199 protein-coding genes, 1 tRNA gene and 2 pseudogenes are annotated in these 220,101 nt (G+C 72.5%); 120 read left to right on the top strand and 82 right to left on the bottom strand.

The features are described from left to right. Window positions 1-535: 535 nt before the first annotated feature. The 12 genes from ACIA8F_RS19950 (at window position 536) to ACIA8F_RS20005 (ending at window position 13,851) form a co-directional block, all read left to right on the top strand. Window positions 536-2,536 (top strand): AAA family ATPase, encoded by a 2,001-nt coding sequence (locus ACIA8F_RS19950; RefSeq protein ID WP_399380397.1) that lies wholly within the window; start codon window positions 536-538, stop codon window positions 2,534-2,536. A 152-nt stretch (window positions 2,537-2,688) separates the two neighbouring features. Beyond that, window positions 2,689-3,804: an alanine dehydrogenase gene (ald, locus tag ACIA8F_RS19955; RefSeq protein ID WP_399380398.1), complete on the top strand. Its 1,116-nt coding sequence runs from the start codon at window positions 2,689-2,691 to the stop codon at window positions 3,802-3,804. 449 nt (window positions 3,805-4,253) lie between these two features. Next, complete coding sequence (locus tag ACIA8F_RS19960) at window positions 4,254-5,291, top strand: ParA family protein (RefSeq protein WP_243340996.1); 1,038 nt, start codon at window positions 4,254-4,256, stop codon at window positions 5,289-5,291. Continuing rightward, on the top strand, window positions 5,276-5,764 hold the full coding sequence (locus ACIA8F_RS19965) for a hypothetical protein (RefSeq protein ID WP_399380400.1): 489 nt from the start codon (window positions 5,276-5,278) through the stop codon (window positions 5,762-5,764). Before ACIA8F_RS19960 ends, ACIA8F_RS19965 begins: the two co-directional genes overlap by 16 nt. 414 nt (window positions 5,765-6,178) lie before the next feature. Beyond that, window positions 6,179-7,231 (top strand): segregation and condensation protein A, encoded by a 1,053-nt coding sequence (locus tag ACIA8F_RS19970; protein WP_399380402.1) that lies wholly within the window; start codon window positions 6,179-6,181, stop codon window positions 7,229-7,231. Continuing rightward, window positions 7,228-7,860: an SMC-Scp complex subunit ScpB gene (gene scpB, locus ACIA8F_RS19975; RefSeq protein WP_399380403.1), complete on the top strand. Its 633-nt coding sequence runs from the start codon at window positions 7,228-7,230 to the stop codon at window positions 7,858-7,860. The genes ACIA8F_RS19970 and scpB overlap by 4 nt, the downstream gene beginning before the upstream one ends. Further along, window positions 7,860-9,359, top strand: a complete 1,500-nt coding sequence (locus ACIA8F_RS19980) for a pseudouridine synthase (protein WP_399380405.1) — start codon at window positions 7,860-7,862, stop codon at window positions 9,357-9,359. Before scpB ends, ACIA8F_RS19980 begins: the two co-directional genes overlap by 1 nt. Window positions 9,360-9,486: 127 nt before the next feature. After that, entirely contained in the window at window positions 9,487-10,104 is a 618-nt protein-coding gene (pnuC, locus tag ACIA8F_RS19985) for a nicotinamide riboside transporter PnuC (RefSeq protein WP_399380407.1), read from the top strand. Beyond that, a complete protein-coding gene (locus ACIA8F_RS19990; RefSeq protein WP_399380409.1) occupies window positions 10,101-11,219 on the top strand; it encodes an AAA family ATPase in 1,119 nt (372 codons plus the stop codon). Before pnuC ends, ACIA8F_RS19990 begins: the two co-directional genes overlap by 4 nt. Next, window positions 11,216-12,016, top strand: a complete 801-nt coding sequence (locus tag ACIA8F_RS19995) for an NUDIX hydrolase (protein WP_399380411.1) — start codon at window positions 11,216-11,218, stop codon at window positions 12,014-12,016. The genes ACIA8F_RS19990 and ACIA8F_RS19995 overlap by 4 nt, the downstream gene beginning before the upstream one ends. A 5-nt stretch (window positions 12,017-12,021) precedes the next feature. After that, window positions 12,022-13,068, top strand: coding sequence for an ADP-ribosylglycohydrolase family protein (locus tag ACIA8F_RS20000; protein ID WP_399380686.1), 1,047 nt, complete (start codon window positions 12,022-12,024; stop codon window positions 13,066-13,068). Window positions 13,069-13,071: 3 nt separating this feature from the next. Further along, complete coding sequence (locus ACIA8F_RS20005; protein WP_399380413.1) at window positions 13,072-13,851, top strand: DNA polymerase beta superfamily protein; 780 nt, start codon at window positions 13,072-13,074, stop codon at window positions 13,849-13,851. Here the strand turns inward: ACIA8F_RS20005 and ACIA8F_RS20010 are convergent. The 3 genes from ACIA8F_RS20010 to ACIA8F_RS20020 all read right to left on the bottom strand — a co-directional run bounded on the left by ACIA8F_RS20010 (window position 13,848) and on the right by ACIA8F_RS20020 (window position 15,512). Continuing rightward, the gene (locus tag ACIA8F_RS20010; protein WP_399380414.1) at window positions 13,848-14,576 is read right to left on the bottom strand and encodes a DNA polymerase beta superfamily protein; all 729 of its coding nucleotides are present in this window, start codon (window positions 14,574-14,576) and stop codon (window positions 13,848-13,850) included. The two genes, ACIA8F_RS20005 and ACIA8F_RS20010, sit on opposite strands and share 4 nt — an antisense overlap. Window positions 14,577-14,604: 28 nt before the next feature. Further along, window positions 14,605-15,087 (bottom strand): Rieske (2Fe-2S) protein, encoded by a 483-nt coding sequence (locus ACIA8F_RS20015; protein WP_399380416.1) that lies wholly within the window; start codon window positions 15,085-15,087, stop codon window positions 14,605-14,607. Between the two features lie 83 nt (window positions 15,088-15,170). Continuing rightward, the gene (locus tag ACIA8F_RS20020; protein WP_399380418.1) at window positions 15,171-15,512 is read right to left on the bottom strand and encodes a DUF952 domain-containing protein; all 342 of its coding nucleotides are present in this window, start codon (window positions 15,510-15,512) and stop codon (window positions 15,171-15,173) included. A gap of 136 nt (window positions 15,513-15,648) precedes the next feature. Between ACIA8F_RS20020 and ACIA8F_RS20025 the strand changes: the two genes are divergently transcribed. The 5 genes from ACIA8F_RS20025 to der all read left to right on the top strand — a co-directional run bounded on the left by ACIA8F_RS20025 (window position 15,649) and on the right by der (window position 20,432). Then, on the top strand, window positions 15,649-16,113 hold the full coding sequence (locus ACIA8F_RS20025; RefSeq protein WP_399380419.1) for a YidB family protein: 465 nt from the start codon (window positions 15,649-15,651) through the stop codon (window positions 16,111-16,113). Window positions 16,114-16,295: 182 nt separating this feature from the next. After that, window positions 16,296-17,384, top strand: a complete 1,089-nt coding sequence (locus ACIA8F_RS20030; protein ID WP_399380421.1) for a prephenate dehydrogenase — start codon at window positions 16,296-16,298, stop codon at window positions 17,382-17,384. 163 nt (window positions 17,385-17,547) lie between these two features. Next, complete coding sequence (cmk, locus tag ACIA8F_RS20035; protein WP_399380423.1) at window positions 17,548-18,252, top strand: (d)CMP kinase; 705 nt, start codon at window positions 17,548-17,550, stop codon at window positions 18,250-18,252. Further along, the gene (locus tag ACIA8F_RS20040) at window positions 18,249-18,896 is read left to right on the top strand and encodes a lysophospholipid acyltransferase family protein (RefSeq protein WP_399380425.1); all 648 of its coding nucleotides are present in this window, start codon (window positions 18,249-18,251) and stop codon (window positions 18,894-18,896) included. Before cmk ends, ACIA8F_RS20040 begins: the two co-directional genes overlap by 4 nt. 75 nt (window positions 18,897-18,971) lie before the next feature. Beyond that, window positions 18,972-20,432 carry a ribosome biogenesis GTPase Der gene (der, locus tag ACIA8F_RS20045; protein WP_399380426.1) on the top strand — a complete coding sequence of 487 codons (1,461 nt, stop codon included), beginning with the start codon at window positions 18,972-18,974 and terminating at the stop codon, window positions 20,430-20,432. A 22-nt stretch (window positions 20,433-20,454) separates the two neighbouring features. On the opposite strand, the gene ACIA8F_RS20050 is transcribed toward der, so the two are convergent. Both ACIA8F_RS20050 and ACIA8F_RS20055 read right to left on the bottom strand, forming a co-directional pair. Continuing rightward, window positions 20,455-20,937 carry a hypothetical protein gene (locus ACIA8F_RS20050; RefSeq protein ID WP_399380428.1) on the bottom strand — a complete coding sequence of 161 codons (483 nt, stop codon included), beginning with the start codon at window positions 20,935-20,937 and terminating at the stop codon, window positions 20,455-20,457. Between the two features lie 221 nt (window positions 20,938-21,158). Next, window positions 21,159-21,956 (bottom strand): hypothetical protein, encoded by a 798-nt coding sequence (locus ACIA8F_RS20055; protein WP_399380429.1) that lies wholly within the window; start codon window positions 21,954-21,956, stop codon window positions 21,159-21,161. Between the two features lie 286 nt (window positions 21,957-22,242). On the opposite strand from ACIA8F_RS20055, the gene ACIA8F_RS20060 reads away from it, so the two are divergent. Continuing rightward, entirely contained in the window at window positions 22,243-22,929 is a 687-nt protein-coding gene (locus tag ACIA8F_RS20060; protein ID WP_399380431.1) for a transglycosylase family protein, read from the top strand. A 288-nt stretch (window positions 22,930-23,217) separates the two neighbouring features. Here ACIA8F_RS20060 and ACIA8F_RS20065 read toward each other — a convergent pair whose 3' ends face one another. After that, entirely contained in the window at window positions 23,218-24,900 is a 1,683-nt protein-coding gene (locus tag ACIA8F_RS20065) for an MFS transporter (protein ID WP_399380433.1), read from the bottom strand. Between the two features lie 244 nt (window positions 24,901-25,144). Between ACIA8F_RS20065 and ACIA8F_RS20070 the strand changes: the two genes are divergently transcribed. Together ACIA8F_RS20070 and ACIA8F_RS20075 are read left to right on the top strand one after the other, a co-directional pair. Beyond that, on the top strand, window positions 25,145-26,260 hold the full coding sequence (locus ACIA8F_RS20070) for a hypothetical protein (RefSeq protein ID WP_399380434.1): 1,116 nt from the start codon (window positions 25,145-25,147) through the stop codon (window positions 26,258-26,260). A 259-nt stretch (window positions 26,261-26,519) separates the two neighbouring features. Then, the gene (locus ACIA8F_RS20075) at window positions 26,520-27,767 is read left to right on the top strand and encodes a phosphatase PAP2 family protein (RefSeq protein ID WP_399380435.1); all 1,248 of its coding nucleotides are present in this window, start codon (window positions 26,520-26,522) and stop codon (window positions 27,765-27,767) included. A gap of 326 nt (window positions 27,768-28,093) precedes the next feature. Here the strand turns inward: ACIA8F_RS20075 and ACIA8F_RS20080 are convergent, their stop codons facing one another. Beyond that, window positions 28,094-29,086: a helix-turn-helix transcriptional regulator gene (locus ACIA8F_RS20080; RefSeq protein WP_399380436.1), complete on the bottom strand. Its 993-nt coding sequence runs from the start codon at window positions 29,084-29,086 to the stop codon at window positions 28,094-28,096. Window positions 29,087-29,268: 182 nt separating this feature from the next. On the opposite strand from ACIA8F_RS20080, the gene ACIA8F_RS20085 reads away from it, so the two are divergent. Beyond that, window positions 29,269-30,438, top strand: a complete 1,170-nt coding sequence (locus tag ACIA8F_RS20085) for an acyl-CoA dehydrogenase family protein (protein WP_399380437.1) — start codon at window positions 29,269-29,271, stop codon at window positions 30,436-30,438. A 57-nt stretch (window positions 30,439-30,495) separates the two neighbouring features. On the opposite strand, the gene ACIA8F_RS20090 is transcribed toward ACIA8F_RS20085, so the two are convergent. After that, window positions 30,496-30,948, bottom strand: a complete 453-nt coding sequence (locus ACIA8F_RS20090) for a cell division protein SepF (protein WP_214947996.1) — start codon at window positions 30,946-30,948, stop codon at window positions 30,496-30,498. 283 nt (window positions 30,949-31,231) lie between these two features. Here ACIA8F_RS20090 and ACIA8F_RS20095 point away from each other — a divergent pair, with 283 nt between their 5' ends. From ACIA8F_RS20095 to ACIA8F_RS20115, 5 genes are all read left to right on the top strand, one after another. Further along, the gene (locus ACIA8F_RS20095) at window positions 31,232-32,383 is read left to right on the top strand and encodes a DUF5685 family protein (RefSeq protein WP_399380439.1); all 1,152 of its coding nucleotides are present in this window, start codon (window positions 31,232-31,234) and stop codon (window positions 32,381-32,383) included. Window positions 32,384-32,734: 351 nt separating this feature from the next. Further along, entirely contained in the window at window positions 32,735-33,619 is an 885-nt protein-coding gene (locus tag ACIA8F_RS20100; protein WP_399380442.1) for a S1 family peptidase, read from the top strand. 153 nt (window positions 33,620-33,772) lie between these two features. Further along, window positions 33,773-34,582, top strand: coding sequence for a DUF1684 domain-containing protein (locus ACIA8F_RS20105; protein WP_399380444.1), 810 nt, complete (start codon window positions 33,773-33,775; stop codon window positions 34,580-34,582). Window positions 34,583-34,780: 198 nt separating this feature from the next. Continuing rightward, complete coding sequence (locus tag ACIA8F_RS20110) at window positions 34,781-35,605, top strand: S1 family peptidase (RefSeq protein ID WP_399380687.1); 825 nt, start codon at window positions 34,781-34,783, stop codon at window positions 35,603-35,605. Window positions 35,606-35,721: 116 nt separating this feature from the next. Then, a complete protein-coding gene (locus ACIA8F_RS20115) occupies window positions 35,722-36,201 on the top strand; it encodes a hypothetical protein (protein WP_399380445.1) in 480 nt (159 codons plus the stop codon). Between the two features lie 20 nt (window positions 36,202-36,221). On the opposite strand, the gene ACIA8F_RS20120 is transcribed toward ACIA8F_RS20115, so the two are convergent. The 8 genes from ACIA8F_RS20120 to ACIA8F_RS20155 all read right to left on the bottom strand — a co-directional run bounded on the left by ACIA8F_RS20120 (window position 36,222) and on the right by ACIA8F_RS20155 (window position 47,754). Beyond that, complete coding sequence (locus ACIA8F_RS20120; protein WP_399380447.1) at window positions 36,222-37,118, bottom strand: DUF4231 domain-containing protein; 897 nt, start codon at window positions 37,116-37,118, stop codon at window positions 36,222-36,224. A gap of 90 nt (window positions 37,119-37,208) precedes the next feature. After that, a complete protein-coding gene (fxsT, locus tag ACIA8F_RS20125; RefSeq protein WP_399380449.1) occupies window positions 37,209-41,210 on the bottom strand; it encodes an FxSxx-COOH system tetratricopeptide repeat protein in 4,002 nt (1,333 codons plus the stop codon). Further along, window positions 41,194-42,606, bottom strand: a complete 1,413-nt coding sequence (locus ACIA8F_RS20130; RefSeq protein WP_399380688.1) for a TIR-like protein FxsC — start codon at window positions 42,604-42,606, stop codon at window positions 41,194-41,196. Before ACIA8F_RS20130 ends, fxsT begins: the two co-directional genes overlap by 17 nt. A 43-nt stretch (window positions 42,607-42,649) precedes the next feature. Further along, window positions 42,650-43,384, bottom strand: a complete 735-nt coding sequence (locus tag ACIA8F_RS20135) for an aminoglycoside N(3)-acetyltransferase (protein WP_399380451.1) — start codon at window positions 43,382-43,384, stop codon at window positions 42,650-42,652. A 59-nt stretch (window positions 43,385-43,443) separates the two neighbouring features. Continuing rightward, on the bottom strand, window positions 43,444-45,735 hold the full coding sequence (fxsBH, locus tag ACIA8F_RS20140) for a radical SAM/SPASM protein FxsBH, inactivated beta-hydroxylase extension form (protein WP_399380453.1): 2,292 nt from the start codon (window positions 45,733-45,735) through the stop codon (window positions 43,444-43,446). A gap of 29 nt (window positions 45,736-45,764) precedes the next feature. Continuing rightward, entirely contained in the window at window positions 45,765-45,929 is a 165-nt protein-coding gene (gene fxsA, locus ACIA8F_RS20145) for an FxSxx-COOH cyclophane-containing RiPP peptide (protein ID WP_399380455.1), read from the bottom strand. Between the two features lie 330 nt (window positions 45,930-46,259). Then, entirely contained in the window at window positions 46,260-46,415 is a 156-nt protein-coding gene (locus ACIA8F_RS20150; RefSeq protein WP_399380457.1) for a hypothetical protein, read from the bottom strand. Window positions 46,416-46,851: 436 nt separating this feature from the next. After that, window positions 46,852-47,754 carry an alpha/beta fold hydrolase gene (locus ACIA8F_RS20155; protein WP_399380458.1) on the bottom strand — a complete coding sequence of 301 codons (903 nt, stop codon included), beginning with the start codon at window positions 47,752-47,754 and terminating at the stop codon, window positions 46,852-46,854. A 300-nt stretch (window positions 47,755-48,054) separates the two neighbouring features. Here ACIA8F_RS20155 and adhE point away from each other — a divergent pair, with 300 nt between their 5' ends. Then, window positions 48,055-50,691: a bifunctional acetaldehyde-CoA/alcohol dehydrogenase gene (adhE, locus tag ACIA8F_RS20160; protein WP_399380459.1), complete on the top strand. Its 2,637-nt coding sequence runs from the start codon at window positions 48,055-48,057 to the stop codon at window positions 50,689-50,691. A gap of 200 nt (window positions 50,692-50,891) precedes the next feature. On the opposite strand, the gene ACIA8F_RS20165 is transcribed toward adhE, so the two are convergent. Next, window positions 50,892-51,497 (bottom strand): TetR/AcrR family transcriptional regulator, encoded by a 606-nt coding sequence (locus ACIA8F_RS20165; RefSeq protein ID WP_399380460.1) that lies wholly within the window; start codon window positions 51,495-51,497, stop codon window positions 50,892-50,894. 157 nt (window positions 51,498-51,654) lie between these two features. On the opposite strand from ACIA8F_RS20165, the gene ACIA8F_RS20170 reads away from it, so the two are divergent. Next, window positions 51,655-53,052 (top strand): purine-cytosine permease family protein, encoded by a 1,398-nt coding sequence (locus ACIA8F_RS20170; RefSeq protein ID WP_399380462.1) that lies wholly within the window; start codon window positions 51,655-51,657, stop codon window positions 53,050-53,052. A 74-nt stretch (window positions 53,053-53,126) separates the two neighbouring features. After that, complete coding sequence (locus ACIA8F_RS20175) at window positions 53,127-54,779, top strand: amidohydrolase (protein ID WP_399380464.1); 1,653 nt, start codon at window positions 53,127-53,129, stop codon at window positions 54,777-54,779. Window positions 54,780-54,902: 123 nt separating this feature from the next. Here the strand turns inward: ACIA8F_RS20175 and ACIA8F_RS20180 are convergent, their stop codons facing one another. From ACIA8F_RS20180 to ACIA8F_RS20190, 3 genes are read right to left on the bottom strand one after another with little or no spacing between them, the layout of a single operon-like run. Further along, window positions 54,903-56,087 (bottom strand): AAA family ATPase, encoded by a 1,185-nt coding sequence (locus ACIA8F_RS20180; RefSeq protein WP_399380466.1) that lies wholly within the window; start codon window positions 56,085-56,087, stop codon window positions 54,903-54,905. Between the two features lie 21 nt (window positions 56,088-56,108). Then, a complete protein-coding gene (locus ACIA8F_RS20185; protein WP_399380468.1) occupies window positions 56,109-56,774 on the bottom strand; it encodes an acetate uptake transporter in 666 nt (221 codons plus the stop codon). Next, entirely contained in the window at window positions 56,771-57,874 is a 1,104-nt protein-coding gene (locus tag ACIA8F_RS20190; protein WP_399380470.1) for a DUF3533 domain-containing protein, read from the bottom strand. Before ACIA8F_RS20190 ends, ACIA8F_RS20185 begins: the two co-directional genes overlap by 4 nt. Before the next feature lie 244 nt (window positions 57,875-58,118). Here ACIA8F_RS20190 and ACIA8F_RS20195 point away from each other — a divergent pair, with 244 nt between their 5' ends. Next, window positions 58,119-58,979 (top strand): esterase/lipase family protein, encoded by an 861-nt coding sequence (locus ACIA8F_RS20195; RefSeq protein ID WP_399380472.1) that lies wholly within the window; start codon window positions 58,119-58,121, stop codon window positions 58,977-58,979. 38 nt (window positions 58,980-59,017) lie between these two features. Here ACIA8F_RS20195 and ACIA8F_RS20200 read toward each other — a convergent pair whose 3' ends face one another. From ACIA8F_RS20200 to ACIA8F_RS20210, 3 genes are all read right to left on the bottom strand, one after another. Next, complete coding sequence (locus ACIA8F_RS20200; RefSeq protein ID WP_399380474.1) at window positions 59,018-60,079, bottom strand: lytic polysaccharide monooxygenase; 1,062 nt, start codon at window positions 60,077-60,079, stop codon at window positions 59,018-59,020. 250 nt (window positions 60,080-60,329) lie between these two features. Then, window positions 60,330-60,812: a DUF402 domain-containing protein gene (locus ACIA8F_RS20205; protein WP_399380476.1), complete on the bottom strand. Its 483-nt coding sequence runs from the start codon at window positions 60,810-60,812 to the stop codon at window positions 60,330-60,332. A gap of 35 nt (window positions 60,813-60,847) precedes the next feature. Beyond that, window positions 60,848-61,780, bottom strand: coding sequence for a GNAT family N-acetyltransferase (locus ACIA8F_RS20210; protein ID WP_399380478.1), 933 nt, complete (start codon window positions 61,778-61,780; stop codon window positions 60,848-60,850). A gap of 71 nt (window positions 61,781-61,851) precedes the next feature. Here ACIA8F_RS20210 and ACIA8F_RS20215 point away from each other — a divergent pair, with 71 nt between their 5' ends. After that, on the top strand, window positions 61,852-62,244 hold the full coding sequence (locus ACIA8F_RS20215) for a GntR family transcriptional regulator (protein ID WP_351379374.1): 393 nt from the start codon (window positions 61,852-61,854) through the stop codon (window positions 62,242-62,244). A gap of 115 nt (window positions 62,245-62,359) precedes the next feature. On the opposite strand, the gene ACIA8F_RS20220 is transcribed toward ACIA8F_RS20215, so the two are convergent. Both ACIA8F_RS20220 and ACIA8F_RS20225 read right to left on the bottom strand, forming a co-directional pair. Further along, window positions 62,360-62,902 (bottom strand): FABP family protein, encoded by a 543-nt coding sequence (locus ACIA8F_RS20220; RefSeq protein WP_399380480.1) that lies wholly within the window; start codon window positions 62,900-62,902, stop codon window positions 62,360-62,362. A 96-nt stretch (window positions 62,903-62,998) separates the two neighbouring features. Then, complete coding sequence (locus ACIA8F_RS20225; protein ID WP_399380482.1) at window positions 62,999-64,099, bottom strand: DUF5925 domain-containing protein; 1,101 nt, start codon at window positions 64,097-64,099, stop codon at window positions 62,999-63,001. Window positions 64,100-64,316: 217 nt separating this feature from the next. On the opposite strand from ACIA8F_RS20225, the gene ACIA8F_RS20230 reads away from it, so the two are divergent. Then, on the top strand, window positions 64,317-65,117 hold the full coding sequence (locus tag ACIA8F_RS20230; protein WP_399380689.1) for an SGNH/GDSL hydrolase family protein: 801 nt from the start codon (window positions 64,317-64,319) through the stop codon (window positions 65,115-65,117). 4 nt (window positions 65,118-65,121) lie between these two features. Here ACIA8F_RS20230 and ACIA8F_RS20235 read toward each other — a convergent pair whose 3' ends face one another. Then, the gene (locus ACIA8F_RS20235; RefSeq protein ID WP_399380484.1) at window positions 65,122-66,822 is read right to left on the bottom strand and encodes a serine/threonine-protein kinase; all 1,701 of its coding nucleotides are present in this window, start codon (window positions 66,820-66,822) and stop codon (window positions 65,122-65,124) included. Between the two features lie 316 nt (window positions 66,823-67,138). On the opposite strand from ACIA8F_RS20235, the gene ACIA8F_RS20240 reads away from it, so the two are divergent. Beyond that, on the top strand, window positions 67,139-67,408 hold the full coding sequence (locus ACIA8F_RS20240) for a hypothetical protein (protein ID WP_030720225.1): 270 nt from the start codon (window positions 67,139-67,141) through the stop codon (window positions 67,406-67,408). Window positions 67,409-67,513: 105 nt separating this feature from the next. On the opposite strand, the gene ACIA8F_RS20245 is transcribed toward ACIA8F_RS20240, so the two are convergent. Together ACIA8F_RS20245 and ACIA8F_RS20250 are read right to left on the bottom strand one after the other, a co-directional pair. After that, window positions 67,514-68,710: a CaiB/BaiF CoA transferase family protein gene (locus ACIA8F_RS20245; RefSeq protein WP_399380486.1), complete on the bottom strand. Its 1,197-nt coding sequence runs from the start codon at window positions 68,708-68,710 to the stop codon at window positions 67,514-67,516. A 492-nt stretch (window positions 68,711-69,202) separates the two neighbouring features. Beyond that, window positions 69,203-70,363, bottom strand: a complete 1,161-nt coding sequence (locus ACIA8F_RS20250; protein ID WP_399380690.1) for a type ISP restriction/modification enzyme — start codon at window positions 70,361-70,363, stop codon at window positions 69,203-69,205. Window positions 70,364-70,516: 153 nt separating this feature from the next. Between ACIA8F_RS20250 and ACIA8F_RS20255 the strand changes: the two genes are divergently transcribed. Continuing rightward, window positions 70,517-70,678 (top strand): hypothetical protein, encoded by a 162-nt coding sequence (locus ACIA8F_RS20255; RefSeq protein ID WP_399380487.1) that lies wholly within the window; start codon window positions 70,517-70,519, stop codon window positions 70,676-70,678. A 115-nt stretch (window positions 70,679-70,793) separates the two neighbouring features. Here ACIA8F_RS20255 and ACIA8F_RS20260 read toward each other — a convergent pair whose 3' ends face one another. After that, window positions 70,794-71,594 (bottom strand): GntR family transcriptional regulator, encoded by an 801-nt coding sequence (locus ACIA8F_RS20260; RefSeq protein ID WP_399380489.1) that lies wholly within the window; start codon window positions 71,592-71,594, stop codon window positions 70,794-70,796. Window positions 71,595-71,616: 22 nt separating this feature from the next. Continuing rightward, a complete protein-coding gene (gene hmgA / locus ACIA8F_RS20265; RefSeq protein ID WP_399380491.1) occupies window positions 71,617-72,939 on the bottom strand; it encodes a homogentisate 1,2-dioxygenase in 1,323 nt (440 codons plus the stop codon). A 255-nt stretch (window positions 72,940-73,194) separates the two neighbouring features. On the opposite strand from hmgA, the gene ACIA8F_RS20270 reads away from it, so the two are divergent. The 4 genes from ACIA8F_RS20270 to ACIA8F_RS20285 all read left to right on the top strand — a co-directional run bounded on the left by ACIA8F_RS20270 (window position 73,195) and on the right by ACIA8F_RS20285 (window position 78,547). Beyond that, window positions 73,195-75,330: a right-handed parallel beta-helix repeat-containing protein gene (locus tag ACIA8F_RS20270; protein ID WP_399380492.1), complete on the top strand. Its 2,136-nt coding sequence runs from the start codon at window positions 73,195-73,197 to the stop codon at window positions 75,328-75,330. Between the two features lie 140 nt (window positions 75,331-75,470). Next, window positions 75,471-76,271: a cupredoxin domain-containing protein gene (locus ACIA8F_RS20275; RefSeq protein ID WP_399380692.1), complete on the top strand. Its 801-nt coding sequence runs from the start codon at window positions 75,471-75,473 to the stop codon at window positions 76,269-76,271. Between the two features lie 160 nt (window positions 76,272-76,431). Next, window positions 76,432-77,877, top strand: coding sequence for a hypothetical protein (locus tag ACIA8F_RS20280; protein WP_399380493.1), 1,446 nt, complete (start codon window positions 76,432-76,434; stop codon window positions 77,875-77,877). Window positions 77,878-77,926: 49 nt separating this feature from the next. Next, window positions 77,927-78,547 carry a TetR family transcriptional regulator gene (locus ACIA8F_RS20285; RefSeq protein WP_399380694.1) on the top strand — a complete coding sequence of 207 codons (621 nt, stop codon included), beginning with the start codon at window positions 77,927-77,929 and terminating at the stop codon, window positions 78,545-78,547. A 10-nt stretch (window positions 78,548-78,557) separates the two neighbouring features. Here the strand turns inward: ACIA8F_RS20285 and ACIA8F_RS20290 are convergent, their stop codons facing one another. After that, complete coding sequence (locus tag ACIA8F_RS20290) at window positions 78,558-79,964, bottom strand: AMP-binding protein (protein WP_399380494.1); 1,407 nt, start codon at window positions 79,962-79,964, stop codon at window positions 78,558-78,560. 355 nt (window positions 79,965-80,319) lie between these two features. Here ACIA8F_RS20290 and ACIA8F_RS20295 point away from each other — a divergent pair, with 355 nt between their 5' ends. The 4 genes from ACIA8F_RS20295 to ACIA8F_RS20310 all read left to right on the top strand — a co-directional run bounded on the left by ACIA8F_RS20295 (window position 80,320) and on the right by ACIA8F_RS20310 (window position 86,911). Further along, window positions 80,320-82,635 (top strand): molybdopterin oxidoreductase family protein, encoded by a 2,316-nt coding sequence (locus ACIA8F_RS20295; RefSeq protein ID WP_399380496.1) that lies wholly within the window; start codon window positions 80,320-80,322, stop codon window positions 82,633-82,635. Between the two features lie 74 nt (window positions 82,636-82,709). Beyond that, window positions 82,710-84,224: a citrate:proton symporter gene (locus ACIA8F_RS20300; protein ID WP_399380497.1), complete on the top strand. Its 1,515-nt coding sequence runs from the start codon at window positions 82,710-82,712 to the stop codon at window positions 84,222-84,224. Between the two features lie 144 nt (window positions 84,225-84,368). Beyond that, complete coding sequence (locus tag ACIA8F_RS20305) at window positions 84,369-85,781, top strand: aldehyde dehydrogenase family protein (RefSeq protein ID WP_399380499.1); 1,413 nt, start codon at window positions 84,369-84,371, stop codon at window positions 85,779-85,781. Between the two features lie 50 nt (window positions 85,782-85,831). Beyond that, window positions 85,832-86,911 carry a Zn-dependent alcohol dehydrogenase gene (locus ACIA8F_RS20310; protein WP_399380501.1) on the top strand — a complete coding sequence of 360 codons (1,080 nt, stop codon included), beginning with the start codon at window positions 85,832-85,834 and terminating at the stop codon, window positions 86,909-86,911. A gap of 118 nt (window positions 86,912-87,029) precedes the next feature. Here the strand turns inward: ACIA8F_RS20310 and ACIA8F_RS20315 are convergent. Then, a pseudogene (locus ACIA8F_RS20315) lies at window positions 87,030-87,356 on the bottom strand (GNAT family N-acetyltransferase); the annotation flags it as partial. An 8-nt stretch (window positions 87,357-87,364) separates the two neighbouring features. Continuing rightward, window positions 87,365-88,021, bottom strand: coding sequence for a TetR/AcrR family transcriptional regulator (locus tag ACIA8F_RS20320; RefSeq protein ID WP_399380502.1), 657 nt, complete (start codon window positions 88,019-88,021; stop codon window positions 87,365-87,367). A gap of 85 nt (window positions 88,022-88,106) precedes the next feature. On the opposite strand from ACIA8F_RS20320, the gene ACIA8F_RS20325 reads away from it, so the two are divergent. The 3 genes from ACIA8F_RS20325 (at window position 88,107) to ACIA8F_RS20335 (ending at window position 90,385) form a co-directional block, all read left to right on the top strand. Next, window positions 88,107-89,258 (top strand): acyl-CoA dehydrogenase family protein, encoded by a 1,152-nt coding sequence (locus ACIA8F_RS20325; RefSeq protein WP_399380504.1) that lies wholly within the window; start codon window positions 88,107-88,109, stop codon window positions 89,256-89,258. 110 nt (window positions 89,259-89,368) lie between these two features. Further along, a complete protein-coding gene (locus tag ACIA8F_RS20330) occupies window positions 89,369-89,680 on the top strand; it encodes a YiaA/YiaB family inner membrane protein (RefSeq protein WP_399380506.1) in 312 nt (103 codons plus the stop codon). 63 nt (window positions 89,681-89,743) lie between these two features. Continuing rightward, complete coding sequence (locus ACIA8F_RS20335) at window positions 89,744-90,385, top strand: TetR/AcrR family transcriptional regulator (protein WP_399380507.1); 642 nt, start codon at window positions 89,744-89,746, stop codon at window positions 90,383-90,385. 4 nt (window positions 90,386-90,389) lie between these two features. Here ACIA8F_RS20335 and ACIA8F_RS20340 read toward each other — a convergent pair whose 3' ends face one another. Beyond that, window positions 90,390-90,851, bottom strand: a complete 462-nt coding sequence (locus ACIA8F_RS20340) for a MaoC family dehydratase (protein ID WP_399380509.1) — start codon at window positions 90,849-90,851, stop codon at window positions 90,390-90,392. Window positions 90,852-90,964: 113 nt separating this feature from the next. Between ACIA8F_RS20340 and soxR the strand changes: the two genes are divergently transcribed. Further along, window positions 90,965-91,411 carry a redox-sensitive transcriptional activator SoxR gene (soxR, locus tag ACIA8F_RS20345; RefSeq protein ID WP_399380511.1) on the top strand — a complete coding sequence of 149 codons (447 nt, stop codon included), beginning with the start codon at window positions 90,965-90,967 and terminating at the stop codon, window positions 91,409-91,411. Here soxR and ACIA8F_RS20350 read toward each other — a convergent pair. The 4 genes from ACIA8F_RS20350 to ACIA8F_RS20365 form a co-directional block, all read right to left on the bottom strand. Next, the gene (locus ACIA8F_RS20350) at window positions 91,389-92,168 is read right to left on the bottom strand and encodes a 3-keto-5-aminohexanoate cleavage protein (RefSeq protein ID WP_399380513.1); all 780 of its coding nucleotides are present in this window, start codon (window positions 92,166-92,168) and stop codon (window positions 91,389-91,391) included. The two genes, soxR and ACIA8F_RS20350, sit on opposite strands and share 23 nt — an antisense overlap. Before the next feature lie 398 nt (window positions 92,169-92,566). Further along, the gene (locus ACIA8F_RS20355) at window positions 92,567-93,235 is read right to left on the bottom strand and encodes a hypothetical protein (protein WP_399380515.1); all 669 of its coding nucleotides are present in this window, start codon (window positions 93,233-93,235) and stop codon (window positions 92,567-92,569) included. 151 nt (window positions 93,236-93,386) lie between these two features. Beyond that, entirely contained in the window at window positions 93,387-94,841 is a 1,455-nt protein-coding gene (locus tag ACIA8F_RS20360; protein ID WP_399380517.1) for a serine-threonine protein kinase, read from the bottom strand. Between the two features lie 66 nt (window positions 94,842-94,907). Next, window positions 94,908-96,200 (bottom strand): exo-beta-N-acetylmuramidase NamZ domain-containing protein, encoded by a 1,293-nt coding sequence (locus tag ACIA8F_RS20365; protein WP_399380518.1) that lies wholly within the window; start codon window positions 96,198-96,200, stop codon window positions 94,908-94,910. A 137-nt stretch (window positions 96,201-96,337) separates the two neighbouring features. On the opposite strand from ACIA8F_RS20365, the gene ACIA8F_RS20370 reads away from it, so the two are divergent. The 3 genes from ACIA8F_RS20370 (at window position 96,338) to ACIA8F_RS20380 (ending at window position 99,773) form a co-directional block, all read left to right on the top strand. Then, window positions 96,338-97,102, top strand: a complete 765-nt coding sequence (locus tag ACIA8F_RS20370) for an SDR family oxidoreductase (protein ID WP_399380520.1) — start codon at window positions 96,338-96,340, stop codon at window positions 97,100-97,102. 113 nt (window positions 97,103-97,215) lie between these two features. After that, a complete protein-coding gene (locus tag ACIA8F_RS20375) occupies window positions 97,216-99,093 on the top strand; it encodes a class I adenylate-forming enzyme family protein (RefSeq protein WP_399380696.1) in 1,878 nt (625 codons plus the stop codon). A 71-nt stretch (window positions 99,094-99,164) separates the two neighbouring features. Beyond that, window positions 99,165-99,773, top strand: a complete 609-nt coding sequence (locus ACIA8F_RS20380) for a TetR/AcrR family transcriptional regulator (protein WP_383947517.1) — start codon at window positions 99,165-99,167, stop codon at window positions 99,771-99,773. Here the strand turns inward: ACIA8F_RS20380 and ACIA8F_RS20385 are convergent. Further along, window positions 99,712-100,893 (bottom strand): alkene reductase, encoded by a 1,182-nt coding sequence (locus ACIA8F_RS20385; protein WP_399380523.1) that lies wholly within the window; start codon window positions 100,891-100,893, stop codon window positions 99,712-99,714. The genes ACIA8F_RS20380 and ACIA8F_RS20385 overlap by 62 nt on opposite strands. A 71-nt stretch (window positions 100,894-100,964) precedes the next feature. On the opposite strand from ACIA8F_RS20385, the gene ACIA8F_RS20390 reads away from it, so the two are divergent. Next, window positions 100,965-101,393 (top strand): MerR family transcriptional regulator, encoded by a 429-nt coding sequence (locus tag ACIA8F_RS20390; RefSeq protein ID WP_399380525.1) that lies wholly within the window; start codon window positions 100,965-100,967, stop codon window positions 101,391-101,393. Here the strand turns inward: ACIA8F_RS20390 and ACIA8F_RS20395 are convergent. From ACIA8F_RS20395 to ACIA8F_RS20430, 8 genes are all read right to left on the bottom strand, one after another. Continuing rightward, window positions 101,390-102,025 (bottom strand): acetate uptake transporter, encoded by a 636-nt coding sequence (locus ACIA8F_RS20395; protein WP_399380526.1) that lies wholly within the window; start codon window positions 102,023-102,025, stop codon window positions 101,390-101,392. The genes ACIA8F_RS20390 and ACIA8F_RS20395 overlap by 4 nt on opposite strands. A gap of 115 nt (window positions 102,026-102,140) precedes the next feature. Beyond that, the gene (locus ACIA8F_RS20400) at window positions 102,141-103,388 is read right to left on the bottom strand and encodes an acyl-CoA dehydrogenase family protein (RefSeq protein ID WP_399380527.1); all 1,248 of its coding nucleotides are present in this window, start codon (window positions 103,386-103,388) and stop codon (window positions 102,141-102,143) included. Window positions 103,389-103,397: 9 nt separating this feature from the next. Next, the gene (locus tag ACIA8F_RS20405) at window positions 103,398-104,459 is read right to left on the bottom strand and encodes a phosphotransferase family protein (RefSeq protein ID WP_399380529.1); all 1,062 of its coding nucleotides are present in this window, start codon (window positions 104,457-104,459) and stop codon (window positions 103,398-103,400) included. Window positions 104,460-104,650: 191 nt separating this feature from the next. Beyond that, window positions 104,651-105,562, bottom strand: coding sequence for an MBL fold metallo-hydrolase (locus ACIA8F_RS20410; protein ID WP_399380531.1), 912 nt, complete (start codon window positions 105,560-105,562; stop codon window positions 104,651-104,653). Window positions 105,563-105,640: 78 nt separating this feature from the next. Beyond that, window positions 105,641-105,937 carry a hypothetical protein gene (locus tag ACIA8F_RS20415; protein WP_399380532.1) on the bottom strand — a complete coding sequence of 99 codons (297 nt, stop codon included), beginning with the start codon at window positions 105,935-105,937 and terminating at the stop codon, window positions 105,641-105,643. A 92-nt stretch (window positions 105,938-106,029) separates the two neighbouring features. Next, window positions 106,030-106,371, bottom strand: coding sequence for a DUF202 domain-containing protein (locus ACIA8F_RS20420; RefSeq protein ID WP_399380534.1), 342 nt, complete (start codon window positions 106,369-106,371; stop codon window positions 106,030-106,032). Between the two features lie 7 nt (window positions 106,372-106,378). Then, window positions 106,379-106,777: a YidH family protein gene (locus ACIA8F_RS20425; protein ID WP_399380535.1), complete on the bottom strand. Its 399-nt coding sequence runs from the start codon at window positions 106,775-106,777 to the stop codon at window positions 106,379-106,381. 4 nt (window positions 106,778-106,781) lie between these two features. Next, on the bottom strand, window positions 106,782-107,399 hold the full coding sequence (locus ACIA8F_RS20430) for an NUDIX hydrolase (protein ID WP_399380537.1): 618 nt from the start codon (window positions 107,397-107,399) through the stop codon (window positions 106,782-106,784). Between the two features lie 82 nt (window positions 107,400-107,481). On the opposite strand from ACIA8F_RS20430, the gene ACIA8F_RS20435 reads away from it, so the two are divergent. Further along, on the top strand, window positions 107,482-109,137 hold the full coding sequence (locus tag ACIA8F_RS20435; RefSeq protein WP_399380539.1) for an FAD-binding dehydrogenase: 1,656 nt from the start codon (window positions 107,482-107,484) through the stop codon (window positions 109,135-109,137). Here ACIA8F_RS20435 and ACIA8F_RS20440 read toward each other — a convergent pair. Beyond that, window positions 109,050-109,685 carry an ASCH domain-containing protein gene (locus tag ACIA8F_RS20440; protein WP_399380540.1) on the bottom strand — a complete coding sequence of 212 codons (636 nt, stop codon included), beginning with the start codon at window positions 109,683-109,685 and terminating at the stop codon, window positions 109,050-109,052. The genes ACIA8F_RS20435 and ACIA8F_RS20440 overlap by 88 nt on opposite strands. A 120-nt stretch (window positions 109,686-109,805) precedes the next feature. On the opposite strand from ACIA8F_RS20440, the gene ACIA8F_RS20445 reads away from it, so the two are divergent. Both ACIA8F_RS20445 and ACIA8F_RS20450 read left to right on the top strand, forming a co-directional pair. Then, entirely contained in the window at window positions 109,806-110,753 is a 948-nt protein-coding gene (locus tag ACIA8F_RS20445; protein WP_399380542.1) for a hypothetical protein, read from the top strand. Between the two features lie 128 nt (window positions 110,754-110,881). After that, window positions 110,882-112,456, top strand: coding sequence for an APC family permease (locus ACIA8F_RS20450; RefSeq protein WP_399380543.1), 1,575 nt, complete (start codon window positions 110,882-110,884; stop codon window positions 112,454-112,456). A 67-nt stretch (window positions 112,457-112,523) separates the two neighbouring features. Here ACIA8F_RS20450 and ACIA8F_RS20455 read toward each other — a convergent pair whose 3' ends face one another. Continuing rightward, entirely contained in the window at window positions 112,524-112,883 is a 360-nt protein-coding gene (locus ACIA8F_RS20455) for a zinc ribbon domain-containing protein YjdM (RefSeq protein WP_399380544.1), read from the bottom strand. Between the two features lie 92 nt (window positions 112,884-112,975). Next, window positions 112,976-113,063 (bottom strand) — tRNA-Leu (locus ACIA8F_RS20460). Window positions 113,064-113,231: 168 nt separating this feature from the next. Here ACIA8F_RS20460 and ACIA8F_RS20465 point away from each other — a divergent pair. The 3 genes from ACIA8F_RS20465 (at window position 113,232) to ACIA8F_RS20475 (ending at window position 116,000) form a co-directional block, all read left to right on the top strand. Next, the gene (locus tag ACIA8F_RS20465) at window positions 113,232-114,557 is read left to right on the top strand and encodes a M20/M25/M40 family metallo-hydrolase (RefSeq protein ID WP_399380546.1); all 1,326 of its coding nucleotides are present in this window, start codon (window positions 113,232-113,234) and stop codon (window positions 114,555-114,557) included. A gap of 169 nt (window positions 114,558-114,726) precedes the next feature. Beyond that, window positions 114,727-114,960: a chaplin ChpH gene (gene chpH / locus ACIA8F_RS20470; RefSeq protein ID WP_383947566.1), complete on the top strand. Its 234-nt coding sequence runs from the start codon at window positions 114,727-114,729 to the stop codon at window positions 114,958-114,960. 176 nt (window positions 114,961-115,136) lie between these two features. Beyond that, the gene (locus tag ACIA8F_RS20475) at window positions 115,137-116,000 is read left to right on the top strand and encodes a chaplin (protein WP_399380548.1); all 864 of its coding nucleotides are present in this window, start codon (window positions 115,137-115,139) and stop codon (window positions 115,998-116,000) included. A gap of 38 nt (window positions 116,001-116,038) precedes the next feature. Here ACIA8F_RS20475 and ACIA8F_RS20480 read toward each other — a convergent pair whose 3' ends face one another. Beyond that, complete coding sequence (locus ACIA8F_RS20480) at window positions 116,039-116,227, bottom strand: DUF5703 family protein (protein WP_243333977.1); 189 nt, start codon at window positions 116,225-116,227, stop codon at window positions 116,039-116,041. Window positions 116,228-116,525: 298 nt separating this feature from the next. Between ACIA8F_RS20480 and ACIA8F_RS20485 the strand changes: the two genes are divergently transcribed. Next, window positions 116,526-117,224 (top strand): hypothetical protein, encoded by a 699-nt coding sequence (locus ACIA8F_RS20485; protein WP_399380550.1) that lies wholly within the window; start codon window positions 116,526-116,528, stop codon window positions 117,222-117,224. An 80-nt stretch (window positions 117,225-117,304) separates the two neighbouring features. Here ACIA8F_RS20485 and ACIA8F_RS20490 read toward each other — a convergent pair whose 3' ends face one another. Both ACIA8F_RS20490 and ACIA8F_RS20495 read right to left on the bottom strand, forming a co-directional pair. After that, the gene (locus ACIA8F_RS20490) at window positions 117,305-119,551 is read right to left on the bottom strand and encodes a helix-hairpin-helix domain-containing protein (protein ID WP_399380697.1); all 2,247 of its coding nucleotides are present in this window, start codon (window positions 119,549-119,551) and stop codon (window positions 117,305-117,307) included. Between the two features lie 512 nt (window positions 119,552-120,063). Beyond that, window positions 120,064-121,056, bottom strand: a complete 993-nt coding sequence (locus ACIA8F_RS20495) for an aldo/keto reductase (RefSeq protein WP_399380552.1) — start codon at window positions 121,054-121,056, stop codon at window positions 120,064-120,066. A 100-nt stretch (window positions 121,057-121,156) separates the two neighbouring features. Between ACIA8F_RS20495 and ACIA8F_RS20500 the strand changes: the two genes are divergently transcribed. Further along, window positions 121,157-122,206: an LLM class F420-dependent oxidoreductase gene (locus ACIA8F_RS20500; protein WP_399380554.1), complete on the top strand. Its 1,050-nt coding sequence runs from the start codon at window positions 121,157-121,159 to the stop codon at window positions 122,204-122,206. A 264-nt stretch (window positions 122,207-122,470) separates the two neighbouring features. Then, complete coding sequence (locus ACIA8F_RS20505; RefSeq protein ID WP_399380556.1) at window positions 122,471-123,259, top strand: ferritin-like domain-containing protein; 789 nt, start codon at window positions 122,471-122,473, stop codon at window positions 123,257-123,259. Between the two features lie 30 nt (window positions 123,260-123,289). On the opposite strand, the gene corA is transcribed toward ACIA8F_RS20505, so the two are convergent. Further along, entirely contained in the window at window positions 123,290-124,273 is a 984-nt protein-coding gene (gene corA, locus ACIA8F_RS20510; protein WP_399380558.1) for a magnesium/cobalt transporter CorA, read from the bottom strand. Window positions 124,274-124,335: 62 nt separating this feature from the next. On the opposite strand from corA, the gene ACIA8F_RS20515 reads away from it, so the two are divergent. The 4 genes from ACIA8F_RS20515 to mshC all read left to right on the top strand — a co-directional run bounded on the left by ACIA8F_RS20515 (window position 124,336) and on the right by mshC (window position 127,908). Beyond that, window positions 124,336-125,082 carry a histidine phosphatase family protein gene (locus ACIA8F_RS20515; protein ID WP_399380560.1) on the top strand — a complete coding sequence of 249 codons (747 nt, stop codon included), beginning with the start codon at window positions 124,336-124,338 and terminating at the stop codon, window positions 125,080-125,082. 77 nt (window positions 125,083-125,159) lie between these two features. After that, window positions 125,160-125,750: a DUF3090 domain-containing protein gene (locus ACIA8F_RS20520; protein WP_243333987.1), complete on the top strand. Its 591-nt coding sequence runs from the start codon at window positions 125,160-125,162 to the stop codon at window positions 125,748-125,750. Beyond that, entirely contained in the window at window positions 125,747-126,559 is an 813-nt protein-coding gene (locus ACIA8F_RS20525) for an SCO1664 family protein (protein ID WP_399380563.1), read from the top strand. The genes ACIA8F_RS20520 and ACIA8F_RS20525 overlap by 4 nt, the downstream gene beginning before the upstream one ends. 119 nt (window positions 126,560-126,678) lie before the next feature. Further along, a complete protein-coding gene (gene mshC, locus ACIA8F_RS20530) occupies window positions 126,679-127,908 on the top strand; it encodes a cysteine--1-D-myo-inosityl 2-amino-2-deoxy-alpha-D-glucopyranoside ligase (RefSeq protein ID WP_399380565.1) in 1,230 nt (409 codons plus the stop codon). A 144-nt stretch (window positions 127,909-128,052) separates the two neighbouring features. Here mshC and ACIA8F_RS20535 read toward each other — a convergent pair whose 3' ends face one another. The 5 genes from ACIA8F_RS20535 to ACIA8F_RS20555 form a co-directional block, all read right to left on the bottom strand. Then, on the bottom strand, window positions 128,053-129,057 hold the full coding sequence (locus tag ACIA8F_RS20535) for a PAC2 family protein (RefSeq protein WP_399380567.1): 1,005 nt from the start codon (window positions 129,055-129,057) through the stop codon (window positions 128,053-128,055). A gap of 127 nt (window positions 129,058-129,184) precedes the next feature. Continuing rightward, window positions 129,185-130,792, bottom strand: coding sequence for an FAD-dependent oxidoreductase (locus ACIA8F_RS20540; protein WP_399380569.1), 1,608 nt, complete (start codon window positions 130,790-130,792; stop codon window positions 129,185-129,187). A 44-nt stretch (window positions 130,793-130,836) separates the two neighbouring features. After that, window positions 130,837-132,363: a glycerol kinase GlpK gene (gene glpK / locus ACIA8F_RS20545; RefSeq protein ID WP_399380570.1), complete on the bottom strand. Its 1,527-nt coding sequence runs from the start codon at window positions 132,361-132,363 to the stop codon at window positions 130,837-130,839. A gap of 78 nt (window positions 132,364-132,441) precedes the next feature. Continuing rightward, window positions 132,442-133,224: an MIP/aquaporin family protein gene (locus ACIA8F_RS20550; RefSeq protein ID WP_399380571.1), complete on the bottom strand. Its 783-nt coding sequence runs from the start codon at window positions 133,222-133,224 to the stop codon at window positions 132,442-132,444. Between the two features lie 330 nt (window positions 133,225-133,554). Then, entirely contained in the window at window positions 133,555-134,322 is a 768-nt protein-coding gene (locus tag ACIA8F_RS20555) for an IclR family transcriptional regulator (protein WP_399380572.1), read from the bottom strand. A gap of 298 nt (window positions 134,323-134,620) precedes the next feature. Here ACIA8F_RS20555 and metH point away from each other — a divergent pair, with 298 nt between their 5' ends. The 4 genes from metH to ACIA8F_RS20575 all read left to right on the top strand — a co-directional run bounded on the left by metH (window position 134,621) and on the right by ACIA8F_RS20575 (window position 142,775). Then, entirely contained in the window at window positions 134,621-138,130 is a 3,510-nt protein-coding gene (gene metH, locus ACIA8F_RS20560) for a methionine synthase (RefSeq protein WP_399380574.1), read from the top strand. A gap of 183 nt (window positions 138,131-138,313) precedes the next feature. Then, a complete protein-coding gene (locus tag ACIA8F_RS20565; protein ID WP_399380576.1) occupies window positions 138,314-139,015 on the top strand; it encodes an HAD family hydrolase in 702 nt (233 codons plus the stop codon). A 479-nt stretch (window positions 139,016-139,494) separates the two neighbouring features. Then, a complete protein-coding gene (locus ACIA8F_RS20570) occupies window positions 139,495-141,099 on the top strand; it encodes an ABC transporter substrate-binding protein (RefSeq protein WP_399380577.1) in 1,605 nt (534 codons plus the stop codon). A gap of 98 nt (window positions 141,100-141,197) precedes the next feature. After that, window positions 141,198-142,775: an ABC transporter substrate-binding protein gene (locus ACIA8F_RS20575; protein WP_399380579.1), complete on the top strand. Its 1,578-nt coding sequence runs from the start codon at window positions 141,198-141,200 to the stop codon at window positions 142,773-142,775. Window positions 142,776-142,873: 98 nt separating this feature from the next. On the opposite strand, the gene ACIA8F_RS20580 is transcribed toward ACIA8F_RS20575, so the two are convergent. Next, the gene (locus tag ACIA8F_RS20580; protein WP_254384765.1) at window positions 142,874-143,548 is read right to left on the bottom strand and encodes a response regulator transcription factor; all 675 of its coding nucleotides are present in this window, start codon (window positions 143,546-143,548) and stop codon (window positions 142,874-142,876) included. A 116-nt stretch (window positions 143,549-143,664) separates the two neighbouring features. Then, entirely contained in the window at window positions 143,665-144,588 is a 924-nt protein-coding gene (locus ACIA8F_RS20585; protein WP_399380581.1) for a RecB family exonuclease, read from the bottom strand. Between the two features lie 68 nt (window positions 144,589-144,656). On the opposite strand from ACIA8F_RS20585, the gene ACIA8F_RS20590 reads away from it, so the two are divergent. From ACIA8F_RS20590 to ACIA8F_RS20600, 3 genes are all read left to right on the top strand, one after another. Then, entirely contained in the window at window positions 144,657-145,964 is a 1,308-nt protein-coding gene (locus ACIA8F_RS20590) for a site-2 protease family protein (RefSeq protein ID WP_399380582.1), read from the top strand. A gap of 18 nt (window positions 145,965-145,982) precedes the next feature. Continuing rightward, window positions 145,983-146,942, top strand: a complete 960-nt coding sequence (locus ACIA8F_RS20595) for a tRNA (adenine-N1)-methyltransferase (RefSeq protein WP_399380584.1) — start codon at window positions 145,983-145,985, stop codon at window positions 146,940-146,942. Window positions 146,943-147,199: 257 nt separating this feature from the next. Next, window positions 147,200-147,826 (top strand): hypothetical protein, encoded by a 627-nt coding sequence (locus tag ACIA8F_RS20600; RefSeq protein ID WP_399380586.1) that lies wholly within the window; start codon window positions 147,200-147,202, stop codon window positions 147,824-147,826. 4 nt (window positions 147,827-147,830) lie between these two features. On the opposite strand, the gene ACIA8F_RS20605 is transcribed toward ACIA8F_RS20600, so the two are convergent. Next, window positions 147,831-148,163 carry a ferredoxin gene (locus tag ACIA8F_RS20605; protein ID WP_399380588.1) on the bottom strand — a complete coding sequence of 111 codons (333 nt, stop codon included), beginning with the start codon at window positions 148,161-148,163 and terminating at the stop codon, window positions 147,831-147,833. 264 nt (window positions 148,164-148,427) lie between these two features. On the opposite strand from ACIA8F_RS20605, the gene arc reads away from it, so the two are divergent. The 6 genes from arc to prcA all read left to right on the top strand — a co-directional run bounded on the left by arc (window position 148,428) and on the right by prcA (window position 154,599). Further along, entirely contained in the window at window positions 148,428-150,194 is a 1,767-nt protein-coding gene (gene arc / locus ACIA8F_RS20610; RefSeq protein WP_399380589.1) for a proteasome ATPase, read from the top strand. Window positions 150,195-150,445: 251 nt separating this feature from the next. Beyond that, window positions 150,446-151,957 (top strand): depupylase/deamidase Dop, encoded by a 1,512-nt coding sequence (gene dop, locus ACIA8F_RS20615; RefSeq protein ID WP_266876650.1) that lies wholly within the window; start codon window positions 150,446-150,448, stop codon window positions 151,955-151,957. Between the two features lie 194 nt (window positions 151,958-152,151). Then, window positions 152,152-152,364, top strand: coding sequence for a ubiquitin-like protein Pup (locus ACIA8F_RS20620; protein ID WP_030294332.1), 213 nt, complete (start codon window positions 152,152-152,154; stop codon window positions 152,362-152,364). Between the two features lie 116 nt (window positions 152,365-152,480). Continuing rightward, window positions 152,481-152,993, top strand: a complete 513-nt coding sequence (locus ACIA8F_RS20625; protein WP_399380591.1) for an endonuclease VII domain-containing protein — start codon at window positions 152,481-152,483, stop codon at window positions 152,991-152,993. Next, complete coding sequence (prcB, locus tag ACIA8F_RS20630) at window positions 152,945-153,784, top strand: proteasome subunit beta (protein ID WP_399380593.1); 840 nt, start codon at window positions 152,945-152,947, stop codon at window positions 153,782-153,784. The genes ACIA8F_RS20625 and prcB overlap by 49 nt, the downstream gene beginning before the upstream one ends. Window positions 153,785-153,834: 50 nt before the next feature. Continuing rightward, the gene (gene prcA / locus ACIA8F_RS20635; protein WP_254384775.1) at window positions 153,835-154,599 is read left to right on the top strand and encodes a proteasome subunit alpha; all 765 of its coding nucleotides are present in this window, start codon (window positions 153,835-153,837) and stop codon (window positions 154,597-154,599) included. A gap of 66 nt (window positions 154,600-154,665) precedes the next feature. Here prcA and ACIA8F_RS20640 read toward each other — a convergent pair whose 3' ends face one another. Then, a complete protein-coding gene (locus ACIA8F_RS20640; RefSeq protein ID WP_399380595.1) occupies window positions 154,666-155,667 on the bottom strand; it encodes a LacI family DNA-binding transcriptional regulator in 1,002 nt (333 codons plus the stop codon). 147 nt (window positions 155,668-155,814) lie between these two features. On the opposite strand from ACIA8F_RS20640, the gene ACIA8F_RS20645 reads away from it, so the two are divergent. The 13 genes from ACIA8F_RS20645 to ACIA8F_RS20705 all read left to right on the top strand — a co-directional run bounded on the left by ACIA8F_RS20645 (window position 155,815) and on the right by ACIA8F_RS20705 (window position 168,955). After that, entirely contained in the window at window positions 155,815-157,149 is a 1,335-nt protein-coding gene (locus ACIA8F_RS20645; RefSeq protein ID WP_399380596.1) for an MFS transporter, read from the top strand. 134 nt (window positions 157,150-157,283) lie between these two features. Continuing rightward, window positions 157,284-158,645, top strand: a complete 1,362-nt coding sequence (gene pafA / locus ACIA8F_RS20650) for a Pup--protein ligase (protein WP_383944999.1) — start codon at window positions 157,284-157,286, stop codon at window positions 158,643-158,645. Window positions 158,646-158,771: 126 nt separating this feature from the next. Beyond that, window positions 158,772-159,713 carry an FKBP-type peptidyl-prolyl cis-trans isomerase gene (locus tag ACIA8F_RS20655; protein ID WP_399380598.1) on the top strand — a complete coding sequence of 314 codons (942 nt, stop codon included), beginning with the start codon at window positions 158,772-158,774 and terminating at the stop codon, window positions 159,711-159,713. 49 nt (window positions 159,714-159,762) lie between these two features. Beyond that, complete coding sequence (locus ACIA8F_RS20660; protein ID WP_399380600.1) at window positions 159,763-160,140, top strand: FKBP-type peptidyl-prolyl cis-trans isomerase; 378 nt, start codon at window positions 159,763-159,765, stop codon at window positions 160,138-160,140. Between the two features lie 145 nt (window positions 160,141-160,285). Next, window positions 160,286-161,248: a helix-turn-helix transcriptional regulator gene (locus tag ACIA8F_RS20665; RefSeq protein WP_399380601.1), complete on the top strand. Its 963-nt coding sequence runs from the start codon at window positions 160,286-160,288 to the stop codon at window positions 161,246-161,248. 84 nt (window positions 161,249-161,332) lie between these two features. Next, window positions 161,333-162,361: a helix-turn-helix transcriptional regulator gene (locus tag ACIA8F_RS20670; RefSeq protein WP_399380603.1), complete on the top strand. Its 1,029-nt coding sequence runs from the start codon at window positions 161,333-161,335 to the stop codon at window positions 162,359-162,361. A gap of 22 nt (window positions 162,362-162,383) precedes the next feature. Next, complete coding sequence (locus ACIA8F_RS20675) at window positions 162,384-162,605, top strand: hypothetical protein (RefSeq protein ID WP_399380699.1); 222 nt, start codon at window positions 162,384-162,386, stop codon at window positions 162,603-162,605. A gap of 26 nt (window positions 162,606-162,631) precedes the next feature. Beyond that, window positions 162,632-162,832 (top strand): hypothetical protein, encoded by a 201-nt coding sequence (locus ACIA8F_RS20680; protein ID WP_399380604.1) that lies wholly within the window; start codon window positions 162,632-162,634, stop codon window positions 162,830-162,832. Window positions 162,833-163,002: 170 nt separating this feature from the next. Continuing rightward, window positions 163,003-163,299 carry a Sec-independent protein translocase subunit TatA gene (tatA, locus tag ACIA8F_RS20685; RefSeq protein WP_399380606.1) on the top strand — a complete coding sequence of 99 codons (297 nt, stop codon included), beginning with the start codon at window positions 163,003-163,005 and terminating at the stop codon, window positions 163,297-163,299. A gap of 61 nt (window positions 163,300-163,360) precedes the next feature. After that, a complete protein-coding gene (gene tatC / locus ACIA8F_RS20690) occupies window positions 163,361-164,326 on the top strand; it encodes a twin-arginine translocase subunit TatC (protein WP_399380607.1) in 966 nt (321 codons plus the stop codon). Between the two features lie 37 nt (window positions 164,327-164,363). Continuing rightward, window positions 164,364-165,290, top strand: a complete 927-nt coding sequence (locus ACIA8F_RS20695; protein WP_399380609.1) for a diacylglycerol kinase — start codon at window positions 164,364-164,366, stop codon at window positions 165,288-165,290. A 65-nt stretch (window positions 165,291-165,355) separates the two neighbouring features. After that, window positions 165,356-168,214 carry a DEAD/DEAH box helicase gene (locus ACIA8F_RS20700; RefSeq protein WP_399380611.1) on the top strand — a complete coding sequence of 953 codons (2,859 nt, stop codon included), beginning with the start codon at window positions 165,356-165,358 and terminating at the stop codon, window positions 168,212-168,214. A gap of 90 nt (window positions 168,215-168,304) precedes the next feature. Continuing rightward, complete coding sequence (locus ACIA8F_RS20705) at window positions 168,305-168,955, top strand: helix-turn-helix domain-containing protein (protein WP_399380612.1); 651 nt, start codon at window positions 168,305-168,307, stop codon at window positions 168,953-168,955. 47 nt (window positions 168,956-169,002) lie between these two features. On the opposite strand, the gene ACIA8F_RS20710 is transcribed toward ACIA8F_RS20705, so the two are convergent. From ACIA8F_RS20710 to ACIA8F_RS20725, 4 genes are all read right to left on the bottom strand, one after another. Continuing rightward, the gene (locus ACIA8F_RS20710) at window positions 169,003-169,965 is read right to left on the bottom strand and encodes an RluA family pseudouridine synthase (RefSeq protein ID WP_399380614.1); all 963 of its coding nucleotides are present in this window, start codon (window positions 169,963-169,965) and stop codon (window positions 169,003-169,005) included. A 50-nt stretch (window positions 169,966-170,015) separates the two neighbouring features. Next, the gene (locus ACIA8F_RS20715; protein ID WP_399380615.1) at window positions 170,016-171,566 is read right to left on the bottom strand and encodes a serine hydrolase; all 1,551 of its coding nucleotides are present in this window, start codon (window positions 171,564-171,566) and stop codon (window positions 170,016-170,018) included. A gap of 375 nt (window positions 171,567-171,941) precedes the next feature. Continuing rightward, window positions 171,942-172,790, bottom strand: a complete 849-nt coding sequence (locus ACIA8F_RS20720; RefSeq protein ID WP_399380617.1) for a siderophore-interacting protein — start codon at window positions 172,788-172,790, stop codon at window positions 171,942-171,944. A 61-nt stretch (window positions 172,791-172,851) separates the two neighbouring features. Then, window positions 172,852-173,757, bottom strand: coding sequence for a 5'-3' exonuclease H3TH domain-containing protein (locus ACIA8F_RS20725; protein WP_399380700.1), 906 nt, complete (start codon window positions 173,755-173,757; stop codon window positions 172,852-172,854). A gap of 186 nt (window positions 173,758-173,943) precedes the next feature. Between ACIA8F_RS20725 and ACIA8F_RS20730 the strand changes: the two genes are divergently transcribed. Both ACIA8F_RS20730 and ACIA8F_RS20735 read left to right on the top strand, forming a co-directional pair. Next, the gene (locus ACIA8F_RS20730) at window positions 173,944-174,597 is read left to right on the top strand and encodes a helix-turn-helix domain-containing protein (RefSeq protein ID WP_399380619.1); all 654 of its coding nucleotides are present in this window, start codon (window positions 173,944-173,946) and stop codon (window positions 174,595-174,597) included. A 4-nt stretch (window positions 174,598-174,601) separates the two neighbouring features. Continuing rightward, window positions 174,602-175,321: a helical backbone metal receptor gene (locus ACIA8F_RS20735; protein WP_399380621.1), complete on the top strand. Its 720-nt coding sequence runs from the start codon at window positions 174,602-174,604 to the stop codon at window positions 175,319-175,321. A 173-nt stretch (window positions 175,322-175,494) separates the two neighbouring features. On the opposite strand, the gene ACIA8F_RS20740 is transcribed toward ACIA8F_RS20735, so the two are convergent. Further along, window positions 175,495-176,628 (bottom strand): TDT family transporter, encoded by a 1,134-nt coding sequence (locus ACIA8F_RS20740; RefSeq protein WP_399380623.1) that lies wholly within the window; start codon window positions 176,626-176,628, stop codon window positions 175,495-175,497. Window positions 176,629-176,698: 70 nt separating this feature from the next. Between ACIA8F_RS20740 and ACIA8F_RS20745 the strand changes: the two genes are divergently transcribed. Continuing rightward, window positions 176,699-177,640 carry a LysR family transcriptional regulator gene (locus tag ACIA8F_RS20745; RefSeq protein ID WP_399380625.1) on the top strand — a complete coding sequence of 314 codons (942 nt, stop codon included), beginning with the start codon at window positions 176,699-176,701 and terminating at the stop codon, window positions 177,638-177,640. Window positions 177,641-177,826: 186 nt separating this feature from the next. On the opposite strand, the gene ACIA8F_RS20750 is transcribed toward ACIA8F_RS20745, so the two are convergent. From ACIA8F_RS20750 to ACIA8F_RS20760, 3 genes are all read right to left on the bottom strand, one after another. Then, window positions 177,827-178,540, bottom strand: a complete 714-nt coding sequence (locus ACIA8F_RS20750; protein WP_399380626.1) for a gamma-glutamyl-gamma-aminobutyrate hydrolase family protein — start codon at window positions 178,538-178,540, stop codon at window positions 177,827-177,829. Window positions 178,541-178,572: 32 nt separating this feature from the next. Next, a complete protein-coding gene (gene eat, locus ACIA8F_RS20755; RefSeq protein WP_399380627.1) occupies window positions 178,573-180,060 on the bottom strand; it encodes an ethanolamine permease in 1,488 nt (495 codons plus the stop codon). Between the two features lie 258 nt (window positions 180,061-180,318). Next, window positions 180,319-181,065, bottom strand: coding sequence for a FadR/GntR family transcriptional regulator (locus ACIA8F_RS20760; RefSeq protein WP_399380628.1), 747 nt, complete (start codon window positions 181,063-181,065; stop codon window positions 180,319-180,321). 77 nt (window positions 181,066-181,142) lie between these two features. On the opposite strand from ACIA8F_RS20760, the gene ACIA8F_RS20765 reads away from it, so the two are divergent. The 4 genes from ACIA8F_RS20765 (at window position 181,143) to ACIA8F_RS20780 (ending at window position 186,201) form a co-directional block, all read left to right on the top strand. Further along, complete coding sequence (locus ACIA8F_RS20765; RefSeq protein ID WP_399380629.1) at window positions 181,143-182,522, top strand: glutamine synthetase family protein; 1,380 nt, start codon at window positions 181,143-181,145, stop codon at window positions 182,520-182,522. Between the two features lie 112 nt (window positions 182,523-182,634). Beyond that, complete coding sequence (locus ACIA8F_RS20770; protein WP_399380631.1) at window positions 182,635-183,999, top strand: aldehyde dehydrogenase family protein; 1,365 nt, start codon at window positions 182,635-182,637, stop codon at window positions 183,997-183,999. A gap of 5 nt (window positions 184,000-184,004) precedes the next feature. Next, the gene (locus ACIA8F_RS20775; RefSeq protein ID WP_399380633.1) at window positions 184,005-184,799 is read left to right on the top strand and encodes a 3-oxoacyl-ACP reductase; all 795 of its coding nucleotides are present in this window, start codon (window positions 184,005-184,007) and stop codon (window positions 184,797-184,799) included. Between the two features lie 106 nt (window positions 184,800-184,905). Then, on the top strand, window positions 184,906-186,201 hold the full coding sequence (locus ACIA8F_RS20780) for a haloacid dehalogenase-like hydrolase (protein WP_399380634.1): 1,296 nt from the start codon (window positions 184,906-184,908) through the stop codon (window positions 186,199-186,201). A 30-nt stretch (window positions 186,202-186,231) separates the two neighbouring features. On the opposite strand, the gene ACIA8F_RS20785 is transcribed toward ACIA8F_RS20780, so the two are convergent. Further along, complete coding sequence (locus tag ACIA8F_RS20785) at window positions 186,232-187,434, bottom strand: amino acid deaminase/aldolase (RefSeq protein ID WP_399380636.1); 1,203 nt, start codon at window positions 187,432-187,434, stop codon at window positions 186,232-186,234. A gap of 262 nt (window positions 187,435-187,696) precedes the next feature. Between ACIA8F_RS20785 and ACIA8F_RS20790 the strand changes: the two genes are divergently transcribed. The 3 genes from ACIA8F_RS20790 to ACIA8F_RS20800 are packed head-to-tail and all read left to right on the top strand — an operon-like array spanning window position 187,697 to window position 190,527. Next, the gene (locus tag ACIA8F_RS20790; RefSeq protein ID WP_399380637.1) at window positions 187,697-188,578 is read left to right on the top strand and encodes a hypothetical protein; all 882 of its coding nucleotides are present in this window, start codon (window positions 187,697-187,699) and stop codon (window positions 188,576-188,578) included. Beyond that, window positions 188,575-189,759: a type VII secretion-associated serine protease mycosin gene (mycP, locus tag ACIA8F_RS20795; RefSeq protein WP_399380638.1), complete on the top strand. Its 1,185-nt coding sequence runs from the start codon at window positions 188,575-188,577 to the stop codon at window positions 189,757-189,759. Before ACIA8F_RS20790 ends, mycP begins: the two co-directional genes overlap by 4 nt. A gap of 12 nt (window positions 189,760-189,771) precedes the next feature. After that, a complete protein-coding gene (locus ACIA8F_RS20800) occupies window positions 189,772-190,527 on the top strand; it encodes an SseB family protein (RefSeq protein ID WP_399380639.1) in 756 nt (251 codons plus the stop codon). Between the two features lie 66 nt (window positions 190,528-190,593). Here the strand turns inward: ACIA8F_RS20800 and ACIA8F_RS20805 are convergent, their stop codons facing one another. Continuing rightward, on the bottom strand, window positions 190,594-190,965 hold the full coding sequence (locus ACIA8F_RS20805; RefSeq protein ID WP_399380640.1) for a DUF1844 domain-containing protein: 372 nt from the start codon (window positions 190,963-190,965) through the stop codon (window positions 190,594-190,596). 322 nt (window positions 190,966-191,287) lie between these two features. Between ACIA8F_RS20805 and infC the strand changes: the two genes are divergently transcribed. From infC to ACIA8F_RS20855, 10 genes are all read left to right on the top strand, one after another. After that, entirely contained in the window at window positions 191,288-192,070 is a 783-nt protein-coding gene (gene infC, locus ACIA8F_RS20810) for a translation initiation factor IF-3 (protein WP_399380642.1), read from the top strand. A 104-nt stretch (window positions 192,071-192,174) separates the two neighbouring features. Continuing rightward, window positions 192,175-192,369 carry a 50S ribosomal protein L35 gene (gene rpmI, locus ACIA8F_RS20815; RefSeq protein ID WP_030157249.1) on the top strand — a complete coding sequence of 65 codons (195 nt, stop codon included), beginning with the start codon at window positions 192,175-192,177 and terminating at the stop codon, window positions 192,367-192,369. A gap of 103 nt (window positions 192,370-192,472) precedes the next feature. Next, entirely contained in the window at window positions 192,473-192,859 is a 387-nt protein-coding gene (gene rplT, locus ACIA8F_RS20820; RefSeq protein WP_112446980.1) for a 50S ribosomal protein L20, read from the top strand. A 120-nt stretch (window positions 192,860-192,979) separates the two neighbouring features. After that, entirely contained in the window at window positions 192,980-193,840 is an 861-nt protein-coding gene (locus ACIA8F_RS20825) for an RNA methyltransferase (protein WP_266910209.1), read from the top strand. Window positions 193,841-193,896: 56 nt separating this feature from the next. Next, complete coding sequence (locus ACIA8F_RS20830; protein WP_399380644.1) at window positions 193,897-195,198, top strand: ATP-binding protein; 1,302 nt, start codon at window positions 193,897-193,899, stop codon at window positions 195,196-195,198. Window positions 195,199-195,349: 151 nt separating this feature from the next. After that, entirely contained in the window at window positions 195,350-196,477 is a 1,128-nt protein-coding gene (gene pheS / locus ACIA8F_RS20835; RefSeq protein ID WP_399380646.1) for a phenylalanine--tRNA ligase subunit alpha, read from the top strand. Further along, on the top strand, window positions 196,477-199,005 hold the full coding sequence (gene pheT, locus ACIA8F_RS20840) for a phenylalanine--tRNA ligase subunit beta (RefSeq protein WP_399380648.1): 2,529 nt from the start codon (window positions 196,477-196,479) through the stop codon (window positions 199,003-199,005). Before pheS ends, pheT begins: the two co-directional genes overlap by 1 nt. Before the next feature lie 196 nt (window positions 199,006-199,201). Then, the gene (locus ACIA8F_RS20845; protein ID WP_399380650.1) at window positions 199,202-200,806 is read left to right on the top strand and encodes an ABC-F family ATP-binding cassette domain-containing protein; all 1,605 of its coding nucleotides are present in this window, start codon (window positions 199,202-199,204) and stop codon (window positions 200,804-200,806) included. A gap of 430 nt (window positions 200,807-201,236) precedes the next feature. Then, complete coding sequence (locus tag ACIA8F_RS20850; protein WP_399380652.1) at window positions 201,237-202,574, top strand: transcriptional regulator; 1,338 nt, start codon at window positions 201,237-201,239, stop codon at window positions 202,572-202,574. A 110-nt stretch (window positions 202,575-202,684) separates the two neighbouring features. Continuing rightward, window positions 202,685-203,206: an NUDIX hydrolase gene (locus tag ACIA8F_RS20855; RefSeq protein ID WP_399380654.1), complete on the top strand. Its 522-nt coding sequence runs from the start codon at window positions 202,685-202,687 to the stop codon at window positions 203,204-203,206. Between the two features lie 89 nt (window positions 203,207-203,295). On the opposite strand, the gene ACIA8F_RS20860 is transcribed toward ACIA8F_RS20855, so the two are convergent. Further along, on the bottom strand, window positions 203,296-204,192 hold the full coding sequence (locus tag ACIA8F_RS20860) for a 3-hydroxybutyryl-CoA dehydrogenase (protein ID WP_383944898.1): 897 nt from the start codon (window positions 204,190-204,192) through the stop codon (window positions 203,296-203,298). Between the two features lie 151 nt (window positions 204,193-204,343). On the opposite strand from ACIA8F_RS20860, the gene ACIA8F_RS20865 reads away from it, so the two are divergent. After that, on the top strand, window positions 204,344-205,612 hold the full coding sequence (locus tag ACIA8F_RS20865; RefSeq protein ID WP_399380656.1) for a glycoside hydrolase family 10 protein: 1,269 nt from the start codon (window positions 204,344-204,346) through the stop codon (window positions 205,610-205,612). Window positions 205,613-205,709: 97 nt separating this feature from the next. Here the strand turns inward: ACIA8F_RS20865 and ACIA8F_RS20870 are convergent, their stop codons facing one another. Continuing rightward, window positions 205,710-205,907, bottom strand: a complete 198-nt coding sequence (locus tag ACIA8F_RS20870; RefSeq protein ID WP_399380658.1) for a DUF1918 domain-containing protein — start codon at window positions 205,905-205,907, stop codon at window positions 205,710-205,712. 40 nt (window positions 205,908-205,947) lie between these two features. Continuing rightward, window positions 205,948-206,898, bottom strand: coding sequence for a DMT family transporter (locus tag ACIA8F_RS20875; protein WP_399380660.1), 951 nt, complete (start codon window positions 206,896-206,898; stop codon window positions 205,948-205,950). Between ACIA8F_RS20875 and ACIA8F_RS20880 the strand changes: the two genes are divergently transcribed. Both ACIA8F_RS20880 and ACIA8F_RS20885 read left to right on the top strand, forming a co-directional pair. Next, complete coding sequence (locus tag ACIA8F_RS20880; RefSeq protein ID WP_399380662.1) at window positions 206,897-208,330, top strand: PLP-dependent aminotransferase family protein; 1,434 nt, start codon at window positions 206,897-206,899, stop codon at window positions 208,328-208,330. The two genes, ACIA8F_RS20875 and ACIA8F_RS20880, sit on opposite strands and share 2 nt — an antisense overlap. A 123-nt stretch (window positions 208,331-208,453) precedes the next feature. Beyond that, window positions 208,454-209,242 (top strand): N-acetyltransferase, encoded by a 789-nt coding sequence (locus tag ACIA8F_RS20885; RefSeq protein WP_399380664.1) that lies wholly within the window; start codon window positions 208,454-208,456, stop codon window positions 209,240-209,242. 13 nt (window positions 209,243-209,255) lie between these two features. Here ACIA8F_RS20885 and ACIA8F_RS20890 read toward each other — a convergent pair whose 3' ends face one another. Together ACIA8F_RS20890 and ACIA8F_RS20895 are read right to left on the bottom strand one after the other, a co-directional pair. Then, window positions 209,256-209,849: a chitin binding peritrophin-A domain-containing protein gene (locus tag ACIA8F_RS20890; RefSeq protein ID WP_399380666.1), complete on the bottom strand. Its 594-nt coding sequence runs from the start codon at window positions 209,847-209,849 to the stop codon at window positions 209,256-209,258. Window positions 209,850-210,003: 154 nt separating this feature from the next. Continuing rightward, window positions 210,004-210,783 (bottom strand): LysR family substrate-binding domain-containing protein, encoded by a 780-nt coding sequence (locus ACIA8F_RS20895; RefSeq protein WP_399380668.1) that lies wholly within the window; start codon window positions 210,781-210,783, stop codon window positions 210,004-210,006. A 58-nt stretch (window positions 210,784-210,841) separates the two neighbouring features. On the opposite strand from ACIA8F_RS20895, the gene ACIA8F_RS20900 reads away from it, so the two are divergent. From ACIA8F_RS20900 to ACIA8F_RS20910, 3 genes are read left to right on the top strand one after another with little or no spacing between them, the layout of a single operon-like run. Continuing rightward, a complete protein-coding gene (locus ACIA8F_RS20900) occupies window positions 210,842-211,246 on the top strand; it encodes a DUF5997 family protein (protein WP_399380669.1) in 405 nt (134 codons plus the stop codon). A gap of 39 nt (window positions 211,247-211,285) precedes the next feature. Beyond that, window positions 211,286-211,717: a helix-turn-helix domain-containing protein gene (locus tag ACIA8F_RS20905; RefSeq protein WP_399380671.1), complete on the top strand. Its 432-nt coding sequence runs from the start codon at window positions 211,286-211,288 to the stop codon at window positions 211,715-211,717. A gap of 9 nt (window positions 211,718-211,726) precedes the next feature. After that, the gene (locus ACIA8F_RS20910) at window positions 211,727-212,143 is read left to right on the top strand and encodes a VOC family protein (protein WP_399380672.1); all 417 of its coding nucleotides are present in this window, start codon (window positions 211,727-211,729) and stop codon (window positions 212,141-212,143) included. A gap of 63 nt (window positions 212,144-212,206) precedes the next feature. Here the strand turns inward: ACIA8F_RS20910 and ACIA8F_RS20915 are convergent, their stop codons facing one another. Further along, window positions 212,207-212,917 carry a DUF6215 domain-containing protein gene (locus tag ACIA8F_RS20915; protein WP_399380674.1) on the bottom strand — a complete coding sequence of 237 codons (711 nt, stop codon included), beginning with the start codon at window positions 212,915-212,917 and terminating at the stop codon, window positions 212,207-212,209. Between the two features lie 178 nt (window positions 212,918-213,095). Between ACIA8F_RS20915 and argC the strand changes: the two genes are divergently transcribed. From argC to ACIA8F_RS20940, 5 genes are read left to right on the top strand one after another with little or no spacing between them, the layout of a single operon-like run. Next, window positions 213,096-214,124 (top strand): N-acetyl-gamma-glutamyl-phosphate reductase, encoded by a 1,029-nt coding sequence (gene argC, locus ACIA8F_RS20920; protein WP_399380675.1) that lies wholly within the window; start codon window positions 213,096-213,098, stop codon window positions 214,122-214,124. Then, window positions 214,121-215,293 (top strand): bifunctional glutamate N-acetyltransferase/amino-acid acetyltransferase ArgJ, encoded by a 1,173-nt coding sequence (gene argJ, locus ACIA8F_RS20925; protein ID WP_399380677.1) that lies wholly within the window; start codon window positions 214,121-214,123, stop codon window positions 215,291-215,293. Before argC ends, argJ begins: the two co-directional genes overlap by 4 nt. Continuing rightward, window positions 215,290-216,225 carry an acetylglutamate kinase gene (gene argB, locus ACIA8F_RS20930; protein WP_399380679.1) on the top strand — a complete coding sequence of 312 codons (936 nt, stop codon included), beginning with the start codon at window positions 215,290-215,292 and terminating at the stop codon, window positions 216,223-216,225. The genes argJ and argB overlap by 4 nt, the downstream gene beginning before the upstream one ends. Then, window positions 216,222-217,466, top strand: coding sequence for an acetylornithine transaminase (locus ACIA8F_RS20935; protein ID WP_399380681.1), 1,245 nt, complete (start codon window positions 216,222-216,224; stop codon window positions 217,464-217,466). The genes argB and ACIA8F_RS20935 overlap by 4 nt, the downstream gene beginning before the upstream one ends. 22 nt (window positions 217,467-217,488) lie before the next feature. Next, window positions 217,489-218,025 carry an arginine repressor gene (locus ACIA8F_RS20940; RefSeq protein ID WP_399380682.1) on the top strand — a complete coding sequence of 179 codons (537 nt, stop codon included), beginning with the start codon at window positions 217,489-217,491 and terminating at the stop codon, window positions 218,023-218,025. Window positions 218,026-218,032: 7 nt separating this feature from the next. Here ACIA8F_RS20940 and ACIA8F_RS20945 read toward each other — a convergent pair whose 3' ends face one another. The 3 genes and pseudogenes from ACIA8F_RS20945 to ACIA8F_RS20955 form a co-directional block, all read right to left on the bottom strand. Beyond that, the gene (locus tag ACIA8F_RS20945) at window positions 218,033-218,728 is read right to left on the bottom strand and encodes a L,D-transpeptidase (protein ID WP_399380701.1); all 696 of its coding nucleotides are present in this window, start codon (window positions 218,726-218,728) and stop codon (window positions 218,033-218,035) included. A 6-nt stretch (window positions 218,729-218,734) separates the two neighbouring features. Then, window positions 218,735-219,316, bottom strand: a complete 582-nt coding sequence (locus ACIA8F_RS20950; RefSeq protein ID WP_399380684.1) for a pyridoxamine 5'-phosphate oxidase family protein — start codon at window positions 219,314-219,316, stop codon at window positions 218,735-218,737. Window positions 219,317-219,359: 43 nt separating this feature from the next. Then, window positions 219,360-220,101, bottom strand: a pseudogene (locus tag ACIA8F_RS20955) (hypothetical protein); the annotation flags it as partial.

The raw sequence follows: 220,101 nt of genomic DNA on the forward strand, positions 1-220,101 counted from the left end.
AGTTGTGGCTTCCCCACGCGCCACAAATCACGCTCTACGTCCAGGCCAACACCCCACCCCGCCCCCGTCCCCGCCCCTGCCGCAGCCGCCGACCCCGGGTCTTTCAGCCGTCCGGCGTTTGAGGACCGGGGTTCGGGGCGGAGCCCCGGGGGTTCGGGCGCAGCCCGGTTCGTGGTCGGGCTGCGCCAAAATTCAGGCTCGCCGGCGTTTGAGGCGCGGGGTCTGGGGCGGAGCCCCAGGGGGTCCGGGCGCAGCCCGGGAACCCCTTCAGCCTCGCCGGCGTTTGAGGCGCGGGTCCGGGCTGGCCCTGGGAACGGTGGAAGGGTGGGTAGGGGACTTCGCCCCGCAGGGCCGCCCATCGGGCTGCGTGCCGTGACGGTGTCGGCCGGGCCGAGGGGGTGAGCGGTGCGGGGACCGGGAGGTAAATGTGCCCATCCGCTGATCCGATCGGGCGATTTGTCCGCCGCGCTCCACCCTGTCCGTCGCTCTGCGTGAACTACGCTCGCAATCCGAAGGCAGCGAGAGGAGCGGATCCGTGACGGATTTCGTCGGGCGGCGGCGTGAGCTCAAGGAGCTCCGCGAGGACATCGCGCGAACCGGGCTCGACACCCTCTCCGGCCGGAAGGCCAAGTCCCCGCGGGCGCGGGTGCTGCTCGTCGCCGGGCGCCCCGGCTCCGGCCGGACCGCCCTCGCCGAGGCGCTGGTGCGCGAGATCGCCGAGGACTATCCCGACGGGGTGCTCAAGGTCCGGCTCACCGCCCCCACGGGCGAGGGCATCGCCACCGAGCGTGCCGTCCGCACCCTCCTGGAGGGGCTCGGGCAGCCCACCCCGCCCGGTGCGGGCGAGGACGACCTCAGTTCCGCGCTGCGTACGGCCCTGGCCGGCCGCCGCATGGTGCTGCTCGTCGACGACGCCTCCGATCCGCACCAGGTCGACGCCCTGCTGCCGGACACCCCCGAGTGCCTGGTGGTCGTCACGGCGGAGGGTCCGCTGACGGGGATTCCGGATGTCCGCCCGTGCACCCTCGGCGGCCTCGACACCCCCTCGGCCGTCCGCATGCTGGTCCACCGCATCGGTGACATCCGCGTCGCCAACGATCCGCGTGCGGCCGAAGGCCTCGCCGAGGAGTGCGGCGGGCAGCCCGCCGCGCTCGCCCTCGCGGGCGGCTGGCTGGCCGCCCGTCCCAAGGCCTCCGTGGCCGATGTGGGCAAGCAGCTGCACGATATGCCCGCCGGGGCCGGCGGTCCGCTCGCGAAGGCCTTCAGGCTCGTTTACGAATCCCTCCCGCAGCCCGCCCAGCGGACCCTGCGGTTGCTTCCGCTTGCTCCGGCGGGCTTCGTCGACTCCCATGTCGCTTCCGCGCTGGCCGGCTGCTCCGTGGCCGCCGCGCAGTCGACCCTGGAGGACTTCGCCGCGCTGGGCCTGCTCCGGTCCGCGCACGACGGGCTGTACCTGTTGCCCGGCTGCCTCGCGCCGCTGCTCCAGGCCCTGCTGGAGGCCAAGGAGCGGCCCGCCGAGGTCCAGCTCGCGCGGGCCCGGATGCTGGAGCGCACCGTACGCCTGCTGCTCTCCTGCCGGGCCATGGCGGAGCCCGACGAGGACGGACTCGGCGTACAGGACGGACCCGGCGGCGCCGTCGGGGTGCCGGAGAAGCTCGACGGGGTGCCGCGCGCGCTGCGCTTCGCCGACCGGCGGGCGGCGGAGACCTGGCTGGACACCCGGCTGCCCGCCCTGCTGGCCGCGGCTTCGCTGGCCGTGGCCGACGGGGAGCTGGACACCCTGGCGCGCAGGTTCGTAGCGGCTCTCGCGGGGGCCCTGTCCGAGCACCGGGGCACCGCCGGGGCCGCGCCGGAGCTCTACGGGCTGCACCGGCTCGTGCTGGACGTGGCCGAGCGGCGCGATCTGCACCGGGAGCAGGCCGCCGCGCTGCTGAACCTGGCCGATCTGGACGCGGAGACCGGCCGGACCCGGGACGCGCTGGACCGGTACCGGGCCGCGCTGGCCGCGGGAAAGGCGGCGAAGGACCCGTACGCGTCGGGCCGCGCGATGGAATCCGTAGGCGGTGCGCACCAGGAGCTGGGGGACTGGCACCGGGCCTCCGACTGGTTCGGCCGGGCCCTGTCCCACGCCCTCGCGCGGGGGGAGCGCGCGGACGAGGCGCGGCTGTACGGGCGGCTGGGCAACGTGCACACCTACGCGGGCCGGTACGGGGACGCGCTGCGGAGCTGGCGGGCGGCCTCGGCCGGTTACCGGAAGCTCGCCGATGTCCCGGGCCAGGCAAAGGCGTTGAGCGAGATGGCGCGGATCCAGGAGTACGCGGGGCGGCCCGAGGAATCGCTGCACACCTGCCGGGAGGCGGTGGAGCTCGCGCGGAAGGCCGGGGACCTGCGGCTTCAGGCCGCGCTGCAGGTGCGGCTGGCGGACACGCTGGACCGGCTCGGGGATCCCGCGGCGGCCAGGCTGCACAGGTCCGCGGCCGACAGATTGCTGGGAGATGACCCCGCAGCCTGCGAAATCCGCAGCGTTTCCGACTGAGATTGTTTGTTTGCAAGGCTAGACAGCGGCTCGTCCTTCATTAGACTGGGTTCACCAGGCCATCCCCTGGGGCATCCCGTTGCGTGTTCTTGTATACGGGTTTGTATGGAAGTAGTCCGAAACATCCCCTGAGCCAAGGACCGTGAGTCACGATGAAGGTCGGCATCCCCCGCGAGGTCAAGAACAACGAGTTCCGGGTCGCCATCACGCCTGCCGGCGTGCATGAGCTGGTCCGCAACGGCCACCAGGTCTTCGTCGAGCAGAACGCCGGTGCGGGCTCCTCGATCACGGACGCGGAGTACGTTTCCGCCGGCGCCGAGATCCTCGGTACCGCCGACGAGGTCTGGGCCACCGCTGACCTGCTGCTGAAGGTCAAGGAGCCCATCGCGGAGGAGTACCACCGCCTCCGCAAGGACCAGACCCTCTTCACCTACCTGCACCTCGCGGCCTCCCGCGAGTGCACGGACGCCCTGCTCGAGTCCGGCACCACCGCCATCGCGTACGAGACGGTCGAGACGGCGAACCGCGCCCTCCCGCTGCTCGCCCCGATGTCCGAGGTCGCGGGCCGCCTGGCCCCGCAGGTCGGCGCCTACCACCTGATGCGCTCGGTCGGCGGCCGCGGCGTGCTTCCCGGCGGCGTCCCCGGCACCCACGCCGGCGAGTGCGTGGTCATCGGCGGCGGCGTCTCCGGCTGGAACGCCGTGCAGATCGCAGTCGGCATGGGCTTCCACGTGACCCTGCTGGACCGCGACATCAACAAGCTCCGCGAGGCCGACAAGATCTTCGGCACGAAGATCAAGACGATCGTCTCCAACGCCTTCGAGCTGGAGAAGGCCGTCGTCGAGGCCGACCTCGTCATCGGCGCGGTGCTGATCCCGGGTGCGAAGGCCCCGAAGCTGGTCACCAACGAGCTCGTCGCCAAGATGAAGCCCGGAAGTGTCCTTGTCGACATTGCGATCGACCAGGGCGGCTGCTTCGAGGACTCCCGCGCGACCACCCACGCCGAGCCGACCTTCCAGGTCCACAACTCGGTCTTCTACTGCGTCGCCAACATGCCGGGCGCGGTGCCGAACACCTCCACCTACGCCCTGACCAACGCCACGCTGCCCTACATCGTGCAGCTCGCGAACCTCGGCTGGGTCGAGGCGCTGCGTCGCGACCCGGCGCTCGCGCTGGGCCTCAACACCCATGACGGCCAGGTCGTTTACCGCGAGGTCGCCGAGGCCCACGGTCTCGAGACCCTCGAGCTGAGCACGCTGCTCGGCTAAGTCGTCAACGACTGACGTCAATCTCACGTATCCGGCCGGACCTTGCTCGCGAGGTCCGGCCGGAGGCGTTCGCGGGGTCGTGCCGCAGGCCGCTCAACTCGCCTCGAACGTAACCCTTTAACCCTTTCGCACACCCGCGAAACTTCCCGGCGACAGCTCGTACGCCCTTGACAGAGTGGTGTTCGGTTGCCGACACATCGCGGCGGGTCCGGCGGATTGTGTTGCCGCTGAGTGGTGACACGCCATAGAGTCGCCAACCGTCGGCATGGTGCCACGCTGACCTATCGATAAGTGTCCTGGTCACGTCCGAGGAGGTAAGACGACTTGTGAATGAGTCGACATTTGCTCCTGGAGGTGGTCGAGCAGGAGGGCCTGCGCGGGGCCCGGGTCCTGCCGGTATCGAAGCCGTGGGATCCGTAGCGGTCCGCACCTTCGCAAACCACCAGCACATGACGACGCCCCAAAAGAGCATGGACGGCCTAGACGTGAACTCCAGGGCCGGCGACCCGAGCGGCGACAAGCCCGTGGGTTTCGCCGACTACGAACAGGTGCCCGAGGGGCATTTCTACGACCCCGACGCGGAGTACGAGCCCGACCCCGAGTACGCGGCCACTCTCGCCCCCGACGCTGCCCGTCAGCGCCGTGAGCGGATCGGCCCGACCGGAAGGCCGCTGCCGTACTTCCCGATCCCGGGTCCGCTGACCGACCACGGTCCGGCGACGATCATCGCGATGTGCAACCAGAAGGGCGGCGTGGGCAAGACCACGTCGACCATCAACCTGGGTGCGGCGCTCGCGGAGTACGGGCGCCGGGTGCTGCTGGTCGACTTCGACCCGCAGGGCGCGCTGTCGGTCGGCCTCGGGGTCAACCCGATGGAACTCGACCTGACGGTCTACAACCTGCTCATGGAGCGGGGCATGTCGGCCGACGAGGTGCTGCTGAAGACGGCGGTCCCCAACATGGACCTGCTGCCGAGCAACATCGACCTGTCCGCCGCCGAAGTGCAGTTGGTCAGCGAGGTCGCACGCGAGTCGACGCTGCAGCGGGCCCTGAAGCCCCTGCTGCCCGACTACGACTACATCGTGATCGACTGTCAGCCCTCGCTCGGTCTGCTGACCGTGAACGCCCTGACGGCGGCTCACAAGGTCATCGTCCCGCTGGAGTGCGAGTTCTTCGCACTGCGCGGCGTGGCGCTGCTGACCGAGACCATCGAGAAGGTGCAGGAGCGGCTCAACCCGGAGCTGGAGCTCGACGGCATCCTCGCCACGATGTACGACTCCCGCACGGTGCACAGCCGTGAGGTGCTGGCGCGCGTCGTCGAGGCCTTCGACGACCACGTCTACCACACGGTCATCGGCCGTACGGTGCGGTTCCCGGAGACCACGGTCGCCGGCGAGCCGATCACCACGTACGCGTCCAACTCCGTCGGCGCCGCCGCCTACCGCCAGCTGGCCAGGGAGGTGCTCGCCCGGTGTCCCGCCGAGTGAGTCTGCCCGGAGCCGACGAACTGTTCCGTACGACCGGGGGGATGGCGCTGACGTCGTCCTCGCCCTCGTCGCGGGGAGTCGAGCACGCCGCCTCGGCGGCGGAGGGCACGGCGGGGGAGGGCCGCAGCCGGGAGGCTGAGGCCGGTACGGAGCCGGGCGTGGGCCCGCAGCGGCGACCGCAGGAAGGTTCCGGTAACACCGTCCCCGCCCCGACCCCCGGTCGGGGCAAGGGACAGGGCCGGGGCGCGAACCGGCGGCCCAGCGGGCGCGAGCGGCACGACGAGAAGATCACGGTCTACGTCTCCGCGGAGGAGCTCATGGACCTGGAGCACGCGCGGCTGGTGCTGCGCGGGGAGCACGGGCTGGCGGTCGACCGCGGGCGGATCGTGCGGGAGGCTGTCGCGGTGGTGCTGGCGGATCTGGAGTCCCGCGGTGACGCGAGCATCCTGGTGCGTCGGCTGCGGGGGCGCTGAGCGGAGCCCCTGCGGGGGGCCTGGGCTGGTTGTCCGTGGCCCCCTCCCGGGTGGTGCGGGCCCTGCGGGCGGGGCCCGAGGTCGGCGGCGTGCCGTCGGCGCGGGGGTGAGGTTCCCCTACCCGCCCTTCGCCCGTTCCCCGGGCTCTGCCCGGACCCGGTCCTCAAACGCCGGACGGGCTGAAAGGACCTGGGGCTCCGCCCCAGACCCCGGTCCTCAAACGCCGGACGGCTGAAAGAGCCCAGACCCCGGTCCTCAAGCGCCGGACGGCTGAAAGAGCCCGACGGCTGAAGGCCCGGACCGTGGTCCTCGAATGCCGGATGGCTTGAGGTGTTGCGCGGGGTGGTGCGTGGGAGGGTGGGGGGCTGGGCCGTGGCCCGGTCAGATGTTTTCTCCGCACCACTCTGGAACGCGATGCCCTCTCCTGCCGAATCCGGCCTCCCGCCCCGCCGCTCGCTGGGCCGCGGCCCAGGTGCTTCCGTACCGGACCCAGGGGCTCCGGCCGGGGCCGGTACGGCTCCGCAGGGCCCAGGCGGCCCTGAGGGGCCCGGGGAGGGCGAGGCGGCCCCGGTGGCCGAGGGGGGCGTACCGGCTCCCGTAGCGGCCCCTGAGGCGGCTGAGGGGCCTCGCGGGCCCGCTGCCGAGGCGGAGGCCGCGGCGGACCCCGCCGGGGACGGGCGGTTCACCGTGCGGCTCGTGAACTTCGAGGGGCCCTTCGACCTGCTGCTCCAGCTGATCTCCCGGCACAAGCTCGACGTGACCGAGGTCGCGCTGTCGGAGGTCACCAACGAGTTCATGGCGCACATCCGTGCCATGGGGCCCGACTGGGACCTCGACCAGACGACGGAGTTCCTCGTCGTCGCCGCGACCCTGCTGGACCTGAAGGCGGCCCGGCTGCTGCCCGTCGCCGAGGTCGAGGACGAGGCGGACCTCGCGCTGCTGGAGGCCCGGGACCTGCTCTTCGCACGGCTGCTGCAGTACCGCGCGTACAAGCGGATCGCCGAGATCTTCCAGGACCGGGCCGAGACCGAGGGCAAGCGCTACCCGCGCACCGTCGGACTGGAGCCGGGCCTCGCCGAGCTGCTCCCCGAGGTGGTCATCAGCATCGGCGGCGAGGGGCTGGCGCGGCTCGCGGTCAAGGCCATGCAGCCCCGGGCGAAGCCGCAGGTGTACGTGGACCACATCCACGCGCCCCTGGTCAGCGTGCGGGAGCAGGCGGGGCTGGTCGTGGCGCTGCTCAAGGCCAGGGGCGAGGCCACCTTCCAGGAGCTCACCGAGGACGCCGCGGACACCCTCACCGTGGTGGCGCGCTTCCTGGCGCTCCTGGAGCTCTACCGCGAGAAGGCGGTCGTCCTGGACCAGGAGGAGGCCCTGAAGACGCTCACGGTGCGCTGGAGCGGCGGGGACGGGGACGGCATGCCGAAGGTGACGGACGAGTTCGATCAGATCGTGGAGGTCAGGGAATGAGCGACGTGACGCCCCCCGTGGCAGGGCTGGCGCTGAAGCCCGCCCTGGAGGCCGTCCTCATGGTCGTGGACGAGCCGGCGACCGAGGCGCATCTGGCCAAGGTGCTGGAGCGGACCCCCCGCGAGGTCGCGCGGGCGCTGCGCGAGCTGGCGGACGAGTACGAGGTCCAGGGCCGCGGATTCGAATTGCGGCTGGTCGCCGGGGGCTGGCGGTTCTACAGCCGGGCGGACTTCGCGCCGGCCGTGGAGGCCTTCGTCCTGGACGGCCAGCAGGCCCGTCTCACCCAGGCGGCACTGGAGACCATGGCGGTGGTCGCGTACCGGCAGCCGGTCAGCCGGTCGCGGGTTTCGGCGGTCCGCGGAGTCAACTGCGACGGGGTCATGCGCACCCTCCTCCAGCGGGGTCTGGTGGAGGAGGCGGGGACGGAACCCGAAACAGGTGCGATCCTGTACAGGACGACGAACTACTTTCTGGAGCGGATGGGCCTGCGCGGCCTGGACGAGCTCCCGGAGCTCGCGCCCTTCCTCCCCGAGGCGGACGCGATCGAAGCCGAGACGCAAGAGGGTGTTCCGTCGTTCGATCCGGACTCTCCGGATACCGATGAAGACGACAAGACGACGGAACTTTGATGCGAAGCAGCGGCAACGGCAACGGTGGCGGCAACAGGAACAGCGGCGGCGGTGGCGGCGGGCGCGGTAGCGCCCCCCGCGGCGGCTCCGGCGGCGGTGGTGGCTACCGCGGTGGCGGCTCCGGCGGCGGCAGCGGCTCGGGCGGCGGCTCCCGCGGCGGCAGCTCGGGCGGTGGCTACCAGGGCGGCGGCTCCCGCGGCGGCTCCTCCGGCGGCGGCTACCAGGGCGGCGGCTCCGGCGGCTCCCGTGGCGGCTCCTCGGGCGGTGGCTACCAGGGCGGCGGCTCCGGCGGCTCCCGTGGCGGCTCCTCGGGTGGCGGCTACCAGGGCGGCGGCTCCCGCGGTGGCAGCTCCGGCGGCTACCAGGGTGGCGGCTCCTCCGGCGGTGGCTACCAGGGCGGCGGCTCCGACCGCGACCGCGAGCAGGCTCCCCGCATCCGCAACCCGCGCCCCGAGGAGCGTCGCTACGACGTGGGCCCCGAGGGCGAGCGCAACGGCCGAGGCGGTGCCAAGGCGGGCGGCGGCGGTGCCCGTGGCGCGGCCGACGGCAACCGCGGCGGCGGTGCCCGCGGCGCGGCGGCCCGTGGTGGTGCCAAGGGCGGCCCGAAGGTCTCCCGTACCCCCGGCATCGGCGGGGCCGGCGGCCCGCGCATCGGCCCCGGCTCGCGCAGCGGCCAGTCCAAGCCGCGCGAGCTGGAGGCGCGGATCGAGGAGCGCGTGCGCGACCGGTACGCCGACAAGCCCGTGATCAAGACCCCGAAGACCTTCCCGGGCGCCGAGGAGGAGGGTGAGCGTCTGCAGAAGGTGCTCGCCCGGGCCGGCATGGGCTCGCGCCGTGCGTGCGAGGAGCTCATCGAGCAGGCGCGCGTCGAGGTCAACGGCGAGATCGTCCTGGAGCAGGGCAAGCGCGTGAAGCCCTCGGACGAGATCAAGGTGGACGGCCTGACCGTCGCCACCCAGTCGTACCTGTTCTTCGCGCTGAACAAGCCGGCCGGCGTCGTCTCCACCATGGAGGACCCGGACGGCCGCCAGTGCCTCGGCGACTACGTCACCAACCGTGAGACGCGTCTCTTCCACGTCGGCCGGCTCGACACCGAGACCGAGGGCATCATCCTGCTCACCAACCACGGTGAGCTGGCCCACCGCCTCACGCACCCGAAGTACGGCGTGAAGAAGACCTACGTCGCCGCCATCACGGGCCCGCTGCCGCGCGACATCGGCAAGCGCCTCAAGGACGGCATCGAGCTCGAGGACGGCTACGCCCGCGCCGACCACTTCCGCGTCGTCGACCAGCTCGGCAAGAACTACCTGGTCGAGGTGACCCTCCACGAGGGCCGCAAGCACATCGTCCGCCGCATGCTGTCCGAGGCCGGCTTCCCGGTCGAGAAGCTCGTGCGGACCTCCTTCGGTCCGATCGAGCTCGGTGACCAGAAGTCCGGCTGGCTGCGCCGCCTGACCAACACCGAGGTCGGCATGCTCATGCGCGAGGTCGGTCTGTAGGACCCCGGCCTCCCGGAGGCCTCCAGAAGAACCCGCGGTGCCTTCGGGCGCCGCGGGTTCTTTTTGGTTGTGCCGGGCCCCGGACCTTGTTTATAGTCAACCTGACTATAAAGAGATGGGGGGCGTCATGGGATGGCAGACGAGCTGGACCGAGATCCTCGGGTTCGTCACGGGGGCCGTGTGCGTCTGGCTGGTCGCCCGGCAGCACATCGCCAACTGGCCGATCGGCATCGCCAACAACGTGTTCTTCATCGTGCTCTTCGCCCAGGCGGGCCTCTACGCCGACGCCGGGCTGCAGCTCGTCTTCATCGCCCTCGCCGCGTACGGCTGGTGGTCCTGGACCCACGGCGGAGGCCGGGGAACGGCCGGTGACCTGCCGGTGCGCCGCACCACGGCCGCCGAGTGGACCGCGCTGGCCGCGGCGGGAGCGGTGGGGGTGCTCGGCCTGACGCTCCTGCTGAGCCGGGTCACCGACTCCACCGTCCCCTTCTGGGACGCGCTGACCACGGGCCTCTCGCTCGCGGCCACGTACGGCCAGTGCCGCAAGCTCGTCGAGTCCTGGTGGCTGTGGATCGCCGCCGACCTCGTCTACATCCCGCTCTACGCCTACAAGGGGCTCTACCTGACCTCCCTGCTCTACGTCGGCTTCCTCGCCCTGTGCGTCGCCGGACTGCTCGGCTGGCGCCGGGCGCTCCCGGCCCGCGGGGCGACGGCGGCAACGGCGGAGACGGCGGTGACCGCGTGAAGCGCCATGGCCACGGCCTGGTCCTCGGCAAGTTCTATCCGCCGCACGCCGGCCACCACCACCTGGTGCGCACCGCCCAGGACCAGTGCGAGCGGCTGACCGTACTGGTCTGCGCGGCCTCGGTGGAGTCCGTACCGCTCGCCGACCGGGTGGCCTGGATGCGCGAGGCGCACCCGGGGGCCGAGGTGGTCGGCGCGGTCGACGACATCCCGGTCGACCTCCACGACCCGGACGTCTGGGAGGCGCACATGGCGATCTTCCGGCGTGCGGTGGGCCGCCCGGTCGACGCGGTCTTCACCTCCGAGGCCTACGGGACCGAACTCGCGCGGCGGTTCGGCGCCGAGGAGGTCTGCGTGGACCCGGACCGCGCCCTGTTCCCGGTGTCCGGCACGGCCGTACGGGCCGACCCCGTGCGGAACTGGGAGTTCCTGGGGCCCGCCGTACGGGCGGCGCTGACCCGGCGGATCGTCGTACTGGGCGCCGAGTCCACCGGCACGACCACGCTGTCGCGGGCCCTGGCCGAGCACTGGCGCGGACGCGGCGGGGTGTGGGCGGAGACGGGCTGGGTGGCGGAGTACGGCCGGCAGTACAGCGAGGAGCGGCTCGCGGCCGCGCGCGCCGCGGACCCGGCGGCGACCTGGGCCGCGGTGAGCTTCGCGTCGGGGGAGTTCCCGGTGATCGCGCGGCGGCAGGACGCGGAGGAGGAACGGGCGGCCCGGCTGGGATCGCCGGTGCTCTTCTGCGACACCGACTCCTTCGCCACCGGCATCTGGCACGAGCGGTACACGGGCGCGCGCAGTGCGGAGGTCGAACGGATCGCCGCCGCCACGCGACGGGACCTGTACCTGCTCACCGACCACGCGGACGTGCCCTTCGAGGACGACGGGCTGCGCGACGGGGAGGAGCTCCGGCCGTGGATGACGGGACGGTTCCGCGCGGAGCTGGAACGGACCGGCAAACGTTTCCTCGTGGTCCGCGGGGACCGCGCGACGCGGCTGGCGGCGGCGGTGGCGGCCGTCGACGGACTCCTGGCGGAGGGCTGGCAGTTCGCGGATCCGCTCCCGGAACGGGTGGCGGAGCCGGCGGGCGCGCCGGCGGGGGAGCGGAGCCGATGAGTGACACCGGACCCGGACCCGGGCACGGACCGGGACCCGGATCTGTACCCGGACCCGGGCACGGGTACGACCCGCACGCCTTCGCACCCTTCGCGGTGACCGTGGACCTCGCCGTCTTCACCGTGCGCGCAGGGACCCTGCACGTCCTGCTGATCCGGCGCGCGCAGGAACCGTACGCGGGCGCCTGGGCGCTCCCCGGCGGCTTCCTCCTGCCACGGGAATCCGCCGAGACGGCGGCCCGGCGCGAACTGGCCGAGGAGACCGGCCTGTCGGCGGAGCTGGTCGACGCCCTGCGCCTGGACCAACTGCGCACCTACAGCGAACCGGACCGGGACCCCCGCATGCGGGTGGTCTCGGTGGCCTTCACCGCGCTCGTCCCCGATCTGCCGGAACCGGTCGCCGGGGGCGGCGGGGACGCGGACCGGGCCCGCTGGATGCCGGTGGGGGAGGCCTCCGAGCCGGCCTTCGGACTGGCCTTCGACCACGCGGACATCCTCGCGGACGCCCGTTCCCGCGTCGGCTCGAAGCTGGAGTACAGCTGCCTCGCCACCGCCTTCTGCCCGCCCGAGTTCACCCTCGGCGAGCTCCAGGCCGTCTACGAGACCGTCTGGGACACCGCCCTGGACCGACCCAACTTCCGACGCAAGGTCCTGGCCACGCCCGGCTTCGTCGAGGCCGTGCCCGGAGCCGCCCGGCTCACCGGCGGCCGCGGCAAACCCGCCGCGCTCTACCGGCCCGGACCCGCGACCACCCTGCACCCGCCCCTGCTGCGCCCCACGGAAGGACACCCCCGATGACGACGATGCCGACGGACCCGACGATGCCGGCGAAACCGGCGCACACGAAGCGGGCCGCGACGGGCTCCCTGATCGGACTGGCCCTGGGAGACGCCCTCGGCTTCCCGACCGAGTTCAACGACGTGCCCCGGATCCTGGCGAAGACCGGCCCGTGGCGGCAGATGGAACTGCCCCGGCCGGCGATCGTCACCGACGACACCCAGATGACCCTGGCCCTCGCCCGGGGCATACGGACGGCCGCGGACCGAGGCCGCGTCGCCCCGCTGCGCCTCGCCCGCCCGGTCCGGGAGGAGTTCGTGGACTGGTACCACTCCCCGGAGAACAACCGGGCCCCGGGCCGCACCTGCCTGAAGGCCTGCAGCCTCCTCAACCACCCCGAGCGGGACTGGCGCGACGCCAGCCAGCTCGGCTCCAAGGGCTGCGGGGCGAACATGCGGGTGGCTCCGGTCGGGCTGGTGCCCGGCTGGACGCAGGAGGAGCGGGCCGGCGCGGCTCAGCTCCAGTCGGCCCTGACGCACGGCCACCCGACGGCCCTGGCCGCCTCCGACCTCACGGCGCGGGCGGTGTTCCTGCTGGCGCAGGGCACGGAGGTGACGGGCCTGGTCGGGCAGCTGCGCTCGTACGCCCTGGAGAACCGCACCCGCTACCACGAGCGCTGGCTCGGCGACCTCTGGACCCGGACGGCCAGCGACCCCTCGGCCGAATCCTTCATGGCGCGCGGCTGGGACGAGTGCCTGGAGGCCCTGGAACGGCTCGCCGCGGCCCTGCGCACCCCGTCCCCGGAAACCGACCCCTGCCTCACGACGGGGGACGGCTGGATCGCCGAGGAAGCCCTGGCAACCGCCCTCCAGTGCTTCCTGCTCTTCCCGGAGGAACCCCTCCTGGCCCTGCGCCGCGCGGCCTGCACGGCGGGCGACTCCGACTCCATCGCCTGCCTGGCCGGCGCCTTCGCCGGCGCCCACCTCGGCGCGGACGCCTGGCCCCGCGCCTGGGAGGGCCGCATCGAGTACCGCGCCGAACTCCTGTCCTTCGGCACCCTCTGGGACGCGTGAACGGTGCCGGACGCGAGTAACGCCATCAACTCCACGAACGCCGTGGACGCAGACCTGACCGCGATCGTCGCGCAGCAGCCCGACCCGCTGCTCTTCGCGACGGTCTCGGGGGCCCACCTGTACGGATTCCCCTCCAAGGACTCCGACGTCGACCTGCGCGGGGCGCACCTGCTGCCGGCCGCGGACCTGTTCTCGCTCCGCGACCCGGAGGAGACCCGCAGCCGGATGTGGTTCCAGGACGGCACCGAGATGGACCTGGTCACGCACGACCTGCGCAAGTTCGTCCGGCTCATGCTGAACCGCAACGGATACGTCCTGGAGCAGCTGCTGTCCCCCCTGGTGGTGCACACCACACCGGCGCACGAGGAGCTGGTCTCCCTGGCCCCCGGCGTCCTGACCTCGCACCACGCCCACCACTACCGGGGCTTCGCGAACACGCAGTGGCGGCTCTTCGGCAAAACGGCCGAGCTCAAGCCGCTGCTCTACACCTTCCGGGCGCTGCTCACGGGCATCCACCTGATGCGCTCGGCAGAGGTGCAGGCGCACCTGCCCGCGCTGCTCGACGAGGTGCCCGAGGCGCCGGGGTACCTGGCCGGGCTGATCGAGGCCAAGGCCGAAGCCGAGCACGGGGTGGCCTTCGGTGTCGATGCGGGGCTGGTGGAAAGGGACTTCGAGGCCCTGCACGAGGTCCTGGAGGCGGCGCAGGACGGCTCGCGGCTGCCGGAACACGTGGACGCGTTCGACGCGCTCGACGCGTTCGTCGTACGGCGGCGGGCGGGTTAGGCGGTCGCCGAGGCCCGGCGGGTGCGGAGGAGGAAGTCTTCGACTCGGGGGAGGTCCGGGGAATCGGGGAGGGGGCTGGTGGGGAGGGCGGCTTCGGTCTGTTCCTGGAGGAGGGTCATCCAGGCGTCGACCTCCTCCCAGGTGAGCTCGCCGCGGCGGACCGCGAGGAGGCGGTCGCGGTAGGGGGTCGCGTCGATCACCAGGCGGCCCGTGCGCAGCAGGTCGCGGCAGGACAGGAGCAGGCGCAGCAGGTGCATGGCGTGCTTCCAGCGCGGGGCGCCGTGGTTGCGGAGGTCGCCGAGGAGTTTGCCGTGCTGGGAGACGGCGTACCTGCCGAAGGTGGTGTGGGCCCGGCGGGAGAGGAACGCGCCGCGGAGCGAGAGGAGTTCCTCGCCGACCGGGGTGAGGTCCTCCACGAGGGGGGAGTGGAGGACCTCCAGGATGTTCGGGTTGGCACGCAGCGCGAGTTCGCAGAAGCGCTCCAGCTCCCACGAGAACTCCTCGTCCCGGGGCCCCTCCACGTGCGCCGGCGGCTTCTCGAAGCGCCAGAACAGCGGCGTCGGGGCGAGGTAGACACCGCGCCGGTCGGTGTCGCTCGCCTCCGTCGCCAGGCCGAACGCCCTCGAACCGATCACGCAGGAGTAGACCGTGTGGTCCCTGACCAGGGTGAGTTGGAGCGGCTCGGGGGTCGGGTCGTCCCCGGTGTCTGCGGTGGCCTCGTTCATCCGGTGAGGCTAGTGCCGAGGTCCGGAGCTAGGCGAGCGAGATTTCTCCCGCCGGGGAGACGGTGATCTTCTTCTCCTCCAGCGGCCTGGTGGCCGGGCCCTTGGCCACCGCGCCGTCCGTGTCCTTGAACTGGCTGCCGTGGCACGGGCAGTCGATGGTTCCGGCCGCCACCTTGTTGACCAGGCAGCCCGAGTGCGTGCACACCGCCGTGAAGCAGCGGAAGGAGCCGGCCGTCGGCTGGGTGACGACCAGCTTCTCGTCCTTGAGGACCGTGCCGCCGCCGACCGGCACGTCCGAGGACTTGATCAGGGCCTTGGCGTTCCCGGCCGGAGCCGAGGCCGAGGCGGACGCGGAGGCGGACGCGGAGTCCTGCGCCGTGGGGGCGCTGCCGCCCTCGGACGAGGGCTTCGTCTCGTCGCTGCCGCCGCAGGCGGTCAGCACGCCGCCGGCCAGGACGCTCGCGCCGGCCGCCAGTACCGTGCGCCGGGCGGCGCGGGTGGGGTCGCTCATGACTTCTCCTCGGGTGATCGCCGGGATGGCGAGAGGCATCCTGGCGCGTGACGGGCCTCGGCAACACCCCGCCACGCCTTGACTCAGCCCTCCGGAGGCCGGGGAACGAGTTCCGTCGGCCCGCCGGGGGCGCGTACCACCTCCCACACGCGCACCACGGCCTCCCGGTTCAGCGGTCCGTGGACGTGCGGGTAGCGCAGGCCCGCTTCACCCTCCCGGCGGACCTCCGAGGTGAGGCCGCGCTCGTCGAGCTCCACGGCGAGCAGGGTGCCCGGTACGTCCGCGTAGTGCGCGGCGGCGATCGCGAGCACCGTCTCGCGATCGGCCGAGCAGTGCACGAAACCCTCGGATGCGAGGGAGGGCGGGGCGTACGGACGCGCCGGATCGGCGGTCCAGTCGGCGAGCGGTACGAGGTGGAAGATCATGCCGATCGTTCTACCGCAGTCCGTGCGCGGCTCTGCGCCAAGTGGCAGACGCGTCCGGATTGGGTGACATTGTCCGTATCTCGAAGCCGGGTACGCCGATTTCCGCGCGCCCGGTCCCTCTCCGAAAGGCAACACCATGGCGGGCAACGACCTCGGCTCCCTTCTCGGCGGCCTCCTCGGCGGCGGCAGCGGCGGACAGGGCGGCGGTGGCGGCAACATCCTCGGCTCCCTCCTCGGCGCCCTCATGGGCGGTGGCGGTGCGGGCGGCGCCCAGGCGGCCGGAGCCGCGCCGGGTGCCGGTGCGGGCGCCGCGAACAACCCGCTCGGCGGGCTGCTGGACATGCTGAAGAAGTCGGGCCTGATGGACCAGGCCCAGTCCTGGGTCGGCACCGGCGAGAACCAGCCGGTCAGCGGCGAGGAGATCGCCAAGGCCCTGCCGGACGACACCCTGGCCAAGGTCGCCCAGGAGGCGGGCGTCTCCCCGGAGGACGCCGCGCACCAGATCGCCCAGGCGCTGCCGCAGGCCGTGGACAAGCTGACCCCCGAGGGCTCGGTCCCGAGCGGCTCGCTGGAGGACATCATCAAGCAGCAGAAACTCTGAGCGACGCCAGGCGGCAGAACCTCTGAGCGCCTCCCTGTGCGACCCCGGTCCTCCCGGGGGCGCTGCCGAGGGCCCGGCGTCCCGTCCCAGCGGACGGGACGCCGGGCCCTCGCGCCGTTTCCGCTGGCTACCCTGAGGCAGGTACCGCCGCCACACCCCCCTGTACACCTGGAGAGCACCCCGTGAGAACCGCCGTCGTCATCGGAACCGGACTGATCGGCACCTCCGCGGCGCTCGCCCTCGCCGCCCGCGGCATCGCCGTCCACCTGTCCGACCGCGACCAGGGGCAGGCCCGTACGGCCGCCGCGTTGGGCGCCGGCACGGAGGAGCCCTTCCAGGGCAAGGCCGACCTCGCGGTCATCGCCGTACCGCCCGCCCACGTGGCCGCCGCCCTCGCCGACGCCATAGGCCGCGACCTGGCCCGCGCCTACGTGGACGTGGCCAGCGTCAAGGGCGGACCGCGCCGGGAGCTGGACGCGCTGGGCGTGGACACCAAGGCGTACATCGGCACCCACCCGATGGCGGGCAAGGAGCAGTCCGGACCGCTCGCGGCCTCCGCCGACCTCTTCGAGGGCCGCCCCTGGGTGCTCACGCCGACCCGGGAGACCGACCACGAGGTGCTGAACCTGGCGCTGGAGCTGGTGGCGCTGTGCCGGGCCGTCCCGGTGGTCATGGACGCCGACGCCCACGACCGGGCCGTCGCCCTGGTCTCCCACACCCCGCAGCTCGTCTCCAGCATGGTCGCCGCCCGGCTGGAGGAGGCCGACGAGACCGCGGTGCGGCTGTGCGGGCAGGGCATCCGCGACGTGACCCGGATCGCCGCCTCCGACCCGCGGATGTGGGTGGAGATCCTCTCCGCCAACCCGGGACCCGTGGCGGACGTGCTCACCGGGATCGCCGCGGACCTGGAGGAGACCGTCGAAGCCCTGCGGGGCCTGCAGTCGGCCGACGCGTCCAAGCGCCGGGAGGGGGCGGCGGGCATCGAGGACGTACTGCGCCGCGGCAACGCGGGGCGGGTCCGGGTCCCGGGCAAGCACGGGGCGGCGCCGACGGTCTACGAGACCGTGGCCGTCCTCATCTCCGACCAGCCGGGCGAGCTCGCCCGGATCTTCGCCGACGCCGGCCGGGCCGGGGTCAACATCGAGGACGTCCGGATCGAGCACGCGACCGGACAGCAGGCCGGTCTCGTCCAGCTGATGGTCGAACCCCGGGCGGTGGCGGGCCTCCAGGCCGAGCTGCGCGAACGCGGCTGGGCACTGCGCCAGCCGTAGGCGGACGCCCCCTGGTCGGCCCTTTCCGGATCTTGCCCGCACGCCCCGCCCGCCGCCGCCCGCCGGCGCCCCGGCGGGCGGCGGCGAAAAGCCCGGTAACCTGGAGGAGGGGCGCTATTGGCGCGCCCGGACACGTACGCGCAACCAGGAAGGTGCCCGAACCGTGGAAACCGCAGCTCCGACCGCCGTGATCGTCGCCATCGACGGTCCCTCGGGCACGGGCAAGTCCAGCACTTCCAAGGCCGTGGCCGCCAAGCTCGGGCTGCGCTACCTGGACACCGGTGCCCAGTACCGGGCCATCACCTGGTGGATGATCACCAACGGCATCGACACCGATGACCCGCAGGCCATCGCCCTCGCGGCGGGCAAGCCCGTCATCGTGTCCGGCACCGACCCGTCCGCCCCCACCATCACCGTCGACGGCCACGACGCCTCCGGCCCGATCCGGACCCAGGAGGTCACCTCCAAGGTCAGCGCCGTGAGCGCCGTCCCCGAGGTGCGCACCCTGATCACCGAGCTCCAGCGCTCCATCGCCGCCGAAGCGGCCGAGGAGGCCGAGGGCATCGTGGTCGAGGGCCGGGACATCGGCACCACCGTGCTGCCCGACGCCGACCTGAAGATCTTCCTCACCGCCTCCGCCGAGGCCCGCGCGGCCCGCCGCAGCGGCGAGCTGCGGGGCAAGGAGGCCGCGGACCTCGCGGCCACCAAGGAAGCGCTGATCAAGCGTGACGCCGCCGACTCCGGCCGCAAGACCTCCCCGCTGGCCAAGGCCGGCGACGCGGTCGAGGTGGACACCACCGAGCTCACGCTGGACCGGGTCATCGAGTGCGTGGTCACCCTGGTGGAAGAGAAGCGGGGCCGCGCGTGAGCGATACGCCCTCCCTCAAGGGTGCGGCGGTCGGCCGGCGGATCGGCATCGGGCTCATGTACGGCCTCTGGAAGCCGCGCGTGCTGGGGGCCTGGAAGGTCCCCGCCACCGGCCCCGTCATCCTGGCCGTGAACCACTCGCACAACATAGACGGCCCCATGGTCATGGGCACCGCCCCGCGGCCGCTGCACTTCCTGATCAAGAAGGAGGCGTACGTCGGTCCGCTCGGCCCCTTCCTCGACCGGATCGGGCAGGTGAAGGTGGACCGCTCCGGCGCCGACCGGGGCGCCATCAGCCGCGCGCTGGGCGTCCTGGAGAACGGCGGAGCCCTGGGGATCTTCCCCGAGGGCACCCGGGGCGAGGGCGACTTCGCCTCGCTGCGCGCGGGCCTTGCGTACTTCGCGGTCCGCTCCGGCGCCCCCATCGTGCCGGTCGCCGTGCTGGGCAGCACCGAACGCTCCGGCCGTGTCGTCAAGGCGCTGCCGCGATTCAAGAGCAGGGTCGACATCGTCTTCGGCGATGCCTTCGACGCCGGGGACGGCAGTGGCCGCCGTACCCGCACCGCGCTGGACCAGGCCACCGTACGCATCCAGGACCGGCTGACCGCCCACCTGGCCGACGCCAAGCGCCTGACCGGGCGCTGAGCGAGACTTGACCTAGTAGTGGAACCGCGCTGCGCGGGCCCCACCGATCACCACGAACGACGAGGAACGGACTTCATGAACGACCAGCAAGACCACGGAGCACTTGGCGATGCCGAGTACGCGGAGTTCATGGAGCTCGCCGCGGAAGAGGGCTTCGACATCGAGGACGTCGAAGGCGCTCTGCAGGAGGCCGGTCACGGCCCGCTGCCCGTCCTCGCCGTCGTCGGCCGCCCGAACGTCGGCAAGTCGACCCTGGTGAACCGGATCATCGGCCGCCGCGAGGCGGTCGTCGAGGACAAGCCCGGCGTCACCCGTGACCGCGTCACCTACGAGGCCGAGTGGGCCGGCCGCCGCTTCAAGGTCGTCGACACCGGCGGCTGGGAGCAGGACGTCCTCGGCATCGACGCCTCGGTCGCCGCCCAGGCCGAGTACGCCATCGAGGCCTGCGACGCGGTCGTCTTCGTCGTGGACGCCAAGGTCGGCGCCACCGACACCGACGAGGCCGTCGTGCGCCTGCTGCGCAAGGCCGGCAAGCCCGTCGTCCTGTGCGCCAACAAGGTCGACGGCCAGAGCGGCGAGTCCGACGCGGCCTCGCTGTGGTCGCTGGGCCTCGGCTACCCGCACCCGGTCTCCTCCCTGCACGGCCGCGGCACCGGCGACATGCTCGACGCCGTCCTGGAGGCCCTGCCCGAGGCCCCCGAGCAGACCTTCGGCACCGCCGTCGGCGGTCCCCGCCGGATCGCGCTCATCGGCCGCCCGAACGTTGGCAAGTCCTCCCTCCTGAACAAGGTGGCCAAGGAGGACCGCGTCGTCGTCAACGAGATGGCCGGCACCACCCGCGACCCGGTCGACGAGCTGATCCAGCTCGGCGGGGTCACCTGGAAGTTCATCGACACCGCGGGCATCCGCAAGAAGGTCCACCTCCAGCAGGGCGCGGACTACTACGCCTCGCTGCGCACGGCCGCCGCCGTGGAGAAGGCGGAGGTCGCGGTCATCCTGATCGACACGACCGAGCAGATCTCCGTGCAGGACCAGCGCATCATCACCATGGCCGTCGAGGCGGGCCGCGCGATCGTGATCGCGTACAACAAGTGGGACAACCTCGACGAGGAGCGCCGCTACTACCTCGAGCGCGAGATCGAGACCGAGATGCAGCAGGTCGCCTGGGCGCCCCGGGTGAACGTCTCGGCGCTCACCGGCCGCCACATGGAGAAGCTGGTCCCGGCCATCGAGACCGCGCTCGCCGGCTGGGAGATGCGCATCCCGACCGGCCGTCTGAACGCCTTCCTCGGCGAGGTCGTCGCCGCCCACCCGCACCCGATCCGTGGCGGCAAGCAGCCGCGCATCCTGTTCGGTACGCAGGCGGGCAGCAAGCCGCCGCGGTTCGTCCTCTTCGCCTCCGGCTTCCTGGAGCACGGCTACCGCCGCTTCATCGAGCGCCGCCTGCGCGAGGAGTTCGGCTTCGAGGGGACCCCGATCCACATCTCGGTCCGCGTCCGCGAGAAGCGCGGTGCGCAGCACAAGCGCAAGATGTAGTGGCCTTCAGGGCCTGCCGGGGCTAGTAGCCCCGGCGCGGAGCGGGCGGCAGGGCCGCCGGGATGTGCTGCATCCCGGTCTGGTGCTGCCGCCCGCTCGCATATCCGGCGCCGGCGTACGAGTACTGCGGCTGCGGGGCGGGGGAGGGCTGCCAGGCGTCCGCCTGCTGCCCGGCGTGCTGTCCCGCCGGCTGCCATGAGGAACCGTTCCAGCCGCTCCCGTAGGCGCTCGCGGTGCCCGTCGCGGACCCGGTGCCGTACGTGCCCGCGCCGCCCGCGTACGCGCCGCTGTAGGGGCCCCCGTACGAGAACGCCGTGAAGCCGAGGTCCTCCTCGCCCGTGCGGTCCCCGGGCAGGGCCCGGAAGGCGCGCAGGTACTCCGAGTACAGCGTGTCGTAGATGGGGGTGTGCGAGACGGCCGGAGAGCTCCCCAGCTCCCGTACGGGGCGCATCGGGGGCACGCTGCTCGGATAGGACGGGGCGCGGGAGACATCGTAGGAATGCACGTATCAGCCAACGAAACCGGCGGCCCGCGGATGCGGGCTCGCGGGGCGGAAAACGCAGATCGCCGGGGGTGCGCGGGACGGACCGCGCACCCCCGGCGCACGCCGCCCGGCCCCCGGTGACGGGGGTCGGACGGCCGATTCGGGGACGGAAGGGCAGAGCGGGGAGCGGAAGCCCGGGAGGCCCCGGAGAAGGGACCTCGGGCCGGGTCTCGGGCCGGGCCTCAGGCGCCCGGGGTGCCCGCCAGCGGCATCGAGGCGGCGACCAGCTTGCCGTTGCGGGCGGCCTTGTCCAGGGCGTCGCGCAGCAGGTCCTCGCGGGGCTGCTGGCCGATGGTGCCGACGGGGGCCGCGTACACCAGGACGCGCTGCGTCTTGTTGACGGCGGCCCGCCAGCCGTCGGTGACCGACAGCGGCCGGTGCGCCTGCCACCAGGCGATCTGACCGGGCTGGAGCACGGAGTGCAGCTGGCCCGCGGCGAGCAGGATCGACCAGCCGCTCAGGGCCTGCGGGACCTCTTCGGTGTCGGTCATGGGGATGAAGCCCTGCTCGATGAGGAGCGGCAGGAAGTCGTCGCCGGGACCGGTGGTGCCGGGGCGCGCGATGGGCGCGGTCGGCTCCACCACCAGGGCTGGGTGCAGCTCGCCGTTGATCAGGATCAGGCCGCTGGTGATGCCGAGGACGGCCTGGCCGCCGGGCACGGACTGCGGTTCGTCGCCGGCGGGCGCGGCCGCGGGGGCGGGGCTGTCGCCGGTGATGGAGCGGACGGCGCCCTGGAGGTCCGCCTCGGGCACGGAGACGACCTGCGACGGGATGCAGCCGGCGTGGGCGAAGGCCAGGACGGCCGTCTCGTCCCCGACGAACAGCACGGTGCTGGTCTGCTCGCGCTCGGAGTCGCCGGGGGTGCGGCAGGAGGTGCAGTCGTAACTGCCCGGGGATCCGTCACCTGCGAGCAGCCGCTCGGCCTCCTCGTCGCCGATCTCGGCACGTACCTCATCACTGACTTCGAGCATGCGCGGCACGGGGTGGCTCCTCGGACTAGGCGTGCGGGGCCGGGGGGTTCCGGCTCGCCGGGCTCAACGGGGGAGTGGCGGCCGGGGTCACGCCGTTTGAGGGAACGGAATCGAACCGGACCCCCGAAGGAGTGAACGGTCCGACCGGGCCGTTGTTTTCGTACCAACTCTTTTTTGGTTGTGCGCAGTTGATGGCCGGTGCTGGCCGTTTGCCCGGTGGGCCGAGCGGGTGGGGGCGCGCGGGGCGCGGTGTGGCGCGCGCGGGGGGCGGTACGGGGCTGCGTAGCGTGACGCGATGCGCAACTTCGGGGTTCCGGGTGGGGTGGGCGCGGCGGCGCTGGTGCTGTTCGTGCTGGCGGCGGCGTCGCCCGGGGCCGCGGCCGCGGCGCCGCCCCCGCCGCGCCCGGGGGCTTCCGGGCGGGCCGTGGACTGCGGACCCGGCGGGCAGTGGCCCTGGGACTGCGTGGCCGACTGCGAGAGCGGGGGCCGCTGGGCGGTGAACACGGGCAACGGCTTCTACGGCGGACTGCAGTTCTGGCAGCCGACATGGGAGGAACACGGAGGGCTCGCCTTCGCCCCGAGGGCGGACCTCGCCACCCGGGAGCAGCAGATCCGGGTCGGGGAGGAGCTCCTCGCGAGCCAGGGCTGGGAGGCGTGGCCCGTGTGCGCCAAGCGGTACGGGCTGGCCGGGCGGATGCATGTGGTGCGGGGCGGGGACACGTTGGCGGGGATCGCGCGGAGGCATCGGGTGCGGGGCGGGTGGCAGGCGCTCTACGCGGCGAACCGGGGGGTGATCGGGGGGCGGCCCGGGGTGCTGCGGATCGGGATGCTTCTGGTGCTGCCGCCTGTGGAGGCGCAGGCGCCCGCGCCTGCGGCGCCGCCGGTCGTGCCTGCTCCGGCTGCGCCGGTCCCCGTTGCTCCGGTCCCGGCCGGGACGGCCCCGGGGGCTTCGGCCGGGTCCGGGGGATCGCCGCGCGCGTAGCGGATCGGCCTGGGCGGGCGGGTGGGCCCTGCGGGGCGGGGTCCCCTACCCGCCCCTTCGCCCGTTCCCCGGGGCTGTGCCCCGGACCCCCGGGGCTGTGCCCCGGACCCCCGGGCTGTGCCCCGGGCCCGGTCCTCGAACGCCGGCGGGGCTCGAGAGCGGCGATCTTTTCAGCCCGTCCGGCGTTTGAGGACCGGGTCCGGGCAGAGCCCGGGGAACGGGCGAAGGGCGGGTAGGGGACTTTGCCCCGCAGGGCCCCCACCCGCACCGGTCCGCCGGGCGGAAGGGTCAGGCCGGGTGGCCGATCGCCGGGTCGTGGTCGGGGGCGGGCTGGGCCGGGATGCGGGTGCCCGTGGGTGCGGGGCCCGGCTGTACCGGGAGGCGGACGGGGGCCGCCTCGGCGTCCGTGCATTCCATCGTGCGGGGGAGCTTCAGGGCCATCGCCGCGCCCGCCAGGAGCAGCGCGGCGCTGACGACCAGCGTGACGTGCAGGCCGTGGACGAAGGAGTGGCGGGCGGCCGAGAACAGGGATTCGCCCGCCGGGCCGCCGAGCCGGGCCGCGATCTGGTAGGCCTCGCCGAGGGAGTGGGAGGCGCCGGCCGAGTCGGCCGGCGACACGCCGGGGACCGCTGCCAGGCCGGGGGCGTAGGCCGCGTTCATCACGCTGCCCAGCAGGGCGATGCCCATGCCCGCGCCGAGCTGGTAGGAGGTCTCCCCTATCGAGGCGGCGCCGCCGGCCGTCGCGGCCGGAGCCTCGCTCAGCATGGATTCGTAGGCGGCGAAGAGGGTGGTCTGGAGACCGAAGCCGAGCAGGACGAAGCCGACCGTGAGCAGGACCGGCCGGTCGTGCTGGCCCATGAAGGTGAGGAGCAGGACCGCGCCGGCGGTCAGTACGAAGCCCAGCGAGACCATCCGGCGCGGTCCGGTCCGGGACAGGGTGTACGAGCCGGTCGCGCCCGCCGCCATCGCGGCGAAGGTGAGCGGCAGCAGGCGCAGCCCGGTCTCCAGGGGGCTCAGGTGCAGCACGAGCTGGAGGTACTGGACGGCGATCAGCTCCAGGCCGACCAGCGCCAGCATGGCCAGCACGATGCAGCCCACGGAGGTGGTGAAGGCGGGCCGGGAGAACATCCGCATGTCGATCAGCGGGTGTGCGCGGCGCTTCTGGCGCCGGACGAACAGGACGAGCAGCCCGGCCCCGATCAGGAGCGGGACCAGTGCCTGCGGGTCGACGAGCTGGCGCTCCGCGCCGAGCCGCTTGACCCCGAGGACCGCGCCGAGCACGCCGCCGGCGGCCATGAGTGCGCCGAGCACGTCCCAGGGCCCGTCGGCGGTGCCCCTGGACTCCGGCAGCAGCCACCGGCCCAGCGGCAGGATCATGATCATGAGCGGGATGTTGATGAGGAAGACCGAGCCCCACCAGAAGTGCTGGACCAGGAAGCCGCCGAGTACGGGACCGCTCGCGGCGCCGACGGCGGCCACGGCCGTCCAGATGCCGATGGCCAGGGCCCGCTCGCGCCGGTCGGGGAAGACCTGGCGCAGGATCGACAGGGTGGCCGGCATGATCATCGCGCCGCCGACGCCGAGCAGGGCGCGGGCGGCGATCAGGACCTGGGCGTTGTCGGCGAGGGCGGCCAGGGCCGAGGCCGCGCCGAAGAGCGCGTAGCCGAGGAGCAGGACGCGGCGGCGGCCCACGCGGTCACCGAGGGTGCCGAAGAGGATGAGGAGGGCGGCGCACACCAGCGGGTAGGCGTCGACGATCCACAGGAGTTCCATCGGGCCGGGACGGAGGTCTTCGGTGACGGAGGGGACGGCGACGTGCAGGATCGTCGCGTCGAGCGCGACGAGCACCAGGCTGACGCACAGGACCGCGAGGACGGCCCAGCGGTTGGCCCCGCCGGAGGCCGCGCCGAGTTGCCGCAGTCGCTGCCAGGGGGAAGGGTTCCTGTCGCCGGTCACGTTCGTCCCCGACATGCATGTACCTCCCAGGTGATCCCTCGCCCTCGGCGGACCAGCGTCTTCTCGGGGCCACGGGTGGGGAGGGTGGCGTCCTACGGGGTCCGGCGTCGACAGGCGAGTGAACAGTCAGCGTACGCGAGTTCGGCTGTCCGACACGTGGTCAAGCTCTCATCCCGCCGCCTGCCGCGCTGTGGTGTGCGCCACTCGTTCCGCCTCGGCCCTTGCTGCCCGGGCGCGACCGCCCCGGGCCTCGATAATCATGCCCGTGAAGGATCTTGGATTTCGCCGGGCCGCGCCCGCTCTCGCCGTGTTCGTGGCGGTGCGGCTGCTGGGGCTGACCGTGCTCGCGGTGTGGGGGGCGGTGGCCGGCAGCAGCGCGCACACCCTGCTCTCGGCCCGCTGGGACTCCCTCTGGTACGCCCGCATCGCCGCCGAGGGCTACGGGTACGAGGTGGCGCTCCCGAACGGAGACGTCCACTCCAACCTGGCCTTCTTCCCGCTGCTGCCCTGGCTGGAGCGGCTGGTCTCGGCCGTCACCGGGCTCGGCCACGGATCCGCGGGCCTGGTGGTGTCGGCGCTCGCCGGGCTCGCCGCGGCCTGGGGGATCTTCGCGGTCGCCGAGCTCGTCCACGGCCGCCGGGCCGGGGTGTTCGCCGTCGCGGTCTGGGCCGCGCTGCCCGTCGGGATCGTGCAGTCGATGGCGTACAGCGAATCGCTGTTCACCGCGCTGGCCGCCTGGGGCCTCTACGGGGTCCTGCGCGGGCACTGGCTCACCGCCGGCCTGCTCGCGGCCGGGGCGGGGCTGACCCGCCCGGTCGGCGCCGCCGTGGTCGCGGCGGTGTGGGTGGCCGCCGCCCTGGCCCTGCGCGGCGGGGAGCGCTCCTGGCGGCCGGTGGCGGGGGCGCTGCTGGCCCCGCTCGGCGCGGCGGCGTACGTCCTGTGGGTCGGTGCGCGCACCGGAGGCGGCCTGACCGGGTACCTCGACGTGCAGGGCGGCTGGGGCAACGGCTTCGACGGCGGCTGGGCGTTCGCCCGGTTCATCGGGGCGCGGCTGGCCTCCCCGGCCTTCGCCGCCGGGATCGGGCTGATCGCCGGGGTCGCGCTGGTGGTGTGGCTGTACGTGCTCTGCGTGCGGCGGCGCCAGCCGGTACCGCTGCTGGTGTACGCCGGGATCGTGGTGGCGCTGGCCCTGTGCGCCTCGGGGTACTTCGGCTCCAAGCCCCGGCTGCTGCTGCCCGCCTTCCCGCTGGTCTTCCCGCCGGCGGTGGCGCTGGCCCGGTGGCGGACGGGCCGGGCGGCCGCGGTGCTGGGCGCGGCGGCCGCGGCGTCGGCCGTGTACGGGGCCTTCTGGCTGAACGGCTCGGGGCCGCCGTAGGCCGCGGCGGAAGGGCCCGGGCACCCAAGATCACGGAATGGATCGTTCCGCTCCATCTTTGGGCAAAACAATTGACCTGGAGTTATAAAGACGGTCTAAGTGTGCGAGGAAATGGTCGGCGGATGGAGCCTTCCCCGCTCCAACCAAAGGATGAATACCGGGAATTAAGTCCCGCGTGAGACCAACTCCACATCACATGGTCATCACAAAGCCCGCGATTCGACCGGGCCGCCCATCCGCGCGCGGTAACGTCGATTGAGTGCGTACCGACCAAATCCTGCCCAGACTGGAGCGGGTGTTCGCCCGGCTGGACCGGGAACCAGAGCGACCGGCTCATCTGCAAACACCGCGGATGAGCCGGCACCGCGTCGTGCTCCTCGGGGCAACCCTCGGCATCTACCTGGCGATCGTCGTCGCTGTCCTGACCACGTCCTGGCTCGTCCGCCTCGACTGGCAGATCATGTTCTTCCGGCCGTACGAGCAGTGGCCGCAGCTGCACGCCTTCCTCGACTACCTCGTCGTCCTCGGCCAGCGCGGCCCGACCGCGGTCATGGTCGCGGCCTGGCTCGGCTGGCGGTCCTGGCGGCAGCACACCCTGCGCCCCCTGATCACCCTCGGCGTGGCGCTGCTGCTGCTCAACATCACCGTGGGCGCCGTCAAGCTCGGCCTGGGCCGGCTCGGTCCGCACTACGCCACCGAGATCGGCTCCGCCGAGCTCTTCGCGGGCGGCGATATATTTCCTTCCGGCCACACCGCCAACGCCGTGGTGACCTGGGGAATCCTGGCCTACCTGGCCTCCACGGTGGTCACCCGCCGGGTGCTCTCCCTGGTCTCCGCCGTGGTCTCCCTGAGCGTCGGCGCCACCACCGTCTACCTCGGCACCCACTGGGTCAGCGACGTCCTGCTCGGCTGGCTCGCCGGTCTGCTCGTGCTGCTGGCGCTGCCGTGGTTCGAGCCGCTCATCGCCCGGGCCGAGGCCTACGTCTTCGACCTGCGGGCGCGGCTGCGCAGCCTCGTGGAGGCCGGGCAGGTGCCCGAGGGCCTCACCGGGCTGCTGGTCCCGCTGCTCTCGGCCGGCGGCAAGTGGCGGCTGGAGCGGGCCGCCGAGGAGCCGTCCGAACGGCAGCCGGCGCAGCCCGTACCGTCCGAGCAGCCCGTGCCGCCCGCGCAGCCCGTGCCGTCGGCGCAGCCCGTGGCCGTCCTGCGGCAGCCCGAGGCGGCCGAGCCCGCGCAGGTCCCCGTCCCGGTCCAGGCGTCGGCCTCCGCCGCCCCCGTGTCCGTCGCCGCCCCGGCTTCGGCCTCCGCCTCGGCCTCCGCCTCGGCCTCCGCTTCCGCGCAGAGCGCGGGGCGCCAGGCGGCCGCCCGGCCCGCCGCCCACCTCTCCGGCCGTCCGCACCTGATCCGCTCCGAGCGGACCCCGGGAGCCCCGGCCGGCAGCCGCCGCCCGCCCCACGCGGAGCGCGCCCCGGTGCGCGGCGCGGCACCCCGCCCGGCCACCGGCGGCTGAGCCGGACGGTACGCACCCCTCCGCTCGCGCATCCACGGCGGGCCCCGGTCGACGACCGGGGCCCGCCGTCGCACGTCCCGGACCGGTCCGGGGCCATTCGCCGCCGGTCGCGGCCGCGAAAGGCCCGGAACGTCAGCGCCGCGCCCGGACGTTCCTCCATACCGGGTCACGCTTGGGTCACGGATTGTCTACAGTCCCTCACGGCGGAGTTCGTCCGGCCCTTTTATTTACCGTCACGCGACACGCCCGGGGCGAATTCTGTTTCGAATTCCTCCGGAACTCCCCGGAATTGTGCGCGGAGTGCGCTCGGGGCACCCTCCGCTTCCTCACAAATCCTTCACTTCCGCGGTGGGTTCGCGCGGTTCCAGAGACCTGCCGAGCCGATCTCGCGCGGCCCGGATCCGGTCCGTCAGCTCGGTCGGCTCGACCACCTCGAACTCACAGCCGATCATCATGAGGTGAATCACGAGGACATCGAGGTTGACCGCTCCGGTGCGCAGGATGCAGCTCCGCTCGTCGAGCGGTTCCAGGGTCCCGTCGGCCGGCCCGACGATCCGCGCCGCCTCCTCCTCGGGCACCCGCAGCCGGACGACCGCGCGGGTCGCGTACACCCGCTGGGAGATGCCCCGGGAGACGTACGCGGCGAGGTCCTCGGCCGGCGGCGGGCGCGGGGTGAAGCGCGGTCCGTGCGGGGGCCTGGGCTCGATCCGGTCCACCCGGAAGGTCCGCCAGTCCTCCCGGTCCAGGTCCCAGGCGACGAGGTACCAGCGGCGCTCGCTGCACACCAGCCGGTGCGGTTCGACGGTCCTGCGGGTGACGGCGCCCCCGTGGTCCCGGTACCCGAAGCGCAGCCGCTCGGCGTCCCGGCAGACGCCGGCCAGCTCGGTCAGTACGGAGGGGTCGATGCCGGACCCGCCCGCCCCGCGGAGCATGGGCACGGTGAACCGGTTCAGCGCGGACACCCGGCCCCGCAGCCGGGACGGCAGGACCTGCTCCAGCTTCGCCAGCGCCCGTACGGAGGCCTCGCCGATGCCCTCCACGCCGTTCCCCGCGGCGGTCCGCAGCCCGACGGCCACCGCGACGGCCTCGTCGTCGTCGAGCAGCAGCGGCGGCAGCTCGGCGCCGGCCCCCAGCTGGTAGCCGCCGCCGGTGCCCGGACTGGCGTTCACGGGGTAGCCGAGCTCCCGCAGCCGGTCCACGTCGCGGCGCACGGTCCGCGGGGTCACGCCGAGCCGGCCGGCCAGATCGGCCCCGGTCCATTCCCGGTGGGCCTGCAACAGGGACAACAGGCGCAGCAGCCGCGCGGAAGTATCGAGCATGTCCGAAGTCTGCCCGCAGCACGGGGAGCACAGGACCGGGGGCACGGGCCGGGGGCACAGGACGGGGGCACGGGGCCGCGGCACAGGACCGGGGTCACACCCGGAGCGGGTGGACCGGGGACCGGCGGACCGACAAACTTGCGGCGCTAGGTTTTTGTGATCCCGGCCCGCCAGGAGGCGCAGTGTCCTTCGTTCCCACCGACCCGCTCGGGCTCGACGAACTCCTCTCGCCCGAGGACCTCGCGATCCGGGACACCGTCCGCGGCTGGGCCGCCGACCGGGTCCTGCCCAACATCGCCGAGTGGTACGAGAACGGCGAGCTGCCCGGCATCCGCGAGATCGCCAAGGAGCTCGGCGCCCTCGGCGCCCTCGGGATGTCGCTCCAGGGATACGGCTGCGCCGGCGCGAGCGCCGTCCAGTACGGGCTCGCCTGCCTGGAACTGGAGGCCGCCGACTCCGGGATCCGCTCGCTGGTCTCCGTACAGGGCTCGCTCGCGATGTACGCGATCTGGAAGTACGGCTCCGAGGAGCAGAAGCAGCGGTGGCTGCCCGGCATGGCCGCGGGCGAGCTCATCGGCTGCTTCGGACTGACCGAGCCGGACGTCGGCTCGGACCCCGGCGCGATGCGCACGCACGCCAGGCGGGACGGCTCGGACTGGGTGCTGAACGGCCGCAAGATGTGGATCACCAACGGCTCGGTGGCCGCCGTGGCCGTCGTCTGGGCGCAGACCGAGGAGGGGATCCGCGGGTTCGCCGTCCCCACGGACAGCGCCGGCTTCTCCGCCCCGGAGATCAAGCACAAGTGGTCCCTGCGCGCCTCGGTGACCAGCGAGCTGGTCATGGACGACGTACGGCTGCCCGCCGACGCGGTGCTTCCGGGCGTCACCGGACTGAAGGGGCCGCTCGGCTGCCTCAGCCACGCGCGGTACGGAATCGTCTGGGGATCCATGGGGGCGGCGCGCGCCAGCTTCGAGTCGGCGCTCGGCTACGCGAAGACGCGCGAGCAGTTCGGCCGGGCCATCGGCGGTTTCCAGCTCACCCAGGCCAAGCTCGCGGACATGGCGCTGGAACTCCACAAGGGGATCCTGCTCGCCCACCACCTGGGGCGGCGGATGGACGCGGGGACCCTGCGGCCGGAGCAGATCAGCTTCGGCAAGCTCAACAACGTCCGCGAGGCCATCGAGATCTGTCGCACCGCGCGGACGATCCTCGGTGCCAACGGGATCTCCCTCGAATATCCCGTCATGCGGCACGCCACCAACCTCGAATCGGTCCTCACCTACGAGGGCACCGTCGAGATGCACCAGCTCGTGCTGGGCAAGGCGCTCACCGGGCTCGACGCCTTCCGCTAGGCCCGCGCGGGGCCCGCTGGATGCCGGGAGGGCCGGAAGGAACCGGTGAGGCCTTGCTCAGCTCTGGTTGAAGAAGTCGCGCGAGCGGCCGCCGGACTCGCCGCTCACGATCTGGGTGTCGGCCGGGGTCAGCAGGAAGACCCTGGTCGCCACCCGCTCGATCGAACCGCGCAGACCGAAGGTCAGACCGGCCGCGAAGTCGACCACGCGCTTCGCGTCGCCCGGGTCCATCGAGGACAGGTTCACGATGACCGGAACACCGTCGCGGAACAGCTCCCCGATGCCGCGGGCGTCGCGGAAGCCGTCCGGGGTGACCGTCGCGATGCGGCGGCCCTGCTCGACGGCGGACTCCGACGCCACCTTGACGCGCGGGTCCGTGACCCACTGCTCGCCGGGGCCGACCACAGAGCCCCCCTGCGGAGCCTCCGCGTAGTCGTCGTCGTAGTAACGCTCGTCGTCGCTGTCCTCTACGAGACCCAGCCAGGCACTCGCCTTGCGCACCGAACCCATGGACGCCTCCTTTCATCGCGGTCAGTTCTGTCTTGTCTTCCGCGTCCCTATCGTCGTCCATGATGCTGACAACGCGCCAAGTGGATAGTCGCCGCGCAGGGGTTTCGTGACGGTACTGGTGCAGAACATCCGTTGCACGGTCAAGGATCCCAGCGGCTACCGCTGCTGACTGAGTGAAAATACGACCAGTGCATCCGTACGGGTGAGGGACGGGGGCGTACGGGTGACGGCCGGTCTCGCTACCATGCCCGTCAGCACGCGTATGACACACGGGGGAATCGTTTTGTTCGGCATCGTCAGACCCTGCACGCACCGCCTCGGGGAACGGTTCAAGACGGAGTGGATGGCCCATCTCTGCGGGCTGTGCCTGGCACTTCGGGGGGACCACGGCCAGTTCGCGAGGATCGTCACCAACTACGACGGGCTGCTCGTCTCCGTTCTGACGGAGGCTCAGTCCGGTCCGGCCCCCGGCTCCCGGCGCACCGCCGGTCCCTGTCCACTGCGCGGGATGCGCACCGCGGCCGTGGCCAACGGCGAGGGTGCGCGGCTCGCCGCCGCCGTCTCCCTGGTGCTGGCCTCCGCGAAGGTGCGCGACCACGTGGCCGACCGGGACGGCCTGTTGGCCCGCGCCCCGATCGCCCTCGCGGCGCGCCGGGTGGCCCGGGGCTGGGACCGGGCGGGCGCCCGTACCGGCGCCTCGCTCGGCTTCGACACGGCGGTGCTCGTCGACGCCGTGGACCGGCAGGCGGGCATCGAGACCCTGGCCGGAGCCGGCACCCCGGTGCTCGTGGTGACCGAGCCGACCGAGACCGCCACGGCCGCCGCCTTCGCCCATACCGCGGCCCTCGCCGGACGGCCAGGCAACGCCCCCGCGCTCGCCGAGGCGGGCCGCTACTTCGGGCGGCTCGCACACCTGCTGGACGCCGTCGAGGACCAGGCCGCGGACGCGGCGGCGGGGGCCTGGAACCCGCTGACCGCCACCGGGACGCCCCGGGCCGAGGCGCGCAGGCTGTGCGACGACGCGCTGCGCGGGATCCGGCTGGCGCTGCGGGAGGTGGAGTTCGCCGACGCGGGGCTGGCCCACCGGCTGCTCGTGCACGAGCTGCGCACCTCGGTGGACCGCGCCTTCGGCACCGCCGGCTGCGCCCACACGGCGACGGCCCCGGCTCCCGAGGGCTCCTTCGGGCCGCCCCCGGTGGACTTCGGACCGCCCCCGGCGCCCCCGCGCAAGCCGCGCCGCGACCTGCTGCCGGGCTGCGCGGTGGCCCTCGGGCTCTTCTGCACCTGCCAGCTGTGCTGCACGGAGCACGAGGGCCCGTGGTCGCGGGAGCGGAAGGACCCGTGGTGCGACGCAGGTGACTGCTGCGACGGCTGTGACTGCTGCGGCGACTGTGGCTGCGGGGACTGCTGCTGCTGTCCCTGTGACGGCTGCTGAGGACGCCCGGGCTCCGCTTCGGCCCGGGCTTGGCGCGGGCTTGGCCCGGTCTCCCACGCCCTCGATCCGGCAGGGCGATTTTCAGCCGTTCCGAGATTCGGCGTGCGGCGGGCGGCAGTGCGGCCTGGGCTGCGACAAGGGAGCGCTTCGGTCGAGGTGGTCAACGCGGAGCGGACAGTGGCTCGAAGTCGCCCTTGCCCCGCGTGCCTGTCGCCGGAAAACCTTCGATAGCATTTACGGGGTTTGTCAGGGGCACGGCGAACGGCGATCCGCCGGCCGCGGCTCCTGGCGACTGCACAAGCTCGGGCACCGCACCTGCCCGGGCTTCGATTTCCTTCGGGAGGACAATAAGTGACGATCAAGCGCATCTTCCGTTCCCGGCTCTTCGCCGCGGCCGTCGGTCTGACCGCCGTGGCCACCCTCGCGGGTCCCGCGACGGCGGCAGAGGCCCCGAACGGCAGCAGCGTCATGGCCGAGCGCTTCGCCGCGGTCGACGCCTCGCTCCTGCGGGCCGACGTCCCCGGCACCGCGTGGGGCCAGGACCCCGACACGGGGGCCATCGTGGTCCAGGCGGACTCCACCGTCTCGGACGCGAACATAAACAAGATCAAGAAGGAGGCCGGGGCGAACGCCTCGGCGGTGCGCATCGAGCGGACGCACGGCAAGATGTCGATGCTGACCAGCGGTGGGGACGGCATCTGGACCACCTCGTGGCGCTGCTCCCTCGGCTTCAACGTGCACAAGGGCAGCACGTACTACGTCCTGACCGCGGGTCACTGCGTCAAGGGTGCCGGTACCTGGTACACCAACGCCGCGCGCACCACGAAGATCGGTGCGAACGTCAGCGCCAGCTTCCCGGGCAACGACTACGGGCTCGTCCGCTACGACAACAAGGCCCTCAAGCACTCGGGCAGTGTGGGGAGCCAGGACATCAAGACCGCCATCGACGCCACGGTGGGCCTGAGCGTGAAGCGCCGTGGCAACACCACGGGCACGCACGGCGGCAAGGTGACCGGCCTGAACTGGACCGTGCACTACACCAGCGGTGAGACCGTCAAGGGTCTGATCAAGACCAACGTCTGCGCCGAGCCCGGCGACAGCGGCGGCCCGCTCTACTCGGGCACCCGCGCGGTCGGCCTCACCTCCGGCGGCAGCGGCGACTGCAAGGCGGGTGGCACCACCTACTTCCAGCCCGTCAAGGAAGCGCTGGCCCGCTGGGGCGTGAGCGTGTACTAAGCCACACGCACCCGCTTCACCGCTTCACCACTGATCGCTGGACCCCCTCCCGCCTGCCGGGTGGGGGTCCAGTGCGTTGGGGGATGCGTGCGTTCGTGGCCATTCCTGACCCTTCCGGTTTTCGCCCGGGCCGGTGTGGAAGGGTTGAGCGGCATGAGCGCTGAAGATCCGTCCGTGGCCTGGAAGCAGTGGCACGAGCACCGGGTGGCCACCGTGTCCGCCCCCTACGGCCCCCTCGCCCTGATCGGCACCCACTGGCTCGCCGACTACCCGGAAGGTCGAATTCCGGCCGTTCCGGGGCTTTGGCGGGCCGCCGCCGGAGGCGTGACCCTGACCGCGGGGCCGCAGGACGGGATCACCCTGGACGGCGATCCCCTTGCCGGCGCCGCCGTGCTGGCCGCCGACGAGAGCCCGCCCTCGCACTCCCGGCTCGCCGCCGGGGAGGTACGGCTCGTCGTGATCCGGCGCGAAGGGGAATGGGCGGTACGGGTGTTCGACCCGGCCGCGCCGGGCCGCGCGGCCTTCGCCGGGATCGAGGCCACCGCGTACGACCCGGCGTACGCGGTGCCGGGCCACTTCATCCCGTACGGGGAGGAGCGGACGGTCCAGGTGGAGAACGTCGACGGGCGGGCGCGCGGGCTCGGTCTGGGCGGCGAACTGAGCTTCTCCTTCGCCGGGGACCGGCACACGGTGCGGGTCGCGGTGGACGAGGAGGACGGCAGTCTGTGGGCGGTCGTCGGCGATGCCACCGGCGGCCGTTCCAGCTACCGGTTCCGGTTCCTCAAGCCCGGTACGCCCGCCGCCGACGGCTCCGTCACCGTGGACCTCAACCGGGTCCAACTCCCGCCGTGCGCCTTCGCGGACCACTTCGTCTGCCCCTTCCCCCCGCCCGGCAACACCCTGCCCTTCGAGCTCGCGGCGGGCGAACGGCGGCTGAAAGGCGCCCTTGCTAGCGGTATCTGACGCCAGGAGACTCCCGTCAGCGTCTCTCGGGGCTTGTCAGGGGCACGTCGAACGGCATTCCGTCCGTTGTGCCCCCGGCCGCCCTCCACGGGCTCCGGCACCACCCCACCCCGCCGGGCCTCCGACCCCCACTCGGGAGGACGACAAGTGACGATCAAGAGCATCATCCGTTCCCGGCTCTTCGCCGTGGCCACCGGCATGGCCGCCGTGGCCGCCCTCGCGGCCCCCACGGCCGCGCACGCCGACGGCGGGTTCAGCGCCGACCGGCTCGCCTCCGCCGGGGCCTCGGTCCTGCGCGCCGACGTGGCCGGCACCGCCTGGCACACCGACCCCGCCACCGGCACCCTCGTGGTCACCGCCGATTCCACCGTCTCGGCGGCCGACATCGCCCGGATCCGCAGCGAGGCCGGAACGAACGCGGCCGCCCTGCGCATCGAGCGCACCCCCGGCAAGCTGCGCAAGCTCATCTCCGGCGGCGACGCCATCTACGCCACGAGCTGGCGCTGTTCGGCCGGCTTCAACGTGCGCAGCGGATCCACGTACTACATCCTGACCGCCGGCCACTGCACCGACGGCGCGGGCACCTGGTGGACCAACTCCTCCCACACCACCGTCATCGGGTCCACCGTCGGCTCCAGCTTCCCGACCAACGACTACGGCCTGATCAAGTACGCCTCCAACTCCCCGGTGCCGCCCGGCACCGTCGGCAGCCAGGACATCACCAGCGCCATCAACGCCACCAACGGCCTGGCCGTCACCCGCCGCGGCTCCACCACCGGCATCCACAGCGGTACGGTGACCGGCCTCAACGCCACCGTGAACTACGGCGGCGGCGACGTCGTCTACGGCATGATCCGGACCAACGTCTGCGCCGAGCCCGGCGACAGCGGCGGCCCGCTCTACTCGGGCACCCGCGCGGTCGGCCTCACCTCCGGCGGCAGCGGCAACTGCTCCTCGGGCGGCACCACGTTCTTCCAGCCCGTCGTCGAGGCGCTCAACGCGTACGGCGTGAGCGTCTACTAGCCCCCGCCCGGGGCCGCACCACGGACCCGTGCGCCCCCGCCGCACCCCTGGACGTCCTCCCGCCTTCTGGGAGGATGTCCAGGGCGTTCGTGTCCACGGGGGGAGCGGGTTTCTGCATGAAGCGAATCGGCGTGACCGGGCACCGGTCGATCCCGAACGAGCTGCTCGGACATGTGGAGGACGGCCTGCGGGCCGTACTGGGCGGCCACGAGGGGCCGTTGGAGGCCCTCTCCAGCCTCGCCGAGGGGGCGGACCAGCTGTTCGCCGCCATCGCCCTGGAATACGGCGCCGACCTCACCGTGGTCATCCCCAGCGGGGACTACGAGGAGGGCTTCGGGGACAGTGGCGCCCTGGACCGCTACCTGGGGCTCAAGCGCCGGGCCGCCCAGGAGGTCCGCATGGGATTCGCCCGCTCCACCGACGAGGCCTACTACGCGGCCGGCACCTACATCGCCGATTCCTGCGACCGCCTCGTCGCCGTCTGGGACGGTCTGCCCGCCCGCGGGCACGGCGGCACCGCCGAGATCGTCGCCTACGCCCGCGCGCTCGGGAAGCCCGTCACCGTGATCTGGCGGGAGGGCGTGGCCCGGGACTGAGGCCACGCCCGCCCGGTCCGTCAACTGCTGTGCCGCGCCAGCCAGTCCGTGTGCTGCGGGGACACGTACCGCTCGGTCTCGTAGACCGCCGTCGGCCACTGCGTCTCGGTGATCGTCGTCTGCATCACGACCATCATCGCCGAGAGGTCCTGCTCGATCAGGGTGTGCGCCTCGATCAGCGGATGGTGGCGCCGCACCTCGTTCCAGGCGATCCCGGCCGTCGCCGCCGCGCTCAGCAGCCCGGTCAGCGCCGGCCCCGGACCCGAACCGAACGCCCCGAACAGGGCGAACAGCAGAGCCAGCAGGGTCAGCAGCACGATCGACCACGACCACAGGGCCGTCGCCCGCCGGGACACCTCCGTCTTGCGCTGGTACCAGTTGCGCTGCTCGATCAGCCGGTCACGGACGTACGTCTCCCTGCGGACCTGGTAGTCCAGGCCCCGCAGCCGGAACATCGCACCGGTGATCTCCCCGCCCTCCGGCACCAGGCCGGCGGTCCGCGGATCCTCCCAGCCCATCTTCCGCAGTTCGTTCAGTCCCGCCTCCAGCCGGGTCCGGTACGTCTCCTCGGCGCCCGGGACCTCACTGCCGAAGGGCGCGCCGTGGACGGCGTACCGCCAGGCCAGCGATTTGATGAACTCCGCTGCGCTCCGGTTGAGCTGCCACTGCGGGCGGGCCCGGCGCCGGGTGGCCCGTACGCCCACGCCCAGCACCCCGGCGTACGCGAGCACGCTGAGGAGCCCGGACAGGTACGCGGAGCCCAGCTTCGGCCCCTCGGGCAGGGCGGCGATCGCGGCGGCCACGACGAGCAGCATCAGCTGGGCGCGGGTGGCCTGGGTGGACTCCCGCTGCCGGGAGATCGCCGCCTGGTCGGTGTGGTGGAAGAGGGCCGGCAGGTCCTCGTTGCGAAAGGTCATGCTGTCACTCACAGCGAACCCCCCAGTCTGCTGTCGTACGTGAATCGGGGAGGTGCGGGGGCGGCGCCCGGCGGGAGCCGCCCCCGCGGATCACACCGCCAGCGGCTCCAGGTCCCGGTGGACCCGGCGCTCGTCGCGGGCGTACCGGGTCAGCCCGTGGTCCTCGCCGAGCAGCCGGGTCAGCTCGGCCACCGCCTCGGCCCGTACCCGGTTCGCCTCCTCCTTGCGGCCCATCATGTCCAGGCTGACCGCCATGTTGGAGGAGCTCGCCAGGGTCTCCGGATGGTGCACGCCCAGCGCCTCGCGCAGCCGCATCACCGAGATCCGCTCCAGCTCCAGGGCGCCCTCCGGATCGCCCAGGTCGGCCCGGGCGTTGGCCAGGTTGAGGTTGGCGAAGATGGTGTGCGGGTGGTTGTCGCCCAGCACCTCGCGCATGTGGTGGATGGTCTGGCGCAGCAGCGGCTCGGCGGTCTCCGCCGCGCCCGTGCCCCAGTGGAACACCGCGAGGTTGTTGACCGCGGCCAGGGTGTACGGGTGCCGTTCGCCCGGCACCTTGATGTACTCGTCCACCACCTCCTGGGCCAGGTCCCGCGCCCCGCCCGGGTCGCCGGTCGCGAACAGGTCGGCGGCCAGGTTCAGTTCGCAGGCCAGCAGGTCCGGGTTGACCGAGGTGTACTTGGCCCGGTACCGGTTGCGGGTCGCCGTGGTCAGCCGCAGCGCGTCCTCCACGTCGCCCGCCCTGCGCAGCGAGACCGCGAGGTTCTTGGCCGCCGACAGGGTGCCGGGGAAGGCCCGGCCCAGGGTCCGCTTGTAGATCTCGTACGTCCGGCTCAGCAGCTGCACCGAGTCGTCGTAGCGGCCCACCTCGCGCAGGTCGCGCGCCAGGTTCTGCGCCGAGGACAGGGTGTACGGGTGGTCCGTGCCCAGCACCTCGGTGCGCCGGTCGAAGACCTCCTGGTCGATCTCCCTGGCCCGCGCGTACTGCCCGATCATGCGCAGGTTCAGCGCCAGGTTGTTCGCGGCCGCCAGGGTGCGCGGGTGGGCCTCGTGGAAGATCTGCCCGAAGCCCTCGTGCGCCGCGTTGGCCAGCTCCATCGCCTCGCCGTAGCGGCCCAGCGCGCCCAGGTCCATCGCCAGACCGCTGGTGGTCATGTACGTGTGCGGGTGCGAGACGCCCAGCGCCGCCTGCTGGCGCTCCAGCGTGCCCTCGTCCAGCTCCATCGCCTCCACGAACCGGCCCTGCGAGCGCAGGATGTTGGAGAGGTGGAAGCGCAGGTACAGGTACTGGAGGTCGTCGCCGCCCAGGGTCTCGCGCCAGGTCTCGCGCAGCTCCTCGCCCAGCGCATACGCGGCCTTGAAGTCACCGCGCTTCCAGAGGTAGCGGACCCGGTCGATCAGCAGCCGGCGGGTCTCCGGCTCCTTGCAGAACCGGGCCTCCGACGGGGTCAGGTGCGGCCAGATGGTGTTGAACCGCGGCCAGGTCTCCGGGTTGTCTATCGGCTCGTCGTCGTCCGGCCGGGCGCCCGCCAGGATCCGGTGCACCGCGTGCCGGGCCTCGCGCTGCTCCTCCTCGGAGAGCTGCGCCCGGATCACGGCCTGCACCAGCCGGTGGACCTGGATGCTGTTGCTGACCTGGTCCACCTTGGCGAGGGCGAAGCGGCCGATCTCCCGGATCACACGGCCCAGGACGAGCTTCTCCTGGAGGGAGGAGTCGTACGGCTTGAGGGCGTCGATCATCTCCTTGCTGTAGAGGAGGTTCGCGGAGATGGGCTCGGGTGCGAAGAAGGCGCACAGCTGGAGCAGCCGTACGGCCGCGGGGGAGCGGGACTGGAGCCGTTCTATGGAGACGTTCCAGGTGGCGGCCACCGGCTCCGGGTAGCCGGGCGGCTGGTTCAGCGCCAGCACGCGGGCGGCCTGCTGGGCCAGCTGCTCGATGTACGCGGACACCGGGGTCGCGGTCTCCGCGATCCAGGCGCCCGCCTGTTCTACGGCCAGCGGCAGGTCGCCGACGGCCACGGCCACCTGCTCCGCGTCCTCCTTGCTGAGGCCGGGGGCCCGGCGCTGGAGGTGCTCGATGGACTCCTCGCGCAGGAACACGTCCACCGGGAGGGCGTCGCCGTACTGGGACCAGGACTGGTTGCGGGAGGTGACCAGCACGTGCCCCGGGCCGCCCGGCGGGAAGTACCGCTTGAGCGTTTCGGGATCGTCGGCGTTGTCGAAGACCAGCAGCCAGCGCGAGGAGGGAACCCCGCGCCGCAGCAGGTCGATCGCCTCCTGGGACGCGGCCGACATGTCCTCGCCGGTCTGCGCGCCGAGGCGTACGGCCAGTTCCGCGAGGGCGGCGACCACGTCGTCGGTCTGCTCGGCGGAGATCCACCAGACCAGGTCGTAGTCGGCCATGAACCGGTGCACGTACTCCAGTGCCACCTGGGTCTTGCCGACGCCGCCGAGCCCGAACAGGGTCTGCGGCTGCGGCAGCACCACGGATATGCCGCCGCCGAGCTGGTCGCGCATCCGCTCCAGCACGATGGACCGGCCGGTGAAACCGGGGTTGCGCGGCGGCGCGTTCCAGATCTTCGGGACCGTCCCCGGGAAACGGGGGCCGGGCGCGGAGGCACTGGCGACGGTGTCGGGCAGCGCCATCGGGCGTTCCACCGCGCGCAGCAGCGCGGTGGTGGCGTGCACCTCGTCGAGGCGGAACAGGTCCACCGGGTTGCGGTCGATGTACGGGGTCGACAGGCGCACGTCGCCCACCCGCAGCGGCACCAGCTGACGGCGGCCCCCGGTCGGGTCCTCGGCGGCGGCCCGCTCCCACACGTCCACCGCGCGGGCGGACTTGAGGTAGGCGCTGGAGAGCAGCACCACGGTCCGCGCGGCGGTGTCGACGCTGATCCCGGCGCCGCCCAGGGTGTCCCCGCCGGCGGCGGCCGGGGTCCGTTCGGCGGAGACGTCCCGGGGGACGACCCGGAAGCCGGCCCGGGTGAGCACCGATTCGATCCAGTCGGCCCACATGCGGTTCTCGGCGACGTAGGAGAGGAAGAGGTCCGCGGGCAGGGCCGGGCGGCGCCGGGTGAAGGCGTCGCGGATGCGCAGGCGCACCTCGTCGCCGATGGCGGGCATCGAGGTGACGTCGCCCTCGGTGACCACGGCGGTGAGCCGTTCGAAGGCGGAGAGCAGGGAGTTGGTGAGCCCGGCCTCGTCCCCGAAGGTCGCCAGGGTCTCCTCGTAGGCGTAGTAGGGGCGGTACGGGATCTCCACCGCGCCCCAGTAGGAGGTGAGGTCGTCCCCGATCAGGCCGTTGGGGAAGCGGTCGAACTTGATGCGGGCCAGGGCGCGGCCGGCGTCGGCCTTCTCCTTCTCGCCCTCGTCGATGCGCATCGGCACCGGATAGATCTTGATGCCGCGGTCGTTGAACCGCTCGTCGATCTGCCGGGCCACGGAGGCCGCGCCGTCGATGGACTGGTCGGACAGGGTGAAGCAGTCGACCAGGACGTCGGGCAGGTGGACCGTGCAGATGTCGGCTATGTCGGAGAGACCGGTGCGGCTGTCGATCAGGACGTAGTCGTAGTTGCGCTTCATGTCCGCCCGTAAGGCGTCGAAGAAGAGCCCGCCGCCGAGCCGGTCGTAGAAGTTGTCCCAGTCGAAGGTCGAGACGGTGGCCGAGTACTCGCGGTTCTGCCGGCCCGCCGAGACGAAGTCGAGGGTCCCGCCGTCGGGGAACTCCCAGCCGAGGTTCTCGGGCGTCAGCGAGACGGCGTGCGGCTGGATCCGCGCGTAGTCCTTGTGCCAGTCGTCCGCGCGCGACACCGGACTGGTGGCCGCCCACGCGTACTCGCTGATCAGGTCGATGACACCGGTGGTGGCGCCGAGGGTGGAGGGGTCCAGGAAGGGGTGGAAGAAGCGGTGCAGGCCGGGGGCCTCCAGGTCCCAGTCCACGGCGAGGACCCGCTTGCCGTTGGCGGCGAGGATCCAGGCGGTGTTGGCCAGCGCCATCGTGCGGCCGGTGCCGCCCTTGTACGAGTAGAAGGTGACGATGCGCCCCTCGCGGTGCTCGTCACGGCTGCTGTGCTCGCTGTCACGACTCGATGTCATCCGCGTCCCCCCGGTCGTTGTCGTTGGTGTCTGTGGGCCCGCCGTAACCGGCGCCCGTGGTGCCCGCGGTGGGCGGGAAGGGGGCCGGCGGCGGGGCCGGCGGCCCGTTCATCCCCATCGGGCCGAGCAGCCGCGGCCGTTCGGTGCCGGCCACGGGGCTGCCCGCCGGCGGATAGACCTGGGCGTGTCTGAGGAACTGCTGGGCGGCGGCCTCCACCACCTGCGGCAGGATCTGCCCGAGCGTCTCCATGTTGGCCACGCCGTTGGCGGCGGCCCGGCAGGCGGCCCGGCCCTGGCTCATCTTGACGGGCATGGTGTCCTCGAGCCGGTGGGCCAACTCGCTCTCCTTCGCGCGGCTCTGGTGGTCGTACCGGTTCCACGGCACCACCACGTTGATCCACGGCCGGGATTCCTGGTCGAAGGCGGCGAGGCGCTGCCGTCGCTGTTCGTCCTCCACCGCCCACCGGTCGACGATGAGGATCTCGGGCCGGGTCGGCGGCTGTTTGGAGTCGAAGTGGCCGGCTTCGTCGTCGAAGGAGCTCATCGTCGTCTGGTAGTTGAGGTTGCGGACCAGGTCCTCGGCGACGTAGGCGATGGGCCGCTGGGAGACCGGGTGGTACGGGTTCCAGTCCAGCGCGCTGTCCCCGTAGTACTCGGGGCTGCGGCCCTCGGGCAGATCGTGCCGGGAGGAGGCGGCCACGGTGACGTGCAGGGTGCGGGCGGTGCTGCTGGGGGTACCGCTCGGCGGGCCGAAGGCGCTGGGCACGAGGCGGTAGTCGAGCGGCCGGATCGGATCGAGCCGGACGGTCTCGGCGACCCGGACGATCCGCTTGGCGAGTTCGTACACGGCGCTCTCGTACTGCTCCGCGTAGCCCCGGAGTTTGATCAGTCCGTAGAGCCCGTCGGTGACGTACCGCTCGCCGAAGGTGTTGTGGTTGAACTGCAACCGCTCGGCTGGGAGCGGGAGTTGAGAGGGCGGGACCGGAACCCATAATGCGGGCACGATGGCCTCGGCCGGCTGATTGCTGAGCGCCACGTGGTGGATGGTGCGCTGCGCGAAGGCGAACCACTCCTTCCCGCACATTTCGCTGGCGAAGTACCGCGGCGAGAACAGCGGGACGAAGACCCGGCAGGTGGCGAGCGCCGCCCCGAGCCGTTCCGACCAGCCCTCACCGCTGCGTATCTCCCGGTCCATGAAGCCGGCCTCGGCTCCGGCGGGCAGATTCGTCAGTGCCATGACATGGCTGCAGAGATCACGGAAAAGCCGCTCCACCCACATGTCCGGGTCCGGTCCTCCCGCCCCGAACCTCGGTGTATGCGCATAACTGAGAAAAAAGTACGGCTGCACTGATGCGGGCACACGACCCCCGTCCCGAAGATGCGAGCGAAGAAACATCATTCCGGAGCTGCTCCGCCACATCCCCTCATCGTTCAGTCAATCAGCGTCTGTTTTCGGTCATCCATTCAAGCGCGTGATCGACGGCATGCGGAAGGGCGAAGAGCATGGTCGATGCCCCCCCGATCCGCCCCCGGCGTATCCCGGCTTCGGGGAACGCCCTGCCGATCTCGGCGAAATCGCTGTCATCCAGCGCGATGTCCTCGTACGCGGTCCACCCTTCCCGCTTCGGCCCTTCGGGCTGCCCCCCTGAAGACCCCGGAAGGTTCACCTTCACCACACACTCGTACATGCGCAAGGGGGGCTTCGGAATTCGATACTCCGCGAGATGGAAAGCGGTACAGACGGAAAATCCCACATTGATCATGAGTACCTCCCATCCCTCCCCGCACATCTTTCCCAGGGGTGATTCCTCGCCCAAATGGCTGGTCAGCGGATGTTCCGCACACAGTTCCCGGGCACCTTCGCCGACCGCGGAGAAAGAGGTCTGCGGATGCCCGCTGCGCACCGCTCCCGGGGCGGTGCGCACGGCCTCGGCCAGCACCCCCATCCCGTGGCTCGGGGTGCGCTCCGGGTCGAAGGCGGGCATCCGCGCGCGGAAGGCCCGGACCTCCTCCCCGGAGAGGCCCGCGATGCGCGCCAGGTGCGCCGTGGAGGTCTTGGAGTTCTGCGGGGTGAAGGCCGGCGCCGCGAGGGTGCCCGCCGGGCCGACGGCGGTCAGGAGGGCGTCACGCAGCTCCCCGGCGCGCAGACCGGTACCGCCGAGCGAGGCGTGCACCAGGAGGCGGGCGCCGGGCCGGACGCCGAGCGCGCGGAGCGGGGCGGCGGGCCCCCCCGTCACGCGTCGACCGCCTTCAGTTCCCAGCGGAGCTGCTCCACGAGCCGCTTGCCGGTGCTCGTCAGCTCCGCCGCCCCCGACAGCCGGTCCAGCGCCCGGTTGATCCGGTCCAGCCCGCCCGGCTCGGCGGTGGCGGTCGCCCGCCGGTAGGCCTCCACGGCCACCCGCTCGTGGACGTCGGCCAGCAGCCGGGACACCGGGACCGGGTGCTCCCGCCACGGCGAGGGGTGCTGCCATTCCCCGTCCAGCGCGTACAGGTCGGCCACCTCGGTCAGCGCCTGGAGCCCGGCCCGCCGCCGCCCGGTCAGCAGGGCCAGCGCGGTCTCCGCCACCCCGGCCGCGTACGGCACTCCCAGCGCACCCGGACCGTGCCGCCCCGCCTCGCCCCAGCCGCGGGCCCGGGGGCCGCCCGCGAGCGGGGTCAGCGTGGTCAGCCCGGTGGCGGCCGCCCGCGCGAACCCGGGCACCGAGGCGTGCAGCAGCGCCCACGCCGCGTCGAGCCGCTCGCGCCACTCCTCGGCCTCCCCGGCGCCGAGCCGCAGCCTGGGCGGGCGGGCGAAGCAGTTGCGGTGCGGATCCAGGTCCTCCAGCGCCACCGGGGCCGCGTCCGGCCCGGGCGACCAGGTGCGTACGGGCTGCCAGCGCGCGTCACCCGCGGCGGGCCCGAAGCGGTGCTCGGGGCGGCCCTGCTCGCGGACCGCGTACCCCCCGTCGGCGGCGTGCAGGGTGGCCCGCCCCTCGGTGCCGGGCTCGCCCAGGCGCAGCAGGCCGAGCGTCGGCAGGTAGACCTCGCCGTCCCGGTAGACGACCTCGGCGGGCAGGTCGAGCCCGCCGCGCAGTACGGCGGCGGCGGCCAGCGCGGTCAGCCTGCGGGCCGCACCGGCGGCCGGCGGGGCGTCGGGGCCCTGCTGCCCGGGATCGAGGCAGGCCATGACCCAGGTCCGGGTGAAGGGGTGGGCCAGTACGGCGTCCAGCGCGGCCGCGCCGGCCTGCCCGGCCCGCTCCACGGCGCCCAGCACCCGCCAGGCCCGCTCCCACTCGGAATCACCCGTGCGGCGGTCGTTCAAGAGGGCGAGCAGGTCCCGGGTGAGCTGCTCCTGGGAGCCGGCCAGCTCGGCCGGGTCGGAGAGTTCCGGCGCGCTCGCGCGGGTGCTCGTACGGCCCTCCACGCCGTCGACGAGCTCGCGCAGGTCGGTGCAGTAGACGGAGGGGTTGTCGAAGTTCCCGGCGGCTTCCGGGCCGGAAGGGCCCCCGGGGCCGGCCTTGTAGCGGTGCGTGTAGAGCCCGCCTCCGCACGAACGTACGACGGGGCACCGGCGGCACGTGTCGCTGACGCCGGCCAGGCCCAGCTGCCGGGCGCGGACCCCGGGATGGGCCGCGACCAGGTCGAAGGGGTGGTCGAAGACGTTGAACCCGGTGGCGGCGGCGCCTTCGAAGGCGCTCTTGAGGGAGTCGACCTGTTCGAGGTTGCCGTCGGTCTCCACCACGACGAGGTCCGTGGGCGCGAGGCCGAGCGACTCGGTGAGGCTGGGGCCGCCGGCCAGGGTGGAGAACAGCGAGTCGAAGAGCCGTACGGGGACCGGGCGGCCGAGGTGCTCCCAGTGGTCGTAGACCCGCAGCAGCCAGCGCGCGTAGGTGTCGGGGGCCTCGTCGGGGCGGACCGGGGGCGTCTGCCAGGTGGCGTGCGGGAGGAGGAAGTCCACGCGCGGCGGCGCCAGTTCGACCAGGGCGTCGAGGACGGCCACGGGATCGTTGGCCACGTCGATGGTGCAGAGCAGGCCCTGGTACAGGTGGCGGTAGGGCTCGGTGCGCAGGAGGTCCACGGCGGCCAGGACCAGGGGGTGGCTGGTGCGCCCGTCGGCGAAGCGGCGGTGGCGGTCGTTGGCCGCGCGGTCCCCGTCGAGGGAGACGCTCACGCTGACGCCGAATTCCGCGAAGAGGCCGAGATAACGGCGGCTGAGCTGGAGACCGTTGGTGTGCATGCGCAGGTCGAGGGCGGCGATGCCGTCGAGGGCGCGGGTGAATTCCTCGCACACGAGCCGGAGCCGGGCGGTGCCCGCGAGAAGCGGTTCCCCTCCGTGAAGGATGACCGTGACGGAGGGGAGTGCGTGTGTCCTTGCGTGTTCGGCGAGGCGCGACGCGGTCTGGGCGATCACCTCGGGGGAGATCACTTTGGGCCGGGCGCGCCAGCTCTGATCTGCGTGTTCGTAGACGTAGCAATGATCACAAGCAAGATCGCATCTGCTGTGAACTTTCAGGACGATCTCGCGAAAAGCGATCAGGCCGGTCATTCCACCAGTCTAGAGCGCCGAGTTCTTCGTCAGAGTGCAGAGTTGAAGATGGGCGTCTGAACCTTTCGGCCGGATTCCGTCGGGAGGACGCGACCCAGGGTGGCGGCCGCGCGCGCACCGCGGACGTCGATCCGGTCGAGCGGGACGCGGGAGGCAGCGACGGTGCTGGCCGGGCGGGTGGCGGAGGTGTTCATGACGCCGTCCTCGGGGAGGTCATGGGGAATGGGAGGGGTTGACACGGGCGATAAGCCACTGTCTGGCGCGGACTTTACCTTCCCGGCCGGTGATCGGCGTGCCGAACTGCGCAGGACGTTGTTACAGAATGATGTCCTGTTCAGGGCCGATCGGGCGGCTCTGGCAAACATGATCGAATTCGCCCGGGCCCGGTATTCGCCCGTTTGCCTCACGGCAAGATCCTTTCCATTCGCAGGCCGCCGGGGCGGCCGGGCCGTCACCCCGGAACGGCGGTGACGGCGTGCCGGTGCTGCGGCGGGTTCCGGGCTTCTGACCTCTCTGGATGCCTGTTACATCCCTTCTATCCACCGGCGGATCAGGCCGCCCAGTGCTTGGAGCGTCAGCCAGCCGAGGGCGTGGGTGACGAGCTTCCGCTTCCTCTTCTTCCCGGTCCCGGGCTTCGGGGCAGGGTGGGGATCCTTCTCGGGATCCGTTGTGGTGTCCACGTTCATCGCTCCTCACCGGGGCCGGTCGACCCCGATCGGGAGAGACGACAGTTCCTCGGTCGTGCCGGAGCGGGCTGTGGGCGGCCCGGGGTGGAGGGGCCGTGGCGTGGCCTACCTCGCGACTGGATCGTGGTGTTGGGAATCATCGGGCAGCAAGTCGCCCGGCAGGACGGACGACTTGGCGGTGCACGGTGTTGTCTGCACCGCGGACTTTAGCGCGCCGTATGCGAATGGGCATGCCGAACTGTCTTTGGTTTCGCACTGGTTGGGTTGGTGCTCCACGAGTACATGCCCGGCGGTCGGGGCGAGCCGGTTCGGCGAGGAATCCCCATGGGGCGCCGGGGGCGCGCGGGGTGCCGGAGCGGCCCGGGGCGGCCCCGCGCCGGGCGTCGCCGGACCGGCTCGGCCGACGGGTCCTGCGGGGGCCGGACCCCTCCTACGCCGGCTGCTGTTCGTTGACGGGAGGCGCGGGCACCTCCCTGAGCAGCCAGGTCAGGACGTCGGGCAGGGCGTGCAGCGCCGCGAAGTGCGCGGCGGCCGGGTCGATGTTCGTGGTGGCGCCCGGGATGCGGCCGGCCAGCCAGCGGGAGTGGCCCACGGGGGAGAACACGTCGAGCTCTCCGTGCCAGATCATCACCGGGCAGCGGATGTCCGCCGGGTCGAAGCCCCAGGGGCTGCTGAAGGAGATGGCGTCGTCGATCCAGCCGTAGGCGGAGGTGCGGACCCCCTCGCGGTAATTGCGCAGCAGCATGGCCCGCAGCCCCGCGTCCGCGACGATCATGCGGTCGCTGTCGGTGAGCTCGCGGCGCAGCTCGTCCAGGAGCCGCCCGGGGTCCTTGGCGATCCCGGCGGCGCGCGGGATCAGCCGGGCGGCGAGTTCCTCGGGGTCGCGGCCGGCGGTGGAGTGCTCCCGGACGTTCGAGGGGGACATGCCCTCGAACCAGTCCAGGTCCTCGGCGTCCCGGGGGGCCAGGGAGACCAGTGCGGCGGTCCGGGTGACCCGGTGGGGGAGCAGGGCGGCGCAGGCCAGTGCGCCGGGGGCGCCGCCGGAGCGGCCGGCCACGGCGAAGTGCTCCAGGCCCAGGGAGTCGGCGATGGCGGCCACCTCGGTGGCCACGTCGGCGACGGTGCGGCCCGGATGGCGGTCGGAGCCCCCGTAGCCGGGGCGGTCGTAGGCGATGAGCTGGACCCGGCGCTGGTAGAGGACCATGCCCCGGGGGGCGGGGCCCAGGCGGCTGCCGGGCGTGCCGTGGAGCAGGAAAACGGGTTTGCCGCCGGGGTCGCCCCAGCGCTCCCACGTCAGATTCCGTCCGTCCGCGACGCGCACCTGACTGCGCACGCGCTCCCTCCCTCACGGTCGACGGGACTCGTCACCGTGATTGTGCTCGCTCGGGGAGGAGTGCGGTAGGGCGCACTTCGTCGGAAATTCTTGTGAAAGTTTTCACAAGCGCACAGGGGTCTTAGGTCCTGGGATGTCGGTGCAGGTCAGAGGGGTGATCGGGGAGGCGTGAACGGGTGTGAACGGCCCTTCGGCCTGATGGATAAGGGCTTTTTCGGCGGCGCGGCTTCCGCTTTTGGGTGTCGAATTGAGTCATCAGGAAAGCGGTTCAGGTTGAGTCGAAATGAAGGAGTTCCTGCCATGCAGGCGAACGAGATGGTGGATGGACTGGTCCAGGGGGCGCTCACGGCGCTCGACCAGTTCTCGTCGTTCAACCAGGAGCAGGTCGACCACATCGTCAAGAAGGCCTCGCTGGCCGCGCTGAGCCAGCACGGCGAGCTCGCCCAGCTGGCGGTCGAGGAGACCGGCCGCGGCCTCTTCGAGGACAAGGCCGTCAAGAACCTCTTCGCCTGCGAGCACGTCGTGAACTCGATGCGCGGGCTCAAGACCGCCGGCGTCATCCGCCGCGACGAGCTGAACGGCATCACGGAGATCGCCGAGCCCGTCGGCGTCGTCTGCGCGATGACCCCGGTCACCAACCCGACCTCCACCACGATCTTCAAGGCGCTGATCGCCCTGAAGACCCGCAACCCGATCATCTTCGCCTTCCACCCCTCCGCGCAGAACTGCTCGGCCGAGGCCGCCCGGATCGTCCGCGACGCCGCCGTCGCCGCCGGCGCCCCCGAGAACTGCGTCCAGTGGGTCACCGCCCCCTCCATGGAGGCCACCGGCGCCCTCATGAACCACCCGGGCGTCTCCACCATCCTCGCGACCGGCGGAAACGCCATGGTCAAGGCCGCGTACTCGTGCGGCAAGCCGGCCCTGGGCGTCGGCGCGGGCAACGTCCCGGCGTACGTCCACAAGAGCGCCAAGCTCGGCCGCGCGATCCACGACATCGTGCTCTCCAAGGCCTTCGACAACGGCATGATCTGCGCCTCCGAGCAGGCCGTCATCCTCGACACCGAGATCTACGAAGCGGGCCTCGCCGAGTTCAAGCGGCTCGGTGCCCACGTGGTCTCCGCCGCCGAGAAGACCAAGCTGGAGCAGTTCGTCTTCGGCACCACCGCCTACGCGGCCGACGCCAACGGCGCCAAGCTGAACCCGAACGTCGTCGGCAAGTCCCCCCAGTGGATCGCCGAGCAGGCCGGCTTCACCGTCCCCGCGGAGGCCTCGATCCTCCTCGCGGAGTGCAACGAGGTCGGCGAGAACGAGCCGCTGACCCGCGAGAAGCTCTCCCCGATCCTGGCCTGCCTGAAGGCTTCGGACACCGAGCACGGCCTCGAACTGGCCGCCGCGATGGTGGAGTTCCACGGACTGGGCCACAGCGCCGCCATCCACGCCGAGGACGAGGAGCTCGTCGAGGAGTTCGGCAAGAGGGTCAAGGCGATCCGCGTCATCGCCAACTCGCCCTCCACCTTCGGCGGCATCGGCGACGTCTACAACGCCTTCCTCCCCTCGCTCACCCTGGGCTGCGGCTCGTACGGACACAACTCGGTGTCGAACAACGTCACCGCGGTCAACCTGATCAACGTCAAGCGGATCGGACGGCGCAACACCAACATGCAGTGGTTCAAGGTCCCGCCGAAGATCTACTTCGAGCGCAACTCCATCCGCTACCTCGGCGAGATGGATGGCATCAGCCGGGTCTCGATCGTCACCGACAAGACGATGGTCTCCATCGGCTTCGTGCAGAAGGTCGTCGACATCCTGCAGGCCCGCGAGGGCGCCGTGTCGATCCAGATCATCGACAACGTCGAGCCCAACCCGGAGCTCTCCACGGTCCAGGCCGGAGCCGCGATGATGCGCGACTTCAAGCCCGACACGATCATCGGCCTCGGCGGCGGCTCGCCGATGGACGCCGCGAAGATCATGTGGCTGATGTACGAGCGCCCGGAGGTCGAGTTTGCCGACACGAAGGAGAAGTTCTTCGACGTCCGCAAGCGCGCCTACAAGTTCCCCTCGCTCGGCGAGAAGGCCAAGATGGTCGCCATCCCGACCACCTCGGGCACCGGCTCCGAAGTCACCCCGTTCGCCGTCATCTCCGACCCGGCAGCGGCCCAGAAGTACCCGCTCGCCGACTACGCGCTGACCCCGAACGTCGCCATCGTCGACCCGATGCTGCCGATGGGCCTCCCGCCCAAGGTGACCGCCGACTCCGGCTTCGACGCCCTGACGCACGCCACCGAGGCCTACGTCTCCGCGTACTCGAACGACTACACCGACGGTCTGTGCCTCCAGGCCATCAAGCTCATCTTCGAAAACCTGCAGCGCTGCGTGGTCGACGGTCCGAACGACCCCGAGGCCCGCGAGAAGATGCACAACGCCTCCACGGTGGCGGGCATGGCCTTCGCCAACGCCTTCCTGGGCATGGTCCACGCCATGGCGCACACCCTGGGCAACACCTTCCACGTCGCCCACGGCCGCACCAACGCGCTGCTCCTGCCGCACGTGATCCGTCACAACGGCACGGTCACCCACAAGGCCACCCCGTGGCCCAAGGCCGAGGTCTACCGGGCGCCGGAGCGCTTCCAGGAGATCGCGAAGATGCTGGGCCTGCCGGCCGCCACGGCCGCCGAGGGCGTCGAGTCCTACGCCAAGGCCGTCGAGGAGCTCCGCAGCAAGTGCGGGATCACCTCCTCCTTCGCCGAGGAGGGCGTGGACGAGCAGGCCTTCATCGAGGCCCTGCCGACCCAGGCCATGAACGCCTACGCCGACCAGTGCGCCCCCGCCAACCCGCGGATGCCGATGATCGACGACCTGAAGCAGCTCATGCGCCAGGCCTACTACGGCAACGCCGAGGGCGCCCCGGCCAAGAAGGCCGCCGCCAAGAAGAAGTAACCCCGAGAGGGTCGACCCTTCTTCTTCCTGAAGACCTCCGCTAAGGAGCGGAAAAGCCCGTCCGGGGCGCTAAGGCCCGGGCGGGCTTTCCACATGCCCGGGGGAGGCCGGGGGAGGCCGGGGGAGGTCTTCGCGGCCTTCGCGGCCTCGGCGGTCAGAGGTGCCGGCGGGCCCGGGCGTGCGGGATCAAGCGTGCGGGATCAGATGTGCGGGATCAGCAGGGCCGCCGCCGAGCGGGCGCGCTCCAGGGAGGTGGCCCGGTCGGCGCCGCGCTCGCCCAGCACCACCCGGGTGCTGAGCCCGTCGAGCAGCGCCAGCAGCTCCGAGGCCCGGGCGGGGACGTCCAGCCCGGCGGCGAAGCGGCCCTGCTCCACACCCTTGGCGAGGAGCGCCTCCAGGTCCCGCTGCCAGCCGTCGTCGATCTCCTGCTGGGCGGCGCGCAGCGGCTCGTTCGAGGGGATGCGGGCCCACAGCTCGATCCAGAGCGTCCAGCGCGGATCGCGGGGGCCGAGGGGCAGGTAGAGCTCCACGAAGAGCGCCAGCTTGCGGTGGGCGGTGAGCCGGCGGCCCAGCAACTGGGTCCGCTCCGCGGTCAGTTGCTGCTCGCTCCAGTTCAGGGCGGCCAGCAGCAGCCGGTCCTTGCTGCCGAAGTAGTACAGGATGTGGCCGCCGCTGGTGCCGAGCCGTTCGGCGAGCGCGGACATGGTGAGCGTCGCCAGCCCGTCCTCGGCGATCGCCGCCATGGCCTCTTCCAGCATCCGCTCCTGGGCGATCCGCCCGTCGCGCCGCCGTGCCGCTCCCGCCACTGGTGCCGCCTTCCCGATCTTCGTGGGCCGACCTTATCCCGGACAGGGTCTTGACGGGGTCCCGGTCGGGGGCGCATCTTGAATGCCATTCAAGAACTTAGAACGCCGTTCAAGGTCGGTTTCGCGGTTCACCGGGTCGGAGATCAGGGGCAGACGCATGGCACACCAGGAGACGACGGCCGACGTCGACGAAGTCTTCAGAGTCGAGACGCACGGCATCGACCCCATCCCCGACGCGGAGCGCCACGGCGGGGCCAAGGACCTCTTCTGGCTCTGGTTCGGCTCCAACCTGACTTTCACCTACGTGATCAACGGAGCCCTCGCAGTCGCCTTCGGCCTCAGCTTCTGGCAGGCCACCGCCGTGGTCGTGATCAGCGGACTGTCCTTCTTCGCGGTCAGCGCCGCCGGCCTCAGCGGCATCCGCACCGGCACCGCCACCCTGGTCATCTCCCGGGCCGCCTTCGGCGTGCGGGGCAACTGGCCGGCCGGTGTCCTCAACTGGGTGGTGAGCATCGGCTACACCATCGTCAACACCGTCGTCGGCACCCTGGCCCTGGAGGTCTTCTTCGCCGAGGTCGGCCTGGGCGAAGGCACCTTGGTCCGGGCCCTCGCGCTCGGCATCACCCTCGCGCTCACCTTCGCCGTCGCGATGTGGGGCCACGCCACCGTGCAGTTCGCCGAGCGCTGGATGGCCTACGTCCTGGCCGTCGGCTTCGGCGCCCTGCTCGTCTTCGTCCTGCCCGGCACCGAGACCACCGCCCCGGCCGGTGCCCTGGCCCCGGGCCTGTCCGGCTGGAGCCTGGCCTTCGTGGTGATGCTCGCCGGGCCGTTCTCGTACCTGCCGATGCCCGCCGACTACACCCGCTACCTGCCCCGCACCACCACGCTGAAGTCGATCACCTGGATGGGCGCGCTCGGCGGGTTCCTCTCCTCGGTCGCCCTCGGGATCGCCGGTGTGGCCGCCGCCACCCAGACGGACATGACCGACGCCGTCGCCGGGGCCGAGAGCCTGCTGCCGGGCTGGTTCCAGCCGCTGTTCCTCGCCCTGGTGCTGGGCGGCTCCGTCACCAACTCGATCATCACGCTCTACTCCTCCAGCCTGAACCTCCAGGTCCTCGGCATCCCGTGGAGCCGGTCCCGGGCCATCGTGATCAGCGCCGCCGTGACCGCCGCCGGATCGCTCGCCGCGCTCTTCCTCACCGACTTCACCACCTCGCTGCTGTCCTTCCTCTCCCTCCTGATCATCGTGTTCGCCCCCTGGGGCGGCGTGTTCCTCGCCGACATGCTGCTGCGCCGCTGTCACTACGACTCCGACGCCCTGCACGCCGGGAGCGCGGGCGCCTACTGGTACCGCTCCGGCTACCACCCGGCGGGCATGACCGCCCTGCTCGCCGGAATGGCCTTCGCCGCCCTGACCTGCGATTCCGAGTTGTGGACCGGTCCGCTCGTGGCCCCGCTCGGCGGCGCCGACCTCACGCTGCTCGGCTCGGTGGTCTCCGGGCTCACGTACTGGGCCCTCGCCCGGCGCGTCCCCGCGTACGCCCCGGCCGCCTGAGGGCCCACCGCCCGCCGGCCGCCGTCCGCTGCCCCTTTTTGCCCCGTACCCCCTCTGCACAGGAGCACCACCCCATGTCGCACGCCGCCCCCGCCGATCTGCTCCTCACCGGAGCCCGCATCCACACCGTCGACCCCGAGCTGCCCGAGGCCGAAGCCCTCGCCGTGCGCGACGGGCGGATCGTCTGGGTCGGGCCGGACGCGGAGGCCGCCGACTGGGCGGGCCCGGACACCGAGCGGATCGACGCGGGCGGCCGGCTCGTACTGCCGGGGTTCATCGACGCCCACAACCACGTCCGGCTCGGCTCCGACGACGCGTGCGTGCAGCTCGCCGGGGTGCGCACGCTCGAAGGGATCCTCGACCGGATCGGTGCGTGGCGCGAGGCCCATCCCGACGCCGAGTGGATCGAGGCCGAGGCCTTCGACTACTCGGCGATCCCCGGCGGCCGCATGCCCACCGCCGCCGACCTGGACCCGGTCACCGGGGACACCCCCGCGATCGTGCTCTCGTACGACGTCCACACGGCCTGGCTGAACACGGCGGCCATGCACCGGCTCGGCGTCGCGAAGGACCGTACCGACCTGCCGTTCGGCACGGCCGCCGTGGACCCGAAGACCGGTGAACCCACCGGATTCGTCAAGGACTTCGCCATCAAGGGGCTCTCCCGCGACGGCCACCGCGCCCTGCGCGACCTGGGCGTGCCGTGGGCCTCCCCGGACCGCCAGTACGGCCGCCTCGCCAAGAGCCTCGACGACGCGATCGGCTTCGGCATCACCACCGTCGTGGAGCCGCAGAACTCCCTCGACGACCTGGAACTGTACGACCGGGCGCGCGCCGAGGGCCGGCTGCGCTCGCGGATCGTCGCCGCGCTGTTCCACCCGCGCGGCACCACCGAGGAGGACCTCGACCTCTTCGAGGCCGCCGCGAAGGTGTACGCGGGGGACCGCCTCCGGGTCGGCCCCCTCAAGCTCTACATCGACGACGTCGTGGAGCCGCGCACGGCCGCCCTGCTGGAGCCGTACACCGGCTGCGGTTCGCACCGGGGCGAGACCTTCTACCCGGCGGAGGAGTTCGCCGGGCTGCTCGCCCGGCTGGACGCGCGCGGGTTCCAGTGCTTCGTCCACGCCACGGGCGACCGGGGCATCCGCACCGTCCTCGACGCCGTCGAGCACGCACGGGCGGTGAACGGCCCGCGCGACGCCCGCCACCAGGTGGTGCACGTGGAATGCCTGGACCCCCAGGACGTACCCCGCTTCGCGCAGCTCGGCGTGGTGGCCTGCATGCAGCCCCGGCACTGCGCGCCGGAGATCGCCGGTCCGGGCCAGGACTGGGCGGAGAACGTGGGGGAGGACCGCTGGCACAAGGCATGGCCGATGCGGAGCCTCGCCGATGCGGGCGCCGTCCTGGCCTTCTCCAGCGACTGGAACGTCGCCGAGATGGACCCGATGATCGGCATCTACACGGCGCTGACCCGGCGCCCCCTGGGCGGCGGCGACCCCTGGCAGGAGCAGGAGACGGTGGACGCCCGGGCGGCGGTGTACGGCTACACGATGGGCTCGGCCTACGCCAACTTCCTCGAGGACGACAGGGGTTCGCTCACGGTCGGCAAGGCGGCCGACTTCGTGATCCTCTCCCGCGACATCCTCGCGGTGGCCCCGGAACAGATCCCCGGAACGGTGGCCGAAACCGTGGTGGTCGCGGGCGAGGTGGTCCACCGGGCGGGGTAGGCTGCCGCGACTTTCGCCGCCGGCCGGTGGGACCGCATGGACGTGCTGCTCGGCACGCTCGCCGATTTCGGTGTGCTGGGCCTGGGGCCCGGGTGGTGGAGATCGGCTGAGCCCGACGGGCGGCTACCGCTTGGGCCAGTACCAGAGCGGTTCGTCCAGGGGGCCCTCGCGGCCCGCCACCTCGGTCTGCCCGAAGTCCTTGAGCAGGGTGATGGTCCGCAGGTCCACGCGGTGGCGGTGGACTCCTGCGGCCAGGGCGTCGGCCAGCGGGGCGGCGTGGGTGACCACCACCGTCTGGGTGTTCCGGGCCACCGTCAGGATCAGGTCCGCGAGCGGGCCCAGCAGGTCCGGGTGGAGGCTGGTCTCCGGTTCGTTGAGCACCATCAGGGCGGGCGGGCGCGGGGTCAGCAGGGCGGCCGTCCACAGCAGGTAGCGCAGGGTGCCGTCGGAGAGTTCGGCCGCGCCCAGCGGGCGCAGCAGCCCGTGCTGGTGCAGCTCCAGTTCGAAGCGGCCGTCCCGTTCGGCGACGGCCACGGTGCTGCCGGGGAAGGCGGCCTCGACGGCCGTATCCAGCGCGGCGTGGTCGCCGGTCTCCCGGATCGTCTGGAGCGCGGCCGGCAGGTCGGAGCCGTCCGCGGCGAGCACCGGCGTACGGGTTCCGACGCGCGGGGTGCGGGAGGGGGCGTCGGCGTCCGTGCGGACGTGGTCGTAGAACCGCCAGGAGCGGATCAGCTCGCGCAGGGCCAGCAGGTCGGGGGCCAGCTGCGGGTCCGCGAGCTCGCTGAGCATGGAGTCGTACGGGCGCAGGGCGCCGTGCGTGCGGTGCCAGCCGCCGTCGGCGGTACGGGTGCGCACGGCGGGCCCGGCACGGTCCGAGAGCAGGGCCGCGGGGCGCAGGACCGGACCGGCCCAGGTGCACTCCCGCTTGATCTCGGGGTCCAGCCCGAAGAGCGAGCCGCGAACCGGTGCGGGATGGCCGAAGTCCACCGCGTAGCCGAACTCGTCCCCGGCGAAGCCGAGCCGCAGGCTCACCGGTTCGGAGCGGACCGTCGGCTCGACGGCGTACCGCCCCTCGCGCACCGCCCGCCCGAGCTTCTCCGGGCCGGCCCACAGGGTGGAGGGCAGACCGCCCTCCCGGGCCAGCGCCGCGATGGCGCCGCCCCGGGCGGAGTCGGCCAGCAGCCGCAGCGACCGGTACAGGCTGGACTTGCCCGTGCCGTTGGCGCCCGTCACCACGGTGAGCCGGCCGAGGGGGACGACCAGTCTGCGCAGGGAGCGGTAGTTCTCCACCGCGAGCGTCGTGATCATGAGCCCGTGTTCATGCGGCGCTCACGCCTCCGGGTGTTCCTCGGGGGCGAGGAAGCGGCCCATCGGCAGCACCTGGCGGCCCCAGGTGCTCGCCATGATCTGCCCGGCGAGCAGGTACGTGGCTCCGAGCGCGGCCAGCAGCCCGCTCCAGCCGGTGATCCGGTTCCAGATCACCGAGCCGGTGAACCCGCTGACGGTCATGGCCACGAACACCACCAGCACGCACGTGAAGGTGGACAGCAGCACCAGGTGGATCCGCCAGCTGCCGATCCACAGTACGAACACCACGAACACCCACGGCAGCGTGAACAGCCCGCTCACGTCGCCGCGCAGCGCCGGATCGGTGGCGGGCAGCACCCACTGGAGCAGACAGGCCTTCGCCATCCAGAAGAGCCCGAAGCCGCCGAAGACGGTCGCGTGCCAGGTGTCACCGCGCTGCGCCTGGAAGAGTCCGGCCAGCAGCTGGGCGAGCCCGCCGATGAAGAAGCCGACCAGCGGCAGCACGGAGTGGCCGAGCTTCTCGGGGAAGACGCCCGCGTCGATGCCGGTCGCGATGGTGGTGACGACGATGAAGCCGGTGAGGCCGAGGGCACCCAGCTGCGCCTGCGCGCTGGGCTCCATCCGCTTGACGGAGACGGCCTGTTCGGCCGGGCCCTGGCGGTTGCGGACGTGGATGGGATTGTTCATCGCACGGCTTCCCTCTCCGGGAGGGCGTCAGGTCCCTCGGGGAGCCCGCTGCCGACGGCCGCTCCCGCCTTGCCCCGGCGGCCCGCCGCACAGGCCAGCGTGATCGCGGAGCCGAGCACCGCCCAGCCGCTCAGGACCAGCAGCGGCCCGGTGATGTCATTGCCCTTGAAGTACGCGATCGAGCGGGCGGCGTAGGTGCCCGCGCCCGGTGGCAGCCACGGGCCGATGGCCTTCCAGAAGGGCGGCAGCAGCGGGTACGGGTAGGCGCCGCCGGCGCTCGGGTTGCCGAGCACCACCACCAGCAGGATCGCCAGGCCGATGCCGACCACGCCCGCGAGGCCCTGGAAGGCCAGGGTGATCGCGCCGACGGCGAAGACGACGAGGGTGCCGAGCCCCCACAGGGCCCAGATGCTGCCCGGCAGCGCACCCAGGACCGGGTCGGCGATCACCGCGCCGAGCAGTCCGGCCGCGATGGAGTACACGAGCAGGGCGCCGAGCCGGATGACGGCGCGGTGGATGTTCGCGGGCCGGGCGCCCGCGCTGATCGCGAGGATCGCGGCGCACAGGTAGCCGCCCACGCACCAGCCCACGACCAGGTAGAACGAGCTCAGGCCGCGCCCGTCGCCGGCGGCCGACGGGGCCACGTCCACGATGCGGACGGTCCGGCCCTGGCTCTTCTCGACGAGGCCGACGACCTCTTCGACGGCCTGGGAGAGCGAGGCTCCGGCCCCGCTCGCGACCAGCAGTTTGTCGGTCGTGCCGGCCGGGTCGATGACCAGCGCGCCGTCCACGTCCCGGTTCTGGATCTGCCGCAGCGCCGTCGCCTCGTCCTGGACGGCACGAGGGTCGAGGGGTTTGCCCGGCAGCGCGGAGAGCTGCTTCGCCGTCTGTACGGCCACCGGCTGGGCGGGCGCGGCCACGGCGATCGGGATCTCGCTGGGCTTGGGGTGATGGAAGGCCCCGACGTACGAGGTGATGAAGGCGAGCTGGAGCGCCAGTACGCCCAGGACCAGGAGAGCGGCCCGGGTGGTGACGGCGTCCTTGATCTCGGCGAGGAATCCGCCGGACTGCCCTGGCTCTGCGTGGGGGGACTGGGTCATGTCTCACACGCTCGGCGTACCGGGCGCCCGGCGCAGCAGGGGAGGGCCGAACGGATGACGGCCGTCGGGGTGGGCCGAGGGACGCAGCGCGGATTTTTTACCGACGCGTAACTTCCCAGTTTTGCTACTCGCCCGTAATTTAGCGGCTGCAGCACCCCCTTGTGATCCGGATCACGGGATGCACCCCCACGTACTTCCCGCGCCATCCCTCGTTACTCCCCTTGAGCCGCAAGGAGATCACACGATGCTGCCCTGGAGACGCCTGCTCCGCCCGCTGGCCGTCCTCGCCCTGACCGCCGCCGCCCTCGTCGCACCCACCGGAGCCGCCACGGCCGCTTCGGCGCCGAGCAGCGGCTGGAACAACTGGTCCTGCAAACCGTCCGCCGCCCACCCCCGGCCCGTCGTGCTGGTCCACGGAACCTTCGGGAACTCCGTCGACAACTGGCTCGGCTTCGCCCCGTACCTCGTACAGCGGGGCTACTGCGTCTACTCCCTCGACTACGGGCAACTGCCCGGCGTCCCCCTCTTCAACGGGCTCGGCCCCATCGAGCAGTCCGCCGGCCAGCTCGACGTCTTCGTCGACCGGGTGCTCGCCTCCACGGGAGCCGCGAAGACCGACATCGTCGGCCACTCCCAGGGCGGCATGATGCCGCGCTACTACCTGAAGTTCCTCGGCGGCGCCGCCAAGGTCAACGCCCTCGTCGGACTCGCCCCCGACAACCACGGGACGACCCTGCTCGGCCTCACCAAGCTCCTGCCGTACTTCCCCGGAGCCGGGGACCTGATCAGCGGGGCCACCCCGGGCCTCGCCGACCAGATCGCCGGATCGCCCTTCCAGAACAAGCTGAACGCGGGCGGGGACACCGTCCCCGGCGTCGCGTACACGGTGATCGCCACCCGGTACGACGAGGTGGTCACCCCGTACCGGAGCCAGTTCCTCAGCGGATCCAACGTCCGCAACGTGCTGCTCCAGGACCTGTGCGCGGTGGACCTCTCGGAGCACGTGGCCATCGGGCTCACCGACCGGATCGCCTGGCACGAGGCGGCCAACGCCCTCGACCCGGCCCACGCCGAACGCACCACCTGCGCGTCGGTCTTCTCCTGACGGCGGCGGGCGGCCCCGCCGGGCCGCCCGCCCCGGCATCAGCGGCCGTGGCGGCCCGGGGTCGCCCGGCGGCGGGCCAGCCCGAACAGCACGGCCGCGCCGGCGGCCAGCACACCGGCCCCGGCGATCGCGATCACCGGGGTGGCGCTGCTGCCACCCGTCTCGGCGAGGTGGGTCCCGCTCTGCGAGGGGACCGGGGAGGGGGCGCCGCCGTTGGTCTTCGGGTCGTTGTCCCCGTGGCCGCCGTGCTCCACCGTGGACTTCGAGGCACCCAGCGAGATCTGCTCGTCGGTGGGCGCCGAGGGAACCTCCGCGGGGAGCGTGGACGGCCGCTCCGAGGGCACCGAAGTCGGCTTCGTGCCCGGCTTCGAGGTCGGCCTGGCCGTGGGCCCGGCGGTGGGCCTGCCGCCGCCCCCGCCCGTGCCGCCCCCGCCCGTGCCGCCCCCGCCCGTGCCGCCCCCGCCGTTGTCCTTCCCGAAGACCACGTCCGAGCAGCTGTAGAAGGCCTCCGGGCTGTCCGAGCGCTGCCAGATGCTGTAGATCAGGTGCCGGCCGGTCTTGTTCGGGACGGTGCCGGAGAATACGTAGTCGCCGTTCTGCATCCCCGGGTCGGTGACCTTCACGAAGGGCGCCGGCTCCAGGTCGGACCACTTCAGCGGCTTCGACGGGTCGTAGCCGTCCTTCGTCACGTACAGCTCGAAGGAGCCCTTGTGGGGGGCGGTCCCCTTGTAGCGGAAGGTGTGCGCGCCCGCCGCCATCGGGCCGGCCGGCCAGTCGGCGCGCGCCAGGTCCAGCCCCCGGTACTTGTCGTTGCCCGCGGAGCACAGCTGTCCGTCCGGGATCAGGGACTTGCTCCGGCCGGCCGCGTTGGCGATGTTCACCGCGTTCCAGTCGTAGAACGCCTGCGCGCCGCTCGCCGCGACCGCCGCCTTGCAGGCCGCCGACTTCGGGGATTCCGGGCCCTCCGCGTAGCACGCCGCAACCCGGCTGACCGGGTCCGTCATCGAACCGTGGGCGGCCGCCGGGGCGACGGCGTACGCGGCCACCGCGAGCGGGGCGAGTCCGGCTGCGATGCGGGCGGCGGTACGGCGTGCGGGCATGGTGAATCTCCTCTGGGCACGGCACAGGGCTGCGCGGGTCGTGGGTGCGCCGGAGGACCGGGGCTGTGCGGCGCCGCCCCTCACGGGTTCGCGGCGCCGCCTCCGGCCCTCCCTGGCCCAGCCAAACTAACCGTCCGGAAGCCGGGTTCCACGGGGTTCGGGGCCCTGGAGCCGATCCTTAGGGCCCCGTTAAGGAGCCACTAAGCGGGCCCACAGGAAGCGGCCGCACAGCCCCCGGGGGAGCCCCGGTTCACGTGAGGAGCGCCGCCAGACCGGCCGCCGATCGGGCCTGGGCCTCCAGTGCGTCCAGGGCCCGTACCGCCTGGGCGGCCGCCCCCGGATCGGTGCCGGCGAGCCCGCTCGCGGCGAACTCGTCCTCGTCCAGCCGCAGTACGGAGCTTCCGTCGGCGGACACCCACAGGTCGAGGTCCAGGTCCTCGACCAGGATCACCCCGTCGGCCACCGCGGCCGGCCGGGTCACGTCGCAGTACCAGCCCTTGAGCACGCCCCCGGCCGTCCGCACCTCCTTGACCGCGTACCAGCGGTCGCGCCAGAAGTGCTCGGTGAACACGTCGCCCGGCTCGAAGCGGACGAAGCCGAAGTCGCGCACCCCGGGGGCCGCCCAGGGGGCCCGTACGGTGATCCGGGTGCCCGTGTCGGCCACCAGCTCGGCCGGGTAACGGATCTTCGTACGGCCCGCCTTGGTGAGGGCGACCGTCAGTCGTCCGGTCATCGCGGTGTCTCCTTGCATCGTGGCGCCTCCCGTTGTCACAGCTGCTTGGCGAAGCGGGTCTCCGTGGCGCAGACCTCGTACCCGAACCGGGCGTTGACGGCGAGCATGGGGGCGTTGCCGGTGTCGTTCCCGGTGAACGCCTCGGTGCAGCCGGCCGCACGGGCCCGCAGCAGCGAGTCGGTCTTGGCCAGCCGGGCCAGTCCCCGGCCGCGGAACGTGCGCAGGACGGCGGTCATGGCGGAGGAGTAGCGTCCGGCCCCGTCGGTGTGGGCGGCGGTGAAGCCCGCCACCTCGCCGTCCACCAGGACCACGGTGGTGAGCTCCCGGTCGAGGTACGGGTGCTCCCAGGTGCCCCGCAGCCAGTCCTCGTAGTCGTCGAACTCCACCGGGACGTCGCCCGGTTCGTCCAGGGTCCCCGCCGCGTCGGCCTCGAAGAGCGGCCGCGGATCGGCGGTGAAGGCCGTCCCGGGGCGCAGCTCGACCCCGTCCGGCAGCTCCCCAGGAAGCGCCGGCAGGCCGGCCGCGGCGAGGTCGAGGCGCAGGAAGTGGGCGGAGCGGGAGGCGCGGTAGCCGCGGTGTTCGGCGAAGGCGCGGTGCGGGGGCTCGTCGAGGACCCAGGCGTACGCGTCCTTCGCGCGCGCGGCCGCCAGGTGCTCCTCGGCCGCGCCCAGCAGGGCGGCCCCGGCGCCGAGGCCGCGGTGGGCGGGGTCGACGTAGGCGTTGACGAAGCCCTGGCCGGGCTCGGGGCTGTCGTACACGATCCCGACCTGGGCGGTGCCGACGACCAGGCCGTCGGCGTTCTCCGCGACGAGCAGGCGGTAGCGCTTGTCGGGGTGGGCGGAGGCCAGTTCGAAGGCCACCCCGCGGGCGGTACTGATCATGAAGGGGAGGGCGGCGCGGCGCACCCGTACGACGGACTCGGCGTCGGACAGGTCGTTCGGGCGCAGATCCCGGATGGTTGTGATCACCTGGCGACGGTAGGGGCGGCAGGGCTCCGTGCGCCTGCGAATTTCCCGGCGGATGGGGGACAATCGCCCGCGTGACCTCGACTTCTCCGCATCTGAAGATCCGCATCGACGGCGCGGCGGGCGCCGCCGCCCCCTACGAGCAGCTGCGCTCCCAGATCGCCGCCGGTGCGCGGGCGGGCCGGCTGCCCGCCGGGTTCAAACTGCCGACGGTCCGCGGGCTCGCGGAGGACCTGGGGCTGGCGGCGAACACGGTCGCGAAGGCGTACCGGGCGCTGGAGTCGGACGGCGTGATCGAGACGCGCGGCCGGGCGGGCAGCTTCGTGGCGGCCTCCGGCGACGGTCCCGCCCGGGAGGCGGCCACCGCCGCACAGGCCTACGCGGAGCGGGCGCGGCGGCTGGGCCTGACCTTCGACGAGGCGACCGCGGCGGCGCTGGACGCACTGCGCGCACGGTACGCGGACTGACAGCCGGACGGGACTGACAGCCGGACGGGGCTGACAGCAGAGGCGGGCGGTCAGGCGGGCCGGGCGGGTCAGGCGGACGGGCCTGACAGGCCGGGCATGCCCGCCGGGGCCGGGCTCAGTCCTTGCGGGGGAACAGCCGGGCCTGGAGGTGGTGCTGCATGGGCTGGCCCACCGCGGCCATCTCCTGCACGATCGTCAGCCCGCCGTCCTGGAGCGCGTACCGGCGGCGCATGCCGGTGACCTCCTTGGCCCGCGGGGTCAGCCCCACCGTGTCGGTGGCCATCTCGATCTCCGTGCCGGAGACCCGGCCGACGTACGTCTCGACGATGCCCGTCGGGTGGGCGAGCGTGACCTCGACCGAGGCGTCGGGAAGGATCCGCCACCAGCCGCTCTCCCGGCCCGCGGGCCGCACGGCCGTGCCGGAGCCGTCGATCAGCCACGCGCGGGACTCGTAGACGAGGAAGGGCCGGCCGTCGTGGCTGAAGCTGATCTCCTGCTCGTACCGGAAGCCGTGCTCCAGGGTCGGGTACTCGCCGCTGCCCCGGCCGTGCCAGCGTCCGATGAGGCCGAGCACCGGCTGGAGCTGCGGGTGCGGCTCGGGGCCCTCGCCGAGGACGTGGCTGTCGGGGAAGGGATTCTCCTGCGCCGGTTCGAGCACGGTGCGTTCTCCTGTTCGTGGGTCCCCCGGAGGTGCGGACGGCCGGTGGGGGCCTTCGGCCGCGCCCCCATTGTCCCCGCCGTGCGCGCGGCGCACCTACAAGTACAGCCCGGCCTCCGTGTCGTGGCCCTGCGGAGGCAGCAGGGCGGCGGGCCCGGACCCGCCGCGGCGCAGGGCGTAGAGCTCCGCCAGCGTCGCTCCCTCGCGGGAGATGCCCTCGTCGGTGCCGAGCCAGTCCACCGCCTCGCGGTGCGTCAGCCGGCCGATCTCGATGCGGGCGAGGCACCGCCCCGGCCGGACCACCGCCGGGTGCAGCCGCTCCAGGTCCTCGTTGGTCGTGACGCCGACCAGGACGTTGCGGCCCTGGCCGAGGAGCCCGTCGGTGAGGTTCAGCAGCCGTGACAGCGCCTGGCCGGCGGTGTGCCGGGCCTCGCCGCGGATCAACTCGTCGCAGTCCTCCAGCAGCAGCAGCCGCCAGCGGCTCTTCGCCGTGCCCTCGTCCTCGCCGATCGCGATGTCCATCAGGTAGCCGATGTCGTTGAACAGCCGCTCCGGGTCCAGGACGCAGTCCACCTGGCACCAGTCCCGCCAGGACCGGGCGAGCGTGCGCAGGGCGGAGGTCTTCCCGGTGCCCGGAGGGCCGTGCAGCAGCAGGAGCCGGCCGGCGATGTCGTCGGGGGTGATCTTCATCAGCCGGTCCATCGCCCCGGCCACCGGAGCCGTGTAGTTGGGCCGCACCTCGTCCCAGGTGCCCGCCGCGATCTGGCGGGTCGTGCGGTAGGGGCCGCGGCGCGGGGAGACGTACCAGAAGCCCATCGCCACGTTCTCCGGCTGCGGTTCGGGCTCGTCCTGCGCCCCCTCCGTGGCCTCGCCGAGCACACCGGCGGCGAGTTCCTCGCTGACCGCCGTCACCGTGACGTCCGCGCCCCGGCTCCAGCGGGAGACGAGCATGGTCCAGCCCTCGCCCTCGGCGAGCGTCGCGCTGCGGTCGCTGTCGCGGGCGGAGCGCAGCACCGCGGCCCCGGGCGGCAGCAGGGTCGCGCCCGGTTTGACCCGGTCGATCGACACGCTGTGCGAGTGCGGCTGCTCGCCGGACGCGAAGCGGCCGAGGAACAGCGCGTCGACGACGTCCGACGGGGAGTCGCTGTCGTCGACGTTGAGCCGGATCGGCAGCGCGTCCTGAGGGTTGGCTGGCATGGCGCCCATGATCCGGCACGAACTGGCCTCATGCACCCGTGTTTCGCTGGATCGGGTGGCGCGATCGCCTCTTCAAACGCCGTGCGGGTGAAGATTCGCGCCGCATGTCCACCCCGAACATTCTTGGCATGGACACTTCCAGCGGACCCCGGTTCCTTGTACCACGGACTCAGGAGTAACTCCGGAGTAACCCCCACAAGGAGCCGCACACATGAGCATGAGAATGCCTCGTTTCGCCGCCTTGACCTCTGCCCTGTTACTCGCCGCGGGCGCGGCCCTCCTCGGAGCCGGTCAGGCCACCGCCGCCGCCGACTTCGGCTACGTCGCCCTCGGTGACTCCTACTCCTCCGGCGTCGGCGCCGGCAACTACGACAGCGCCAGCGGGAACTGCAAGCGCACCACCCGCGCCTACCCGGCCCTCTGGGCCGCCGCACACGCCCCCCAGACCTTCTCCTTCGCCGCCTGCTCGGGTGCCCGTACGGGTGACGTGATGAGCGGCCAGCTCGCCCCGCTCAACGCGGGGACCGACCTCGTCAGCATCACCATCGGCGGCAACGACGCCGGATTCTCCGACGTCATGACCACCTGCGTGCTCCAGTCCGAAGCCACCTGCGTCAGCCGGGTCAACCAGGCCAAGGCGTACGTGGACTCCACCCTCCCCGGCCAGCTCGACCAGGTCTACGACGCCATCCACAGCCGTTCCCCGTCGGCCCGCGTGGTCGTCCTCGGCTATCCCCGCTTCTACAAGCTGAACGGCACCTGCGTGGCCGGGCTGTCGGAGGGCGAGCGCACCGCCATCAACGGGGCCTCCGACTACCTCAACGCCGCCATCGCCAAGCGCGCCGCCAACCACGGCTTCGCCTTCGCCTCGGTCGCCGGTGCCTTCACCGGGCACGAGATCTGCTCCGGCAGTGAATGGCTGCACAGCCTCAACTGGCTGAACATCGGCGAGTCCTACCACCCGACCGCCGCCGGACAGTCCGGCGGCTACCTGCCCGTCTTCACCGGCGCGGCCTGACGGGTCACGGACTGGCCGTCGGACCCGGGTTCGCGGACGGGGAGGCGGTCGGTCCGGCCGTACCAGGGGAGGAGGCCCCGGCTGTCGGGGTCTCCTCCTCGCACGTCACCGAGAACTCCATCCAGTCCGAGGCCACCTCCGCGGGCGCCCGGACCTCCAGCCGCACCGCGTCCTCGAAGGTGGCGTCCTGGTAGTGCGTCAGCTCCGTGTGGTCCAGCCGTACGCTCTCCGGCCCGCCCGCCGGAAGGGCGAGGGTCTGCCAGCCGGGGCCGGAGGTCTGCCCGCTGCGCGTGGCCCACCGGTACTCCACCACCGCCGGGGTCCGGTCCGCCGCCACGGTCGCGGTGAAGGCGGGTGCCTCGGCGGCGGGCGCCGGACACGCGCCGCGGTAGGTGTCCCGGACGGCCCGGACGGCGGACAGGGTGACGCCCGGCGTCGTGGCCGACGGGGAAGCGGAAGGAGAGGGGGAGGGTGAGGCCGAGGGCGAGGCGGACGCGCTCGGCGAGGGGGTCGGGGAGGGCGGAGCGCTCTGGGTGACGGTCGGGCCGGTGATGGGTCCGTCCCCGCCGTCCCCGCCCGTGTCGCGGTCCTTCAGCAGCAGCCATCCCAGCAGGGCCACCACCACGAGCAGCACCGCGATCCCGCCGCCCAGCACCAGCCCGGCCCCGTTCCCGCCGCCCTCCCCGTTCCCGGCGCTCTCCCGGGAGAGCGCCGGCGCCGGCCCGGTCCCGCGCGGCGGCAGCGGCGGTGTCGGGTGGCCGTACCGGTGCGGCATCACGGCGGTCGGGTCTTCGGCCCCCGCCGGAGTCGGTGCGGGCCCCGGCACCGGCCCGCCCAAGGCCCGTACGGTCCCGCCCGCGCCGATGATGCGCAGCATCCGGGCCGCCTCGGCCGCGGACAGCCGCTCCTCGGGATCCTTGACCAGCAGCCCCTCCAGGACGGGCGTCAGCGGCCCGGCCCGCAGCGGCGGTGGGTACTCCTCGTCCACGACCGCCCGCAGCGTGGCCACCGCGGACTCCCGGTGGAAGGGCGAAACCCCCTCCACGGCCAGGTACAGCATCACGCCGAGCGCCCACAGGTCCGACCCGGGACCCGGCTCGTGCCCCAACGCCCGCTCGGGCGGCAGGAATTCGGGAGACCCGACCACCTCGCCCGTCATGGTGATGGCGCTGGAGCCCTCCAGGCTGGCGATCCCGAAGTCGCCGAGCACCACCCGGCCGTCGTTGGCGATCAGCACGTTGCCCGGTTTGACGTCCCGGTGCAGCACCCCCGCCTCGTGCGCGGAGCGCAGCGCGGCCAGGACCTGCTCGCCGATGTGCGCGGTCCGCTGCGGGGTGAGCGGCCCGTCGCCCTCCAGGACCTCCGCGAGCGAGAGCCCCCGTACGATCTCCATCACGATCCAGGGCCGGCCGTCCTCGGTGGCCACGTCGTAGACGGTGACCACCCCCCGGTGCGAGACGCGGGCCGCGGCCCAGGCCTCCCGCTCCAGGCGCCGGTACATGCGGGTCACCTCGGCCTCGTCCATCCCGGCCGGGGCCCGCACCTCCTTGACGGCGACCTCGCGCCCCAGGACCTCGTCCCGGGCCCGCCACACGATGCCCATCCCGCCGCGGCCGAGCGGACCCAGCAGGCGGTAGCGTCCGGCGATGACGCGGTCGCCGGAGCCGTCCCCGCCCGCCGCGGACTCAGTCACCGAAAGCCTCATTCACGCGCGCCCCCAAGAGCGTTACCGGACGATCACTCCAAGTTAGCGCAGAGCGCGCACCGTGGCTCCGGTCACGACAGGAGTCACGCCGCCGGCGCCGATGCGGTTCCCCGGCCCCCGAACTCCGCCGAACTCCGCCGAACCCGCCGAACTCCGCCGGGTTTCGCGGAGAGTGACGATCGACTCCGCTGAGTAATCGTCAACTCCCGCTCGCCACACGGGCAATTCACACCACCGGGATACCCGCGCACAACGTGGGGACGATAGGGTTACCCTGCCCGGTGGGCCGGGTGCCCTCATACGGGTGGGGAGAGACATGGAACAGATAGCAATGCGCAGCAGGCCGCCTCGCGTGCCTGCCATCACATGCGGCAGTGGTGCGACCAGTTCGCGCCTCGACCGTCACCTTGCCGTGCTCGGCGGTCCCGCCGTCCCGCACCGCGAGACCGCCGAGGCGACGCTGCTGATGCGCGAGCTCACTTCGCGCGATCACACGCACCGGCTGCGGAGCCGGAGCGCGCGCGTCTCGCTCTTCGCGCCGCTGCGGAGACTGCGGCGGACCCTCTTCGGCAGCCGCCGTTCGTAACCGTCCGCGCCACGGGGCGTTCGCGCCCCCCGCCGCACTGCCGCCGTTCGGCCCCCGGCCCGAGCGACCCGGCCCGACCGGCCATGCCCGGTCGAACCTGCCCAGTCAGCGCACCACGCCGTCCCGGCGCAATGCCGCGATCTGTTCGCCCGTCATCCCCAGGGCGCGCAGGAGGGCTTCGGTGTGTTCGCCGAGCGCGGGCACCGCACCCATGTGCGGTGCCGCGCCGCCGGGCAGTCCGATCGGCGGCAGCAGGGCCCGCAGTGGCCCCGCGGGCGAGCCCACCTCGCGCCAGCGGTCCCGGGCCTCCAGCTGAGGGTGCGCGGCGAGCTGTGCCACCGAGTTCAGCCGTGCGCAGGCGATGCCCGCGGCCTCCAGCCGCCCGATCGCCGCGTCCGCGCCCAGCCGGCCCAGCGCCTCGGCGACCACCGCGTCGGTCTTCTCCCGGTTCGCGGTGCGCGCGGAGTTCGTCGCGAACCCCGGGTCATCGGCCAACTCCGCCCGCTCCAGCACCTGTTCGGCGAGACGGCGCCATTCCCGGTCGTTCTGCACCGACAGCAGCACCCGGTCCCCGTCCGCCGTCGCGTAGGCGTCGTAGGGTGCGATCACGGCGTGCGCGAGGCCCGTCCGCACCGGCTGCTCCCCGCCGTGCACGGTGTGGTGCAGCGGATGCCCCATCCACTCGGCCAGCGCGTCCAGCATCGACACCTCCACCCTGCCCCCGCGCCCGGTGGTCCCGCGCCGCAGCAGGGCGGCGAGCACCCCCGAGAAGGCGTACATGGCGGCCGCGATGTCCGCCGCCGGGATCCCCGCCTTGACCGGCTGCTCCGGGGTGCCCGTCACCGAGACCAGGCCGGCCTCGCACTGGACGAGCATGTCGTAGGCCCGCTTGTGGGCGTACGGGCCTTCGGGGCCGTAGCCCGAGACGTCCACCGCGACCAGCCGGGGGTAGCGCGCGCACAGCGCGGCCGAGTCGAGCCCGAGCCGGGCGGCGGCCCCCTGGGCGAGGTTCTGCACGAACACGTCGGCCCCGCCGAGCAGCCCGTGCAGGACCTCCCGCCCGCGCGGGTCCTTGAGGTCGAGCGCGATCGATTCCTTCCCCCGATTGGCCCACACGAAATGCGAGGCGAGACCGTTCGCGGCGGTGTCGTACCCACGCGCGAAGTCCCCGCCGTCGGGCCGCTCGACCTTGATCACCCGAGCGCCGAGGTCGGCGAGCTGCCGGGTGGCGAACGGCGCCGAGACGGCCTGCTCGACGGAGACGACGGTGATCCCGTCGAGGGGAAGGGGCTCGATAGTCATGCGCCCTGCCTACCGGGTCCGGCCCGGTCTGTCACCCTTGGCAGCGCCCGAACCGGCTCCGACCGGGGCTCGGGGGAATCCAGCCACGCCGGTTCTTGAGGACCGGGGTCGGGAAACCCAGCCCCGCCGGCCTGTGAGGACCGGGGTCCGGTAAATCCAGCCCCGCCGGCGTTTGAGGCGCGGGGTCTGGGGCGGAGCCCCAGGGGGTCCGGGCGCAGCCCGGTACCCCTCCCAGCCCGTCGGGCGCTTGAGGGCCCGGGGACACCCCCAGCCGCGCCGGCGTTTGAGGCGCGGGTCCGGGCGGAGCCCGGGGAACGGTGGAAGGGCGGGTAGGGGAACTCCGCCCCGCAGGGCCGCCGCAGCCCTGCGCACGCACCCCGCGCCCCCGCGCCCCCGCGCCCCCGGGCGCAGCCCGCTGCCACGATCCCGCCGGGGCGGGCCCCGGGAGCCCCCCCGGAGCCCCCCGGAGCGCCAGGCTCCGCCCCCGCGAGGTCAGAGCAGCGCGAACTGCCCGCCCGGCCCCTCCTCCTGGTGGTCCAGAACGGACGCCGGCCGCCGGGCCCAGCCCGGCACCGGCAACACCCCGGCCGCCCGAAGCTCCGCAGGACCCAGCACCGGCCCCACCTCGAACGCCGCCCGCTCCGGCTCCAGTTCGGCGAGCAGCGCCAGGGTGGTCACCAGGGCCAGCAGCTCCGAGGTCCAGCCCTGCGGCCACTGCGCCGGACCCACCGCGTCGAGCCCCTCGGCCTCCGGGTCCCGGTGGGCGAGCCGGGCGGCGAACCAGGACTCCAGGACGCGGACGCCCTGCGCCTCGTACTCCCACGCCCCGGCGGGCACGGGCGACACGGTGCCGACGGCGGCGCCGCCACCGGCGTCCCCGCTCCCGACGCTCAGGGTCTCGCTCCCCGGGTCGTACGAGAGCTCGCGCGGCCAGGCGGGCAGCGCCGAGCGGACGTAGGGCCGGCGCCCGCCGGGCAGCCGGGGCGCCTCCCCGCCGCGGGCACCGCGCAGCCGGACGGAGAACAGCCGGTGGCCCAGCTCCAGCCCGGCCCGCCAGCGCGCGGCATCGGCGGTGAGGGGGACCTCGTACCCCCGGGGGCCGGGGCGGCCCGCGGCGAGGATCCAGCAGAGCACGTCCTCGGGGGCGACCCAGGTGCCGTACCGCTCGCCGAGCAGGTGCGTCAGCCCGGGGGCGAGATTGGGTTCGGCGCCGCCCGGGCGGCGGTGCAGTGGGCGGATCCGGCCGAGCCGGCCCGCCGGGAGGTGTGCGGTGACCAGCAGCTCCGCCGGCTGCGCGGATTCCACGGCGAACAGCTGGTGCTCGTCCAGCACCCGCCACAGTTCCGGCCGGGCCGCGTCGATGAGCCGCTGGTCGGGCAGCAGCCACTGCTCGTCGAAGGGCTCGCGCAGGATCCGTACGGGGTCGGGGCGCGGCCCGGGCGTGTCCGCGAACCGGGCGGTGGAACCGGCACGCTGGCCCGGCAGCGCCGCCGCCCCGGCGCCCGGGGTGCGCGCCCGGGTCGGGCGGAACAGCCGCTCCCGCTCCGGACCCTCGGCGGCGGCCAGGGCGGCCCACCGGGCGCGCAGGGTCGCCGGATCGGGGGCCGCGACCCAGGCCCGGCCCAGGCGCAGGGGGCCCACGGCCCAGGGCATCAGATCGTCCAGCAGCGGGTCCCGCGGGGATGCGTCAGCGCTCACCCGGCCGATGGTAGCGACGCCACCCGGTGGCCGGGCCGCGTCCAGGCCGGAGCGTTAGGCTCCTTATGTAGGGATCTGCCCGGTAACTCGACGCCCCGGGAGGCGGACATGAGCCAGTACGACGAGTACTCGACCCCGTCGCAGGCCGAGGGGGAGCGGCTCGACGAGGACCTGGACGAGAAGCAGCGGGGGCTGCGCCACGCCCAGACGCAGCGGACCACGCCGTCCCAGGCGGAGGGCGAGCGCGGTGCGGAGGAGGACCGGAAATAGCCGGTCGCCCGCGCGCCCGGCGGATCGGCGTCAGTGAGCGTGCGGCGTCAGTGAGCGTGCGGCGCCGGTGTGCGTCCGGCGCCGGTGAGCGTCCGGAGCCTGCGTGCGTCCGGCGTCAGTGCGCGTCGACGGTCACGGTGAAGGAGAACCGGTCCCCGCGGTACCGGATCCGCGCCACGTCGACCACCCGCCCGGAGCCGTCGTACGTGACGCCCGTGTAGTGCAGGATCGGGCTCAGCAGGGGCACTTGGAGCAGCTCGGCGGTGAGCGGGTCGGCGAGCCGCGCCTCCACGGTGTCGGTGATCCGGCTGATGTCCACCTTCGCGATGTCCCGCAGCACCTTCGTCATCGGCCAACGCTCCAGATCCGCCAGGCCGATGGCGTCGGCCAGCTCCGGACGCACCGCGTTCTCGGCCCAGTTGGTCGGCTCGCCGCTCTCGCTGTCGTGCCGCAGCCTGCGGTACGTGACCACCTCCGCGGTGTCCGGGAAGTGCTCCAGCAGCTCCCCGGACACGGCGGTGCGCTCGCACCCGAGGATCGTCGTGCGGTCGCCCGACTGCTGCGCCACGATCGCGTCGACCGACCCCAGCAGCCGGACCGGGGCCCCGCGCAGCGCCCCCGGCTCGATGAAGGTCCCGCGCCGCCGGTGGCGGCTGATGAGGCCCTCGGTCTCCAGCTCCTTGAGCGCCTGCCGCATGGTCAACACGCTCACCCCGTAGTGCTCGGCGAGCTGCTCCTCGGTGGGCAGGCGCAGCGAGGCGTCCGCGGTGCGTCCGAGTATCGAGGCGCGCAGCGACTGGGAGACCTGGTACCAGAGCGGCAGCTTCCGGTTCAGCACCAGCGAGTCGGGGGCGAAGGCGGTCACGGGTGGTTCTCCGTAGGACGGTGTGGGCGCGGCGGCGGCGCCGCGCGGCATGCGCGTGTTCGTGCTCGTGATGTTAGGCGCGGAAGTGGCGCTCCAGCCCCTGCCAGACGTCGTCGTATCCGCCCTGGAGGTGGTCGGCGCCGGCCGCCTGGGCGGTGGCGGTGATCGGCCAGCGGGTCTCGAACATGAAGGCCAGGCCGTCGTCGATCTTCTGCGGCTTCAGCTCGGCGGCGCTCGCCCGGTCGAAGGTCTCCCGGTCGGGGCCGTGCGCGGACATCATGTTGTGCAGCGAGCCGCCGCCGGGCACGAAGCCTTCCGCCTTGGCGTCGTAGGCGCCGTCGATGAGCCCCATGTACTCGCTCATCACGTTCCGGTGGAAGTACGGCGGGCGGAAGGTGTCCTCGCCGACCAGCCAGCGCGGCGCGAAGACCACGAAATCCACGCCCGCCAGGCCCGCCGTGTCGGAGGGCGAGGTCAGCACCGTGAAGATCGACGGGTCGGGGTGGTCGTAGCTGATGGAGCCCAGGACGTTGAAGCTGCGCAGGTCGTAGACGTACGGGACGTGCGTGCCGTGCCAGGCGACCACGTCGAGCGGGGAGTGGTCGTAGGTGGCGGTCCAGAGGTTGCCGCAGAACTTGTTCACCACCTCGGTCGGACGCTCGTGGTCCTCGTACGAGGCCACCGGCGCGCGGAAGTCGCGGGCGGCGGCGAGCCCGTTGGCGCCGATCGGGCCCAGGTCGGGGAGCTCGAAGGGGCGCCCGTAGTTCTCGCAGACGTACCCGCGGGCGTTCCCGTCCTGGAGCTCCACCCGGAAGCGGACCCCGCGCGGGATCAGCGCCATCTCGCCCGGCCGGACGCCCAGCAGCCCGAACTCGGTGCGCAGGAGCAGACCGCCGCGCTCGGGGACGATCAGCAGCTCTCCGTCGGAGTCGCTGAACACCCGGTCGGTCATGGAGGCGTTGGCGGAGTAGAGGTGGATGGCCATCCCGGAGCGCTGGGCGGCGTCGCCGTTGCCGCCGAGGGTCCACAGGCCCGCCAGGAAGTCCGTACCGGGGGCCGGGTCGGGCAGCGGGTTCCAGCGGAGCCGGTTCGGGTCGGCGGGGGCCTCCGCGAAGGGCGCGCTGCGCAGGGCGCCGTTGCCGGTCCGGGTGAAGGGCGGGTGAGCGGCCGACGGGCGGATCCGGTAGAGCCAGGAGCGGCGGTTGTGGGAACGCGGCTCGGTGAACGCGCTGCCGCTGAGCTGCTCCGCGTAGAGGCCGAGGGGGGAGCGCTGGGGCGAGTTCCGCCCGACCGGCAGGGCGCCGGGCACGGCCTCCGAGCTGTGCTCGTTGCCGAAGCCGGTGAGGTACTCCAGCCCCTCCGCCGTCTTCCTGGCCTGCTCGCTGCCGCCGCTCATTGCACGCTCCCGGTCTGCCGAAGGAATCCTATGCCTGACAGTAGGATTCCCGGGCCCGCGCGTCAACGGGGCATTCCGGTCAGTCGGCCGGGTGGCGGGCGGACGCGGGCGGGGGCGGGGTGGCGCGGGCGGCGGCGGGGCCGCGCGGGCGGGTTGTGCCTCGGATTGCGCCTCGGGCGACGACTCGGGCTCCCCGGGGCCCTTTTCCTGCGGGAGGGGATCCCAAAAGATGAACATTGCTCTACTCTCACGCGCATGTCGTGGACCCGCAGGTTTCCTGCCGTGCCGGCGGCGCTCCTCGCCGCCCTCCTAGCGCTCCTGTCCCTCCTCGTCGCCGCGCCCGCCGCGAGCGCGCACGAGGAGCGCCCCGTCGAGCTCCCCGACGGCACCGGCTCCGTCCCCGCCTACCGCGCGGGCGAGCCCGACCTGATCGTCTGCAAGACCGACCGGCCCGCCTTCGAACGCCGGATATCCGCCTTCCCCGACGCCCTCAGGCAGCGCAACCTCGCCCTCTACGACCGCTGCGAGAAGAACGGCTTCCGCGACCTCCAGGCGGCGGTCGACGCCGTGGACCGCCCGGGCGTGAACATCGCGATCCTCCCCGGCCTCTACGAGGAGGAGCCCTCGCTCCCCAAGCCCACCGGGGAGTGCGCCTCGCTCAAGGCGCCCAACTCCTCGCTCGGCTACCAGATCCTGACGTACGAGCAGCAAGTGGCCTGCCGCCACAACCAGAACCTCGTCGCCATCCTCGGCAAGACCGACCTCCAGATCGAAGGCACGGGCGCCTCCCGCCAGGACGTGGTCATCGACGCCAAGTACCAGAAGCTGAACGCGATCCGCGCGGACAAGTCCAACGGCATCTACTTCCGCAACTTCACCGCCCAGCGCACCACCTTCAACTCGCTGTACGTCCTCGCGGGCGACGGCTTCGTCATCGACGACGTGCTGACCCGCTGGAACGACGAGTACGGCTTCCTGACCTTCGCCAGCGACCACGGGCTGTACAAGAACTGCGAGTCCTACGGCAACGGCGACTCCGGCATCTACCCCGGCAGCGCCTCGAACATCAACGACGGCCGCGGCTACGACGTCCCCCGCTACTCCATCGAGATCACCGGCTGCCGCAGCCACCACAACATGGTCGGCTACTCCGGCACCGCGGGCGACTCGGTGTACGTGCACGACAACGAGTTCGACCAGAACATGGGCGGCGCCTCGATGGACAGCGCCTTCCCCGGCCACCCCGGACTCCCGCAGAACCACGCCCGCTTCGAACGCAACCTGATCCACGACAACAACGCCGACTACTACCCCTACGTCGCGGACGGCACCTGCGCGAAGCCGCCCGTCGAGCGCGGCTACGAACAGGGGGTGGTCTGCCCGCAGATCTCCATGCCCCCCGGCACCGGCATCATCACCGCCGGCGGCAACTGGAACCTCTACGAGAACAACTGGGTGTACGGGCACCGGCGCGCGGGCTTCTTCCTCTCGGCCGTGCCCGCCTTCATCCGCGGCGAGGAGGAGCTGTCCAAGCAGGCCGACACCTCCCACCACAACCGCTACGCCGGCAACATCCTGGGCAAGGACAAGTCCGGCGCCTCCCGCCCCAACGGCATGGACGTCTGGTGGGACGGCCAGGGCCGGGGCAACTGCTGGCAGCAGGGCCCCGACGGCTCCACCCCGGGCACGCTCCCGCAGTGCGGTGAGCGCCGCGGCGCGGTCTCCGGCGGCTCGGCCCGGCTGGCCGGCGAACCGGTGAAACTGGCCCAGCTCCTGGTCTGCGCCGACTACAGCGTCCAGGCGCGCAAACTCCCGGCCGGCTGCGACTGGTACGGCTCCCGGGGCCTCCAGCGGGTGGAGACCCAGCTCGCCCTCGCCGTCGCGGCGGTCCTCCTCCTGGTCGGCGGCCTCCTGTGGTGGCGCCGCCTGCGCCGCTCCCGGCTGGGCACGGCGGCCGCCCTGCTCGGCCTCGCCGGCCTGGCCCTGGACGTGGCCGGCTCCACGATGGGCCTGGTCGGCACCTTCGTCCCGGCGCTGGCCCTGCTCTGCCTCGGCCTGTGGTGGACCGGCACCGGCCTCGCCCTGCGGCCCACCCGCCCCTGGCCGGCCCGCCTGACCCTGCTGCTGGGTGCGCTCACCCTCCTCGACGCCTTCGACAAGGCCGTCCTGATGATCCCCTGGATCCCGCTCAGCCCGGCCTGGATACGGTCCCTCGTCGCGGTGGTCTGGGTCCTGTGGGCCGTCATCGCCGCCGCCCGCCCGGGCGGCACCCCGGCCCGCCCGGCAGGCCCCGGCGGAGACCCGGCGGGCGACCGGGTCCCCGTCCCGGCGGGCCCGGCCCCGACCCGCAGCGCGGAAGCCGGCCCCGGCGTCGGGGGAGACCGGCTGTGACGGGCCACGAGAGTCGCCAGAGCCCCCTGGACGACCGCCCCGAACGGCGGATCTGGTGCGACGCCTGCGGTACGCCGCCACACCGCGCCCACCGGACGGGCCGGGCGGGCCGGACGGGCCGGGCCGGCCGGGCGACGGCGCTGATCGCCCTGGCCCTGCTCCTGGCCGGCGGCGCGGCGACGGGCTGCGGCGGCCGGGCCACCACCCACCACAAGCCCGGCACCACCCATGAGCAGGCCTCCGGGAAGGTCGGCACCCTGCTCACCGCCGACGACGGAGCGGGCCACCGGCTCCGCGAGGTCCCGGCCGAGGGCGCGCCGGAGGTCCGGCTCGCCGCCCGGCCGGACTCCGAGGACGGCTGGAACCTCCAGCTGACGGTGACGAACTTCCACTTCACCCCCGACAGCGTCGGCGGCGCCGCCCTCCCGGGCGCCGGGCACGCGCACCTCGAACTGGACGGCCGCAAACTGGCCCGGCTGTACGGCCCTTGGTTCCACCTCCCCGCCGCGCAGGTCCCGTCGGGCGGCCCGCACACCCTGACCGTCCGCCTCTACGCGGACGACCACACGGCCTGGGCGGTGGCGGGCAAGCCGGTCGAAGCGACCCTCCAACTCGCCCCCGGATCAGCCCAGCCCACGCACTCCCACTCCCCGGCCCAGTCCCCGCCACCGGCGCAGGCCGACCGTACGGTGACCATCACCGTGCGGGAGGGCAAGGTCAGCCCGGCCCCGGGCCGGGTGGAGGTGACGCGCGGCGAACGCGTCGCCCTACGGGTCACCAGCGACCGGGCGGACACCCTGCACGTCCACGGCTTCGACAAGGAACTCGCCCTGCCGGCCAACCAGGAGGCCACCCTGACCCTGACGGCCGACCGCACGGGCCTGTACGAGGTGGAAACCCACGAGTCCCACCTCGTCCTGACCCAACTCCTCGTCAAATGACCCCACCACCCCACCCCGCAGTCCCGCCCCGGACCCCGGCTTCGGCCCCGGCGCGGCCCCGCCGTCGGGCGGCGGTTCCCGGCCCGGTGGGCCGGTGGTGACCGGGGGCGGGCCGGGGGGCGTCCCGTACGGGGTGCTCGGTGGCGGGGGCGGGCAGGGGGTGGTTCTTCAGTCGGGCGATCCCCTCACCGTGCTCGCGCACGGGATCGGATCGCAGCACGATCTGCCGATCTCCCCCTTCTACGCCTTCGCCGGTGCCTTCACCGCGCTCTTCGTCTCCTTCCTCGCGCTGGGTCTCCTCTGGTCCGCCTCCCGCTTCCGCGGCGACCGCTCCGGCCTGGCCCTGCCCGCGGGGTTCCAGCGGGTGGCCGACGCGCCGGCGACCCGCACCGTCCTGCGCGGGCTCGGCCTCGCGGCCGCGCTCGCCGTCCTCCTGTACCTCCTCCTCGGCCCCGACGACCCCGCCCGCAACCCCGCTCCCGGCGCCGTCTACGTCCTGCTCTGGGTCGGCCTCGTCCCCGCCTCCCTCCTCTTCGGCCCCGTCTGGCGCCTCGTCAACCCGCTCCGTGCCCTGCACCGGCTGCTGACCCTGCCGGCGGGGAAGCTCCGTACGGGCCGCCCCTCAGGCGCGGCTGCCGCCGGAGCCGCCTGCGCGTGCTCCCCTCGGAGCCCGCGGCTCCCGGCCCCGCACCTCGCCCCGGTGCCGGACCTCCCCGGCCCGCAGCCCCCGCGGCCACCGCGACCCGAGTCCCGAAACCACCGCCCGCTCCCCGCCCGGCTCGGGCAATGGCCCGCCGCCGTCGGGCTCTTCGGCTTCACCTGGCTCGAACTCGTCTCTCCCGATCCCGCCGCCACCCCCACCCTCCTGATCGCCCTGACCGGCTACGCCGCCATCCAGCTGCTGTTCGCCGCCCGTTACGGCGAGCGCTGGTTCGCCGACGGAGACGCCTTCGAGGCGTACTCCGCCCTCCTGGCCCGGCTCTCCCCCCTGGGCCGTCGCGGCGACGGCCGACTCGTCCTGCGCAACCCCTTCCACGGACTCGACGCGACGCCCGAGCAGCCCGGACTCGTCGCCACCGTCTGCGTCCTGCTCGGATCCACCGCCTACGACGGCTTCTCCGACAACCCCGCGTGGATCAACACGATCCAGACCTCCCCCCTCGGCCGCACGGCGGCGGCCACCCTCGGACTCGTCGGCGCCATCGCCCTGGTCGCCGCCCTCTACTGCCTCTGCGCCGCGCTCACCCGGCTCGTCTGCGGCCCGCACCCCGGCCCGCTGACCGCCTTCGCCCACTCACTCGTGCCGATCGCCCTCGGCTATCTCGTCGCCCACTACTTCTCCCTCCTGGTCACCGAGGGGCCACGCACGGTAATCATCGCAGTGGGCACTGACAACGCCCCGGAACCCTTGCCCCCCTTGGGCCCGGGCGGTCTCGCGGCCCTCCAGGTGATCGCCGTCGTCACCGGCCACGTCCTCGGCGTGATCGCCGCGCACGACCGCTCCGTACGCCTCTTCCCGCCGGCGAAGGCGGTGGCCGGGCAACTGCCGCTGCTCGCGCTGATGATCACGTACACGGTGGGCGGGCTCAGCCTGCTGCTGAACTGAGACGGCCGAACCGGTACCGCCGCCGACGCGTGGACCCAGGAGCGGCATGATGGACCCCGTGCCCCCAGCCCACCCCCTGCGCCGGACACCGATCCAGCAGCGCAGTGCCGACCGCCTCGCGCGGATCCTCGACGCCTGTGCGGAACTCCTCGACGAAACCGGGTACGAGAACCTCAGCACCCGGGCCGTGGCCCAGCGGGCCGGGGTGCCGATCGGTTCGGTCTACCGGTTCTTCGGCAACAAGCGGGCCATGGCCATCGCGCTGGCCCACCGCAACCTCGACCACTACGCCGACGGCATCGAGCGGCGCCTCGCGGACCTCCCGGACACCGACTGGCGCCCGGTCGTCGACGCGGTGCTGGACGAGTACCTGGTCATGAAGCGCAGCGTGCCCGGCTTCGCCCTCGTCGACTTCGGGGTGCCGGCGCCGCCGTCCGAGGGGCCCGCATCCGACCCCAACCACCTGGTGGCCGTCCGCCTCACCGAGCTCCTCGGCAGCCACCTCGCCCTGACCCCGGACGCCGTCCTGGAACGGGCCGTCCTGGTCGCGGTCGAGGCCACCGACGCCCTGATCCAGCTGGCCTTCCGCAACGACCCGGCAGGTGACCCCGGCATCGTCGCCGAAACCCGCGCGATGATGCACGCCTACCTCGCGCGCGTCCTGGACTGACAGGGCGGGGCTACGCCTGCCGGCCGAGCAGCCACGCGGCACCCTCCACGCGCCCGGTCACCACCAGGTTGCCGTCCTGCGTGCGCCGCGCGAGGACGCCGGTGCGCAGGTAGCCGTCGGCGGTGAAGGAACGCGCGTCGAGGCCGGACGCCCGGTAGTAGCCGCGCACGGTGTAGGGGCCGCGGGCCAGGAGTTCGCCCGGCTCCCCGGCCGGGAGCTCCTCGCCGTCGGCGCCGACGATGCGGATCTGGTCGTCGGGGGAGAGCGGACGGCCCTGCGTCGTGAGCGCGGTCTCGTCCGGGTCGCCGGGCCGGGTGAGGGAGAGCAGCCCCTCGGCCGCGGCGAAGGCCTGCTGGAGGCCGCACTCCCACTCGGCGCCCACCCGTTCGGCGGTCGCACGGTCCAGGGGCGGGGTGCTGCCGCCGATCTGTACGAGTCGCAGGCTGCTCACATCAGCCCCGACCCCGGACTCGGCCCCGACCCCGACCCCGGCCCGCGCGTCGAGCCAGAGCCGGGCCGCGGCCGGTGTCAGCGCGGCGACGGTGACCCGCTCGCGCTCGACGGCCGCCAGGCAGGCGCCGGGGTCCTGGTCCTCGACCATGACGACGGTGCCGCCGACGGTCAGCGTGCCGATGATCCCGGGGCCGCCGAAGGCGAGGTTGAGGTCGGCGGGCAGCGCGGAGAGGTACACGTCTTCCTGGCCGAGCGACACCAGCTCGGCCGCGGCCCGCGCCTGGTAGGCGTAGTCGTTGTGGGTCCGCGGAACCAGCCCGGGCACCTCGCCGGGACCGCCCGAAGGCAGGAGGAGCGCCACCTGCCCCGCGCTCAGCGCGAGCGCCGGTTCGGGCGGCGAGTCGAGGGAGTGCAGCGGGAAGTAGTGGCAGCCCGACGGGTCGGTGGTGAAACCGCCGTACGGGTCCGAGGCGCCCGGCGCCTCGAAGGTGAACACCCGGCGCAGGAAGGGGCCCCGGGCCGCGATGCCGGCGGCCATCGCCGTGTGGTCGTAGCCCCGGTACGTCGGCGGGCCGATGTAGCCGGTGGCCTCGGAGACCTGGACGACGTGGGACACCTCGGGCGCGCGGTACGAGATCGGGCACAGCACGGGGACCACGCCGGCGCGCATCAGGGCGAACACGCTGACGACGAGCTCGGGGACGTCGGGCAGCTGGACCACGACCCGCTGCCCGGGCCGCAGGCCGCGCAGCCGGAACCCGGCGGCCATCCGGCTCGCGCGGCGGTTCAGGGCCGCGTACGTGAGGCGGGTGTCGCCGTGGAGGAGCGCGGTCCGCGGCCCGTACTGGAGGGCCCAGCCGCGCAGCAGGTTGTCCAGCGTGTTGCCCCGCCAGTGGCCGGACGCCCAGTAGTAGTCGACGAATTCCTCGGGCCAGGGCGTACAACCGTCGAGCATGGATGTCATTCGGCAATCCAATCCGCCCCTCCCCGCAGGGGCAATGTGCTTTCCCGACCAAGGGTGCCGAATTGCGTCAGCAGAAGGCCCAATGGGCGCCGCTGACCTGGGATAACAGTAGGGATAGGGGAGGGTCGCCGGGAATGCGCGGGGCGGCCGGGCAGGCCGGTGAGGGGGAAATCGCGGCGGGTCCGCCACCCGTCACCGCACCCGCGCCGTCCCCCTTCCGGGATTCCGTGCCGCGCGGGACCTCCCCACCGTGCCTACCGGTCGGTATGCTCGGTGCCGCCCGCGCGGGTCCGGCGCCCGTGCCCCGTGCCCGTGCCGCGTGCCCGTGCCGCAGCCTGCTGCCCCTGGAGGGCCCATGCCCCGCACCGCCCTGCGCATCTGCCCCCTCTGCGAAGCCACTTGCGGGCTCACGCTGACCATCGAAGGCACCACCGTCACCGGGGCCCGGGGGGACCGCGACGACGTGTTCAGCCGCGGTTTCATCTGCCCCAAGGGCGCCGCCTTCGGTGGCCTCGACGCCGACCCCGACCGGCTGCGGACCCCCCTGGTGCGACGCGACGGCCGGCTCCGCGAGGCCACCTGGGAGGAGGCCTTCCAGGCCGTCGCCGACGCCGTCCCCGCCCTCGCGGCGGCGTACGGGCCCCAGTCCGTCGGCGTCGTCCTCGGCAACCCGAACGTCCACACCATGGCCGGCCAGCTCTACCCGCCCCTGCTCCTCAAGGCCCTCGGCACCCGCAACCTCTTCACCGCCAGCACCCTCGACCAGATGCCCAAGCACGTCTCCAGCGGCCTGCTCTTCGGGGATCCCTTCGCCATCCCCGTCCCGGACCTCGACCGCACGGACTTCCTCCTGCTCCTGGGGGCGAACCCGCTCGAGTCCAACGGCTCCCTGTGCACCGCCCCCGACTTCCCCGGCCGGCTCAAGGCGCTGCGCGCCCGGGGCGGCACCCTCGTCGTCGTCGACCCGCGCCGCACCCGGACCGCCGCACTCGCCGACCGCCACCTCGCGGCGCGCCCCGGCAGCGACGCGCTGCTGCTCGCCGCCCTGGCCCACACCCTGCTCGCCGAGGAACTGGCCGATCCGGGCGTGCTCGCGGAACACGTGCAGGGCATCGGGGAACTGGCCGAAGCCCTCGGGAGTTTCACTCCCGAGGCCGTCGCCCCCGCCTGCGACCTCACGGCCGAGGAGATCCGCGCACTGGCCCGGGACCTCGCGGCCGCGCCGACCGCCGCCGTCTACGGGCGGATCGGCAGCTGCACCGTGGAATACGGCACGCTCGCCAGCTGGCTGGTCGACGTGCTGAACGTCCTGACGGGCAATCTGGACCGGCCGGGCGGAGCCCTGTTCCCGCTGTCCGCCACCGACCGCGCACCCCGGCCGGCCGGACCCGGCAAGGGCTTCGGCCTGGGCCGCTGGCACAGCCGGGTCAGCGGCCACCCCGAGGCCAAGGCCGAACTCCCGCTGTCCGCGCTGGCGGAGGAGATCGACACCCCGGGGGAGGGGCGGATCCGGGCCCTCGTCTCCATCGCGGCGAACCCGGTGCTGTCCGCCCCCGACGGGCGGCGCCTCGACGCGGCCCTGGCCGGACTCGACTTCATGGTCAGCATCGATCCCTACCTCAACGAGACCTCACGCCACGCCCACGTGGTCCTGCCTCCCGCACCGCCCTCGCAGAGCGCCCACTTCGACTTCGCCTTCAACACCTTCGCCGTCCACAACCAGGTCCGCTACTCGCCGCCCGCCGTCCCCCTCGAAGACGGGCGCATGGACGAGTGCGAGATCCACGCCCGTCTCGTCCTCGCCGTCTCCGGCCTGCACGGAACCGATCCCGTCGCCGTGGACGACCTGGCCATCGGGACCACCCTCGCCCGGGAGTGCGCCGACCCCGACTCCCCCCTGCGCGGCCGGGATCCGGCGCGCCTCGCCGGGCTGCTCGCGGGCGCCACCGGCCCCGAGCGCCGCCTCGACCTGATGCTCCGCCTCGGCCCCTACGGAGACCGGTTCGCCGGAGCCGCCACCGACCCGGGCGACCCGGCCCCCCTGGCCGACCCGGTGGCCCCGGCCGACCCCACAGACCCTGCCCTCCCCACCGTCCCCGCCGCCCCGGCCGGCCTCGGGCTGGAGCGGCTGCTCGCGCACCCGCACGGAATCGACCTGGGCCCCCTGCGCCCCCGGCTCCCCGGCCTGCTGAAGACGCGCAGCGGCAGGATCGAGCTCCTCCCGGACCCGATCGCGGCCGAACTCCCCAGGCTGCGCGCGACGCTCACCGACCGGCCCGCCGCCCTGGTCCTCGTGGGCCGCCGCCACCTGCGGTCCAACAACAGCTGGCTGCACAACGTCCCGGCCCTCGCCGGGGGTTCCAACCGCTGCACCCTGCAGGTCCATCCGGACGACGCCGCACGGCTCGGCCTCACCGACGGCCGCCCGGCCCGGATCACCGCCGACGGCGGCAGCCTGGAGGTGCCCGTGGAGATCACCGACAGCCTCCGCAGGGGAGTCGTGAGCCTTCCGCACGGCTGGGGCCACGACCGGCCCGGCACCCGCCTGTCGGTGGCCGCGGCAGCGCCCGGAGTCAACGTCAACCAGCTCCTCGACGGCAGCCGGCTCGACCCGCTCTCCGGTACGGCCGTGCTCAACGGCTTCCCCGTCGAACTGACACCCATCCCCTGAGCTGGGGTTTTGCTCGTATTGCTCACGCCCGGACGTCTTGTTGGCGCCAGCAGGGGGCACCTAGGTTCCCCCACATGCTGACCTTCCTCGGCTTCGCCATGATCGCGACCTTCCTGGTCCTGATCATGCTGAAGAAAATGTCGCCCATCGCGGCGCTCGTCCTCATCCCCGCGCTCTTCTGCGTGTTCGCCGGACAGGGCGCGCAGCTCGGCGGCTACGTCATCGACGGGGTCGGCAAGCTCGCGCCGACCGCCGCCATGCTGATGTTCGCCATCGTCTACTTCGGCGTGATGATCGACGTCGGCCTCTTCGACCCGATCGTCCGCGGCATCCTGCGCTTCTGCAAGGCCGACCCGATGCGGGTCGTGGTCGGCACCGCCGTCCTCGCCGCCATCGTCTCGCTCGACGGCGACGGCTCGACCACCTTCATGATCACGGTCTCGGCGATGTACCCGCTCTACAAGCGCCTCGGAATGAGCCTGGTGGTCATGACCGGAGTGGCCGCCACCGCCAACGGGGTCATGAACACCCTGCCCTGGGGCGGCCCCACGGCCCGCGCCGCCACCGCGCTCAAGCTCGACGCCGCCGACATCTTCGTCCCGATGATCCCCGCGCTCGCGGTGGGCCTGCTCTCCGTCTTCGCCCTCGCCTACGTCCTCGGCGTCAAGGAACGCCGCCGCCTCGGCCTGCTCACCCTCCCCGCCGGACCCGAGCGGTCGGATGAGCCGGCCGGGGACCTCCTGGTCGCGGCCGTCACGAGCCCGGCCGCCCCCGGGAGCACGCGTACGGCCTCCACGGGGTCCGCGGCCTCCGCTGCATCCCGTACGCCCACCGGTCCAGAGGCCTCCACCCCGTCCACCCCGTCCCGCCCGTCCATCCCGTCCGCCCGGTCCACGGGACCCGCCCCGCAGGTCCCCTCCGAGGGCGATGTCCCCGCCGGGGACGGCTTCCAGGGCCTCGACCCGCACCGCCCGACCCTGCGCCCCCGCCTCTACTGGTTCAACGCGGGCCTCACCGTCGCGCTGCTCACCGCCATGATCATGGAACTGCTCCCGATCCCGGTGCTGTTCCTCCTCGGTGCCGCCCTCGCCCTCACCGTCAACTTCCCCCACATGCCGGACCAGAAGGCCCGGATCGCCGCCCACGCCGAGAACGTCCTGAACGTCGCCGGCATGGTCTTCGCCGCCGCCGTCTTCACCGGGGTCCTCACCGGGACCGGCATGGTCAAGCACATGGCCGACTGGCTCGTCGGCGCCATCCCGGAGGGCATGGGCCCGCACATGGCCCTGGTCACCGGCCTGCTCAGCCTTCCCCTCACCTATTTCATGTCCAACGACGGCTTCTACTTCGGCGTCCTGCCGGTCCTCGCCGAGGCGGGCGCCGCCCACGGCGTCTCCCCGCTCGAAATCGCCCGGGCCTCCCTCGTCGGGCAGGCCCTGCACATGTCGAGTCCGCTCGTTCCGGCCGTCTACGTCCTCGTGGGCATGGCCAAGGTCGAGTTCGGCGACCACACCCGGTTCACCGTGAAGTGGGCGGCCCTGACCTCCCTGGTGGTCCTGGCGGCGGGGATGCTTTTCGGCATCATCTGACCCCGTCCGCCCCTGGCGCACACAAAACTACCGGCGCTAGTTTGTAGGGTGTTGGCGACGCCAGGTCCACAGCAGCTCTACAGCAGGTCGACAGGCCGACAGGTCTACAGGTCCACGCGCCCGCGCGTGCTCGGGAGGATTGCCATGAAGGCCCATGACGGGATGTACATCGGCGGCGAGTGGCGGGCCGCCCTCGGCCAGGACCGCATCGAGGTCCTGAACCCGGCCGACGAGCGGCCCATCGCCTCGGTCCCGGCCGGAACGCCCGAGGACGTGGACGCGGCCGTACGGGCGGCCCGCGCGGCCTTCCCGGCCTGGGCGGCCACGGCTCCGGCCGAGCGGGCGGCCCTCATCGGGGCCCTGCGCGACGTGCTGGTCGCCCGCAAGGGGGAGATGGCCGAGACCATCACCGCCGAGCTGGGCTCTCCGCTCGGGTTCTCGGAGATGGTCCACGTCGGGGCGCCGATCGCCGTGGCCTCCTCGTACGCCGAGCTCGGGGCCTCGTACGCCTTCGAGGAGCGGATCGGGAACTCGACCGTGCTGCTGGAGCCGGTCGGCGTCGTCGGGGCGATCACCCCCTGGAACTACCCGCTGCACCAGATCGTCGCCAAGGTGGCGCCCGCTCTCGCCGCAGGCTGCACCATCGTCCTCAAGCCCGCCGAGGACACCCCGCTGACCGCGCAGCTCTTCGCCGAGGCCGTGCACGAGGCGGGGATCCCCGCCGGGGTCTTCAACCTGGTGACCGGCACCGGCCCGGTCACCGGCCAGGCCCTGGCCGCGCACGAGGGGGTCGACCTCGTCTCCTTCACCGGTTCCACCGCCGTCGGCAAGCAGATCGGCGCCACCGCCGGTGCCGCCGTCAAGCGGGTCGCCCTGGAACTGGGCGGCAAATCGGCCAATGTCATCCTGCCCGGCGCCGACCTCGCCAAGGCCGTCTCCGCAGGCGTGGGCCACGTCATGAACAACGCCGGCCAGAGCTGCAACGCCCTCACCCGCATGCTCGTCCACCGGGACGAGTACGAGGAGGCGGTCACCCTCGCGGCCGCCGCCGCGGCCAAGTACGCCTCCGGCGACCCCCTCGACCCGGCCACCCGCCTCGGCCCGGTCGTCAGCGCCAAGCAGCGCGACCGCGTCCGCGGCTTCATCGCCCAGGGCGTGGAGGAGGGCGCGCGCCTGGTCGCGGGCGGGCCCGAAGCGCCGTACGAGCAGGGTTACTTCATCGCCCCGACCGTGTTCGCCGACGTCACGCCCGACATGACCATCGCGCAGGAGGAGATCTTCGGCCCCGTGCTGTCGATCCTCCCCTACGCGGACCAGGACGAGGCCCTGGCCATCGCGAACGGCACCGACTACGGGCTGGGCGGGGCGGTCTGGGCGGCGGACGAGGCGACGGCCGTGGCCTTCGCCCGCCGGATGGACACCGGACAGGTGGACATCAACGGCGGCCGCTTCAACCCGCTCGCGCCCTTCGGCGGGTACAAGAAGTCGGGCGTGGGACGCGAGCTGGGCCCGCACGGCCTCGCCGAGTACCTCCAGACCAAGTCCCTGCAGTTCTAGCCCGCCCGCTGGCCCCACCCACCCACCTCGCACCCACGGAGACGACGATCATGGTCCGCGCCGCCATCCTGCCCGCCGTCGGAGCCCCGCTGGAGATACGGGACATCGTGCTGCCCGAGCCGGGCCCCGGCCAGGTCCGGGTGCGGCTCGCCGCCGCCGGGGTCTGCCACTCCGACCTCTCCCTCACCAACGGCACCATGCGGGTCCCCGTACCGGCCGTCCTCGGACACGAGGGCGCGGGCACGGTCCTCGCCGTGGGCGAAGGCGTCACCCACGTGGCACCCGGCGACGGGGTGGTGCTCAACTGGGCCCCGTCCTGCGGGCAGTGCCACCACTGCTCGATCGGCGAGGTCTGGCTCTGCGCCAAGGCGCTCACCGGCGTCGGCGCCGTGTACGCCCACGACGCCCTGGGCGCCGAGCTGCACCCCGGGCTGAACGTGGCCGCCTTCGCCGAGGAGACGGTCGTCGCGGCGAACTGCGTGCTGCCCGCCCCCGCCGGGATCCCGCTCGCCGAGGCCGCGCTGCTCGGCTGCGCGGTCCTCACCGGCTACGGAGCCGTCCACCACAGCGCCCAGGTCCGCCCCGGCGAGTCGGTGGCCGTCTTCGGGGCCGGCGGCGTGGGTCTGGCCGCCCTCCAGGCGGCCCGGATCGCGATGGCGGGCCCGATCGTGGCCGTGGACGTCTCCCCGGACAAGGAGGAGCTGGCCCGGGCGGCCGGAGCCACGGAGTTCCTGCTCGCCTCCGAGACCACCGCCAAGGACATCCGCGCCCTCACCGGCGGCCACGGCGCGGACGTGGCCGTCGAGTGCGCCGGCCGGGCCGCGAGCATCCGCGCCGCCTGGGAGTCCACCCGGCGCGGCGGCCGTACGACGGTCGTCGGCATCGGGGGCAAGGAGCAGCAGGTCACCTTCAACGCCCTGGAGATCTTCCACTTCGCCCGGACCCTCACCGGCTGCGTCTACGGCAACAGCGACCCCGCCCGCGACCTCCCGGTGATCGCCGCCCACGTCCGCGCGGGCCGCCTCGACCTCGGCGCGCTCGTCACCGACCGCATCACCCTCGACGGCATCCCGGCGGCCTTCGACGCGATGCTGGCGGGCAAGGGCGGCCGCTCGCTGGTGATCTTCTAACGTCGGCCGGGCGGCGAAGGATCCGCCCGCGTCCGCCCGGCGAGAAGACGCTCGCCGGGCGGACGCCCGCGGTCATGCGCTCACGCTCATGCGGCCGCCCCCGTACGCTCGCCCGCTCTCATGCGCGCACGTTGAAGGAGATCCAGACATCGGGCGGCAGGTCGGGCCGTCCGGGAACCGGCCTGCGGTCCTCCGTCCACCCCTCGCCCGCGATCTCGGTCGCGACGCGGCGCCAGAAGCGCACGGCGGCCGTGTTGGCGTCCTGGAAGGCGACCTCCCAGGAGCCCGGGTGCCTGGCCACCACTGCCTGAACGGCACGCATCCCGATCCCGGACCTCCGGGCCCCGCGCACGACGAAGAAGCTGTTGAGCACGCGCGTGGGGCCGGACAGGCCGCGGACGACGGCGAGGCCGACCGGGTGCTCGCCGCTCATCAGCAGGTACGGCCCCCCCGTCAGGCGGTCTCCCGCAGCGCCGCGTACTGCAGGGCCAGTCCGTCCAGCAGCGCCGCCAGACCCGTCTCGAAGGCGCCTTCGTCCACCTCGTGCTGGCGCTCCGCCAGCAGGTGGGCCTGGCCCAGGTGGGGGTAGTCCGACGGGTCGTATGCCGTCTCGTCGTCCACGAAACCCCGGGCGAAGGAACCCACGGCCGAGCCGAGGATGAAGTACCGCATCAGCGCGCCGATCCGGGTCGCCTGCGCCGGCGGCCAGCCCGCCGCCGTCATCGCCCCGAAGACGGCGTCCGCCACCCGCAGCCCGGCGGGCCTGCGTCCCGGGCCGCGGGCCAGCACCGGCACGATGTTCGGATGGTCGGACAGGGCGGCCCGGTAGGAGTGTGCCCAGTCGCGCAGGGCGACCTGCCACTCCCTGCCGTCCCCGGCGTCGAACATCGACAGGTCGACCCGCGCGCTCACCGCGTCCGCGACCGCGTCCAGGATCTCGTCCTTCGTGCGGAAATGGTTGTACAGCGAAGGCCCGCTGACCCCCAGCGCCGCCGCCAGCCGCCGCGTCGAGACGGCCTCCAGCCCCTCGGCGTCCACCAGGGCGCCGGCCACCTCGACGATGCGGGATCTGCTGAGGAGGGGCTTGCGCGGTCTGGCCATGCGCCACATAGTAAGGCCTGCCGCATTTAAACTAGCGGTGGTAATTAACGTGCGATCTCGTCCCACCCGATCCCGTCCCGCCCGGAGGTGCCCGGTGAATCTGGAGCTCAGCGAGGAGCAGTCCGCCGTCCGCGATCTCGCCCGCGCGTTCACCGAGCGGGAGATCACCCCGTACGCCGCCGAGTGGGACCGCGCCGAGAGCGTGGACCGGGCCATCGTGAAGAAGCTCGGGTCCGTCGGCTTCCTCGGCCTGACCGTCCCCGAGGAGTACGGCGGCTCCGGCGGGGACCACCTCTCCTACGTCCTCGTCACCGAGGAACTCGGCCGCGGAGACTCCGCCGTGCGCGGCATCGTCTCCGTCTCCCTGGGCCTGGTCGCCAAGACGATCGCCGCCTGGGGGAGCGAGGAGCAGAAGCGCGCCTGGCTGCCCCGCCTGTGCTCCGGCGAAGCCCTCGGCTGCTTCGGGCTCACCGAGCCCGGCACCGGCTCCGACGCCGCCGCCCTCACCACCCGCGCCCGGCGCGAGGGCGACGCGTACGTCATCAGCGGCAGCAAGATGTTCATCACCAACGGCACCTGGGCCGACGTGGTCCTGCTCTTCGCCCGCACGAACGAGGACCCCGGTCACCGCGGCATCTCCGCGTTCCTCGTACCGGCGGACTCCCCGGGCCTGACCCGCCGCGAGATCCACGGCAAGCTGGGCCTGCGCGGCCAGGCCACCGCCGAACTGGCCCTCGACGGCGTGCGCGTGCCCGCCTCCGCGATGCTCGGCCCCGAGGGCAAGGGCTTCTCCGTCGCCATGTCGGCCCTCGCCAAGGGCCGGATGTCGGTGGCCGCGGGCTGTGTGGGCATCGCCCAGGCCGCGCTGGACGCGGCCGTCTCCTACGCCGCCCAGCGCGAGCAGTTCGGCAAGCCGATCGCGCACCACCAGCTCGTCCAGGAGCTGATCGCCGACATCTCCGTGGACGTGGACGCCGCCCGGCTGCTGACCTGGCGGGTCGCCGATCTGATCGACCGCGGACTGCCCTTCGCCACCGAGTCCTCCACCGCGAAGCTCTTCGCCTCCGAGGCCGCGGTCCGCGCCGCGAGCAACGCCCTCCAGGTGCACGGCGGTTACGGCTACATCGACGAGTACCCGGCCGGCAAGCTGCTGCGCGACGCCCGCGTGATGACCCTGTACGAGGGCACCAGCCAGATCCAGAAGCTCCTCATCGGCCGCGCCCGTACCGGGGTTTCGGCCTTCTGAGGCATCGAGGTCTCCGAGACCCCGAAGTCTCTGAGGCCCCGAAGTCTCTGAGTACGTACGTGAGTACGCGCACGGATGTGCCGCGGCCCGGCCCGCCCGAAGCTGGACCCATGAACGAGACACCGGTCAAGCAGCAGAACACGGGGGCCTACTACGCCCAGGCCGTCGCCTCCTTCGGCATCGCGATCGGCGCGGTGGCCCTGGGGATCTACAACCTGGAGGCGAGTGGCTGGGTCCGCGCCTTCCTCGGCATCGCGGTCCTCTACCTCACCACCTCGGCCTTCACCCTCGCCAAGGTGATCCGCGACCGCCAGGAGGTCACCCAGATCGTCACCCGGGTCGACCAGGCCCGGATGGAGAAGATCATGACGGGCTACGACCCCTTCGCCGTCCCGAAGCAGCCCGCCCCCCAGGATCGCTAAGCGCTTGCTCATCACCCTCCGGTAAGCTGTTCATTCCTGCAGGCGGACGAGGGTGAGTGAGCGATGGACAGCGTGGAGGAGACCGGTGGCTACCGGCCGTGGTCGGAGGTCACCCCCGACGCCGCGCGGCGGCTGCTCGTCGCCGCCGTGGAGGCCTTCGCGGAGCGCGGGTACCACGCCACCACCACGCGGGACATCGCCGGGCGGGCCGGCATGAGCCCGGCCGCGCTCTACATCCACTACAAGACCAAGGAAGAACTGCTCCACCGGATCAGCCGGATCGGCCACGACAAGGCCCTGGAGATCCTGGACACCGCGGCCGGCGGCCCCGGCAGCGCCGCCGAGCGGCTCGACGCGGCCGTACGGTCCTTCGTGGGCTGGCACGCGGCCCATCACACCACCGCGCGCGTGGTCCAGTACGAGCTCGATGCCCTGGCTCCGGAACACCGCTCCGAGATCGTGGCCCTGCGCCGGCAGAGCGACGCGGCCATCCGCCGCATCCTCGCCGACGGCGTCGCGACCGGGGAGTTCTTCGTCCCGGACGTCCCCGGCACCACCCTCGCCGTGCTGTCGCTCTGCATCGACGTCGCCCGCTGGTTCAGCGCGGACGGCCGCCGCACGCCCGACGAGGTCGGCGCGCTCTACGCCGGCCTCGTGCTCCGCATGGTGGGTTCGGGCGGGCCGGGAGCCGGTCCGAAGGCGTAGCGGGTCAGAAGTAGTAGCGGGACACCGACTCGGCCACGCACACGGGCTTCTCGCCGCCCTCGCGCTCGACGGTCACCGTGGCCGAGACCTGGACCCCGCCGCCCGCCTCCACGACCTCGGTGATCAGCGCGATCGCGCGCAGCCGGGAGCCGACCGGCACCGGCGCCGGGAAACGCACTTTGTTGACCCCGTAGTTGATGCCCATCTTCATGCCCTCGACCTGCATGATCTGCGGCACCAGGCTCGGCAGCAGCGACAGCGTCAGGTACCCGTGCGCGATCGTCGAACCGAAGGGTCCGGACGCCGCCCGCTCCGGGTCCACGTGGATCCACTGGTGGTCCCCGGTGGCGTCCGCGAAGAGGTCGATCCGCTTCTGGTCCACCTCCAGCCACTGGCTGGGGCCGAGCGGTGCGCCGATCCCGGCAGTGAGCTCCTCGGCGGACGTGAAGATCCTCGGCTCGGACATACCCGTACCTCTCCCTGGCGAATAAGCGCTTGCTCAGCATGCTGGGACCCTCGTGGATCTGTCAATGAGGTGCCGGGCCCCGGATCCCGGTCCAGCCCATTACCCTCGGCGGTGTGCCGCAGATTCCCGAAAAGGTCCACGAGCTCACCGTCGGCCAGCTGTCCGCCCGCAGCGGCGCGGCCGTCTCGGCGCTGCACTTCTACGAGACCAAGGGGCTGATCAGCAGCACCCGCACCTCCGGCAACCAGCGCCGCTACAGCCGCGACGCGCTGCGCCGCGTGGCGTTCGTGCGGGCCGCCCAGCGCGTCGGCATCCCGCTCGCCAGCATCCGCGACGCACTCGCCCAGCTCCCCGAAGGCCGCACCCCCAACCGCGAGGACTGGGCCCGGCTTTCCGCGAGCTGGCGTGCCGAGCTCGATCAGCGGATAGCTCAACTCGGGCGCCTGCGGGACCATTTGACCGACTGCATCGGCTGCGGCTGCCTCTCCCTGGAGAACTGCGCGCTCTCCAACCCGGACGACGTCTTCGGCGAACGCCTCACCGGCTCCCGGCTGTTGTGAGCGTCGCGGCGCCGGCCGCCAGCACTCCGGCCGCCGCCGCGACCAGCTCGGCGTTCGACCGCGCCGGCCGCCCGTCCGGCAGGTGCAGCACGTCTCCTACGCCGATCCGCGCACCGGTGCCGTACCGCGCGGCCAGCCGCAGCGCCGGCCAGGCCGCCGCTCCCCGCCCGAACAGCAGCACCGGCACCGGCGGCAGCCTGCGCAGCAGCTCCGCGACCGGCCCCGGGTCGGCGGAGGCCAGCTCGGCGACGAGCCGGACCCGCGCGGGATCCCGTACCGGCCAGGCGAGGAACCGCGCCGACGGACCGGGATCCCCGCCCACCGGGACCTCCGCGTCCACCGCCACCCCGCGCTCCAGCAGCGCCTCGGCGAGCTCCCGGGCCCCCGGCTCCGCGAACCGCACCACCGCCCGGTCGGGCAGCACCGTCCAGCTCCGCACCCGCGCCGTCCGCCCCGCGGGGTCCGGCTCGGACCCCACGCTCACGGCCACGGCCACGGCCAAAGCCACGCACCCGGCTGCGCTGCCGCCGCCGAGGCCCGCGTCGCGCAGGGCTTCCAGCAGCGGTCCGACCACCCGGGGCGAAAGGCTCTCGCGCCCGCACGGGGTGCGCGCGTGGACCAGCAGCTCCCGGCCCCCGGCGGCCACCGCCGCCCGGGCGGCATCCACCAGGTCCTCGGGGCTCATCGGGACGGCCACGCCGTCCGCGGCGGCCCGTGACCCGTTCAGCGACACCACCAGAACGGGCCCGGCTCCCACCCAGGCTCCGGCCCCGGGCCCTGTCCCGGCTTCCGCCCCGGCTTCCGCCCGGGCTCCGGCCTCGGGCCCTGTCCCGGCTTCCGCCCCGGCTTCCGCCCGGGCTCCGGCCTCGGGCCCTGTCCCGGCTTCCGCCCCGGCTTCCGCCCGGGCTCCGGCCTCGGGCCCTGTCCCGGCTTCCGCCCCGGCTTCCGCCCGGGCTCCGGCCTCGGGCCCTGTCCCGGCTTCCGCCCCGGCTTCCGCCCGGGCTCCGGCCCCGGGCCCTGTCCCGGCTTCCGCCCCGGCTTCCGCCCGGGCTCCGGCCCCAGGCCCTGTCCCGGCTCCCGCCCGGGCTCCGGCCCCAGCTCCGGCCCCAGCTCCCGCCCCGGCTCCGGCCCCGCCGGGCCCCGCTCCAGCCCGGCTCATGCCGCTCCCGCCAGGTCGGCCTCCTGCAGCGCCGTTTGCGCGAGCGCCGGTCTGGGCACCACGATGCCGCAGCCCGCGCACACCGGCCCGTCCCACGCCCATCCGGAGTGCGGCGGGGCGCTGGCCGGCTCGCCGGGCCCGCCGGCCGTGGCGGGGCCCGTCGCCCGGGCCACGGCCTTCGCCGCCACCGCCGGAGGCATCGGCACCGGCCAGTGCAACTCCCGCTCACCGCACACCGGACACCCGGTCCCCGGCTCCGACTCCAGCGCCTCCACCAGCCGTCTCAGCACCTCGCCCAGCGCCCCTTGCGGCCGCACGCCCGGATCGGCACACCGTACGACCGCGTCCCCGCTGCCGCTCCACGCCCACTCGGGCCGTCGCAGCCCGTCGTGCTTCTCGCGCCGCCGGCGCGCCGCGAACTGGCGCTCGTACTCCAGCCAGACCGCCCGCGCCTCCTCCAGCTCCTCCAGCGCGGCCACCAGCCGCGAGGGGTCCGCCGCCCGGTCCTCGGGGCCGATCCCGTGCCGGTCGCACAGGTGCCACCAGGTCGCCCGGTGCCCGTACGGGGCGAACCGCTCCAGGCAGCGGCGCAGCGAGTGGCGCCGCAGGGCCCTGTCGTTGCGCGCGTCGCGCACCTGATGGGCCAGACTCCGGAATCCCGCCATACACCTTCACCTCCGCCGAGCGCCCAGCACCGGGCGCCGTGCCCGCCGCGCTGTGTTCCCGACAGGACCGGCGCCGTGTGCCCAACATGCCCGGACTTGTGCGGGCGCATGCGGGGGCGGTCGAGGCGTACGGGTGGCACATGGCCGGAAGTCAGCGCCCCATGCGCCCCGCGGCCACCACCAGCCGGGCCAGCTCCTCGTGGCAGATGTCGCTGTGCGCCCCCGACGGGGCCCCGCCGCGCCGGACCACGGATCCCGCGTCCACGCTGACGCAGCCCGCGGCGGGCAGGCCGTCGCGCAGCGCCGCGTCCAGCGTCAGCCGGGGGGCTCCCGGCACCCCCCGCACCCCGTCGTGCCCGATCGCGCCCCACCGCTCGTCGAAACCGAGGAGTCCGGCCGAATCGCCGGCCATCCGGGAGGCCAGCGGATAGAACACCTTCAGGGAGGAGTCGTAGGGGGAGTGGCAGGCCGTCAGCGGCCCGTCGACCCTGGACTGCAGCCCGCGCAGGGCTCCGCCGCGCCCCCGGTCGTGCGGCAGGCTGTCGGCGAACGCGTAGTGGGAGAAGGCCCCTTGGAGGACGGTCAGGGACTTCACGTTCCGCGCCCCGGAGGGCAGTGCGCGCAGCGCGAAGGAGACCACCCGGCCGCCGAAGCTGTGGCCGATGAGGTGCACCCGCAGGGCCGGGCGGCGGCCGGCCAGCTCCGCCAGCAGCGGCCCCAGGCCGTGTTCGCCGACCACCCCGGCCCGCGCCTTCATCTGGTAGTACGTCGCCTGGCGAAGCATCTCCTTGGCGCCGTTCCACAGCGTCCGCATGCCGCCGCCCGCCGAGAACCCGTGATGCGGGGAGTCCCCGGCGCCCGGCCGGTCCCGGGGGAAGGTGGCGCCCGCCTCGGCCAGGGCGTCGGTGAACTCCCGGCACACCCGCAGGACGTCCCCGCTGAGGAAGTCCGGCACCTCGCGCGGGGCGAAGGCCGCCGCCAGATCGTCGCCCGTACCCACCCCGTCCACCCCGGCCAGCTCCCGTACGAGCGCACCGAACTCGGTGAAGTCGCCCTCCTGTGTGGGCCGTTCCTCCAGCAGCTCGGCGATCCGGTCCAGCTCCGCGGCCCGGCCCGGCCAGAACGCGCCCAGGGCCCGCCGGGTGAGCGGGTCCAGCGCCGTCCCGTGGCCCGGCTCCCCGGCGCCGCCCGTACCCCCGGCGCCGTCCGCACCCCCGGCGCCGCCCGCACCCCCGGCCCCGCCCGTGCTCCCGCCCACGGCCCCACGGGGGTCGAAGTCGGGTATCGGCTCGTCGGAGAACCGGATCGAGGGCCACACGACCCCCACGTACCCCAGCCGCACCCCGGTACCCACCAGATCCGCGAAGGGGGCGTAGAACCGGTCGAAGAGCCGGATCGCCGTGGACCGGTCGGAATTCCATCCGTGGGCGAAGACCAGCAGGTCGGTGGCCTCGATCCCGAAGACCGCCTCCCGGGTGCCCGGGCCCGCGTCGCCCTGGGCGTCGAAGGTCAGTTCCACGTACGGGCGGGCCCCGATGCCGGCCGCCGCCCCCGTCGCCCCCGCGGGCACCACCCCGCCGATGTGCACCATGACGTCCCCCTCCACGCCGTGTCCCTGCCCGCAGCATCCTGCGGAACGGCCCGCCCGGCCAGCCCCTGTGCACCCGCCGGTTCACGGATACAGCAGGTACTCCTCCCGTACCGCCGCGAACCCCGCCAGCCCCGCCGCCCAGTCGCCCGCGACCTCCTCGACGCCCGCCCCCGCGTCGACCATCCGCCGGACCCGGTCCGAGCCCGTCAGCCGGTCGATCCACTGGTCGGAACGCCAGGCGAAACCGCTCCACACCCGCCGGGCGGTGACCAGCAGCCCGATCCCGGCCCGCACCGGATCGAAGGCCTCCCGGTCGTGGACGAGCAGCCGGACCCCGCCGCAGGTCTTCCCGGCGTACTTGGAGAAGGAAGGCGTGAAATAGGCCTCCCGGAACCAGACCCCGGGCAGCTCCAGCGCGTTCGCCGCCTCCGCCCACCGCCGGTCCACGCCCTCCGCGCCGAGCAGCTCGAAGGGGGTGGTGGTGCCGCGCCCCTCGGACAGGTTCGTCCCCTCGAACAGGCAGGTCCCGGCGTACGCCAGGGCCGTGCCCGGCGTCGGCATGTTCGGGCTCGGCGGCACCCAGGGCAGCCCGGTCTCCTCGAAGAAGGACTCCCGCCGCCAGCCGGCCATCCGCACCACCTCCAGCCGCGGCGCGGCGCCGGCTTCCCGGAGGAACTCGCCCGCGAAGAGTCCGGCCAGCTCGCCCGCCGTCATCCCGTGCGCCAGCGCGATCGGCTCCCGGCCCACGAAGCTCGCGTACGGGCGCTGCAGGACGGGCCCCGCCGCCCGCCGGCCGCCGACCGGGTTGGGGCGGTCCAGCACCACCACCGCCTTGCCGGCGAGGGCGGCCGCGCGCATGCAGTCGTAGAGGGTCCAGATGTAGGTGTAGAAGCGGGCGCCGACGTCCTGGATGTCGAAGACGACGGTGTCGACGCCGGCCGCCGTGAAGACGTCCGCGAGCCGCTGCCCGCTCCTGTCGTACGTGTCGTACACCGGCAGCCCGGTCGCCGGATCCCGCCCCGCACCCTCCGAACCGCCCGCCTGGGCCGTCCCCCGGAAGCCGTGCTCGGGGCCGAACACCGCGACCAGGTCCACGCGGTGGTCCGCGTGCAGGACGTCGACCAGGTGGCGGGCGTCCTCGGTGATCCCCGTCGGGTTGGTGACCACCCCGACCCGCTGACCGGCCAGGACGGCGTACCCGTCCGCGGCGAGCCGCTCGAAACCGGTCCGCACCCGCCCGGCGGCGGCGCCGGCCGCCTCCGCGCCCCGGGCTTCCGCTCCCAGGGCTTCCGCCCCCCGGGCTCCCGCCCCCAGGGCGCCCGCGGCGCCCGCCGCCCCGGCCAGACCCAGCAACCCGCGTCGCGACAGCCTCATCGCGCCAAAGTAGGGCTCCGCACCCTTCCACCCGGACATACCGACTGGTTAGTCTGCCCGTGATCCGGCAGGCGTCGGCAGTCGGCAGGGCGGCGCAGACACCCGGGCACCGGCACCACCACACGAAGGGCGGACCCGTGAACGCGTTCCAGGACCAGCGAGTCGTCGTCACCGGCGCGGGCGGCGGCATCGGAGCCGCCCTCGCCCACCGCTTCGCCGCCGAGGGGGCGACCGTCGCGGTCAACGACCTCGACCCCGCCAAGGCCGCCGCCGTCGCGGCGGAGATCGGCGACCGGGCCGTCGCGGTGCCCGGAGACGCCTCGGCCGTGGCCGGGCAGGCCCGCGAGGCGCTCGGTGGCACCGTGGACGTCTACTGCGCCAACGCGGGCCTGGCCTCCGGCGGCGACGCCTTCGCCGGCGAAGCCGTCTGGGAGGCGGCCTGGGACACCAACGTCATGGCCCACGTACGTGCCGCCCGGCTGCTGCTGCCCGACTGGCTCGAGCGCGGGAGCGGCCGGTTCGTGTCCACCGTCTCCGCCGCCGGGCTGCTGACCATGATCGGAGCGGCCCCGTACAGTGTCACCAAGCACGGCGCGCTCGCCTTCGCGGAATGGCTCTCGCTGACCTACCGCCACCGCGGGCTCCAGGTCCACGCCATCTGCCCGCAGGGGGTCCGGACCGACATGCTCACCGCCGCCGGATCGGCGGGCGAGCTGGTCCTCGCGCCGACCGCGATCGAGCCGGAAGCGGTTGCGGACGCCCTGTTCGACGGCATGGAGAAGGGCCGGTTCTTGATCCTCCCGCACCCCGAGGTCGCGGACTTCTACGCGGCCCGCGCCACCGACCCGGACCGCTGGCTGGGCGGCATGAACCGCCTCCAGCGCACCTGGGAGACCCGGTGACCACAGACACTCCGCCCCCCACCGCCGCGCCGGACCCGTCCGCCGCAACTCCGGGCCTGTCCGCCGCGACCCCGGACCCGTCCGCCGCCTCGCCGGACCCCTCCGCCGCGACAATGGGCCGATCCGCCGCGGCCCCGGACCCGTCGGCCGTGGCCCCGGAGCCGTCCACCGCGGACCCCTCCGCCCCCGCCCCGCCCTCCCGTTACGCCGCCAAGCCCTGGCTCCGTCTGCTCACCCCGGTCCAGCGGGCCCCGATCACGCCCCCGCCCAGCGTGCTGCACGCGTTCCGCGCCGCCGTGGCCCGCGCCCCGGGCCGTACCGCCCTCGCCTACTTCGACGGCCGCCTCACCTACGCCGAGGCCGACGCGCTCTCCGACTCCCTCGCCGGTCACCTCGCCGGACGCGGCACCCGCCGCGGGGACCGGGTCGCGGTCATGCTCCAGAACACCCCGCACTTCGTGCTCGCAGTCCTGGCCGCCTGGAAGGCCGGAGCGGTCGTGGTCCCGCTCAACCCGATGTACAAGTCCGGCGAGGCCGGCCACATCCTGCGCGACTCCGGGGCCACCGCCCTCGTCTGCGAGGCCGGCGCCTGGGAGGCGTACCTGGGCGAGACGGTACGGGGGACGGGCGTACGGGTCACCCTGACCGCGCACGACACGGACTTCCAGACTCGCAACGACCCCCGGGTCTTCCCCGCACCCGGCAGCGCCCCCACGGGGCTCCGCCGCGCGGAGCCGCTCTCCGCCGAGGCCGGAACCGCCGACGGCACCGCAACCGCCGACTGGACCGGAACCGCCGGCGAGGCCGGAACCGCCGACGGCACCGCAGTCCCCGACGGGCCGCCGGGGCCCCGCGGGGTGGGCCCCGCCGACCTCCTCACCGTGGCCCGCCAGGGCCACCCCGCCCCGCCCGACCCGGGCCTCGAGGCCGCCGACACCGCCCTCATCAGCTACACGTCCGGCACGAGCGGCACCCCCAAGGGCGCCATGAACCCGCACGGAGCCCTCACCCACAACGCCGTCCGCCAGGTGACCGGCCACCCCCTCCCCGAGGGCTCCGGCTACTTCGCGCTCGCCCCGCTCTTCCACATCACCGGCATGGTGTGCGAGCTCGCCGCCTGCTTCACCAACGCCGGCACCCTCGTGCTCGCCCACCGCTTCGACGCCGGAGCCGTCCTCGACGCCTTCCTCGAACACCGTCCCGCCTACACCGTGGGCCCGGCCACCGCCTTCATGGCGCTCGCCGCCCACCCGGGGGCCACCCCGGACCACTTCGCCTCGTTCCGGGTGGTCTCCTCCGGCGGCGCCCCGCTGCCGCCCGCCCTGGTCGAACGGCTGCGCACCGCCTACGGCTTCTACCTGCGCAACGGCTACGGCCTCACCGAGTGCACCGCCCCCTGCGCCTCCGTACCCGTCCACCTCGAAGCCCCCGTGGACCCGGCCTCGGGCACCCTCTCGGTGGGCCTGCCCGGCGCCGACACCCTCGTCCGGATCCTCGACGGGCACGGCGCCGAGGTCCCCTTCGGCGAGACCGGGGAGATCGCCGTCCGCGGACCCCAGGTCGTCCCCGGCTACTGGGGCCTGTCCGCCGATACCGCCAAGGCCTTCCCGGACGGCGAACTGCGCACCGGAGACGTCGGGTTCATGGATCCCGAGGGCTGGCTCTACGTGGTCGACCGCAAGAAGGACATGATCAACGCCTCCGGGTTCAAGGTCTGGCCGCGCGAGGTCGAGGACGTGCTCTACACGCACCCCGCCGTGCGCGAGGCGGCCGTCGTCGGCATCCCCGACCCGTACCGCGGGGAGAGCGTGAAGGCCTACGTCAGCCTGCGCCCCGGGGCCGAGGCCGACCCGGCGGAACTCTCCGAGTACTGCGCCGAGCGCCTCGCCGCCTACAAATACCCGCGCCGGGTGGAGATCCTGCCTGTCCTTCCGAAGACGACCAGTGGCAAGATCCTGCGACGGGAACTGCGCGACCGCGACCACGGCTGAAAACCGCCGACCGCGTCCGTGCGGTCCGCACATGCGAGACACGCGAGGACCACGAAAGGGAGGCGACAGCCATGGCCGCCAAGACCACGACGGAGACCGTCGGGGCGCACGAGGCCCCGGTACCGCGCCGACTCCTCGCCGTCGCGACCAGGCTGTTCGCCGAACGCGGCTACGACCGGACCTCGGTCCAGGAGATCGTCGAGGCGGCCGGGGTCACCAAGGGCGCGCTCTACCACTACTTCGGCTCCAAGGACGACCTGCTGCACGAGGTGTACGCGCGCATGCTGCGGCTCCAGCAGCAGCGGCTCGACGCGGTGGCCGGTTCCGACGCGCCGGTGGAGGAGCGGCTGCGCGCCGCGGCCGCCGACGTGGTGGTCACCACGATCGAGAACCTGGACGACGCGGCGATCTTCTTCCGCTCCATGCACCAGCTGAGCCCGGAGAAGTTCAAGCAGGTCCGGGCGGAGCGCCGGCGCTACCACGAGCGCTTCCGCGCGCTGGTCGAGGAGGGCCAGGCCGCCGGGGTCTTCTCCGACGCCACCCCCGCCGACCTGGTGGTGGACTACCACTTCGGCTCCGTCCACCACCTGTCCACCTGGTACCACGAGGACGGCCCGCTCACACCGCAGCAGGTAGCCGACCACCTCGCGGACCTGCTGATGCGGGCGCTGCGCCCGTAGCGAGCGCGGGGTAGTCGTTGTACCCCTCCGCCCCCTGTACGTGCATCAGGAACTCGGAGCGGATCTCGTTGAGCGGGGCGTCCGTGCGCAGCCGTTCCACGAAGTCGGGGTTGGCGAGGAAGCCCCGGCCCAGCGAGACCAGGTCGGCGCCCTCGGCCAGGAGCCGTTCGGCGACGCTCTTGCCGCCGTCGGCCGCGAACTGCTCCCGGGAGAGCTGCTGGTTGGCGATGAGCGTGCCGGGCCAGGCGCGGCGGTGCTCCTGGAGCCGGCGCGGCTGCCCGTCGGCGTAGAGCACGTGGAGGTAGACCGGGTCGATCTCCGCCAGGGCCGCGAGCAGCGCCGGGTAGATCCACCCGGTGTCGCCCTCCTCGATGCCGTTGACCGTCACCCCGGGCGAGATCCGTACGCCGACCCGCTCCCGGCCGACGGCCCCGGCGACGGCCCGGACCACCTCGACGGTGAACCGGATCCGGTTCTCCACCGGGCCGCCCCACTCGTCGGTCCGCAGGTTGGTGCCCCGCGCCAGGAACTGGTGGGGCAGGAAGCCGTTGGCGGCGTGCACCTCCACCCCGGCGAAGCCGGCCTCCACGGCGTTGCGGGCCGCGGTGGCGAAGTCGGCGATGGCGGTCCGGATGTGCTCGGCGGTCATCGCCCGCGGAGTGGGGGCGTCCCGCAGCCCGCCGGGGGTGTGCAGCTGCTCGGGGAGCCGTACGGCGGACGGCGCGAGCGGCAGGTGCCCGCTGGTGTCGGGGTGGCCGACCCGGCCGCCGTGTTCGAGCTGGAGGAACATCGCCGCGCCACCGCCCGTGCCCCGGGCCGCGGCCCGTACCGCGTCGGTGACCCGGCGCCAGCCGGCGATCTGCTCTGCGGTGTGGATGCCGGGGATGTGCGGGTAGGCCTGCCCCACGGCGCTGGGCGCGGTGCCCTCGGCGATGATCAGCCCGGCCGTGGCGCGCTGGGCGTAGTGCACGGCCATCAGCTGCCCGGGGACCCCGTCGGCGCCCGCCCGGTGGCGGGTCAGGGGCGCCATCACCAGGCGGTTGGGGAGGTCGAGTCCGCCGAGCGAGGCGGGCTCGAAGAGGCGGGAAACGGTGGGAGGGACCTGCTCCGAGTGCGTCATGCCCGTAACCTAAAACCTGCCATTGATGTCAGATTCAAGTCTGGAAGCGACGGGGGCGACGGGGGCGGGGCATGCGGATCGGCGAACTGGCGGCGCGCACCGGGGTCAGCGAGCGTTCGCTGCGCTACTACGAGACCCAGGGGCTGCTGGTCTCCGACCGGACGCCCGGCGGCCACCGCGACTACGCGGAGCGGGCGGTGGACCGGGTCATCCGGATCCAGGAGCTCTACGCGGCCGGGCTGCACAGCGCGAAGATCGGGCAGATCCTGCCCTGCATGCGCGATGCGGACGGCGGGCCGAACGTACGGGCCACGCCCGCGCTCGTCGCCGAACTGCAAACGGAACGGGACCGGATCGACCGGCTGATCGCCGATCTGCTCCGGTCCCGTGAGGTGCTGGACGAGGTCATCGAGACGGCGGCGGGCCGCCCCGCCGGCCCGGCCGCGCCGGTGGCCCCGGAAACGTCCCGGCCGGGCCCCGGACGGGCGCAGGCGCCCTAGCCGAGCGGTGCGACCTCGCGGCCCCAGGTCTCCTTGGCGACCACGGCGAAGGAGATGTACCAGGCGACGCCCGCGGTGAAGAGGCCGAGGAAGCCGCCGGTGTGGCCCAGGGCGGTGCTCTGCGCCAGGTCGCCGAGGGCGAGGAACAGGAAGGTCAGCGCCAGCGAGACGAACAGCACGCGGTGCGCGACGTCCAGCTTCATGGCGGCGATCGACATGTACGCGGTGAAGATGAACCAGGCCACGAGGAACCAGCCGGTCGCCACGTGTGCCTGGTCGGCCGGCAGCGTCGGGACGACGAACTTCACGTAGCCCGCGAAGGACATCCAGAACGCGCCGTACGAGACGAACGCCGTGGTCCCGAAGGTGTTGCCGCGGCGGAACTCCATGATGCCCGCGACGAACTGCGCGAGGCCGCCGTAGAACAGCGCCAGCGGCAGGACGACGGCGCTGAGCGCGGCGTTCGAGATCAGCCCCGAGTTGAAGAGGCTGAGCACGAAGGTGGTGAGGGCGAACGCCGCCAGGCCGAGCGGGCCGGGATTGGCGACCTTCGCCACCGCGGACGCGGACGCGGTGGCGGGGGAGGCCGTGGCGTGCGGCGCGGCGGCGGGGGCCAGGGTGGAGCTGGGCATGGCGGAGGGCACTTTCACTGGGGGAAATACCGAATATATCGGACTTCCCGAGTGGTCTGGACCATTAAAGGTCCGGTCCCGCGGGACCGAAGTCCCCCGCCACGCCCGCCGGAGGCTACCGGTACCGCTTCAGCTCCCGGTGCGCCAGCGAGCGCTGGTGCACCTCGTCCGGCCCGTCCGCCAGCCGCAGCGTCCGCGCCGCCGCCCACAGCTCCGCCAGCGGGAAGTCCTGGCTCACCCCGCCCGCGCCGTGCAGCTGCACCGCGTCGTCCAGGATCCGCACCACCGCCCGCGGGGTCGCGATCTTGATGGCCTGGATCTCGGTGTGCGCCCCCCGGTTGCCGACCGTGTCCATCAGCCAGGCCGTCTTCAGCACCAGCAGCCGCAGCTGCTCCACGGTGACCCGGGCGTCCGCGATCCAGTTCTGTACGACGCCCTGCGCGGCCAGCTCCTTGCCGAAGGCGGTACGTCCCACCGCGCGCCGGCACATCAGCTCGATGGCCCGCTCCGCCATGCCGATGAGCCGCATGCAGTGGTGGATCCGCCCCGGACCCAGGCGGGCCTGGGCGATGGCGAAGCCGCCGCCCTCCTCGCCGATCAGGTTCCCCGCCGGGACCCGGGCCCCGTCGAAGACCACCTCGGCATGACCGCCGTGGTCGTGGTCCTCGTACCCGTACACCGTCATCGCGCGCCGGATCTCGACGCCCGGAGTGTCCCGGGGGACCAGGATCATGGACTGCTGGCGGCGCGGGTCGGCGCCGCCGGGGTCGGTCTTGCCCATGACGATGAAGACCTTGCAGTCCGGGTTCATGGCTCCGGAGATGAACCACTTGCGGCCCGTGACCACGTACTCGTCGGCCCCGTCGCCGCGCGTGGAACGCTCGATCCGGGTCTCGACGTTCGTGGCGTCCGAAGAGGCCACCTCCGGCTCGGTCATCGCGAAAGCCGACCGGATCTCCCCGGCCAGCAGCGGCTCCAGCCACTGCTTCTTCTGCTGCTCGTTCCCGAACTGCGCGAGCAGCTCCATGTTCCCGGTGTCCGGGGCCGCGCAGTTCGTCGCCGTCGGCGCCAGGTGCGGGCTGCGCCCGGTGATCTCGGCGAGCGGGGCGTACTGGAGGTTGGTCAGCCCGGCGCCGTACTCGCGGTCGGGCGAGCCGGGCTGGTCCACGAAGAACAGGTTCCACAGCCCCTGGCGGCGCGCCTCGGCCTTCAGCTCACCCACCACGGCCGGGGTGTCCCAGGGAGAGGCCAGCCGGGCGCGCTGCTCGGCGGCGACGGCTTCCGCCGGGTGGACGTGCTCCTCCATGAACGCGAGGAGCCGTCCGCGGAGTTCCTCGGTACGGGCGTCGAATGCGAAGTCCATCGGTGTTCCTCAGCCTTCGTGCGGTTGCCGGAGTGTGGTCAGGCCGTGCTCGATGAAGACCGGAACCAGCTCGCCGATCCGGTCGAAGCCCGCGCCGACGGTCTGCCCGAGCGTGAAGCGGTAGTGGATGCCTTCGAGGATCACGGCGAGCTTGAACCAGGCGAAGGCCGTGTACCAGGCGACCTGCGAGACGTCCCGGCCCGAGCGGGCCGCGTACCGCTCGATCAGCTCGGCGGGCGCCAGATGGCCGGGAGCCGCACTGGTCGTGCTGACCGGGGAGTCGGTCAGCCCCAGGTCGGAGCTGTACATCACCAGCAGCCCGAGGTCCGTCAGCGGATCGCCGAGCGTGGACATCTCCCAGTCCAGCACCGCCCGGATCTCGTCCGTGCCGGACGGGCCCGCGCCGATCAGCACGTTGTCGAGCCGGAAGTCCCCGTGCACCACCGTCGGCGCGGGGGAGCCGGGCAGGGCGCGCCCGAGGGCCCCGTGCAGCTCGTCGATCCCGGCGAGCTCCCGCCCCCGGGACGCCGCGAGCTGCTTGCCCCAGCGGCGCAGCTGCCGTTCCAGGAAGCCCTCGGGCCGCCCGAAGTCGCCCAGGCCCACCGCCTCCGGGTCCACGGCGTGCAGATCGACCAGCGTGTCCACCAGGCCCAGCACCGCCCGCCGGGTCCGCTCGGGGCCGATCGCGGCGAGCTGCCCGGCCGTGCGGAACGGCACCCCGTCCACGTACTCCATCACGTAGAACGGCGCGCCCAGCACGGCCTCGTCCTCGCACAGCAGCAGCGCCCCGGGCACCGGCACCGCGGTGCCGTGCAGCGCCGCGATCACCCGGTGCTCGCGGCGCATGTCGTGCGCGGTGGCCAGGACGTGCCCCAGCGGCGGCCGGCGCACCACCCACCGCGAGCTCCCGTCGCCCACCTCGTACGTGAGGTTCGAGCGGCCGCCCTCGATCAGCCGGCCGGTCAGCGGCCCGACCACGAGGCCAGGCAGCGCCCGGTCGAGATGGCCGCGCAGCCGCTCCAGATCGAGCCCGCGCGGGCCGGAAGGGGCGGGGGAGGGGGCTGAGGTCATGGTGCGCGCCTCCGTGCGGAGTGGACGAGGACGGAACGGACGCGCACCATCATGCCGACCAGTCGGTATGCCGTCCAGTGGGTGGCGGGGGCGGACTGCGCGGATCGCCCGCCCGGCTCCGCCCGGTCCCGCCCCGGATCGCCTCGTCCCGCCCGGTGCCGCCTCGCCTCGTGCCGCCCCGCCCCGTGCCGTCAGGCGTGGCAGAGGATCGGCGTGCCCCCGTTCATCACCGTCATGTCCCGCAGCACCGCCAGGATGTCCAGGGGAACCCCCTCGGGCTCCCCGGCCAGTTCCGCGTAGGCCCGGTGCAGGTTCGCCACCAGCCGCTCGCTCTCCCGCCAGCCGGCGAACTCCCCGAGGTCGGCCTCCCGGGCCGCCTCCAGCGGGGTCAGCCCCTTCGCACGCCCCTCCCGGGCCAGCTCGGCCACGTACCGCAGATAGCGCTCGGTGGCCTCGTACGCGCCGGGATCCGTCAGCGGGCCGTGTCCCGGCACGACCGTCTCCGCACCCAGCGAGCGCAGCAGCTCCAGCGCCCGCAGCGAACCGGCCAGCGAGCCCATCGCCAGGAACGGCGTGCCCTGCGCGAAGACCAGGTCGCCGGTGAAGACGATCCGCTGCTCGGGCAGCCACACGATGGAATCGCCCGTGGTGTGCGCGACGCCCGGGTGCAGGACCCGTACCTCGGTCTCCCCGACGTACAGGGTCATCCGGTCGCCGTACGTCAGGTCGGGCGCGGTGAGGTCCAGCGCGCCGAAATCGTTCGCCGGCCAGATCAGCTCCAGCTGGCGTCCGGCGGCGATCTGCTCGGACCGTGCGTTCTCGTGCGCCAGGATCAGCGCCTGGGGGGCGAACACGCCGTTTCCGTAGGTGTGGTCCCCGTGGTGGTGGGTGTTGACCACGGTGCGGGGAAGCGGCGCCCCGGTGGCCAGCACGGCCGCGCGCAGGGCCAGAGCCCGCCGCTCGGTGGCCGCCGTGTCGACGAGCAGCGTCCGGCCGCCGCCGGTCACGAAGCCGGCGTTGTTCAGGCACCAGCCGCCGTCCGGCTGCACGTAGGCGTGGACCCCGGGCGCGGGCTGGACGAGGTACGGCTCTTCGGCGGGCATCTGCGCTCTCCCCGGGTCGCGGTGACGGGCTTTCGGCATCCTGCCAGTCACCGGGCCGCGGGGGGAGGGGAGGGTGTGTCAGTGGTCGTCGTAGTGACCGTCGTGCTCGGCGTGCCGGTGTCCGTCGTGCAGGTAGTCGACGTGGTCGCCGTGCGGGACCGCGTCGTGCCCGCAGTCCGAGCCGTGCGCGTGCGCGTGGGCGGCGTGTTCGGCGTGACCGGCGGGCTCGCACTCGTCCCAGTGGCCGCCGTGCTCGCGGTGCAGGTGGCCGTCGTGCGCGTAGTCGACGTGGTCACCGTGCCGGACCGGGGTGTGGCCGCAGTCGGCGCCGTGGGAGTGCTCGTGCGTGGGGTGTTCCTGGTGCAGGGTCGTCATGGGGCCGACGCTAGTGCGGATCGTCCCGGATCGCCCCTTGTGTCCGCTGCGCGCCGGGGTGGCACCACAAGGCGGACGATCGGTTCTTCGGGTCACACGATGAGCGCCATCGCGAACACCGCGAGGCCCACCGTGCACGCCGCCGCGGCCAGCGCCGCGCCCACCGCGAGCCCGGGCGGCCGCACCGCCGCCAGCTCCCGCACCCGCCGGTGCGCCACTCCCATGAAGGCCAGCCAGAACAGCGCGATCACCGCGACCCCGCAGACCGCCACCAGGGAGCCGGATCCGCGCAGGGCCTGCCGCAGGGCCAGTGCGGCCACCACCGCGCAGGACAGGGTCGTACGCCGCCACGCGAGCCGGGTCCGCTCGGGCTGCAGCCCCGCGTCGCGGCCACCGGGGCGCTCGCGGTCGGCGGCGTCGGCCGAGGCGCTCACCGCCCCGTCACCGCCCCTTCGTCCAGCCCAGCAGGACCACCACCACCATCGTCACCGCGACCAGCCCGACCCCCAGGCTCAGCACCACCGGGAACCGGGACATCGGCAGGTCCTCGCCGCGCCGCATCGCCCGCTCGCACCCCACCCAGTGGTTCACCGCGCGCAGCGAGCAGGCCGCGCCCACCGCGAGCAGCGTGAAGGCCATCGCCACGCGCACCCCCCACCGCAGGTCGGGGAGGAACTGGTCCACGGCGAACCCGCCGCCGATCAGGGCCAGTGCGGTCCTGATCCAGGCCAGGAAGGTCCGCTCGTTGGCCAGCGAGAAGCGGTGGTCGGGGGTCTCGCCCTCGTCCCTCACCCGAGCCGGCGCGAACCACAGCCGCACGTCCTTGACGAAGTCGATCACCTGATCAATCTACTGGTGTCCAGGTCAGGCGGCGCCCGGAGCGGGTCCGCTCCGGAGCGGACCCGCCGCCCGGAGCGGCTCCACCGCCCGCGGCGGCTCCACCGTCCGGAGATCCCCGGAACTCCAGCAGCCTGCGGTACGCCTCCAGCCCGTCCGGCACCCACGGCCAGGACCCGTCCGCGACCCGCCGCGCCACCTCCTCCTCGGGGAGCCACGCGTGCCACGCCACCTCCTCGGCCTGCGGCCGGACCGGCAGCTCGCAGCGGACCTCGTGCACGTAGCTCCACCAGGCCCCGCCCGGGCCCTCGTACAGGAACTTGAACAGCGGCTCGGGCCGCCCCAGCCCGGTCACCCCCAGCTCCTCCTCGGCCTCCCGCAGGGCGGCCTGCGCGTAGCTCTCCCCGGCGCCGACCACCCCGCCCACGAACATGTCGTAGAACGACGGGAAGACCAGCTTCGAGTCCGTCCGCCGGTGCGTGAAGATCCGCCCCCGCCCGTCCCGCGCCAGCACGAACACGCAGCGGTGGATCAGCCCGGCCGCGTACACCTCGCCCCGCGGGGCGCGCCCCGTCACCCGGTCCTCCCGGTCCACCACGTCCAGTACCTCGTCGGCCGCGCTCATGCCGTGATCCCTCCGCTCCTGTTGACTGGTTACCGCTCCGTAGCAAAGGATCGCCCCACCATCGACGGAGGACGGGTTCCACATGACGTACGACGCAGACGTGATCGTGATCGGGGCCGGGCTCGCGGGCCTCGTGGCCACCGCCGAGCTCGTCGACGCCGGCCGCAAGGTCATCCTGCTCGACCAGGAGCCCGAACAGTCCATAGGAGGCCAGGCCCACTGGTCCTTCGGCGGCCTGTTCTTCGTCGACTCGCCCGAACAGCGCCGCATGCGGATCAAGGACACCCGCGAGCTGGCCCTCCAGGACTGGACCGGCACCGCGGGCTTCGACCGCGAGGAGGACGCCTGGCCGCGCCGCTGGGCCGAGGCCTACGTGGACTTCGCGGCCGGCGAGAAGCGCCCCTGGCTGCACGCCCAGGGCGTCCGCTTCTTCCCCGTCGTCGGCTGGGCGGAGCGCGGCGGCTACGACGCCAACGGCCACGGCAACTCCGTCCCCCGCTTCCACATCACCTGGGGCACCGGCCCCGGCCTCGTGGAGCCCTTCGAGCGCCGGGTACGGGCCGGGGTGGCCCGCGGGCTGGTCCGGCTGGCGTTCCGCCACCGGGTCACGGGCCTCTCCCGCACCGCGGGCACCCTCGACACCGTGACCGGCGAGGTCCTGGCCCCCTCCGACGCCGTGCGCGGCACCGCGAGCGGCCGCGAGGCCACCGGGGAGTTCTCCCTGCGCGCCCAGGCCGTGATCGTGACCACCGGCGGCATCGGTGGCAACCACGAGCTCGTACGGTCCCAGTGGCCGGCCCGCCTCGGCACCCCGCCCGCGCGGCTGCTCTCCGGGGTCCCGGCCCACGTGGACGGCCTGATGCTGGGCATCGCGGAGGGGGCGGGCGCCAGCCACATCAACAAGGACCGGATGTGGCACTACACCGAGGGCATCGAGAACTGGAACCCGATCTGGTCCAAGCACGGCATCCGCATCCTGCCGGGCCCCTCCTCGCTCTGGCTGGACGCCACCGGCAAGCGGCTGCCCGTACCGCTGTTCCCGGGCTTCGACACCCTCGGCACCCTCGACCACATCATGAAGACCGGCCACGACCACACCTGGTTCGTCCTCAACCAGCGCATCATCGGCAAGGAGTTCGGGCTCTCCGGGTCCGAACAGAACCCGGACCTGACGGGCAAGTCCGTCCGCGGGGTCATCGACCGGGCGCGCCAGGCCGTCCCCGGCCCGGTGAAGGCCTTCATGGACAACGGCGCCGACTTCGTCGTCGAGAAGGACCTCTCCGCACTCGTGCGCGGCATGAACGCGATCACCAAGGACGGACTCCTCGACGAGGAGACGGTCCGGCGCGAAATCGTCTCCCGCGACCGGGAGATCGCCAACCCCTTCACCAAGGACCTCCAGGTCACGGCGATCCACGGCGCCCGCAAGTACCTCGGCGACAAGCTGATCCGCACCGCCGCCCCGCACCGGATCCTGGACCCCGCGGCCGGCCCGCTGATCGCCGTCCGGCTCTCGATCCTGACCCGCAAGTCCCTGGGCGGCCTGGAGACCGACCTCTCCTCCCGCGTCCTGACCGCCACGGGAGAACCCCTCCCGGGCCTCTACGCGGCGGGCGAGGCCGCCGGCTTCGGCGGCGGCGGGGTCCACGGCTACCGGGCCCTGGAGGGCACCTTCCTCGGCGGCTGCATCTTCTCCGGCCGCGCCGCCGGCCGCGCGGCGGCCGCAGCCGTCTCCTGACCCGCGCCGGCGGCCCGGGGCGGGCGGGTCACCGGACGGCACCGCCCCGCTCCGGCCGGGGGCGCCGTCGCCGACCGTGAAGCCCGGGTCGGGCTGCCGGGCTCCCGCATCCACGGTCCGTGCCGGAACTCCCCGTGCCCGGAGCGCCATTCGGCCACTGACGCGAACCCCTCGCCCTGGTCCGCCGCATGCCGCGCGTCCCCGTCCGCCGGCCGCAGGACCCGTACGTCCGTCACCTCCAGGACACCCACCAAACACCCCGCGGAGTCCAGGACCACCGTCCGCGCGCCCGCCACCGGCAGCGGATCCCCGGCCGCCTCACGGGCGGCCGGGACTCCCGTCGCGGTCGTCTTGGCGCCGCTCAGGACGGCCGCCGCCGGCTCGTCGCCCAGCGGCCCGGGAAGGCGCACCCGAGGAGCGGAGGGCCTGCACGCGTCGTCGCGGAGCCCGGTCCACGGTCCTGCGGGCGCCCCGGACCGGACCGCGGGGCACCCGACCGGGAGGTGACGCGAACCGGAACGAGCAACCAACTCACCCGCTCGGAACACCAGTTGAAACGAGCCACCCGGTGGACTGGACCTTGACGCGGAGCTGTGCCTACCGCTTTGCTGTGCGTGATCTTCCAGCCAAACCGTCCAACCGCCCGCGTCCTGGAGGGAAACCCGCGGATGTCGCCCCCTCCGCCGCCCCTCGGCCGCGCCCGCAAGCGGGACGCCCAGCTCTTCGACCCGGCCCTGTGCGACACGGAACTCGTCGACGTCCGGGCCCAGTTCACCCAGGGCCGCTGGGCCAAGGCCCGCTCCCTCCTCGTCGCCACGGGGGACGACTGGGACCGCCGGGGACACCGCCTCGTGGTCCTCGCCGAAACCCCGGCCGCCACCGCGTGGGCGCGCGAATGGCTCCTCGCCGAACCCGAGAGCGCCGACGCCGTCACCCTCCTCGCCTGCGCGGCCGTCTTCGGCGCCCTGCGCCGCAAGGGCACCCCCGAGGCCGCCGAGGAGGCCTGCCGCCGCGCCGCGGCCCTGCTTCCGGCCGACCCCACCCCCTGGCTCGGCCTGCTGCTCCTCACCCGCGCCTTCGGCACCGAAGAGGAGTTCAGCCGCCACTTCGACCAGGTCCGGGCCCGCCACCGCGAACACCACCACGCCCACCACCTGATGGTCTCCCTCCTGGCCGAACGGTCCCCCGCCGCCGGCCGCGACCCGCTCCACGAGGTCTACGACTTCGCCGCCTGGGCCGCCGAGGAGTCCCCGGCCGACTCCCCGCTCGCGGTCCTCCCCGTCATCGCCCACGCCGAGCGCTACCGCGTCCTCGCCGCCGGGCAGGGCCACGGCTCCGACGCCGGAGCCGAGCACTGGTCCGGCCGCCGCGCCCGCCACGTGCTGCGCTCCGCCTTCGACTGGTGGCTGGAGTGGGAGCGCGAGGACCACCCCCGCAACCGGGTGGACCTCAACTTCCTCGCCCACGCCAAGCTCTGCGAGGGCCGCCCCGCCGAGGCCGCCGCCCTCTTCCAGCGCATCGGCAGCCACGCCACCCAGGCCCCCTGGTCCTACCCGGACCGAGACCCGCACAAGGCCTTCCTCGCCGCGCGCAGCGCCGCGCTCGGCACCGGCTGACCCCGGCCCGGCCGGCACCGCCCGGCGCACCCCGCTCAGCAAGCACCCCGCTCAGCAAGGACCCGCCCAGTAAGAGCACACCGCTCAGCAAGTGCCCCGCAGTCCCCGCCCCGAAAGGACACCCCGCCATGCCGACGGGCAGATCCACCACGCTCACCGACCCGGCCGGCCAGGCCGGCCAGGCCGAGATCCGTACGTACAAGGGCCAGGACCGCGCCCTGCGCGCCGACCGCCTCGGCACCGCGGGCCTGCTGCTCTCCGTGCTCGCCGCGAGCGCGCCCCTGATGGTCGTCGCGGGCGTCATGCCCACCACCTTCGGGGTCATGGGCATCGTCGGACAGCCCCTGCTGTTCGTGATCCTCGGCGCCGTCCTCGCCCTCTTCAGCGTCGGCTACGCCGAGATGAGCCGCCACGTCCACAACGCCGGCGCCTTCTACGCCTACATCGCGCGCGGGCTCGGCCCCACCGCCGGCGCCGGCGCCTCGTACGTCGCCCTCGTCGCCTACAGCGCCATGCAGGTCGGCGTCTACGGCATCCTCGGCTTCGAGATCTCCGGCCTCTTCGCCACCTACCTCGACACCGAACTCGCCTGGTGGATACCGGCCCTGGCCGCCGTCGTCCTCACCGGCGCGCTCGGCTGGCTCAAGATCGACCTCAACGCCAAGGTGCTCGGCGTCCTCCTGCTCATCGAGGTCCTCCTCGTCGTCGTCTTCGACGTCGCCGCCCTCGGCAAGCCCGGCCCCGAGGGCCTTTCCCTCCACGCCTTCAACCCCGAGACCCTCACCGGCGCGGGCCTGGGCACCGCCCTGTGCTTCTGCATCGCCGCCTTCGTCGGCTTCGAGCAGTCCCCGGTGTACGCCGAGGAGACCAGCAAGCCGCACATCGTCGTCTCCCGGGTGATGTTCCTCGCCGTCGGCTTCGTCGCCCTCTTCTTCGCCCTCAGCGCCTGGGCCCTCTCGGTGGCCACCGGCCCGGCAGACGTGGTGAAGGCCTCCGCCGAGGCCGGCCCCGGACTGCTCTTCCAGCTCACCGAGAGCCGCCTGGGCACCACCTTCACCGACGTCCTGCACGTCCTGTTCGTGTCCGGCATGTTCGCGGCGATGCTCAGCTTCCACAACGTCGTCTCCCGCTACGCCTTCGCCATGGGCCGCGAGGGCCTGCTCCCGGCCGCCTTCGGCCGCACCAACGCGGGCACCGGCGCCCCCGCCACCGGCTCCCTCCTGCAGACGGTGATCTCCGTGGTGGTCGTCCTGGCCTTCGCGTTCACCGACGGCACCCCGGCCGGCGACCCGACCGTGCCGGTCCTGCACCTGTTCACCTGGATGGGCAGCGTCGGCGCCCTCGGCGTGACCCTCCTCATGGCCACCGCCTCCTTCGCGGTCATCGCCTTCTTCGTCCGCCGCGGCACCGCCGGCGCCCAGCTCTGGCGGCTCGGCTCGGCGGGCCTCGCCGGCCTCGCCCTGCTCGCCATCGCCGTCTACACGGTCAAGGACTTCGGCGTCCTGGTCGGCGCCGCGGAAGGCTCCGCGCTGAGCTGGGCCCTGCCCGGCATCATCGCCGCCGCCGCCCTCGTGGGCCTGGCGTACGGGCTCTTCCTGCGCTCCCGCCGCCCCGCGGTACACGCCCGCATCGGCCTGGGCAACGAGGCCTTCCGCCTCGACCAGGCCGCCGAGTCGGCCGGGGACCCGGCCCCGCGCGGCTGACCCGTACCGGACGCACGAAGAGGGGCCCCGCCACGGCGGGGCCCCTCTCCATACGTCCGGGGCCGGGTCAGGCCTTCTTGACCACGCTGGACTTCAACTGCATGGCCCCGAACCCGTCGATCTTGCAGTCGATGTCGTGCCCGTCGACCCCGTCGATGAGCCGGATGCCGCGCACCTTCGTACCGGCCTTGATCCCCGAAGGGCTGCCCTTGACCTTGAGCGCCTTGACCACGGTCACGGCGTCGCCGTCACTCAGCACGTTCCCGACGGCATCCTTCACGACCCGCTCCCCACCGCCCCCGTCCTCCGCGGCACCCCCCTCGTCGGGCACCCACTCGTGCCCGCACTCGGGACACACCACGAGCGCGTCCATCTCGTAGGTGTACTCACAGGAACATTTCGGGCAAGGCGGAAGATTCTCGTTCACCCGGACAGAATATCCCGAACCGCCCACCGGGATCCGCCGCGCCGAGAATGCCGCCAAACGCAAAAAACCCCACATGAAGTGGGGTTTTCGCTTGGTGTCCGAGGGGGGACTTGAACCCCCACGCCCGATAAAGGGCACTAGCACCTCAAGCTAGCGCGTCTGCCATTCCGCCACCCGGACAAGGTGTCTGTCTCGCGTCCCTCGCGGGCCGTTCCGACGTGGAAAACATTACCAAACATTCCGGGGTCCTCGATCACACCCCCCGGCGGCCGGGGATCGCCCTTGGGGGAAGCGGCCCGGGGCGCGAGGATGGAGTCAGTTCGGTACTGATCAGTGGGAGGAAGCAGCGTGAGCGAATCGGGCGCGGGCAGGACCGTCACCGGCGAGGACGAGGTCGTCGACCTCTGCCGGGACCTCATCCGGATCGACACCAGCAACTACGGGGACCACTCGGGCCCCGGCGAGCGCAAGGCGGCCGAGTGGGTCGCCGAGCAGCTCGCCGAGGTCGGGCTGGAACCGCAGATCTTCGAATCGCACAAGGGACGCGCCTCGACCGTGGCGCGCATCGAGGGCGAGGACCCCTCGCGGCCGGCCCTGCTGATCCACGGGCACACCGACGTGGTTCCGGCCAACGCGGCCGACTGGACCTACGACCCCTTCGCGGGCGAGATCGCCGACGGCTGTGTGTGGGGCCGCGGCGCCGTCGACATGAAGGACATGGACGCGATGACGCTGGCCGTCGTCCGCGACCGCATGCGCAGCGGCCGCAAGCCCCCGCGCGACATCGTGCTGGCCTTCCTCGCCGACGAGGAGGCGGGTGGCACCTACGGCGCCCGGTACCTCGTCGACAAGCACCCCGGCCTCTTCGAGGGCGTGACCGAGGCGATCGGCGAGGTCGGCGGCTTCTCCTTCACCGTGAACGAGAACCTGCGGCTGTACCTGGTGGAGACCGCCCAGAAGGGCATGCACTGGATGCGCCTGACGGTGGAGGGCACCGCGGGCCACGGGTCGATGACCAACAACGACAACGCCATCACGGAGCTCTGCGAGGCCGTGGGGCGCCTGGGCCGCCACACCTGGCCGGTCAGGGTCACCAAGACCGTCCGGCACTTCCTGGACGAGCTCTCGGACGCGCTGGGCACCCCGCTCGACCCCGACGACATGGACGCCACGCTCGCCAAGCTCGGCGGCATCGCCAAGATGGTCGGCGCGACCCTGCGCAACTCCGCCGCCCCGACCATGCTCGGCGCCGGCTACAAGGTCAACGTCATCCCCGGCCAGGCCACCGCCCACGTGGACGGCCGTTTCCTGCCGGGCTACGAGGAGGAGTTCTTCGCCGACCTCGACCGGATCCTGGGGCCGCGCGTGATCCGCGAGGACGTCCACGCCGACAAGGCCCTGGAGACCGGCTTCGACGGCAAGCTCGTGGACGCCATGCAGACCGCCCTGAAGGCGCACGACCCGATCGCCCGCGCGGTCCCGTACATGCTCTCCGGCGGTACGGACGCGAAGTCCTTCGACGACCTCGGCATCCGCTGCTTCGGCTTCGCGCCGCTCCAGCTTCCGCCGGAGCTGGACTTCGCCGGGATGTTCCACGGCGTGGACGAGCGGGTGCCGGTGGAGGGTCTGAAGTTCGGCGTGCGGGTGCTCGACCGGTTCATCGAGGAGTCCTGAGGCGGGCGGACGGCGGAGCGGGGCGTAGCTAACGCACGGGAATCGGGAAGGTGTGCGGAAACCACTGAGAAGAGTGAATGCACTCATACGCTCGTAGCCCCGGTGATCCCTCCTCGTTACAGGTGGTGCGGTCCGCGGCTGGGACCGCGCTTGCCTACTAGGAGGAACAATGCTCAAGAAGGTTGCCGCCGCTGCGGCTGTCACCGGTGGTCTGGTTCTCGCGGGTGCGGGTCTGGCTGTCGCCGACGCGGGTGCGCAGGGTGCGGCCATCGGCTCGCCCGGTGTCCTGTCCGGCAACGTCGTCCAGGTTCCGGTCCACGTTCCCGTGAACGTCTGCGGTAACTCGATCTCCGTGATCGGTCTGCTGAACCCGGCTTTCGGCAACACCTGCGTCAACGCCTGACGTATCTGAAGTTCTCGGCCCCGGAGCGCATTCCAGCGCTCCGGGGCTGCCGGGCTTTACGGGCCCGATGACGATCTTTCGGCGTACCGGGCGGGGGAGCCTGTGCGGCCTGTGCGCCGACCGGGCGTGCACGTGCGTGCGCGTGCACGACGCACACACCAGGGGACGAAGTACAGATGCGACGACAGGTACAGGTCACCGGCAGTAAGACCTTGATCACCATGGCGGCCGCGGGGGGTCTGCTCGCGCTCGGAGGGGGCTACGCACACGCGGACTCCGGCGCCACCGGCCGTGCCGCGCACTCACCGGGACTGCTGTCAGGGAACGCCCTAGAGGCACCCGTGGACGCGCCGCTGAACGCCTGCGGGAACACGGTGACGGTGGTGGGGGCCCTGAACCCGGCCTTCGGAAACCACTGCACGAACCTCCCGGGCCGCCCGGGAGGACCGGGAGTGCCGGGGCGCCCACAGCACCCGGCCCACCCCGAACACCCGGGCAACCCGCACGACCCGTGCGACGAGGACACCGGACCGGGGCACCCGGAGCACCCGGGCAACCCGGAGCACCCGGGGCACCCGGGGCACCCCGATGGTCCTGGGGGGCACGAGAACCCGGGTGGCCCCGGCGACAACGGCAATCCGGGCGGTCCGGGCGGCAACGGCAATCCGGGCGGTCCCGGGGACCACGAGACCCCCGGTGGCCCGGGCGACAACGGCAACCCGGGCGGCCCCGGTGGCGACGGGAGCCCGGGCGGCCCCGGCACCCCGGGCGGCCCGGGTTCCGGGCAGCAGCCCGGAACTCCCGTCGGCCCCGGCACAGTTACCGGTACGGGGCCCGGCACCGGATCGGTGACCCCGGTGACGCACCCCGCCCAGGGGACCGGCATCGGCACGGGTACCGGCGCCGGAACCGGCGCGGCCCCGGCCGGGGGGCTCGCCGCCACAGGATCCGGTGACGTCCTCACCGCCGGGCTACCCCTGGCCGCGGGCATGCTGCTGGCCGGCTCCGTGCTCTACCGCCGGGCGCGCAACGCGGCCTGACGGTTCCTCGCGACGCGGGTCCCGCCCAGGGGCCCGCGTCACCAGGTCGCGCGTACCTGGCGGATGATCCGGCGGCGCAATCGCACGCGGCGACTGCCGTCCCGAAGCAGGGTCAGCCGGTCGAGCTCCCAGTGCCCGTACTCGGCGTGTTCGGTCAACAGGCGGGTCGTTTCCTGACGTGGAACCCCGCGGGGCACGTACAGGTCGACAAATTCGTATTCCGGCATCGCATCCATTCTGCTCGGGGTGTCAAGAGCCCGTCCGTGAAGCGCCGGCACCGGGCGGCGGCCCCTTGTGCACGGCCCAGGCCGCCGGACGCTCCACCGGTACTCCTCAGCCGATTCCCACCGTGACGGTCGCCCACGCCGTCGAGGTCGGACCGATTGGGGACGCGTACCTGCGCGCGTGGAACTCGGGGGAGCGTCCCTCAACCCCCCGGCGGTGAGCCCGGACCAGGGGCGGTGTCCGGGAACTCACTCGCATTCCGCGTGCGGGCAGAGCCCCGCTACGGATAGCGTCTGCACTATGTCTGATGCCGCTCTGCCCACTGTTGCCGAGGTACGCGCCGCCGCCGAGGCGGTCAAGGCCGCGCTCGACCGTCACCTCGCCGCGGTCGAGAGCAGGATCGGGGACGATGATCCGGACGTCTACGCCGCGTTCAACGAACTCGCCGCCGCCGCCGAAGAGTTCGACGAGCTCCTCTACGACCGCTACGACGAGGTCACCCCGTTCGAGATCCCCACTCCCGAAGACGGGCTCCCGTACACCGGCCCCGCCGAACCCGCCGCCTTCAGCGTGCTCATCCGCCGCGACTACGCCGTCGTCGAACCGGCGCGCCTGATCGCCCAGGCCGAACGCGTCGTCGCGCACGACCGCGAGGCCGAACTCGCCCACGACGGCGGCACCGCCGACGCGCTCGGCGTGCTCTTCGGTGAGTACGAGCCGGACGAAATCGCCTCCCGCGCCAAGGACTTCGGGCTGGAGGAGGGTGACTCCACGCTGTGGATCGCCGCTTCGGAGGAGGTCGCGGAACCGGGGGAGTGGCTCGGTTCGCCGTTCACGCACATCGATCCGCAGGACGTGATGCACCGGTTCGACGTCAGCTCGGTCTTCGATGAGGACGAGGACGAGGAAGAGGACGAAGACGGTGATGGTGAAGGTGATGAGGGTGACGACGACGCCGGGGGCGGCGCATCCGCCGTGCGGGGCCTGACCACGGCCTGACCCCGCCCGGGCGCGACACCTCGTACGGAACGCACCGCGGCCCCCGTCCCCCACCCGGGACGGGGGCCGCGCCGCGTCCGCTACTCCGGCTGCGCGGCCGCCGACTGCACGAGCGTCCGCAGCAGAGCCGTCAGCCGGGTCGTACGGGGCTTCGCCGGGACCTCCGCGACCGCGCGCGGCAGGGCCTGGTCCACCCCGTGCACCACCGACAGGTGCCGCTCGGCGCGGCCGAAGGCCGTGTACACCCAGTCCCGGGACAGGGCCTGAGCCGCGTCCCCGGGCAGCACGACGACCGCCGCGGGCCAGCGCGAGCCCACGGCCTGGTGCGCCGTCACGGCCCAGCCGTGCCGCACCTGCGCCTCCACCCGCTCCTTCGGTACGACGATCCGCGCGCCCGTGGCTCCGGCCAGGTGCAGCCCCTGCGCGTCGGCCGACACCACCCGGGCGGGCAGCGCCCGCCCGGCCGAGGGCACGTGGACCACCCGGTCACCGGGGTCGAAGCCGCCGAACCGGCCGGGGCCGGGGTTCAGCCGCTCCTTGAGGGCCGCGTTGAGCGCGCGGGTGCCCGCCGGGCCGCCGTGGCCGGGCGTGATCACCTGGACGGCGTCCGCCGGGATCCCGAACGCGCGGGGCACCGACTCGGCCACCAGCTGCACGGTGCGGTGCACCGCCTCCCCGGCGTCGCGGACCGGGACGATGACGACCTCCTTGCCGGGGGCGTCCACCTGGTACAGCTCCCCGACCCCGACGCCCGACACCAGCTCGCCGATCGGACCCGGATCCGGGATCCGGGAGACCAGCTGCGGGCAGGCGCGGGCCGCGAGCACATCGGCGAAGACCCGGCCGGGACCCGCGGAGCCGAGCACCGCGGGGTCCCCGGACAGCACCAGCCGGGCCCCGTCGGGCACCGACTCCACCAGCAGGGCGGCCGTCTCCACGTCCAGCTGCGGGGCGTCCAGCACGATGAGCAGGTCCAGTGCGAACTGCCCGTCCGCGTCCCGGCCCGGGCCCTCGGCGCCGGCCAGCAGGCCCGCCACGGTGACGGCCCCCTCGGCCGGGGCGTGCGCGGCCAGGCAGACCCGCAGGCCGAACTCCCCGGCGGCCACGGCCAGGGCACGGGGCTCGGCGCGGGCGGCCTCCCCGCCGGTGTGGGCGACCAGCCCGTGCCCGGCGGCGGTGCGGATCAGCTCGGCGCCGGTACCGGTGGCGGCCTTGTCCCAGTCGGCGGGGTCCGTGAAGGTGTTGGCGAGCCGGGCCAGGCCCTCGGCGAGGCTCTCCTCGGCCATGGCGGAGCCCTCCAGGCCCACCAGGATCCGTACGGGCTGCTCTTCATCCTCGGCGGATGCACCGACGGGCGGCCCCACCGGCTCCTCGAAGGCCAGCGCGGTGCCCTCGGCGACGGCCGCCTCCAGGGCCTCCGCGGGATCCGGCACTCCGTACTGGGCGAGGGCCGACTCCAGGGTGGGGGCCTCCAGCACGGTGTGCCCCTTGACCGCGGCCTGCGCCAGCAGCCAGCTCACCAGGGCGGCGGCCCGCCGCTCGTCCCCGGGGCCGGTCGCCTCGCCGCCGAGCAGCGCGCGGGCGAAGCCGTCCGCCTGCGTCGGCCGGACCCCGGCGACGGCCAGCAGCCGCCAGGGGGACTCGGCGAGCTGCGCGGCGGCGTCCTCGCCGAGGGTGGTGGCGGTCTGCGCAGCGAGGGACTCGGGGGCTCCGCCCCTGGCGAGGACGGCCCGGACCGCCTGGACGGCGTCGGGGGAGGGGGCGTCCGCCTGCGGCGCGGGGGCGGGTACGGGCGTGCGCGCCGGGGCGGGCGCCTGGGTCTGTGTCTGGGGCTGCGTCTGGGCGGGCTCCGGTCGGCGGGGCGCCGGGGGTGCGTCGAACGCGGCGGGGGGTTTGCCGCCGCTCTCCACGGCCCGTACGGCGGCCAGCAGGTCGGCGGCCGTGCCGCTGAGCTTGGCGCCCGCCTCTACGGGGGCCTCGCGTTCCGCCTTGCGGCGGGCGATGCGCTCCCGCTCGATCTTCTGGGCGGCCAGTTCCGCGGCGGCCTCGCTGAGCTGGGGCGCGGCCTCGGCGGTCCCCTCCGCGGGGGCGTTGCCGCCGGTTGCGCCGGCCGCGTCCGCCTCCGCCTCCGCTTCCCCGTCCGTGGCGGTGTCGCCGGTGTTGGGCCCTGCGGGGCTTTCCCCCACCCCGCCCCTTCCCGAAACCGGGGGCTCCGCCCCCGGCCCCCCGTCCGGCTCCCCGGCTCCGCCGGAGGCGGCCGCGCCTTCGGCGCTGGCGTCAGCCGGACCCTCGGCGACGGCTTCAGCCGCACCCTCGCCTTCGGCCACGGCTCCGCCGGAGGCGTCTGTGTCAGCCGCGCCCTCAGCGTCGGCCGCGCCCTCGGCGTCGGCCGCGCCCTCGGCGTCGGCGCTGGCGTCGGCCGGACCCTTGTCGACGGTGTCAGCCGCACCCTCGCCTTCGGCGTCGGCCGTACCTTCGGCGACGCCGTCGGCCGCGCCCCCGTCGGGCTCCTCGGCTCCGGCGGAGCCGTCGGCGTCGGCCCCGGCTCCGCCAGAAGCGTCCGTGGCGGCCGGGACCTCCTCGCCCCCGGCTCCGCCAGAGGCGTCCTCGACGGCCGCGGCCTCCTCGCTCCCGGCTTCGCCGGAGGCGTCCGCGTCGGTCGGAACCTCCTCGGAGACGTCGGCGTCCGCGCCGGCTTCGCCCGAGGCGGACGTGGGGTCTGCCGGAGTGTCGGGCTCCGGCGGCGTGGGGGCGTCGGGGGGCTGCGGGGCTTCCGGGGGGGTGGCTGCGGCGGGCGCCGGGGCCTGCGCGGCTGCGGCGTCGGCGGCGGCGGTGTCGCTCACAAGGTGCTCCAGTCCTGATCGGGGTAGCGGTGGACGGGCGCCGAGACGTCGTCCAGCGCTTGGCGGATCTCCTCCGGAAGACTAAGGGCCTCCACCGACAGGGCTGCGCCGAGCTGCGCCGACGTCCGTGCGCCGACGATCGGCGCGGCCACCCCGGGGCGGTCGCGGACCCAGGCCAGGGACACCTGGAGCGGGGTCACCGCGAGGCCGTGCGCGGCCGTCGTCACCGCGTCCACGATCCGGCTCGCCGCCTCGTCCAGGTAGGGGTCCACGAACGCGGCCAGGGTCTCCGAGGCGCCCCGGGAGTCCGCCGGGGTGCCCGCCCGGTACTTGCCCGTCAGGACGCCCCGGCCGAGCGGGGAGGAGGGCAGCAGGGACAGGCCCAGGTCCAGGGCCGCCGGGACCACCTCCCGCTCCACGCCGCGCTGGAGGAGGGAGTACTCCATCTGCGTCGATGCCAGCCGGGTCCGTACCCCGGGCGCCGCGAGCTGCCAGGTCGCCGCCTTCGCGAGCTGCCAGCCGCTGAAGTTCGACACGCCCGCGTACCGGGCCCGTCCGCTGCTCACCGCGATGTCCAGCGCCTGGAGGGTCTCCTCCAGCGGGGTCCAGGGGTCGAAGGCGTGGACCTGCCAGAGGTCGACGTAGTCCGTGTCCAGGCGGGCCAGGGAGTCGTCCAGGGCGGCGAGGAGATGGCCGCGCGAGGTGTCGAAACGGCGGTCCGGATCCGCGACCCCGCCCGCCTTCGTCGCGATCACCAGGTCCCGCCGCGGGACCACGGAACCGATCAACTGCCCGAGGAGGTACTCGGCCTCACCGCCGCCGTACACGTCGGCGGTGTCCACGAGCGTGCCGCCCGCGTTCCAGAACGTCTTCAACTGCGCGGCCGCTTCCGCCTCGTCCGGTCCGTCCGCCGACCGGCCCCAGGTCAGGGTGCCGAGACCGATCCGGGAGACGCGCAGTCCGGTGCGGCCGAGATGCCTCTGCTCCATGAGGGCTGAGACTACTGCCGCACTGACGCGGGACGGCCGGGCGCGCTACAGTCCCCGCAGACCTACGTTACTGATCGGTAAACCGGTAAGGGGACGACATATGCGGCTCGGCATCAATCTCGGCTACTGGGGCGCTGGCATGGACGCCGACAACCTGGCCGTCGCGCAGGAGGCCGACCGCCTCGGCTACGACGTCTGCTGGGCCGCGGAGGCCTACGGCTCCGACGCCCCGACCGTGCTCGCCTGGGTCGCCGCCCAGACCGAGCGCATCGACGTGGGCTCCGCGATCCTGCAGATCCCGGCCCGCCAGCCCGCCATGACGGCCATGACGGCCGCCACCCTCGACTCCCTCACCAAGGGCCGCTTCCGGCTCGGCCTCGGCGTCTCCGGACCGCAGGTGTCCGAAGGCTGGTACGGCGTGAAGTTCGACAAGCCGCTCGCGCGGACCCGCGAGTACGTGGAGATCGTCCGCAAGGCCATGACCCGCGAGCGGCTCTCGTACGAGGGAGAGCACTGGACGCTGCCGCTGCCCGACGGACCGGGCAAGCCGCTCAAGCTGACCGTGCACCCCGAGCGCGAGCACATCCCGCTCTACATCGCCGCCATCGGCCCCAAGAACCTGGAGCAGACCGGCGAGATCGCCGACGGCGCGCTGCTGATCTTCCCGGCCGCCGAGCACCTGGAGGCCACCGCCCTCACCCACATCCGGGCGGGCCGCGAGAAGGCCGGGCTGACCATGGACGGCTTCGACGTCTGCCCGACCGTGCCGCTGGCCCTCGGCGAGGACGTGAACGCGCTCGCCGACATGTTCCGCCCCTACACCGCCCTGTACGTGGGCGGCATGGGCAGCCGCAAGCAGAACTTCTACAACCAGCTGGCCCAGCGCATGGGCTACGAGAAGGAAGCCGCGGAGATCCAGGACAAGTACCTGGCCGGCGACAAGCAGGGCGCGGCCGCCGCGATCCCGCACTCCCTGATCGACTCCACCACCCTGCTGGGCCCCGTGGAGCGCATCGCCGACGGCATGAAGGCCTACGCGGAGGCCGGGGTCACCACCCTGACGCTCGCCCCGGCCGGCTTCACCCTGGAGGAGCGGACCGCCGCCCTGCGGGCCGGCGTCGAGGCCATGGAGCGTGCGGGCCTCGCCTGACCGGCTGCCCGAGGGTCCGCCGGACGGAGTCCGGCGCAGCCGCCCGAAGCCCGCGGAGCGGTGCGAGGGCGGCGTCGAGAAGGAGAGGTTCTGCGGCCGTGGTGGGGGCTCGGGGGGTCTTCCCCGCCACGGCCGACACAGCCAACAACGCGCGGGGCGGCCGCGGGGTTACGCCCCCGCGGCCGCCGGTCGCAGTCGTTCATTCGGCCGAGCCGCGGGCCGCATCCGGTTGCCCGGCCGGTGAATCGGCTTTTGACTCGACGCATGCTCTCTGCGCGCGGCCTGTTCCGGGAGATCGTCGACCACGACGCCTCCTTCCAGCTGTTCTGCTCCATCGCCGCCGGCGGCGAATCCCAGGGCGGCTGGGAGAACGCACGGATCGCGGCGCTCGTGCCCGATTCCATGCGCGACCTCGCGCCCAAGATCACCCGGCACGGCGCCGACGAGGACAAACACGGCCGGATCTTCAACGCGCTGCTGCGCAAGCGCGGCCTGCCCGCCGTGCCCGTCCCGCCGGAGACCGACTACACGATGCTCCTGGAGCGCCGCGGCATCGGCCTGAGCCACGAGAAGCTGCGCGGCGAGCGGTCCCTCAGCGAGGAGGACATCGTCGTCTACCTCGCCCACAGCCGGGTCACCGAACAGCGCGCCGCCGACCAGATGGTCATGCTCGTCCGGTACTTCGGGGACGACCCCGAACTCGGCAAGGCCATCCGCATGATCGCCGCGGACGAGGACAACCACCTGGCCTACTGCCACGAGGAACTGCTCCGCCTCGCCCGCGCCGGCCACGCCCGCACCATCCACCGGGTGCTGCGCGCGTGCGCGCTCGCCGACATCGCCGTCTACCGGGACGTGAGCCTCGCCGTCATGGGCCACATGGGGCGGCTGCTGGGCTGGCCCGCGCCGAAGGCGGCCGTGCTGGCCGCCGGGATCCGCGGGACGTACGCGTACGAGCGGTTCAGCGGCTGGCACCGGATGGTCGGCCTGCACCCGCCGGAGCGGAGCAACCCGCTGGGCGGGCTGCCGACCTCCGCCCCCGAGTTCGCATAGGCGGGCCGCCCCGCCACCCCGGCGCCCCGCCTACAGCCAGCCGCGGCGCTTGAACATCCGGTGCAGGCCCAGACACATGGCCACCATCACCAGCACCACCAGCGGATAGCCCCAGCGGTGGCTGAGCTCCGGCATGTGCTCGAAGTTCATCCCGTAGATCCCCGCCACCATGGTCGGTACCGCCGCCATGGCCGCCCAGGCCGAGATCTTGCGCATGTCGTCGTTCTGCCGCACGCCCATCTGCGCCAGGTGCGCGGCCAGCGCGTCCGAGAGCAGCCGGTCCAGGCCCTCGACGTACTCGTTCGCCTTCGTCAGGTGGTCGGCGACGTCGCGGAAGAACGGCTGCGCGTGCTCGTGCACGAAGGGCACGTCCCCGAAGGCGAGCCGGTCCATCGGCGCCAGCAGCGGACTCGTGGCCCGGCGGAACTCCAGGACCTGCCGCTTGAACCCGTAGATCCGGGCGGCGGTGTTCTTGCTGTCGGAGGGGTTCGGCGAGAAGACCTCCGCCTCCAGTTCCTCCAGGTCCGCCTGGAGCTCGGCGGCCACCTCGATGTAGTGGTCCACCACCGCGTCCGAGACCGCGTACAGCACCGCCGTGGGGCCGTGCTTGAGTACCTCGGGCTCCTGCTCCAGCCGGTGCCGTACGGCGGCCAGCGCGGCCCCCTCGCCGTGCCGGACCGTGACGACGAAGGAGTCGCCGATGAACACCATCAGCTCGCCGGTGGTCACCGTGTCCGAGGCGTCGTCGTACATCACCGGCTTCAGCACCACGAACAGCGAATCGTCGTAGACCTCCATCTTCGGCCGCTGGTGCGCGGTCAGCGCGTCCTCCACCGCCAGCGGGTGCAGCCCGAACTCCTGGCTGACGTGCTCGAATTCCTTCTCGGTCGGCTCGTGCATGCCCACCCAGAGGAAGGCGTCACCGGTGGCCCGCGCCTCGTCGAGGGCATCGGAGAAGTCGTCGGGCGCCTCGGAGCGGCGGCCGTCGCGGTACATGGCGCAGTCCACAATCACCCGCGCATTGTTCCCTGCCGGGGCCCCGACCGCACGCCGGCGGCACCGCATACCCTTCTGCCATGGCCACGCTGATCCTCGTACGACACGGGCGGTCCACCGCCAACACCGCAGGGCTGCTCGCCGGGTGGACCCCGGGAGTGAGCCTCGACGAGCACGGAGCCGCACAGGCCGCCGCGCTGCCCGGGCGGCTCGCCGCCGTGCCCCTCGCCGCCGCCGTCTCCAGCCCGCTGGAGCGGTGCGCGCAGACCCTGGCACCGCTGCTCGCGGCCCGCCCCGGTCTCCCGCTGCACACCGACGAGCGGATCGGCGAGTGCCACTACGGCGACTGGTCGGGCCGCAAACTCTCCGAGCTGTCCGAAGAGCCGCTGATGCGGATCGTCCAGCAGCACCCCTCGGCCGCCGCCTTCCCCGGCGGCGAGTCCATGCGCGCCATGCAGGCCCGCGCCGTGGACGCCGTCCGCGACTGGAACGCGCGGATCGAGGAGGAGCACGGCGCCGACGCCGTGTTCCTGATGTGCTCGCACGGCGACATCATCAAGTCCCTTGTCGCGGACGCCCTCGGCATGCACCTGGACCTCTTCCAGCGGATCCACGTCGACCCCTGCTCGGTCACCGCGATCCGCTACACGCCGACCCGCCCCTTCCTGCTCCGGCTCGGCGACACCGGCGACTTCGCCTCCTTCGCTCCCCGCGAAAACGCCTCGCCGGACGCCTCGGCGGAGGCCCCGCCGCACGCCCCGCACGCCCCGGGCAGCGCGGAAGCGGCCGGCGAGGCGGTCGTAGGGGGCGGTGCGGGCGCGGTGTGATCGAACGGCGCAGTAGGGTGGACGGGCCAACCCATGGGCGCAGCCCTGCCCCTGCTGCCGACGCTTGGAGACTGGACGTGCCCCGTCAGGTGTTCCTCTACGACCCACCGGACCGTTTCGTGGCCGGCACGGTCGGCCTGCCTGGACGCCGTACGTTCTTCCTGCAGGCCTCCACCGGCCCCCGCGTCACCTCCGTCTCCCTGGAGAAGACCCAGGTGGCGGCGCTCGCGGAGCGGATGGAAGAACTGCTGGACGAGGTCGTACGGCGCACCGGGGGCAATGCCCCCGTCCCGGCCGTGGCCCCCGCCGAGGCGACCGACACCGCCCCCCTGGACGTCCCCGTCGAGGAGGAGTTCCGCGTCGGCACCATGGCCCTGGCCTGGGACGGCGAGGACCAGCGCATGATCGTCGAGGCGCAGGCCCTGGTGGAGCTCGACGCCGACTCCGAGGAGGACCTCGCCGAGGCGGAGGAGCGCCTCCTCCAGGACGAGGAGAACGGACCGCCGATGCTGCGCGTCCGCCTCACCGGAGCCCAGGCCCGCGCCTTCACCAAGCGGGCCCTGGACGTGGTCAACGCGGGCCGCCCGCCCTGCCCGCTGTGCAGCCTCCCGCTGGACCCCGAAGGGCACGTCTGCCCGCGCCAGAACGGCTACCGGCGCCAGGCATGAACGCCACGGGGGGAACGCCGGAATGGGAAGAGTTGCTGGCCCACGGGGAGCTCACCGTCGTCGGCCGGATCCGGGAGGCGTCCAACGCCGTCCTGCTGTGCACCGTCACCCACGGGGGCGCGAGCACCGACTGCGTGTACAAACCGGTCAAGGGCGAGCGCCCGCTGTGGGACTTCCCCGACGGCAACCTCGCCCAGCGCGAGGTCGCCGCGTACCTGGTCTCCGAGGCCACCGGCTGGGGGCTGGTGCCCCCGACCGTGCTGCGCGACGGACCGTACGGCGAGGGCATGGTCCAGCAGTGGATCGAAACGGGGGAGTCCCCTGAGGCCGAGCTGCTCGCGCTCGTGGACGGCGAGGAGGCCGGGGAGGGCTGGAGGCCCGTCGCCTTCGCCGAGGTCGGCGAGGGCCGCACCGCGCTCCTCGTGCACGCCGACGACGAACGGCTGCGCCGGATGTCCGTCCTCGACGCCGTGATCAACAACGGCGACCGCAAGGGCGGCCACCTGCTGCCCGCCCCCGACGGACGGCTCTACGGCATCGACCACGGAGTGACCTTCCACACCGAGGACAAACTGCGCACCCTGCTCTGGGGCTGGGCGGGCGAGCCGCTGACCGGCGAAGCGGCAGCCGTGCTGACCTCCCTGGAGGCCGCCCTGGCCGCAGGAGCGCCCCTCGCCACCCGACTGGCCGAACTCCTCACCACCGCCGAGCTGGCCGCCGTACGGGCCCGCGTGGCCCTCCTACTGCGCACCGGAATGCATCCGCAGCCCTCGGGACAGTGGCCCGCGATCCCGTGGCCGCCCGTCTGACCGGCCGCGACCCGCGGCACGCCGTACGCACAGAACCGGCCATGGCGCAAGAGCGCCGATCAGGACAACAGCGCAGGTCCGGTTCGTTTGCGGAACACCTGTCCGGTTAGGCTCGAGACATGCATGCCTGGCCCGCTTCTGAGGTCCCCGCCCTGCCTGGCAAGGGCCGCGACCTCCAGATCCACGACACCGCGACCCAAGGGGCGATCACCCTCGCCCCCGGTCCCGTCGCCCGTATCTACGTCTGCGGGATCACCCCGTACGACGCGACGCACATCGGTCACGCGGCGACGTACAACGCGTTCGACCTCGTGCAGCGCGTGTGGCTCGACACCAAGAGGCAGGTCATCTACGTCCAGAACGTCACGGACGTCGACGATCCACTGCTGGAGCGGGCCCTGCGCGACAACCAGGACTGGACGGAGCTCGCCGAACGCGAGACCGCCCTCTTCCGTGAGGACATGACCGCCCTGCGGATGCTCCCGCCGCAGCACTACATCGGCGCCGTCGAGGCCATACCCGGCATCGTGCCGCTGGTCGAGCGGCTGCGGGACGCGGGCGCCGCCTACGAGCTGGACGGCGACGTCTACTTCTCGGTGGAGTCCGACCCGAACTTCGGCAAGGTCTCGAACCTGGACGCCGAGGCGATGCGGCTGCTGTCGGCCGAGCGGGGCGGCGACCCGGACCGCGCGGGCAAGAAGAACCCGCTCGACCCGATGCTGTGGATGGCCGCCCGCCCGGGCGAGCCGAGCTGGGACGGCGGCTCGCTGGGCCGCGGCCGGCCCGGCTGGCACATCGAGTGCGTGGCCATCGCCCTGGACCACCTGGGCATGACCTTCGACATCCAGGGCGGTGGCTCCGACCTGGCCTTCCCGCACCACGAGATGGGCGCCTCGCACGCCCAGGTCCTGACGGGCGAGTTCCCGATGGCCAAGGCGTACGTACACGCCGGGATGGTCGCGCTGCACGGCGAGAAGATGTCGAAGTCCAAGGGCAACCTGGTCTTCGTATCGGCGCTGCGCCGCGCCGGAGTGGACCCGGCGGCGATCCGCCTGGCCCTGCTCTCGCACCACTACCGCGCCGACTGGGAATGGACCGACGAGGTCCTCGCCGAGGCGGTGGCCCGCCTGGAGCGCTGGCGCGCGGCCGTCTCCCGCCCCGACGGCATCCCGGCCGACGACCTGGTCGAGGAGGTCCGCGAGGCCCTCTCGAAGGACCTGAACGCCCCTGCCGCTCTGGCGGCGGTGGACCGCTGGGCCGAGCGCCAGCTCGCCACGGGCGGCGACGACGAGTCGGCCCCGGGCCTCGTGTCCCGCACGGTCGACGCCCTGCTGGGCGTAGCCCTGTAGACGTCTGCCGGAGGGGCTGGATTGCCGTCAGGCAATTCCAGCCCCTCCGGCGTTTGAGGAGCGGGGGTCCGGGGGCGGAGCCCCGGGAAACGGAGAAAGGGCGGGGCGGGGAGAAAATCCCCTGCCCCGCCCCCCTCGCACGGGCTACGGCTCCGGAGGCGTCTCCTCCTCGTCCGGCGAGGCCGCCGGGGGAGCCGGCGGATCCTCCCCGGAACCGGAGGACGGCTCCGGCTTCCGCTTCGGGGTACGCGGCAGCCCGCCGGAGGTGTCCCTCAGGTACGACCCGTCCCCCGGCTCCGCGCCCGCGGACGGATCCCGCCGCCGCAGGTACCGCTCGAACTCCCGGGCGATCGCGTCCCCGGACGCCTCCGGCAGATCCGCGGTGTCCCGCGCCTCCTCCAGCGTCTGGACGTACTCCGCGACCTCGGAGTCCTCCGCGGCGAGTTGGTCCACGCCCAGCTGCCACGCCCGCGCGTCCTCGGGGAGTTCGCCCAGCGGGATCCGGATGTCGATCAGATCCTCCAGCCGGTTCAGCAGGGCGAGGGTCGCCTTCGGGTTCGGCGGCTGTGACACGTAGTGCGGCACCGCCGCCCACAGGGACACCGCCGGCACCCCGGCATGGGTGCAGGCCTCCTGGAGGATGCCCACGATCCCGGTCGGGCCCTCGTACTTGGTCTCCTCCAGGTCCATCGTCCGCGCCAGATCCGCGTCCGAGGTCACCCCGCTGACCGGCACCGGACGGGTGTGCGGGGTGTCGCCCAGCAGCGCCCCCAGGATGACGACCATCTCCACGCCCAGCTCATGGGCGAAGCCCAGGATCTCGTTGCAGAACGAACGCCACCGCATGGACGGTTCGATGCCCCGCACCAGGACCAGGTCGCGCGGTTTCGTCCCGCCGATCCGGACCACCGACAGCCGGGTCGTCGGCCATGTGATCTTCCGTACCCCGTTGTCCAGCCACACCGTCGGCCGGTTGACCTGGAAGTCGTAGTAGTCCTCGGCATCCAGAGCCGCGAAGACCTCGCCCTTCCACTCCCGGTCCAGGTGTGCGACCGCACCGGAAGCCGCGTCACCCGCGTCGTTCCAGCCCTCGAACGCGGCCACCATGACCGGGTCGATCAGCTCGGGCACGCCCTCAAGCTCGATCACCCAGGTCTCCTTCCGAAGTTCCCTTGTGTACGTGGGTCAGCCTAAGCCTTGATGAGGCACCGGCCACAGCCCACGGCAGAGGGGCGGTTCCCCCTGGAACCGCCCCTCTGCCCACTCACGCCACCGGCTATGCCTTGCGGGCCAGCATCTCCTCGACCCGGCCGCGCACTTCCGCGCTGTCCAGACCGCGGACGGTCACCGTCGTGCGGCGGCGCAGCACGTCGTCGGCCGTCTCGGCCCACTCGTTGTCCCGGGCGTAGGCGACCTGCGCCCAGATCTCCGGCCCGTCCGGGTGGATCCGCTCGGCCAGCGCCGGGTCCTCGTTGGCGAGGCGCGCGATGTCGAAGGCCAGCGAACCGTAGTGGGAGGCCAGGTGGCGCGCGGTCAGCGGGTCCATCCGGGAGCCCGGCTCGCGGTCCACGAGCAGCCGGTGCGCCACCGCGTTCGGGTTCGCGACACCGGGCAGCGCGATCCGTCGTACGAGGGACTTCACCGGCTCCATGTCCTCGGTCAGCGGGCTGCCCGGAAGCTTGGCCAGCTTGTCCATGACCACGCGGCCGATGTGCCGGTACGTGGTCCACTTGCCGCCGGCCACCGACAGCATGCCGCCCGCGCCCTCGGAGACCACCGTCTCGCGCTTGGCCTTCTCCACCCCGCCCGGGCCGCCGGGCAGCACGCGCAGGCCCGCGAAGGCGTACGTCATCAGGGAGCGGTCCAGGTCCGCGTCCTTCACCGAGAAGGCCGCCTCGTCCAGGATCTGCTGGATGTCGCCCTCGGTGGCGCGCACGTCCGCCGGGTCGCCCTCGTACACCTCGTCGGTGGTGCCCAGCAGCAGCTGGTCCTCCCACGGCAGGGCGAAGGTGATGCGGTACTTGTCGATCGGGGTGGCCATCGCGGCCTTCCACGGGGACTTGCGCTTCATCACGATGTGCGCGCCCTTGGAGAGGCGGATGGACGGCATCGAGTGCTTGTCCTCCATGCGCCGCAGGTGGTCCACCCACGGGCCGGTGGCGTTCAGCACGACGCGGGCGTCCACACCGAACTCGGTGCCGTCCAGGCGGTCCTTGAGCTCGGCGCCCGAGACCCGGCCGCGCGTCATGCGCAGACCGGTGACCTCGGCGTGGTTCAGGACGACCGCGCCCGACTCGACGGCCGCGCGGACCGTCATGACGGCCACGCGGGAGTCGTTCATCTGGTGGTCGTAGTAGACCGCGACGGCCTTGAGGTCGTCCGTCTTCAGCCCCGGGTTGTCGGCGGCGGCACGGGCCGGAGAAATGATCTTGCCCATGCCGTCGCCGAAGGCCGACAGCGCCGAGTACGCGAACACGCCCGCGCCCAGCTTCGCCGCGCCCACCGGACCGCCCTTGTACACCGGGAGGTAGAAGGTGAGCGGGTTGACCAGGTGCGGGGCCACGTCCTTGGCCAGTACCCGGCGCTCGTGGTGGTTCTCGGCGACCAGCTTGACCGAACCGGTCTGCAGGTAGCGCAGGCCGCCGTGGACGAGCTTGGAGGAGGCCGAGGAGGTGGCGCCGGCGAAGTCGCCGGCGTCCACCATGGCGACCCGCAGACCCGACTGCGCGGCGTGCCAGGCCACCGAGGTGCCCAGGATCCCACCGCCGATGACCAGCAGGTCGTACGTGGCCTTCGCCAGCTGCTCACGGGTCTCGGCGCGGCTCGCGTTCGAACCGGCGGTCGGGTGCGTACCCAGGGTGGGGACGCTCTGCAGGGTGCTCATATCCGTTGACTCCTACTTGCTCGTCGAATGGTGCCGCTGTGCGGTCAGCTGGCGTCTTCGTCGTCGACCCAGCCCATGGACCGCTCCACGGCCTTGAGCCAGCTCTTGTACTCGCGCTCCCGCTGCTCGGCGGGCATCCGCGGGGTCCACTCCGCCGCGCGGCGCCAGTTGGCGCGCAGGGCGTCGGTGTCGGGCCAGAAGCCGACGGCCAGGCCGGCGGCGTAGGCGGCGCCGAGGCAGGTGGTCTCGGCGACCATCGGGCGCACCACGGGGGCGTCCACGAAGTCGGAGAGGGTCTGCATCAGCAGGTTGTTGGAGGTCATGCCGCCGTCGACCTTCAGGGCGGCGAGCTCGACGCCCGAGTCCTTGGTCATGGCGTCGGTGATCTCGCGGGTCTGCCAGGCGGTGGCCTCCAGGACGGCACGGGCGATGTGCGCCTTGGTGACGTACCGGGTGAGGCCGGCGATCACACCGCGGGCGTCGGAGCGCCAGTACGGGGCGAAGAGGCCGGAGAAGGCCGGCACGAAGTAGGCGCCGCCGTTGTCCTCGACCGAGGAGGCCAGGGTCTCGATCTCGGCCGCGGTCTTGATCATGCCCATCTGGTCGCGCATCCACTGGACGAGCGAGCCGGTGACGGCGATGGAGCCCTCCAGCGCGTAGACCGGCTTCTGGTCGCCGATCTGGTAGCCGACCGTGGTCAGCAGGCCGCTGTAGGAGTTGATGATCTTGTCGCCGGTGTTCATCAGCATGAACGTTCCGGTGCCGTACGTGGACTTCGCCTCGCCCTCGGCGAAACAGGTCTGGCCGAACAGCGCGGCCTGCTGGTCACCGAGCGCCGAGGCGACCGGGACGCCCGCGAGGACGCCCTCCTTGACGTGGCCGTAGACCTCGGCGGAGGACTTGATCTCCGGGAGGACGTTGAGGGGCACCTCCATGGACTCGGCGATGCGCTCGTCCCAGGCCATGGTGTGCAGGTTGAAGAGCATGGTGCGCGAGGCGTTGGTGACGTCGGTGACGTGCACGCCGCCCTCGGCGCCGCCGGTCAGGTTCCAGATGACCCAGGAGTCCATGGTGCCGAAGAGGATGTCCCCGGCCTCGGCGCGCTCGCGCAGGCCCTCGACGTTGTCGAGCAGCCAGCGGATCTTGGGGCCGGCGAAGTAGCTCGCGAGCGGCAGGCCGGTCTCGCGGCGGAAGCGGTCCTGGCCGACGTTGCGGCCGAGCTCCTTGCACAGGGCGTCGGTGCGCGTGTCCTGCCAGACCAGCGCGTTGTGGACCGGCTCGCCGGTGTGGCGGTCCCACAGGAGGGTGGTCTCGCGCTGGTTGGTGATGCCCACGGCCTTGACCTCGGCCGGGTCGATGTCGCCCTTGGACAGGGCCCCGGCGACGACCTCCTGGACGTTGGTCCAGATCTCGGCGGCGTCGTGCTCGACCCAGCCCGGCTGCGGGAGGATCTGCGCGTGCTCCTTCTGGTCGACCGAGACGATGCGTCCGTCACGGTCGAAGACGATGCAGCGGGAAGAGGTGGTGCCCTGGTCGATCGCGGCGATGAAGGGGCCGGTGCTGCTGGTCATGGTGGCTGCTCCTGGCAGGTGTCGAAGTAGGCGGAATCAGAATGGCGGTGCGGATGGTGCCGTGGTGCCGATTGCTGATCAGGCGAACGCGATGTTGTACAGGCCGCCGGCGAGCGCGGCGCCCGCGAGGGGGCCGAGGACCGGGATCCAGGAGTAGCTCCAGTCCGAGCCGCCCTTGTTGGGCAGCGGCAGCAGGGAGTGGACGATGCGGGGGCCGAGGTCGCGCACCGGGTTGATGGCGTAGCCGGTCGGGCCGCCGAGCGAGAGGCCGATGCCGACGACCACGAACGAGGTGATCAGGACGCCGATCACGCCGAGGCCCTTGCCGTCGTCCTGCAGGCCCTGGGTCAGGATGGCCAGGACCAGGACGGCGGTGCCGATGATCTCGGTCGTCAGGTTCTGGACGACGTTGCGGATCTCGGGGCCCGTGGCGAAGATCCCGAGCACCGGGCCGGCCACGTCGTGCGGGTGCGGGTCCTCGGGACCGAGCTTGGCGTCACGGATGTGCTCCGGGTCGGACAGGTGCGCCCGGAACTGGCCGTAGTAGGCGAGCCACATCAGGACCGCGCCGATCATGGCGCCGAGCAGCTGGCCGGCGAAGTAGACCGGCACGTCGCCCCAGGCGCCGTCCTTGATCGCGATGCCGACGGTGACGGCCGGGTTCAGGTGCGCACCGGAGAGCGGCGCGGAGACGTAGGCGGCGATCAGGACGGCGAAACCCCAGCCGAAGGTGATCGCGAGCCAGCCGGCGCCCCGGGCCTTGGAGCTCTTGAGGGTCAGCGCGGCGCACACGCCGCCACCGAGCAGGGTGAGCAGGGCGGTACCGATGGTCTCGCCGATGAAGATGTCGGAGCTGGACACCCGCGACTCCTTTGTCGTTCAGGGGTGGTCGGCCACCGGGTCCCTCCGGCGGCCGACGCACTCGGTGAGTGCTGCACCGGTCCTTGGCCTTGCCACACCCTAACGCGTATTGCCGGTAGGTGTTCGGCAATGCCGACCGATGAACGGCAGTTTTCCGCCCGGGTGAAGCGGGCGTCAAGGGTTGACCAGGCCAATGAGCCGGATTGTTACCGGCCGGTGTGATCGAACAAAACGCGCCAACAGGTGATCATCAAACGCCAAAAACCACCCAAATGCCACTTTTGCGCGGCCTTTGGGTGGTCCGGGTGGGGCGATGAGGTCATGCCAAGGTCAGAACCGGCCCGCCCCGAGATCGCGCGAAACCGACCGGGCGCAGTCCCGTACGGAGGCCACCAGCGAGGCCCGGGGCTCCCCGGATTCCCCGCACACCCGCTCGACGGCGCCCGCGACGGCCACCGCGCCCACCGGCATCCTGCGGCGGTCGTGGATCGGGGCCGCCACCGAGGCGATCCCGTCCCAGGTCTCCTCGATGTCGCTGGCCCAGCCGCGGGCCCGGATCAGGCCCAGGGCCTCCTCGAAGCCGGTGCCGTCGGTGATCGTCCGGGGGGTGAAGGACTCCCGGTCCACCTCCAGGACCTGGGTGTGCGCCACCGGGTCGTACGCGGACAGCACCTTGCCCAGGGCCGTGGAGTGCAGCGGCTGCATGGCGCCCACCTCCAGCACCTGACGGCTGTCGTCGGGCCGGAACACGTGGTGCATGATCAGCACCCCGCTCTTGTGCAGCACCCCCACGTACACGCTCTCCCCGCTCGCGCGGGCCAGGTCGTCCGTCCACACCAGGGCGCGCGCCCGCAGCTCGTGGACGTCCAGGTAGCTGTTGCCCAGGCGCAGCAGCTCCGCGCCCAGCTGGTAGCGGCCAGAGGCCGGGTCCTGCTCCACGAAGCCCTCGGCCTGCAGCGTGCGCAGGATCCCGTGGGCCGTGCCCTTGGCCAGGCCCAGGGAAGAGGCCACGTCCGAGAGGCCCAGCCGGCGCTCGCCGCCCGCCAGGAGCCGCAGCATCGCAGCGGCTCGTTCGAGCGACTGGATGTTCCGTGCCATCGCGCAGCCTCCTGCTGACGTAGTTCGACAATGCTGAACACTATCGGTCGATGCCGACTTCTTGCATGACGAGGCCGAGTGACCGGGGCCGAGTCGCCCGGCGCGCCGTCCAGTACGCCGTCCAGCGCATCGTCCAGGACACCCCGGCCGAAAGCCGCCATCCCCCGGGCACAGAATGCAGTCCGCCACGTGGGACGCCCTCACCGGGGCCGGTTGTGCACCGTTACCCTGGCCGCGTGCACCCTTGACACCGAGGGGGTGCAAAGCCGACAGCCGTCGCATCCCAGGGAGCTCAACCATGGCCTCGTTGCCGAACCCGCCCGCAGACACCCAGACCCGGGCCGATGCCCTCCGCCAGGCACTGGCGACCCGCGTGGTCGTCGCCGACGGAGCCATGGGAACCATGCTCCAGGCCCAGGACCCCACCCTGGAAGACTTCGAACAGCTCGAAGGCTGCAACGAGGTCCTCAGCGTCACCCGCCCCGACATCGTGGCCAACGTGCACCGCGAGTACTTCGAGGCCGGCGTCGACTGCGTCGAGACCAACACCTTCGGCACGAACTACGCGGCCCTCGCCGAGTACGACATCGCCCACCGCAACCACGAGCTGTCGCTCGCCGGAGCCCGGATCGCCCGCGAGGTCGCCGACGAGTTCACCGCCTCCACCGGACAGCAGCGCTGGGTCCTCGGCTCGATGGGCCCCGGCACCAAGCTGCCCACCCTGGGCCACATCGACTACGGAACCATCCGCGACGCCTACCAGATCAACGCCGAAGGCCTGATCACCGGCGGCGCCGACGCGCTCCTCGTGGAAACCACCCAGGACCTGCTGCAGACCAAGTCCTCCATCGTCGGCGCCCGCCGCGCCATGGAGGCCCTGGGCGTCTCCGTCCCGCTGATCTGCTCCGTGACCGTGGAGACCACCGGCACGATGCTCCTCGGCTCGGAGATCGGCGCCGCGCTCACCGCGCTGGAGCCCCTGGGCATCGACATGATCGGCCTGAACTGCGCCACCGGCCCCGCCGAGATGAGCGAGCACCTGCGCTACCTCGCGCGCAACTCCCGCATCCCGCTCTCCTGCATGCCCAACGCGGGCCTGCCGGTCCTCGGCAAGAACGGCGCCCACTACCCGCTGTCCGCGAGCGAGCTCGCCGACGCCCAGGAAACCTTCGTCCGCGAGTACGGCCTCTCCCTGGTCGGCGGCTGCTGCGGCACCACCCCCGAGCACCTGCGCCAGGTCGTCGAGCGCGTCCGCGGCCTGAACCCGGCCGTCCGCGACCCGCGCCCCGAGCCCGGCGCCTCCTCGCTCTACCAGACGGTCCCCTTCCGCCAGGACATCTCGTACATGGCGATCGGCGAGCGCACGAACGCCAACGGCTCCAAGAAGTTCCGCGAGGCCATGCTCGAAGCCCGCTGGGACGACTGCGTGGAGATGGTCCGCGACCAGATCCGCGAGGGCGCGCACATGCTCGACCTGTGCGTGGACTACGTCGGCCGCGACGGCGTCGCCGACATGCAGGAGCTCGCCGGACGCTTCGCGACCGCCTCCACCCTGCCCATCGTCCTGGACTCCACCGAGGTCCCCGTCCTGCGGGCCGGCCTGGAGAAGCTCGGCGGCCGCGCCGTCATCAACTCCGTCAACTACGAGGACGGCGACGGCCCCGAGTCCCGCTTCGCCAAGGTCACCCAGCTGGCCCAGGAGCACGGCGCCGCGCTGATCGCCCTGACCATCGACGAGGAGGGCCAGGCCCGCACCGTCGAGCACAAGGTCGCCATCGCGGAGCGCCTCATCGAGGACCTCACCGACAACTGGGGCATCCTCGAGTCGGACATCCTCATCGACACCCTGACCTTCACCATCTGCACCGGCCAGGAGGAGTCCCGCAAGGACGGCATCGCCACGATCGAGTCGATCCGCGAGCTCAAGCGCCGCCACCCCGACGTCCAGACCACCCTCGGCCTGTCCAACATCTCCTTCGGCCTCAACCCGGCCGCCCGCGTCCTGCTGAACTCCGTCTTCCTCGACGAGTGCGTCAAGGCCGGCCTGGACTCCGCGATCGTCCACGCCTCCAAGATCCTGCCGATCGCCCGGTTCGACGAGGAGCAGGTCACCACCGCCCTCGACCTGATCTACGACCGGCGCGCGGAGGGCTACGACCCGCTGCAGAAGCTGATGGCCCTCTTCGAAGGCGTCAACACCAAGTCGATGAAGGCAGGCCGCGCCGAGGAACTCCTCGCCCTGCCGCTGGACGAACGCCTGCAGCGCCGCATCATCGACGGCGAGAAGAACGGCCTGGACGCCGACCTCGACGAGGCCCTCCAGACCCGCCCCGCCCTCGACATCGTCAACGACACCCTCCTGGAGGGCATGAAGGTCGTCGGCGAACTGTTCGGCTCCGGCCAGATGCAGCTCCCGTTCGTCCTCCAGTCCGCCGAGGTCATGAAGAGCGCGGTGGCCCACCTGGAACCGCACATGGAGAAGAGCGACGACGAGGGCAAGGGCACCATCGTCCTGGCCACCGTCCGCGGCGACGTCCACGACATCGGCAAGAACCTCGTCGACATCATCCTGACCAACAATGGCTACAACGTCGTCAACATCGGCATCAAGCAGCCGGTCTCCGCGATCCTCGAAGCCGCCCAGGAACACAAGGCCGACGTCATCGGCATGTCCGGCCTGCTGGTCAAGTCCACGGTGATCATGAAGGAGAACCTGGAGGAGCTCAACCAGCGCAAGCTGGCGGCCGACTACCCGGTCATCCTCGGCGGCGCCGCCCTCACCCGCGCCTACGTCGAACAGGACCTCCACGAGATCTACGAGGGCGAGGTCCGCTACGCCCGCGACGCCTTCGAGGGCCTGCGCCTGATGGACGCCCTCATCGCCGTCAAGCGCGGAGTCCCCGGCGCCAGCCTCCCCGAACTCAAGCAGCGCCGCGTCGCCAAGCGCGCCACCCCCGCGCTCGTCGAGGAGACCGAAGAGCCCGGCGGCCGCTCCGACACCTCCACCGACAACCCCGTCCCCACCCCGCCGTTCTGGGGCACCCGCGTCGTCAAGGGCATCCCGCTCAAGGACTACGCCTCCTGGCTCGACGAAGGCGCCCTCTTCAAGGGCCAGTGGGGCCTCAAGCAGGCCCGCGCCGGCGGAGCCACCTACGAGGAGCTCGTCGAGAGCGAAGGACGCCCCCGCCTGCGCGGCCTCCTCGACAAGCTGCACACCGAGAACCTCCTCGAAGCCGCCGTCGTCTACGGCTACTTCCCCTGCGTCTCCAAGGGCGAGGACCTGATCATCCTCGACGAAGCCGGCAACGAGCGGACCCGCTTCACCTTCCCGCGCCAGCGCCGCGGCCGCCGCCTGTGCCTCGCCGACTTCTTCCGCCCCGAGGAATCCGGCGAGACCGACGTCGTCGGCCTCCAGGTCGTCACCGTCGGCTCCCGAATCGGCGAGGCCACCGCCAAGCTGTTCGAGTCCGACTCCTACCGCGACTACCTCGAGCTCCACGGCCTCTCCGTCCAGCTCGCCGAGGCCATGGCCGAGTACTGGCACGCCCGCGTCCGCGCCGAGCTCGGCTTCGGCGGCGAGGACCCCGCCAAGGTCGAAGACATGTTCGACCTGAAGTACCGCGGCGCCCGCTTCTCCCTCGGCTACGGCGCCTGCCCCGACCTGGAGGACCGCGCCAAGATCGCCGACCTCCTCCAGCCCGAACGCATCGGCGTCCACCTCTCCGAGGAGTTCCAGCTCCACCCCGAGCAGTCCACCGACGCCATCGTCATCCACCACCCCGAAGCCAAGTACTTCAACGCACGCTGAGGCACCCGCACCCCACCGAGGCACGCCCCACCGCACGCGGCGACGTAAACCAGCGCACACCGAGACGGACCGGCGTACACTAGTCGGTCCCATACAGGCCGGTCACCTGTTCCCCCGGGCACGCCCCCGGAGGAGAGGTGACCGGCCTTCTCGTCCCCAACGGACCCCCGGAAAGGTGCGCGCATGACGAGCACAGTCCCCGCCCCCGTCGCCCGTACGGCCGACGGACACGCCCTGCAGGCGGTTCTGCTCGACATGGACGGCACCCTCGTCGACACCGAGGGATTCTGGTGGGAGATCGAAGTCGGCGTCTTCGGCGAACTCGGCCACCGCCTCGACGAATCCTGGCGGGACATCGTCGTCGGCGGCCCCATGACCCGCAGCGGCGGCTTCCTCATCGAAGCCACCGGCGCCGACATCGGCCTCGCCGAACTCAGCGTCCTGCTCAACGAGCGCTTCGAAGCCCGCATCGCCGACCGCGTCCCCCTCATGCCCGGCGCCGAACGCCTCCTGAGCGAACTCGCCCGGCACAACGTCCCCACCGCCTTGGTCTCCGCCTCCCACCGGCGCGTCATCGACCACGTCCTGCTCACCCTCGGCCGCGACCGCTTCACCACGACCATCGCCGGCGACGAAGTCGCACGCACCAAGCCGCACCCCGACCCCTACCTCCTCGCCGCCAGCACCCTCGGCGCCCACCCCTCCCGCTGCGCCGTCATCGAGGACACCGCCACCGGCGTCGCCGCCGCCGAAGCCGCCGGATGCAGGGTCGTCGCCATCCCCTCCGTCGGCCTGATCCCACCCGCCCCCGGCCGCACCGTCGTCCGCTCCCTCGAAGACGTCGACCTGCCCTTCCTGCGCTCCCTCATCACTCCGCTGAACTGACCGCGCACGCTCCGTACCGGACGAACCGCCCCAGGACCAAGGTCCCGCGGGCGGATCTCCCGCGCACTTCCCCGGAGGCCGAAATTCCATCCCTGCCGGGGGAGTTGTCCCGGGTGACCTTTGTCACCCACAAAGACCCCTTCGCACCACTGCGCGCCCTCCCGCACCACCCCTTGTGTCCCCATTGATCAGCACCTGACCGAATCTGCGCACAGCCCCGCGCGCACCCCCGGTCAACTCCCGCAACACAGCGACAGCACCCCCGATCCACGCGGTTCAAGCCACCCCTCCGCAGGCCACTAATGTCGATCCGGGCACTGCGCCGCACCTCAGCCGCTCCGGACACACACCCCTGTTCCGGAACCGCGTGGACCGATCGTCACACCACCGGCCCGATCGTTCCGCCCAGAACGGGCGACCGTCGCTATGCCCTCCACGCCAGCTTTGAACAAGTGCCGGGTCGAGGGAGTACTTCCAGCATGAACCGCAAGACCATGGCGCTGACGGCAGCCGCCGGACTGCTCACCCCCGCGCTGACCGCCTGCGGCAGCACCAGCGGCGCAGGAGCAGGATCCGGAACGATCGTCGTCGGCACCACCGACCGGTTCGAGGCGGCCGACTACGCCCCCGCCCCGCTCGACCCCGCCTACGCCTACGACGCCGGCACCTGGAACATCCTCCGCCAGACCCTCCAGACGCTGATGCACACCCCGCGCGGCGGCGGCCAGCCCGTCCCCGAAGCAGCACACGACTGCCGCTTCACCGACACCGGCAACGAGAGCTACCGCTGCGTCCTGCGCCCCGGCCTCACCTTCGCCGACGGCAGCCCCCTCACCGCCCAGGACGTCAAGTTCTCCATCGAGCGGGTCCGCGCCATCAAGGACGAGAACGGCCCCTCCTCGCTGCTCTCCACCATCGACACCGTCGAAACCAAGGGCGCCGACACCGTCGTCTTCCACCTGAAGACCGCCGACGCCACCTTCCCGTACAAACTCTCCACCCCCGCCGCCGGCATCGTCAGCGCCAAGAAGTACGACGCCAAGAAGCTCCGCGAAGGCTTCACCGTCGACGGCTCCGGCCCCTACACGATGAAGGCCGAAGTCAAGGGCAACCGCCTCGTCCGCGCCGTCTTCAGCAAGAACCCGCACTACAAGGGCGACCTGAAGCTCCAGAACGACAAGGCCGAACTCCGCGCCTTCGACGACTCCGACGCCATGGGCAAGGCCCTGGAACGCGGCACCATCCACATGGTCTCCCGCACCCTGTCGCCCGCCCAGATCACCGAACTCTCCAACAAGCCCCCCAAGGGCATCAAGCTCGTCCCCATGCCCGGCCTGGAGATCCGCTACCTCGGCTTCAACACCGACGCCCCCGGAGTCAAGGACAAGGCCGTACGCCAGGCCCTCGCCGCCGCCGTCGACCGCAACGCCCTCATCACCAAGGTCTACGGCAAGTCCGCGCAGCCCCTGTACTCACTGGTCCCCACCACCGTGACCGGCCACGTCAACTCCTTCTTCAACAAGTACGGCGAAGCCAACACCGCCAAGGCCGCCGACCTCCTGAAGGCCGCCGGCATCAAAACCCCGGTCAAGCTCACCCTCAACTACACCAACGACCACTACGGCGACGGCACCGCAGCCGAGTTCGAAGCCCTCAAGACCCAGCTGAACTCCACCCAGCTCTTCGACATCACCGTCCAGGGAGCCGACTGGGCCGCCTTCAGGCCCGCCCAGAAGAAGGGCGACTACGCGGCCTACGGCCTCGGCTGGTTCCCCGACTACGCCGACGCCGACAACTTCCTCGCACCCTTCCTGGAGCAGGACAACTTCCTCGGCACCCCCTACGCCAACCCCACGGTGCGCACCAAGCTCATCCCCGAATCGCGCCGCGCCGTCGACCGCGGCCTCGCCGGCCCGGCGATCGCGGAGATGCAGGACATCGTCGCCGAGGACGTCCCCGTCCTGCCCCTGTGGCAGGGCAAGCAGTACGTCGCCGCACGCGACGGGATCACCGGAGTGGAGTGGTCCGTCAACGCCATCTCCGACCTCCAGCTGTGGGAACTCGGCCGCGGCGTCAGCGGCTGACCCCACCCCCCACCCCCCCCACCGCCGGCCCGCGGCACCCCCGCGGGCCGGAACCGGCAAGAAGAACAGCCAGCGAGACTGAGAAGGACGAACGCGTGATGAGACGTAACCAGTGGTTGGTGGCCCCGCTCGGCGCGGCCACCGCCGCCGCACTGCTCAGCGGCTGCGGTTCGACCGACGGAACCAACGCCGGCAGCGGCAAGGGCGTCGTCATGGGCATATCCGACAAGGTGAAGGCCACCGACCCCGCCTCGGGCTACGACCCCGGCTCCTGGCTGCTCTTCAACAACGTCTTCCAGTCCCTGCTGAGCTTCCCCAAGGGCGGCACCAACCCCGAACCCGACGCCGCACAGTCCTGCGGCTTCGAAGGCGGCGAGAGCAAGACCTACACCTGCACCCTGCGCGGCGGCCTGAAGTTCAGCAACGGCAACAGCCTCACCGCCAAGGACGTCAAGTACTCCTTCGAGCGCACCCTCAAGATCAACGACGAGAACGGCCCCGCCGTCATGCTCGCCTCGATCGCCGGCATCGACACCCCCGACGACAAGACCGTCGTCTTCCACCTCAAGGCCCCCGACGCGACCTTCCCCAGCAAGATCGCATCAGGCGCCGGCTCCATCGTCGACCACACCCAGTACCCCGCCGACAAACTCCGCACCGACGGCAAGGCCTTCGGCTCCGGCGTCTACACACTGGACTCCATCAACGACAAGAGCGCCTCCTTCTCCGTCAACGACAGCTACAGCGGCAAGGCCAAGCCGAAGAACAGCGGCGTCACGATGAAGTTCTTCAACGAGGACCAGGCCGCCCTCAAGAAGGTCCTCGAAAGCGGAGACGTCGACTTCGCCTTCCGCGGCCTCGCCGCCAAGGACATCGCCGGCCTCGCCACCCAGAGCGGCGACCAGAAGGTCGAGGTCGTCCAGGGCGCCGGCGCCGAAGTCGAACACCTCGTCTTCAACACGGCCGACCCCGTCGCCGGAAAGCTCCCCGTCCGCAAGGCCATCGCCTACCTCGTCGACCGCGAAGCCCTCGTCCGCGAGGTCTACGACGGCACCGCCACCCCGCTCTACTCCATCGTCCCGGCCGGCATCGCCTCCCACACCACCGCCTTCTTCGACCGCTACGGCGGCTCCCCCCAGCCCGAGAAGGCCAAGGCCACCCTGCGCGCGGCCGGCATCAAGGACAAGGTGAAGATCACCCTGTACTCGACGCCCTCCCGCTACGGCCCCTCGACGGACCAGGAATTCCAGCTCATCGCCAAGCAGCTCAACGACAGCGGCCTCTTCGAAGCCGAGGTCAAATCCGTCGAGTTCGAGCAGTACGAGAAGGACATCCAGGACGGCAAGTACGGCGTCTACGTCAAGGGCTGGGTCCCCGACTACCCCGACGCCGACAACTTCACGCAGCCCTTCTTCGGCCCCGACAACGTGCTGCACAACAACTACGACAACAAGGAGATCACCGGGACGATCATCCCGTCGACCTCCGCCAAGTCCGACCGCGCCACCGCCAGCGGCGACTACGCCCGCCTCCAGGACATCGTCGCCGACGAGATCCCCCTGCTCCCGCTCTGGCAGAGCAAGCAGTACGCCGTCACCCGCCAGAACGTGACCGGCCTGCAGTGGTCCCTCGACGCCTCCACCGTCTTCCGCTTCTGGGAGATCAGCAAGGGCTGAGCCACCCCCGCAACGGCAACGGGCCCGCCTCCGCACGCAGCGGAAGCGGGCCCGTACCCGTACCAGCGACCCCCGGACGCCCCCCAGAGACCCGCGACCTACTGACCGGCCCCCGGACGCACCAGACCGCTCTCGTACGCGTACACCGCCGCCTGCACCCGGTCACGCAGACCCAGCTTCGTCAGCACATGACCCACATGCGTCTTCACCGTCGTCTCGCTCACGAACAGATCCGCCGCGATCTCCGCATTCGACAGACCGCGCGCCACCAGCTTCAACACCTCGACCTCGCGCTCCGTCAGCGAAGCGATCATGTCCGGAACGCTGTCCTCACCCGACGGCAGATGCCCCGCGTACTTGTCCAGCAACCGCCGCGTGATGCTCGGCGCCAGCATCGCCTCGCCGCCCGCCACCACCCGGATCGCCTGCACCAGCTCCGCCGCCGGCGCATCCTTCAGCAAGAACCCGCTGGCCCCCGCCCTGAGCGCCTCCACCACGTACTCGTCCAGATCGAACGTCGTCAGCACCAGCACCTTCGCCGGACCGTCCCGCCCCGGACCCGTGATCTGCCGCGTCGCCTCCACCCCGTCCATCCGCGGCATCCGGATGTCCATCAGCACCACGTCGGGCTGCAACGCCCGCACCTGGTCCAACGCCTGCAGACCGTCCCCGGCCTCGCCGACCACCGCCAAGTCCTGCTCGGCCTCCAGGATCATCCGGAAACCGGTACGCAGCAGCGGCTGATCGTCGACCAGCAGTACGCGGATCGCCACGGGGTCCACCTCGTCTTCATCGGGCTCGGCGAGTTCAGCGGGTCCACCGCTTCATCTCCATCGGATTCATTCGGACGGCAACGGGGAACCCCGCCCATTCTGCCCTGCCGCCAAGATCAGGACTCGCCCCGCCCGGCCGACGGCAGCGCCAGCGGATAGACCGGGGGAGTACCACCGAACTCCGGACACACCGCCTGATGATCACACCAGCCGCACAGCTTCGACTGCCGCGGCCGCCAGTCACCCGTCTCCGTCGCCTCCCGGATCGCGTCCCACAGCGCCAGCAGCTTGCGCTCCATCCGCTCCAGATCCTCGATCACCGGGTCGTACGTCACCACGTCCCCACTGCCCAGATACACCAGCTGAAGCCGCCGCGGCACCACCCGCTTCAACCGCCACACCACCAGCGCGTAGAACTTCATCTGGAACAGCGCACCCTCGGCGTACTCCGGCCGCGGCGCCTTCCCCGTCTTGTAATCGACGATCCGCACCTCACCCGTCGGCGCCACGTCCACCCGGTCGATGATCCCGCGCAGCCGCAGCCCCGAATCCAGCTCCGTCTCCACGAAGAACTCCCGCTCCACCGGCTCCAGCCGCGTCGGGTCCTCCAACGTGAACCACCGGTCCACCAACGCCTCGGCCTCCGTCAGCCAGCGCGACAGACCCGCCCCCTCATCACCCTCCGGGAACAGCTCCAGCAACTCCGGCTTCGACTCCACCAGCCGGTCCCACTGCCCCGGAATCAACTCCTTCGCCCGCGGAGCCGTCCGCTCCGGCGCCGGATGATCGAAGAGCCGCTCCAGCACCGCGTGCACCAACGTCCCCCGCGTCGCCGCCGCACTCGGCTTCTCCGGCAGCTTGTCGATCACCCGGAACCGGTACAGCAGCGGACACCGCATGAAATCACTCGCCCGCGAAGGCGACAGCGAAGAAGGCGCCACCGCCACCCCCTGCGCGGGCACGGGCACCGAACCGGACCCCGAAGCGGGCACGGAACTGGTCACTGCATCGTCCGGACCGCTGCCGGGGCTCGTCGTCATGGACAAAACCCTACGACCCGCCACCGACAGCACGCGCATACCATCGACGCCGACCCCCCTCGCACTGCATGATCGGAGCATCACACCGCGCAACAGTGCACCCCGGCACCACGGGTAAAAGACAACGGAAACACCGGCGCACCACCGCACCGGACAGCAGCGAACGAAGGACAACCGTGGCAGACACCGACGAAACCGGCGAGCGCGCGGGCCGCCGCTCAGGACCGGGCGGCGGACTCCTCATGGGCCGCCCCTTCGGCGTACCCGTCTACGTCTCGCCCAGCTGGTTCCTCGTCGCCGCCCTCATCACCTGGGTCTTCGGCGACCAGCTCGACCGGATCCTCCCCGACCTCGGCACCCTGCGCTACCTCGTGGCCCTCTTCTTCGCCGTGGCCTTCTACGCCTCGGTCCTCGTCCACGAACTCGCCCACACCATCGCCGCCCTCCGCTTCAAACTCCCCGTACGCCGCATCCAGCTCCAGTTCTTCGGCGGCGTCTCCGAGATCGAAAAGGAATCCGAAACCCCCGGCCGCGAATTCGTCCTCGCCTTCGTCGGCCCCCTCCTCTCCCTCCTCCTCGCCGGCGCCTTCTACCTCGGCATGAAAACCGTCGAACCCGCCAGCGTCCCCGGCGTCCTCCTCGCCGGCCTCATGATCTCCAACCTCCTCGTCGCCGCCTTCAACCTCCTCCCCGGCCTCCCCCTCGACGGCGGCCGCATGCTCCGCGCCGTCATCTGGGGCATCACCGGCAAACCCATGACCGGCACCATCGCCGCCGCCTGGGCCGGCCGCGCCCTCGCCGTCGCCGTCCTCCTCGGCCTGCCCCTCCTGAACTCCACCGGGACCCTCGGCAACCCCACCGACGGCATCGGCGGCATGGACACCGTCATGGACGCCCTCCTCGCCGCGATCCTCGCCGGCATCATCTGGACCGGCGCCGGCAACAGCCTCCGCGTCGCCCGCCTGCGCGAACACCTCCCGGAACTCCACGCCCGCAAACTCACCCGCCGCGCCATCCCCGTCGAGAACGCCACCCCCCTCTCCGAAGCCCTCCGCCGCGCCAACGAAGCCGGCGCCCGCGCCCTCGTCATCGTCGACGGCCTCGGAGACCCCACCGGCATCGTCCGCGAGAGCGCCATCGCCTCCGTCCCCGAACACCGCCGCCCCTGGGTCGCCGCCGGCACCCTCGCCCAGGACCTCACCGACGGCATGAAGGTTTCAGCGGACCTCACCGGCGAAGAACTCCTCGACCACCTCCGCACCACCCCCGCCACCGAATACCTCGTCCTCCAGAACGACGGCGCCATCTACGGCGTCCTGTCCACCCTCGACGTGGAAGAGGCCTTCGTGAAGGCCATGGCGCGGCCCCAGTCCTGAAGCCAATACACTGGTCACATGTCCGAACCGACCGGTGCCGCCCGCCGACGCGGGCCCTTCGAGGTCGGGGACCAGGTACAGCTCACCGACCCCAAGGGCCGCCACTACACGTTCACGCTCGAAGCCGGGAAGAATTTCCACACCCACAAGGGTTCCTTCCCGCACGACGAGCTGATCGGCTCCCCCGAGGGAAGCGTTGTCCGTACCACGGGCAACGTCGCCTACCTCGCGCTGCGTCCCCTGCTCCCCGACTATGTCCTGTCCATGCCCCGCGGTGCCGCCGTGGTCTACCCCAAAGACGCAGGCCAGATCCTGGCCTTCGCCGACATCTTCCCCGGCGCCCGCGTCGTCGAAGCAGGCGTCGGCTCCGGCTCCCTGAGCAGCTTCCTGCTGCGCGCCATCGGCGACCAGGGCATGCTCCACAGCTACGAGCGCCGCCCCGACTTCGCCGAGATCGCCACGGCCAACGTCGAGCGCTACTTCGGCGGCCCGCACCCCGCGTGGCAGCTGACCGTGGGCGACCTCCAGGACAACCTGTCCGACACGGACGTCGACCGCGTGATCCTCGACATGCTCGCCCCCTGGGAGTGCCTGGAGGCCGTCTCCAAGGCGCTGGTCCCCGGCGGCATCCTCTGCTGCTACGTGGCCACCACCACCCAGCTCTCCCGGACCGTCGAATCCATCCGCGAGTTCGGCTGCTACGCCGAACCGCAGCCCTGGGAATCGATGATCCGCAACTGGCACGTCGAGGGCCTGGCCGTCCGCCCGGACCACCGCATGATCGGCCACACCGGCTTCCTCGTCACCGCCCGCCGGCTCGCGGACGGCGTCGAGCCGCCCATGCGCCGCCGCCGCCCCTCCAAGGGCGCCTACGGCGAGGACTACGACGGCCCTGGGGGACAGTCGGCCGCCAAGACCGCGGAGACGGCCGCCACGGCCCCGGCCGAGACCACCGCCGACAGCGCCGAAACGGCCTGAGCCGCTCAGCTGCCAAAGGGCCCCGCGGCCCCAGGACCGCCCGGCCACCCGGCAGGGCGACCCGCACCGACAACACGAAGACGCCGTGCCGCAGTTCCCCCGCACCATCCGGGAACTGCGGCACGGCGTCTTTTCGTTGCCCTACGGGCAGCTCCCGCGCGAGCGGCCCGACCGGTCCGGACCCACCCGTTCCACCCCGATGTGAGGTGTGGCACGATGCTGGCTCCCCGTCACCCTTCGCACAGGAGACACCCCGCGTGCCGCACAGCCCCGCCGAGCCGGCGCCGAGCACCCCCGCCCCGGCGCACCACCGGGCCCGGCCCGTCCACTGGCTGGCCACCGCCACGGCCCTCGCCGCCGTCATAGCCGGCGCCGGACTCCTGCAGCCCGACCCGGCCACCGGAGCCTCCGCGGACCCGGAACGCCCCACGGGTCACGCCAGCCCCGACCAGGGCCAACAGGCCGCCACCGTGGCCGCTCCCGACGCGCACGCCGTCACCTACCCCCTGGACTGCAAGGGCGCCCCACAAGCCGTCACGGCCACCGCCGAAGGCGACCTCGACGGCGACGGCCGCCCCGAAACCGTCGCGGCCGTCCGCTGCGACGCCGGCTCGGGCACCCCGCCGCACGCCCTCTACGTCCTCACCCAGGACCCGGCCAAGAGCGGACACCCCCGCGTCGTCGCCACGCTCCTCGAAGCCGGCCGCAAGCAGACCGCGACCGATCTCACCATCCGCGACGGACTCGTCACCGCGAGCCTCCTCGGGTACTCCTCGCCCGAAGTGCCCCGCTACAGCCCCGACACCAAGCAGCTCGCCAAGTGGCGCTGGACCGGCGGAAAATTCCGCCAGGAGCTTACGGACTCGACCCCCACAGGTGTTTGAACCGTCACTCCGCGTCCGGACCGAAAACCTCGACCCTGTCCGAAACCCGCCTTACATGGATGCAGTCCCCGGGACATTCCTTCGCGGAATCCACCACGTCCTGGAGCAGCACCAGCGGAACCGGAGTGGTCGCCCCCGCCTCCACGAGCAACTCGTCCGCAGGGCTCTTCACGTACGCCAGACCATCGATGTCCAGCTCGAACACCTCAGGTGCGTACTGCACACAGATGCCGTCGCCAGTGCAGAGATCCTGGTCGATCCAGACCTCGAGCGGCTCTCCGGCCACGCCCGAGGCACCCGCGTCCTGCCCGGTGGCCGAGTCCTGCTGCACGGTCATATCTCCTGCCGTTCCCTGCTCTGAGTGATCCATCCCGGTCACAACGCGCGGCAAGTCGCACGAGCTCTGACGGGTGTTGAACAGTTCGACCTTACAACCGGCCGCTTCCCGAGTTCGATGGGTGGGTATTTCCTTGGCGTGAGGGAGTACGCAAGGGTGAAGATCGGACACACCCCTACCGTCTTTGTGATCTAGGGGTTTCAATCACCACCAGCCCAGGTAGGGTCAGAAAGCGTCCAGCTCCCCTTGGAGGAGGTGAGGACCGTGGCAGCCCACGACGACGACATCAACCGCGGCATCCGGCCCGCGCGAGGGTCTGAGGACCCCGCCGGCCAGGTTGCCTATCTCGAGCAGGAAATCGCCGTCCTGCGACGTAAGCTCGCCGACTCTCCGCGACACACGAGAATTCTCGAAGAGCGGATCGTCGAGCTCCAGACAAACCTGGCAGGCGTCTCCGCACAGAACGAGCGGCTGGCGAACACCCTGCGCGAGGCCCGCGACCAGATCGTGGCCCTCAAAGAAGAAGTCGACCGGCTCGCACAGCCGCCGGCCGGCTTCGGAGTCTTCCTGCAGTCGAACGAAGACGGAACCGTCGACATCTTCACCGGCGGCCGAAAGCTCCGCGTGAACGTGAGCCCCAGCGTCGAACCGGAAGACCTCCGGCGCGGCCAGGAGGTCATGCTCAACGAAGCCCTCAACGTGGTCGAGGCCATGGAGTTCGAACGGGCCGGGGACATCGTCACCCTCAAGGAAATCCTCGAGGACGGCGAGCGCGCCCTGGTGGTCGGGCACACCGACGAGGAAAGGGTGGTGAGGCTCGCCGAGCCGCTCCTGGACGTCACCATCCGCCCCGGCGACTCCCTGCTGCTCGAACCCCGCTCCGGCTACGTCTACGAGATCGTCCCCAAGAGCGAGGTCGAAGACCTCGTCCTCGAAGAGGTCCCGGACATCGACTACGACAAGATCGGCGGCCTGGGCGACCAGATCGAACTGATCCGCGACGCCGTCGAGCTCCCCTACCTCTACCCCGACCTCTTCAAGGAACACGAACTGCGCCCCCCGAAGGGCATCCTGCTCTACGGCCCTCCCGGCTGCGGCAAGACGCTCATCGCCAAGGCCGTGGCCAACTCCCTTGCCAAGAAGGTCGCCGAAGTCACCGGCCAGCCCACCGGGAAGTCCTACTTCCTGAACATCAAGGGCCCCGAACTCCTCAACAAGTACGTCGGCGAGACCGAGCGGCACATCCGCCTCGTCTTCCAGCGTGCGAGGGAGAAGGCGAGCGAGGGCACCCCCGTCATCGTCTTCTTCGACGAGATGGAATCCCTCTTCCGCACCCGCGGATCCGGAGTCAGCTCGGACGTGGAGAACACCATCGTCCCCCAGCTGCTCGCCGAGATCGACGGCGTGGAAGGCCTGGAGAACGTCATCGTCATCGGCGCCTCCAACCGCGAGGACATGATCGACCCGGCCATCCTGCGCCCCGGCCGGCTCGACGTGAAGATCAAGATCGAGCGCCCCGGCGCCGAGGCCGCCAAGGACATCTTCGCGAAGTACCTCAAGGCCACCCTGCCCCTGCACACCGACGACCTCGGCGAGCACCAGGGCTCCACGGCCGAAACCGTCCACAGCATGATCCAGACCGTCGTCGAGCAGATGTACGCCGAAACCGAGGAGAACCGCTTCCTCGAGGTCACGTACGCCAACGGCGACAAGGAAGTCCTCTACTTCAAGGACTTCAACTCGGGCGCGATGATCCAGAACATCGTGGACCGTGCGAAGAAGATGGCCATCAAGGCCTTCCTCGAGCACAACCAGAAGGGCCTTCGCGTCGCCCATCTCCTCCAGGCTTGCGTGGACGAGTTCAAGGAGAACGAAGACCTGCCCAACACCACCAACCCCGACGACTGGGCCCGAATCTCCGGAAAGAAGGGCGAGCGAATCGTATTCATCCGCACCCTCGTCACCGGAAAGCAAGGCGCGGACACCGGACGCTCCATCGACACGGTGGCCAACACCGGTCAGTACCTCTGACAAAGCGGGCCGGCTGCGGGCGCCCGGCAAGGGCACCCGCAGCCGACTGCTTTACCAAACGCTCTTTTCAGCCGGTGACAGGGCAAAGTCAATGACTGAAATGATCTCCCCACCAGCGCGGAGTGGTTCTAGGCTCTTCCATACCGCAGGTCGCGCAGTGCGGGGACGGGCACCGCACACGACGCACCGGAGCACCAGCGGTACTTGAGCGCCGCTCCCGAACGGGAGCGCCGCCGGGCAAGGAGGGCCGCATGACCGTACGGCGAGTAATGGGGATCGAGACGGAGTACGGGATCTCCGTCCCGGGGCACCCGAACGCCAATGCCATGCTCACCTCGTCCCAGATCGTCAACGCCTACGCGGCGGCGATGCACCGGGCGCGACGCGCCCGCTGGGACTTCGAGGAAGAGAACCCGCTGCGGGACGCCCGCGGCTTCGACCTCGCCCGCGAGGCCGCCGACAACAGCCAGCTCACCGACGAGGACATCGGCCTCGCCAACGTCATCCTCACCAACGGCGCACGCCTCTACGTGGACCACGCACACCCCGAGTACAGCTCCCCGGAGATCACCAACCCGCTCGACGCCGTCCTCTGGGACAAGGCCGGCGAGCGCATCATGGCCGAAGCGGCCGTCAGGGCCGCCCAGCTCCCCGGGGCCCAGCCGATCCACCTCTACAAGAACAACACCGACAACAAGGGCGCCTCCTACGGCACGCACGAGAACTACCTGATGAAGCGGGAAACCCCCTTCTCGGACATCGTGCGCCACCTCACCCCCTTCTTCGTCTCCCGCCTCGTCTTCACCGGCGCCGGCCGCGTCGGCATCGGCCAGGACGGCCGCGAGCACGGCTTCCAGATCAGCCAGCGCGCCGACTACTTCGAAGTCGAGGTCGGCCTGGAGACCACCCTCAAGCGCCCCATCATCAACACCAGGGACGAACCGCACTCGGACGCGGAGAAGTACCGCCGCCTCCACGTGATCATCGGAGACGCCAACCTCTCCGAGATCTCCACCTACCTCAAGCTCGGCACCACCGCCCTCGTCCTCTCCATGATCGAAGACGGCTACATCAACGTCGACCTCGCCGTGGACCAGCCCGTACGCACCCTCCACCAGGTCTCCCACGACCCCGACCTGCAGCACCTGATCACGCTGCGCAGCGGGCGGACGCTGACCGCCGTACAGCTCCAGATGGAGTACTACGAGCTGGCCAGGAAGTACGTGGAGGAGCGTTTCGGCTCCGACGCGGACGAGCAGACCAAGGATGTGCTGGCCCGCTGGGAGGACGTACTGGGCCGGCTGGAAACCGACCCGATGAGCCTGTCGGGAGAGCTCGACTGGATCGCGAAGCGGGAGATCCTCGAGGGCTACCGGCGCCGCGACGGCCTCGGCTGGGACGCGGCCCGGCTCCACCTGGTGGACCTCCAGTACGCGGACGTACGGCCCGAGAAGGGGCTGTACAACCGCCTGGTGGCCCGCGGCAAGATGAAGCGGCTGCTGGACGAGACGGCGGTGGAACGGGCGCAGAGCAAGCCGCCGGAGGACACCCGGGCGTACTTCCGGGGGCGGTGCCTGGAGCAGTACGCGGACGACGTGGCGGCGGCTTCGTGGGACTCGGTGATCTTCGATCTCCCGGGCCACGACTCCCTCCAGCGGGTCCCGACCCTGGAACCCCTGCGGGGCACCCGTGCCCACGTGAAGGAGCTCCTGGACCGCTGTCGCACGGCGGAGGACCTGGTCCGGGTGCTCTCGGGGCGCTGAGGCCTTTCCGGTACCCGGAGCGGGGGCTGAAAGGCCCCCGGCCCGGGAATCATGAACACACCCGGACGTTATGAAAGTACCGGGACGGATGTCGGGCCCTCCTTGTAGGGTCCGACGTAGAGTCTGATCTTGAGGGATCCCGAATTCGCGGGGTCTTTCACGTGAGCGTGCGAACCGAGCGGGGTGAGCTACACATGGCGACCAAGGACACCGGCGGCGGACAGCAGAAGGCGCAGCGCTCGACCGAGGAGGTCGAGGAGGCAGCGGTCGAAGAATCGACCGACCTCAAGGAGCGACAGGAAAAGCTCTCGGACGACGTCGACTCCGTACTCGATGAAATCGATGATGTGCTCGAGGAAAATGCCGAGGATTTCGTGCGCTCCTTCGTTCAGAAGGGTGGCGAGTGATTTCGCCTTCGAATCGAAGGTGAAGCTCGCGGGGAGGGTGCGTGTTGGAGGGTGGGAAGCGGTGTGCGCGGTGTGACCTAGTCAAGCCGCTCGATGCTTTCGCTTCTAATCGGGCCATGCGTGACGGCCTGCAATCTTATTGCAGGCCGTGCGCAGCCGAGTATCACCAGCAGCGGCAGATAGCCAGGGGGAAGAACGTCCGTCCCCGCATCACGGTGCCGGCGGGGCACAAATACTGCCGGCGGTGCAAGGAAACCAAGCCGCACGCGGAATGGGACCGGAACAAAACGGCTTCGGACGGGTTGTCGACGCGCTGCAAGGCCTGTCGGGCGATCCAGAGCCGGGTAGACCACCTGAAGCGCTCCTACGGCATGACCGAGGCCGACCGGGACGAGATGATCGCGGCGCAGGGTGGCCTCTGCCTGATCTGTAAAAAGTGCGCGGCCGTGCATGTGGATCACTGCCACACCACGGGTAAGGTCCGAGGCGTACTTTGCTTCAACTGCAACACGGCCATCGGCAAGTTGGGAGACGATCCCGACGCAGCTCGTAGGCTCGTCTCATATCTGGAAGGAAACCTGTGGAACCCAACATTCGAAGCACAGGGCGTCTGCCGGCAGCCTTCCTGACGCCGGGGTCGTCGTCCTTCATGGACTTCTTGGGCGCGCACCAGCCCGAGATGCTCCCGGGCAACCGGAAGCTGCCCGACGGGGTCCTCGAGGCGCCGCACGGGACGACCATCGTGGCCGCCACCTTCCCCGGCGGGGTGGTCCTCGCGGGTGACCGCAGGGCGACTATGGGGAACATGATCGCGCAGCGGGACATCGAGAAGGTGTTCCCGGCGGACGAGTACTCCGCCGTCGGCATCGCCGGCACCGCCGGTCTGGCCGTGGAGATGGTGAAGCTGTTCCAGCTGGAGCTGGAGCACTTCGAGAAGGTGGAGGGGGCGACCCTCAGTCTCGAAGGCAAGGCGAACCGGCTGTCGACCATGATCCGGAGCAATCTGGGGATGGCCATGCAGGGTCTGGCCGTCGTGCCGCTCTTCGCGGGGTACGACGAGGCCAAGGAGAAGGGGCGGATCTTCTCCTACGACGTGACCGGCGGCCGCTCCGAGGAGCACGGCTACGCCGCCACCGGTTCGGGTTCGATCTTCGCCCGCGGCTCGATGAAGAAGCTGTACCACTCCAAGCTGACGGAGGAGGAGGCCACGACGCTCGTCGTCCAGGCGTTGTACGACGCCGCCGACGACGACTCGGCGACCGGCGGCCCGGACCTCTACCGCCACATCTACCCCATCGTCACCGTCATGACCGACGAGGGATTCCGCAGGCTGACCGACGAGGAGTCCTCGGAGCTGGCCCGCAAGATCACGAACCGGCGGCTGGAGCAGCCCGACGGTCCGCGCGCCGCCCTGCTCTGACCAGCCCGCTCTGACTTCCTCGTCGTCCAGAAGAAAGGGACGGAAAGCCGGTGTCGACTCCGTTCTACGTGTCACCCCAGCAGGCCATGGCCGACCGGGCGGAATACGCCCGCAAGGGCATCGCCCGCGGTCGGAGCCTTGTTGTGATCCAGTACGCCGACGGCATCGTGTTCGTCGGTGAGAACCCGTCCCGCGCGCTGCACAAGTTCAGCGAGATCTACGACCGGATCGGCTTCGCGGCCGCCGGCAAGTACAACGAGTACGAGAACCTGCGCATCGGCGGTGTGCGGTATGCCGATCTGCGCGGATACACCTACGACCGTGACGATGTGACGGCCCGTGGGCTGGCCAACGTCTACGCGCAGACGCTCGGCACGATCTTCTCCAGTGCGGGCGAGAAGCCGTACGAGGTGGAGCTGGTGGTGGCGGAGGTCGGTGCGACCGCCGCGGGCGACCAGATCTACCGGCTGCCGCACGACGGGTCGATCGTGGACGAGCACGGGTCCGTGGCGGTCGGTGGCAATGCCGAGCAGATCAGTACCTATCTCGATCAGCGGCACCAGGACGGGATGACCCTGTCCGAGGCGCTGAAGCTGGCGGTGCAGGCGCTGTCGAGCCAGGCGAACGGTACGGACAAGTCGATTCCGGCGGAGCGGCTGGAGGTGGCGGTGCTGGACCGTACGCGGGCCCAGCAGCGCAAGTTCAAGCGGATCCGTGGGCGGCAGCTGTCGCGGCTGCTGGAGGCGGATGTTCCGGCGGCCGCCCAGGCGGATGCCGTGTCGAACGACGAGGCTCCCGAAGAGGAAGCCGAGTAGTCGCAGGACGTGATGGGTGGGCGCCCCTGGCCTTCGGGTCGGGGGCGCTTTCGCGTTTCCGGGGGTTCAGCGCGTCGGGGCGGGTCCCGTGGAGTCGCGGACGACGAGGTGGACCGGGATGTCGACGGGGGTCCAGGGGGTGCCTTCGAGGACGGCGAGGAGGGCGGTCATGCCCTGTTCGCCGACGCGTTCGGCGGGGAGGTGGACGGTGGTGAGTTCCGGTTCGACGGCGGTGGCGAGGGCGAGGTCGTCGAAGCCGGTGACGGAGAGGTCCTCGGGGATGCGCAGGCCGAGGCGGCGGGCGGCTTTGCAGGCGCCGGCGGCGAGGATGTCGTCGTCGCAGACGACGGCGGTGGGGCGGCGGTCCGCGGGGGTGTCCAGGGCCGTCTCCATGGCCGTACGGGCGGCTTCCACGCTGAGGTGGGCCCGTACGGTGCGCAGCTCGGCGGGGGGCGGGAGGAGGGCGGCCAGGGCGTTGGCGCGGATGTCGAAGGTCCAGGAGTCGATGGCGGAGGCGAGGTGGAGGAAGCGGTGGTGGCCGTGGTGGAGGAGGTGTTCGGCGGTTTGGCGCATGCCGTCGGCGATGGCGAGGTTGACGTGGGCGTGGGCGGTGTCGGCGGTGGGGTCGCTGTCGAGCATGACGAGGGGGAGTGCGTCGCCGCCGAGGGCGTGGAGGGCGTCGGCGGCCATGGAGGAGGCGATGACTCCGTCGAGGGCGGCGCGGGCGGAGGCGAAGGGGTCGCGGGCGGGGCCGGTGCCGTCGGGGGAGGGGTAGAGGACGACGCCGAAGCCGTGTTCGGCGGCGATGCGGGCGGCGCCGGTGTAGACGCGGGCGAAGAATTCGTTGGTGAGGGCGGGGACGACGAGGAGGGCGGTGCGGGTGGAGCCGAGGCGGAGGTTGCGGGCGGCGAGGTTGGGGCGGTAGCCGAGGGTGGTGGCGGCTTCGCGGACCAGGCCGGCGGTGCGTTCGGAGACGCGGCCGCGCCATTTGTCGCCGAGGACGAGGGAGACGGTGGCCTGGGAGACTCCGGCGGCGGTGGCCACGTCGCGGCTGGTGGGTCTCGTCACACGGTGCTCCTGTAGTGCGAGGTCGCGGGGGGTGTGGGTGTCGGGTGGGTGGACCGTCCGACTGTGGTCATGGTACGTATGACCGGTCACGTTATACGTATTACTTGGGTTACTCCCCGGGCTGGGTCCGGGCAGAAGGGGGCGGACATGGCCGCGGGTTACGCGGAGCTGCTCAGGACCCGGCATGCCGCGAGGCTGCTGGTGGGCACGCTCATAGGCCGGCTGCCGAACGGGACGGGGCCGATCGCGATCGTGCTGTTCACCCGGGCGGAGGGCGGCAGCTACAGCCTGGCGGGTGCGCTCGCGGCCGCGTACGGGGTGTCGAACGCGGTGGGGCAGCCGCTGCTGGGGCGGGCGGTGGACCTGTTCGGGCAGCCGCGGGTGCAGTTGCCGGCTGCGGTGGTGTCGGCGCTGGGCATGGTGTGGCTGGCGCTGGCCGGGACCGGTTCGGTGGTGGTGGCGTACGCGGCGGTGGTGGTCGCGGGGCTGTTCACGCCGCCGCTGGAGGGCGGGCTGCGGGCGCTGTGGCCGAGCGTGCTGGGCGGCAAGGAGGAGCGGGTCCATGCGGCGTACGCGATGGACGCGGTGGCCCAGGAGGTCATGTTCACGGTGGGGCCGCTGCTGGTGACCCTGTGCGTGGCGCTGTGGGATCCGGCGGTGGCGCTGCTGGTGCTGAACGGGATCGGGGTGCTGGGGGCGCTGTCGGTGGTGGTGTCGGAGCCTTCGCGCACGTGGCGTTCGGAGCCGCGGGAGGCGCACTGGCTGGGGGCGCTGCGGTCGCCGGGTCTGCTGGCGTTGCTGGGGGCGTTCTTCTTCGTGGGGACGGCGCTGGGGTCGATCACGGTGGCGGGTGTGGCGTACGCGGACGAGCACGGTGGTCAGGCGGTGTACGGCTGGCTGATGGCGGCGCTGGGGCTGGGTGCGCTGTTCGGTGGTGTGCTGTACGGGGCGCGGCAGTGGGCGGGTGCGCCGGAGCGGCGGCTGCGGTTGCTGGTGGCGTTGCTGGCGGTGTGTTATCTGCCGTTGATGCTGGTGCCGGGTGTGGTGGCGATGACGGGGTTCGCGGCGCTGGCGGGGGTGTTCCTGGCTCCGGCTCTGGCGTGTGCGTTCATCGTGGTGGACCGGCATGCTCCGGCGGGCACGGTGACGGAGGCGTTCTCGTGGCTGGTGACGTTCTTCGGGGTGGGTGCGGCGATCGGTACGGCGGCGGCGGGTCCTTCGGTGGAGGCGGGGGGTACGGCGGCGGGGTTCGCGGTGGCGAGCGTGGCGGGGGCGGCGGCGCTGCTGGTGCTGACGGTGACTCAGCGGGTGCTGGCGCGTCCGGGTGCGAGCCGTGCGGTGGCGGGTTCCGTGCCGGCGCGGGCGGCCGGTGCGGAGTCCGGTCCTGCTGCGGGTCCGGAGTCCGGTTCGGCCGAGGCGTCGGCCGCGGGTCCGGCGGGGCCGTTGGAGGGCTCTGCCGGGGCCTCGGTGACGGGGTCTTAGGCGGCCGGTGGGCCCGTGGGGGGCGTGCGGCGGCGGCGTGGCGGGTGTGCGCGGGGGTGGCTGCTCGGGAAAATGATCGAAACGGCGGCTGCGAACTCGGTTTCAGAACAGAGCAGAAGGCGTAATGTTCAGTCATGGACCGCCGCATTTTCGGGCTGGAGAACGAGTACGGCGTCACGTGCACGTTCAGGGGACAGCGCCGACTGTCTCCTGACGAAGTGGCGCGCTACCTCTTCCGCCGTGTTGTGTCATGGGGCCGCAGTAGCAATGTCTTCCTGCGGAACGGCGCCCGCCTCTACCTCGACGTGGGTTCGCATCCGGAGTATGCAACTCCCGAATGCGACAACCTGATCGAACTGGTCACCCACGACAAGGCCGGCGAGCGCATTCTCGAAGGACTGCTCGTCGACGCCGAACGCCGCCTGCACGAGGAGGGAATCGCGGGCGACGTCTATCTGTTCAAGAACAACACCGACTCGGCGGGAAACTCGTACGGCTGCCACGAGAACTACCTGGTGGCCCGGCACGGGGAATTCTCCCGGCTGGCGGACATTCTGATCCCGTTCCTCGTCACGCGGCAGCTGATCTGCGGTGCGGGCAAGGTGCTGCAGACGCCGCGGGGTGCGGTCTACTGCGTGAGCCAGCGGGCCGAGCACATCTGGGAGGGTGTCAGTTCGGCCACGACGCGTTCGCGCCCGATCATCAACACGCGCGACGAGCCGCACGCGGATGCGGAGCGTTACCGGCGCCTGCACGTGATCGTGGGCGACTCGAACATGTCCGAGACGACCATGCTGCTGAAGGTCGGGGCGACCGATCTGGTGCTGCGCATGATCGAGGCGGGCACGGTGATGCGGGACCTGACGCTGGAGAACCCGATCCGGGCGATCCGGGAGGTCAGTCACGACATCACGGGGCAGCGCAAGGTGCGGCTCGCGAGCGGGCGGGAGGCCTCCGCGCTGGAGATCCAGCGGGAGTACTACGACAAGGCGGTGGACTTCGCGGAGCGCCGGGGCATCCGTGAGGGTGTCGTGGACCAGGTGCTGGAGCTGTGGGGCCGGACGCTGGACGCGATCGACGCGCAGGACCTGGACCGGATCGGGACCGAGATCGACTGGGTGATGAAGTACCAGCTGATCGAGCGGTACCGGGCGAAGCACAACATGACGATGTCGAATCCGCGGGTGGCTCAGATAGACCTCGCCTATCACGACATCCACCGCAGGCGCGGTCTGTACTACCTGCTGGAGCGCAAGGGGCAGGCGGCGCGGATCTGCAACGACCTCAAGATCTTCGAGGGCAAGTCGGTGCCTCCGCAGACGACGAGGGCGCGGCTGCGGGGTGATTTCATCCGTCGTGCGCAGGAGCAGCGGCGGGACTTCACGGTCGACTGGGTGCATCTGAAGCTGAACGACCAGGCGCAGCGCACGGTGCTGTGCAAGGACCCGTTCCGGTCGGTGGACGACCGGGTGGAGAAGCTGATCGCGGGGATGTAGCGCGACGCTTGGCGCCGTGTGACATCGCACTGATCTTGGCCAGGGCCTCGTACGGATCTCGTACGGGGCCCTGTCCACGCCTTAGAGTGGCGACGACCTATGTGCCGTCTGAGATCTGAGGAACACGTGCGCCGACTTGCCGGCCTGCTTGTCGTACCCCTTCTGCTGCTGTCGACAGCGGCGTGTGGCGACAGCGGCTCCGACTCCGCCGAGATGAAGAACGGGGCGCCCGCGATCACCAAGGGCGCCAAGTTCGGTGAGACCCCCACCCTTGCGAAGGGTGCGGGCACCCCGCCGAAGGAACTGAAGGTGGTGACCGTCAGCGAGGGCGATGGCCCGGCGCTGAAGAAGGGCGACATCGCCCAGGTCAACTACCTCGGCCAGGTCTGGGACGGCAAGGAGCCGTTCGACCAGAGCTTCGGCAAGGGCAAGCCGTTCGACGTGACCATCGGCGCGGGCCAGGTCATCAAGGGCTGGGACCAGGGCCTCGAGGGCAAGAAGGTCGGCAGCCGCCTGGAGCTGGTGATTCCGCCGGACCTCGGTTACGGCGCGCAGGGCTCGGGCGACAAGATCAAGGCGAACGCCACGCTGGTCTTCGTCGTGGACATCGTCAAGGCCACCAGCGTGCCGGTTTCGGCCACGGGCAAGGAGGTCCCGCAGACGGACGCCGCCCTGCCGAAGGTGGGTACGAACACGGACGGCAAGGAGGTCTCCGTGACCGTCCCGAAGGACGGCGCGGCGCCGACGAAGCTCGTGTCGAACTACGTGCTGGAGAGCGGCGACGGCGCCGTCGTGAAGGACACCGACAGCGTGGTGGTCAAGTTCCACGGCAAGACGTGGAAGGACGACAAGACCTTCGAAAGCACGTACGCCACCGACACCTCGGTGACGTGGCCGCTGACGGAGCTCTCGGTCAAGGGTCTGAAGGACGGGATCGTCGGCAAGAAGGTCGGCAGCCGCATCCTGCTGGTCATCCCGCCGGACCAGGGTTTCGCCGACAAGGAGCAGGGCACCATCCCGGCCAACTCGACGCTGGTCTTCAGCCTCGACATCCTGGCAGTGGTGTAAGACTGTCCGGGTTGTACCCCCTGTTCGTAAGTTTTTGAGGAGCAGTTCCGTGAGCGACAAGCTCGAGAAGCCCGAGATCGACTTCCCTGATTTCCCGGTCCCGGCGGACCTCGTGATCGAGGACCTCTGGGAGGGCGAGGGCGCCGAGGCCAAGGCCGGTTCCCGGGTCTCCGTCCACTACGTGGGCGTGGCCTACTCGACCGGTGAGGAGTTCGACGCTTCCTGGGGCCGCGGCGCGCCGCTGCAGTTCCAGCTCGGCATCGGCCAGGTCATCTCCGGCTGGGACACGGGCATCCAGGGCATGAAGGTCGGCGGCCGCCGCAAGCTGGTCATCCCGGCCCACCTCGCCTACGGCGACCGTGGCGCGGGCGCTGCCATCAAGCCGGGCGAGACGCTGATCTTCGTGTGCGACCTGATGGGTGCCTGATCGGTCCGCCGTGAAGCGTGTGGGGCCCCTGCCTTCCGGGCGGGGGCCCTCGCTTTTGCCCAGGACCGGCGGGGCGGTACGGTCAGCGGTCACGAGGGTGTACCGGGGACACGACTCGAAGGTCTGGAAGGGCGGATGGGCGTCGATGGCGATTGCCAAGGCCGAGCGGCTGATGAATCTGGCGCTGTGTCTGCTGGGGACGCGCCGGCCGCTCAGCAAGCGGGAACTGCGCGGTTCCATCGAGGCCTACATGGAAGCCGGGAACGACGAGTCCTTCAACCGCATGTTCGAGCGGGACAAGGACGATCTGCGGGAGCTCGGGCTGGTCATCGAGACCGTCGAGAACCTGGAGGGCGACACCGGCTATCTGGCCCGGCGTGATTCCAACCGGCTGCCGCCCGTGGCGCTGGACGCCGAGGAGGCCGCGGCCCTGGGGCTCGCCGCCAAGGTGTGGCAGCAGGCGCGGCTCGCCGGGGCGGCCAGTGGGGCCCTGCAGAAGCTGCGCGCCGGCGGCATGCCGGAGGCCTCGGACCCGTACGAGGGCCAGCACAGTGCCATCGAGCCGCGGATCCCGGTGCACGAGGCGGCCTTCGAGCCGCTGATGCTGGCCTGCCGCGACCGCCGTCCGGTGGTCTTCGACTACCGCAAGTCCACCGCGGCCCGGCCGGAGTCCCGGCAGGTGGAGCCGTGGGCGCTGGAGTGCTGGCGCGGCCACTGGTACCTGGCGGGCTTCGACCGCGACCGCGGGGCGGAGCGGGTGTTCCGGCTCTCCCGGATCACGGGCAAGGTGCGCTCGCGGGCGGCCAAGTACACCGCCGAGGTCCCGGACGTGGTGACGGTGCGGGAGACCGTGGCGAGCTGGGCCGGGGAGAGCGCGGAGCGTTCCGCGCTGATCCGGCTGCGGGCGGGGGCGGGCTATCCGCTGCGGTCCCGGGCGACGGCGGTGCGCGAGGGGGCCGGCGGGGCGGGCTGGGACGAGCTGGAGATCCCGTACGGGCACGGGCTGGACGCGTGGCTGGTGGAGTTCGGCCCCGATGTCGTGGTGCTGGAGCCGGCCGACCTGCGGGCGGACGTGGTGGACCGGCTGCGGGCCGTGGCCAAGGGCTGACCCGAGCTGCGCGCAGCGGCGCGGGAGCAGCGGGTGGACCGGGCAAGATCATTGAGCAACGCCCTGAGGGGGAGACGTACCAGCATGGCTGCCAACGCCATCGACCAGACGCGCCGGATGCTGTCCCTGGTGACGTACCTGCGCGAGCGCCCGGGTGCGCACGTCGCGGACGTGGCCCGGGCCTTCGGGATCACCGAGGACGAGCTGATCTCGGACCTCGACGTGCTGCCCATGTGCGGGACCAGTTTCCGGGGCGGCGACCTGCTCGACATCGACACCGACGGGGAGCGCATCTGGTGGCGCAACCCCGATGCCTCGGGGGAGTCCACCGCGGAGCCGCTGCGGCTGGCCGCAGACGAGGCGACGGCGCTGCTGGTGGCCGCGCGGGCGGTGGCCACGCTGCCGGGGCTGCGCGAGGGGGACCGGCAGGCGCTGCTGCGGGCCACCGCCAAGCTGGAGGCGGCTGCGGGCGAGGTCGCCGGGGCCAGTTCCCGGCTCTCGGTGACCTTCGAGTCCGAGGGCGGGGTCTTCGCCGACGTGGACCGGGCCATCGCCGAGCAGCGGCGGCTGTGGCTGCGCTACTACTCGCCGGCGCGGGACGAGCTGACCGAGCGCAAGGTCGACCCGATCCGGCTGTTCGCGGTCGGGCACACGTACATGGAGGGGTGGTGCCACCTCTCCGAGGCCCGGCGGACCTTCCGGCTGGACCGGGTGGCGGAGATCCGGCTGCTCGACGAGCGCGCCGATCCGCCGGCCATCGAGCCCCGCGACCTGTCCGAGGGGCTGGTGCAGCCGGCCGCCGAGGACCCGGAGGTGGTGATCGAGGTCGGTCCCGGCGGGCGCTGGGTGGCCGAGTACTACCCGCACGACAGTGCGGAGGAGCTGCCCGAGGGGGGTCTGCGGATCGCCTTGCGCACCCCTGACCCGGGCTCGCTGCGGCGGCTGGCGCTGCGGCTGGGCCGGGAGGGGCGGATCGTGGCCCCGGTGGAGCTGGCGGACAGCGCCCGCCGGGCGGCCCGGGAGGCGCTCGCCGCGTACGAGGGCGGGGCGGCCGGTGGCGCCGCGGCCGGTGGCGCCGGTGGCGGTGCGGGCGCCGGCGGGGAACGGGGCTGAGGGGCCGAGGGGCCGAGGGGAGATCCGCGCGATGTCGGTCGCGTTCAAGGCGTCCTGTCCCGACTGCCGGGCCCGCTTCGAGCTGGACGCGGGCGCCCTGCGCCTGGCCATCGGCGGCAGCAGTCGTACGACGTTCTACTCCTTCACCTGTCCCGAGTGCGGGGCTGCGGTCCGCAAACCGGCCGGGGAGCGCATCGTGGAGCTGCTGACGGGTGGCGGCGTGAGCACCCTGCGCAGTGTGTGAGGCGCGCGGTGGCCTAGGCTCGTCCCATGTTGTGGCCGATGTTCGCAATCGCTCTGGGCTTCCTCGGGCTCGCCGTCCTCGCCGTGCTCGCGGTGCGGGTGTTCGTGGAGGTGCGCAGGCTTTCCGTGCAGGTCTCGGAGGCGGGCCGCCGGATCGCGGAGGCCTCCGCCGACCTGGAACAGGCCGCCGCGGGCCTGGCCAGGGCCGGGCACTCCGTGCGGCCATAGCCATCGACGGGCAACCGTCGTACTGTCTGACCACGCAAGCGGTGATACCCCAGGGCATTGCCTCGCGTTAACCCCCGGGGGTTACGATCGATGTCACAGCGGCTTGCCGATCTCGGTCTGAGCCGTCTTGACTACCACAACCAGCCGTTTCGGTGAGAAGGAAGACACACATGATCGGCAACCTGAAGCCCCTCGAGATCCTCCTGATCGTCGCCGTGATCTTCCTGCTGTTCGGTGCCAAGAAGCTTCCCGACATGGCCCGCTCGCTCGGCAAGTCCGCCCGCATCCTCAAGAGCGAGGCGAAGGCGATGAAGAAGGAGGGGGAGGCGGAGGACGCCGCCACCGCCGCTTCCGTCGCCGACCCGGCGCCCCAGCAGACCACGGCTCCGCGCACGATCCAGGCCTCGCCCGGTGACGTGACCAGCGCCCGCCCCGTGAACGAGCCCAACCACACCACGCAGGGCTGACGGGGGCCGGTTCGCCGGTCGCGCTCGCACCAGTCAACCGCAACGAGACAAGGGACGTGGGTTGCTCAAGTCTGCCCGCAAGCAGGAGAAGCTGGACAAGAAGGCAAAGGACGCCGAAGGGCGGATGCCGCTTGTCGAGCACCTGCGTGAGCTGAGGAACCGGCTGCTGAAGGCCGTCCTTGGGATCCTCGTGATCACGATCGTGGCCGCGTTCTTCTACAAGGACCTCATCGACTTCATGATGAAGCCGATCCTGGACTCCGTCGGCTGCGCCAACGGCGTGGTCGCGCAGCGCAACGGGAAGCCCTGCGCCGCCATGACGGTCAACGGCCTCATCGCGCCGTTCTCCATCGCCCTGAAGGTCTCCCTCACCGCCGGTGTGGTGCTCTCCGCGCCGGTGTGGCTGTACCAGCTGTGGGCCTTCGTGGCCCCGGGGCTGCACAATCACGAGCGCAAGTACGCCGTGGGCTTCGTGGCGGTCGGCGCGCCGCTGTTCGGCGCCGGCGCGGTCCTCGCGTACAAGGTGCTGCCGCAGACCGCGGTGATCCTGCTGGAGTTCACCCCCGAGAACGCGAGCAACCTGCTGCCGGTCGACGACTACCTCGACCTGATCACGCGCATGATCGTGGTCTTCGGCCTGGCCTTCGAGCTGCCGCTGCTGCTGATCCTGCTCAACGTCACCGGGGTGCTGACCGCGAAGCGGCTCGCGAGCTGGTGGCGGGCGATGGTGCTGGGCATCACGATCTTCGCGGCGTTCGCGACGCCCACCGGTGACCCGCTGACGATGCTGTCGCTGGCCGCGCCGATCGTCGCCCTGTACTTCATCGCGCTGCTGGTCTGCTGGCTCAACGACCGCCGGCGGGCACGGGCCAACCCCGACGCGGGCCTGGACGACGACGAGGCCTCCGAGGTGGACCTGACCCCGGCGGCGGTGGGTGCGGTCGAGCCCGTGGCGGCTCCGGGCGCGCTGCCCGAGCAGGCCGACGGCGGACGCCAGCGGATCAACGGCTACGACGACGCCACCTGATCGACGCGGGACCGCCCCGGCGGGTACATTCCCGCGGGTGAGCGCCGAGATCACCCTCTTCGTCAATCCCACCGCCGGAAGCGGCCGTGCCGCGCACGCCGCGCAGCCGGCCGCTTCCGCGCTTCGCGCAGCCGGTTTCTCGGTGCGCAGCGTCGTAGGGGCCGATGCGCCGGACGCCCTGGCCCGGCTGCGGACCGCGGTGCGCGAGGGCACCGGTGCGGTGATCGCGGTCGGCGGGGACGGGCTGGTCTCCCTCGCGCTGCAGGCCCTCGCGGGCACGGACGTGCCGCTCGGTGTGGTGGCGGTGGGCACCGGGAACGATTTCGCGCGTGCGATGGGGCTGCCCGTACGGGAACCCGCGCGGGCGGGCCGGCTGGCCGCCGAGGCGCTCAAGGAGGGCCGGGTCCGGGAGATCGACCTCGGGCGGGTGAGCGGGGCCGGGGACCGTTCGGGGGCCGGGGACGGTGCCGGCGGGACCTGGTACGGGACCGTGCTGTGCTCCGGCTTCGACTCGCGGGTCAACGACCGGGGCAACCGGATGCGGCTGCCGGCCGGCCGGTTCAAGTACGACCTGGCGATGGCCCTGGAGCTGGCCGCCTTCCGCCCCTTCCCGTACCGGATCACCCTGGACGGCGGCCCGGTCCTGGAGACCGAGGCGACCCTGGTGGCCGTCGGCAACGGCTCCTCGTACGGCGGCGGCATGCGGATATGCGCGGACGCGGTCCCCGACGACGGGCTCTTCGACGTCACGGTCGTCGGCGACTGCAGCCGCACCACCCTGCTGAAGGTCTTCCCCCGGGTCTACAAGGGCACCCACCTCGGCCATCCGAAGGTCACCGTCCACCGGGCCGCGAAGGTGACCCTGGAGGCGGCCGGCATCACGGCCTACGCGGACGGCGAGCCCCTGGGCCCGCTCCCGGTGAGTGCGCAGTGCGTCCCGGCGGCGCTGCGGCTCCTGGCGTAGGGCGCCCGGGCCCGCGCAAAAGATCGCGACTGTTGTCAGGGGCGGCGGGTAGGCTCGAAGACAAGATGACCGAAGAACTTTCTCCCGCCGAGCGGTACGCCGCTGCCCGGATCCGCGCCGCCGAAGAGGCCACGGCCATGGCGCCCTTCCGTGAGATGTACGAATTCGACCTGGATCCCTACCAGATCGAGGCCTGCAAGGCACTGGAGGCCGGCAAGGGCGTCCTCGTCGCCGCCCCGACCGGCTCGGGCAAGACCATCGTCGGCGAGTTCGCCGTGCACCTGGCCCTCCAGCAGGGCCGCAAGTGCTTCTACACCACGCCCATCAAGGCCCTGTCGAACCAGAAGTACGCCGACCTCGCCAAGCGCTACGGCGCCGACAAGGTCGGTCTACTCACGGGCGACAACAGCGTCAACTCCGATGCGCCGGTGGTCGTCATGACCACCGAGGTGCTCCGCAACATGCTGTACGCGGGCTCGCAGGCGCTCAACGGGCTGGGCTACGTGGTGATGGACGAGGTGCACTACCTCTCCGACCGGTTCCGCGGAGCCGTCTGGGAGGAAGTGATCATCCACCTCCCCGAGTCGGTGACCCTGGTCTCGCTCTCCGCCACCGTCTCCAACGCCGAGGAGTTCGGCGACTGGCTCGACACCGTGCGCGGCGACACCCAGGTGATCGTCTCCGAGGAGCGGCCCGTACCGCTGTGGCAGCACGTCATGGCCGGCCGGCGGATCTACGACCTGTTCGAGGAGGGGTCCGACCACGGCGGCCGCGGTTCCGCGCGCCGCGAGGTCAACCCCGACCTGCTGCGGATGGCGCGCGAGGAGAACAGCAGCCGGTACAGCCCGAAGGACCGGCGGCGCGGAAAGATGGTCCGCGAGGCCGACCGCGAGCGCGAGCGGCGCTCGCGCGGCCGGATCTGGACCCCGTCGCGCCCCGAGGTCATCGCCCGGCTGGACGGCGACGGGCTGCTGCCCGCCATCAACTTCATCTTCAGCCGGGCCGGATGCGAGGCCGCCGTCCAGCAGTGCCTGTACGCGGGGCTGCGGCTCAACGACGACACCGCACGGCTCAAGGTGCGCGAGATCGTCGAGGCGCGGACCGCGTCCATCCCCACCGAGGACCTGCACGTCCTGGGCTACTACGAATGGCTCGAAGGCCTGGAGCGGGGCATCGCCGCGCACCACGCGGGCATGCTGCCCACCTTCAAGGAGGTCGTCGAGGAGCTGTTCGTACGGGGCCTGGTGAAGGCGGTGTTCGCCACCGAGACGCTGGCGCTGGGCATCAACATGCCGGCGCGCACGGTCATCCTGGAGAAGCTCGTCAAGTGGAACGGCGAGCAGCACGCCGACATCACCCCCGGCGAGTACACGCAGCTGACGGGGCGGGCCGGGCGGCGCGGCATCGACGTCGAGGGCCACGCGGTGGTGCTGTGGCAGCGGGGCATGGACCCGGCGGGCCTGGCCGGGCTCGCGGGTACCCGTACGTATCCGCTGCGCTCCAGCTTCAAGCCCTCGTACAACATGGCCGTGAACCTGGTCCAGCAGTTCGGGCGGCACCGCTCGCGCGAGCTGCTGGAGACCTCCTTCGCGCAGTTCCAGGCCGACCGCTCGGTCGTCGGGATCTCCCGTCAGGTGCAGCGCAACGAGGAGGGCCTGGAGGGGTACAAGGAGGGCATGACCTGCCACCTCGGGAACTTCGAGGAGTACGCGCGGCTGCGCCGCGACCTCAAGGACCGGGAGAACGACCTGGCCAAGCAGGGCGCCGCCCAGCGTCGGGCGCAGGCGGCCGGTTCGCTGGAGAAGCTCAAGCCGGGCGACATCATCCACGTGCCGACGGGCAAGTTCGCCGGGCTGGCGCTGGTGCTGGATCCGGGGGTGCCGGCCGGGCGGTCCAACGGGCACCGCGGGCACGAGTACACCGAGGGCCCGCGGCCGCTGGTGCTGACCGTGGAGCGGCAGGTCAAGCGGCTCGCCGGAATCGACTTCCCGGTTCCTGTCGAGGCCATCGAGCGGATGCGGATCCCCAAGACGTTCAATGCCCGTTCCCCGCAGTCGCGTCGGGACCTGGCGTCCCAGCTGCGCGCCAAGGCCGGGCACATCACGGTGGAGCGGCACCGGGGCGGCCGGGCGGCCGCGGCCGACGACCGGGAGATCACCAGGCTGCGGACCGCCCTGCGGGCGCACCCGTGTCACGGCTGCGACGAGCGCGAGGACCACGCCCGCTGGGCGGAGCGCTACCACCGGCTGCAGCGGGACACGCGGCAGCTGGAGCAGCGCATCGAGGGCCGGACGAACACCATCGCCCGTACCTTCGACCGGATCCACGCGCTGCTGACGGATCTGGACTACCTGCGCGAGGACGCGGTGACCCCGCACGGGCGGCGCCTCGCGCGGCTCTACGGAGAGCTCGACCTGCTGGCGTCGGAGTGCCTGCGGGCCGGTGTCTGGGAGGGGCTGAGCCCGGCCGAACTGGCCGCCTGCGTCTCGGCGCTGGTCTTCGAGGCACGGCAGTCCGACGACGCGGTGGCGCCGAAGGTGCCGGGCGGCGCGGCGAAGGCGGCGCTCGGCGAGATGGTCCATATCTGGGGCCGCCTCGACGCGCTGGAGGAGGAGCACGGCATCAACCAGGCGGAGGGCGTGGGCCAGCGCGAGCCGGACCTCGGCTTCGCGTGGGCGGTGTACCAGTGGGCCTCGGACAAGAGCCTGGACGAGGTGCTGCGCGAGGCGGAGATGCCGGCCGGTGACTTCGTGCGCTGGTGCAAGCAGGTCATCGACGTGCTGGGGCAGGTGGCCGCCGCGGCGCCCTCCTCCTCGGCGCCCCCGTCCTCGGATTCCCCGGGGGGCAGCACCGTGGCCCGCAACGCGCGCAAGGCGGTGGACGCGCTGCTGCGGGGTGTGGTGGCGTACAGCTCGGTGGGATAGCCGGAGTTGTAGGTTCCTCCAGAAGCGGTCATGGCCGGATCTCATCTCTTGCCATGATCGCTTCGGCGTGTCCTGTGAGAAAATCAGGCCATGACTGGGGGAGCGGACGATGGGCCGAGACGGGTCGGTCGGCCGCGCGCCGATCAGTTGAGACCGGCGAGTGGACGGCCGCCGCGCGAGGAACTCCTCTACGCGGCGGCCGAGTTGTTCACGGTCAAGGGGTACGCGGCCACCACCACGCGCGCCGTGGCCGAACGGGCCGGAATGCGCCAGGCCACGATGTACCACTACTTCGCCGGCAAGGAGGAACTCCTCGCCGAACTCCTGGAGTCCACGGTCGCCCCCTCCCTGGAGCTGGCCCGCCGGCTGGTCCGCGACACGGACCGTCCCTCGGGCCGCCGGCTCTGGGAGCTGTGCCGCTCGGACGTGATGCTGCTGTGCGGAGGGCCCTACAACCTGGGCGCGCTCTACCTGTTGCCGGAGGTGGCCGGTGCGCGCTTCGCCCGCTTCCGCCGGATGCGCCAGGAACTCAAGGACATCTACCGGGAGTTGCTCGACGGCACGCGCGTCGGAACCGAACTCGCCGGTGACCCGGCCGGTCTGGTGCTCCGCAACGACCTCGTCTTCGGCCTCATCGAAGGCGTCATGCTGATCCACCGCTCCGATCCCGGGCGCCCGGTGGCCGCCTTCGCGGAGGCCACCGCCGACGCGGCGCTGCGGATCGCGGGCGTCGACCTCTGAGGGATCCCGCAAGCGGACCCCTCAGGCGGATCCCTCAGGCGGACCCCTCAGCCGGACCCGGCTTCCCAGCCGGGCCGGTCCTCCCAGGCCCGCAGGGTGCGGCCGCTCTCGATGCGGTGTGCGATCCCGGTGACGGGATCGGTGAACTCCAGGGTGCGGGCCAGGAGCTGGAGCGGGCTGCGGTAGTCGTCGGGCGCCGGGTCGCGGACCACCGGATAGACCGGGTCGCCCAGGATCGGCAGGCCCAGGCCGTTCATGTGCACCCGCAGCTGGTGGGTGCGCCCGGTGTGCGGGGTGAGCCGGTAGCGCCCGGTGTCCCCCTTGACCGCGAGGAGTTCGGCCAGGGTCTCGGCATTGGGCTCGGCGCCCTCGACCTCCGTCGCCGCCATCACCCCGCGGACCTTCTCGATGTGGCTGCGCAGGGTCCGGGGGAATTCCACCGCCGGGTCGTGGGGTGCGAGCGCCTCGTACTCCTTGCGGATCCGACGCTCCTGGAACATCAGCTGGTAGGCGCCCCGGTCCTCGGGCCGGATGCTGAACAGCACCAGCCCGGCGGTCATCCGGTCCAGCCGGTGCGCGGGGCTCAGCGCGGGCAGGCCGAGCTCCACCCGGAGCCGGGCCAGGGCCGTCTGGAAGACGTGGCTGCCGCGCGGGGTGGTGGCCAGGAAGTGCGGCTTGTCGGCCACCAGCAGGTGCTCGTCGCGGTAGACGACCCCGATCGGGAACGGCACCACGGGCTCGGGCGGCATGTCCCGGTGGAACCACAGGAAGCCGCCGGGCTCGTACGGGTCCTGCGGCCGCAGCACCCGGCCGCCGGGGCCCAGCACCCGGCCCTCGCGCAGCAGGCGGGCCATGGACTCCTCGCCGCGCGTGCCCTCGTAGCGTGCCGTGAGGTAGGAGCCGAGGTCCGGCCAGGTCCCGTCCGGGTCGGGGGGCAGCCGCACGCGGACCGGGTCGATGCCGGAGACCTGGGGCAGGGGCGCGTCGGGGATGTGGGATCTGCGCTTCACCGGGTACAGGCTATGTGGCCGGGTCCGCCCCCGGAGACGGCGCGGACGCTCTAGCCGCTGGTGAAGGTACCCAGGTGGTCGGTGTCCAGGTACTCGATGCGGACCGTGTGGTCGGCGGGGGAGAAGAACACCCCGGTGCGGCCGACGGCGTTCTCCCCGGCGGTCTCGAAGCTGAAGGTGTCCCCGTCGTAGTGGGTGAGGGGGAAGACCATCGGCTCCGGGCCGAGGGACAGGGTCAGCTTGCCCTCGCTCGTGGCCGCCACGGTCGCCTTGCCGTAGTAGGGGTTCTCGTAGGTGCCGGTGTACGCGGAGTCCTCCCCGGCCGGTTTCGCACCGGCGGGCGGGCGGGCGTAGTCGGTGGGGGAGCGGCCCTCCGCGTTGATCTGTGCGTAGAGGGCGCCGGTCAGGGCCAGCCAGTCGGTGGTGGCCTTGCCGTGCTCGGCGGTGTCGAAGAAGTCGGCGGCGACGGCGTCGGGGAGGCCGACGGGGGCGCCGTTGGTGAGGACGACGATGCCGAGCTTCTCCAGCGGGAGCATGCTGACGCTGGTGTTGGCGCCGAGCTCGAAGGCGCCGGAGTGGCTCAGGCGCAGGCGGCCCGCGTCGTCGTAGCCGACGTTCCAGCCCAGCCCGTAGAAGCCGGTGCGGCCGGTGGGGGAGGCGGGCGGCTGGGAGACGATCTCGGGGAGGTGGGTGCGGGCGAGGGTGTCGGCGGGGATGATCCGCTTGCCGTCGAGGGTGCCGCCGGAGAGCTGGAGCCGCAGCCAGCGGGACATGTCGCGGGCGGTGCTGCTCACCCCGCCGGCCGGGGACTGGGCGTCGGGATCGCGGACGAAGCGGGGGATCCAGGTGCCGTCCGCGCCCTTGACGTGGGTGGCCGCGTGGTCGGGGGAGTCGACGAAGGCCTTGAACTCGGTGCTGGTGTGCGTCATGCCGGCGGGCTTGAAGAGGGTGTCGGCGCTGAGCTTCTGCCACGTGGCGCCGCGGGAGCGGGCGATGGCCTCGGCCCCGGCGGTGAACCCGAAGTTGGTGTACGCGTAGCTCGCGCGGAAGGGGCTCAGGGGCGCCAGGCGCAGGTGGTCGAGGATGTACGCCTGGTCGTAGCCGAGGTCTTCGAGGAGGTCGCCGGCGTGGTCGGGCAGGCCGCTGCGGTGGGAGAGCAGGTCGGCGGGGGTGACGTGGGAGGTCACCCACGGGTCCTTGAGGGTGAAGCCGGGCAGGTCCGCGTGCCGGTCGAAGTCGGCGGGCTCCTTGAGGACCCCGGCGGCGACCGTGGAGGAGATCGGCTTGGAGAGCGAGGCGACCTGGAAGACGGTGTCGGGGTCCACCGCGGCCGGGTCTCCGACGCGGCGCAGGCCGAAGCCCTTGAGGTAGACCACCTCGTCGTCGTGGACGACGGCCACGGAGACGCCGGGGACTCCGGTGCGGCGCATCATGTCGGCGACGGTGGCGTCGAGGCGCTGCACCGCCGCATCGACCTGGGTGTCGGTGAGCTGGGCGGTGGGCGCGGGCGGCGGGCTCGGGGCGGCGGTCGCGGTCCCGGTCGCACTCGCGGCCAGGAGGGCGGCTGCTCCGGCTGCCGTGAATGCGCGGAGCGTACGCATGGGGCCATTGTGCCGCCGAACGGGTGAGACCGCCTCGCGTGGCGGCGGGATCCGGCCCGGGCCGGGGCGCCCGCCGCGGGACGGGGCTCCGCTGCCGCACCTCCGTATGTGCGCTCCGGGACGTGTGCCCCGGGGCCTGTGTCCCCGGGCCTGTTCCGCCGGGGCTGTGCCTCCGGGCCTGTTCCGCCGGGCCTGTGTCCCCGGGCTTGTGCCTCCGGGCCTGTGTCCCCGGGCTTGTGCCGCCGGGCCTGTGTCCCCGGGCTTGTGCCTCCGGGCCTGTGTCCCCGGGCTTGTGCCGCCGGGCCTGTGCCCCGGATTTGTGCCCCGGATCTGTGCCCCCGGGCCTGTGCCCCCGGACCCGCCGGGGGCACAGGATCAGGAGGCGGCGCCGGCCAGGGGGCGTTCCTGCTCGGCTTCGACCTGGGCGTTCCAGTCCCGCTTGATCGCGCGCCAGCCCTCGTCCGTCTCGCCCAGCCGCCAGTAGCCCGAGATGGACAGGCGCTCGCGCGGGAGGCCGCGCTCGATGCGCAGGTGGTGGCGCAGGGTTTTGACGAAGCCCGCCTCGCCGTGCACGAACGCGTGTACGTCGGAGGAGGGGAAGGTCAGGGCCTGGACGGCCTCGGTCAGCGCCTCCCCGATCGGGCGGGAACCGCGGTGGATCCAGACCGGGGCGATGCCGTCGGGCGTGGTGATCCGCTGCTCGTCCTGCGGGCCCTCGACCTCCACGAGCGCGTGGACCCGAGCCCCCGCGGGCATCGCCTCCATCGCCGCGCCGATCGCCGGCAGGGCGCTCTCGTCGCCGACGAGCAGGTGCCAGCCGGCGGCCGGGTCCGGGGCGTAGGCCCCGCCCGGGCCGAGGAAGCGCACGAGTTCACCCGGCTGGACGCGGGCGGCCCAGGGGCCGGCCAGTCCCTCGTCGCCGTGGACCACGAAGTCGAGGGTCAGTTCCAGGTGGGCCGGGTCCCAGGCGCGCACCGTGTACGCGCGCTGGCGCGGCCACTCCTCGCGGGGGTGGGCCGCCCGGATCCGGTCCAGGTCCCAGGGGGTGGTGTAGGTGACGCCGGCAGGTGCGAAGAGCAGTTTCACGTAATGGTCGGTGAACCTGCCCGCACCGAATCCGGCCAGTCCCGCACCGCCCAGTACGATCCGCACCATGTGCGGACTCAACCGCTCGGTCCGCACGACCACTGCGGTGCCGACCTTGCGGGCTCGTCCTTCTGCCACGACGTCTCCCTGACTTTCCGACCCTGACTCCGTGAAGCTTAGGATTACCTAAGTTAGCACCTCAGGGGCGGAGTGCGCTGCCCAGACGTGCAACGGCTCCACTCAGGCCCCACCTGTGCGCGAGAGCCGCGACCAGATCCGGCTGCGCGGGAACGGCCGGGAGCGCCGGGTCGAACGGCGGAAGCGGAACGTCCGAGGCGACCTGGACCACCTTCGGGGCCACCGCCAGATACGGCCGGGATTCGTCCAGCCGCTTGCGCTGGGTGGGGGTCAGCTTCGACTTCGGGTCCTCGATCGCCGCGATGATCCCGGCCAGGTCCCCGTAGGCGTCCAGCAGCTTCGCCGCCGTCTTCTCGCCGATCCCGGGAACGCCCGGCAGGCCGTCGCTCGGGTCCCCGCGCAGCAGGGCCAGGTCGGCGTATCCGGGGCCGTCCACCCCGTACTTCTCGCGGAGCCACGCCTCGTCGGTCACCTGGAGGGTGCCCACGCCCTTCAGCGGGTACAGCACCCGGCGCTGCTTGGCGTCGTCGACCAGCTGGTACAGGTCCCGGTCGCCCGTGACGATGTCCACCGGGCCGGTCGCGCGGCCGGTCAGGGTGCCGATCACGTCGTCGGCCTCGTAGCCGGCGACCCCCACCCGGGCGATGCCGAAGGCGTCCAGGGCCGCCTCGATGATCGGGACCTGCGGGGCCAGGGTGTCCGGGGTCTCCTCGACGTCCGGGCCGCTCTCCGTCTCCTGCGCGACCCGGTGGGCCTTGTAGGACGGGATCAGTTCCACCCGCCAGTGGGGCCGCCAGTCGGCGTCCATGCAGGCCACCAGGTCGTCGGGCCGGTGGTCCTGCACGAGGCGGCCGATGAAGTCGAGCAGGCCGCGGACGGCGTTGACCGGCGTACCGTCGGGGGCCTTCACGGAATCCGGTACGCCGAAGTACGCGCGGTAGTAGAGGGAAGCGGTGTCCAGGAGCATCAGGCGTCGTGTCGTCGTCACGGTCACGATGATGCACTGGGGGCAAACGGAAAGTGGCGCGGGTACGGCCTCCTCTGCCCGTGAACGCGAAACCGGAGCCGGTTGCTGCGTAAGGTGCTTACAGCACACCGATGTGCGATGTGCGACGGACCGGACCACCGGGAACAAGGGGAGGGCAGCCCCGCCATGGACGACAGGGACGGCACCGACGGCAAGAGCGGACGCGGAGCGACGACCGGCGCGGACGACAAGGAACGGGATCGGGACAAGGACTCCAAGGAACCGCTCCGGGTGGGCGTCGCCGTGCGCAAGAGACGCCGGGCCCTGCACCTGACCCTGGCCGCCGTATCGGCGCGCAGCGGGCTGTCGGTCCCCTTCCTGAGCCAGATAGAGAACGAGCGGGCCCGGCCCAGCATGCGGTCCCTCGAACGGGTCGCCGACGCGCTGGAGACCACGGCCGTCGACCTGCTGGCCGCCTCCGACACCGCGCGCACCGTGGACCTCGTACGGGCGGGCGACCAGTCCGCGCTGACTCCCGTCCCCGGCGTACGGCCCCTCGTGCGCGGGCACCACCAGCTGCACGCCCTGGAATTCACCGGGGACCAGGACGCGGGCCGCGAGTACCAGCACCGCAACGACGAGCTGATGTACGTGGTCTCGGGCGCCTGCCAGGTGGAAGCGGAAGGGCGGGCGTACCGGCTGGAGAACGGCGACGCGCTGTTCCTGTCCGGCGGGGTCCGCCACCGCTGGCGGGCCGTCACCGAGGACACCCGGATCCTGATCGTCGCGGTCGGCGAACACATCCACGCGACCTCCGAGCCGCCCTCGCCGGGACACTGACCGGATGCGGGTCGTGTCGCTGGTGCCGTCCCTGACCGAGGCGGTGGCCGTGAGCGCGCCCGGTGCGCTCGTCGGGGTGACCGACTGGTGCACGCACCCGGCGGGCCTGGGGGACGTGGCGCGCATCGGGGGGACGAAGAACCCCGCCGTACGGGCGATCGCGCAGCTGCGCCCGGATCTGGTCCTCGCCAACGAGGAGGAGAACCGGGAGCCGGACCTGGCGGCGCTGCGGGAGGCCGGGCTGGAGGTGCTGGTCACCGAGGTACGGGACCTCCCGCAGGCCTTCACCGAGCTGGACCGGGTGCTGGTGGGGGCCATGGGGCTGGAGCGGCCCCAGTGGCTGGCGGACGCGGAGGCCGCGTGGGCCCGCGCGGAGCCGGCCGGGGAAGTGCGGACGGCCTTCGTGCCGGTGTGGCGCCGGCCCTGGATGGTGCTGGGCCGCGACACCTTCGCCGGGGACCTGCTGGCCCGCCTAGGTGTGCGCAACGCCTACGCCGGGCACGCGGAGCGGTACCCGAGGATCCCGGCGGCCGAGCTGGCCGCCGCCGGCTGCGAGCTCGTGGTGTTTCCGGACGAGCCGTACCGCTTCACGCCCGGGGACGGCCCCGAGGCCTTCCCGGGCATTGCGGCGGCCTTCGTCGACGGCCGCCACCTGACCTGGTACGGGCCTTCGCTGGCCACGGCGCCGGAGGTGCTGGGGGCGGCGCTGGGGGCGGCGCTCTAGGGGGTGTCCGCAAAGTGGCGCCGGGCGCCCGGAGGGCGCCCTCGCGGCGTTCGGTGCGTGCTCTCGGTGTGCCGGGCGGAAGCCCGTGTACTGGACGTACTCGGGATTTTCGCCCGGTGCGCCGAGAGCGCGTGCCGGGCGTCGCGAGGCAGGCGGGACTTTGCGGACACCCCCTAGCGGGGTGCGGCCAGCAGGCGGCCGGAGAGCAGGCCGCGCAGGGTGTTCGCGGCGGCCAGCAGCCAGGCGGTGACCAGGGCCAGGAAGAGGGCCGCGGCCAGCCAGGAGAAGGCGGTGAGCCCGGTGTGCCGGGCCAGTCCGGCGGCGCCGGTGACGCAGGTGCCGACGGGGAAGGTCAGCGCCCACCAGGTCATCGCGAACCCCATGCCGCTGCGGGCCGCCCGCAGCAGCATCGCCGCGGCCAGCGCCAGCCACAGCAGGGCGAATCCCATCACGGGGACCCCGTAGACGACCGCGAAGGCGGAGAAGGCGCCCGAGTACCGGCCGGCCATCGACTGGGGGGCCATGTCCGCGAGGGAGTTCACCGCGGTGGTCGACTGGCCGAGGGGGCCCAGGACCAGGAAAAGGGTCGGGGTGAGGACCAGGGGCAGGGGGCCGTGGAAGATCAGCCGGCCGAAGATCAGGGGGAGCAGCAGCAGGGTGGCGAGCAGGCTCAGGCCGAACATCGCGTAGCAGCCGAGCAGCATGGCCTCGCGGGCCTGGCCGGCGGGCAGGTGGGGGATGAGCAGGGGGCCCAGCGCGGCGGAGACCATGGGGGCGACCACGGGGAGCAGCCAGACGGGGGTGGCCTGGTGGGCCTCGACCTTGTGGCGGACCACCATCAGGTAGGGGACGGCCACGGCCGCGAGGAGGCCCGTCGCGGTGCCGGCGGTGAACAGGACGGTGTCCACGGCGATGGCGGCGGGGAGGCCGATGAGGTCCTTGCCGACGATGAGCGAGCCGCCGCCGACGGCCAGCAGCGCCATCGAGAGGCAGCCGTAGAAGGGGGCCACGGCGGGGTCCAGGAGGTGGGCGCGGGCCTGGTCGCGGTGGTGGAGCCAGTGGCCGGCCCGGGCGGTCAGCAGGACCGCGAGGGCGGTGGCGGCCAGCACCCAGAAGATCTGGCAGACCACGCGCTGGCCGGGGAGCTGGTACGGGAGGGTCGCGCCGGCATTGGCGATGATCGCCGTGCCCATCACGGAGGCGTACCAGTTGGGGCCGAGGTGCCGCAGGGACGGGGCCTTGTGGGCCGCTGCGGTGGGGAGGGTCCCGGGGGTGGTGGGGCGGGGGCGTACGAGCGTGGTGGCCATGGGTCCAGCGTCCCGCCGGGCGGGGCCGGACGGCAGAGGGTCCCTTCCTATGAGGGCATAAACTGAAGTTATGGGTAATGGGCACGGTCATGAGGAATGGGTGGAGGGGCAGCTTCCGCTGGCGCACAGGGTCCCGGACCTGGGAGCGATGGAGCTGCTGCTCGCGGTCGCACGCGTGGGCAGCCTCAGCGCCGCCGCGCGGCGGCTCGGGATCACCCAGCCCGCCGCCAGCAGCCGGATCCGGGCGATGGAGACCCGGCTCGGGGTCGCCCTCGTGGACCGCTCCCCGCGCGGGTCGACACTGACCGCGGAGGGGGCGCTGGTCACGGACTGGGCCCGGCGCGTGGTCGAGGCCGCCGAGGCCTTCGACGCGGGCGCGCAGGCGCTGCGGGGCCGCCGCGACTCCCGGCTGCGGGTCGCCGCCAGCATGACCATCGCGGAGTACCTGCTGCCCGGCTGGCTGATCGCGCTGCGCGGGCAGCGGCCGGACACGGCGGTGTCGCTGCACGCGGGCAACTCGGCGGCGGTCGCGGAGCGGGTGCTCGCCCACGAGGCGGACCTCGGCTTCGTCGAGGGGCTGAGCGTGCCGGACGGACTGGACTCGGTGGTCATCGCGCAGGACCGCCTCGTGGTGGCGGTGGCTCCCGGGCACCCCTGGGCCCGGCGCTCGCGCGGGGTGGAGCCGGCGGAGCTGGCGGCGACCCCGCTGATCCTGCGGGAACGGGGGTCGGGGACCCGGCAGGTCCTCGATGCGGCGCTGGCCGGATGCGGGGGGCTGGCGGAGCCCCTGCTCGAACTGGCCTCCACCACGGCGGTGAAGGCGGCCGCGGTGAGCGGGGCCGGGCCGTGCGTGCTGTCGGAACTGGCGGTCGGGGACGAGATGGCGGGGCGGAGGCTGGTTTCCGTGCCGGTGCTCGGGGCGGGACTGGAGCGGGAGCTCCGTGCGGTCTGGCCCGCCGGAGCCCGCCCGGCGGGACCCGCCCGCGACCTGCTGTCCCTGACCCGCCGCTGACGCGGAGCTGACCGCCGCTGACGCGGAGCCCGCCCGTGGAGCTGCCCTGCGGGGCGGAGTCCCCTACCCGCCCTTCCACCGTTCCCCGGGCGCTGCCCGGACCCCGGTCCTCAAACGCCGGCGGGGCTGGGTTCCCGGACCCCGGGCCTCGGATGTCGGCGGGGCGGGGTTCCCGGACCCGGGGCGTCAAGCGCCGGACGGCCGGATGGAGCGGGTGGCGTGTTCGGAGGCTGCGGTGATCAGGGCGGACATGACGCGGGTGTCCTTGTCCAGTTCCGGGTGCCATTGGACGCCCAGGGTCCAGGGGGTGGGGAGTTCGATGGATTCCACCGTGCCGTCGGGGGCGTGGGAGGAGGCGATGAGGCCCTGGCCCAGGCGGTCCACGGCCTGGTGGTGGTAGGTGGGGACCTCGGAGACCTCCGGGACCAGGGCCGCGTACAGGGTGCCGGGGACCGGGGTGACCGGGTGCCAGGAGACCACGCCGCGGCTCAGTACGTGGCCGTCGATGTGCTGGATCAGGGTGCCGCCCAGGGCCACGTTCAGCGCCTGCATGCCGCGGCAGACCCCGAGGAGGGGGGTGCCGGAGGCGAGGGCGGCCGAGATCAGGGAGAGCTCCCACGTGTCGCGCACGGTGGCCGCCGGTCCGGTGCGGGGGTCGCGCGCGGCCCCGTACCGGACCGGGTCCACGTCCGGGCCGCCCGCGACGACCAGTCCGTCCAGCCGGCTCAGCACCTCCGCCGCCGTCTCCGGTTCGTCCGGCGGGAGCAGGACGGCGGTGCCGCCCGAGGCCTGGACGAGCTCGTAGTACCCGGTGGGGACGAGGGCCGTCGCAACGTCCCACACCCCGTAGCGGGTGGACTGTTCGACGTAGGTGGTGATGCCGATGAGCGGCCTGGGCACGGGGGATACCTCCGGGGGACGGCAGGTGGGGATCAGTCGCGGGAGAGCTCGGCCTCGGCTTCCGCCAGCGCCGCGAACTCCTCCTCCGGTGCGGAGGCCACCAGGTGGTGCCGACTGTAGAACGCGAAGTAGGCGAGGGCTACGGCGTACACCGCCAGGGCGATGAATGCCGCGTCCTTGTCCACCAGGAAGGTGGCGACCAGGGCCGAGAGGGCGAGGACGAAGGCCACCGTGGAGGTCACGATGCCGCCCGGAGTGCGGTACGGGCGCTCCAGGCCGGGCTCGCGGCGCCGCAGCACGATGTGGGAGAGGGCCATCAGCGCGTACGAGATGGTGGCGCCGAAGACCGCCATGTTCAGCATGCGCGGGCCGTTGCCGGTGGCGGCGGCCAGCGCGAAGCCGATGGCGCCGGGGATGAGCAGGCCCAGGTACGGGGCCTTGCGCTTCGAGGTCAGGGACAGGAAGCGCGGGAGGTAGCCCGCCCGGGACAGGGCGAACAGCTGGCGGGAGCCGGCGTAGATGAGGGAGAAGAAGGAGGCCACCAGCCCGGCCAGGCCCGCGTAGTTGACGAAGGTCTTCAGCCAGGAGAGGCCGGGGTCGCCCTCCAGGGCGACGACCAGCGGGTTGCCCGCGTCCTTGATGGCGTCGGCGCCGCGCGCACCGGTGGAGGCGAGGAAGGTGACCAGGGCGAGCAGGACGAGGATGCCCATGGAGATCGACAGGGCGCGCGGTACCGAGCGGACCGGGTCCTTGGCCTCCTCGGCGGCGAGCGGTACGCCCTCGACCCCCAGGAAGAACCACATGCCGAAGGGGAAGGCGGCCCAGATGCCGAGTATGCCCAGCGGCAGCCAGGAGCTCGCGCCGGCGGCGGTGGTGTCGACGGCGATGTTGTCGAGGTTGGCGGGGTCGAACTGGGTGAACGCGCCGACGGCGAACACGACCAGCGCGATCACGGCGATGGCGGTGACGACCAGGGAGAAGCTCAGGGCTTCGCCCACGCCCCAGAGGTGGATGCCGATGAAGACGACGAAGCAGGCGAGGTAGACCGGCCAGCCCGAGGTGAGGCCGAAGAGGTTCAGGGACTCCACGTAGTCGCCGATGAAGATGGCGATGGCGGCCGGGGCGAGGATGTACTCGATGAGGATCGCGGTGCCGGTGAGGAAGCCGCCCCAGGTGCCGAGCGCCCGGCGGGCGAAACCGTAACCGCCGCCCGCGGTGGGCAGGATCGCCGACAGTTCGGCGAGGGAGTAGACCAGGCAGGCGTACATCGCGCCCATCAGGACGGTGGCGATGGCGAGGCCGCCGAATCCGCCCTGGGCGAGGCCGATGTTCCAGCCGGAGAAGTCGCCGGAGACGACGTACGCGACGCCGAGACCGGTCAGCAGCAGCCAGCCGGCGCTGCCGCGGCGCAGGGTGCGGCGCTCCAGGTAGCCGTCGCCGCCGTTCTCGGGGGCCCCGTTTCCGGGAGGCGTGGTCTGTTCGGGTACGGCTGCCAGCCGTGCGCCGGTGTCGTCGGCCATGTGCGCTCCTGCTGCCTAGGGCAATGGTTGTGGGGCGTACCTTTGCCGCTCGGGCGTGGCGGGCGCAAGACCCCTGCGTTAAACGGGGGTTACGAAAGGCTCTCGGCCGCCTCCGCGAGGCCTGCCCGCCGCCCCCACGAGGCCTGCCCGCAGCCTCCGAGAGGCCTCCCCGCCGCCTCCGGGAGACCCGCCCACCGCCTCCCCATCGCCCCCGCGAGACCTTCCGCCCGCCTCCGCGGCCCCCCGGCCGCCCCGGGTTCAGGTCAGGAACCCCCGCAGCAGCGCCGCCGTGCCGCAGCAGTGCTCGCGCATCACCTCGCGGGCCGCCCGCGGGTCGCGGTCCAGCACCGCCTCCACCAGGGTGCTGTGCTGCTGCTGCGAGTGTTCGAGGTTGCGCACCAGCAGCGGGATGCAGTCCAGCAGGTCGTTCACGGTGGCCCGGACGGCCGCGTACTGGGCCGTCAGGGTGGCGGATCCGGCGAGTTCGCACAGGGTGAGGTGGAAGAGCGTGTCCTGGCGGCGGTAGTCGGGCAGCGGGGCGTCGTGGGTGGCGGCCAGCGCGCCGAGCAGTCGGTCGGTGTCCCGCTCGGACAGGCCCTGGGAGGCGCACAGGCCGGCCGCCCCCACCTCCAGGACCTCGCGGAAGCGCAGCACGTCCTCGATGTCCACGCCCGCGACCCGGCGCCGCAGCTCCTCCTCCATGCCCCCGGCCGGGGTGTCGGGGCGGGGCAGGACAAACGTTCCGCCGTACCGTCCGCGCCGGGCCTCCACCAGGCCCTGGTCCTGGAGTACCTTCAGCACCTCGCGGAGCGTCACCCGGCTGATCCCCATCCGCTCGGCCAACTCGCGCTCCGGCGGAAGCCGTTCCCCGCCGGGCACCAGTCCGAGCCGGACCACCTGGAGGATCTGCTCCAGCGCCTCCTCGAAACCGTTCCCCGCCCGCACCTGCCGCAGCACGGGATTGAGCCGCCGGGCGGCCTCGTCCTCGCTCGCCGTATCGGTCATCTCGCCTCCTCCCCTTCCCAAGCAATGGTTCTATTCAATACCTTAGGCCCCCTCGGCTCACCGAAGGAGAGAATCCCGTGGTAGACCGCAAGCCGCCGCTTTCGACCGAAGAGCTCCGTGCTCTCGTCGCGAGCGGTGAAATCGACACAGTGGTCCTGGCCTTCCCCGACATGCAGGGGCGCCTCCAGGGCAAGCGGTTCGCCGCACAGTTCTTCTTCGACGAGGTCCTCCAGCACGGCACCGAGGGCTGCAACTACCTGCTCGCCGTCGACACCGACATGAACACCGTCGACGGGTACGAGATGTCCTCCTGGGACCGGGGCTACGGCGACTTCGCCATGCACCCCGACCTCGCCACCCTGCGCCGGATCCCCTGGAACCCGGGCAGCGCCTTCCTCATCGCCGACCTCGGCTGGAACGACGGCACGCCCGTGGTCGCTGCACCCCGGCAGATCCTGCGCCGCCAGCTCGAACGCCTCGGCGAACACGGATACACCGCGATGGTGGGCACCGAGCTGGAGTTCATGGTCTTCCAGGACACCTACGAGCAGGCCTGGAACTCCAACTACCGCGGCCTGACCCCCGCCAACCAGTACAACATCGACTACTCCGTCCTCGGAACCGGACGGATCGAACCCCTGCTGCGCCGCATCCGCAACGAGATGCAGGCCGCCGGGCTGGTCGTGGAGTCGGCCAAGGGCGAGTGCAACCTCGGCCAGCACGAGATCGCCTTCCGCTACGACGAGGCGCTGACCACCTGCGACCAGCACTCCGTCTACAAGACGGGAGCCAAGGAGATCGCCGCCCAGGAGGGGGTCTCGCTCACGTTCATGGCCAAGTACGACGAGCGCGAGGGCAACTCCTGTCACATCCACCTCTCGCTCTCCGACGCCGACGGACGCAACGCGATGGCCGGTGAGGGGCCCGACGCGCACGAGCACGGCGGTATGTCACCCGTGATGCGCCACTTCCTGGCCGGCCAGCTCGCCGCGCTGCGCGACTTCTCCCTTCTCTACGCCCCCAACATCAACTCCTACAAGCGTTTCCGGCCGGGATCCTTCGCGCCGACCGCCGTCGCCTGGGGCGTGGACAACCGGACCTGCGCGCTCCGGGTGGTCGGCCACGGCCGCTCCATGCGCTTCGAGAACCGCCTGCCCGGCGGCGACGTCAACCCCTACCTCGCAGTCTCCGGCCTGGTCGCGGCCGGGATCCACGGCATCGAGAACCGCCTGGAGCTGCCCGAGGCCTGCGCCGGCAACGCCTACACGGCCGACTTCGCGCACGTTCCCACCACCTTGCGCGAGGCCGCCGAGCTCTGGGAGAACAGCGAGATCGCCAAGGCCGCCTTCGGCCCCGAAGTCGTCGCCCACTACCGGAACATGGCCCGCGTCGAACTGGACGCCTACGACTCCGCCGTGACCGACTGGGAACTGCGCCGCTCCTTCGAACGCCTCTAGGCGCCCCGGCGCCAAAGGCCGTCCCGAGGGGCCCCGCGCAACCCATGAGCGCACTCACCCCATTACCGGACCCACCGCACCCACCGCACCCGAACGTCTGAAAGGCCACCACGTGTCCGATGCGCTGGAAGTCTTGAATCCGGCCACCGAGGAACTCGTCGCCGTCGTCCCGGCCGCCACACGGGACGACGTCGACGCCGCCGTCGCACGGGCCGCCGCCGCCCAGCGGGCCTGGGCGGCGGCCGCGCCCGCCGACCGGGCCAGACTGCTGCGCCGCTTCGCCGCGGTCGTCGACGGGCACGTCGAGGAACTGGCGCTGCTGGAGGTCCGGGAGGCGGGCCACACCATCGGCAACGCCCGCTGGGAGGCCGGCAACGTCCGTGACGTGCTCGACTTCGCCGCCGGGGGAGTGGAACGGCTCTCCGGCCGCCAGATCCCGGTGGCCGGCGGCATCGACGTCACCTTCCTCGAACCCCTCGGCGTCATCGGCGTGATCGCGCCCTGGAACTTCCCCATGCCGATCGCCGCCTGGGGCCTGGCCCCGGCGCTGGCCGCCGGCAACGCGGTCATCCTCAAGCCCGCCGAGACCACCCCGCTCACCGCGCTGCGCCTCGCCGAGCTCGCCCTGGAGGCGGGACTGCCCGAGCACCTGTTCCAGGTGCTGCCCGGCCGGGGCGAGGTGGCGGGCGACGCCCTCGTCGAGCATCCGGGGGTGGCCAAGATCGTGTTCACCGGCTCCACCCGGATCGGCAAGCGGATCATGGCCAAGTGCGCCGACCGGGTGAAGCGCCTCACCCTCGAACTCGGCGGCAAGAACCCCAACATCGTCTTCGCCGACGCGGACCTGGAAGCGGCGGCGGCCTCCGCCCCGATGTCCTTCCTCGACAACACCGGGCAGGACTGCTGCGCCCGCACGCGGATCCTCGTACAGCGCTCCGCGTACGACCGGTTCATGGAGCTGCTGGCCCCCGCCGTGGAGAAGGTGGTCGTCGGGGACCCGTACGACGAGAACACGCAGCTCGGGCCGCTGATCTCGCGGGTGCAGCTGGACCGCGTACGGTCCTACGTCACCGATGACCTCACCGTCATCCGCGGCACCGCCCCCGAGGGGCCCGGCTTCTGGTACCCCCCGACCCTCGTCACCGGCGTCGACCCCACCGCCGCCATCGCCACCGAGGAGGTCTTCGGACCGGTCGCCGTCGTCCTGCCCTTCGAGGACGAGGAGGACGCCGTACGTCTGGCCAACGCCACCGACTACGGCCTCGCCGGCTCCCTGTGGACCCGCGACGTGGGCCGCGCGCTGCGCGTCTCGCGCGCCGTCGCCGCGGGCAACCTGTCGGTCAACTCCCACAGCAGCGTCCGCTACTGGACCCCCTTCGGTGGCTACAAGCAGTCCGGACTCGGGCGCGAGCTCGGGCCCGAGTCCCTCACCGCTTTCACCGAGACCAAGAACGTCTTCATCAGCACGGAGGCCTGAACAGCATGAGCACTGAGTCCACCGAAGAGATCGTCTGCCGCCGGCTGGTCGGGCGCACCGCCGTGATCACCGGAGCCGGCAGCGGCATCGGCCTCGCCACCGCCCGCCGACTGGCCTCGGAGGGCGCCAACGTGGTCTGCGGCGACATCGACGAGACCGCGGGCAAGGCCGCCGCCGAGGAGGTCGGCGGCACGTTCGTCAAGGTCGACGTCACCAGCCCGGAGGAGGTCGAGGCCCTGTTCAAGACCGCCTTCGACACCTACGGCTCCGTGGACGTCGCCTTCAACAACGCCGGCATCTCGCCCCCGGACGACGACTCGATCCTCACCACCGGCCTGGAGGCCTGGAAGCGGGTCCAGGACGTCAACCTGACCTCGGTCTACCTCTGCTGCAAGGCCGCCCTGCCCTACATGCAGCGCCAGGGCCGCGGCTCCATCATCAACACCGCCTCCTTCGTGGCCCGGATGGGCGCCGCCACCTCGCAGATCTCCTACACCGCCTCCAAGGGCGGCGTGCTCGCCATGTCCCGCGAGCTCGGCGTGCAGTTCGCCCGCGAGGGCATCCGCGTCAACGCGCTCTGCCCGGGGCCCGTCAACACCCCGCTCCTGCAGGAGCTGTTCGCCAAGGACCCGGAGCGGGCCGCCCGCCGGATCGTGCACATTCCGCTGGGCCGGTTCGCCGAGCCCACCGAGATCGCCGCCGCCGTCGCCTTCCTCGCGAGCGACGACTCCTCCTTCATCAACGCCACCGACTTCCTGGTCGACGGCGGGATCTCCGGCGCGTACGTCACTCCGCTCTAAACGTTCACCTCCCCACCACCCACCCGACAGCCGGGCGTCGCACGACGCCCGGCTGTCGTGCTCTACCGTCCGCAACGATCTTGAAGAACCAGGAGAACCCAGTTCAGTGACCCGACTCAGCTCCATGCGCCGGCTCCAGGCCGTCGGCGCCGCCGCCGCGATAGCCGCCGGCACCCTCGTGGCCGCCGCCCCCGCCGCCCAGGCCCACCCCGGGGGCCACTGCACCACCCCCCGGCTCCGGTCCGCCTGGTACGGGACCAACCAGGCCCGGCTCCAGCAGCTCATCGAGGACTACGGCAGCTGCAACCCGTACCGGCCCAGCCGCAACAAGCCGGTCGCGGTCTTCGACTGGGACAACACCGTCGTCAAGAACGACGTGGGCGACGCGCAGATGTTCTGGCTGCTGCGCAACGGCAAGATCCGCCAGCCCGCCGGGGGCGACTGGTCGCGCACCAGCCGCTTCCTCACGCCGGCCGCCGCACAGGCCCTGGCCGAGGCCTGCGGCGCCCTCGCCCGGCCCGGCGCCCCGCTGCCCACCGGAACCCCCGAGGGGGCCGGCTGCGCCGACGAGATCAACGCCGTCTACGGCACCGCCGCCACCCGCGCGGCCGCCCCCGCCTTCGCCGGCTGGGACCGCCGTACGACCGAACCCGCCTACGCCTGGCTCCCGCAGCTCATGCAGGGCTGGACCGCGCGCGAGATCCGCGGCTTCGCGGCCGCCGCCCGGGCCGAGAACCTGGCCGCCCCGGTCGACGCCAAGCAGCAGGTCGGCTCCACCACCGCCACCGGCTGGGTGCGCTACTACGACCAGCAGAAGGAACTCATCGGCGCCCTGCAGAAGGCCGGCTTCGACGTCTGGATCAGCTCCGCCTCGCCGCAGCCGGTCGTCGAGGTGTGGGCCCAGGGCGTGGGCATCGACGCCGGGCACGTCATCGGCATCCGCAACACCACCACGTACGGCGGGAAGTTCACCTCCCACCTGCAGGGCTGCGGGTCCGTCGCGGACGGCGACGACACGATGATCACGTACATCGACGGCAAGCGCTGCTGGATCAACAAGGAGATCTTCGGGGTCCGCGGCGCCGCGGCCGAGAAGGTCCAGCCGGCCGCCCGCCGGCAGGTCTTCGCGGCGGGCGACTCCGACACCGACATCTCGTTCCTGCGGGACGCGACCGCGCTGCGGCTCGTCGTGAACCGCAACAAGAACGAGCTGATGTGCCGCGCCTACGACAACAGCGACGGCAAGTGGATCGTGAACCCGATGTTCATCCAGCCCAAGAAGCAGAAGGCCACCCCGTACCCGTGCGCGACCACCGGCTTCACCGGCCGCGACGGCACCCCGGGGCCCGTGCTCCGGGGTGACACGAGCGTCATCCCGGACCAGGCGGACTCCGTCTTCTAGCGGACTTCCCTCTGGAGGACTTCCCCTCTCCTAGAGGAACGTGCGGCCCTCGCCCCGGTAGGTCGGGGCGGTGGCCGTCACCCGGTCGCCCTCGACCAGGTGCAGGGTGTCGAAGCGCTCGCACAGCTCGCCGGCCTTCGCGTGCCGGAACCAGACCCGGTCGCCGATCAGCAGATCGTCGGCCGGGCTGCCGAGCAGCGGGGTCTGCACCTCGCCGGCCCCCTCCTGCGGGTCGTAGCGCAGCCCCGCGGGGAGGTACGGAACCGGCAGCCGGTCCGCGCCGGGCGCGCCGGAAGCCGGGTACCCGCCGCCGAGCACCGTGACCACGCCGACCCCGGGCCGGCGGACCACCGGCTGGGCGAAGAGCGCCGCGGGGCGGCCGCTGAACGAGGTGTAGTTGTCGAACAACCGCGGCACGTAGAGCCCCGACCCGGCGGCGATCTCCGTGACCGCGTCCTCGGCGGCCGTCTGCTGGACGCTGCCGGTGCCGCCGCCGTTGACGAACTCCAGGTCCGGCACCACCGCGCGCACGGCCCGTACGGCCTCGGCCCGGCGGGCGGCCAGCTCCTTGCGGGCCGCGCCCTGCATCAGCCGGATGGCGCGCGACCTCAGCGGGCGGCCCGCCAGCGCGTCGCCCACCCCGGCCACGTGGCCCTCGTAACCCATCAGCCCGACCACCCGGAAGCCGGGCCGGGCGCTCACCGCGCGGGCCAGCTCGGCGAGCTGGGCGGGCTCGCGCAGCGGGGAGCGCCGGGCGCCGACGCGCACCCTGCCGCCGAAGAGCTGCAGCGCGGTGTCCAGTTCCAGGCAGACCCGGATCTCCTCGGCGCCGCCGTCGCGGGCCCGGTCCACGAGCTCCAGCTGCGCGGGGTCGTCGATCATCACGGTGACCGCGCCGGCCAGCTTCGGATCGGCGGCGAGCTCGGCGAAGCCGGCCCGGTCGGCGGACGGGTAGGCGAGCAGCACGTCCTCGAAGCCCGAGCGGGCCAGCCAGAGGGACTCGGCGAGCGTGTAGGACATGATTCCGGCGAACCCGGGCCGGGCGAGGACCCGTTCGAGGAGCGCCCGGCAGCGTACGGACTTGCTCGCCACCCGGACCGGCTTCCCGCCGGCGCGACGCACGAGATCGTCGGCGTTCGCATCGAACGCCTCCAGATCCACGAGGGCGAGCGGAGCGTCGAGATGGGCGGTGGCCCGGTCGTAGCGGGCCCGGTCGGCGGCGGGGGAGTTCATGGGCCGCAGCCTGCCAGACGGTTGTACTCGTGGGTAGGGGGTTCGCTCAGGCCGTGGGGAGCCCGGCCAGGTCAGAGCCCCGGCCGCCCGCCACGGTCACCTCCGCGTCCGGCCGCCGGGTGCGCCTTTCGTAGAACGATCGGATGTTGAGGCGAGGGTTCGCATGTGTGTACCGTCGCTCTTCCCCGGGCGGCATCGCGGCCCTGACGGGCGCGTAAAGTAAGGGCAGGCAGCCGACGGGAACGGGGGGCTGAGCCGCCGGATGAGTACGTCCACACCGCACGGCGGGGTCCTGACCGCGCCCGACCGGGACCCGGCACCGCCACGGCGGCGCCGCGGAACGGTCCTCGCCGCCGCCCTGTGCGGCCTCCTCGGCCTCGGTCTCACCGGTGCGGCCAGCTACAAGGCCGTCAGCGACCACCGGGCCGCGAACCGGGCACTGTCCCCCCAAGAGGCCTACCGCAAGGCCGCCTCCCTCTGGCACAGCGCCCCGGTCGACACCCTGTTCCCGCCCGTCCTCGACGGCCAGGACTCCGGGCCGGGCGGCGCCGACCGCACCTGGACCCGGATAGCCCCCGCCGCCGAGGCGGGCTGTTCCGAGGCGCTCGCCGCCGACTGGCAGGCCCTGTTCGCCGGAACCGGGTGCACCCGCGTGCTCCGCGCGACCTACACCGACGCCACCCGCAGTTCCCTCGTCACCGTCGGCATGGTCTTCACCCCCGCCGACGCCGCCGCGATGGACTCCCTGCGCGGCCGCCTGACGGCCCCGACCGGCTACGGGTTCCCCGACAACCGGCGGGCCGCCTGGACCGCCTCCGTGCTCGCCGAGGCCCCGGTCGTCGTCTACACCGTCTCCGCCTTCGCCGACGGCCGCCGCCTCGGCGCACCCAGCCCCGCCGAGGACAAGATGGCCGAGGACGCCATGGGACGCGTGGCCAAGGCGGGCCTCGGCCACGAGGCCAAGGCCGTCGCCGAACTGGTGGAAGGGGCCCTGCGCGGGCTCGCCTCCCCGCACGGCCGGCCGTCCCCGCGGACCTCTCCGGAGGCGGGGGAGTCGCAGGGGTCGCAGTCATCGGATCCCGGGTCACCCGGTCCGTCACCCGATCCGCAGGCCCCGACGGCCACCTCGGAGGCCGCTCCATGATCCGCCGCGCCCTGCTCCCGGCCGCCCTCGCGCTCGGAGCCCTGTTCGCCGTCACCGCCGCGCCGCCGGCCGCCGCCGACGCCATCCGCGACCGCCAGTGGGGGCTGACCGCCCTGCGCGCCGAGGAGGCCTGGGGCACCACCAAGGGCGACGGGATCACCGTGGCGGTCCTCGACACCGGGGTCGACCCGACCCACCCCGACCTGGCCGGCCAGGTGCTGGAGGGCGTCGACCTCGTCGGCATGGGCGCCGGACCCGGCGACCGGGCCTGGGCCCGCCACGGCACCGCCATGGCGGGGATCATCGCCGGGCACGGCCACGGCTCCCTCGGCCTCGGGGGCGTGCTCGGCGTCGCCCCCCAGGCGAAGATCCTCCCGGTCCGGGTGATCCTGGAGGACAAGGACCCCGGCAAGGACCAGGCCCGCGAGAACAAGGGCGGCGCCCTCGCCGAGGGCATCCGCTGGGCCGCCGACCACGGCGCCGACGTGATCAACCTCTCGCTCGGCGACGACAGCAGCTCCGCCCACCACGAGGCGTCCGAGGACGAGGCCGTCCAGTACGCCCTGGGCAAGGGCGTGGTCGTCGTCGCCTCGGCCGGCAACGGCGGCAAGGACGGGGACCGCATCTCGTACCCGGCTGCCTACCCCGGGGTCATCGCCGTCACGGCCGTCGACCGCAAGAACAAGAAGGCCCCCTTCTCCACCCGCAACTGGTACGCCACCGTCAGCGCCCCGGGCGTCGACGTGGTCATCGCCGACCCCGACCGCTCCTACTACGAGGGCTGGGGCACGAGCGCCGCCTCGGCCTTCGTCTCCGGCGCCGTCGCCCTGGTCAAGGCCGGCCACCCGGGGCTGTCCCCGGCGCAGATCAAGAACCTGCTGGAGGACACCGCCTCCGGCTCCCCGCCCGGCGGCCGCGACGACTCCCGCGGCTTCGGCCTGGTCGACCCGGTCGCCGCCCTCCAGGCCGCGGACGGGATGGCCCCCGAACCGGTGCTGCCCGTACCCGTGGCGGCCACGAGCCCCTACTTCGGCGCCGGCCCCGACCCGGTGCCCCACCCCGGGCCCTGGGCGCGCTTCGGCGCCCCGGCGGGCGTGGCCGCGGGACTGCTCCTGCTCGTGGCGGGCGGCGTACTGGCCCGGCGGCCCCGGGCCGGGCGGCGGGATCCCGGCGCGGGATAGGCTCGGGGAACTGTGGCGAACAATGCTGAGCTGAACAAGAACATCCCGGACCCCGGTTTCTCCGGCGACGACGGCTCCGCCGACCCCCGGCTGAGCGCGGCCCTGGCCGCCTGGGCCGTGGACAGAGCCAAGGAGCCGGAGGTGCTGGCGGCCCTCAAGGACGCCCGCCTCCTGGTTCCCGTCGTCGCGGTGCTCGGCGAGGTCGAGACCGACCCCGAGACCGGACTCACGCGCGAGAAGACCAGCGACATGGCCGTCCCCACCCTGCGGGCGGGGGACCGGCGGGCGCTGCCCGCCTTCACCTCCATCGCCTCGCTGGCGCTGTGGGACCCGGCCGCCCGCCCGGTGGCGGTGCCGCTGCACCAGGCGCTGGCCGCCGCCGTGCACGAGAAGGCCGACACCCTCGTCCTCGACCTGTCAGGGCCGGTCCCGTACCAGCTCGCGGGCCCCGCGCTGCTCGCGCTCGCCGAGGGCCGCACGGACGCCGGTCCGCTCGCCGACCCCGCCGTGCGCGAGGCCGTACGGGCCGTCGTGACCGCCGAGCCGGCCGTACTCGGCGCCCACCTGGGCCCGGGCGGCGCGGACGCCGACGGAACCCTGGCGATCGTGCTGGCGGCCGGCCCGCAGGCCGCCGCCGCGGCCCGCCGGGTGGCCGAGGCCCTGGCGGCCGACGAGACCCTGCGCGCACGCCTCGTAGGCGGACTGGACCTGGCACTGCTCCCGGAGGGGGCCCCGGTCCCGCCGGGCGAGCCGCTCTTCACGCGCTGAGAACCGGGAAAGGGGGCCCCGGCAGCTTGCAGCTGCCGGGGCCCCCTTCCTTTCGGGACTCCGTGGTTACGCGTACACGGGACCCGTGAACTTCTCGCCCGGGCCCTGCCCCGGCTCGTCCGGCACCAGGGAGGCCTCGCGGAAGGCCAGCTGGAGGGACTTCAGGCCGTCGCGCAGCGGGGCGGCGTGGAAGGAGCTGATCTCGGTGGCGCTCGCGGTGACCAGGCCGGCCAGGGCGGTGATCAGCTTGCGGGCCTCGTCGAGGTCCTTGTACTCGGAGTCCGGCTTGTCCAGGCCCAGGTTGACCGCAGCAGCGCTGAGCAGGTGGACGGCCACCGTGGTGATGACCTCGACGGCCGGCACGTCCGCGATGTCGCGGGTCAGGTCGTCGTAGTCGGGAGCGTCAGTGGGGGAACCGGAGGGCGTCGCGTCAGTCATGTGCCCCACGATATGCCGTGCGGCAGGCTTGCAACGCGGGTGCTAGTATGTACTTCGACCGGCCGGACACCTAGTGCCCGGCCCACAAGTGGAGGCTCCGATTCTCCCACCCAGCCGCCCTCACGGGAGGCGGGTCACCGGTCTGGTGGTATCCATCGTTCCGTACGGACGATGGAAAGCTGCCCGATTTTGCGCCCCGCGGTTAGCACGCGACGGTGCTCCGGTTGTATTGGAGCCCCCGTCTGTGCCCGGCGGGGCTTTTTGTATGTTCCGCCGCGGTCGGTCTGACGGAAAAACGTCAGCGGCTGTCCTCCAGACAGTCGTGTGGTGCTACCGAGGAGGATCCATCAGCACCGAGCCCCGCATCAACGACCGGATTCGCGTTCCCGAGGTACGACTCGTCGGCCCGAGTGGCGAGCAGGTCGGCATCGTGCCGCTTGCCAAGGCGCTTGAGCTCGCGCAGGAGTACGACCTCGACCTGGTCGAGGTCGCGGCGTCCGCACGCCCGCCGGTCTGCAAGCTCATGGACTACGGCAAGTTCAAGTACGAGTCGGCCATGAAGGCCCGTGAGGCGCGCAAGAACCAGGCGCACACGGTCATCAAGGAAATGAAGCTCCGGCCGAAGATCGACCCGCACGACTATGACACCAAGAAGGGTCACGTCGTTCGGTTCCTCAAGCAGGGCGACAAGGTCAAGATCACGATCATGTTCCGTGGTCGCGAGCAGTCCAGGCCGGAACTCGGCTACCGACTGCTGCAGCGTCTGGCTTCGGACGTCGAGGACCTCGGGTTCATCGAGTCGAACCCGAAGCAGGACGGCCGAAACATGATCATGGTTCTCGGTCCGCACAAGAAGAAGACCGAGGCGATGGCCGAAGCCCGCGAGGCGCAGGCCGCCCGCAAGGCCGAGCGCCAGGGTGCTGCGCACAGCGACGAGAGCGGTGACGAGGCCCTGGCCGCCGACGCCGCGCTCGAGGCGGAGAACGCCGCACTCGAAGCCGAGGACGTGGACGCCGAGGACGCTTCCGACGAAGCGACCGACGCGGCGGCCGAGGTTGGCACCGACGAGGCAGCCGCCTCGGACGAGGCCTCTGCCCAGGCCTGATTCCGAGGCAGCCCGTCTCGGATCACCGATACAACATGACGCTCCCGCGAGCCGGCCCCCACCAGGGCCGGTGGGGGCGCCACCGACGAGGAGATAACGGCGCCATGCCGAAGAACAAGACGCACTCCGGGACCAAGAAGCGCTTCAAGATCACCGGCTCCGGCAAGGTGCTCCGCGAGCGCGCCGGCAAGCGCCACCTGCTCGAGCACAAGTCGTCCCGTGTCACCCGCCGCCTGACCGGCACCGCGGAGATGGCCCCCGGCGACGCCGCGAAGATCAAGAAGCTTCTCGGCAAGTGACGTCCTCCGCTCCCCTTCCGGGAGCGGGAGCACGTCAAGACCGGGACCCCATCGAATTCGGGCCGTGTGAAGTCATCCGCGGCCCCGCTACAAGGAGTACAAAGTGGCACGCGTCAAGCGGGCAGTAAACGCGCACAAGAAGCGCCGGGCAATCCTCGAGGCGGCCAAGGGCTACCGCGGTCAGCGTTCGCGCCTGTACCGCAAGGCCAAGGAGCAGGTCACCCACTCCCTGGTCTACAACTTCAACGACCGCAAGAAGCGCAAGGGCGACTTCCGTCGGCTGTGGATCCAGCGCATCAACGCCGCTGCCCGCCAGAACGGCATGACGTACAACCGCCTCATCCAGGGTCTGAACGCCGCCAACATCGAGGTGGACCGCAAGATCCTCGCCGAGCTGGCCGTCAACGACCCCAACGCGTTCGCCGCGCTGGTCGAGGTCGCGCAGAAGGCCCTCCCGGCCGACGTCAACGCCCCGAAGGTCGCTGCCTGAGCAGCACGCCCTTCAAGGCTGCAGTAACTTGTCCCGGACCCGCAGGCCCCGCGCCTGCGGGTCCGGTGCGTTGACCCACCCGTTCCACCCTTGTGTACGTACGGAAGCGAGCCGACCGCCATGGGCACCCCCGCCGAGCTGATCTCCCCCCGGTCCACCCGGGTGGCCGCCGCCAGGCGCCTGGCGCGACGCAATTTCCGTACCAAGGAGCGCCGCTTCATCGCCGAGGGCCCGCAGGCCGTGCGCGAGGCGGTGGAGCACCGCGGCGCGGGCGGCGAGTCCACGCTGATCGAGCTGTTCGCGACCGTGGAGGCCGCCGAACGCTACGCCGACATCGTCGACGCCGCGTACGCCGCCGGGGCCCGCGTCCACTACGCCTCCGACGAGGTCCTCGCCGAGGTCTCCCAAACGGTCACCCCGCAGGGCCTGGTCGGCGTCTGCCACTTCCTGGACTCCCCGTTCGAGGAGATCCTCAAGGCCCGGCCCAAGCTCGTCGCCGTCCTCGCGCACGTCCGCGACCCCGGCAACGCCGGTACGGTGCTGCGCTGCGCGGACGCCGCCGGAGCCGACGCGGTCGTGCTGACCGACGCCTCCGTGGACCTGTACAACCCCAAGTCGGTACGCGCCTCCGTGGGCTCCCTCTTCCACCTCCCGGTGGCCGTCGGCGTGCCCGTGGAGCAGGCCGTCGAGGGGCTGCGCGCGGCCGGCGTACGGATCCTCGCCGCCGACGGGGCCGGCACGGACGACCTCGACGCCGAGCTCGACGCGGGCACCATGGGCACCCCCTCGGCCTGGATCTTCGGCAACGAGGCATGGGGCCTGCCCGAGGAGACCAGGGCGCTCGCCGACGCCGTCGTACGGGTCCCGATCCACGGAAAGGCCGAGAGCCTGAACCTCGCCACGGCCGCCGCCGTGTGCCTGTACGCCTCCGCGCGTGCACAGCGGGCGCCCGGAGGGTGCCGCTCCGTGACCCCCAGCTAGTAATGTGGCCGCCCGGGGGGCCCACTGTGGTACTCGGAGATGTGGGGTACGGGGACATGACCGTCGGTACGAACAGCTCGCCAGGTGCCGCCAAGGCGGCCGGCGCACCGGTCCTGGCGACCGTGTCCCAGCTGGCCGGCCCCGCCGCCCGGCTGCCCGTACAGCAGCCCCAGGGCGCCTGCGCCCCGCCCGCGCAGGCCCGTACCGCACCCACGGGCCCCACGGGGCCCGCCGCGGCGGCTCCGGAGCCGGAGGCGCCCGGGCTCCCGGACGGGCACGGCGAGTACGCCGGCCTCGGGATCGACCCCGACGACCTGCCCGACGGGCTGGTCGTCGCCGACGCCACCGGCCGGGTCATCTGCTTCAACGCCGCCGCCGCCCGGATCACCGCCCTCGTGGCGGGCGAGGCACTCGGGCTGGGCATCGAGCACGCGCTCCCGCTGGAAGACCTCGAAGGCCGCCGCTGGTGGGCGCTGACCGACCCCTACGGAGGCCTCGCCACCCGGCGCGGACAGCCCGAGCGCAACCTGCTGCTCCCCGGCGGCCGCGAGGTGCTCGTCTCCGCCCGGTACGTGCGCACCCACCCCAAGGGCCCCGTGCGCCGGCTCGTGGTCACCCTGCGGGGCACCGAGGCCCGGCGGCGCACCGAACGCAGCCACGCCGAGCTGATCGCCACCGTCGCGCACGAGCTCCGCTCCCCGCTCACCTCGGTGAAGGGGTTCACGGCGACCCTCCTCGCCAAGTGGGAGCGGTTCACCGACGACCAGAAGCGGCTGATGCTGGAGACCGTCGACGCCGACGCGAACCGGGTCACCCGGCTCATCGCCGAGCTCCTCGACATCTCCCGCATCGACTCGGGCCGCCTGGAGGTGCGCCGCCAGCCGGTCGACATCTCCACCGCCGTGGGCCGCCACGTCCAGGCACTCACCGCGAACGGGCAGGCCCCGGAGCGGTTCCTGGTCAGCGTGAGCCGGCCGCTGCCCGACCTGTGGGCGGACCCGGACAAGATCGACCAGATCCTCGGCAACCTGCTCGAAAATGCGGTGCGCCACGGCGAGGGAACCGTCACCATCGACGTGACGCCGACCGACTTCGCGAACGCCGCGGGGAAGACCGAGAAGGGAACCGCCGTCACCGTGACCGATGAAGGCCCTGGTATCCCCGAGGAGTCGATGGGCCGCGTCTTCACCCGTTTCTGGCGGGGCAGCAAGCGCGGCGGCACCGGGCTGGGCCTCTACATCGTCAAGGGCATCGTGGAAGCCCACGGCGGCACCATCAAGGTCGGCCGCGGCCCCGGCGGCGGCGCCGAGTTCCGATTTATCCTGCCCGTCGGCGCCCCGGCGTACCTCACGCAGTAGCACTGCGGAGCGTCTCGCCAGGCGGCCCACGGGCTCCTTCACCCCCAGCGACCTTTAGACTCGACCTTTGGCACCTTTGTGTCCTAGGGCCGAGCGCGTCCTGCGCGTCGTGCGGGGGACCACCAGCCAGCCATCGGAAGTACGGGAAGAGATGTCGGCACCGAACAAGTCGTACGACCCTGTCGAGGTCGAGGCACTGAAACCGGAAGAGATCGAGCGCATGCGGGACGAGGCGCTCGCCGCCTTCGCCGCCGCCGGCGACCTCGACGAACTTCGCGAGGCGAAGACCGCGCACATGGGCGATCGCTCGCCCCTGGCGCTCGCCAACCGCGAGATCGGCGCGCTGCCCCCGCAGGCCAAGGCCACCGCGGGCAAGCTCGTGGGCCAGGCCCGCGGCGCCGTGAACAAGGCGTTCGGGGCCCGCACGGTCGCGCTCGAGGCCGAGCGCGACGAGCGGGTGCTGGTCGAGGAGGCGGTGGACGTCACGCTGCCCTACGACCGCGTGCCCGCCGGCGCCCGGCACCCCCTGACCACGCTGATGGACCGCATCGCGGACATCTTCGTGGCCATGGGGTACGAGGTCGCGGAGGGCCCCGAGGTCGAGGCGGAGTGGTTCAACTTCGACGCCCTCAACTTCACGCCCGACCACCCGGCGCGCCAGATGCAGGACACCTTCTTCGTCCGGGGGCCGGAAGGCACCGAGGGCGACGAGTCCGGTGTCGTGCTGCGCACCCACACCTCCCCGGTGCAGGCGCGCTCGCTGCTGGAGCGCAAGCCCCCCGTCTACATCGTGTGCCCGGGGCGGGTGTACCGCACCGACGAGCTCGATGCGACGCACACCCCGGTCTTCCACCAGGTCGAGCTGCTCGCCGTGGACGAGGGCCTGACCATGGCGGACCTCAAGGGCACGATGGACCACATGGTCCAGGAGCTGTTCGGCGAGGGCACCACCACGCGCCTGCGCCCGCACTTCTTCCCCTTCACCGAGCCGTCCGCCGAGATGGACATGCAGTGCTACGTGTGCCGCGGCGAGTCGGTGGGCAACCCCGACCGCCCGTGCCGTACCTGCTCCAGCGAGGGCTGGATCGAGCTCGGCGGCTGCGGCATGGTCAACCCGAAGGTGCTCACCGCCTGCGGTGTGGACCCCGAGAAGTACAGCGGGTTCGCCTTCGGCTTCGGCATCGAGCGGATGCTGATGTTCCGTCACAACGTAGAAGACATGCGAGACATGGTCGAGGGTGACGTTCGTTTCACCCGGCCGTTCGGGAGTGAGATCTGATGCGCGTCCCGCTTTCTTGGCTGCGGGAGTACGTCGACCTCCCCGCGGGTGAAACCGGTCGCGACGTGGCCCACAAGCTCGTCGACGCCGGCCTCGAGGTCGAGACCGTCGAGCAGCTCGGCGGCGGGCTCAAGGGCCCGCTCGTCGTCGGCCAGGTGCTGACCATCGAGGAGCTCGAAGGCTTCCGCAAGCCGATCCGCTTCTGCACGGTCGACGTCGGCGCCGCCAACGGCACCGGCGCGCCGCAGGAGATCGTCTGCGGCGCCCGGAACTTCTCCGTCGGCGACAAGGTCGTCGTGGTGCTGCCCGGCGCGGTGCTGCCCGGCGACTTCGCGATCGCCGCGCGCGAGACGTACGGCCGCACCTCCCACGGCATGATCTGCTCCGGTGACGAGCTGGGCATGGGCGACGACGGCACGCACGGCATCATCGTGCTGCCGCACGAGCACGAGGTCGGCACCGACGCGATCAAGCTCCTGGAGCTGGTCGACGAGGTCCTCGACATCGACATCACCCCGGACCGCGGCTACTGCATGTCCATGCGCGGTGTGGCCCGCGAGGCCGCCACCGCGTACGGCCTGCCGCTGCGCGACCCGGCGCTGCTCGACGTGCCCGCGCCCAACTCGTACGGCTACGCCGTCAAGATCGACGACCCGCAGGGCTGCGACCGCTTCACCGCGCGCACCGTGACCGGTCTCGACCCCGAGGCGCGCTCCCCGATCTGGCTCACGCGCCGCCTCCAGAAGGCGGGCATGCGCCCGATCTCGCTCGCCGTCGACATCACCAACTACGTGATGCTGGAACTCGGCCAGCCGCTGCACGCCTACGACCGCTCGCGGATCGACGGCGCCATCGGCGTCCGCCGGGCCGAGCAGGGCGAGAAGTTCACCACCCTCGACGGGGTCAAGCGCACGCTCGACTCCGAGGACCTGGTGATCACCGACAACAGCGGCCCGATCGGGCTCGCCGGTGTCATGGGCGGCGCCAACACCGAGATCGCCGACTCCGTCACGGACCCCGAGACGGGCGTCGTCACCGGCACCACCGAGGTGGTCGTGGAGGCCGCGCACTTCGACTCCGTGTCGATCTCGCGCACCGCCCGCCGCCTCAAGCTGTCCTCCGAGGCGTCCAAGCGCTTCGAGCGCGGCGTCGACCCGCAGGCCGCGGCCGCTGCCGCGCAGCGCACCGTCGACCTGCTCGTGCTGCTCGCGGGCGGCACGGCCGAGGCCGGCGTCACCGAGCTCACCGCACCGGGCGCGCCGCGCACCATCGCGATGAGCGCGGACCACCCCGACAAGGTCGCGGGCATGGACTACGGCCGGGAGACCGTCGTACGCCGCCTGCAGGAGGTCGGCTGCGACGTCTACGGCCAGGACGAGCTCGTCGTCACGACGCCCTCGTGGCGGCCCGACCTCGCCGAGCCCAACGACCTCGCCGAGGAGGTCATCCGGCTGGAGGGCTACGGGAACCTCCCCTCCACCCTCCCGCAGGTGCCCTCCGGCCGCGGTCTGACCGCCCGGCAGCAGCTGCACCGCCGGGTCGGCCGCGCGCTGGCCGGCGCGGGCTACGTCGAGGCGCTCAGCTACCCCTTCATCGGGGAGGGCGTCTTCGACCAGCTCCAGCTGTCCGCGCACGACGCCTCCCGCCAGGTCGTCAAGCTGGTCAACCCGATCTCCGACGAGGAGCCGGCGCTGCGCACCACGCTGCTGCCGGGTCTGCTCGGCGCGCTGCGCCGCAACGACAGCCGGGGCAGCCACGACCTCGCCCTCTTCGAGACCGGCTCGGTCTTCCGGGCCGCCGCGCAGCCGGGCGTCGCCGTACGCCTCGGCGTCGACCGGCGTCCCACCGACGAGGAGATCGCCACCCTGAACGCGGCCCTGCCCGCACAGCCGCGCTACGCCGCGGTCGTGCTGGCCGGGGCCCGCGAGCAGGCCGGCTGGTGGGGCAAGGGCCGTCCGGCCGACTGGGCCGACGCGGTCCAGGCGGCGCGTTCGCTGGCCGTCGAGGCCGGTGCGGAGCTCGTCGTGCGGCAGGGCCAGTACGGTCCCTGGCACCCGGGCCGCTGCGCCGAACTGCTCGTCACCCTGGACGGGGTGGAGACGGTCATCGGCCACGCCGGTGAGCTGCACCCGCGCGTGGTCAAGGCGATGGGCCTGCCGGCCCGCACCAGTGCCATGGAGCTCGACCTGGACCGCCTCGCCGCGGCCGGCGGCGAGGCCCTCCAGGCGCCCCGGATCTCCTCCTTCCCGGTGGCGACCCAGGACGTCGCGCTGATCGTGGACGCGTCGGTGCCGGCTTCGGCCGTCGAGGACGCGCTGCACAAGGGTGCCGGTGAACTGCTGGAGTCCCTGCGGCTGTTCGACGTCTTCGAGGGCGAGCAGGTGGGCGAGGGCAAGAAGTCCCTCGCGTACGCGCTGCGCTTCCGTGCGGCCGACCGGACGCTGACCGCCGAGGAGTCCACGGCGGCCCGTGACGCGGCGGTCGCCCTCGCGGGCGAGCGTACGGGGGCGGTGCTGCGCGGCGCTTAGCCGCTGCCGCTGTCGTGCCGAGGGGGTGCATCCCGATCCGGGGTGCACCCCCTCGGCCGTGCCCAGGGAAAAGGCCGTGCGGGGCGTGGGGGCGCTCCGTTACCGTTGGTGGCATGTCTATGCCCCGAGTTTCTTAGCTCAAGGACCCACTCCCACGTCACCCGTGTGTCCTTCTGCTGTCTCGGAGCGTTATCCCATGATCACCGTTCGTGGTGTCGACGTGCGCGCAGGCGCCCGTCTGCTGTTGTCCGACATTTCCTTCACCGTCGCCCCCGGCGACCGCATCGGCCTGGTGGGCCGCAACGGCGCCGGCAAGACCAGCCTGATGAACGTGCTGGCCGGGGCGGCGAAGCCCGAGGCCGGGGGCGTCACCCGTACCGCCCCGGTCGGGTACCTGGCGCAGGACTCCCGCGCCGCCGATCCGCTGGTCAGCGTCTCCGACCGAATCCTGTCGGCCCGCGGTCTGGACCGGACCGTACGCGCCCTGCGGGCGGCCGAGGCGGCCATGGCGGGAGCGAGCGGCCCGGGGGCCCTGCGGGCCGCGATGGATGCCTACGCGCGCGCCGAAGCGGAGTTCCAGGCCCGCGGAGGGTACGCGGCCGAGGCGGAGGCGGCCCGGGTGGCCGCCGGGGTCGGCCTGCCCGGCCGGGTCGTGGACCGGCCCGTCGGGGAACTGTCCGGCGGGCAGCGGCGCCGGGTGGAGCTGGCCCGGATCCTCTTCGGCGGCCGTGCGGGCACCCTGCTGCTCGACGAACCGACCAACCACCTGGACGCCGACTCCGTGGCCTGGCTGCGCGAGTTCCTGAAGGGCCACCCCGGCGGCCTGGTGCTGATCAGCCACGACACCGACCTGCTCGACGACACCGTCAACCGGGTCTTCCACCTCGATGCCCCGCGCACGACGGTCGACGTGTACAACACCGGCTGGCGGGCCCATCTCGCGCAGCGGGAGGCCGACGAACGCCGGCGCACCCGGGAGCGGGCCGGCGCCGAGCGCAAGGCGGGCGCCCTGCACGCCCAGGCGGACCGGATGAAGGCGCGGGTGGCCACCGCGGTCGTGGCCAGGAGCATGGCCCGGCGGGCCGACCGGATGCTCGCCGGTCTGGAGCCGGTCCGCCGGACGGAGAAGGCGGCCAGGATCCGGCTGCCCGAGCCCGCGCCCTGCGGGAGCACCCCGCTGGGTGCGGTCTCCCTGGCCAAGTCCTACGGCGGTCACCAGGTACTGGCCGGGGTGGATCTGGCCGTCGACCGGGGCAGCCGGCTGGTGGTCCTCGGGCTCAACGGCGCCGGGAAGACCACGCTGTTGAGGCTGCTCGCCGGACAGGAGGCGCCCGACGGCGGCCGGGTCGTGCGCGGGCACGGCCTGCGGATCGGGTACTTCGCCCAGGAGCACGACACCCTGAGCCCGGACCGCACGGTGCGGGAGAACCTGGCCGCGGCGGCGCCCCACCTCGGCGAGGGCGAAGTGCGCCGGGTGCTCGGGGCGTTCCTCTTCACCGGCGACGACGCCGACAAGCGGGCCGGTGTGCTCTCGGGAGGGGAGAAGACCCGGCTCGCCCTGGCCGGACTGGTGCACGGCGGGGCCAACGTGCTGCTGCTGGACGAGCCCACGAACAATCTCGACCCCGCTTCCCGGGACGAGGTCCTGGCCGCCGTGGACACCTATCCCGGCGCGATCGTCATGGTCACCCACGACGAGGGCGCCCTCGACGCCCTGCGTCCCGACCGGGTCCTGCTGCTGCCGGACGCCGAAGAGGACTTGTGGAGCGAGGAGTACCGGGACCTGCTCGCCCTGGCCTGAGCGGTCCGGGCAGGAGTAGGGGCGCGGCAGGGCGGGGGAGTGGGGGCGCGGACGTCCGTGCGGCTGGGGCGCGGACGTCCGTGCCGGAAGGGGGACCACGCGGGCCGGGCCCGGTGGGTGGGCCCGGCCCGCGCTCGGTCCGGCCCGGCCGGGGCCCGGCGACCAACCAGGAACCGGCGGAGCCGAAGCGCGCCGCCCGCCTGCCGTGGAGTGTCGGGCAGACAACAGGACGGGCGGCGCGGTGTGCGGGTCGTCGCACTGTACGAGGGGGAGCCGACGACCCGGGCTACCTCTTGGCGAGGCCCTTAAGTGAAGCGCTCGGACGGACCCCCGCGGGAGGGTGCGTATCGCATTTATGCGCGTACTCCGTTCACACCCCGTGTGAACCCCGCACCCACTAGCCTGGATGCGACGAGCCCTTGGAGCGGCCATGCAGCCCAATGCACTGCTCGACGCCCTCCTCGCCGAGGCGGGAATGTCCCATGCCGGACTCGCCGCTTACGTGAACCAGGCGGGCCGCACCCGCGGACTGGCCCTGCGTTACGAACACACGGCCGTGGCGCGGTGGTTGAAGGGCCAGCGACCGCGCGGCCAGGTCCCGGACCTGATCTGCGAGGTGATCGGGGGACGGCTGCGGCGGCCGCTCTCCCTCGACGACGTCGGGTTCGGGCTGCCCGGACAGCCCGCCGATCCCCAGGGGTCCCCGCTCAGCGGCTTCGTCGACCGGGCGGCCGCACTGTGGCGCTCCGACGGCAACGGCCGCCAGCCCCTCGACGCCGGGGCCCTGACCGGCACCCCGGCGGTGATGCCGGTGTGGGAGTGGGAGAACCCGCCGGAGGACGCCGACGTGTCGAGGGAGGGCCCCAACCGGGTCGGACCCGAGCACGTGGAGATCCTCAAGGCCGCCCGCGCGCACTACGAGCTGATGTACCGCAGGGCCGGCGGCGTGGCCACCCGCGACCGGGTGGTCCGCTTCCTCGGCACCGAGACCGCCCCCATGCTGCGCGGCAGCTACTCCGACGGCCTCGGCCGCAGCCTGCACCGGGCGGGCGGTTCCCTGGTGGCCGTCGCGGGGATCTGCGCGTACGACTCGGACGCGCACGGGCTGGCCCAGCGCTACTTCCACCAGGCGCTGAGGCTGGCCAAGGCGAGCGGGGACCGGGGGCTCGGGGCCTATGTGATCGCGCTGATCGTCAATCAGTCCCTCCATCTACGGGAGTTCCGCCAGGCCGTGGCCTTCGCGGAGGCCGCCCTGCGCGCGGCCGGCCGGCACATCACCCCGGCCCTGGCCGCCGACCTGTACGCCATGCAGGCCAAGGCCTACGCCCAACTCGGCGATGCCGCGGCCGCGTTGGCCTGCATCCGCAAGGCCGAGGCGGCGGCGGAACGGATCCGGCCCGGCACGGAGCCGGACGAGACGGGGTACGTGCAGCCCGGGCTGGTCAACGTACAGGTGGCGGAGGCGCTGCTCGGCATGGGCGATCTGCGGGCGGCCCGGGAGCAGGCGTCGGCGGCCGTCGGCACCCCCGCGCACGACCGGGGCCGGGTGCACCGGCTCGCGATGCTGTGCGAGATCCAGCTGCGCCAAGGCGAGGCCGACCAGGCAGTGGCCTCGGCGGCCGAAATGGCCGAGCGGGCCAAGGGGATGGAATCACTGCGCCTGCGCGACCGGCTGCGCGCGGTCCGCGAACAGCTGCTGACCAGCGGTTGTTCGGGAGCCGAGGACACCGCCGAACTCATCGACGGGGCGCTGCGCGTTCCGCTGTGACATCCCCCGTGGCGTTCTCTGCGCCGCCCTTTGCGCGTTCCCCTGGGCCGGGGTGAACTGCTGCCATGTTGCCACCTACTCGATCGGAAGGTGGCAGAACCGTGCAGTGGATGAACCTGAGTGAGCAAACCGTGTACACGAACCGCTGGTTCGACGTGAATCTCGCCGATGTGGAGCTCCCCGACGGCAGGCACCTGGACCACTTCGTGATCCGGCTGCGCCCGGTCGCCGTCGCCACGGCCGTCAACGCGGCCAACGAGGTGCTGCTGCTGTGGCGCCACCGCTTCATCACCGACAGCTGGGGCTGGGAACTGCCCGCCGGGGTCGTCGAGGACGGCGAGCCGGTGGAGCGGGCGGCCGCCCGCGAGATGGAGGAGGAGTCGGGCTGGCGGCCCGGACCCCTGCACCACCTGATGACCGTCGAGCCGTCCAACGGGCTGACCGACGCCCGCCACCACCTCTACTGGGCGGACGGGGCCACGTACGTCGGCCACCCCGAGGACGACTTCGAGTCCTCGCGCCGCGAGTGGGTACCGCTCAAGCTGGTCCCCGACATGATCGCGCGCGGCGAGATCCCGGCCGCCAACATGGCGGCCGGGCTGTTGCTGCTGCACCACCTGCGGCTCGGCTGAGCCGCACGCGGCCGGCTGTGCGGGCCGGCCGTGCGGATCAGCCGTGCGGGCCGGCCGTGCTGATCAGCCGTGCGGGCCGGCCGTGCTGATCAGCTGTACGGGTAGAAGCCCGAGCCGGTCTTGCGGCCGAGGCGGCCGGCGTCGACCATGCGCTGGAGCAGCGGGGGAGCCGCGTACAGGGGCTCCTTGAACTCCGCGTACATCGAGTCGGCCACCGAGGCCACCGTGTCCAGGCCGATGAGGTCCGCGAGCTTCAGCGGGCCCATCGGGTGGGCGCAGCCCAGCTCCATGCCGTTGTCGATGTCCTCACGGCTCGCGATGCCCGACTCGAACATCCGGATCGCGGACAGCAGGTACGGAATGAGGAGCGCGTTGACCACGAAGCCGGACCGGTCCTGGGCGCGGATCGCGTGCTTGCCCAGCGCCTGGCCGACCAGCGCCTCGGCGCGCTTGATGGTCTCGTCGCTCGTGGTCAGCGCCGGGATCAGCTCGACGAGCTGCTGCACGGGGGCCGGGTTGAAGAAGTGGATGCCGATGACCTGGTCGGGACGCGAGGTCGCGACGGCCAGCTTGACCAGCGGGATCGAGGAGGTGTTGGAGGCGAGGATCGCGTCCGGGCGGGTCACCACCTGGTCGAGGACCTGGAAGATCTCCGTCTTGACCTGCTCGTTCTCGACGACCGCCTCGATGACGAGGTCGCGGTCGGCGAACTCGCCGAGATCGGTGGTGAACGACAGGCGGGCCAGGGTCGCGTCCCGCTCCTCCTCGCTGATCTTGCCGCGTTCGGCGGCCCTGGTCAGGGAGGTGTGCAGCCGGGTCCGCCCGAGTTCGAGTGCCTCGCCGGTGGTTTCGGCGACCATCACCTCGAGCCCGCTCCGGGCGAACACCTCCGCGATGCCCGCGCCCATCTGGCCACAGCCCACTACGCCGACGCGTGCGATGTCGTCTGGGAGGTCCGTCACATCGTGCCTTTCGCTGCTCTCCATCGCGGGTCCCCCGTACTGGTGCAGTGGTAACTGCGTTCCGGCGCCCGCCACGCCCCCCGACGTTACCCCCGTCCTTGCCCGGCGTGGCGGGCTGGGGCGGGCATGCTGGGCGGACACGAGGCAATGTCACGGAGCGGAACGGAGTGGTCACATGGCGTCCATCGGGAGGCGGAGGATGCTGGCCGGCGCGGCGGGGGTGCTGGCGGCGGTGGCGGCGGCCCCCGCGCGGGCGGCCGGGCGGCCGGAGCCGGGCCCGGCCGGCGAGGGGGAAGGAGTGCGGGGGGCGGCCGCGCCGGCGTTCCGCGGGATGTGGGTCGCCTCCGTGCAGAACGTGGACTGGCCCTCGCGGAGCGGGCTCTCCGCGCGGGAGCAGCGCGCCGAGCTGCTGGCCCTCCTCGACACCGCCGTCGCCCGCCGCCTCAACGCGGTGATCCTCCAGGTCCGGCCGACGGCCGACGCGATGTGGCCCTCGGCGCACGAGCCCTGGTCGCAGTGGCTGACCGGCGAGCAGGGGGTCGACCCCGGCTGGGACCCGCTCGGCACGGCCGTCGCCGAAGCGCACGCCCGGGGGCTGGAGCTGCACGCCTGGTTCAACCCGTACCGGGTGGCCAACCACACCGACCGGAGCCTGCTCGCCCCCGGGCACCCGGCCCGGCGCAACCCGGGCTGGACCGTGCCCTACGGCGGCAAGCTCTACTACAACCCCGGGCTGCCGGAAGTCCGCCGCTTCGTGCAGGACGCCATGCTCGACGCCGTCGCCCGCTACCCCCTCGACGGGGTGCACTGGGACGACTACTTCTACCCGTACCCCGTCGAGGGCCGGGATTTCGACGACGACGCCGCCTACGAGCAGTACGGCCGGTCCTTCGCGACCCGCGCCGACTGGCGCCGCCACAACACCGACACCCTGGTCCGCGAGATGTCCGAGCGGCTGCGGGCGCTGCGCCCCGCGACGCGGTTCGGCATCAGCCCCTTCGCCGTCTGGCGCAACTCCGACCGCGATCCGCTCGGTTCGCCGACCCAGGCCGGCATCGGCACGTACGACGACCTCTACGCGGACACCCGCAAGTGGGTGCGCGAGGGCTGGATCGACTCCATCGTGCCGCAGGCGTACTGGCAGATCGGCCACCCGTCGGCCGACTACGCCGCCATCGTCCCCTGGTGGGCGCGGACCGTCGCCGGCACCCGCGTCCAGCTCTACGTGGGGGAGGCGCTGTACCGCTGCGACGCGGAGAGCTCCACCGCCGCCTGGCGCGATCCGCGCGAACTCTCCCGGCACCTGCGGTTCGCCGCCGGATACCCGGAGGTCCGCGGCCACGCCTACTTCTCCGCGAAGCAGGTGGACGCGGACCCCAACGGGGCGATGGCCCGGGTGGTCGCCGACCACTATCCGACGGCGGTGGCCGTGCCGCCGCGCTGACCCGGCCGTCCGCCGATCCGGCCGTCTGCCGATCCGGCCGTCCGCCGATCCGGCCGTGTGCGGGCCCCTCGGGGGCGGCCCGTCAGCGGTCGGTCCGTCAGTGGTCGTGGTCGGCGGGGTGCGTCACGATGCAGTCGGGGCCGGGGGACATGACGGCCTCGTGTCCGTCCGTGAAGCGGACGCGGTAGGGAGGGGTGCCGTTCTCTCCCAGGACCTGGGTGATCTCACCGACCTTGTCGTGCTGGCCCACGATCCTGCCGTGCTGAACCAGCTGGTCGCCCTCGGTCGCGCGCATGCTGACCTCCTCGGTGGCGGTCCGATCCGGTGCTAGCAGTTTAGGTCGTTCGGCCCACTTTTGACCCGTCGGGCCGCTGCGTCACGGCGATGCAGACGAGCACCGCGCAGGCGGCGACGGGCGCGGCCGGGGACAGGGTTTCGCCGAGCAGCAGCACCGACCACATCAGGGTCAGCAGCGGCTGCGCGAGCTGGAGCTGGCTGGCGCGGGCGGCGCCGATCTCGGCCATGCCCCGGTACCAGACGTAGAGGCCGAGGAAGGCGGAGCCGAGCGCCACCCAGACCAGCCCGGCCACCCCGCGGCCGGTCAGCTGGACCGGGTCGTACGCGAGCCCGAGCGCGGAGCCGGCCACGCCGATCGGCAGGCACAGCACCAGCGCCCAGGCGATCACCTGCCAGCCCGGCAGCAGCCGGGCCAGCCGCCCGCCCTCGGTGTACCCGGCCGCGCACACCAGCAGCGCGGCGAACAGGAAGGCGTCGCCGGCCGAGAGGGCGCCGCCGCTCTGGGCCACCGTGAAGCCGAGGACGACGACCGCGCCGGCCACGGCCGCGGCCCAGAACCTCCGCGAGGGCCGGGCTCCGGTACGCAGCGAGGAGACGACGGCCGTGGTGAGCGGGAGCAGCCCGACCACCACGGCGGCGTGCGAGGTGGTGGAGGTCTGCAGCGCCAGGGTGGTCAGCAGCGGGAAACCGACGACCACGCCGCCGGCCACCACCACCAGGCCCGCCCAGTGGGCGCGGTCGGGCACCCGGACGCGCAGGGCCAGCAGGAATGCGCCGGCCGTCAGGCCCGCGAGCAGACAGCGCAGGCCGAACAGGGACCAGGGGCCGAAGCTCTCCAGGCCCCAGGCGGTGCCGGGGAAGGTCAGCGAGAAGGTGACGACTCCGGCCGCGGCGAGGGCGGTGCCGCCGAGCGCGGGCCGGGACCTTCCGGCTTCGGCGCCTCGAACTGCTATCGCGTTGGAGAGAGTAGCGCTATTCTGTGCTGTCATGTACGAGCGTAGCAGCGTGGCGGAACTGGCGGAATCCCTTCGAGCGGAGCTGAACCGCTACTCGGTGGGTGGAAAGCTCCCGTCGAGCAGGTCCCTGGTCGAGCAGTACCGGGTCAGTCCCGTCACCGTCTCCCGGGCCCTCGCCCAGCTCGCCGCCGAAGGCCTCGTGGTCACCCGCCCCGGAGCCGGGGTCTACCGGGCGCAGCCCCGTACGCACGCCCCCGCACCCGGCGACACCTCCTGGCAGGCCGTCGCCCTCAGCGCCGAGGACGCCGGCGAGGTGGTCCCGCGCTCCGTGGACGCCTCCGGGGTGCTGGTCACCCTGGCGGCCCCGCCGGCCGGGGTCATCGCCCTGCACAGCGGCTACCTGCACGAGGCGCTCCAGCCCGAGCGGGCCATGGCGGCGGCCCTCGCCCGGGCCGGCCGGCGGCCCGGGGTGTGGGGGCGGCCGCCCGTGGAGGGGCTGCCGGAACTGCGGGACTGGTTCGCGCGGGAGATCGGCGGGGCGGTCGCGGCCGCCGACGTGCTGGTCACCGCGGGCGGCCAGAGCGCGCTGGCCACCGCACTGCGGGCGCTCGCCCCGCCGGGGGCGCCCATCCTCGTCGAATCCCCGACCTACCCGGGACTGCTGGCCCTCGCCCGGGCCGCCGGCTGCCGGCCGGTACCCGTCCCGGTGGACGCCGACGGGGTCCGGCCGGAGCTGCTGGCCGCCGCCTTCGAAGCGACCGGGGCGCGGGTGTTCGTATGCCAGCCGCTGTTCCAGAATCCGACCGGGGCCGTCCTGTCCGGCGAGCGGCGGGGCGAGGTGCTGCGGATCGCGCGCGCCGCCGGGGCGTTCGTGCTGGAGGACGACTACGCGCGCTCGCTGGCCCACGAGGACGCGGGCCCGCTGCCCGCGCCGCTCGCCGCCGAGGACCCCGACGGGGTGGTCGTCCACGTGCGCTCCCTGACCAAGGTCACCTCGCCCAGCCTGCGCGTGGGCGCCCTCGCGGCCCGGGGCCCGGTCTTCGACCGGCTGCGCGCCATCCAGGTCGTGGACAGCTTCTTCGTGCCCCGGCCCCTCCAGGAGGCCGCCCTGGAACTGGTGGGCGCACCCGCCTGGCCGCGCCACCTCAAGACCGTGGCCGCCGAGCTGCGCCACCGCCGGGACGTGCTCACGGGGGCGCTGCGGCGGGAGCTGCCGGAGCTGGAGGTGCCCCATCCGCCGCGCGGCGGCTACCAGGTGTGGGCCCGGCCCGGCGGGGGAGGCGACGACGCGGCCTTCGTGGCGGCCGCCCTGCGCGCCGGGGTCGCGGTCGCTCCGGGCCGCCCCTACTTCTGCGCGGAACCGCCCGGCCCGTTCGTCCGGCTCAGCTTCGCCGGGGTGTCCGGCGCGGGCGAACTGACCGAGGCCGTCCGGCGGCTGAGGACCGGACTCGGTACGGACGCCTGATCCCGTGCCGGGCGTCGCGAGGCGGACGGGAGCCCGGCGGTGCGCCTCCTCCGGAGCCCGCGGCGGGGTCCGGGCGGGCCAAAACCGGTTGATGCCCAGGTGGGGGGTGCTTAGCCTGCGGGCATGGACGACACCACAGACACCGGCGGCGCGGGCACCGACGGCACGGGCATCCGGATCACCACGCTCGCGGAGCGGCCCGAACTGGCAGGCCGGCTCTGGGACATGAAGGACTCGTGGCCCGAGTTCGCCCAGCACGACGCGCTGGCCTGGCTGCTGTACCCGCGGATGGTGGCCGAGTTCCCGGAGTACGTCCTGATCGCCACGGACGCGGACGCGGTGGTCGCCCGCGCCTTCAGCGTGCCCTTCGCACAGCACGCGCCGGGCCGCGACGGCACGCTGCCCGCACAGGGCTGGGACCGGATCCTGATGTGGGCCTTCTCCGACCTGCGGCGCGGGGTCGAGGCCGACACCGTGAGCGCGATCGAGATCAGCGTCGCCGTCGACCGGCAGGGCGAGGGCCTGTCCGGCCGGATGCTCGCCGCGATGCGGGAGACCGCCCGGGCGCGCGGTTTCACCGAGGTGGTGGCTCCGGTCCGGCCCAGCGGAAAGCCGGCCGAACCGGACACCTCGATCCACGCGTACGCGTACCGCACCCGCGAGGACGGCCTGCCGCACGACCCGTGGCTACGGGTCCACGTGCGGGCGGGCGGCGTCATCGACTCGGTGGCCCCGCTGTCGATGACGATCACCGGCTCCGTCGCCGAGTGGCGGCAGTGGACCGGCCTGCCCTTCGACACGGCCGGCCCGGTCCGTGTTCCCGGCGCCCTGTCCCCGGTCCACTGCGAACCGGAGCAGGGCTTCGCGGTCTACGTGGAGCCGAACGTCTGGGTCCGGCACGCCCTTTCCTGAAGTACGCCCTTTCCTAGAGGAGGGCGATGGGGCCCGCGGCGGAGGCGGGGAGGTAGATCCCGCCGATGCCCGCGTAGGTGGCCCGGTAGCCGCGCAGGAGCTCGTCCAGCGGGATCGTCAGCCGGGCCGGGGTATCGCAGCGGGCGGCTCCGAACTGGTCGGTGACGGCCGTGCAGAGGGTCCGGCCGCCGACGGTGGTGAAGGTGACCGGTACGCCGTCCAGCCCGGCCGGGGCGTCCGCGATCCGCACGGTGGTGCTCAGGTTCCTGACCCCGAAGAGCAGCCCGTTCAGCTTCGCCGGACCGGCCGTGGCGACCGTGGCCACGGCCGGCCGGACCAGCTCGGGCGCCTCGCAGAGCTGGGCGTCGGGAGCGTAGACCTGCCCGGTGGGGCAGGCCACGACGGTGGCGACCCCGCCCCCGCACTGCACGTAGAACCGCTGGTCCTGCAGGCGCGGCAGCCTCCCGGTGACACCGCCCGCGCACGAGCCCTCGGCGGCTCCCGCGGGCGCCGCCCCCATTCCCAGCGCGAGGACCGCTCCGGCGGCCAGCGCGGTGAGGCCCTTGGAGACCCGCCCCTTGCCGATGCGTAACACCCTTGCCCCCATCTCACTCAGTGTGACGAAATGAATACGAAGTGACTATAGGGACGGGCCCGCGGCAGCCGCAACGCCCTCAGGGCATCGCCCGGGTGTACGAATACCGATGTCCGGCTCAGCGGAGCCGGGCATCGGTACGCGTGTGAGATCCGAAGAAGGCGCCTCAGCGGCCCCGGGGCTTTCCGCGCTTGCCGGTGGACTTGGCCGTGGCCTTGCCGCCCTTGGGGGCCCCGGACCTCGGGTTCCGGGCCGCCGGCTTGCCGCCCGACTTGGGGGCGGGCTTACGGGCCGGCTTCGCCTTCTTCTGCTCGGGCTCGGGCTGCGTGCGGCCGCGCCCGCGCGAGCTGTTCACGGTCCGCCCGCGCACGATCCCGATGAACTCCTCGACCAGCTCGGGAGTCTCGTCCGCCTCGGGCCACGACAGCGCGACGCGCGACTCGGGGGCGTCGAGCAGGGTCCGGTACGTGAGGTCCTTGCGGTGGTGCAGCCGGGCGAGCGACTGGGGTACCACCAGGACCCCGATGCCCGCGGCCACCAGCTCGATCGCGTCGGCCGTGGTCTCCGGGCGCTGGAGCGCGGCCTTGCCCGGCAGCTGCTCCCAGTCGAGGGTGTCGTCCAGCGGGTGGAGCACGATGTCGTCGGCCAGCTCCGCGACCGACAGCTCCTCGGCCGCGGCCATGAGGTGGTCCTTCGGGATCACGACGACCGTGGTCTCCGTGTAGAGCGGGATCGCGCTGAGCTCCGTACGGTCGATCGGCAGCCGCACGAACCCGGCGTCGGCGCCGCCGCCGCGCAGCAGCGCGGGGGCCTCGGCCGGGGTGACCTGGACGAGGGTCAGCGGAACGTCGGGCAGGCGCTCCTTCCAGATCCGGACCCACTTCGTGGGAGTCACCCCGGGGACGTATGCGAGCTGGAACGAGGGGGGTGTCCGGGAGTCTGTCACCCGGCCAGATTACCGGCCGTGGTCGGAGGTGGCGCACATGCTCGATACCCTTGACCTCATGACGTCGCACCAGACCACCCAGACCATGAAGCCCGCCACCGCGGCGAAGAAGCTGGGTGTGTACCTCGAGGCCACCCCCGCAGAGTTCCAGGAGGGTGTCGTCTCGCGCACCGAGCTGGCCGCCCTCCAGGCCGAGCCGCCCCAGTGGCTGCAGGACCTCCGGAACAACGGCCCGCACCCCCGCCCGGTGGTCGCGGGGAAGCTCGGCATCTCCATCGCCGGTCTGGCGCGCGGCGGTGTCACCGAGCCCCTCACCACGGAGCAGATCGAGGCCCTGAAGCAGGAAATGCCGGAGTGGCTCGCCAAGGAGCGCGCCACCCAGGCCGACGTCCGCAAGGAGACCGTCCGCATCAAGCAGATGCAGGCGGAGAAGGCCGAGAAGGCCGGGAAGAGCGGGAAGTAGGGCGAAGCAGGCGCGAGCCGGAAGCGGCCGGGAGGCGGCGTGACGATCGAGGACCTGGTGCGGCTGCGCCGCGCGCGGGACGTGATGGACCGCGACTACGCCGAGCCCCTGGACGTACCGGCCCTGGCGGCCGTCGCCCTCATGTCGCCCGGGCACTTCTCCCGCAGCTTCCGGGCGGCCTTCGGGGAGACCCCGTACAGCTACCTGATGACCCGCCGCGTCGAGCGGGCCAAGGCCCTGCTGCGCCGGGGGGACCTGAACGTGACCGAGGTCTGCTTCGCGGTCGGATGCACCTCGCTCGGGTCGTTCAGCTCGCGCTTCACGGAGCTGGTCGGCGAGACCCCCAGCGCCTACCGGGCCCGCCGTCACGAGGCCGGCGCCACCATCCCGGCGTGCGTCGCCAAGGTCTTCACCCGGCACGTGCGGAACTCCGCGGCCGGCAGGGGAGCGGGATCCGCGGCCGCGTCGTAGCGTCGGGTCATGACCATCAAGCTCTCGCAGTGCTTCATCGCCGTCGACGACCACGACAAGGCGCTCGCGTTCTACCGTGACGCCCTCGGCATGGAAGTGCGCAACGACGTCGCCTTCGAGGGCATGCGCTGGGTGACCGTCGGCTCGCCCGAGCAGCCCGACGTGGAGATCGTCCTCGAACCGCCGCTCGCCGACCCCGGCGCCTCGCCGGCCGACCGGCAGGCGATGGCGGAACTGCTGGCCAAGGGCATGCTCCGCGGGGTGATCTTCTCCACGGACGACGTGGACGCCACCTTCGAACGCATCCGGGCCGCCGGTGCCGAGGTGCTCCAGGAGCCCGTGGACCAGCCGTACGGGGTCCGCGACTGCGCCTTCCGCGATCCGGCCGGCAACATGCTCCGCTTCAACCAGCCCCGGAGCAGCTGACCCCCGGAGCGGCTGCGCCGGAGCAGCCGGCCCCGGAGTCGCCGGCCCCGGGGCCGCGGCCCTTCACCCGGCGGCAGTGGCGGACCACCCCGGGACCGTCGGCAGCACCTTCTCGGCCACCCGCAGCACCACCGCGTCGTCGGGCACCCCGCCGTCGGAGCGCCACACGTTCAGCTCGTAGGCGCCGCCGCCGTCCTGCGGGTCCAGGGCCACCACGAGTCCGCGGGTGGGGACGCCGATGCCGGTGCTGGCGCCGCCGCCGGCCATGCTGAAGCTGAAGCTCATGGTGCGGTCCGAGTAGAGGGTGGCCGGGCGCCCCAGGACCGTCCGCGGCGGCGCGCCGTCCCCCAGGAGCCGGGCCATGGTGGCGACCGTGAGCTGCCCGTACGAGACCTTCAGGTCCACGGTGTAGGTCTCGAACTCGACCGAGGCGGTCGGGGTGTGGATCTCCTTGCCGCTGCCGACGGGCTTGGAGGTGCTCTCGCCGCCGTTCGCGTTCTTGGCGGGCTCCCCCGGAGTGCCGAGCAGCTCGGGGAGATCGGGACGGTGCAGCGCCGCGCACAGCTGCGCCCCGGTCACCTGCCCGGCCTCGGCCGGCGCGGCCGTCTCCTCGGGGAGCCCGTGCGAGCACGTGGCGGGCTTCGGCCCGCCGGTCGAATTCACCGACTCCCCGGCCAGCCAGAGGCCCGTTCCCATGGCTGCGATCAGGGCCACGGCCGTGAGCCCCTGCCCCAGCGCGGCGCCCTTCGTGATCGTCCCGACTTCCTGGCTCATGTCCCCCACCTGCTGTGATCCCCCGATATGTGCCCGGGGAACGTAACCCGTGATCATCGAGCGGGCAAGGGAGTAACGCGGGAGGAGCGAGGCCGGATGAGAACGGATGGGGCCGGATGACCGCTTTGTATAAACGTGCGGTCGCACGTATAGTCATGCCATCGAGGAGGAGGGTCCGATGGTGGTACGTGTAGCGGTGGCCGGTGCGAGCGGATACGCGGGCGGGGAAGTGCTGCGCCTGCTGCTGGCCCACCCCGAGGTCGAGATCGGCGCGCTGACCGCGAACTCCAACGCCGGGCAGCCGCTCGGTGCGCTCCAGCCGCACCTGGTGCCGCTGGCCGGACGCGTTCTGGAGGCGACCACCCCCGAGGTGCTCTCCGGCCATGATGTCGTGTTCCTCGCCCTGCCGCACGGGCAGTCCGCCGCGGTGGCCGCGCAGCTCGGCGAGGATGTCCTCGTCGTCGACATGGGCGCCGACCACCGGCTCCAGGACTCCGCCGACTGGGACAAGTTCTACGGCGCCCCGCACGCCGGTACCTGGCCCTACGGTCTGCCCGAGCTGCCGGGCGCCCGCGCCGCCCTGGCCGGCTCCCGGCGCATCGCCGTCCCCGGCTGCTACCCGACCGCCGTCTCGCTCGCGCTGTTCCCGGCCTACGCCGCACAGCTCGCCGAGCCCGAGGCCGTGATCGTGGCCGCCTCCGGCACCTCCGGCGCCGGCAAGGCGCTCAAGCCGAACCTGCTCGGCTCCGAGGTCATGGGCTCGATGAGCCCGTACGGGGTCGGCGGCGGCCACCGGCACACGCCCGAGATGGTGCAAAACCTCAGCCCCGTGGCCGGACACCGGGTCTCCGTCTCCTTCACGCCCACGCTCGCGCCGATGGCCCGCGGCATCCTGGCCACCTGCACCGCCAAGGCGCTGCCCGGCACCACGGCCGACGCGGTCCGCGCCGCGTACGAGAAGGCGTACGCGGACGAGCCCTTCGTCCACCTGCTGCCCGAGGGCCAGTGGCCGGCGACGGCGTCCGTCTACGGTTCGAACGCCGTTCAGATCCAGGTCGCGTACGACGAGGCCGCACAGCGGATCATCGCGATCAGCGCCATCGACAACCTGACCAAGGGCACCGCCGGCGGCGCGGTCCAGAGCATGAACATCGCCCTCGGGCTCCCCGAGGAGCTGGGTCTTTCCACGATCGGAGTCGCACCGTGAGCGTCACGGCAGCACAGGGGTTCACGGCGGCCGGCATCGCCGCCGGGATCAAGGCGAACGGCAATCCCGACCTGGCCCTCGTGGTCAACGAGGGGCCGCGCCTGGCCGCGGCGGGCGTCTTCACCTCCAACCGGGTCAAGGCCGCGCCCGTCCACTGGTCCGAGCAGGTCCTGCGGGGCGCCACCGTCAGCGCGGTGGTCCTCAACTCCGGCGGCGCCAACGCGTGCACCGGCCCCAAGGGATTCCAGGACACCCACGCCACCGCGGAGAAGGTCGCCGCCGTCCTGAACGAGCAGGGGCTCGGGAACGGCGTCAACGCCGGCGAGGTCGCCGTCGCGTCCACCGGCCTGATCGGCCTCCTGCTCCCCATGGACAAGCTGCTCCCCGGCATCGAGACCGCGGCCGCCGCGCTCTCCGCCGAAGGCGGCGAGGCCGCCGCCATCGCGATCAAGACCACCGACACCGTGCACAAGACGGCCACCGTCTCCCAGGACGGCTGGACGGTCGGCGGCATGGCCAAGGGCGCCGGCATGCTCGCCCCGGGCCTGGCCACCATGCTCGTCGTCCTCACCACCGACGCCGACCTGGACAGCGCCACCCTCGACAAGGCGCTGCGCGCCGCGACCCGCACCACCTTCGACCGGGTCGACTCCGACGGCTGCATGTCCACCAACGACACGGTGCTGCTGCTCGCCTCCGGGGCGTCCGGCCGGGTGCCGGCGTACGAGGCGTTCGCCGAGGCCGTACGGACCGTCTGCGACGACCTGGCCCGCCAGCTGATCGGCGACGCCGAGGGCGCCAGCAAGTCCATCCGCATCGAGGTCATCGGCGCGGCCACCGAGGAGGACGCGGTCGAGGTCGGCCGGTCCATCGCCCGGAACAACCTGCTCAAGTGCGCCATCCACGGCGAGGACCCGAACTGGGGCCGGGTCCTGTCCGCGATCGGCACCACGAAGGCCGCCTTCGACCCGGACCGGCTGAACGTCGCCATCAACGACGTCTGGGTCTGCAAGAACGGCTCGGTCGGCGAGGACCGCGACCTGGTCAGCATGAAGGGCCGCGAGGTCCGCATCACCGCGGACCTGTCCACCGGTGCGCAGTCCGCGGTCATCTGGGCCAACGACCTCACCGCCGAGTACGTCCACGAGAACAGCGCGTACTCCTCATGAGCACTGCACGCAAGCACACCGCACTGCCCAAGGCCGAGATCCTCATTGAGGCCCTGCCCTGGCTGACCCGGCACAACGGCAAGGTCGTCGTCATCAAGTTCGGCGGCAACGCCATGATCGACGAGGACCTGAAGGCGGCCTTCGCCCAGGACGTCGTCTTCCTGCGCCAGGCCGGTCTGAAGCCGGTCGTCGTGCACGGCGGCGGCCCGCAGATCAACGCCCAGCTCGACAAGCAGGGCCTGGTCAGCGAGTTCAAGGCGGGTCTGCGCGTCACCACGCCCGAGGCGATGGACGTCGTACGGATGGTCCTGGCCGGGCAGGTCCAGCGCGAGCTGGTCGGGCTGCTCAACCAGCACGGGCCGCTGGCCGTCGGCATGACCGGCGAGGACGCGCACACCATCACCGCCACCAAGCACCTGCCCGAGATCGACGGCGAGAGCGTCGACATCGGACGCGTCGGCGAGATCACCGCGATCGACACCGGCGCGATCGAAGCGCTGCTGGCGGACGGCCGGATCCCGGTCATCTCCTCCATCGCGCGCAGCGCCGACGACCACCACGTGTACAACGTGAACGCCGACACGGCCGCGGCGGCGCTCGCCGCCGCGCTCGGCGCCGAGACGCTGATGGTCCTCACCGACGTGGAGGGGCTCTACGCGGACTGGCCCAACAGCGACGAGGTCATCAGCCGGCTCACCGTCAGCCAGCTGGAGAAGCTGCTGCCCGAGCTGTCCAGCGGCATGGTCCCGAAGATGGAGGGCTGCCTGCACGCCGTCCGCAACGGGGTGACCACCGCCCGGGTGATCGACGGGCGGGTCCAGCACTCGATCCTGCTGGAGATCTTCACGGACGAGGGCATCGGCACGATGGTCGTGCCCGACGCGCAAGCGGCCGTACAGGCAGTCGACACCCAGGGAGGGGACCCCGCATGACCGGCAACCAGGGCACCGGCAACCAGGCCACTGGCGACCAGGCCACCGGCAACCAGCAGTTCGCCGCCCGCTGGCAGGGCGCGCTGACCAACAACTACGGCACCCCCGCGCTGGCGCTCGTACGCGGCGAGGGCGCGCAGGTCTGGGACGCGGACGGCAAGCAGTACACCGACTTCGTCGGGGGCATCGCGGTCAACGCCCTCGGCCACGCGCACCCGGCCATCGTCACCGCGGTGACCGGGCAGATCTCCACGCTGGGCCACGTCTCCAACCTCTACGCCTCCGAGCCGGTCCTCGCGCTCGGCGAGCGGCTGCTCCAGCTCTTCGGCCGCCCCGGCAAGGTCTTCTTCTGCAACTCCGGTGCCGAGGCCGTCGAGGCCGCCTTCAAGATCGGCCGGCTGACCGGTCGGACCCACATGGTCGCCACCGACGGCGGCTTCCACGGCCGCACCATGGGCGCCCTGGCGCTCACCGGCCAGCCGAAGAAGCAGGACCCGTTCCGGCCGCTCCCCGGTGACGTCACGCACGTTCCGTACGGAGACGTGGAGGCCCTGCGGGCCGCCGTCACCGAGGAGACGGCGCTCGTGATCATCGAGCCGATCCAGGGCGAGAACGGCGTGGTCGTTCCCCCGGCCGGATACCTGACGGCCGCCCGCGAGATCACCCGGGCCACCGGCACCCTGCTGGTCCTCGACGAGGTGCAGACCGGCATCGGGCGCTGCGGCCAGTGGTTCGAGCACCAGGCGCACGAGGGCGTCGAGCCCGACGTCGTCACGCTCGCGAAGGGCCTCGGCGGCGGTCTCCCGATCGGCGCCGTCGCCGCCTTTGGGCCCGTGGCCGACCTGCTCCAGCCCGGCCAGCACGGCACCACCTTCGGCGGCAACCCCGTCGCGTGCGCCGCCGGCCTCGCCGTGATCGACACCATCGCCGCCGACGGGCTCCTCGACCAGGTCAAGGAACGCGGCGAGCGGCTGCGGGGCGGAATCGAAGGATTCGCACACCCGCTCGTCTCGCACGTCCGCGGAGCGGGCCTCCTGCTGGGTATCGTGCTGACCGAGCCGCTCGCAGCGCAGGTGCAGCGCGCGGCTCAGGACGCCGGCTTCCTGGTCAACGCGCCCGCCCCCGACGTCGTACGGCTCATGCCTCCGTACGTGCTGTCCGAGGCCGAGGTGGACGCGTTCCTCCGGGCCCTGCCCGGTGTGCTGGACGCAGCGAAGTCCGCCGCGGACGTGGACGGATGATCTATCGGGGAATGGGACGACGATGAGTCAGGCGCAGGAACACGAGGGGAACGGGCAGTCCGTTCCGCAGACCCGCACCGCCCGCCACCGCCGGATCGTGGACATCCTCAACCGGCAGCCGGTCCGCTCCCAGAGCCAGTTGGCCAAGCTGCTAGCCGACGACGGGCTGAGCGTCACCCAGGCGACGCTCAGCCGCGACCTCGACGAGCTCGGCGCGGTGAAGATCCGCAACACCGGCGGCGAGCTGATCTACGCGGTCCCCAGCGAGGGCGGCTTCCGCACCCCGCAGGCGCCGCTCGGCGAGTCGGCGAAGGAGGAGCGCATGCGGCGCCTCTCCGGCGAACTGCTGATCTCCGCGGAGGCCTCCGCGAACCTCGTGGTCCTGCGCACCCCGCCGGGTGCGGCCCAGTTCCTCGCCTCGGCGATCGACCAGGCCGAGCTCCGGGCGATCCTCGGCACGATCGCGGGCGACGACACCCTGATGCTGATCAGCCGTGACCCGGCGGGCGGCCAGGCCCTCGCCGACCATCTGCTGAGGCTGGCCCAGAAGGAGGGCTGACCCCTCCTCAGAACCGGGTGACGGCCAGGTCGCCCGACTCCGTGCCGATCGCGATGTGCGGGTGCCTGCGCGGGTTCGCCCAGCGCAGGACCGCGCGCATCGCGTCCGCGGGGACCGAGACGCAGCCGGCCGTCGCGCCCTTGCCGTTGACGTGCAGGAAGATGCCCGCGCCCCGGTTGCGCACGGGCTGCTCGTAGTTGAAGGCGATGACCAGGGCGTGCGCGTACTGCTGCGCGTAGGTGGTCAGGTGCTCCGCCTCGCCGGGCGCGCAGTCCGCGGGCAGCGGTTCCACCCAGCGGTTGTAGCTCGCCGAGGCGTTGTCCTGGCACCACCAGGAGTCGGGGGTCACCCGCCGGTAGGGGTACGCCGTACCGGCCGGGGCGTGCGCGATGCCGAAGGCGTACGGGAGGCCGTACAGGCCGGCCGGGGTGGTGTTCGTGCCCTGGGTCCGGGTCATGCCCTCGGTCAGCCCGTTCGCGCCGAAGCGGGCCGGCGCGCTCCCCGCCGCGTACCAGCGGCCCGCCCGCCGGTCCCACCAGGTCAGGCGCCCGGTCGTGGAGCCGGGGGCCGGAGCCACGGCGGTGATCAGCTGGCTGCCGCCGCCGGTGTCGGCGAGCCGCGCGGGCAGCGGCGGGTCGTCGTGGGGGCCCTGTACCAGCAGGCCGGTGACGATCAGTGAGGCGGCGAGGAACGCGGTACGCAGCACACGTCAGACGGTACGGGGCGGAAGGGGCAGCGGCAGCGCAGGCAGGCCGTCGACGCTCACTCCGATGAACTCCTTCTTCTCGCAGTAGGCGTTGAACTCCTCGTCGGTCTTGCGGCCGAAGTACTCCGCGTGGAGCGTGCGCTCGCCCTGGTACTCCATGAAGGGGATGGCGTACCCGCACACGTCCGCGATCCGGCGGGCCCTGACGAGGATGACCGCGCGCGCCGCGGGTCCGTCGGCGTCCCCGAACAGCCCGACGAGCCCGTCCCAGCGCGGGTCGTCGCGGAAGACGGCCTCGCCCTCGCCGTGGATGCGCACGATGTTCGGCGGGCCGGTGAACGCGCACCACATCAGCGTGATCCGGCCGTTCTCGCGGACGTGCGCGATGGTCTCGGCGCCGCTGCCGCCGAAGTCCAGGTAGGCGAGGGTCTGCTCGTCGATGACGACGAGCGTCCCGGCACGGCCCTTGGGGGAGAGGTTGACGTGGCCGTCGCCGGACAGCGGGGCGGTGGCCGTGAAGAAGATCGGCTGCTCTTCGATGAAAGCGCGGAGCCTGCCGTCGATACGATCGTAGAGCTTTCCCATGACCGGATTATCTCCTCGGCCCCCTGGAGTCGGTCACCGGGTTTCAACCGGTGAGACCGAGCCGGGAGCGGCGCAGCCCCAGTTCGTAGTCGTCGAAGAGGTGCGCGGACCGCCCGAGGAGCCCGGCCAGTTCGGTCCGGTCCGCCTCCGCGGAGCGCAGGGTGGCCTGCCAGTTCCAGCCGCGTACGATCGCCCGCGCCTGCTCCCGCAGCCCGGGGTCGGGGTCGGCCGTCAGGGCCACCGCGGCCCGCAGCTCGTGGATCCCGCGTCGTGCACGGAGCAGCCGGAAGGCGGCCCGGCGGACGTGCGCGGGCCTCGCGGGCCCGATCCGATCGGCGAGGTGGCGCTGGTCCAGTCTGCCGGCCACGAGGAGCAGGCTGAGCGCGGCCTCCCGGGCCACGGCGGGCCACGGGTCGTCCAGCAGCGGGATCAGGACCGCGTCGTCGGTGGAGACCTCCAGCCGGCGCAGACCGGCCAGGGCGGCGGCCCGGACCGACCCGGCCGGGTGGCCGAGCAGGCTCGGCAGCAGCGGTGCGTCCGCCCGCTTCGCGCACTCGCAGAAGCCGGTCACCGCGTACGGGGAGAGCCGCTCGGGGTCCTTGATCAGCGCGAGGCAGGTCGCGTAGGGGTCCCCGCCGGCCTGCGCGAGGAGCCAGCGCGCGCAGGCCCGTACGAGCCCGGAGCGGTCGGCTAGGCCGTCTCTTTCGGATCTTGTCGGCCGAGCCCGCGGCGTCCGGTGCCGTGCCCGGGCGTGCTGCCGGGGCGTTCGCGTACTGGGCGTACGT

The sequence above is a fragment of the Streptomyces sp. NPDC051563 genome (assembly GCF_044454225.1).
In the GTDB taxonomy this organism is placed as follows: Bacteria; Actinomycetota; Actinomycetes; order Streptomycetales; family Streptomycetaceae; genus Streptomyces.

What these genes read in the sequence shown, in the direction of transcription:
- ACIA8F_RS20270 (WP_399380492.1), top strand. Translation starts at nt 73,195, where the DNA reads ATGTCGTGGACCCGCAGGTTTCCTGCCGTGCCGGCGGCGCTCCTCGCC.
- ACIA8F_RS20415 (WP_399380532.1), bottom strand. Translation starts at nt 105,937, where the DNA reads ATGACGACCCTGCACCAGGAACACCCCACGCACGAGCACTCCCACGGC.
- dop (WP_266876650.1), top strand. Translation starts at nt 150,446, where the DNA reads ATGACCGTACGGCGAGTAATGGGGATCGAGACGGAGTACGGGATCTCC.
- ACIA8F_RS20790 (WP_399380637.1), top strand. Translation starts at nt 187,697, where the DNA reads ATGAGTACGTCCACACCGCACGGCGGGGTCCTGACCGCGCCCGACCGG.
- ACIA8F_RS20915 (WP_399380674.1), bottom strand. Translation starts at nt 212,917, where the DNA reads ATGAGCCAGGAAGTCGGGACGATCACGAAGGGCGCCGCGCTGGGGCAG.
- ACIA8F_RS20080 (WP_399380436.1), bottom strand. Translation starts at nt 29,086, where the DNA reads ATGCTCGATACTTCCGCGCGGCTGCTGCGCCTGTTGTCCCTGTTGCAG.
- mshC (WP_399380565.1), top strand. Translation starts at nt 126,679, where the DNA reads ATGCATGCCTGGCCCGCTTCTGAGGTCCCCGCCCTGCCTGGCAAGGGC.
- ACIA8F_RS20020 (WP_399380418.1), bottom strand. Translation starts at nt 15,512, where the DNA reads ATGATCTTCCACCTCGTACCGCTCGCCGACTGGACCGCCGATCCGGCG.
- ACIA8F_RS20665 (WP_399380601.1), top strand. Translation starts at nt 160,286, where the DNA reads ATGGCGATTGCCAAGGCCGAGCGGCTGATGAATCTGGCGCTGTGTCTG.
- ACIA8F_RS20400 (WP_399380527.1), bottom strand. Translation starts at nt 103,388, where the DNA reads ATGGACTTCGCATTCGACGCCCGTACCGAGGAACTCCGCGGACGGCTC.
- ACIA8F_RS20825 (WP_266910209.1), top strand. Translation starts at nt 192,980, where the DNA reads ATGGGCACCCCCGCCGAGCTGATCTCCCCCCGGTCCACCCGGGTGGCC.
- ACIA8F_RS20940 (WP_399380682.1), top strand. Translation starts at nt 217,489, where the DNA reads ATGAGTCAGGCGCAGGAACACGAGGGGAACGGGCAGTCCGTTCCGCAG.
- ACIA8F_RS20295 (WP_399380496.1), top strand. Translation starts at nt 80,320, where the DNA reads ATGCCCCGCACCGCCCTGCGCATCTGCCCCCTCTGCGAAGCCACTTGC.
- ACIA8F_RS20625 (WP_399380591.1), top strand. Translation starts at nt 152,481, where the DNA reads ATGCGTGACGGCCTGCAATCTTATTGCAGGCCGTGCGCAGCCGAGTAT.
- ACIA8F_RS20890 (WP_399380666.1), bottom strand. Translation starts at nt 209,849, where the DNA reads ATGGGGGCAAGGGTGTTACGCATCGGCAAGGGGCGGGTCTCCAAGGGC.
- ACIA8F_RS20320 (WP_399380502.1), bottom strand. Translation starts at nt 88,021, where the DNA reads ATGTGGCGCATGGCCAGACCGCGCAAGCCCCTCCTCAGCAGATCCCGC.
- ACIA8F_RS20910 (WP_399380672.1), top strand. Translation starts at nt 211,727, where the DNA reads ATGACCATCAAGCTCTCGCAGTGCTTCATCGCCGTCGACGACCACGAC.
- ACIA8F_RS20385 (WP_399380523.1), bottom strand. Translation starts at nt 100,893, where the DNA reads ATGACGCACTCGGAGCAGGTCCCTCCCACCGTTTCCCGCCTCTTCGAG.
- tatA (WP_399380606.1), top strand. Translation starts at nt 163,003, where the DNA reads ATGATCGGCAACCTGAAGCCCCTCGAGATCCTCCTGATCGTCGCCGTG.
- rpmI (WP_030157249.1), top strand. Translation starts at nt 192,175, where the DNA reads ATGCCGAAGAACAAGACGCACTCCGGGACCAAGAAGCGCTTCAAGATC.
- ACIA8F_RS19960 (WP_243340996.1), top strand. Translation starts at nt 4,254, where the DNA reads ATGACGACGCCCCAAAAGAGCATGGACGGCCTAGACGTGAACTCCAGG.
- ACIA8F_RS20175 (WP_399380464.1), top strand. Translation starts at nt 53,127, where the DNA reads ATGTCGCACGCCGCCCCCGCCGATCTGCTCCTCACCGGAGCCCGCATC.
- ACIA8F_RS20330 (WP_399380506.1), top strand. Translation starts at nt 89,369, where the DNA reads ATGAACGAGACACCGGTCAAGCAGCAGAACACGGGGGCCTACTACGCC.
- ald (WP_399380398.1), top strand. Translation starts at nt 2,689, where the DNA reads ATGAAGGTCGGCATCCCCCGCGAGGTCAAGAACAACGAGTTCCGGGTC.
- fxsA (WP_399380455.1), bottom strand. Translation starts at nt 45,929, where the DNA reads ATGAACACCTCCGCCACCCGCCCGGCCAGCACCGTCGCTGCCTCCCGC.
- ACIA8F_RS20725 (WP_399380700.1), bottom strand. Translation starts at nt 173,757, where the DNA reads ATGCTCCTGGACACCGCTTCCCTCTACTACCGCGCGTACTTCGGCGTA.
- ACIA8F_RS20575 (WP_399380579.1), top strand. Translation starts at nt 141,198, where the DNA reads ATGAGACGTAACCAGTGGTTGGTGGCCCCGCTCGGCGCGGCCACCGCC.
- argC (WP_399380675.1), top strand. Translation starts at nt 213,096, where the DNA reads ATGGTGGTACGTGTAGCGGTGGCCGGTGCGAGCGGATACGCGGGCGGG.
- ACIA8F_RS20190 (WP_399380470.1), bottom strand. Translation starts at nt 57,874, where the DNA reads ATGACCCAGTCCCCCCACGCAGAGCCAGGGCAGTCCGGCGGATTCCTC.
- ACIA8F_RS20775 (WP_399380633.1), top strand. Translation starts at nt 184,005, where the DNA reads ATGAGCACTGAGTCCACCGAAGAGATCGTCTGCCGCCGGCTGGTCGGG.
- argB (WP_399380679.1), top strand. Translation starts at nt 215,290, where the DNA reads ATGAGCACTGCACGCAAGCACACCGCACTGCCCAAGGCCGAGATCCTC.
- fxsBH (WP_399380453.1), bottom strand. Translation starts at nt 45,735, where the DNA reads ATGACCGGCCTGATCGCTTTTCGCGAGATCGTCCTGAAAGTTCACAGC.
- pnuC (WP_399380407.1), top strand. Translation starts at nt 9,487, where the DNA reads ATGGGATGGCAGACGAGCTGGACCGAGATCCTCGGGTTCGTCACGGGG.
- ACIA8F_RS20830 (WP_399380644.1), top strand. Translation starts at nt 193,897, where the DNA reads ATGACCGTCGGTACGAACAGCTCGCCAGGTGCCGCCAAGGCGGCCGGC.
- ACIA8F_RS20235 (WP_399380484.1), bottom strand. Translation starts at nt 66,822, where the DNA reads ATGAGGCTTTCGGTGACTGAGTCCGCGGCGGGCGGGGACGGCTCCGGC.
- ACIA8F_RS20445 (WP_399380542.1), top strand. Translation starts at nt 109,806, where the DNA reads ATGTCGCCCCCTCCGCCGCCCCTCGGCCGCGCCCGCAAGCGGGACGCC.
- ACIA8F_RS20705 (WP_399380612.1), top strand. Translation starts at nt 168,305, where the DNA reads ATGACTGGGGGAGCGGACGATGGGCCGAGACGGGTCGGTCGGCCGCGC.
- ACIA8F_RS20430 (WP_399380537.1), bottom strand. Translation starts at nt 107,399, where the DNA reads ATGAGCGCGGCCGACGAGGTACTGGACGTGGTGGACCGGGAGGACCGG.
- ACIA8F_RS20760 (WP_399380628.1), bottom strand. Translation starts at nt 181,065, where the DNA reads ATGACCGATACGGCGAGCGAGGACGAGGCCGCCCGGCGGCTCAATCCC.
- ACIA8F_RS20300 (WP_399380497.1), top strand. Translation starts at nt 82,710, where the DNA reads ATGCTGACCTTCCTCGGCTTCGCCATGATCGCGACCTTCCTGGTCCTG.
- ACIA8F_RS20240 (WP_030720225.1), top strand. Translation starts at nt 67,139, where the DNA reads ATGGAACAGATAGCAATGCGCAGCAGGCCGCCTCGCGTGCCTGCCATC.
- ACIA8F_RS20785 (WP_399380636.1), bottom strand. Translation starts at nt 187,434, where the DNA reads ATGAACTCCCCCGCCGCCGACCGGGCCCGCTACGACCGGGCCACCGCC.
- ACIA8F_RS20375 (WP_399380696.1), top strand. Translation starts at nt 97,216, where the DNA reads ATGGGCCGATCCGCCGCGGCCCCGGACCCGTCGGCCGTGGCCCCGGAG.
- ACIA8F_RS20365 (WP_399380518.1), bottom strand. Translation starts at nt 96,200, where the DNA reads ATGAGGCTGTCGCGACGCGGGTTGCTGGGTCTGGCCGGGGCGGCGGGC.
- ACIA8F_RS20060 (WP_399380431.1), top strand. Translation starts at nt 22,243, where the DNA reads ATGCGCAACTTCGGGGTTCCGGGTGGGGTGGGCGCGGCGGCGCTGGTG.
- ACIA8F_RS20170 (WP_399380462.1), top strand. Translation starts at nt 51,655, where the DNA reads ATGGCACACCAGGAGACGACGGCCGACGTCGACGAAGTCTTCAGAGTC.
- ACIA8F_RS20935 (WP_399380681.1), top strand. Translation starts at nt 216,222, where the DNA reads ATGACCGGCAACCAGGGCACCGGCAACCAGGCCACTGGCGACCAGGCC.
- ACIA8F_RS20285 (WP_399380694.1), top strand. Translation starts at nt 77,927, where the DNA reads ATGGACCCCGTGCCCCCAGCCCACCCCCTGCGCCGGACACCGATCCAG.
- ACIA8F_RS20120 (WP_399380447.1), bottom strand. Translation starts at nt 37,118, where the DNA reads ATGACCTTTCGCAACGAGGACCTGCCGGCCCTCTTCCACCACACCGAC.
- ACIA8F_RS20590 (WP_399380582.1), top strand. Translation starts at nt 144,657, where the DNA reads ATGATCGGAGCATCACACCGCGCAACAGTGCACCCCGGCACCACGGGT.
- ACIA8F_RS20880 (WP_399380662.1), top strand. Translation starts at nt 206,897, where the DNA reads ATGTACGAGCGTAGCAGCGTGGCGGAACTGGCGGAATCCCTTCGAGCG.
- ACIA8F_RS20495 (WP_399380552.1), bottom strand. Translation starts at nt 121,056, where the DNA reads ATGGAGCAGAGGCATCTCGGCCGCACCGGACTGCGCGTCTCCCGGATC.
- ACIA8F_RS20805 (WP_399380640.1), bottom strand. Translation starts at nt 190,965, where the DNA reads ATGACTGACGCGACGCCCTCCGGTTCCCCCACTGACGCTCCCGACTAC.
- ACIA8F_RS20850 (WP_399380652.1), top strand. Translation starts at nt 201,237, where the DNA reads ATGCAGCCCAATGCACTGCTCGACGCCCTCCTCGCCGAGGCGGGAATG.
- ACIA8F_RS20255 (WP_399380487.1), top strand. Translation starts at nt 70,517, where the DNA reads ATGAGCCAGTACGACGAGTACTCGACCCCGTCGCAGGCCGAGGGGGAG.
- metH (WP_399380574.1), top strand. Translation starts at nt 134,621, where the DNA reads ATGGCCTCGTTGCCGAACCCGCCCGCAGACACCCAGACCCGGGCCGAT.
- ACIA8F_RS20885 (WP_399380664.1), top strand. Translation starts at nt 208,454, where the DNA reads ATGGACGACACCACAGACACCGGCGGCGCGGGCACCGACGGCACGGGC.
- ACIA8F_RS20260 (WP_399380489.1), bottom strand. Translation starts at nt 71,594, where the DNA reads ATGCCGCGCGGCGCCGCCGCCGCGCCCACACCGTCCTACGGAGAACCA.
- ACIA8F_RS20070 (WP_399380434.1), top strand. Translation starts at nt 25,145, where the DNA reads ATGCCCGTGAAGGATCTTGGATTTCGCCGGGCCGCGCCCGCTCTCGCC.
- ACIA8F_RS20555 (WP_399380572.1), bottom strand. Translation starts at nt 134,322, where the DNA reads ATGGCACGGAACATCCAGTCGCTCGAACGAGCCGCTGCGATGCTGCGG.
- ACIA8F_RS19980 (WP_399380405.1), top strand. Translation starts at nt 7,860, where the DNA reads ATGCGAAGCAGCGGCAACGGCAACGGTGGCGGCAACAGGAACAGCGGC.
- ACIA8F_RS20525 (WP_399380563.1), top strand. Translation starts at nt 125,747, where the DNA reads ATGAACGCCACGGGGGGAACGCCGGAATGGGAAGAGTTGCTGGCCCAC.
- ACIA8F_RS20860 (WP_383944898.1), bottom strand. Translation starts at nt 204,192, where the DNA reads ATGGAGAGCAGCGAAAGGCACGATGTGACGGACCTCCCAGACGACATC.
- ACIA8F_RS20185 (WP_399380468.1), bottom strand. Translation starts at nt 56,774, where the DNA reads ATGAACAATCCCATCCACGTCCGCAACCGCCAGGGCCCGGCCGAACAG.
- ACIA8F_RS20290 (WP_399380494.1), bottom strand. Translation starts at nt 79,964, where the DNA reads ATGACATCCATGCTCGACGGTTGTACGCCCTGGCCCGAGGAATTCGTC.
- ACIA8F_RS20620 (WP_030294332.1), top strand. Translation starts at nt 152,152, where the DNA reads ATGGCGACCAAGGACACCGGCGGCGGACAGCAGAAGGCGCAGCGCTCG.
- ACIA8F_RS20645 (WP_399380596.1), top strand. Translation starts at nt 155,815, where the DNA reads ATGGCCGCGGGTTACGCGGAGCTGCTCAGGACCCGGCATGCCGCGAGG.
- hmgA (WP_399380491.1), bottom strand. Translation starts at nt 72,939, where the DNA reads ATGAGCGGCGGCAGCGAGCAGGCCAGGAAGACGGCGGAGGGGCTGGAG.
- ACIA8F_RS20505 (WP_399380556.1), top strand. Translation starts at nt 122,471, where the DNA reads ATGCTCTCTGCGCGCGGCCTGTTCCGGGAGATCGTCGACCACGACGCC.
- ACIA8F_RS20450 (WP_399380543.1), top strand. Translation starts at nt 110,882, where the DNA reads ATGCCGACGGGCAGATCCACCACGCTCACCGACCCGGCCGGCCAGGCC.
- ACIA8F_RS20000 (WP_399380686.1), top strand. Translation starts at nt 12,022, where the DNA reads ATGCCGACGGACCCGACGATGCCGGCGAAACCGGCGCACACGAAGCGG.
- ACIA8F_RS20395 (WP_399380526.1), bottom strand. Translation starts at nt 102,025, where the DNA reads ATGCCCAGCTCCACCCTGGCCCCCGCCGCCGCGCCGCACGCCACGGCC.
- ACIA8F_RS20390 (WP_399380525.1), top strand. Translation starts at nt 100,965, where the DNA reads ATGCGGATCGGCGAACTGGCGGCGCGCACCGGGGTCAGCGAGCGTTCG.
- ACIA8F_RS20250 (WP_399380690.1), bottom strand. Translation starts at nt 70,363, where the DNA reads ATGCCCTGGGCCGTGGGCCCCCTGCGCCTGGGCCGGGCCTGGGTCGCG.
- eat (WP_399380627.1), bottom strand. Translation starts at nt 180,060, where the DNA reads ATGGCCGACGACACCGGCGCACGGCTGGCAGCCGTACCCGAACAGACC.
- ACIA8F_RS20700 (WP_399380611.1), top strand. Translation starts at nt 165,356, where the DNA reads ATGACCGAAGAACTTTCTCCCGCCGAGCGGTACGCCGCTGCCCGGATC.
- ACIA8F_RS20435 (WP_399380539.1), top strand. Translation starts at nt 107,482, where the DNA reads ATGACGTACGACGCAGACGTGATCGTGATCGGGGCCGGGCTCGCGGGC.
- ACIA8F_RS20515 (WP_399380560.1), top strand. Translation starts at nt 124,336, where the DNA reads ATGGCCACGCTGATCCTCGTACGACACGGGCGGTCCACCGCCAACACC.
- ACIA8F_RS20540 (WP_399380569.1), bottom strand. Translation starts at nt 130,792, where the DNA reads ATGAGCACCCTGCAGAGCGTCCCCACCCTGGGTACGCACCCGACCGCC.
- chpH (WP_383947566.1), top strand. Translation starts at nt 114,727, where the DNA reads ATGCTCAAGAAGGTTGCCGCCGCTGCGGCTGTCACCGGTGGTCTGGTT.
- ACIA8F_RS20715 (WP_399380615.1), bottom strand. Translation starts at nt 171,566, where the DNA reads ATGCGTACGCTCCGCGCATTCACGGCAGCCGGAGCAGCCGCCCTCCTG.
- fxsT (WP_399380449.1), bottom strand. Translation starts at nt 41,210, where the DNA reads ATGACATCGAGTCGTGACAGCGAGCACAGCAGCCGTGACGAGCACCGC.
- ACIA8F_RS20745 (WP_399380625.1), top strand. Translation starts at nt 176,699, where the DNA reads ATGGGTAATGGGCACGGTCATGAGGAATGGGTGGAGGGGCAGCTTCCG.
- ACIA8F_RS20115 (WP_399380445.1), top strand. Translation starts at nt 35,722, where the DNA reads ATGAAGCGAATCGGCGTGACCGGGCACCGGTCGATCCCGAACGAGCTG.
- ACIA8F_RS20225 (WP_399380482.1), bottom strand. Translation starts at nt 64,099, where the DNA reads ATGCCAGCCAACCCTCAGGACGCGCTGCCGATCCGGCTCAACGTCGAC.
- ACIA8F_RS20065 (WP_399380433.1), bottom strand. Translation starts at nt 24,900, where the DNA reads ATGTCGGGGACGAACGTGACCGGCGACAGGAACCCTTCCCCCTGGCAG.
- ACIA8F_RS20010 (WP_399380414.1), bottom strand. Translation starts at nt 14,576, where the DNA reads ATGAACGAGGCCACCGCAGACACCGGGGACGACCCGACCCCCGAGCCG.
- ACIA8F_RS20670 (WP_399380603.1), top strand. Translation starts at nt 161,333, where the DNA reads ATGGCTGCCAACGCCATCGACCAGACGCGCCGGATGCTGTCCCTGGTG.
- scpB (WP_399380403.1), top strand. Translation starts at nt 7,228, where the DNA reads ATGAGCGACGTGACGCCCCCCGTGGCAGGGCTGGCGCTGAAGCCCGCC.
- ACIA8F_RS20335 (WP_399380507.1), top strand. Translation starts at nt 89,744, where the DNA reads ATGGACAGCGTGGAGGAGACCGGTGGCTACCGGCCGTGGTCGGAGGTC.
- ACIA8F_RS20865 (WP_399380656.1), top strand. Translation starts at nt 204,344, where the DNA reads ATGGCGTCCATCGGGAGGCGGAGGATGCTGGCCGGCGCGGCGGGGGTG.
- ACIA8F_RS20475 (WP_399380548.1), top strand. Translation starts at nt 115,137, where the DNA reads ATGCGACGACAGGTACAGGTCACCGGCAGTAAGACCTTGATCACCATG.
- glpK (WP_399380570.1), bottom strand. Translation starts at nt 132,363, where the DNA reads ATGACCAGCAGCACCGGCCCCTTCATCGCCGCGATCGACCAGGGCACC.
- ACIA8F_RS20845 (WP_399380650.1), top strand. Translation starts at nt 199,202, where the DNA reads ATGATCACCGTTCGTGGTGTCGACGTGCGCGCAGGCGCCCGTCTGCTG.
- ACIA8F_RS20405 (WP_399380529.1), bottom strand. Translation starts at nt 104,459, where the DNA reads ATGACCTCAGCCCCCTCCCCCGCCCCTTCCGGCCCGCGCGGGCTCGAT.
- ACIA8F_RS19970 (WP_399380402.1), top strand. Translation starts at nt 6,179, where the DNA reads ATGCCCTCTCCTGCCGAATCCGGCCTCCCGCCCCGCCGCTCGCTGGGC.
- ACIA8F_RS20195 (WP_399380472.1), top strand. Translation starts at nt 58,119, where the DNA reads ATGCTGCCCTGGAGACGCCTGCTCCGCCCGCTGGCCGTCCTCGCCCTG.
- ACIA8F_RS19995 (WP_399380411.1), top strand. Translation starts at nt 11,216, where the DNA reads ATGAGTGACACCGGACCCGGACCCGGGCACGGACCGGGACCCGGATCT.
- ACIA8F_RS20410 (WP_399380531.1), bottom strand. Translation starts at nt 105,562, where the DNA reads ATGCCCGCCGAAGAGCCGTACCTCGTCCAGCCCGCGCCCGGGGTCCAC.
- ACIA8F_RS20380 (WP_383947517.1), top strand. Translation starts at nt 99,165, where the DNA reads ATGGCCGCCAAGACCACGACGGAGACCGTCGGGGCGCACGAGGCCCCG.
- pheT (WP_399380648.1), top strand. Translation starts at nt 196,477, where the DNA reads ATGCGCGTCCCGCTTTCTTGGCTGCGGGAGTACGTCGACCTCCCCGCG.
- ACIA8F_RS20305 (WP_399380499.1), top strand. Translation starts at nt 84,369, where the DNA reads ATGAAGGCCCATGACGGGATGTACATCGGCGGCGAGTGGCGGGCCGCC.
- ACIA8F_RS20025 (WP_399380419.1), top strand. Translation starts at nt 15,649, where the DNA reads ATGGCGGGCAACGACCTCGGCTCCCTTCTCGGCGGCCTCCTCGGCGGC.
- ACIA8F_RS20480 (WP_243333977.1), bottom strand. Translation starts at nt 116,227, where the DNA reads ATGCCGGAATACGAATTTGTCGACCTGTACGTGCCCCGCGGGGTTCCA.
- ACIA8F_RS20565 (WP_399380576.1), top strand. Translation starts at nt 138,314, where the DNA reads ATGACGAGCACAGTCCCCGCCCCCGTCGCCCGTACGGCCGACGGACAC.
- ACIA8F_RS20900 (WP_399380669.1), top strand. Translation starts at nt 210,842, where the DNA reads ATGACGTCGCACCAGACCACCCAGACCATGAAGCCCGCCACCGCGGCG.
- ACIA8F_RS20500 (WP_399380554.1), top strand. Translation starts at nt 121,157, where the DNA reads ATGCGGCTCGGCATCAATCTCGGCTACTGGGGCGCTGGCATGGACGCC.
- ACIA8F_RS20735 (WP_399380621.1), top strand. Translation starts at nt 174,602, where the DNA reads ATGCGGGTCGTGTCGCTGGTGCCGTCCCTGACCGAGGCGGTGGCCGTG.
- ACIA8F_RS20595 (WP_399380584.1), top strand. Translation starts at nt 145,983, where the DNA reads ATGTCCGAACCGACCGGTGCCGCCCGCCGACGCGGGCCCTTCGAGGTC.
- ACIA8F_RS20875 (WP_399380660.1), bottom strand. Translation starts at nt 206,898, where the DNA reads ATGACAGCACAGAATAGCGCTACTCTCTCCAACGCGATAGCAGTTCGA.
- ACIA8F_RS20680 (WP_399380604.1), top strand. Translation starts at nt 162,632, where the DNA reads ATGTTGTGGCCGATGTTCGCAATCGCTCTGGGCTTCCTCGGGCTCGCC.
- pheS (WP_399380646.1), top strand. Translation starts at nt 195,350, where the DNA reads ATGTCGGCACCGAACAAGTCGTACGACCCTGTCGAGGTCGAGGCACTG.
- ACIA8F_RS20245 (WP_399380486.1), bottom strand. Translation starts at nt 68,710, where the DNA reads ATGACTATCGAGCCCCTTCCCCTCGACGGGATCACCGTCGTCTCCGTC.
- ACIA8F_RS20740 (WP_399380623.1), bottom strand. Translation starts at nt 176,628, where the DNA reads ATGGCCACCACGCTCGTACGCCCCCGCCCCACCACCCCCGGGACCCTC.
- ACIA8F_RS20230 (WP_399380689.1), top strand. Translation starts at nt 64,317, where the DNA reads ATGAGAATGCCTCGTTTCGCCGCCTTGACCTCTGCCCTGTTACTCGCC.
- ACIA8F_RS20855 (WP_399380654.1), top strand. Translation starts at nt 202,685, where the DNA reads ATGAACCTGAGTGAGCAAACCGTGTACACGAACCGCTGGTTCGACGTG.
- adhE (WP_399380459.1), top strand. Translation starts at nt 48,055, where the DNA reads ATGCAGGCGAACGAGATGGTGGATGGACTGGTCCAGGGGGCGCTCACG.
- ACIA8F_RS20200 (WP_399380474.1), bottom strand. Translation starts at nt 60,079, where the DNA reads ATGCCCGCACGCCGTACCGCCGCCCGCATCGCAGCCGGACTCGCCCCG.
- ACIA8F_RS20090 (WP_214947996.1), bottom strand. Translation starts at nt 30,948, where the DNA reads ATGGGTTCGGTGCGCAAGGCGAGTGCCTGGCTGGGTCTCGTAGAGGAC.
- pafA (WP_383944999.1), top strand. Translation starts at nt 157,284, where the DNA reads ATGGACCGCCGCATTTTCGGGCTGGAGAACGAGTACGGCGTCACGTGC.
- mycP (WP_399380638.1), top strand. Translation starts at nt 188,575, where the DNA reads ATGATCCGCCGCGCCCTGCTCCCGGCCGCCCTCGCGCTCGGAGCCCTG.
- ACIA8F_RS20355 (WP_399380515.1), bottom strand. Translation starts at nt 93,235, where the DNA reads ATGGCGGGATTCCGGAGTCTGGCCCATCAGGTGCGCGACGCGCGCAAC.
- der (WP_399380426.1), top strand. Translation starts at nt 18,972, where the DNA reads ATGAACGACCAGCAAGACCACGGAGCACTTGGCGATGCCGAGTACGCG.
- ACIA8F_RS20180 (WP_399380466.1), bottom strand. Translation starts at nt 56,087, where the DNA reads ATGATCACGACGCTCGCGGTGGAGAACTACCGCTCCCTGCGCAGACTG.
- ACIA8F_RS20105 (WP_399380444.1), top strand. Translation starts at nt 33,773, where the DNA reads ATGAGCGCTGAAGATCCGTCCGTGGCCTGGAAGCAGTGGCACGAGCAC.
- ACIA8F_RS20730 (WP_399380619.1), top strand. Translation starts at nt 173,944, where the DNA reads ATGGACGACAGGGACGGCACCGACGGCAAGAGCGGACGCGGAGCGACG.
- ACIA8F_RS20205 (WP_399380476.1), bottom strand. Translation starts at nt 60,812, where the DNA reads ATGACCGGACGACTGACGGTCGCCCTCACCAAGGCGGGCCGTACGAAG.
- ACIA8F_RS20950 (WP_399380684.1), bottom strand. Translation starts at nt 219,316, where the DNA reads ATGGGAAAGCTCTACGATCGTATCGACGGCAGGCTCCGCGCTTTCATC.
- ACIA8F_RS20130 (WP_399380688.1), bottom strand. Translation starts at nt 42,606, where the DNA reads ATGTTTCTTCGCTCGCATCTTCGGGACGGGGGTCGTGTGCCCGCATCA.
- ACIA8F_RS20585 (WP_399380581.1), bottom strand. Translation starts at nt 144,588, where the DNA reads ATGACGACGAGCCCCGGCAGCGGTCCGGACGATGCAGTGACCAGTTCC.
- ACIA8F_RS20485 (WP_399380550.1), top strand. Translation starts at nt 116,526, where the DNA reads ATGTCTGATGCCGCTCTGCCCACTGTTGCCGAGGTACGCGCCGCCGCC.
- ACIA8F_RS20570 (WP_399380577.1), top strand. Translation starts at nt 139,495, where the DNA reads ATGAACCGCAAGACCATGGCGCTGACGGCAGCCGCCGGACTGCTCACC.
- ACIA8F_RS20870 (WP_399380658.1), bottom strand. Translation starts at nt 205,907, where the DNA reads ATGCGCGCGACCGAGGGCGACCAGCTGGTTCAGCACGGCAGGATCGTG.
- ACIA8F_RS20340 (WP_399380509.1), bottom strand. Translation starts at nt 90,851, where the DNA reads ATGTCCGAGCCGAGGATCTTCACGTCCGCCGAGGAGCTCACTGCCGGG.
- ACIA8F_RS20110 (WP_399380687.1), top strand. Translation starts at nt 34,781, where the DNA reads ATGGCCGCCGTGGCCGCCCTCGCGGCCCCCACGGCCGCGCACGCCGAC.
- ACIA8F_RS20015 (WP_399380416.1), bottom strand. Translation starts at nt 15,087, where the DNA reads ATGAGCGACCCCACCCGCGCCGCCCGGCGCACGGTACTGGCGGCCGGC.
- ACIA8F_RS20310 (WP_399380501.1), top strand. Translation starts at nt 85,832, where the DNA reads ATGGTCCGCGCCGCCATCCTGCCCGCCGTCGGAGCCCCGCTGGAGATA.
- ACIA8F_RS20605 (WP_399380588.1), bottom strand. Translation starts at nt 148,163, where the DNA reads ATGACCGTGCAGCAGGACTCGGCCACCGGGCAGGACGCGGGTGCCTCG.